The 230686-nt window shown below is 46.0% G+C and carries 175 protein-coding genes, 1 tRNA gene, 1 pseudogene and 2 riboswitches (2 of these 179 running past the window's edge); of the genes and pseudogenes, 114 read left to right on the top strand and 63 right to left on the bottom strand.

Annotated elements, in window-relative coordinates; genetic code table 11:
* Both BC643_RS13130 and metG read right to left on the bottom strand, forming a co-directional pair.
* Positions 1-186, bottom strand: the beginning of a protein-coding gene (locus BC643_RS13130; protein WP_211338051.1) for a GNAT family N-acetyltransferase. The gene continues 270 nt to the left of window position 1, outside the view; the window shows 186 of its 456 coding nt (coding positions 1-186); it begins with the start codon at positions 184-186; the stop codon falls past the left edge of the window.
* Between the two features lie 18 nt (positions 187-204).
* Positions 205-2238 carry a methionine--tRNA ligase gene (metG, locus tag BC643_RS13135; protein WP_120273519.1) on the bottom strand — a complete coding sequence of 678 codons (2034 nt, stop codon included), beginning with the start codon at positions 2236-2238 and terminating at the stop codon, positions 205-207.
* Positions 2239-2429: 191 nt separating this feature from the next.
* On the opposite strand from metG, the gene mscL reads away from it, so the two are divergent.
* The 5 genes from mscL to BC643_RS13160 all read left to right on the top strand — a co-directional run bounded on the left by mscL (position 2430) and on the right by BC643_RS13160 (position 5697).
* A complete protein-coding gene (gene mscL / locus BC643_RS13140; RefSeq protein ID WP_120273520.1) occupies positions 2430-2849 on the top strand; it encodes a large-conductance mechanosensitive channel protein MscL in 420 nt (139 codons plus the stop codon).
* Positions 2850-3093: 244 nt separating this feature from the next.
* A complete protein-coding gene (locus BC643_RS13145) occupies positions 3094-3909 on the top strand; it encodes an aminotransferase class IV (protein ID WP_120273521.1) in 816 nt (271 codons plus the stop codon).
* Positions 3910-3957: 48 nt separating this feature from the next.
* Complete coding sequence (locus BC643_RS13150; protein ID WP_147377223.1) at positions 3958-4305, top strand: DsrE family protein; 348 nt, start codon at positions 3958-3960, stop codon at positions 4303-4305.
* A gap of 67 nt (positions 4306-4372) precedes the next feature.
* Complete coding sequence (locus tag BC643_RS13155) at positions 4373-5098, top strand: DUF3667 domain-containing protein (RefSeq protein ID WP_120273523.1); 726 nt, start codon at positions 4373-4375, stop codon at positions 5096-5098.
* 110 nt (positions 5099-5208) lie between these two features.
* A complete protein-coding gene (locus BC643_RS13160; RefSeq protein ID WP_147377224.1) occupies positions 5209-5697 on the top strand; it encodes a hypothetical protein in 489 nt (162 codons plus the stop codon).
* Positions 5698-5803: 106 nt separating this feature from the next.
* Here BC643_RS13160 and BC643_RS23400 read toward each other — a convergent pair whose 3' ends face one another.
* Complete coding sequence (locus tag BC643_RS23400; protein WP_170154545.1) at positions 5804-5944, bottom strand: hypothetical protein; 141 nt, start codon at positions 5942-5944, stop codon at positions 5804-5806.
* 404 nt (positions 5945-6348) lie between these two features.
* A riboswitch (cobalamin riboswitch) is annotated at positions 6349-6560 on the top strand.
* An 80-nt stretch (positions 6561-6640) separates the two neighbouring features.
* Between BC643_RS23400 and BC643_RS13165 the strand changes: the two genes are divergently transcribed.
* The 13 genes from BC643_RS13165 to cobC all read left to right on the top strand — a co-directional run bounded on the left by BC643_RS13165 (position 6641) and on the right by cobC (position 18688).
* The gene (locus tag BC643_RS13165; protein ID WP_120273525.1) at positions 6641-7288 is read left to right on the top strand and encodes a Dph6-related ATP pyrophosphatase; all 648 of its coding nucleotides are present in this window, start codon (positions 6641-6643) and stop codon (positions 7286-7288) included.
* On the top strand, positions 7288-8106 hold the full coding sequence (locus BC643_RS13170) for an ABC transporter substrate-binding protein (protein ID WP_120273526.1): 819 nt from the start codon (positions 7288-7290) through the stop codon (positions 8104-8106). The genes BC643_RS13165 and BC643_RS13170 overlap by 1 nt, the downstream gene beginning before the upstream one ends.
* A gap of 149 nt (positions 8107-8255) precedes the next feature.
* On the top strand, positions 8256-8783 hold the full coding sequence (locus BC643_RS13175; RefSeq protein WP_170154546.1) for a cob(I)yrinic acid a,c-diamide adenosyltransferase: 528 nt from the start codon (positions 8256-8258) through the stop codon (positions 8781-8783).
* Between the two features lie 120 nt (positions 8784-8903).
* Positions 8904-9923: a FecCD family ABC transporter permease gene (locus BC643_RS13180; RefSeq protein ID WP_120273528.1), complete on the top strand. Its 1020-nt coding sequence runs from the start codon at positions 8904-8906 to the stop codon at positions 9921-9923.
* Positions 9920-10720: an ABC transporter ATP-binding protein gene (locus BC643_RS13185; protein ID WP_120273529.1), complete on the top strand. Its 801-nt coding sequence runs from the start codon at positions 9920-9922 to the stop codon at positions 10718-10720. Before BC643_RS13180 ends, BC643_RS13185 begins: the two co-directional genes overlap by 4 nt.
* A 73-nt stretch (positions 10721-10793) precedes the next feature.
* The gene (locus BC643_RS13190; protein WP_120273530.1) at positions 10794-11561 is read left to right on the top strand and encodes an NUDIX hydrolase; all 768 of its coding nucleotides are present in this window, start codon (positions 10794-10796) and stop codon (positions 11559-11561) included.
* A 66-nt stretch (positions 11562-11627) separates the two neighbouring features.
* Positions 11628-11833: riboswitch (cobalamin riboswitch) on the top strand.
* Between the two features lie 89 nt (positions 11834-11922).
* Positions 11923-13857: a TonB-dependent receptor plug domain-containing protein gene (locus tag BC643_RS13195; RefSeq protein WP_120273531.1), complete on the top strand. Its 1935-nt coding sequence runs from the start codon at positions 11923-11925 to the stop codon at positions 13855-13857.
* A 9-nt stretch (positions 13858-13866) separates the two neighbouring features.
* Positions 13867-14964: a YncE family protein gene (locus tag BC643_RS13200; protein WP_120273532.1), complete on the top strand. Its 1098-nt coding sequence runs from the start codon at positions 13867-13869 to the stop codon at positions 14962-14964.
* Between the two features lie 85 nt (positions 14965-15049).
* On the top strand, positions 15050-15436 hold the full coding sequence (locus BC643_RS13205; protein ID WP_170154547.1) for a DUF4430 domain-containing protein: 387 nt from the start codon (positions 15050-15052) through the stop codon (positions 15434-15436).
* Positions 15437-15731: 295 nt separating this feature from the next.
* Positions 15732-16241 carry a bifunctional adenosylcobinamide kinase/adenosylcobinamide-phosphate guanylyltransferase gene (gene cobU, locus BC643_RS13210; RefSeq protein WP_120273534.1) on the top strand — a complete coding sequence of 170 codons (510 nt, stop codon included), beginning with the start codon at positions 15732-15734 and terminating at the stop codon, positions 16239-16241.
* 63 nt (positions 16242-16304) lie between these two features.
* A complete protein-coding gene (cobT, locus tag BC643_RS13215; RefSeq protein WP_245994955.1) occupies positions 16305-17315 on the top strand; it encodes a nicotinate-nucleotide--dimethylbenzimidazole phosphoribosyltransferase in 1011 nt (336 codons plus the stop codon).
* A gap of 84 nt (positions 17316-17399) precedes the next feature.
* Complete coding sequence (locus BC643_RS13220; RefSeq protein WP_120273536.1) at positions 17400-18152, top strand: adenosylcobinamide-GDP ribazoletransferase; 753 nt, start codon at positions 17400-17402, stop codon at positions 18150-18152.
* Positions 18149-18688: an alpha-ribazole phosphatase gene (gene cobC / locus BC643_RS13225; RefSeq protein WP_120273537.1), complete on the top strand. Its 540-nt coding sequence runs from the start codon at positions 18149-18151 to the stop codon at positions 18686-18688. The genes BC643_RS13220 and cobC overlap by 4 nt, the downstream gene beginning before the upstream one ends.
* A 279-nt stretch (positions 18689-18967) precedes the next feature.
* Here cobC and BC643_RS13230 read toward each other — a convergent pair whose 3' ends face one another.
* A complete protein-coding gene (locus BC643_RS13230; protein ID WP_120273538.1) occupies positions 18968-19237 on the bottom strand; it encodes a hypothetical protein in 270 nt (89 codons plus the stop codon).
* A gap of 296 nt (positions 19238-19533) precedes the next feature.
* On the opposite strand from BC643_RS13230, the gene cobT (BC643_RS13235) reads away from it, so the two are divergent.
* The 3 genes from cobT (BC643_RS13235) (at position 19534) to cbiB (ending at position 23539) form a co-directional block, all read left to right on the top strand.
* Complete coding sequence (cobT, locus tag BC643_RS13235) at positions 19534-20607, top strand: nicotinate-nucleotide--dimethylbenzimidazole phosphoribosyltransferase (protein WP_120273539.1); 1074 nt, start codon at positions 19534-19536, stop codon at positions 20605-20607.
* Between the two features lie 432 nt (positions 20608-21039).
* Positions 21040-22557, top strand: a complete 1518-nt coding sequence (locus tag BC643_RS13240) for a cobyric acid synthase (protein WP_211338052.1) — start codon at positions 21040-21042, stop codon at positions 22555-22557.
* Positions 22558-22612: 55 nt separating this feature from the next.
* Complete coding sequence (cbiB, locus tag BC643_RS13245; protein ID WP_120273540.1) at positions 22613-23539, top strand: adenosylcobinamide-phosphate synthase CbiB; 927 nt, start codon at positions 22613-22615, stop codon at positions 23537-23539.
* A gap of 86 nt (positions 23540-23625) precedes the next feature.
* Here the strand turns inward: cbiB and BC643_RS13250 are convergent, their stop codons facing one another.
* Positions 23626-24510, bottom strand: a complete 885-nt coding sequence (locus BC643_RS13250; protein WP_120273541.1) for an inositol monophosphatase family protein — start codon at positions 24508-24510, stop codon at positions 23626-23628.
* 9 nt (positions 24511-24519) lie between these two features.
* Positions 24520-25500 carry a phosphotransferase gene (locus BC643_RS13255; protein ID WP_120273542.1) on the bottom strand — a complete coding sequence of 327 codons (981 nt, stop codon included), beginning with the start codon at positions 25498-25500 and terminating at the stop codon, positions 24520-24522.
* 423 nt (positions 25501-25923) lie between these two features.
* On the opposite strand from BC643_RS13255, the gene BC643_RS13265 reads away from it, so the two are divergent.
* Complete coding sequence (locus tag BC643_RS13265; protein WP_120273544.1) at positions 25924-26574, top strand: HAD hydrolase-like protein; 651 nt, start codon at positions 25924-25926, stop codon at positions 26572-26574.
* Here BC643_RS13265 and BC643_RS13270 read toward each other — a convergent pair.
* From BC643_RS13270 to BC643_RS13290, 5 genes are all read right to left on the bottom strand, one after another.
* Positions 26571-27065, bottom strand: coding sequence for a hypothetical protein (locus BC643_RS13270; RefSeq protein ID WP_120273545.1), 495 nt, complete (start codon positions 27063-27065; stop codon positions 26571-26573). The two genes, BC643_RS13265 and BC643_RS13270, sit on opposite strands and share 4 nt — an antisense overlap.
* Before the next feature lie 137 nt (positions 27066-27202).
* Positions 27203-28222: a phenylalanine--tRNA ligase subunit alpha gene (pheS, locus tag BC643_RS13275; protein ID WP_120273546.1), complete on the bottom strand. Its 1020-nt coding sequence runs from the start codon at positions 28220-28222 to the stop codon at positions 27203-27205.
* A gap of 68 nt (positions 28223-28290) precedes the next feature.
* On the bottom strand, positions 28291-29619 hold the full coding sequence (locus tag BC643_RS13280) for a peptidylprolyl isomerase (RefSeq protein ID WP_120273547.1): 1329 nt from the start codon (positions 29617-29619) through the stop codon (positions 28291-28293).
* Positions 29616-30428: a peptidylprolyl isomerase gene (locus tag BC643_RS13285; protein ID WP_120273548.1), complete on the bottom strand. Its 813-nt coding sequence runs from the start codon at positions 30426-30428 to the stop codon at positions 29616-29618. The genes BC643_RS13280 and BC643_RS13285 overlap by 4 nt, the downstream gene beginning before the upstream one ends.
* On the bottom strand, positions 30425-31246 hold the full coding sequence (locus BC643_RS13290; RefSeq protein ID WP_120273549.1) for a peptidylprolyl isomerase: 822 nt from the start codon (positions 31244-31246) through the stop codon (positions 30425-30427). Before BC643_RS13290 ends, BC643_RS13285 begins: the two co-directional genes overlap by 4 nt.
* A gap of 154 nt (positions 31247-31400) precedes the next feature.
* Between BC643_RS13290 and BC643_RS13295 the strand changes: the two genes are divergently transcribed.
* The 4 genes from BC643_RS13295 to BC643_RS13310 all read left to right on the top strand — a co-directional run bounded on the left by BC643_RS13295 (position 31401) and on the right by BC643_RS13310 (position 34274).
* Positions 31401-31946 (top strand): GNAT family N-acetyltransferase, encoded by a 546-nt coding sequence (locus tag BC643_RS13295; RefSeq protein WP_120273550.1) that lies wholly within the window; start codon positions 31401-31403, stop codon positions 31944-31946.
* 252 nt (positions 31947-32198) lie between these two features.
* Positions 32199-32435: an acyl carrier protein gene (locus BC643_RS13300; RefSeq protein WP_120273551.1), complete on the top strand. Its 237-nt coding sequence runs from the start codon at positions 32199-32201 to the stop codon at positions 32433-32435.
* Between the two features lie 153 nt (positions 32436-32588).
* The gene (locus BC643_RS13305) at positions 32589-33401 is read left to right on the top strand and encodes a mechanosensitive ion channel family protein (RefSeq protein WP_120273552.1); all 813 of its coding nucleotides are present in this window, start codon (positions 32589-32591) and stop codon (positions 33399-33401) included.
* A 6-nt stretch (positions 33402-33407) separates the two neighbouring features.
* A complete protein-coding gene (locus tag BC643_RS13310; protein ID WP_120273553.1) occupies positions 33408-34274 on the top strand; it encodes a DUF3078 domain-containing protein in 867 nt (288 codons plus the stop codon).
* A gap of 1563 nt (positions 34275-35837) precedes the next feature.
* On the opposite strand, the gene BC643_RS13315 is transcribed toward BC643_RS13310, so the two are convergent.
* From BC643_RS13315 to BC643_RS13325, 3 genes are read right to left on the bottom strand one after another with little or no spacing between them, the layout of a single operon-like run.
* Positions 35838-36044 carry an RNA-binding S4 domain-containing protein gene (locus BC643_RS13315; protein ID WP_120273554.1) on the bottom strand — a complete coding sequence of 69 codons (207 nt, stop codon included), beginning with the start codon at positions 36042-36044 and terminating at the stop codon, positions 35838-35840.
* Between the two features lie 9 nt (positions 36045-36053).
* On the bottom strand, positions 36054-36407 hold the full coding sequence (locus BC643_RS13320; RefSeq protein WP_120273555.1) for an MmcQ/YjbR family DNA-binding protein: 354 nt from the start codon (positions 36405-36407) through the stop codon (positions 36054-36056).
* 21 nt (positions 36408-36428) lie between these two features.
* On the bottom strand, positions 36429-36791 hold the full coding sequence (locus BC643_RS13325; RefSeq protein WP_120273556.1) for a YraN family protein: 363 nt from the start codon (positions 36789-36791) through the stop codon (positions 36429-36431).
* A 120-nt stretch (positions 36792-36911) separates the two neighbouring features.
* On the opposite strand from BC643_RS13325, the gene BC643_RS13330 reads away from it, so the two are divergent.
* The 4 genes from BC643_RS13330 (at position 36912) to BC643_RS13345 (ending at position 43572) form a co-directional block, all read left to right on the top strand.
* Positions 36912-38147 carry a TolC family protein gene (locus tag BC643_RS13330; protein ID WP_120273557.1) on the top strand — a complete coding sequence of 412 codons (1236 nt, stop codon included), beginning with the start codon at positions 36912-36914 and terminating at the stop codon, positions 38145-38147.
* Positions 38148-38158: 11 nt separating this feature from the next.
* The gene (locus tag BC643_RS13335) at positions 38159-39355 is read left to right on the top strand and encodes an efflux RND transporter periplasmic adaptor subunit (protein WP_170154548.1); all 1197 of its coding nucleotides are present in this window, start codon (positions 38159-38161) and stop codon (positions 39353-39355) included.
* Positions 39356-39370: 15 nt separating this feature from the next.
* Complete coding sequence (locus BC643_RS13340; RefSeq protein WP_120273559.1) at positions 39371-42472, top strand: efflux RND transporter permease subunit; 3102 nt, start codon at positions 39371-39373, stop codon at positions 42470-42472.
* A 131-nt stretch (positions 42473-42603) separates the two neighbouring features.
* Positions 42604-43572, top strand: coding sequence for an NAD-dependent epimerase/dehydratase family protein (locus BC643_RS13345; protein WP_120273560.1), 969 nt, complete (start codon positions 42604-42606; stop codon positions 43570-43572).
* Positions 43573-43583: 11 nt separating this feature from the next.
* Here the strand turns inward: BC643_RS13345 and BC643_RS13350 are convergent, their stop codons facing one another.
* Positions 43584-44492, bottom strand: a complete 909-nt coding sequence (locus BC643_RS13350; protein ID WP_170154549.1) for a S66 peptidase family protein — start codon at positions 44490-44492, stop codon at positions 43584-43586.
* A 121-nt stretch (positions 44493-44613) separates the two neighbouring features.
* Here BC643_RS13350 and BC643_RS13355 point away from each other — a divergent pair, with 121 nt between their 5' ends.
* A complete protein-coding gene (locus tag BC643_RS13355) occupies positions 44614-45264 on the top strand; it encodes an NADPH-dependent F420 reductase (protein WP_120273562.1) in 651 nt (216 codons plus the stop codon).
* Positions 45265-45309: 45 nt separating this feature from the next.
* On the opposite strand, the gene BC643_RS13360 is transcribed toward BC643_RS13355, so the two are convergent.
* Positions 45310-46257, bottom strand: a complete 948-nt coding sequence (locus BC643_RS13360; RefSeq protein ID WP_120273563.1) for an HU domain-containing protein — start codon at positions 46255-46257, stop codon at positions 45310-45312.
* Positions 46258-46425: 168 nt separating this feature from the next.
* Between BC643_RS13360 and galE the strand changes: the two genes are divergently transcribed.
* From galE to BC643_RS13380, 4 genes are all read left to right on the top strand, one after another.
* The gene (gene galE, locus BC643_RS13365; protein ID WP_120273564.1) at positions 46426-47454 is read left to right on the top strand and encodes a UDP-glucose 4-epimerase GalE; all 1029 of its coding nucleotides are present in this window, start codon (positions 46426-46428) and stop codon (positions 47452-47454) included.
* A gap of 176 nt (positions 47455-47630) precedes the next feature.
* Positions 47631-48551, top strand: a complete 921-nt coding sequence (locus BC643_RS13370; protein WP_120273565.1) for an RluA family pseudouridine synthase — start codon at positions 47631-47633, stop codon at positions 48549-48551.
* A gap of 140 nt (positions 48552-48691) precedes the next feature.
* Positions 48692-50305, top strand: a complete 1614-nt coding sequence (locus tag BC643_RS13375; protein WP_120273566.1) for an amidase — start codon at positions 48692-48694, stop codon at positions 50303-50305.
* An 87-nt stretch (positions 50306-50392) separates the two neighbouring features.
* Complete coding sequence (locus BC643_RS13380; protein WP_120273567.1) at positions 50393-51001, top strand: riboflavin synthase; 609 nt, start codon at positions 50393-50395, stop codon at positions 50999-51001.
* Positions 51002-51058: 57 nt separating this feature from the next.
* Here the strand turns inward: BC643_RS13380 and BC643_RS13385 are convergent, their stop codons facing one another.
* The gene (locus tag BC643_RS13385; RefSeq protein WP_120273568.1) at positions 51059-52159 is read right to left on the bottom strand and encodes a universal stress protein; all 1101 of its coding nucleotides are present in this window, start codon (positions 52157-52159) and stop codon (positions 51059-51061) included.
* 300 nt (positions 52160-52459) lie between these two features.
* Between BC643_RS13385 and BC643_RS13390 the strand changes: the two genes are divergently transcribed.
* The 5 genes from BC643_RS13390 to BC643_RS13410 all read left to right on the top strand — a co-directional run bounded on the left by BC643_RS13390 (position 52460) and on the right by BC643_RS13410 (position 56952).
* On the top strand, positions 52460-53188 hold the full coding sequence (locus BC643_RS13390; RefSeq protein ID WP_120273569.1) for an SDR family NAD(P)-dependent oxidoreductase: 729 nt from the start codon (positions 52460-52462) through the stop codon (positions 53186-53188).
* 94 nt (positions 53189-53282) lie between these two features.
* On the top strand, positions 53283-53636 hold the full coding sequence (locus tag BC643_RS13395) for a FolB domain-containing protein (RefSeq protein ID WP_120273570.1): 354 nt from the start codon (positions 53283-53285) through the stop codon (positions 53634-53636).
* Positions 53633-54013: a 2-amino-4-hydroxy-6-hydroxymethyldihydropteridine diphosphokinase gene (gene folK / locus BC643_RS13400; RefSeq protein WP_120273571.1), complete on the top strand. Its 381-nt coding sequence runs from the start codon at positions 53633-53635 to the stop codon at positions 54011-54013. The genes BC643_RS13395 and folK overlap by 4 nt, the downstream gene beginning before the upstream one ends.
* 23 nt (positions 54014-54036) lie before the next feature.
* Positions 54037-55290, top strand: a complete 1254-nt coding sequence (locus tag BC643_RS13405; RefSeq protein ID WP_120273572.1) for an alpha/beta hydrolase family protein — start codon at positions 54037-54039, stop codon at positions 55288-55290.
* Between the two features lie 282 nt (positions 55291-55572).
* On the top strand, positions 55573-56952 hold the full coding sequence (locus BC643_RS13410) for a tryptophanase (RefSeq protein WP_120273573.1): 1380 nt from the start codon (positions 55573-55575) through the stop codon (positions 56950-56952).
* Positions 56953-57020: 68 nt separating this feature from the next.
* On the opposite strand, the gene BC643_RS13415 is transcribed toward BC643_RS13410, so the two are convergent.
* Positions 57021-59273, bottom strand: a complete 2253-nt coding sequence (locus BC643_RS13415) for an inorganic phosphate transporter (RefSeq protein WP_120273574.1) — start codon at positions 59271-59273, stop codon at positions 57021-57023.
* Between the two features lie 288 nt (positions 59274-59561).
* Between BC643_RS13415 and BC643_RS13420 the strand changes: the two genes are divergently transcribed.
* From BC643_RS13420 to BC643_RS13430, 3 genes are all read left to right on the top strand, one after another.
* Positions 59562-60596 (top strand): sensor histidine kinase, encoded by a 1035-nt coding sequence (locus tag BC643_RS13420; RefSeq protein ID WP_120273575.1) that lies wholly within the window; start codon positions 59562-59564, stop codon positions 60594-60596.
* A gap of 99 nt (positions 60597-60695) precedes the next feature.
* Positions 60696-61400: a response regulator transcription factor gene (locus tag BC643_RS13425; protein ID WP_120273576.1), complete on the top strand. Its 705-nt coding sequence runs from the start codon at positions 60696-60698 to the stop codon at positions 61398-61400.
* A gap of 81 nt (positions 61401-61481) precedes the next feature.
* Complete coding sequence (locus BC643_RS13430; protein ID WP_120273577.1) at positions 61482-62207, top strand: porin family protein; 726 nt, start codon at positions 61482-61484, stop codon at positions 62205-62207.
* Positions 62208-62223: 16 nt separating this feature from the next.
* Here the strand turns inward: BC643_RS13430 and BC643_RS13435 are convergent, their stop codons facing one another.
* From BC643_RS13435 to asnS, 4 genes are all read right to left on the bottom strand, one after another.
* The gene (locus BC643_RS13435; protein WP_120273578.1) at positions 62224-62829 is read right to left on the bottom strand and encodes a phosphatase PAP2 family protein; all 606 of its coding nucleotides are present in this window, start codon (positions 62827-62829) and stop codon (positions 62224-62226) included.
* A 17-nt stretch (positions 62830-62846) separates the two neighbouring features.
* On the bottom strand, positions 62847-64301 hold the full coding sequence (rpoN, locus tag BC643_RS13440; RefSeq protein WP_120273579.1) for an RNA polymerase factor sigma-54: 1455 nt from the start codon (positions 64299-64301) through the stop codon (positions 62847-62849).
* Positions 64302-64502: 201 nt separating this feature from the next.
* The gene (locus BC643_RS13445) at positions 64503-66005 is read right to left on the bottom strand and encodes a DUF5723 family protein (RefSeq protein WP_120273580.1); all 1503 of its coding nucleotides are present in this window, start codon (positions 66003-66005) and stop codon (positions 64503-64505) included.
* A 153-nt stretch (positions 66006-66158) separates the two neighbouring features.
* Positions 66159-67595 carry an asparagine--tRNA ligase gene (gene asnS / locus BC643_RS13450; RefSeq protein ID WP_120273581.1) on the bottom strand — a complete coding sequence of 479 codons (1437 nt, stop codon included), beginning with the start codon at positions 67593-67595 and terminating at the stop codon, positions 66159-66161.
* Positions 67596-67849: 254 nt separating this feature from the next.
* Here asnS and BC643_RS13455 point away from each other — a divergent pair, with 254 nt between their 5' ends.
* The 20 genes from BC643_RS13455 to BC643_RS13550 all read left to right on the top strand — a co-directional run bounded on the left by BC643_RS13455 (position 67850) and on the right by BC643_RS13550 (position 103268).
* Positions 67850-68404 (top strand): RNA polymerase sigma-70 factor, encoded by a 555-nt coding sequence (locus BC643_RS13455; RefSeq protein ID WP_120273582.1) that lies wholly within the window; start codon positions 67850-67852, stop codon positions 68402-68404.
* Positions 68405-68455: 51 nt separating this feature from the next.
* A complete protein-coding gene (locus BC643_RS13460; protein WP_120273583.1) occupies positions 68456-69622 on the top strand; it encodes a FecR family protein in 1167 nt (388 codons plus the stop codon).
* A gap of 143 nt (positions 69623-69765) precedes the next feature.
* On the top strand, positions 69766-73179 hold the full coding sequence (locus BC643_RS13465; protein WP_170154550.1) for a TonB-dependent receptor: 3414 nt from the start codon (positions 69766-69768) through the stop codon (positions 73177-73179).
* 19 nt (positions 73180-73198) lie between these two features.
* On the top strand, positions 73199-74839 hold the full coding sequence (locus BC643_RS13470) for a RagB/SusD family nutrient uptake outer membrane protein (RefSeq protein ID WP_120274278.1): 1641 nt from the start codon (positions 73199-73201) through the stop codon (positions 74837-74839).
* Positions 74840-74859: 20 nt separating this feature from the next.
* Positions 74860-76242, top strand: a complete 1383-nt coding sequence (locus BC643_RS13475; protein ID WP_120273585.1) for a glycan-binding surface protein — start codon at positions 74860-74862, stop codon at positions 76240-76242.
* A gap of 17 nt (positions 76243-76259) precedes the next feature.
* Positions 76260-78401 (top strand): endo-1,4-beta-xylanase, encoded by a 2142-nt coding sequence (locus BC643_RS13480; RefSeq protein WP_120274279.1) that lies wholly within the window; start codon positions 76260-76262, stop codon positions 78399-78401.
* Between the two features lie 179 nt (positions 78402-78580).
* Entirely contained in the window at positions 78581-79147 is a 567-nt protein-coding gene (locus BC643_RS13485) for an RNA polymerase sigma-70 factor (RefSeq protein WP_120273586.1), read from the top strand.
* 102 nt (positions 79148-79249) lie between these two features.
* On the top strand, positions 79250-80206 hold the full coding sequence (locus tag BC643_RS13490) for a FecR family protein (RefSeq protein ID WP_120273587.1): 957 nt from the start codon (positions 79250-79252) through the stop codon (positions 80204-80206).
* 167 nt (positions 80207-80373) lie between these two features.
* Entirely contained in the window at positions 80374-83694 is a 3321-nt protein-coding gene (locus tag BC643_RS13495; RefSeq protein ID WP_245994957.1) for a TonB-dependent receptor, read from the top strand.
* 12 nt (positions 83695-83706) lie between these two features.
* A complete protein-coding gene (locus BC643_RS13500) occupies positions 83707-85680 on the top strand; it encodes a RagB/SusD family nutrient uptake outer membrane protein (protein ID WP_120273589.1) in 1974 nt (657 codons plus the stop codon).
* Between the two features lie 188 nt (positions 85681-85868).
* A complete protein-coding gene (galB, locus tag BC643_RS13505; protein WP_211338053.1) occupies positions 85869-88613 on the top strand; it encodes a beta-galactosidase GalB in 2745 nt (914 codons plus the stop codon).
* Between the two features lie 27 nt (positions 88614-88640).
* On the top strand, positions 88641-90785 hold the full coding sequence (locus BC643_RS13510; RefSeq protein ID WP_120273590.1) for an alpha-glucuronidase family glycosyl hydrolase: 2145 nt from the start codon (positions 88641-88643) through the stop codon (positions 90783-90785).
* Between the two features lie 33 nt (positions 90786-90818).
* Positions 90819-92366 (top strand): MFS transporter, encoded by a 1548-nt coding sequence (locus tag BC643_RS13515; protein WP_120273591.1) that lies wholly within the window; start codon positions 90819-90821, stop codon positions 92364-92366.
* A 36-nt stretch (positions 92367-92402) separates the two neighbouring features.
* The gene (locus BC643_RS13520) at positions 92403-93434 is read left to right on the top strand and encodes an NAD(P)-dependent alcohol dehydrogenase (protein WP_120273592.1); all 1032 of its coding nucleotides are present in this window, start codon (positions 92403-92405) and stop codon (positions 93432-93434) included.
* Positions 93435-93437: 3 nt separating this feature from the next.
* Positions 93438-95018, top strand: coding sequence for a glycoside hydrolase family 43 protein (locus BC643_RS13525; protein ID WP_120273593.1), 1581 nt, complete (start codon positions 93438-93440; stop codon positions 95016-95018).
* Between the two features lie 50 nt (positions 95019-95068).
* Positions 95069-97570: a glycosyl hydrolase 115 family protein gene (locus tag BC643_RS13530; RefSeq protein ID WP_120273594.1), complete on the top strand. Its 2502-nt coding sequence runs from the start codon at positions 95069-95071 to the stop codon at positions 97568-97570.
* On the top strand, positions 97571-99493 hold the full coding sequence (locus tag BC643_RS13535; protein ID WP_120273595.1) for a sialate O-acetylesterase: 1923 nt from the start codon (positions 97571-97573) through the stop codon (positions 99491-99493).
* Positions 99494-99516: 23 nt separating this feature from the next.
* Positions 99517-100971, top strand: coding sequence for an MFS transporter (locus tag BC643_RS13540; RefSeq protein ID WP_120273596.1), 1455 nt, complete (start codon positions 99517-99519; stop codon positions 100969-100971).
* A gap of 16 nt (positions 100972-100987) precedes the next feature.
* The gene (locus tag BC643_RS13545) at positions 100988-102118 is read left to right on the top strand and encodes an endo-1,4-beta-xylanase (protein ID WP_120274281.1); all 1131 of its coding nucleotides are present in this window, start codon (positions 100988-100990) and stop codon (positions 102116-102118) included.
* Between the two features lie 178 nt (positions 102119-102296).
* Entirely contained in the window at positions 102297-103268 is a 972-nt protein-coding gene (locus tag BC643_RS13550; RefSeq protein ID WP_120274282.1) for a glycoside hydrolase family 43 protein, read from the top strand.
* Between the two features lie 477 nt (positions 103269-103745).
* On the opposite strand, the gene BC643_RS13555 is transcribed toward BC643_RS13550, so the two are convergent.
* Both BC643_RS13555 and BC643_RS13560 read right to left on the bottom strand, forming a co-directional pair.
* Positions 103746-105035 carry a hypothetical protein gene (locus BC643_RS13555; protein WP_120273597.1) on the bottom strand — a complete coding sequence of 430 codons (1290 nt, stop codon included), beginning with the start codon at positions 105033-105035 and terminating at the stop codon, positions 103746-103748.
* 11 nt (positions 105036-105046) lie between these two features.
* The gene (locus BC643_RS13560) at positions 105047-106198 is read right to left on the bottom strand and encodes a radical SAM protein (RefSeq protein ID WP_120273598.1); all 1152 of its coding nucleotides are present in this window, start codon (positions 106196-106198) and stop codon (positions 105047-105049) included.
* Positions 106199-107502: 1304 nt separating this feature from the next.
* On the opposite strand from BC643_RS13560, the gene cyoA reads away from it, so the two are divergent.
* From cyoA to cyoD, 4 genes are read left to right on the top strand one after another with little or no spacing between them, the layout of a single operon-like run.
* Complete coding sequence (gene cyoA / locus BC643_RS13565) at positions 107503-108411, top strand: ubiquinol oxidase subunit II (RefSeq protein ID WP_262697251.1); 909 nt, start codon at positions 107503-107505, stop codon at positions 108409-108411.
* A 29-nt stretch (positions 108412-108440) separates the two neighbouring features.
* Positions 108441-110480: a cytochrome o ubiquinol oxidase subunit I gene (cyoB, locus tag BC643_RS13570; protein WP_120273600.1), complete on the top strand. Its 2040-nt coding sequence runs from the start codon at positions 108441-108443 to the stop codon at positions 110478-110480.
* Positions 110455-111069, top strand: a complete 615-nt coding sequence (gene cyoC, locus BC643_RS13575; protein WP_120273601.1) for a cytochrome o ubiquinol oxidase subunit III — start codon at positions 110455-110457, stop codon at positions 111067-111069. The genes cyoB and cyoC overlap by 26 nt, the downstream gene beginning before the upstream one ends.
* Positions 111070-111105: 36 nt before the next feature.
* Complete coding sequence (gene cyoD, locus BC643_RS13580) at positions 111106-111435, top strand: cytochrome o ubiquinol oxidase subunit IV (protein WP_120273602.1); 330 nt, start codon at positions 111106-111108, stop codon at positions 111433-111435.
* Between the two features lie 317 nt (positions 111436-111752).
* Here cyoD and BC643_RS13585 read toward each other — a convergent pair whose 3' ends face one another.
* Complete coding sequence (locus BC643_RS13585; RefSeq protein ID WP_120273603.1) at positions 111753-112967, bottom strand: multidrug effflux MFS transporter; 1215 nt, start codon at positions 112965-112967, stop codon at positions 111753-111755.
* Between the two features lie 275 nt (positions 112968-113242).
* Between BC643_RS13585 and BC643_RS13590 the strand changes: the two genes are divergently transcribed.
* The gene (locus BC643_RS13590; protein ID WP_211338055.1) at positions 113243-115741 is read left to right on the top strand and encodes a beta-mannosidase; all 2499 of its coding nucleotides are present in this window, start codon (positions 113243-113245) and stop codon (positions 115739-115741) included.
* A gap of 584 nt (positions 115742-116325) precedes the next feature.
* Here the strand turns inward: BC643_RS13590 and BC643_RS13600 are convergent.
* Positions 116326-117576, bottom strand: coding sequence for an Nramp family divalent metal transporter (locus BC643_RS13600; protein WP_170154551.1), 1251 nt, complete (start codon positions 117574-117576; stop codon positions 116326-116328).
* Between the two features lie 309 nt (positions 117577-117885).
* Here BC643_RS13600 and BC643_RS13605 point away from each other — a divergent pair, with 309 nt between their 5' ends.
* The 6 genes from BC643_RS13605 (at position 117886) to BC643_RS13630 (ending at position 124773) form a co-directional block, all read left to right on the top strand.
* Positions 117886-120870: an AsmA family protein gene (locus BC643_RS13605; RefSeq protein ID WP_120273607.1), complete on the top strand. Its 2985-nt coding sequence runs from the start codon at positions 117886-117888 to the stop codon at positions 120868-120870.
* Entirely contained in the window at positions 120857-121510 is a 654-nt protein-coding gene (locus BC643_RS13610; protein ID WP_120273608.1) for a thioredoxin domain-containing protein, read from the top strand. Before BC643_RS13605 ends, BC643_RS13610 begins: the two co-directional genes overlap by 14 nt.
* 4 nt (positions 121511-121514) lie before the next feature.
* Positions 121515-121859: a hypothetical protein gene (locus tag BC643_RS13615; RefSeq protein WP_147377226.1), complete on the top strand. Its 345-nt coding sequence runs from the start codon at positions 121515-121517 to the stop codon at positions 121857-121859.
* A 114-nt stretch (positions 121860-121973) separates the two neighbouring features.
* Positions 121974-122714, top strand: coding sequence for an HAD family hydrolase (locus BC643_RS13620; protein ID WP_245994960.1), 741 nt, complete (start codon positions 121974-121976; stop codon positions 122712-122714).
* Positions 122715-122763: 49 nt separating this feature from the next.
* Positions 122764-123567 carry a DUF2797 domain-containing protein gene (locus tag BC643_RS13625; protein WP_120273610.1) on the top strand — a complete coding sequence of 268 codons (804 nt, stop codon included), beginning with the start codon at positions 122764-122766 and terminating at the stop codon, positions 123565-123567.
* Positions 123568-123759: 192 nt separating this feature from the next.
* Positions 123760-124773 carry a branched-chain amino acid aminotransferase gene (locus BC643_RS13630; protein WP_120273611.1) on the top strand — a complete coding sequence of 338 codons (1014 nt, stop codon included), beginning with the start codon at positions 123760-123762 and terminating at the stop codon, positions 124771-124773.
* A 180-nt stretch (positions 124774-124953) separates the two neighbouring features.
* Here the strand turns inward: BC643_RS13630 and BC643_RS13635 are convergent, their stop codons facing one another.
* On the bottom strand, positions 124954-125592 hold the full coding sequence (locus BC643_RS13635) for a DUF6515 family protein (RefSeq protein ID WP_147377227.1): 639 nt from the start codon (positions 125590-125592) through the stop codon (positions 124954-124956).
* 493 nt (positions 125593-126085) lie between these two features.
* Here BC643_RS13635 and BC643_RS13640 point away from each other — a divergent pair, with 493 nt between their 5' ends.
* The 3 genes from BC643_RS13640 to BC643_RS13650 are packed head-to-tail and all read left to right on the top strand — an operon-like array spanning position 126086 to position 130598.
* Entirely contained in the window at positions 126086-127933 is a 1848-nt protein-coding gene (locus tag BC643_RS13640; RefSeq protein ID WP_120273613.1) for a DUF3857 domain-containing protein, read from the top strand.
* A 10-nt stretch (positions 127934-127943) separates the two neighbouring features.
* Positions 127944-129968, top strand: a complete 2025-nt coding sequence (locus BC643_RS13645) for a DUF3857 domain-containing protein (protein WP_120273614.1) — start codon at positions 127944-127946, stop codon at positions 129966-129968.
* A gap of 24 nt (positions 129969-129992) precedes the next feature.
* Complete coding sequence (locus BC643_RS13650) at positions 129993-130598, top strand: RDD family protein (protein ID WP_211338056.1); 606 nt, start codon at positions 129993-129995, stop codon at positions 130596-130598.
* A gap of 109 nt (positions 130599-130707) precedes the next feature.
* Here the strand turns inward: BC643_RS13650 and BC643_RS13655 are convergent, their stop codons facing one another.
* From BC643_RS13655 to BC643_RS13670, 4 genes are all read right to left on the bottom strand, one after another.
* Positions 130708-132510, bottom strand: a complete 1803-nt coding sequence (locus tag BC643_RS13655; protein WP_211338057.1) for a RagB/SusD family nutrient uptake outer membrane protein — start codon at positions 132508-132510, stop codon at positions 130708-130710.
* A gap of 2 nt (positions 132511-132512) precedes the next feature.
* Positions 132513-135791, bottom strand: a complete 3279-nt coding sequence (locus BC643_RS13660) for a SusC/RagA family TonB-linked outer membrane protein (RefSeq protein ID WP_120273615.1) — start codon at positions 135789-135791, stop codon at positions 132513-132515.
* A 103-nt stretch (positions 135792-135894) separates the two neighbouring features.
* Complete coding sequence (locus tag BC643_RS13665; RefSeq protein ID WP_120273616.1) at positions 135895-136851, bottom strand: FecR family protein; 957 nt, start codon at positions 136849-136851, stop codon at positions 135895-135897.
* Positions 136852-137036: 185 nt separating this feature from the next.
* The gene (locus BC643_RS13670; protein WP_120273617.1) at positions 137037-137564 is read right to left on the bottom strand and encodes an RNA polymerase sigma factor; all 528 of its coding nucleotides are present in this window, start codon (positions 137562-137564) and stop codon (positions 137037-137039) included.
* Between the two features lie 241 nt (positions 137565-137805).
* Between BC643_RS13670 and BC643_RS13675 the strand changes: the two genes are divergently transcribed.
* From BC643_RS13675 to BC643_RS13690, 4 genes are all read left to right on the top strand, one after another.
* On the top strand, positions 137806-138066 hold the full coding sequence (locus BC643_RS13675; RefSeq protein ID WP_170154552.1) for a putative signal transducing protein: 261 nt from the start codon (positions 137806-137808) through the stop codon (positions 138064-138066).
* A 91-nt stretch (positions 138067-138157) separates the two neighbouring features.
* Positions 138158-138841, top strand: a complete 684-nt coding sequence (locus BC643_RS13680) for an SIR2 family NAD-dependent protein deacylase (protein ID WP_120273619.1) — start codon at positions 138158-138160, stop codon at positions 138839-138841.
* Between the two features lie 204 nt (positions 138842-139045).
* The gene (locus tag BC643_RS13685) at positions 139046-141400 is read left to right on the top strand and encodes a TonB-dependent receptor (protein WP_120273620.1); all 2355 of its coding nucleotides are present in this window, start codon (positions 139046-139048) and stop codon (positions 141398-141400) included.
* A 6-nt stretch (positions 141401-141406) separates the two neighbouring features.
* Positions 141407-142261, top strand: coding sequence for a DUF4249 domain-containing protein (locus tag BC643_RS13690; protein WP_120273621.1), 855 nt, complete (start codon positions 141407-141409; stop codon positions 142259-142261).
* On the opposite strand, the gene BC643_RS13695 is transcribed toward BC643_RS13690, so the two are convergent.
* Positions 142262-142960 carry a ComF family protein gene (locus BC643_RS13695; RefSeq protein WP_120273622.1) on the bottom strand — a complete coding sequence of 233 codons (699 nt, stop codon included), beginning with the start codon at positions 142958-142960 and terminating at the stop codon, positions 142262-142264. It lies immediately after the preceding gene.
* Between the two features lie 567 nt (positions 142961-143527).
* On the opposite strand from BC643_RS13695, the gene ileS reads away from it, so the two are divergent.
* The 4 genes from ileS (at position 143528) to BC643_RS13715 (ending at position 148485) form a co-directional block, all read left to right on the top strand.
* Positions 143528-146980 (top strand): isoleucine--tRNA ligase, encoded by a 3453-nt coding sequence (gene ileS, locus BC643_RS13700; RefSeq protein WP_120273623.1) that lies wholly within the window; start codon positions 143528-143530, stop codon positions 146978-146980.
* Between the two features lie 117 nt (positions 146981-147097).
* Entirely contained in the window at positions 147098-147475 is a 378-nt protein-coding gene (locus BC643_RS13705; protein ID WP_120273624.1) for a TraR/DksA family transcriptional regulator, read from the top strand.
* A gap of 66 nt (positions 147476-147541) precedes the next feature.
* Positions 147542-148189, top strand: a complete 648-nt coding sequence (locus BC643_RS13710) for a lipoprotein signal peptidase (protein WP_120273625.1) — start codon at positions 147542-147544, stop codon at positions 148187-148189.
* 222 nt (positions 148190-148411) lie between these two features.
* Positions 148412-148485 (top strand) — tRNA-Ile (locus tag BC643_RS13715).
* 71 nt (positions 148486-148556) lie between these two features.
* Here the strand turns inward: BC643_RS13715 and BC643_RS13720 are convergent.
* The 4 genes from BC643_RS13720 to BC643_RS13735 all read right to left on the bottom strand — a co-directional run bounded on the left by BC643_RS13720 (position 148557) and on the right by BC643_RS13735 (position 156865).
* On the bottom strand, positions 148557-150701 hold the full coding sequence (locus tag BC643_RS13720; protein ID WP_120273626.1) for a tetratricopeptide repeat-containing sensor histidine kinase: 2145 nt from the start codon (positions 150699-150701) through the stop codon (positions 148557-148559).
* A 369-nt stretch (positions 150702-151070) separates the two neighbouring features.
* Positions 151071-152462 carry an efflux transporter outer membrane subunit gene (locus BC643_RS13725; protein ID WP_120273627.1) on the bottom strand — a complete coding sequence of 464 codons (1392 nt, stop codon included), beginning with the start codon at positions 152460-152462 and terminating at the stop codon, positions 151071-151073.
* 72 nt (positions 152463-152534) lie between these two features.
* Positions 152535-155663, bottom strand: coding sequence for an efflux RND transporter permease subunit (locus tag BC643_RS13730; RefSeq protein WP_120273628.1), 3129 nt, complete (start codon positions 155661-155663; stop codon positions 152535-152537).
* 11 nt (positions 155664-155674) lie between these two features.
* Positions 155675-156865, bottom strand: a complete 1191-nt coding sequence (locus tag BC643_RS13735) for an efflux RND transporter periplasmic adaptor subunit (RefSeq protein ID WP_120273629.1) — start codon at positions 156863-156865, stop codon at positions 155675-155677.
* Between the two features lie 269 nt (positions 156866-157134).
* On the opposite strand from BC643_RS13735, the gene BC643_RS13740 reads away from it, so the two are divergent.
* The 3 genes from BC643_RS13740 to BC643_RS13750 all read left to right on the top strand — a co-directional run bounded on the left by BC643_RS13740 (position 157135) and on the right by BC643_RS13750 (position 161111).
* Positions 157135-158127 carry a sensor histidine kinase gene (locus tag BC643_RS13740; RefSeq protein ID WP_245994962.1) on the top strand — a complete coding sequence of 331 codons (993 nt, stop codon included), beginning with the start codon at positions 157135-157137 and terminating at the stop codon, positions 158125-158127.
* Positions 158102-158878, top strand: a complete 777-nt coding sequence (locus BC643_RS13745) for a LytR/AlgR family response regulator transcription factor (RefSeq protein ID WP_120273631.1) — start codon at positions 158102-158104, stop codon at positions 158876-158878. The genes BC643_RS13740 and BC643_RS13745 overlap by 26 nt, the downstream gene beginning before the upstream one ends.
* Before the next feature lie 121 nt (positions 158879-158999).
* Complete coding sequence (locus tag BC643_RS13750; RefSeq protein WP_120273632.1) at positions 159000-161111, top strand: glycoside hydrolase family 97 protein; 2112 nt, start codon at positions 159000-159002, stop codon at positions 161109-161111.
* Positions 161112-161167: 56 nt separating this feature from the next.
* Here BC643_RS13750 and BC643_RS13755 read toward each other — a convergent pair whose 3' ends face one another.
* The 5 genes from BC643_RS13755 to BC643_RS13775 form a co-directional block, all read right to left on the bottom strand.
* Positions 161168-161542, bottom strand: a complete 375-nt coding sequence (locus BC643_RS13755; RefSeq protein ID WP_120273633.1) for a lipocalin-like domain-containing protein — start codon at positions 161540-161542, stop codon at positions 161168-161170.
* 155 nt (positions 161543-161697) lie between these two features.
* On the bottom strand, positions 161698-162513 hold the full coding sequence (locus BC643_RS13760; RefSeq protein ID WP_120273634.1) for a mechanosensitive ion channel family protein: 816 nt from the start codon (positions 162511-162513) through the stop codon (positions 161698-161700).
* Positions 162514-162661: 148 nt separating this feature from the next.
* On the bottom strand, positions 162662-164089 hold the full coding sequence (locus BC643_RS13765; RefSeq protein WP_120273635.1) for a sugar porter family MFS transporter: 1428 nt from the start codon (positions 164087-164089) through the stop codon (positions 162662-162664).
* Between the two features lie 2 nt (positions 164090-164091).
* Complete coding sequence (locus tag BC643_RS13770) at positions 164092-165183, bottom strand: DUF4434 domain-containing protein (RefSeq protein ID WP_120273636.1); 1092 nt, start codon at positions 165181-165183, stop codon at positions 164092-164094.
* Positions 165184-165240: 57 nt separating this feature from the next.
* The gene (locus BC643_RS13775; protein WP_120273637.1) at positions 165241-166407 is read right to left on the bottom strand and encodes an AGE family epimerase/isomerase; all 1167 of its coding nucleotides are present in this window, start codon (positions 166405-166407) and stop codon (positions 165241-165243) included.
* A gap of 228 nt (positions 166408-166635) precedes the next feature.
* Here BC643_RS13775 and BC643_RS13780 point away from each other — a divergent pair, with 228 nt between their 5' ends.
* A complete protein-coding gene (locus tag BC643_RS13780; protein ID WP_120274286.1) occupies positions 166636-167838 on the top strand; it encodes an ROK family transcriptional regulator in 1203 nt (400 codons plus the stop codon).
* A 69-nt stretch (positions 167839-167907) separates the two neighbouring features.
* On the opposite strand, the gene BC643_RS13785 is transcribed toward BC643_RS13780, so the two are convergent.
* Entirely contained in the window at positions 167908-168876 is a 969-nt protein-coding gene (locus BC643_RS13785; RefSeq protein ID WP_120273638.1) for a glycoside hydrolase family 43 protein, read from the bottom strand.
* 458 nt (positions 168877-169334) lie between these two features.
* Here BC643_RS13785 and BC643_RS13790 point away from each other — a divergent pair, with 458 nt between their 5' ends.
* The 8 genes from BC643_RS13790 to BC643_RS13825 all read left to right on the top strand — a co-directional run bounded on the left by BC643_RS13790 (position 169335) and on the right by BC643_RS13825 (position 187566).
* Entirely contained in the window at positions 169335-171884 is a 2550-nt protein-coding gene (locus BC643_RS13790; RefSeq protein WP_120273639.1) for a glycoside hydrolase 5 family protein, read from the top strand.
* 59 nt (positions 171885-171943) lie between these two features.
* Positions 171944-174919, top strand: a complete 2976-nt coding sequence (locus tag BC643_RS13795; protein ID WP_120273640.1) for a SusC/RagA family TonB-linked outer membrane protein — start codon at positions 171944-171946, stop codon at positions 174917-174919.
* Positions 174920-174940: 21 nt separating this feature from the next.
* A complete protein-coding gene (locus BC643_RS13800; protein ID WP_120273641.1) occupies positions 174941-176521 on the top strand; it encodes a RagB/SusD family nutrient uptake outer membrane protein in 1581 nt (526 codons plus the stop codon).
* A gap of 26 nt (positions 176522-176547) precedes the next feature.
* Entirely contained in the window at positions 176548-178239 is a 1692-nt protein-coding gene (locus tag BC643_RS13805; RefSeq protein ID WP_120274287.1) for a DUF5114 domain-containing protein, read from the top strand.
* Between the two features lie 65 nt (positions 178240-178304).
* Positions 178305-179345 carry a glycoside hydrolase family 53 protein gene (locus BC643_RS13810; RefSeq protein ID WP_120273642.1) on the top strand — a complete coding sequence of 347 codons (1041 nt, stop codon included), beginning with the start codon at positions 178305-178307 and terminating at the stop codon, positions 179343-179345.
* Positions 179346-179357: 12 nt separating this feature from the next.
* A complete protein-coding gene (locus tag BC643_RS13815; protein WP_120273643.1) occupies positions 179358-181778 on the top strand; it encodes a glycoside hydrolase family 2 TIM barrel-domain containing protein in 2421 nt (806 codons plus the stop codon).
* A 100-nt stretch (positions 181779-181878) separates the two neighbouring features.
* Positions 181879-185811: a hybrid sensor histidine kinase/response regulator transcription factor gene (locus BC643_RS13820; RefSeq protein WP_170154553.1), complete on the top strand. Its 3933-nt coding sequence runs from the start codon at positions 181879-181881 to the stop codon at positions 185809-185811.
* Positions 185812-185955: 144 nt separating this feature from the next.
* Positions 185956-187566, top strand: coding sequence for an SGNH/GDSL hydrolase family protein (locus tag BC643_RS13825; protein ID WP_120273644.1), 1611 nt, complete (start codon positions 185956-185958; stop codon positions 187564-187566).
* 149 nt (positions 187567-187715) lie between these two features.
* Here the strand turns inward: BC643_RS13825 and BC643_RS13830 are convergent, their stop codons facing one another.
* The 6 genes from BC643_RS13830 to BC643_RS13855 form a co-directional block, all read right to left on the bottom strand.
* A complete protein-coding gene (locus tag BC643_RS13830; protein ID WP_147377228.1) occupies positions 187716-188147 on the bottom strand; it encodes a hypothetical protein in 432 nt (143 codons plus the stop codon).
* Positions 188148-188301: 154 nt separating this feature from the next.
* A complete protein-coding gene (locus BC643_RS13835; protein ID WP_120273646.1) occupies positions 188302-189957 on the bottom strand; it encodes a carbamoyltransferase C-terminal domain-containing protein in 1656 nt (551 codons plus the stop codon).
* 4 nt (positions 189958-189961) lie between these two features.
* Complete coding sequence (locus tag BC643_RS13840; protein ID WP_120273647.1) at positions 189962-190945, bottom strand: DUF6427 family protein; 984 nt, start codon at positions 190943-190945, stop codon at positions 189962-189964.
* Positions 190946-190984: 39 nt separating this feature from the next.
* Positions 190985-192256: a phosphoribosylamine--glycine ligase gene (gene purD, locus BC643_RS13845; RefSeq protein ID WP_245994964.1), complete on the bottom strand. Its 1272-nt coding sequence runs from the start codon at positions 192254-192256 to the stop codon at positions 190985-190987.
* A 30-nt stretch (positions 192257-192286) separates the two neighbouring features.
* Complete coding sequence (locus BC643_RS13850) at positions 192287-192934, bottom strand: polysaccharide deacetylase family protein (RefSeq protein ID WP_120273648.1); 648 nt, start codon at positions 192932-192934, stop codon at positions 192287-192289.
* Positions 192935-195994, bottom strand: coding sequence for a glycosyltransferase family 117 protein (locus tag BC643_RS13855; RefSeq protein ID WP_120273649.1), 3060 nt, complete (start codon positions 195992-195994; stop codon positions 192935-192937).
* 406 nt (positions 195995-196400) lie between these two features.
* On the opposite strand from BC643_RS13855, the gene BC643_RS13860 reads away from it, so the two are divergent.
* From BC643_RS13860 to BC643_RS13875, 4 genes are read left to right on the top strand one after another with little or no spacing between them, the layout of a single operon-like run.
* A complete protein-coding gene (locus tag BC643_RS13860) occupies positions 196401-196601 on the top strand; it encodes an AbrB/MazE/SpoVT family DNA-binding domain-containing protein (protein WP_245994966.1) in 201 nt (66 codons plus the stop codon).
* Positions 196592-196915 (top strand): type II toxin-antitoxin system PemK/MazF family toxin, encoded by a 324-nt coding sequence (locus BC643_RS13865; protein WP_120273651.1) that lies wholly within the window; start codon positions 196592-196594, stop codon positions 196913-196915. The genes BC643_RS13860 and BC643_RS13865 overlap by 10 nt, the downstream gene beginning before the upstream one ends.
* Positions 196916-196918: 3 nt before the next feature.
* Positions 196919-197170 carry a thioredoxin family protein gene (locus BC643_RS13870; RefSeq protein ID WP_120273652.1) on the top strand — a complete coding sequence of 84 codons (252 nt, stop codon included), beginning with the start codon at positions 196919-196921 and terminating at the stop codon, positions 197168-197170.
* Entirely contained in the window at positions 197167-197574 is a 408-nt protein-coding gene (locus BC643_RS13875; protein ID WP_120273653.1) for a nitrophenyl compound nitroreductase subunit ArsF family protein, read from the top strand. The genes BC643_RS13870 and BC643_RS13875 overlap by 4 nt, the downstream gene beginning before the upstream one ends.
* Here BC643_RS13875 and BC643_RS13880 read toward each other — a convergent pair whose 3' ends face one another.
* Positions 197575-197847: a hypothetical protein gene (locus BC643_RS13880; RefSeq protein WP_120273654.1), complete on the bottom strand. Its 273-nt coding sequence runs from the start codon at positions 197845-197847 to the stop codon at positions 197575-197577.
* A 460-nt stretch (positions 197848-198307) separates the two neighbouring features.
* On the opposite strand from BC643_RS13880, the gene BC643_RS13885 reads away from it, so the two are divergent.
* The 6 genes and pseudogenes from BC643_RS13885 (at position 198308) to BC643_RS13895 (ending at position 202986) form a co-directional block, all read left to right on the top strand.
* A complete protein-coding gene (locus tag BC643_RS13885) occupies positions 198308-199012 on the top strand; it encodes an aromatic aminobenezylarsenical efflux permease ArsG family transporter (RefSeq protein ID WP_170154554.1) in 705 nt (234 codons plus the stop codon).
* A gap of 865 nt (positions 199013-199877) precedes the next feature.
* Positions 199878-200039 carry a hypothetical protein gene (locus tag BC643_RS23405; protein ID WP_170154555.1) on the top strand — a complete coding sequence of 54 codons (162 nt, stop codon included), beginning with the start codon at positions 199878-199880 and terminating at the stop codon, positions 200037-200039.
* Positions 200040-200094: 55 nt separating this feature from the next.
* Entirely contained in the window at positions 200095-200511 is a 417-nt protein-coding gene (locus BC643_RS23315) for a hypothetical protein (RefSeq protein ID WP_147377229.1), read from the top strand.
* A 102-nt stretch (positions 200512-200613) separates the two neighbouring features.
* Positions 200614-201444, top strand: a complete 831-nt coding sequence (locus tag BC643_RS13890) for a hypothetical protein (RefSeq protein WP_120273656.1) — start codon at positions 200614-200616, stop codon at positions 201442-201444.
* A 651-nt stretch (positions 201445-202095) separates the two neighbouring features.
* Positions 202096-202257, top strand: a pseudogene (locus BC643_RS23760) (helix-turn-helix domain-containing protein); the annotation flags it as partial.
* A 138-nt stretch (positions 202258-202395) separates the two neighbouring features.
* Positions 202396-202986, top strand: a complete 591-nt coding sequence (locus BC643_RS13895) for a hypothetical protein (protein ID WP_245994968.1) — start codon at positions 202396-202398, stop codon at positions 202984-202986.
* A gap of 119 nt (positions 202987-203105) precedes the next feature.
* Here BC643_RS13895 and hcp read toward each other — a convergent pair whose 3' ends face one another.
* Positions 203106-204764 (bottom strand): hydroxylamine reductase, encoded by a 1659-nt coding sequence (hcp, locus tag BC643_RS13900; RefSeq protein WP_211338058.1) that lies wholly within the window; start codon positions 204762-204764, stop codon positions 203106-203108.
* A gap of 184 nt (positions 204765-204948) precedes the next feature.
* Positions 204949-205839 (bottom strand): ATP-binding protein, encoded by an 891-nt coding sequence (locus tag BC643_RS13905; RefSeq protein WP_120274291.1) that lies wholly within the window; start codon positions 205837-205839, stop codon positions 204949-204951.
* Positions 205840-205977: 138 nt separating this feature from the next.
* Here BC643_RS13905 and BC643_RS13910 point away from each other — a divergent pair, with 138 nt between their 5' ends.
* Entirely contained in the window at positions 205978-206652 is a 675-nt protein-coding gene (locus BC643_RS13910) for a Crp/Fnr family transcriptional regulator (RefSeq protein ID WP_120273658.1), read from the top strand.
* Positions 206653-206695: 43 nt separating this feature from the next.
* Here the strand turns inward: BC643_RS13910 and BC643_RS13915 are convergent, their stop codons facing one another.
* From BC643_RS13915 to BC643_RS13930, 4 genes are all read right to left on the bottom strand, one after another.
* The gene (locus BC643_RS13915) at positions 206696-207238 is read right to left on the bottom strand and encodes an ORF6N domain-containing protein (protein WP_120273659.1); all 543 of its coding nucleotides are present in this window, start codon (positions 207236-207238) and stop codon (positions 206696-206698) included.
* A 75-nt stretch (positions 207239-207313) separates the two neighbouring features.
* Positions 207314-209680 carry a GH92 family glycosyl hydrolase gene (locus tag BC643_RS13920; protein ID WP_120273660.1) on the bottom strand — a complete coding sequence of 789 codons (2367 nt, stop codon included), beginning with the start codon at positions 209678-209680 and terminating at the stop codon, positions 207314-207316.
* Between the two features lie 48 nt (positions 209681-209728).
* On the bottom strand, positions 209729-212422 hold the full coding sequence (locus BC643_RS13925) for an alpha-L-rhamnosidase (protein ID WP_120273661.1): 2694 nt from the start codon (positions 212420-212422) through the stop codon (positions 209729-209731).
* A gap of 41 nt (positions 212423-212463) precedes the next feature.
* Positions 212464-213168: a basic secretory protein-like protein gene (locus BC643_RS13930; RefSeq protein WP_170154556.1), complete on the bottom strand. Its 705-nt coding sequence runs from the start codon at positions 213166-213168 to the stop codon at positions 212464-212466.
* A 112-nt stretch (positions 213169-213280) separates the two neighbouring features.
* Here BC643_RS13930 and pgeF point away from each other — a divergent pair, with 112 nt between their 5' ends.
* The 3 genes from pgeF (at position 213281) to BC643_RS13945 (ending at position 216264) form a co-directional block, all read left to right on the top strand.
* Complete coding sequence (pgeF, locus tag BC643_RS13935; RefSeq protein ID WP_170154557.1) at positions 213281-214051, top strand: peptidoglycan editing factor PgeF; 771 nt, start codon at positions 213281-213283, stop codon at positions 214049-214051.
* Between the two features lie 95 nt (positions 214052-214146).
* Positions 214147-215424, top strand: coding sequence for an OmpP1/FadL family transporter (locus tag BC643_RS13940; protein WP_120273663.1), 1278 nt, complete (start codon positions 214147-214149; stop codon positions 215422-215424).
* Positions 215425-215529: 105 nt separating this feature from the next.
* Positions 215530-216264, top strand: a complete 735-nt coding sequence (locus tag BC643_RS13945) for a queuosine precursor transporter (RefSeq protein WP_120274293.1) — start codon at positions 215530-215532, stop codon at positions 216262-216264.
* Here BC643_RS13945 and BC643_RS13950 read toward each other — a convergent pair.
* Positions 216235-217695 carry a TrkH family potassium uptake protein gene (locus tag BC643_RS13950; RefSeq protein ID WP_245994970.1) on the bottom strand — a complete coding sequence of 487 codons (1461 nt, stop codon included), beginning with the start codon at positions 217693-217695 and terminating at the stop codon, positions 216235-216237. The genes BC643_RS13945 and BC643_RS13950 overlap by 30 nt on opposite strands.
* A 217-nt stretch (positions 217696-217912) precedes the next feature.
* Entirely contained in the window at positions 217913-218734 is an 822-nt protein-coding gene (locus BC643_RS13955; RefSeq protein ID WP_120273664.1) for an aldo/keto reductase, read from the bottom strand.
* A 281-nt stretch (positions 218735-219015) separates the two neighbouring features.
* Between BC643_RS13955 and BC643_RS13960 the strand changes: the two genes are divergently transcribed.
* Positions 219016-220263: an aspartate kinase gene (locus tag BC643_RS13960; RefSeq protein ID WP_120273665.1), complete on the top strand. Its 1248-nt coding sequence runs from the start codon at positions 219016-219018 to the stop codon at positions 220261-220263.
* A 131-nt stretch (positions 220264-220394) separates the two neighbouring features.
* Entirely contained in the window at positions 220395-221684 is a 1290-nt protein-coding gene (locus BC643_RS13965) for an efflux RND transporter periplasmic adaptor subunit (protein WP_120273666.1), read from the top strand.
* 104 nt (positions 221685-221788) lie between these two features.
* On the opposite strand, the gene BC643_RS13970 is transcribed toward BC643_RS13965, so the two are convergent.
* The 4 genes from BC643_RS13970 to BC643_RS13995 form a co-directional block, all read right to left on the bottom strand.
* Positions 221789-222793 (bottom strand): glycoside hydrolase family 43 protein, encoded by a 1005-nt coding sequence (locus tag BC643_RS13970; RefSeq protein WP_120273667.1) that lies wholly within the window; start codon positions 222791-222793, stop codon positions 221789-221791.
* Positions 222794-222994: 201 nt separating this feature from the next.
* Positions 222995-223981: an HAD family hydrolase gene (locus BC643_RS13975; protein ID WP_120273668.1), complete on the bottom strand. Its 987-nt coding sequence runs from the start codon at positions 223979-223981 to the stop codon at positions 222995-222997.
* An 81-nt stretch (positions 223982-224062) separates the two neighbouring features.
* A complete protein-coding gene (locus tag BC643_RS13980) occupies positions 224063-225661 on the bottom strand; it encodes an arylsulfatase (protein ID WP_211338059.1) in 1599 nt (532 codons plus the stop codon).
* Between the two features lie 772 nt (positions 225662-226433).
* Complete coding sequence (locus BC643_RS13995) at positions 226434-227591, bottom strand: carboxypeptidase-like regulatory domain-containing protein (RefSeq protein WP_120273671.1); 1158 nt, start codon at positions 227589-227591, stop codon at positions 226434-226436.
* A gap of 396 nt (positions 227592-227987) precedes the next feature.
* Between BC643_RS13995 and BC643_RS14005 the strand changes: the two genes are divergently transcribed.
* Positions 227988-228647, top strand: a complete 660-nt coding sequence (locus BC643_RS14005; protein WP_147377231.1) for a hypothetical protein — start codon at positions 227988-227990, stop codon at positions 228645-228647.
* Positions 228648-228728: 81 nt separating this feature from the next.
* On the opposite strand, the gene BC643_RS14010 is transcribed toward BC643_RS14005, so the two are convergent.
* Together BC643_RS14010 and BC643_RS14015 are read right to left on the bottom strand one after the other, a co-directional pair.
* A complete protein-coding gene (locus BC643_RS14010; RefSeq protein WP_120273674.1) occupies positions 228729-230063 on the bottom strand; it encodes a deoxyguanosinetriphosphate triphosphohydrolase in 1335 nt (444 codons plus the stop codon).
* Between the two features lie 22 nt (positions 230064-230085).
* Positions 230086-230686, bottom strand: partial view of a M48 family metallopeptidase gene (locus tag BC643_RS14015; RefSeq protein WP_170154558.1) — the 3' portion only. It continues 116 nt past the right edge of the window; only the last 601 of its 717 coding nucleotides appear in the window; its start codon lies off the right edge, out of view — the gene reads right to left on this strand; it ends in the stop codon at positions 230086-230088.

Below are 230686 nucleotides of genomic sequence, written 5' to 3' on the forward strand. Positions count from 1 at the left end.
GGCACCGCAACCGACCGGATTTTCGTCTAAATACGCGACAACCACATGTTTGATCAGATCAATCTTGTTGTATTGAGCGTAAAAAGCATGATCCTCGCCATCCCGGATTGCCAGATCGGCGTCCAGTTTTTTTACCAAACTAACAAAGTCGGCATTGGTGGAATCGGTGCGTGTTATCCGGATCATTGTTTGTTTCCTCTTGAATTAGCGTACTTCAGAACCGTTTTTAACCTTGTTCACCGGCGAAACGAATTTCAGCGTTCCGTCAGCATCTTCAGCCATCAGGATCATGCCTTGAGAGTCAATTCCGCGTAGTTTTCGAGGTTCCAGGTTCACCAGGATTGAAACTTGTTGTCCAATCACTTCTTCGGGCTTGTAGTATTCGGCAATACCCGAAACCACAGTGCGTTTGTCAATACCGGTATCAACCAGCAACTTCATCAGCTTTTTGGTTTTCGCTACCACTTCAGCTTCCAGAATTGTTCCGGTACGGATATCCATTTTCATGAAATCGTCGAAGCTGCAGTTTTCTTTAGCCGGTTTAGCAACAGCAGCTGCCGCTTCATTGGCTTTTTTGGTATCCAGCAATTTCTGAACCTGAGTGTCGATGGTTGCGTCCTCGATCTTCTCGAACAACAAATCGGGTTTGTTGGTCTGATGACCTGCAGCCAGCAAATCGGTACGACCTAGTTCGCTCCAGGGCAGTTGTTCCATGTTCAGGAAACCACGGAGTTTTTCCATACTGAATGGGAGGAACGGATCCAGCATAACGGTCAGGTTGGCGGTAATCTGCAAGCAGATATTCATCACCGTTTTCACACGTTCCGGATCGGTTTTAACCACTTTCCATGGTTCTTCGTCGGCCAGGTACTTGTTGCCCAAACGAGCCAAATCCATCGCCAGTTTCAGGGCTTCGCGAAAGCGGTAAGTTTCCAGGCTCTTTTCTACGTCAGCTTTCAATTTGGCAATCTCGGCCAAAGCAGCTTTGTCCACCTCGTTGGTTTCGCCTAAAGCCGGAACCTCGCCGTTGTAATATTTTTGTGTGAGCACCAAAGCACGGTTCACAAAGTTACCGAGCACGGCAACCAGCTCATTGTTATTGCGGGCCTGAAAGTCTTTCCAGGTGAAGTCGTTATCTTTTGTTTCCGGTGCATTGGCAGTCAAGGTGTATTTCAACACATCTTCTTTTCCGGGGAATTCATCCAGGTATTCGTGGAGCCAAACTGCCCAGTTGCGCGAAGTTGAAATTTTATCGCCTTCGAGGTTCAGGAATTCGTTGGCCGGAACGTTTTCAGGCAGAATGTAACTTCCCTCAGCCTTCAGCATACTTGGGAAAATGATACAGTGGAAAACGATGTTGTCTTTTCCGATGAAGTGTACCATTTTACACTCCGGATCTTTCCAGTATTTTTCCCATTCCGGTGTGCATTCTTTCGTAGCCGAAATGTAGCCGATTGGCGCGTCGAACCAAACGTAGAGCACTTTACCTTCTGCACCTTCAACCGGAACAGGCACACCCCAGTCGAGGTCGCGGGTCACGGCACGAGGCTGCAAACCACTGTCGATCCAGCTTTTGCATTGTCCGTACACGTTCGATTTCCATTCTTTGTGGCCTTCCAGAATCCATTCTTTCAACCAGGGTTCGTACTGATCGAGCGGCAAGTACCAGTGCTTTGTTTCTTTCAATACCGGTGTGTTTCCGCTGATCATCGATTTCGGGTTGATCAGTTCTGTTGGGCTCAGCGAAGTACCGCAGCTTTCGCATTGGTCGCCGTAAGCTTTTTCGAACGAACATTTCGGGCAGGTACCCACAATGTATCGGTCGGCCAGGAATTGTTTGTTTTCCTCGTCGTAATATTGTTCCGAAGTTTGCTCTACAAACTTGCCGTTTTCGTACAGCGTTTTGAAGAATTCGGAAGCTGTTTCGTGATGAATCGGAGCGCTGGTACGCGAATACACATCGAAGGAGATGCCGAAGCGTGAAAACGCGTCTTTGATGATGTTGTGGTATTTATCGACAACATCCTGCGGGGTAATCCCTTCGTTTTTAGCTTTCAAAGTAATTGGCACACCATGCTCGTCGGATCCACCAATGAAAAGCACATCTTCGCCTTTCATGCGCAAATAGCGGGCATAAATATCGGCCGGAACGTAAACTCCGGCTAAGTGACCAATGTGTACCGGCCCGTTGGCATAGGGAAGGGCCGAAGTAATCAGCGTACGTTTATACTGGCTCATTTTATCTTTTTTTCGTCGTTTCTGCGATTAATTTTTTACGGGCTACAAAGATAGTTTTTTTCACGGATGCACACTTCGGCTTGTTTCGCTAATTCGTTGATTTTGTAATTCGTTGATATTGTTTTTAAAACGAATATGTAGTAACTTCTGATTTCAATAATTACCCTCTGTTTTAATTTAAATCGACATTTATGAGTTTCATGAAAGAATTCAAGACTTTTGCCATGAAAGGCAATGTAGTCGACATGGCGGTTGGTATCATCATCGGTGGTGCTTTTGGTAAAATTGTCGCCTCGTTTGTGAATGATGTGCTAATGCCGCCAATTGGTTTATTGCTGGGTGGTTCGAACTTCGGAGCCTTTAAATTGGTGTTGAAGGACGAAGTGGTGGATGCAGCCGGAGAAGTGGTTCAGAAAGCTGTGAGTATCAACTACGGAACGTTTCTGCAAACGACCGTCGACTTCATCATCATTGCTTTCGCGATCTTTATGATGATTAAAGCAATGAACCAGCTGAAGAAGAAAGAAGAAGCGAAACCTGCTCCACCGCCAGCTCCAAGCAAAGAAGAAGTTTTGTTAACTGAAATCCGCGATCTATTGAAGCAAAAGTAGACAGACTACCGCATACGACAAGGCACTCCTGGAAACAGCGAGTGCTTTTTGTTTCTGAAAGTAACTGATTAAAAGTGCTTCCTACTGGTTGCATTTGGTTTTGCCATTCTCTGAAATTATCCTTTGAATAGTATTTATTATTCAGATAAATCGATCTGTATATTAAAAATATTTCGTTTAGAAGGCCGATTCAGTGTGAAACCACAAAAAGCTTTGTATCTTGGTGTTAACAAACAAGAAAACTATGATCGGATTTAATAATGGTGTCTTTCAAGACCTATCCCAAATCAATATACCAATTACCAGTCTGTCGATAAACCGCGGTTACGGAGGCTTCGAGTTCTTCGAGATTATCCACGGGAGGCCTTTTTATGGCGATCGGCATTTAAACCGGTTTCGGCATACCCTGGAGCTGCTGAAACTAAAAATTTCCTACGACGATCAGTTGGACGAAATTGTGGGCGACCTGATTCGACGGAATCATTTGGAACATGCGTACATGAAGCTTTTTGCCTTGCCTCATGCAACTGCAGGCAAAGGTTTCCGCGATGCCAGTTTGTATGTTTTTCCGACGGATATGCCCGCTTTCGACCCGGTGTTGTACGAGGAAGGAGCCAGGCTGGCCTTAAAGAACTTTCGGCGGTTTATGCCCGAAGCCAAGTCGACTAGTTACCTGGCGGGGCAATTTTGGATGGACGAACAGACGGATGATCGGGTGGTGGATGTGCTGTTTCACAACGGGTATTCGGTGCAGGAAACCTCGCGGGGAAATGTTTTTGTGGTGAAGGACAATACGGTGATTACGCCGGCCGATGACGTATTAATGGGAGTTACCCGTGGGCTGGTCATCGAGTTGTTGGCACATCACGGTTTGTTGCATGCCGAGGCGGAAGTGAGCCTGGCATTGCTCAACGGCGCCGACGAGGTGTTTCTTTCGAGCACGACCAAACATATTCTTCCGATCGTTCAGATTGACGGACGAAAGGTGGGTAAAGGCACCCCCGGGCCGGTGACCAGAGAACTAATCCTAGCTTTTCAGGCTTTAAAGGATGCGTTTTGATAGAACACTTTTGTTCGTTTTAGGCTAAATTTGCCGAAAAACAAAATCATGGAAAACTTCAGGAATACCCTCATTCAGATTACCCAAAAAGGAATGGGACAGGGAGATGATGAACTTGGTCTCGTACTGCTCAAAAACTATTTGACATTGTTGGCCGAAGAAAGCGAAATGCCCCGCGTAATTGCTTTTTACAATGGCGGCGTGCAGCTCATTTGCAGTGGATCGCCGGTGATTGAACAGCTGAAAGTTCTGGAGAAAAAAGGTGTCCGTTTGCTGGCCTGTAAAACCTGCCTGAAATACTACGACCTGTTGGAAAAAAGGGAAACCGGTATTGAAGGGACCATGATGGACATTATTGAACTTCAGAAAGTAGCCGAAAAAGTCATCAACCTCTAGCACGTGTAAAACGCAGATTTCGTGTATCTTTGATTGAAACCGCCCATTTTCAAAACAAGTGAAGCGCATGCAGCAAACCTGTAAAAACTGCGACAATCAATTTGAAGGAAACTTCTGCAACCAATGCGGGCAGGAAGCCGGTGTTCAGAAAATAAACCTGCGCTTTATTGGTTACGATTTGCAGCAAGGCCTGTTGAATTTCGATTCGGGTATGCTTTATACGATCAAAGAGCTGTTTACCCGCCCGGGCCATTCCATCCGGGAGTTTATCGAGGGAAAGCGCGTACATCATTTTAAGCCTGTTTCGCTGGTGGTGATCCTGGCTACCATTTATGCTTTTGTTCATCATTATTTCGGCATGCATTTGTTTACCGATTTAAGTGCCAATCAGGATGAAATTGCCCATGGAACGCTGTTGATTTACAATTTTTTCGAGGATCAATATTCGCTTTTTATCTTGTTATCGATCCCCTTTTTGGCGGTCTGCACCTTTGTTTTGATTCGAAGCCGGGGCTACAGTTTTGCCGAGAATTTGGTGATTATCACCTTTGTTTCAGCACAACGACTGGTGGTTAGTCTGGCAATGTTCCCCTTGTTATATATTTTTGAGGGGGATTACCCCGGCAAGACCGCGATTTCAAGTTTAATATCGATCGGTTTGTATTGCTGGGTTTTTGTGCAGTTGTTTTGGCAAATGAAAAAGTGGAAGGTCATTTTTCTGGCCCTGGCATCATATTGTTTGGGAATTCTTCTGTTCACACTCATTTTTGTGCTGGTCGTTTTCGCGATTTGAAGCGAATGTTCAACCCTTTCAGCGATCATTTGTTAAAATGCTAGTATCGTTTCGCTTTAATTGGATAATTTTAGTCGTTCGTTGGATAGAGAAAATAAATGAGAACAGCCATGAGTTTTAGTGCAGATTTATACAACCAGGAGTTTATCGACAAGTATTTCAAAGGATGGATCGGCGTTTCGGTAGATGTACCGGATGATCCCGACATGGAACCTTTGGTGTTTTACCTCGAAATTGAGTCAAAGTGCAATGCTTCCGGTACGCTCGTGTTTTTACATCGCTGGCAAACCTTCAGTGGTGATAAAAAGCTGCGTTTAAACCTTATTGAAGAGCCCGACGGGCACCTATCCTGCTATTTCTTTACGCCCGGCTACCCTTACTTCAAGCTGGGACGTTTCAAAAATCATGTGAATTGGGATAAGATTCGACGGTTTGTGGAACTGCAGAAAAAATATTCGGCTTACCAGGTAGTTACCCGCTACGCCGACCAAAATTACGACGTGCAGGAAGCCGAATCTCAAAACATCATCGTTTTCCTCGACAACCTCGGATTCCGCCAACGTGAAAAAGTAAAAAGCGGCGAGCTGGAATTCGAATAAGCACAAACGGTAAAAAAAAGAAAAGCCGTCCTGAGTGGCAGGAGCGGCTTTCGACTTGTTTAACGCAATTATTCGAGGTAAGGGATATCTTTGTTCTTTTCAGAATTCAAACTTCAATGGGCTTTGCCTGTACCCTGCTGTAAGGGCTCGAAAAAATGGCATAGAGCATAAAATAAACTCCGCCGGCAATTACAGCAAGTAACATGGCTAAAGCGATAAATATGTTGCTGACATGTTTTCTGATCATGGCTTAATCTTTCTAAACTTTATTCAATCTTGTTTCCTTTTCTCTTCTCGTTCGAAGATCTCATGCTATGTTGCAACTGTCCTTTTAAAACCAATTTGTGTGCCGAAAAGTAGCATCATGCGTAAGTCGCACATAATCAGTAGATGTTTGTTTTGGCATCATCGCTTCTGTTTCTCAGTTTGATAAAACGATCTCAAAATCGATAATCATTTTGCGCAACGGAGGAATATCCGGAAAGTTTGAGATGTCATTCTGAATTCATTTCGGAATTTTTTGAAATCTTGGAATAGGGTTCAAAGCCGTCAATTGTTGACCGAAAACTGTCCACGTCAGATTGAACACTGTTTACTGTAACTGATCACTTAATTGAACGGCACTTTCGACATTCTTCCACTAATTTTCCTACTTTTGAGCCAGTTTTCGGTGGCTTTGCTGCTTTCATTTAGCAAGAAGCAGCTGCCTTAATAAGGGAATCCGGTGCGAATCCGGAGCAGTCCCCGCTGCTGTAAACCTCGTAATACTTTCTGTACCATCGCCACTGTTCCGATTGCAATCGGGATGGGAAGGCCGCAGAAAGGAGGTGAGCCAGAAGACCTGCCGCAAACAACAAGTATTAACCGGATCTTCGGGGAACAAGATCGTTGGAATACACATTCCATCTCTATCTATCCCCGGATCATAATCGATTCAAGCGAAATGAATGTATTTGTTTCATGGAGCGGCGGCAAGGACTGTATGTTGGCTTTGCATCGTACGCTCAAATCAGGAAGCCACCGGGTGATGGGCTTGCTGAACATGTGCGACCGCGATTCGCAGTTATCCCGTTCACACGGGCTGAAAAAAGAACTCATCCAGCGGCAGGCCGATGCTTTGGGTTTGCGTCTCATCCAACCCGAAACGCGCAACGGCGAGTACGAAAAAGATTTCAAAGCAGCCATTGCCGAACTGAAAGCTGAGCGTCTGGAAGGTGTTGTTTTTGGGGACATCTACCTGATGGAGCATCGAACCTGGATTGAACGTGTTTGCAGCGAAATGGGTATCGCAGCCATTTTCCCGATTTGGGGTAACACGACCAATGGTTTGGCACGCGAACTGTTATTGGAAGGCTATCAGCCGCTGGTGGTTGCTGTGCGGAATGAACCGCTGCCGCAATCATATCTGGGCCGAATTTTCGACGCGCAGATGATTGCTGAGCTGGAGGCGATGGAGGGCGTGGACATTTGTGCCGAGAATGGCGAGTTTCACAGCTTTGTGATCGACGGTCCAATCTTTCGGCATCGTGTATCCGTAAAACACGGACAGTCTTATTTCGATAAAAACCACTGGTATTTACCCTTGAATTAATGAAGAAATTGAAATTTTATTTATCCCTGTTATTTGCCCTTTTGGTGTTGTCGGGGCAGGCGCAGACGCCTAAGCGCATTATCTCGCTGGCTCCCTCGCTGACCAAAAGTCTGTACATGTTGGGCGCCGAAGATCTGTTGGTAGGCTGTACCAGTTTCTGCACCTTGCAGGATCCGGATGATGCTGAAGTGGTGGCCTCGGCCGTAAAAGTGAACCTGGAGAAAGCCATGATGCTTAAGCCGGACTTGGTATTGACCAGTTCGCTGACCAGCCCCGAAACGACACGGACTTTTGAGAAACTTGGCGTAGAAACCATGTATTTCCCTTATCCGAAATCGTACGAGGAGATGTGTCAATATTTACTTCGTTTGGGTGAAAAGATAGGCCGAAAAGAACTGGCTGAAAAGTTGGTGAAAGAGTCGCGGGCACGCTTGGCAAAGGTGATGGCTACAGTTCCAAAGACTGATCACAAGCCACGGGTGTTTATGCAGATTGGTGCCAATCCGCTGTTTACGGTGGTTCCAAATACCTTTATGCAGGACTTTATCGACTTCTCGGCTTGCGAGAACATTGCCGGTGACCTGGAAATAGGAAGCATCACCCGCGAAGGTGTGTTGGTACGCAATCCTGATGTCATTTTTGTCATTCTGATGGGCTCACTCAGCGCCGATGAGAAGGACAAGTGGGAGAGCTACAAGAGCCTCAATGCGGTGAAAAACAAGAAAATTTTTGTACTCGATTCTGAAAAAACATGCAGCCCCACGCCGCTCGATTTCGTTGATGCGCTGGAGCAAATGATTGGACTGATTTATAATTAAAAAGTCGTGAGACACGAGTATTGAGTCGTGAGTGAGAAAGTCGCAGTTTCAGTGGTCGTTTCACTTCAACGCATTGGATACTCTGTGTTTAAATGAGAAAAGAAGTCTTATTACTCGTGTCTCACGACTCAACACTAAATAAATTAAGAATGAAAAAAGGACTTGTTCACATATACACCGGAACTGGGAAGGGGAAAACGACCTGCTCGGTTGGTTTGGGTGCTCGGGCGTTGGGGCAGGGGTTTAAAGTGACCTATTGCCACTTTATGAAACGCCCTGAATTGTACGGCTATCACGAGATTGACAGCCTGAAAGCCTTGGGTGCAACCATTTTCGGATTTACCGATGGCCACCCGCATTTCAACAAGGAAGTGACGCCCGAAATGTTGCAAAAACAGGTGGCCGAAGCTTTGGTGTTTTTGTCGGGCTACCTGCAAACGGCAAAGCCTGATTTGATGATCATGGACGAAATTCTGATCACTGTTCGCGACGGTTTTCTGGAAGAAGATGTACTTTTGGACTTCGTGAATCAGAAACCGGAAGGAACTGAGCTTGTATTGACTGGTCGCGGTGCCACGGCAAAGCTGATTGAACGGGCCGATTACGTCAGCGAAATCAACATGGTTAAACATCCCTACCAGCAAGGTATTCCGAGCCGGAAAGGGATCGAGTTTTAGCAATTACCTTTTCGCTGAGGTCAATCTGAATGATTGTGAGTGCTGGGAGGGTATGAAAAGGAGAGAAGAAAGCTAGCTGAGGCTCTTAGAATTTGGAATTTAAAACTTGGAATTTGCATATTGAAAAATAACCCGAAATACCTGAAATGGTTGCTAGCCGTGATTGGACTGGCAGCTTTGCTGCTTTTTGCGGTGCTGCTGTCGTTAAGCTCAGGTGAAATGAAAATCGGCCTCGGCGACGCGCTGAAAATGCTTTTTGCCGGAGGTGATCACACGAGCATTGAATACATGCTGGTTCGGCAGGTTCGCTTGCCGCGTATTATTTTGGGTTTGGCAGTTGGCGGTGCTTTGAGTCTGGCAGGTGTTATTCTGCAGGGTATTTACCGCAACCCGCTGGTCGAGCCATTCACACTGGGAATTTCCGGCGGTGCTTCCCTGGGGGTGGCCATAACCATCGTGTTTGGCTTGCAGCTGTCGCTCGGCTCTTTCATGTTGCCGGTCTCGGGTTTTATCGGCGCTTTCCTGATTATTTTCCTTGTTTATACCATCAGTTCCCGTCGCGGAACAATCGATATTCAACGCATGCTGCTAACCGGTGTCATGGTGAGTTTTGTGGCTTCGTCAGCCATGATGTTCCTCATGTCCATCAGCACCAGTGAAAACCTTCACGGTATTATTTTCTGGATCATGGGCTCGCTGGACGAACCGGACACTTTCCTGATCTGGCTCACGCTGATTACAAGTTTGATTGTGCTGGTGCTGTCGTACTTCTTCGTTCAACCTTTAAATGCTTTGCGTTTGGGTGAAGAAAAAGCAATGCATCTGGGAATCAATACCAATGTGGCAGTCAGGGTGCTCTTTATTTTGGCCTCTTTGCTGGCGGGTATTTGTGTAGCAGTTGCCGGTGTGATCGGCTTTGTGGGCCTCATTATTCCGCACCTGTTGCGATTGGTTTTCGGATCTGACTACCGCATTCTGCTGATCAGTTCGTTTCTGTTTGGCGGGTCGTTTTTGGTTCTCTCGGATGTGGTTGCCCGAACCATTATTGCGCCCAACGAACTGCCGATTGGCGTTATTACCGGTATCATCGGCGGGGTGGTGTTTATTTTGATGATGAGCCGTAAAAAGAACCTGGTATGAGCGCAAACTTCTTCGAAATAAAGCAATTCTCCTGTGGCTATCCGTCCTTCCATTTGTCGGATATCAGCTTCAGTTTGGAGCGGGGAACTTTTGCCGGCATCATCGGCCCGAACGGATCGGGCAAAACGACCTTGTTCCGGGGCATCACCGGGACACTTTCAACCTTGGCGGGAGAAGTTCGCCTGCAGGGTAAAAATCTGAAAGAACTCTCGCTGCAAAAACGCGCGCAAAATATTGCCATTGTTACGCAAACGGTTGATGCCGGGCAAATCACTGTCGAGGATTACGTGCTGATGGGGCGCATGCCGTATCATTCACGATTTCAGTTTTTCGAGACGAAACGAGACTACGAGCTGGCTCAAAAATACATGGAGTTGACCGGTGTTTTGAAGCACAAAGACAAGCTGATGACCGAGCTCAGTGGCGGTGAGCAACAACGTGCAGCCATTGCCCGGGCATTAACACAGGAACCGGAGTTGCTTTTGCTTGATGAACCAACATCCCACCTCGATATTACCCACCAGGTACGCATTCTGAATTTGCTTCAACGGTTGAATGACGAAATGGGATTAACAGTTTTGATGGTTGTTCACGATCTCAATTTGGCTTCCGAGTACTGCGATCAGTTAATTATGTTCCGGGAGGGGAAAATATTTCTGCAAGGAAAACCGGAAAATGTACTTACTTTCGAAACGATCGAAGAGGTTTACAAGACCCCGGTAATCACCCGAATCAACCCGTATTCCAATAAACCGGTGATCTTTTTGGTTAGCGAGAAAATGATGAAGAATCGTTAAATGATGTTTCAGTGACACAATCTTTGAGAAGTCTGCTGAAAATGTTTAATTTGAGCTAAATTATTTAACTAGCATGACTATCAAAAGCGAAATCAACCTGAATTCTCCTTCTTCAGAATACCTGTCTCATTTATCGATTGACTGTGTGGTTTTCGGATTTCACGAAAACCAGTTGAAAGTGTTGTTGCTCGAGTCAAACTTCTTCGAAGAGTGGGCATTACCGGGCGGATTTGTTCGCCACAAAGAAACACTTGAGGAGGCAGCTACCCGCATTCTGCAGGAACGAACCGGAGTCGACGAAATCTTCCTGACACAATTCCGTGTATTCAGCGATCCGGAGCGGAAAAACCCCGGCTTCAAACCCGATTCGATGCAGAAAGCAGGCATCAGCATGGAGAACTTCGATTGGTTAAATCAACGCTTTTTGTCGGTTGGTTTTTATGCATTGATCGAGTTTTCGAAAGTCAACCCGCAGCCTGATTTGTATTCGTCGAAATGCGAATGGAAGAACGTTGAGGAAGTTTGCTCACTGATGATGGATCACAACGAAATTTTGGAAGCGGCATTGGAAACGCTTCGTTTGCAGTTGCGCTATCAACCAATTGGTTACAACTTGCTGCCCGAGAAATTTACCATGCCCGAGCTGCAAAAGCTCTACGAAACGATTTTGGGACGTGAACTCGATCGTCGCAACTTCCAACGTAAAATATTAAGCTACAAAATTGTGAAGCGATTGCCCGAACGCCGGACAGGTGTTGCCTACAAGGCACCTTATCTATACAGCTTCGATTTGGATGTTTACAACAGAGCACTGACGGATGGTCTTTCCGGTGATTGGTGATCGTTAGCAGAACTTGAATTTTTAAGGAATTTTAAGGACTTCATGAAGTCCGACAAAAATAATTCCTACTTTTGTCGCGGATTTGGTTCCAGCGATCCGGCAGTTGTCGGATCCGGATGAAAAGGGAATCCGGTGTAAATCCGGAGCTGTACCCGCAGCTGTAAACCTCGGTAATCTTTCTGAAACCCCTGCCACTGTTTCCAAACAAGCGAGACGGGAAGGCATCAGAAAGAGAGGTGAGCCAGAAGACCTGCCATAATCTTTTTAAGTATTAACAATAGCTTCGGGAATAAAGCTGGTGAAATAGTATAATCAGGTATTTTTCACAATTTTATCCTAAGCTCATATTCTGAAAAAAGAAATGAGAAGGTTTGTTCTATCTTTTGGTTTGTTGGCTTTTTTATCGGGTAGTTTGTTTGCCCAGGAAGAGCAATTGGCCGATTCTGTTCTCTTACACGAGGTGGCGACCTATGCCCCTTACAAAAAGTACCAGGCTGGTGCAAAGGTGGAGTCCATCCCCACTGATCAAATTGAAACTGCCCAATCGGGGGCCCTCGATCAATTATTGATGCAATTCACGCCGATTTATCTGAAGTCAAATGCAGGTGGTTTGTCAACAATCCGGATTCGCGGAACTGCTGCGGATCACACCTCAGTGAACTTTGGGGGTATCAACATCAACTCACTGACGCTGGGGCATTCCGATTTTTCGAGTGTGCCGGTCTACTTGTTCGATGGTATTGATTTGCAGTACGGATCATCCTCGGCGGTGAACGGTTCCGGTTCGATTGGTGGTGCTGTTTACCTGGGCCTGAGCAACGATTGGACGGATGGTGCCCGCGTAAAAGCAACTGTTTCGCAAGGATCGTTTGGTGAGCAATTGTATGGGGCCAAGGTGTTTGTTGGAAATGGCAAGTTTGAGTCGGTTACACGGTTGTACTATCACATGCTAAAGAACGACTTTCCGTTTACACGGCCTAGCGATGGGAAAAAGTTTGACCAGCAAAATGCGATGATCGAGAACATGGGAATGATACAGGAACTGAATTACCGGTTTAATGCGAAAGAATGGTGGAAAACGGCGGTTTGGCTGGAACACGACTGGCACCAGGTACAGGCCCTGATGAGTGAACATCCATTAAATGCAGCAGGAGAGACGCTGGATAATAAACACATCCGCATCTGGTCGGAATATGAGAACCGGAAACACGCCCTTCAATATAAAGGAGGCTTGGGTTTTGTGCATGACATGCAGCTGTACAATTCAAATGAATTGCAGAAAATCGGAACAAATCGGCTGATCGCAGAGGTGGAGGCCAAACAGGATGTGCAGGCTAACTTTGGCTACAAGTTTGGTGCAAAATATACCTACATCAAACCGAATGTATATGCTTACTCGTCGGATGATATCGACTATGAACAGCGAGCATCTTTCTACCTATCGTCTTTTTACCTGCCTTTGAATACCTTGAAGCTGACCTTGAACCTGCGTCAGGAGTTGGTGACTGATTTCAAAGCGCCTCTAACACCTTCTTTTGGAGCCGAGTACCGGTTGTTGCTTACGGATGTTTCGGCGTTTAAACTAACCGGTAATCTGGCGAAAAGCTATCGCATACCCACCTTTAACGACCGATTTTGGCCTGAAGTTGGTAACGCTGACTTGAAGCCGGAAAAAGGAATGAATTATGAGCTGGCACTCCAGTATCAATATTGCTCGGCTTCATTCCAGTCAGACATCAAAGTCAGTGGTTTTTATATGGATGTGAAAGATTGGATTGAATGGCGACCAGGAAGTGTGGGTTGGGAACCTGAAAACCGCTCTCGGGTGATTAGTAAAGGGATAGAATTTACTTCGAATAGCGATATTTTCCTGAATAAAACGACAATGAACTTTCGACTAAACTACACCTTCAACCCAACTGAAATAAAAGAAGACGAAGTTTCGAGTTTGGTTGGGACCGAGCTGATTTATACGCCTAAACACATGGGGAATGCGTACCTGATGGCGAAACGGGGACTTTGGTCGGCTTTTGCGGATGCCGTATACACGGGCGAGCGTTTGGCAGATCATACCGGTAACGCTTTATCACCTGATGGAACGGTTTTGGATGCTTATGTTCTGATGAATTGTGGCGTGTCACGCGGGCTGAAAATAAAAGGTCAGGATTTTAAACTGAGTTTTGCGATCAATAACCTGTTGGATAAAGATTATCAAAATCAGCCAGACTATGCTATGTGGGGGCGAAACTATCGTTTCACCCTTTCTACGGATTTAAATTTCAATAAAAACAAATAGAGATACATCATGAAAAAATTACTTAAACTTTTACCTTTCTTTTTGGCCTCAGTAGCTTTGTTTAGCTCATGTTCCGACGACGATGATGACAACGGAGATTCATCATACAGCGATCAGATTGAAGGTGCTTACATTGTGAACTATGGTGGCTACGGAGTTGGATCTTCGTCAATCACAAAGTACAATTATACCGATGACGAAGTAACGCAGTACTATTACCAACTTCAGAATGATTATTCACCAATTACTTCAGCTCCTCAATTTGCGTACAATTACGATGGGACAATTTATTTAATGAATAATGAGCCTGACAATATTATTTTAGTAAATGAGCTTTTCGTTATCCAGGACACCATCACAACATCAATCGTGAAACCACGTGCCTGTGCAGGATACGGTGACTACCTGTACATTTCTTGCTGGGGAGCAAATCCGGATTGGGTTGATTTGCCAGACAGTTACATCGTAAAATACAACGTACTGACGGGCAACGTAGAAGAAACAATCAGTTTGCCGGGAGGTCCAGAAGGACTTCAAATCTCGAACGGGAAACTGTATGCGGCACTGAACTACAGCCAATCGGTTGCAGTTATAGATTTGACGACAGAAGCTATCAGTTACATCGAAACTCCGGCAGTTGCAAGCAGCTTAATAAAAGATGACAGTGGAAACCTTTACGTTGCTTTGATTAGTTCATATACACACGCTGCAACACAAACTGGTTTGGGTTACATCAATACTACAACAGATGTATTAACGGTTTATGATTTGGATAATGTGAGCACTGCTTACGCTTCGGTTATTGCGTTAAGCAAGGATGAGACGAAAGTATACGTTGTAGCTGCGAGCTATGATGCCAGCTGGAATTTGGTTGGAGGAGTGCAAATTTTCGATGTTGCTTCGGGTGCTTTTGAATCAACAGCCTTATTGAGTGATGTTACTGGTATCAACGGTGTATCTGTGAATCCAGAAAACGGAGATATTTATGTGTTTGTAAGCAACGGTAGCACCACAAAGGGTACAATGCAAATTTACAGTGCAGACGGAACTTACGAGGATACGAAGACAGTCGGTGCAGCGCCAGCTATGGCTTTGTTTTTAGACTAGTATAAATTGACTATAAATGCGAATGCTACCCTTGTTTTGCAGGGGTAGTGTTCGTGTTTCAATAAAAAACCAAAACAAACCCAAAATGAGACTAACCGCATTTTTATCAACCGTTGTGCTGATGTTGACCATCAGCCTGGCAGCAGTGGCCGGTAAATCCCGGTTCGTGACAGTTGAAATTAACTACGGCGAGCAAAAGAAAACAGAAACAGTTCAGGTTGAATGTCAGGAGAAAATGACTGCTCTCGAAGCCTTGCAATATGCCGCCGATGTTAAAACGCACCCGGTCAGCCAGTATGTTTTTGTAACCGGTATTAATGGCGTGAATGGTGTCCGTGGTGAAATGGCCTGGTACTACACCGTTAATGGGGAGAAGCCGAAACTGGCCATCAGCCAAATCGTAAAACCCGGCGATACCATCAGCTGGCGCTACGTGGAGGATGTTTGCTCCTGCACGGTTGATAAGAAGTGATCAGTCGCAGTGTTCAGTTTTTACCTTGTGAAAATCATTACCCGCTGTGGTTAAAAGAAGTCATGAGTCATGAGATGCGAGTCGCGAGTTGAAACGGTCATTTGTGGTCATTCAATTGTCATTGAGTAGTCATTAATGGTCATTAGTTGTTGTACCCTGTGCAACTCGTTAGTTAAAAGAAACTAACGAGACTCGAGTAACAAGTATAGAATTTTTTTCTCATATCTCACGACTCATGACTAGCGACTCAAGACTACTTTTGGGAACTTTAAACTCGAAACTTTGAACTAAAGGTATGGCAAAAATCACACTCGTAACCGGAGGTGCCCGATCGGGTAAAAGCAGCTTCGCCCAGGAAATGGCGGAGCAAAAAAGCGAACGGCCCGTTTACCTGGCAACGGCCCGTATTTGGGACGAGGACTTTGCGCAACGGGTGAAACGGCACCAGGACGATCGCGATGAGCGTTGGGAGAACGTGGAGGAAGAAAAACAGCTTTCGAAACATGATTTCTGTGGCAAGGTGGTCCTGATGGATTGTGTGACCTTGTGGCTTACCAATTTTTTTCACGACAGCGGTTACAAACTTGATGAAGCGCTGGATGCAGCGAAAACCGAATGGGAACAATTTATTCAGCTGGATATGGAGCTGATTGTGGTGACCAACGAGTTGGGCATGGGCGTTCATCCGGAGCACGAAGTGGCTCGTAAGTTCGCCGATTTGCAGGGCTGGATGAACCAACATATTGCCAAAGGAGCGGATGCCGTTTACTTACTCGTTTCCGGAATCCCGGTGAAGATAAAGTAGCGAATAATGAGTTGTGAGAAACGAGACGAAAAATGACTAACAATGACAACAAATAACCAGATAATGACAGCTTCTTTAAAAGACCAATTACAACAAAAGATTGATTTGAAAACTAAGCCAACTGGCTCCTTGGGGCAATTGGAACGGATTGCACTTCAAATCGGAGAAATTCAGGATACGTTGACACCTGAATTGAAAAATCCGGCTATGCTGGTATTTGCCGGCGACCATGGCTTGGCTGATGCCGGAGTCAGTCCGTATCCGAAGGAAGTAACCTGGCAAATGGTGATGAATTTTTGCGCCGGTGGAGCGGCCATCAATGTTTTTTGTAAGCAAAACGGGATTGACCTAAAAGTGGTTGATGCTGGTGTTGATTTCCAATTCCCGGTTGATCTGCCGGTGGTGAATCGTAAAGTTGCCAACGGTACCAAAAATATGCTGGAAGAACCTGCGATGACGATTGCTCAGTGTCGTGATGCCCTTGAACGTGGAGCCGAACTGGTTAAAGCTGAAGCTGCCGGCGGATGTAACATCATTGGTTTTGGGGAGATGGGAATCGCGAATACTTCAGCGTCGTCACTGCTGATGCACCGCTTTTTGAACTTGCCGATTGAGCAGTGTACCGGCCGTGGTACGGGCATGGTGGGCGATAAGCTCGATTACAAAATTTCGGTGCTGAAGACCGTTTCTGAGAAATATACACCCGAATCAGTTGAGGAAACTTTGGCTACCTTCGGTGGATTCGAAATTGCCATGATGACGGGTGCCATGTTGGAAGCCAAAAAGCAAAACATGATTATTTTGGTTGATGGCTTCATTACAACAGCGGCTTGCCTGACCGCCATTCAGTTTGATGCATCGGTTCGCGAGAACTGTATCTTCTGCCATTCTTCTGAAGAACAGGGGCACCGACTGGTTTTGGAGCACTTGAAGGCAGAGCCGGTTTTGTCACTGGGCATGCGTTTGGGCGAAGGATCAGGTGCAGCAGTTGCCTATCCGGTTATCAAATCGGCGGTGACATTCCTGAATGAAATGTCGAGCTTCGAAGCTGCCGGCGTTTCGAATAAAGAGTAAAAACTGATTGTCGGATCGTTAGATTATCAGATCTTCTGACTGTCTGACAATCCGACTCTCTGATAATCTAATAATCCAAATATCTTGAAAACACAACTCAACCTCTTTCTGACAGCGCTGATGTTTTACACGCGCATTCCGGTGCCGAAAACACTGGAGTATTCGCCGGAACGTTTGAACCGGTCAACGCGCTATTTGCCGCTGATTGGCTGGATTGTCGGGGGAGTTGGAGCTGCTGTTTTCTATGGATTGGTGCAGATCTTCCCTGTTTCGTTGAGTGTGTTTCTGAGTATGCTCGCAACCATTCTGCTGACCGGTTCGTTTCATGAAGACGGTTTTGCCGACTTTTGCGATGGTTTTGGCGGTGGGTACACCCGCGAAAAGATCTTCACAATTATGAAGGATAGCCGGATCGGCACTTATGGTTCCGTTGGGCTAATCGGCATGTTGGGAACAAAGTTTCTTTCGCTTCAGTCGCTGCCGGTTTATGTCATTCCGTTAACCATGGTTGCTGCACATGGCTTCAGCCGCCTGATGCCGGTCATGATCATCTTTACAAGTCGCTATTCACGCGAGGACGAACTCAGTAAATCCAAGCCCATCGGGAAACGGGGAAAGCAGTCTGATCTCTTCTTGGCTATCCTTTTTGCATTGGTGCCAACGGCTTTTCTGCCCTGGCAAATGATGGCGGTGGTATTGCCTTTGGGATTGCTGTTAACCTTCGGATTCAAAAAATACATCGAACGCAAAATCGACGGATACACCGGTGATTGCCTTGGTGCTTTGCAGCAAATGGTTGAGGTGCTGTTTTATCTGTGTTTACTAGCCATCTCATGAAAATCATAGCTATCCGACATACCCGGGTTGATGTGCCGTCTGGCGTTTGTTACGGCCAATCGGATGTTTGTTTAGCCAAAACATACGACGAAGAAATGGCTGCTGTAAAGGCGCAAGCCGATTGGTATCAGTATGATGCGGTGTATAGTAGCCCGTTGACGCGTTGCCGGAGGCTAGCTGAAGATTTGTTTCCACGTGAAACGATCGTGTTTGATGACCGGTTGATGGAGCTGAATTTCGGCAGTTGGGAAATGCAGAAATGGAATGATATTGACGACAGCCCCGAAGCGCAGGCTTGGTTTGCTGACTTCGTTCGTGTGAGAACACCGAATGGCGAGTCGTTTCAGGATCAGATTAACCGGACAAAGGATTTTTTGGACGAGCTGCGGCAACACCCTTTTCAAAGCGTGACCATCGTAGCTCATGGTGGTATTCTTCGGGCTTTGGATTGCCTGATTAACGGCACTTCTCCGTTGGATGCCTTTCAAAATAAAGTGGATTACGGGCAGGTACTGGAGTTTAGTATTGAGTCTTGAGACAATCTACTCAATACATTTCAAGATTTGGTACACTTCGCCATGTAGTCCTTGTTTGGTTCTCCCTTTAGGGAGTCAGATGGTAAAAACAAGGACGAGCATACCACATTTCTTTTTCTTTTAACCACAGAGTATAATGAGTTTTGCACAGAGTGGCACGGAGTAGTCGTAAGTAATAAGGCAAAAACTCGATACTCGTATCTCGCGACTCATTTCTCTTTTCATCAATGACAACCGAATGACACTAAATGACCTCTTCCAAATGAACACTGAAACTGATCACTTTTTCCCCTCTTCCTCTGCGGGTGCAAGCTCATCCAGATCGGGCGTGGCGAATACCGGTGTAATAAATTTCACGAAGCCCTGGGCGTAGATGGATTTGAAGACAATTACTCCAAACCAGACAGCCCCCAAAAAGAGCAGCGAAGCCACAATAATTCCGGTAATTGATTGGAGTTGGTTGTATATTAGAATACAGAACATTCCGGCACCAGTGATTGGAAGAAGGGCGGTTAATATTCCGGCCACAATGCGGATGACGCGTTTCATAATGGTTTCATTTAGTTAGGACTTTTAAAAGTAGCAATAATTATGCTTGGTTATTCAGGTTCGGCGAATAAGTTTTTTGGACGTTTTTTTCGGATCGGATAAAGTCAGTTTTTAAGAGTTGCTTTTATAAGAAAAATCGGTTTATTGGTCTTGTTAAATCCAGTTAAAACAGCAGGATTCCTATTGGTATTTCAAAATTTTTTCGGGTTGAAAAGCCTATCTTTGGACGCACTTTCAGGATTGTATTTTGAGATTGGAGCAACGAGTATTTTTCTGAAAAAATCAATAAAAAACCAATGCAACAAAACGAATTTGAAGTCCCTGAAATAAACGAGGGATTACGCGAAGCCATTCAGCATAAACTCGACAACAAGGCCAAGCCAGTAGGTTCGCTTGGACGCCTGGAGTCGCTGGCCATGCAAGTGGCGCTCATTCAAAATACACTGACACCGGAATTGCATAAACCGGTGATGTTGACGGTGGCATCGGACCACCTGATTTGTGCCGAGGGCGTGAGTGCCTGCCCGGTGGAAATAACCTGGCAACAGGTGCTCAATTTCCTTCAGGGCGGTGGAGGCATCGGCCTGCTGTCGCGGGTGTACGGCATGGATCTGCACGTGGTGGATGCCGGGGTGAATTTTGATTTCGACCCGCACCCGAAACTGATTGATGCCAAGGTTCGAAAAGGAACGCGCAACTTTTTATTTGAGCCGGCCATGACCATGGAAGAATGCATGGCGGCCTTTAACAACGGGCGTCACATTGTGGCGAAGTTTAACTACGAAGGTACCAACATCATCGGCTTTGGCGAAATGGGAATTGGCAACACAACGCCTGCTTCGGCACTAATGTCGATTATCTGCGGGCTCCCGGTGAAGGACTGTGTTGGTCCGGGCGCGGGCTTGGATAAAGATGGCGTGTCGAACAAAGGACGTGTGATTGAACAAGCCCTTGCAAAGCACGGGGTGTCGGATAATGTGATGGAGAACTTGGCTCGTTTTGGTGGCCTGGAAATTGCCACGATTGCCGGGGGCATGTTCGAAGCAGCTGTCCGTCGCATGGTGATCCTGGTTGACGGTTTTATTACCACCGCCGGGATGCTGGTGGCACAGGAACTGAACAAACGCGTGCTTGATTATGCCGTGTTTGCGCATGTTTCGGACGAGCAGGGACACCATAAGATGTTGGAATATATGAACGCTGATCCGGTACTGGCTTTTGGTCTCCGCTTGGGTGAAGGAACCGGTGGTGCACTGGCTTACCCTATGATGCAAGGTGCGGTAGCCGTGCTTTCGGAGATGACTTCGTTTGAAGAAGGTCAGGTGACAAACACCAGCCATATTCGGTTTGAAGAAGAGGCGGAGAAGTGATCAGTGGTCAGTGATCAGTCGCAGTATTCAGTTGGATGAGGTCATTGATAGTCATTGTTGGTCATTGGGTTGTCATTGAGTAGTCATTAGTGGTCAATAATTGATGTACCCGGTGCAACTTTTAGTTAAAAGAAAGTAACGAGATGCGAGTAACGAGTATTGAGGTTTTGTCTCATGTCTCAATACTCATGACTACTCTGCGAAACTCTGTGCAAAGCACATTATACTCAGTGGTTAAAAAAGAACACCGAGATGCAGTACGCTCGTCCTTGTTTTTACCCTCTGACTCCCTAAAGGGGGAATAAACAAGGACTACATTGGCGACGCGAAATATGATTTGAAAAGCTTGAGCTAAGTCCCCTTTAGGGGGTAAAATGGTAACGAGTTCTTGTCTGAAGACTCATTACTCAAGTCTCACGACTAAAAAAGAAGATGAACGATAAAACACATAACACACAACACGCAACGCATAACTCGAAACTGAAACCCATCATGTTTGTGGGTACGGGTTCCGACGTGGGCAAGTCGGTGATTAACGCTGCTTTTTGCCGCATCTTTAAGCAGGACGGTTACCAGCCGGCACCTTTTAAGGCGCAGAATATGTCGCTGAACTCATTTGCCAGTGCCGAAGGATTGGAGCTGGGACGGGCGCAGGCAGTTCAAGCTGAAGCCTGTGGTATACCTTGCCTCAGCGCCATGAACCCGATTTTGTTGAAACCAACCAGCCATACCAAGTCGCAGGTGGTATTGAACGGTAAGCCGCTGGGCGACCAATCGGCGCAGGAATATTTCCTGAAAACCGACCGTCAGTTTCTGTTCGACGAAGCGATGAAGGCCTGGCGCTCGCTGGATGCGAAATACAACCCGATTGTGATGGAAGGGGCGGGAAGTATCTCGGAAGTGAACCTGTGGGATAAGGATATTACCAATATGCGTATTTCGCTGGCAACCGGTGCGCCAACCATCCTCGTGGCCGACATCGACCGTGGAGGCGTGTTTGGCAGTGTTTACGGCACCATCAAACTGCTGCCAGAGGCCGAACGAAAGCTGATTAAAGGAATTCTCATCAATAAGTTTCGGGGCGATATTGCGCTGTTTCACGATGGCCGCAAAATGCTGGAGGAGCTGACCAGTGTTCCGGTGATTGGCGTGGTTCCGTATTTCAGTGACATTCACATTGAGCAGGAAGACAGCGTGGTGATCGACTACAAACGCGGCAGTGTAAAGGACGATGGCAAGGTGAATGTGGCGGTGGTTTTGCTGAAGCACATGAGCAACTTTACCGACTTCAACATGTTGGAGCGTATGCCCGATGTTAACCTGTATTACTCGGCTAACCCGGCAGAAATTGACAAAGCTGATCTGGTGCTGGTTCCGGGTTCCAAGAACACGATTTCCGACCTGATGTATTTGCGCGAGCGTGGTCTGGCGAAAGCGATTTTGCAGGCTGCCGAAGCGGGCAAAGGCGTGTACGGTATTTGCGGCGGTTACCAGATTTTGGGCGAAGAAATTCGCGATCCTTATCATGTGGAAGGCGATGTGGAAGCTATCCCCGGACTCGGTTTGTTGCCGGTAGTTACAACACTCACCAAAGACAAACGCACGGTGCAGACCGCATTCAAATTTGCCGGTCGCGACGAAGATTGCTCAGGGTACGAGATCCACATGGGAACTACTGATCTGCAAGGTGGGCAACCCTTGTGTACCCTGCACGAGGGTGGCACCGACGGTTGTCTGGTTTCGCCGAAATTGTGGGGAAGCTATCTGCACGGAATCCTCGATAACAAAGCAGTAGTTGAAGAAATGTTGAAGGCCAACCAGCTGAAGGCTGAAGTGACCGAATTCGACTACGCGAAATTTAAAGAAGAACAGTACAACAAACTGGCCGATCACGTTCGTGCCCATGTGGACATGGATTACGTGTACTCGGTGATGAAAATAGAAGAATAAATAGATTGCCAATTGAGGGCTTCACTTTGAGTGAAACCCTCAATAAGAAAAACTCATGGAACTCTTCATACTCCCCTTAATAATTGGTTTTGCACTGGATTGCCTGTTGGGCGACCCGCGTTGGTTGCCGCACCCCATCCGGTTGTTTGGCTGGCTGATCAGTTGGTTTGAAAAGCGATTTAATCAGGGTAACTACCGCAAATTGAAAGGTGCGCTGACATCTGTTCTGTTAGTGGGCGGTACCTGGTTGGTGCTGTTCCTGTCGTTTGGGTGGTTGGAACAATTCCCGATCATTTACATCGTGATCGCTTCGGGTGGCGTGTTCTTTGGTTTGGCCAATCGCAGCCTGATCTACGAATCGTGGCTGGTGATTCGGGCACTGAAGAGCGACGGTCTGGAAGCAGGTCGTAAACAATTGAGCTTCATTGTTGGTCGGGATACAACGAAGCTCAATGAGCAGCAAATCCGCACAGCAGTGCTCGAAACCATGGCCGAAAACCTGAGCGACGGGGTGATCGCTCCCCTGTTTTTTTATGCTTTAGGAGGCGTTCCCGGGCTTTTCGCTTTTAAAATGGTCAGCACCCTCGATTCGATGATTGCGTACAAAAATGAGCGCTTTAAAAGCTATGGCTGGTTTGCCGCCCGTTTGGATGATGTGCTCAACCTGATCCCTGCCCGACTGACTGCTTTGTTGATGGTTTTGGTTAGCCTGAGCTGGAGCGGGCTAACGCATATTTTCCGTTACGGACATCAACACGCCAGCCCCAACGCCGGTTACCCTGAGTCTGCTTTGGCTGGTATTTTGAAATGCCGTTTCGGTGGCCCGAACGTTTATCATGGGAAGTTGGTCGAGAAGCCCTACATCGGCCATCATGAAAAGCAAATCACCACCCGTGATTTTTGGTTTGCGGCTTATGTGAATACTGCTACGACTGTGGTGATGGTGGTGGTGATCGTGTTGGGGTACTTGTTCCTGATCTAGTTCAGTATCTCAATAGCAAAAAAAATCCCGAACTTGCTTCGGGATGATTCTATCTTTTTACTCGTGTCTCCTATTTTCAAGACTCGCTACTCAATCAGCTTCTTTCCAACCGCAATAATCTCCTTAGCCAGTTTCTCGCTAGTTGCATAAACCACACCACGGTGGTTCATAAAGGTTGAATAGGCGCGGTTCAGATCGAGTGGATTGCCGTAGATGTCGCTGATCCAGGCACCGGCTTCCTTGAAAATACAGGCACTGGCGGCAAAATCCCAAATGCTTCCGCCACCTTCAATTTTCTTTGGTAAATAGAAGTAACAGGCTGGGGCTTTTTCTAGAACCCAGCAGGCAATCAGTGCCGCGCCGCCCTGAAACTGGGTGGTCATTCCTGTGTAGCCCAGTTTTTGGCTCACCGTTTCCATCTCACTCAGGATGGTGTCTTTTAACGGATAGTCCAGCATGCTTTTACCGTTGAGGAAGCTCAATGGCGCATCGGTTTGTTCTTCAACCTTCCAGGGTAGGCCGCAGAAAAAAGCACCCTGTCCTTTCACGGCGTAATACAGATTGCCGGTCATGGGATCGAGAATGACCCCGATAACCGGTTCGCCTTCTTTTGAAACCAGGGCGATAGAGGTCGAATAACCGTGTTCACGATTGATAAACGGCAGCGTTCCATCGATGGGATCGATAGCCCAGAAATAGTCCTTCTCGAAGCGTTCGCGGTTGTCCTCACTTTCTTCTCCCAATGTACCCAAATCGTAAATTTTCGTCACTTTTTCGAGCATTCCGAGGATGATCTCTTGTGCCATCACGTCAACTTCGGTTACCACGTCGGAAGCCAGCGAATCGCCGGTTCCTTTCCGTTTTACATCGAGCTCTTTAGTGGCGTAAGAGGAAATCAGGTTTCCGGCTTTCAGGGCCGCAGAAGTGGCTGCTTCGCGCAGCATTTGCAAATCGTGATCGGTTAATTGCATTATTTTCAGTTAGAGGGTGGTCAATTCAGAAATCACTTTCCGGCTGATTCGTTCGCTGTAGCTGTTGATTTTCCAATGGCCGGGACTCCAACCTTTCAGGAAGCGGTGGAAATCGGTCCAGGCAACATAGTACAATGCCCGCCAATCCTTTTCCAGAGCAACGAAATCAACCTGTTTCTCCAACCTGGTCAAAGCCTGTTGCAAGGCGATGAAGTAGGTATTCAAAATTTGACTTTCCAACACTTCGCAGTCTTCTTCGAGCATGCAACTGCCGATAAAGTAGGCAACATCCTTCATGCCGCAGCCACCGCCAACATATTGGAAATCGACTGCTGCAACCGATTTACCATCGGCTGAAAAACAAAAGTTGGCCAGTTTGGCATCACCATGAACGAAAGTCGGGAAGGCCGTTTCACTCAGTTTTTGATCGATTATTTCTGCAGCTTCTTTTAGCTCCAGGTCCTTGAGCACCTCCAGTTCTTCATGACGGGTTTCCAAGTGCCAATAGGTACCGGTTTCCCACAATCCCTCCGGTTTTTCACCCAGAAAAGTAGCATGGAAGTTGGCCAGCCATTCCAGGCAAATCTCCACTTCGTTCCAGGTAACCCGATCCTTGCGTTTCGGAAATCCGGCGTCGTCCAAGTCTTCCAAAACCATCAGTACCTCGTCGCCGTAATGCTCTACGGCCAGACAATTGGCAACGCGACAATGTTCGTCACATTTCTTACTGTAGTTTTGGTACCAGTAACTTTCAACCCGGTACGATTTTAACTTGCGCTCGTGTGAGAGATCGCTGTTCCATTCGCGGGGGTTTTTACTGCCATCCAATAGTCGCACGTGTTTGACGACGACCGACTTCTCCGGAGCATTTTTCAAATTGTACCGGATGATTTTTCCGTAACCACTCCAAAGATTCTGAATGTTCTCAGTTCGTCCCAAATCTTCGGTCCCTGTTACCTGCTTGAGTGTTGAGAGAAAATGATCGTTCATGAATAATTGCTTTTAAAATAGGTTTTCGTATGTCTGTAAAGTTATATTTCCAATTGTATTTTACTGATAAACACCTGTAAAATTTTTGTTTCATAACCTCGAAGTTACATTGCTGTATCGAAGCCTTGAAGAAATCTGCTTTGAGCGTTGGAAAATACGTATTGGGTAGAGGTTAGGTTGAGATTGTCGTTGTTTTTGTCTCTGATTGTTAGACTAAACGAACTTGTGGCTTGCAGTATTGTGCGTCTGGATTCGATTAATGTGAGTTTTGTTAATTGTTTCGTTTGAAATGATTTGATGATTTTCATTTTTGGCCTTTGCAGATGCTGAATCTCCAATACAAAAGCGATTATTTGGGAAAGAGTGTGAGTTTCGTTTTACGGAGAGCAATTTTTCCATTTTCTTTGTCTGAAAGATTTGCACATGGCCAATTTCACACATCTTATTTTCGATCTCGACGGTACATTGATAAACTCAAAACCGGGTTTGCTGAATGCACTTCGCTTTGTTTTAAAGCAGATGGGACTGGATCACGACCCGGATGAAATTATCGATCGGTTAATTGGTCCGCCTATTCAGCAAGGGATGAAGGAGGTTTTGGGCTTCAACGAAAAGCAAATCGAAATTAGTTCACGTTTGTTTCGTGAATACTACGGTGAACGCGGAATGTATGAAGGTGAAGTTTATGCCGGGCTTAAACTTTTGCTGGAAGAGTTGGTGGAGCAGGGGGTAAAATTATATGTTGCCACCTCGAAACACGAGGTTTTCCTGTCGACGATTTTAAGGCATTTTGAATTGGACCGATACTTCGACGATACAGAGGGTGCCGAAGGTAGTGAGCTGCAAACCAAGGCCGAGTTAATCACAAACCTCATGGATCGAAACCGGTTGAAATCGTCGCATGCGATTGCGATGATCGGTGATACCAAATTTGATGTTGTTGGCGGGAAAGCCAACGAGCTGACCACGATTGCCGTTGATTACGGATTTGGCGATTCAGCAGAGCTGAAACAAATGGAGCCCGACTATTTTGCAGACGACGTGGATGATCTAACTGAAATACTGTTGGGTTAAGCGCTTTCTTTCAATCGCAATTGCTGCACAAAGAAGTCTGACGCTTCTTTTTCCTCCATCTGAAGGCGATTTTCGAAATGAACCGATTGTTCCTCCAAATCGCGAATAATCTTCTGTAGATAGGTTGTAGAATTGGCCGGAGGCAGAAACTGGCGGATTGTATTTTTCAGGAACAAAACACCGAGCAGGGTTAAAAACGGAATGTACCATTCGAATAATAGCGCTCCAACCAAAAACAGGGGGAAATTCAAGGAAAAACGGAAGTACCATTTCAATTTTTGGCGCCTGGTGGTGATCGCCTTCTGCAAGCCATTCACATTAATGGTTTGCATGTAATGGTTGATTTTGTCATTAGCCACCAAGTTATCGATGGTCGATTTGGTGTACGTCAACTTTAAACCCCAATACTGAGTTGCTGCAAAATACGCAGAGGTGTACGCAGCAAAAATGCTGTAAAGTACAGCGGTCCCAAAATAGAAAACTACTTCCATACCGTTATTTCATAAGTCACAAAAACATTCCTGCTGCAATTAACAAAAAAGTTTAAATACCGCAAATTTGCAGCGCAGAATTCTCTCTTTCAGAGATTAGTAACGGCCGTTTTTCTCGAATGTTGTGAAGCGCTATTCTAAATTGTAGATTGGAATTGACGCAGGAAACGGACATCGTTTTCGAAGAAGTGGCGAATGTCTTTGATTCCGTATTTCAGCATGGTAATCCGTTCGATACCCATTCCGAATGCAAATCCGGTGTATTTTTTTGAGTCGATACCGCAAAGATCCAAAACATTCGGATCGACCATACCGCAACCCAAAATTTCGAGCCAGCCGGTGTATTTACACACGTTACAGCCTTTTCCGCCACAGATCGAGCAGCTCACATCCATTTCGGCAGATGGCTCGGTGAACGGGAAGTAGGAAGGGCGCAGACGGATTTGTGTTTTTTCGCCAAACAGCTCGCGTGAGAAATAAAGCAAGGTTTGTTTCAGGTCGGCAAACGATACGTTTTCGTCAACATACAAACCTTCAATTTGGTGGAAAATACAGTGCGCACGGGCTGAAATGGCTTCGTTGCGGAAAACGCGTCCCGGGAAAATAGCGCGGATTGGCGGCTGTGTTTTCTCCATCACGCGAACCTGCACACTCGAAGTGTGGGTGCGCAACAAAACATCCGGATCTTTCTGAATGAAGAAAGTATCCTGCATATCGCGGGCCGGGTGTTCCGGCGGGAAGTTCAAAGCAGAAAATACGTGCCAGTCGTCTTCAATTTCAGGTCCTTCAGCAACCGTGAAACCTAGGCGGGCAAAGATCTCGATGATCTCGTTACGAACGATTGAAAGGGGATGACGGGAACCAACACGCAATGGCTCGGCAGGCATGGTCAAATCGGTTTTTCCACCGGTTTGTTCCGCCGCTTCGAAATTCTCTTTCAGTTCGTTTATCTTGTTTAAAGCAAATTCTTTCAGTTCGTTAATCGCTTGTCCAACAGCCTTTTTTTGCTCAGCTTCCACGTTTTTGAAATCAGCAAAAAGTTGACTGATCAACCCTTTTTTACTGATGTATTTGATGCGAAGTTCTTCAACTTCCTGTTTCGCAGAAACGCTGATATTCTCGATTTCTTCCTTTAATTGCTTGATTTTGTCTAACATCTTCGTATGCTGTTGAATGAAGGCGCAAAGATAATTATTGAAGTTAGAATAATTAAACGATTGCTGATTTATTTGATGATTGTGATTCGACGCACGCGAATGTCTTCGAGTGGCCGGAAGTCGCTATCGACGGCGACTGCATTAATTTTGTCGGCTACATCCATTCCTTCGGTCACTTCGCCGAAAATGGTATAACTGCCATCAATGTGTGGCGCACCGCCAATGGTTTTGTACATCCGGCGTTGTTCTGGAGTGAATTTGTAACCCGTTTCTTTGGATATTTCATCCAGTTCGAGGTCGGAATATTTTCGGCCGGTTACGATGTAGAATTGAGAGCCATCGGAGCGGCGCTTGCTGTTCCCGCGATCCGGTTTTCGAGGAGAACCAATCACACCCCGTTTGTGAAACAAGCCGGACACAACATGGGCCGGGAGTGTGTAGCCGGGGCCTTTCCACCCGACGACATCGGTTTTACCGGCATAGCGCGTGTCGGCGGCACCACTTTGGATGCAGAATCCTTTGATCACGCGATGGATGAGCAGGCTGTCGTAATAGTTTTCTTTTACCAGGGCGATGAAATTATCACGGTACTCCGGAGTTTCGTTGTAGAGGCGGATCCTGATGTTGCCCATGTCAGTTTCAATCAGCAAGCCCTTTATTTTTTTATTCGCCTCGCTTGTTGCCCGGTCAGCCGAAGATTTCAGCTGATCCAATGGTTGCGGTGTAGTGTTGGCTTTCGCCATCATTGCGAGGACGAGGTCGGAGGGAATCACGAGGTTCTGGTTTTCGTAATCAATCACGTCGGCGTAACCCAACCCGATGCATTTTTCACCGATAAAAACAGGCGTACCGTAAGTTTTGGAGCGGAATTGGTTTGTAACCAGGTAGCGCATGGAGCCAGCAACATTGCCGTGTTTGGTGACTTTTCCGTTGTGCAGCGGAAGCGCATTTCCCTGCGGCTTGGTGAGGTAGATGCTTTTTTGCAGGCTCGGAGCAGTGTTATTTTCGAGCGGAATTGCGGCCCGATGGATTCCCTTCACTTTCAGCAAAACCAGGTCGTTGATCCGGTCGACGGCAACAAAGCCCTCAATCTTGTATTTCTTTTCTTCATCCCAGGGAACAATAACTGCGTTCGTGGCTTCAATGACGGGAGTAAGCCGACTGGCGATCAGGTTGCTATCCACGAAGAAAGCAGTTTCACTTTCGAGGAACCGTGATTGGTCGAAGCTTTCAATTTGAACAATCGAAGGAACATACTGCAGGTAGTCGACCTGGCTCTTGGTTTTTGTGGCTGGTGTTTCCGGATTCGCCTTTTCATCTGCCTTTTGAGGGCCTGAAGAGCAGGCGGCGAGCGTTGCCAGTGCAATAAGAACATATATTCTTTTCAAAACGATCATTGGATGATTTTAACGGTGATTTTCACGTCGGTCAGTGGGCGATTGTTTTCGTCAACTTTCAGTTCGGCAATTTTATCAATCACATCGAAACCAGAGATGCATTCTCCAAAGATGGTGTATTTGCCATCCAGATCGGGGTAACCACCAACGGTTGTATAGGCCTTTCGTTGTTGCTCGTTGAATTCCAATACATTTGGGTTGAGCGCCATTTTAGCATTGATGTCGCTTTTCACCCGGTCGGCAATTTCACGAAACTCGTCAACCTTGTTTTCCTCCTTCAGTTGTTTAAGCTGCGCCTTGATTTCGGGCGTGTAAACTTCTTTGATAATTTTTTTCCGGATGGGACGATTCACGGCCATTTCCATGGTGTCCAGTTCACCTTCAGTAAAAACCTGGCCTTTCACAACGTAAAACTGCGAAATATCCGACTGTTTAAACGGATTGACTTCATCGGGCTGACGAGGGGCGCAGAGGGCTCCTTTTTTGTGAATATGTCCAGGTACAATTTCATCATCTACCGTGTGATCGGGTGACCCGTAACCAATTCGTTTTCCGGGAGGTGCGTTGCGTGACGATCTGGATCCACCTTGAATCAGGAAATTCTGAATAACCCGGTAGAAAAGTGTTTCGTTGTAGTAGCCTTCGCGTGCCAGCTGCATAAAAGCGTCGCGGTGTTTTGGGGTGTCGTTGTAAAGGCGAAAACGCATCGTCCCAAAGTTCGTTTGTATTTCTACAAGGTGGTCAACCTGGTTTTGCGCAATGGCCGAATGGAAAAAGAAAAAGCTTACAGCTATCAGGAAATACTTCATTTTAAAACTTTCACTTTCATGGTTACGTTTTGCACTGGTCGGTCGAATTGGTCTGTTTCAACCGCAGCAATTTTATCCAACACATCAAACCCTTCTATCAACTCGCCAAAAACAGTGTAGCCGCCGTCGAGCGACGGGTAGCCCCCAATTGTCTTGTATACCTCCCGTTTCTCGGGCGAAATTTTGTAAGGGGCGGCTTCGGCAGCCTTTTGAGCAGCCAATTCTTTGATCTCAGCAATCCGAACATCAAAACTATCGCGCTGACCAGCTTGCATCAGTTTATTCAGTTCTGCCTTGTGTTCGTTAAAAACAGCCTGGTTGATTTGCTGAGCCTGTCGATTATTCATTTCAATCTCAAGTGAGTCCAATCCGGCATCGGTAAATGTTTTTCCCTGGACGATGTAGAATTGAGAGCCGGAAGATCGTTTTTCGGGATTTACATTGTCGCCTTTTCGGGCTGCAGCCAACACTCCTTTTTTGTGGAAGAATGCCAGATTGATTTCAGCTGGGATCGTGTAATCAGGGCCACCGTTTCCCAAACGTTGACCGGACGGTGCATTTTTTGACTGCGGGTCGCCACCTTGGATCATAAAATGATTGATAACCCGGTGGAACAGCAAATCATCGAAATAGCCTTCCTGTGCCAATTTGATGAAATTATCACGGTGCTGAGGTGTTTCATCATACAGCAGAAAAACCATCTTCCCGAAATTAGTATCGATTTCTATTTTTTGTCCTTCTTTTTTGTCGGCACCACCGGCGCACGAAACCTGAAATAACAGGAGAATCAGAAGAATTGAGTTAAAAATTTTTGTCATGTTTGATTTCTATGATCTATGAATTTTTGCAACAGCTAGTTGTGTGAGTCACAAATATAATGATTCCGCTTCGGCGAAAAAATCCCTGTTTCAATCATCGCGGGTAGTAGTTAATTCGGGAAAACTCTATTTTTGTTGAAATTGCAATTTCAATATGCAAACACTCGTAGTGAATGATTCTATTCGGCTTGAAAAACTCAGGTATTCACATGCTTTTCAGATTTTTCAGGCTATTGATACCAATCGCAAATTTCTTTCGCCGTGGTTGCCCTTTGTTCAGCAAACGCACTCACAGGATGACACTGAATCCTTTATCCGCTCCATTTTGGCTGATGGAGATACCCGGGGAGACGATGTTTTTGTGATTTGGTACAAGTCTAATTTTGCGGGTCTCATCGGTTTAAAGGAGACTGACTACATCAACCAAAAAACAGAAATTGGTTACTGGTTGATTGAAAAAATGACAGGATTGGGCATAGCCACAAGATCAGTAAAAGCGTTAATCGAGTTTCTTTTTGAAGCGATGAAATTGAATCGGATTCAAATTAAATGTGGTGTTGGAAATTCCAAAAGTTCTGCGGTTCCAAAGCGCTTGGGCTTTGTTTTTGAAGGAATTGAGCGCCAGGGGGAGAAGCACCAGACTGAATTTATCGACCTGGAAGTTTACAGTCTGTTAAAAAAAGAATACAAAAGATTGTGAAAAAATTACATTCTCATTTGCTTGAAAAGACATCATTATAAAACCAAAAAGATTTTGTTTGGCGCCTTTATATATCAAATGGATTAATATTTGATTTCTTTTGTTTGTTTGTGTATTCCGTTTGTCTCATGCTGTCAAGTTGTTAAAAACAATTTTAAAGTTAGAATCGTTTAATAAATTGTTCGATTTTTTAATTTTGGCCCGGAAATTGGTAACTGATACAGCCAGTTAGTTATCGAAAAAACGAGAAAAATGGAAAATAAGACAGCTAGAAGAACCCTGTACAAAGTTCTGAGAAAGACGGGGGTTTCGAGGAATGACATCGAGCTGGAAGCTTCATTTCAGGAAGACCTGAAATTTGACCAGTTGGATTGGACCTTGTTCTTGTTTTATCTTGAAGAATCAATTAATGCCAGCATCGAGGACGATCAGGCATCGGAACTTTACCAGGTTAAAGATTCATTGAAGTTATTAGAAAAGATTGCCTAGAGAGGTATATTTAGTTTAGTTAGTTTTAGAAAGGGGTGTTTCGTTTGAAATATCCCTTTTTTAATACAATCACCGCCGATTTAAACCAGATTCAATAACTTGTGTTTGTATCTTTGAGTTAAGAAATTTAATCAATCAAATTAATTTATAGTTATGGAAATGTTCGATACTTTTTCCCAATTTATAAAAGGGATAGCGCTGACTTATGGTCTCAAGGCAATTGCCGCAGTGATTACTTTAGTTATAGGTCTTTGGGTTATTAAGGCAATTGTTCGTGCGCTGGCGAAAATAATGGAGAAAAAGTCTGTAGATCCTTCTCTTCGCGGGTTTATCAACAGTTTGGCCGGAATCTTATTGAAGGTAATGTTGGTCATCACCGTAATTGGAATGCTGGGTATTCAGATGACCTCCTTTGTGGCGATTCTTGGTGCTGCCGGTTTGGCCGTTGGTATGGCCTTGTCGGGAACCCTTCAGAATTTTGCCGGTGGGGTGATGATATTGATATTCAAACCCTTTAAGGTTGGAGATTTCATTGAAGCACAGGGCTACGCAGGTGTTGTGTCTGAGATCCAGATTTTCATTACCGTTTTGAAAACACCGGATAACAAAACAATCATAATTCCAAATGGTGGCCTGTCAACGGGATCGCTTATCAACTATTCTACCGAAGAAACCCGTCGTGTTGACTTTTCTTTTGGCATCGCTTACGGAGACAGTTATGACGATGCAAAAGCTTTGTTGTTAAAATTGATTGCTGCGGATGAGCGAATCATGTCTACTCCGGAACCTTTTATTGTATTGGGGGCACTGGCCGACAGTTCGGTAAATATTACCGTTCGTGTTTGGGTGAAAGCATCAGATTATTGGGGTGTTTTCTTCGACATGAACGAAAAGGTATATAAAGAGTTTGATAAAAACGGTCTTCACATCCCATTCCCTCAATTGGATGTTCATTTGGATAAATAACAATCTATGAAAAAATTACTGTTAATCTTGTGTCTGTTACCTCTGATAGGTGTAGCACAAGAAGCCGCAGATTCAACTAAAGTTTGGAAGAGCGGTGGAAATATTTCTCTTAACTTCAGTCAGGTGTCTTTGTCGAACTGGGTTGCCGGAGGTAAGAGTTCTGCGTCTGGAACCTTCTTGGTCAACTTGTTTGGCAATTACGAAAAAGGAAAAGTAAGCTGGGAGAATAGCCTGGATTTAGGTTACGGTCTTTTAAAAGAATCAGACAGCAAGCTGGTTAAATCAGATGATAAGATTGACTTCAGCTCCAAATACGGATACAAAGCCTCGGGTCATCTTTATTATTCAGCGTTATTTAATTTTAAATCTCAATTTACCGACGGGTATAAGTATCCGGATCGCGATAATCCGATTTCTCGTTTTCTGGCGCCTGCTTACCTGACTTTAGCCTTGGGTCTCGATTACAAACCAGATGATCATTTTTCATTGTTCTTTTCTCCCTTAACCGGAAAACTTACAGTTGTTGCAGACGATAGCTTGTCGACTGCAGGAGCTTTTGGTGTTGATCCCGGAAGTAAAACAAGATGGGAGCTCGGTGCCTATGTGAAAACAGCGGTAAAATATGAGGTCTGGAAGAATGTGACTTTCGAGTCAAAATTTGATATTTTCTCGAACTATCTGGATCAGCCCCAGAATATGGATGTCAACTGGGATGTTACCATTAATATGAAGGTAAATGACTACTTGTCTGCAAATCTCATCACAAATTTAATCTACGACAACGACATCAAAATAGAGGATAGTGATGGTTCGATGGGGCCAAGAGTTCAATTTAAAGAATTATTTGGGGTTGGATTGAACGTAAAATTCTAAAATTTGATCATTAAAATAAGTCATTCGGTTCCTGAAATAGCTTATTTGTACAGTAGAGTTTGCTGTTTGCACAATGGCATTGGCTTTGGCTTGACAGGTTTCGTTTCGTTACTTAAATTTGAAATGCTTTTAGAATATACCACGTATAGTTAAACCAGTTTTATTTTTCTCTTTCATTCCACTCTTAAGCGCACAAGCATTCCAAGCCGGTATCCCTTACCGGCTTATTTTTTTTCCAAAATTTAAGGTTTTCAACACAATCTTTTTCATCTCAAGTGATATTTCTAAAGAAAGTTATGGAGGTGATTTTACCTGTTTCCCATTGTTTTCGGGCTATACAACAGGATGCCGAATAGTCAAAAGTGCTATTTTGTGTGCTGAAACCGTTCGTTTGAACAGTAGAATAAATGATTCGTACAATGAGGGGAAATCGTGTTGACTTGAATGGAGGCGATTACTTAACTTTGTTATGCTTTTAGAATATACCACGTATAGTTAAACCAGTTTTATTTTTCTCTTTCATTCCACTCTTAAGCGCACAAGCATTCCAAGCCGGTATCCCTTACCGGCTTATTTTTTTGTCCAAATTTCAGGCTTTTCAAAACAATTATTTTAATGGCAAGTGATATAAAAATTTTCACGAGAGGTTGCCTGACAATTCAATCAATTCCCCTTTGTTTTCGGACGATTCAGCGCTTTTTCCAATAGCTGAAACAATCGTTCTACCTGTTCAGATTTGTGGTTTGAACAGCGGAATGGATGATTCGTACAATAGGGTGAAATCGTGTTGACTTGAATGGTAGTGATTACTTAACTTTGAAATGCTTTTAGAATATACCACGTATAGTTAAACCAGTTTTATTTTTCTCTTTCATTCCACTCTTAAGCGCACAAGCATTCCAAGCCGGTAGTCCTTACCGGCTTTTTTCTTGCCTTTTTCCCAGTTGTTGCTCACGGTTCACTTTCTTTTAGTCTTGCAAAGAGAATTTGAGGAGTTGAACGGATTTGCGTAGACAATGCTTCTTTGGCAAGTTTTTATAGGGATTTAATCACTGATAGTTGCTCTCCGAGTTGCGAGAGGTGTTGTTTGTACAGCGGATATGGTAGTTCGTACAATCAGTGGGAAATCGTGTTGACTTGAATGGTAGTGGTTGCTTAACTTTGTTATGCTTTTAGAATATACCACGTATAGTTAAACCAGTTTTATTTTTCTCTTTCATTCCACTCTTAAGCGCACAAGCATTCAAGCCGACAGATTCCTGTCGGCTTCTTTTTTGTCTAAAAAATTCGTTTCAAGGATCTTAGAAGTTTCGATTTTACTCCATTTTTCGGGAAATAGTGATTTTGAACTTGAACTCATGTCTTGAGATTTATGATTCATGGTTCAAAAGTTAGCCTTCATCCAATTAATTAAAGTTTGCTTGACTTGAATGGTAGTGGTTGCTTAACTTTGTTATGCTTTTAGAATATACCACGTATAGTTAAACCAGTTTTATTTTTTCTCTTTCATTCCACTCTTAAGCGCACAAGCATTCCAAGCCGGCAGATTCCTGCCGGCTTTCTTCATTTTATAAGAATTTGTTGGCCGTCAAAATCAACGATGTCGCCAGCGCGTATTTTGGCTCTTTTCCGAAATTCGACCTCTCCGTTGAGCTTGACAAATCCATCGTCAACAACAAGTTTCGCCTGCCCTCCGGATTCAACCAGGTTTAAGAGCTTAAGTAGTTTTATGAGTTCTATATATTCTGAGGTCAATTCAAATTCAATCATGATTTTCCATTAAAGTTTTTCTAATTCTGTCTTTTGTTTCTTCGTTAGTTTAGAGACAACCAGGTCGTAAGAGTGATCGATCCATTCGTGTATCTGTTCGTCTGAAACGCTTCCGTCAATGCGTATCGTGTTCCAATGCACTTTGCTCATATGATAGCCCGGAAGTACGCAGGCGTATTGTTCACGTAACTCTATTGCTTTGTCCGGATCACATTTTAGATTGACACTCAATTCGCTTTCGAGATCGGTTAGGGCATACATTTTCCCCATTACTTTAAAAACCAAGGTGGTTTCGTCGAAAGGAAAATCTTCGGTTGTTCCTTTTCTCGACAAGCAGTATTCGCGGAGCTCTTCGATGTTCATGGTGCAAAATTAGGGTTTATTTCAGGCCGTCGGATAAAATGCATCTTTGAAGTGTTCCAATTCGTATTTTTCACCCAAGAAAATGATTGTGATTACATCGAATCGGGTATCTGATCGGCTATTGGTTTTGAAGATGTACGCCTCTGTGGCTTCTACAAGAAAACGGATTTTGCGAGGACCAATTGCTTCGCTGGGATGCTCGAAAGCTGTACCCGTTCTTGCTTTGACTTCAACAATGACCAGTTCATCTCCATCCCGGGCAATAATATCAATTTCATAATGGTGAAACCTCCAATTGGTCTCCAATATTTGATAACCCAACTTCTTTAAATATTGCACAGCGATCTCTTCGCCTTTGTCGCCTATCTCTTTCTGTTTCGGCATTTTTCCTTTTTATTTTGAAAGTTATAGCATTTTAATAAACAATCAAATGTTGTAAATTTAATAGTGAACTTTCGGAGTTCTGAATTGTCTGTTAATAAACATTTGCTCTAAAAAACCGCTATGATAAAACGACTAACCTTTATTCTGCTGCTAATACCTGTTTGTTCATTTGCACAAGAAAAACTCTTGACACTTCAGGCCTCAGTCGATTCCGCATTTGCCAATAATGCCGTGTTGAATGAAGCCAATGCCATCATGGAGCAAAAACGCAATGAATGGCGTACGATGACGGGAATAGAGGCGCCCGAAATCAGCTATTTTGAAGAAGGTCGTAACAGTTCGGCAACCAAACCCTTTGAAGAGCGCAGGTGGACCGTTTCTCAAACCATCGATTTCCCTTTAACAACAGTCTATCGGTTAAAGGCGATTGGTGATGAAGCAAAAGCTCTGGAATACCAAATCCAGGCTCAGCGAAACAATATTCGCGCAGAAGTAAAATCGCGTTATATCGATATTCTGTACGCTTCGCGGTTGCAGGATTTGGCTGAAAAGCAAAAGCAACTGGCTGACGAACTCTATAAAGCGGTTTATACCAAGTTTGAAACCGGGATGGGAAACGGAATTGACCTGACAAAAGCTGAGCTGCAGGTTGCCGAGGCGGAGAATTTTCAGAGTGAGGCAGAACGAATGCTGCACATGGGGAGATACAGCCTGTTTCGGTTGATGGGGATGGAGATTGCAGATATCAGCTACAGCATTCAGTTTGTCGATACATTGAGTAGCCGCGAAGTGGTTGTTAGTCAGATTACCGCTTTGTCGGTATTGCATGAACAACCGGAATACCTGGCGGCAATGGCGGCCTACGAAGCCAGTCAAAATAAAATCCGTGAGGCTAGGAGTAACATTCTGCCTGATATTCGATTCAACTTGTACAAACAGAATTACGGAGATGGTTTTAAGTACAATGGCTTTGAGGTCGGTTTGAGTATTCCGATTTGGCTACCGTTTGAGCAAAGCGGAAAGATTAGGATGGCCAAGGCGTACCAGGATGAGATTGAATGGCAGCAGAAAGGCATTGAGCAGGAAATGAAGGAGCGGATCGAACACGCCTGGCACAGCTACAGCTCCAGTAAGCAGATTATCGATCGCTATAACCAAACGATGAGCGCCAAATCAGCCCGTTTGCAGCAGTTGAGTATTGATGCTTACCGTTTGGGTGAGATTGACCTGATGAACCTGATTTTAGCCCAGCAAACTTATTTGGATAACCAGCGACGTTACCTTGATGCCCTTCACGATTTCTATTTGCAGCTTACCCAGCTGGAGAAATATTTAAACCTTGAATTAGTTTATTAATCACAATGCATATGATTTACAGTAAATTAACCAGCCTCAGCGCTTGTTTTTTGTTCGCTATCGCTCTCTCCTGTTCGTCGGGTGAGAAGTCTCCGCAAGCGACTGTTGATGTTCGCGAAACACCCCCGTCTGTCTCCGGAACAGAAACAGGAAAACTTTTAATTCGCTTAAGTGATAAAGAGAAAAAAGAGTTGACCATCGAAACGCAGCGGGTTTCGACCGACATCAAAAACTACAGTTTGATGGCCTCGGGGGTTGTTTTTCCGGCAACCAATCATGTTAGTGTAATCAGTACGCCTGTTGACGGTCGGGTAAGTGCCATCATGGTCCGCGATGGACAACTGGTGAAAAAAGGGCAGGAGTTGTTCAAGCTTGAAAGCCTTGTGTTTGGAAATTTGGTTGCCGAATACCTTCAGGCTGCAGCAGAGGAAAAGTTTCAGACAACCCGTTTGGAGCGGGTGAAGCAATTGGTGGATCAAACCATCAGCTCAAAGTCGGAATTGGATCGCGCACAGTCTGATTATGAACGGGCGAGAACTGCCTCGATCGCTTCTGTTGCAAAGCTGAAAGCCATCGGTTTTCCGGATCACGAGGTTGAGGCACTGAAAAATGCCGATCAAATTGATCCTAGCTTGAAGATCCATGCGCCGATAGCTGGCAGTTTTGACCAGTTGCAGGTGGAGTTGGGGCAGTCGGTGAATGCGCTCGACAAGTTGGGGCGAATTATCGATCTCCAAAAAGTGTTGGTCAGAGGATATTTGAGTCCCGAGGATGCCCGCTTTGTGCAAACCGGTGATACCGTTCGGATTTCGCGTCGTGATGATGACAGCAAAAAGATATTAGCCTACATTTCCTCTGTGAATCCCGGCTTGGACGAGGATAACCGATCGGTTGTCGTCAATGTGGAGGTGGCGCCGGAAAACGAGTGGCCGAAGCCGGGCGAAAATGTTCGATTGGCGATCAGTGCCATTTCGAGCGGAGAAGTGTTCGCTGTCCCGTTAAAAGCGGTGACGTATGACGGTAACCAGGCTGTGGTTTTTGTGAAAAAAGACGATGGTGTTTTTGAAAAACGTTTTGTCGATGTTGCCGAAATCCGCGATCAGTTTGCCATTGTGAAAAGTGGCATGCAGGAAAATGAAGAGGTGGCCGTTTCGCAAATATTCAGTCTGAAAGCTCTTTCCCGTTACGAGTTGATTTCCGAAGAATAACCCAAAATCATCAAGATGCTCAATCAAATTGTCGTTTTTTCGGTTCGCCAAAAGTTTGTTGCCCTTTCGCTGGTTGTGTTAATGGCTGCCGCCGGTGTGTATTCGTTGATGCAGATTCCGATCAACTCGTTACCTGATGTGACTCCGGTTCAGGTTTTGGTGATCACCAAGGCAGGCCGCTACTCGCCGTTCGATGTGGAAAAGCTGGTCAGTTATCCGATTGAGACAGCTATGAATGGTTTACCCGATGTAAAAGAGGTTCGTTCCATTTCGCAGTTCGGTCTTTCTGCTGTTACCGTGGAATTTGAAGAAAATACGGATATCTATTTTGCACGCCAAATGGTTAGTCAGCGGCTTCAGTCCATATCCGACGAATTGCCGCCTGATGTTTCCGCTCCCCAATTGGGGCCGATTTCCACAGCCCTGGGTGAAATCTACCAGTACCAGGTCAAAGGTGAAGGTTATTCGCTCACCGAGCTTCGGGAGATTCAGGACTGGTTGATTGCACCGCAGTTAAAGGTTGTGAAAGGAGTCACTGAGATCAATTCTTTTGGAGGCTTTGTAAAAGAATACAACGTTCTGATTCAGCCGGGCAAAATGCGCATGTACAGTATCAATATTCAGGATATTATTGATGCTATTGCCAGTAACAACTCCGTTTCCGGCGGAAATTACCTGGTGCACAATCGTGAACAGTACATTGTTCGGGGCTTCGGGCAAATCAACAAGAAAGAAGACATTCTGAATATTGTCGTTGCCAAACGCGACAACACCCCTGTTTTTATCAAAGATGTGGCTGATGTTGAAATCGGAACGCAGATTAGGCAGGGCGGCGTTACCCGCGACGGAAAGGGTGAGGTTGTGACAGGTATCGTGATGATGTTGCGCGGAGGAAACGGGCGCGAAGTGATCTCGGATATTGAAGCAAAAATTGAATCCATCAATAAAAATCTGCCGGAGGGTGTGCAGGTCGAAAAATTCTACGATCAGTCGGATCTGATCAACCGGACAACGGGAACCATTAAAACAAACCTGATGGAAGGTGGATTCCTGGTTATTGTTGTTTTACTCTTGCTGCTCGGTGAAATTTCGGGTGCATTGATCGTGGCCATGGTTATTCCGCTTTCCATGCTGTTTGCATTTATTGGCATGCGCGAGTTTGGTTTGGCTGCCAACCTGATGAGTTTAGGAGCGATTGACTTTGGTATGGTGGTCGACGGTTCGGTGGTGATGGTTGAAAACATTGTGCATCGCCTGCAGGGACGAAAGGATGATGAGGTGCCCGATGAGACGATTATTTCGGCTGCGAAACAGGTGGTTCGGCCTATCTTTTTTGGCGTCCTGATCATTCTGATGGTTTATGTGCCGATTATGACTTTCAGCGGCATGGAAGGAATTTTGTACCGGCCGATGGCCATTACCGTTGCAGCTGCCGTGCTGGGTTCACTGTTGCTGGCACTGGTTTTTATTCCCTCCATCTCTTCTATTATATTTCGGAAAGGGGTGAAAGTGCGGCGCAATTACCTAATCGATTGGTTAAAGCCGATGTACCTGAAGACCTTGGAATGGCATATGCAGAAGCGCTTTTTAGTGTTGACTTCAGCCTTACTCCTTTTTGTATTTTCTATAATTGTCATGGTTCGGCTCGGGAGCGAGTTTTTGCCCGAGTTGGAAGAAGGTTCCATTTTGGTGGAACAGGTTCGGATGCCATCGGTGACCTTGGAAGAGTCGATTGAAAATGCCAATTGGCTGGGAGGTCAGTTGATGAAAAATATTCCGGAGATTAAAACAGTCGTCCCCAAAACCGGACGCTCAGATTTGGCAAACGACTGGATGGGCGTTCACCAAACCGATGTTTGGGTGGTGCTGAAAGATCCGAAGGAATGGCGAAAAGGCATCGAAAAGGAAGATATTATTGCTGAGATTGAACCTTATTTGAAGACAGAACCTGGTTTGGCTTACAACTTTACGCAGCCAATTGCCATGCGTGTTGATGAATTAACCAGTGGGGTGAAATCAGATTTGGCTGTTAAAATTTATGGTGAAGATTTGGACGAGTTGAACCGTATTGGTGAAGCGATTTCGAAAATTGCTGTTGGAATGGAGGGGACGGATAACTATTTCGTTGAGCAGCCAATCGGGCAACCTTACTTGACGATTGAGATTGACCGGGAGGCCGTTGCCTCGTTTGGGTTGAATGTGGATGATGTGCAGCAGGTGATTGAAGCCGGTATCGGCGGACAGGTTGCAGGACAAGTCTACGAAGGACAGCGCCGTTTCGATATTTTGGTGCGTTATCCGAAAGATATCCGGGAGCAGTTGCAGCAGATTCAGGAAATCCCGGTCTATTTGGCCAATGGGCAGTTTATTCCGCTGAAACGGGTCAGTAAAATCGTTGCGCAGGAAGGGCCCCGAGAAATTCAGCGCGAAAATGGCTGGCGGCGCTTGATTGTCGGCGTCAACATTAAAAATATCGATATCGGAACTTATGTAACCAATCTTCAGCAAGCTATCGATGAGAAGGCGAATGTGCCGCCTGGCTACTTTCTCGAATACGGTGGTACCTTCGAGAACCAGCGTCGTGCCATGAACCACCTGTTGTTGGTCGTTCCGTTGTCGCTGTTCATCATTATTGGCCTGCTGTATCTCAACTTCGGCAGCATGCGTTTTGCGATGATTATTCTTTTGAATCTTCCTTTTGCGCTCTCCGGTGGGGTGTTCTTGCTTTGGATGCGCGGCATGTATTTGTCGGTTTCGGCCAGTATCGGCTTTGTAGCCTTGTTCGGGGTGGCGGTGCTGAACGGTATCGTGTTGCTCGATCACATCAACGAACTGCGAAAAGAGAGCTCACTGCCCTTGCGGAAATTGGTAATTGAGGGTGCCGGCGACCGGCTTCGCCCGGTGCTGATGACGGCTTTGGTGGCCAGTTTGGGTTTCATTCCCATGGCGTTCAATTCAGGCCCGGGTTCCGAGGTCCAGCGTCCTTTGGCCACAGTTGTAATTGGTGGATTGATCACGTCGACTTTCCTGACTTTGTTGGTTTTGCCAACGATTTACCTTTGGGTTGAAGGACGTAGCCGGAAGAATGGGAAGTCGGGTTCCCCGGAAACGCTTTAAATTAAGAACCTTTAACCTTTATATGCTGTCAAATTAACCGGACTGTAACCCAAACGCGGAGCTTTTTTGGTAACTTGAATTTCACATTTTGACAAGACATACAAGAACTTTTTGGAAGGAAATCCGCGATTATGGGGAGAAGCATATCAAATTCAAATACAGTAAAAAGACATACGATATTAGGAGCCGGAGGGTCAATTGGCAATAGCCTCGCAGAAGAATTACTGCAGCACAATCAGATCGTAAAACTGGTTTCGCGCAGCGGGTTTACCATGTCCGGCGCCAGTTCAGAGAAGGCTGATCTCACCTCCTATCCGGCGACACTGAAAGCCGTTAAAAATTCAGATGTAGTGCACCTGTGTGCCGGCCTGCCTTATCGTTATGAGATTTGGGAAAAACAGTGGCCGCGCATTATGGATTACGTTATCGAAGCCTGCATCAAGGAAAATGTCCAACTGATATTTTTCGATAATGTGTACATGTACGGGCGAGTTGAAGGTAAAATGACCGAATCGACGCCTTATAATCCCTTTAGTAAAAAGGGAGAAGTTCGGGCTAAGATTGCTTTGGAACTGGAAGAGGAAATGCATCGGGGGAATATCAATGCGATCATTGCCCGTTCAGCGGATTTATACGGACCTCATTCAGTCGAGACGAGTATGTTGTATCTGATGATGATGAAAAACCTCAAAAGCGGTAAAAAAGCGCAGTGGATGGGGAGTATGACGCAGCCTCATTCGTTCACCTACACCATTGATTGCGCCAAAGCGATGCGGCTTTTGGCCGACGACAGTAAAGCGCGGAATCAGGTGTGGCATTTACCAACGACGAATCCGGGATTGACGGCAGAACAATGGGTGAAGCTGATCGCGGATGAGTACAAAACGGATCCCAAGCTCATGCTGATTCCAAAGTGGATGGTTAAGTTGATGGGTTATTTTGACAAAACTATTTCGGAGGTGTATGAAATGCTGTATCAGCAGGAAATGGATTATCACTTCGATTCAACGAAATTCAACAGCTATTTCGACTTTACCCCAACGTCGTACGAACAAGGTATCCGGGAAACAATTCAGTATTTAGATAAAACTGGTCGCTAGTATCCTTCTGGTTACATTGACTTTGGGGTAAGAATAACTTGTCCGTTTTGTGCAGTCAGCGAATATTGGCCCCCGAATAGTAGCGGCATATTTTCGTCGATGTGACCGGAGGGACAATCGAAATAAACCGGAAAATCGTAGTCCCTTACAGCTTCAAAAATAATTTCTTCGACGCTTTGCCCGAACGGCGAGTCGTTATCTTTCATCTCGGTGAAACTTCCAACCAGTAATGCACTCAGATCCTTCAGTTTTCCGGCCATTTTCAAGCCGTGCATCATCCGGTCCAAATGATACAGGTATTCAGTGAGGTCTTCAATAAATAAGATTTTGCCAGCTGTGTCTGGTGCCAATGCAGTGCCCAACAAGCTGTAAACAATCGACAGGTTGCCGCCGCAAAGCTCGCCCTCTGCATGGCCGCCCCGGTTCAGTTGGTGAGCGTCGAAAGTGTCAGTTGAAAAGTTTCCCCGAACCATTTGCATCAGTTTCCGGTAGCTTTCAGTTTGCACTCCGTCTTTCAGATAAAAAGCTGTCATCGGGCCATGGATACTGCAAAAACCTTCCTGTTGAAACCTGGCGTGTAAAACAGTAATGTCGCTAAAGCCAACCAGCCATTTGGGAGATCGGCGGAAGCGTTCAAAATTCAATTCATCCACCAGTCTTATGGCTCCGTAGCCTCCTCGTGAGCAGATAATTGCGCGGCAGTCCGGATCATCCAGTGCTTCTTGAAAGTCGTTGAGGCGGTCTGCATCGGTTCCCGCAAACTGAAAATGTCGGTCGAAGGTATGTTGTCCAAGCAGAACTTCAAATCCTTCCTGTTTCAAGAGTTCTACTGCAGGCATTACTTTCTCGGCGTCTATTTTCCCAGCTGGCGATACAATCCGGATTCGGTCTCCGGGCTTTAAAAAGGCAGGTTGATGCATGAATTTTGAATTTGGCATGAAGATACAAATCTTCAGAATACGCCGGCTTTAACTAAAGACCCAAATTATCGTAAAATCGGTTGACAGCGTTCTATGTCAAACAATTAAAAAATAAAAAGCGATGAGAAATCGTGTCGGTGTGCTGGGATCCGGAATTGTTGGCCGGGTTTTGGCGGATGGTTTCCTGAAACATGGTTACCAGGTAATGGTTGGGACACGCCAACCGGGAAATTTGCGGGATTGGTTGAAGGAAGGAGGAGAAAATGCTTCGTTGGGCTCTTTTGAGGAAGCAGCCCGCTTTGGAGATGTGGTTGTGCTGGCTGTAAAGGGCAGTGCCGCCGAGTTTGTGCTCGACTTAGCGGGAGCTGCCAATTTGCACGAAAAAACGGTCATCGATACCTGTAATCCAATCAGCAGCGATGCGCCCGACAATGGCGTGCTTCGTTATTTCACGCCGCAAAACTCATCGTTGATGGAGCAATTGCAAGCAAAGTACACGCGGATTCATTTTGTGAAAGCCTTTAACAGCGTCGGGAATGCCATAATGGTCAATCCGAAATTGAAGGGCGGCACGCCAACTATGTTTATCTGTGGTAACAGTGATAAGGCGAAAGAAGAGGTAGCCGGAATTTTGACTCAGTTTGGTTGGGAGACTGCCGATATGGGAGGCGTTGAAGCGGCGCGACCAATTGAGATGCTGGCGGTGCTTTGGTGTATCCCCGGATTATTAGAGCACCAATGGGGACATGCTTTCAAACTAATTCGGTCGTAGGAAAGTTGTATAATAAAAAAGCCCCTGAGAAGGGGCTTGGCACATTTAGTTTAGCTTTTTATAGATCCAGGATCCCGATCCTGTTTGCTTTTCCCAATTTGTTCTGGCCGAAAGCGCGTCGTCGATGGTGACGTAAGCTCCCAGCGAAATGTAATGTAGTCCTTTAATGACACCCAAGTCGGTTCCCTGGTATCCTTTCTTGTCCAGTTGACCGATAAAGGTTTGTGCGTTTTCCTCAGCGCGGAAACTTCCGACAATCAGGAAATAGCGGGCAGGTGTTTCTTCTATCATTTCTTCAGCCTGCGCTGCTTCAGCAACTTCTTCTGCATCAGCAGTAATCGTTTCTTCAGCTGCCGGTGTTTCTTCCGCGACAGCAGGTGTTGCTGTTGGCATCATCATTTCACGAATGCTGCCCAAATCAGATTTTTGGATGTGCGTGGTGTTGTTTTTCAATGGAATAACAGCCAATGCAAACAACAACGGAACAGCCAGCAAAACTTTTTTCAAGCTGCGTTTCTGGAAAATTACTTCTACGACCTGACGATCTTGTTGCGAGATAGCTTTGCGGGCTACCTGGCGAGAGAACAAACTTTCGTAGCTGAAAGCATCCAATCCGAACGCATCGATATTCAGGTTTCCTTCAATTTTAGGAGTGAATACCAGATGTTGTTGTTCGTCGTAGTGCAGATCACCCAATCCCGGGATGTTGATATCTTCTCCGTCAGTCAGGCGGTAGTTTAGTTCCTGAACCATCAAATCAACCTTTTTACGGGCAGCGATATAATTCAGTCCTTCTTCCGAAGCAACGTGATTAACCAGCAGCCCATCGTTGAAGTTCAGTTTCTTGTTAAAACTGACCGATTTTGCGGGAGGCGTAAACTGCGATGCATGTAATCCGGCTTGTTTGTAGTTGGTTACAAAACCGCCAAAGCCCGGAATAATCACGCAATCATTCAGCAATAATAGTTCTTTGATGTAGGCTAATAATTCCACAGATTCTCGTGTTTGAAATCAAAAATAAAGAAAAATTAATGGCCCGCCAACTGAAAGTTTTCAACATATTAAGTGTTTTTTGAACCTTGGTTGTATTAACCTTCACAAGTTGAAAGGAGTAGGATGCTTCAATTATGCTTATTTTTACGAAAAATTTAAAACCAACTTATGACTGCAAAAATATTGGTGACCGGCGGAACCGGTTACATTGGCTCCCACACGGTAGTTGAATTACAGCAATCAGGCTACGATGTTGTGGTTGTTGACGACTTGTCAAACTCGAGCATTGAAGTTCTGGATAATATCGAGAAAATCACGGGTATCAAGCCAGCTTTCGAGCAATTGAATCTTTCTGATGCTGCCAAAACCGACGAGTTCTTCGGAAAGAACACCGATATTGCTGCGATCATCCACTTCGCGGCGTCCAAAGCTGTGGGTGAATCGGTTCAAATTCCGCTGCACTATTACAGAAACAACCTGGTTTCGTTGATGAACATTCTCGACTGCCAGTTGAAATACAACATCCCGAATATCGTTTTTTCTTCGTCTTGTACTGTTTACGGACAACCGGATAAGCTGCCGGTGACGGAGACCACACCTCGTAAAGATGCCGAGTCGCCTTACGGAAACACGAAGCGTGTGAACGAAGATATTCTGAACGACGCGATTAAGGCTTATCCGCAATTGAAGGGCATCGCTTTGCGCTATTTCAACCCGATTGGCGCACACCCGACAGCTTTAATCGGCGAATTGCCGCTGGGCGTTCCGCAAAACCTGGTGCCTTTCATTACACAGGCGGCTGCTGGTTTACGCGATGAGCTGAAAGTTTTCGGCGACGATTACGATACAACTGATGGTTCTGCTGTTCGCGATTACATCAACGTGGTGGATTTGGCGAAAGCACACGTGGTTGCGATTGAGCGCTTGCTGCAAGCGAAAAACAAGTCTGGTTACGAAATCTTCAACCTGGGAACCGGAAACGGCTACTCCGTTTTGGAAATCGTGAAAGGTTTCGAGAAATCGACAGGTGTGAAGTTGAATTACAAAATTGTAGCCCGTCGTGCCGGTGATATCGAAAAAATCTGGGCCGATACAACCTATGCCAACGAAGAATTGGGTTGGAAAGCGGAAACCGGTTTGGAAGAAACGCTGCTTTCAGCCTGGAACTGGGAGAAACGCGTTCGCGGCATCCAATAATTCCGAAATAAATTGCAATAGATATCAACGGATTCGGCCAATGGTCGGGTCCGTTTTTCTTTTTCCGGGGCTTCGCTTTCAGCTTAAAAATTAATAGGCTGAAAAAATAGAGAATAGCTTTATCTTTGTCCCCGTAAACCGACCTGATTATTTGTCGGTTCGTGCAAAATTACAACATGAAGAACAAAGGCGAGAATAAAGGAAAAGATAAGAATCCAAAGCGTGAAAAACCGCAAACGACTCAGTTTAAAGTGAAGCAGGAAGCTGAACTGATGAAGTTTTTGATTGAGAACATGCCTCACAAAAACCGGAATAACATTAAAACGATGTTGAAAAAGCGGCAGGTGGTTGTGAACGGAACTGCTATCAGCCAGTTTAATCACGTTTTAAAACCTGGTGATTCTATTGAGTTGAGCCGCAGACCTGCGGATAGTGCTTTGAAGATGCCCGGCGTGGTTATCGTACATGAGGATGACCAAGTGATTGTGGTGAATAAAAACGCGGGTTTGTTGACCATTGCGACCGACAAAGAAAAACGCGACACGGTTTACAGCATGCTCAGTAGCTATGTGAAAGTACAGGACCGGGGTAACAAAATTTTTATCGTGCACCGACTTGATCGTGAGACGAGTGGCTTGATGCTTTTTGCGAAGTCGAAGGAAGTAAAGGAATTGCTGCAGGAAACATGGACCGAAACAGTCGGTGAAAGAACCTATTTGGCTGTGATCGATGGTCAATTGGATCCGACGGAAGGAACGCACAGTTCTTATCTGTTCGAGAGCAAAGCATTTATCGTTTATTCTTCGCAGGATCCCGAACGCGGGCAGCATGCGGTTACGAATTACTCGACCTTAAAATCAAACGACGAATTCTCGCTGTTGAAAGTGAACCTGGAAACAGGTCGCAAGAACCAAATTCGCGTTCACATGAAGGATTTAGGTCATCCGATCGTTGGTGACAAGAAATATGGTTCCACCTCGAATCCGATCAGACGTTTAGGTTTGCATGCCTGGGTATTGGCTTTTACACACCCAACAACCGGTAAAAAGTTTCGTTTTGAGACGTCCATTCCCGGAAGCTTCCTGAAATTATTCTAGTAGAAAGCGCAGCTAATAAACGCAATTTAGAATCGTAGATTCATAAAATTAAATATAGAAAAGGGGCTTTTTAGCCTCTTTTTTCGTTTTGTAAATCAAGGGCTAATTGCTAATTTAGGATTTGTAAACATTGAAATCCTATGAAACGCCGCAACTTCGTAAAATCCGCTATCGCGGGCGGTTCTGCTTTGTCAATAGCGGGAATCAGTGCCTGCTCACCTGAAACAAAACAACCGGTAGATGATCAGGAAAGTGTCGATTTGGCTGCTTTCGATTTGAACGAATTCACAGTCGGCCAGTTTCAGCAATTCATGGCTGACGGTGAACTGAGTTCGGTTGAGCTTTGCCGGAAATATCTGGCCCGAATTGAACTGGTCGATCCGTTTTTGAAATCAGTGATTGAATTGAATCCGGACGCTTTGGAAATTGCAAAGCAAATGGACGACGAGCGGGCGAAAGGACAAGTTCGCGGACCTCTTCACGGGATTCCGATTTTGATTAAAGACAATATTGACACCGGCGATAAAATGATGACCACAGCCGGTTCGCTGGCTTTGGCCGGAACCTCGGCGCCGGACGACGCATTCATCGTAAAAAAATTGCGCGCTGCCGGAGCGGTACTTCTGGGAAAGACAAACCTCAGCGAATGGGCCAATATTCGTTCCACCATATCATCGAGTGGCTGGAGCGGGCGAGGCGGGCAAGTGCGCAATCCCTTTTGCCTCGACCGAAGTCCCTGCGGCTCAAGTTCGGGTACGGGTGCTGCCATTTCCGCGAACCTATGCGCGATTGGTATTGGTTCGGAAACGGATGGTTCCATTGTTTGTCCTTCGGGAATCAACGGTATTGTTGGTGTAAAACCAACACTCGGGATGTGGAGCCGTGATGGTATTATCCCGATTTCGCATAGTCAGGACACTGCTGGACCGATGTGCCGTACGGTGAAAGATGCAGCTATTTTGCTGGGTGCTTTGGCTGAATTTGATCCGAATGACGCAGAAACCCATTTGGAGAAAGGTCCAATTTATTCTGATTACACCCAGTTTCTAAAAAGAGATGGTCTCAAAGGTTCCCGAATTGGAGTGGTTCGGAATATGTTTCCGGCGAATCGGGAAGTGGCTGGTTTGGCGGAGCAAGCGATTGCCGACTTGCGAAGAGCCGGCGCTGAAATCGTTGACAAGTTGGAGTTGACGGCGCGTAGCGAATGGGAAGCGGCGGAGTGGACCGTGCTGATTACAGAGCTTAAAGCTGATATGGCCTCATATTTGGAGAGTCGCACGGATCAAAATATGCGGACGCTGGCCGATCTGATTGTTTTCAATAAAACACATGCGGAAGAGGAGATGCCTTGGTTTGGGCAGGAAATTTTTGAGCAAGCCGAGCAAACAAAAGGCCTGAATGATCCGGAATACCTGGAAGCATTGAAAAATTCGAAGGAGAAATCGCGTAATGAAGGAATTGATCGTTTAATGGATGAACACCAGCTTGACGCCTTGATTGCTCCAACCAACGGGCCATCGTGGCCGATCGATTGGGTGAATGGCGATAATTATACCGGGGGAAGCAGCGATGCAGGCGCCGTAGCCGGATATCCCAGTGTGACTGTTCCGGCTGGATTTCTGAAGGGATTGCCAATTGGGATTTCTTTCTTCGGACGGGCTTGGAGTGAGCCGGTTTTATTGAAGTTGGCTTTCGCCTACGAGCAAAGTACGATGCACCGTCAATCACCGGATTTTAAACGAACGATCAGCTAAGCAGTTGAAAGTCGGTTTTAAAGCGAATGAATATTTTCGGGATTGCCTGCTTTTCGGTAAATTCGCCCAAATTAAAAATCAATTAGCATGTTTTCAGGAATAGTTGAAGAGTATGGCGTTGTAAAAGCCATTGAACGGGAACAGGAAAATTACCATTTCTCGCTGACCTGTTCATTTGTGAATGAGTTGAAGATCGATCAGAGTTTGTCGCACAACGGCGTTTGTTTGACGGTTGTAAAGATTGATCTGGAAGCCAAAACTTATACGGTAACAGCCATTAAAGAAACCATTTTGAAAACAAACCTGGGATATCTCGAAGTTGGTTCGAAAGTAAACCTGGAGCGCAGCATGATGATGAACGGACGTTTGGACGGCCACATCGTTCAGGGTCATGTTGACCAAACTGCTGTTTGCAAAAAGGTGGAAGAAGCGGACGGTAGCTGGTATTTCACCTTCGAATACGAATTCGACAAGTCGAAAGCGCAACAAGGTTACATGACTGTTGAAAAAGGGTCGGTGACCGTGAACGGAGTCAGCCTGACCGTTGTCAACTCGAAAGACAATTCTTTCCAGGTTGCCATTATTCCTTACACTTACAAAGAGACCAACTTCCATACCTTTAAGGAAGGTTCGGTTATCAATTTGGAATTCGACATTATTGGAAAGTACCTAGCCAAACTGGCGACGTTTAAATAGCAGATCACCTTTCAAGATAAAACGAAGATCCGGCCAATTGACCGGATCTTGTGCTTTTTAAGAGTGAAATACCAACAGGGGCGTTTTCACATGAAATACCATCTTCCGCGCAATACTGGGATTAAATATTCTTGTAATCATGTTTCGCTTGTGGGTGGTGAGCGAAAGAATATCGATGTCGTTTTCTTCAATAAAACTCTCCAAATCCTGCAAAATGTTAGCACCCGGTTTTACAATACACTCAATGGGGGTGTCCGGATATTTATTGGCAAGTAAGTTGTGCAGGCTTTCCAGCTTGGCTTCGTCCCATTCACGGGCGGCGTCCGGTCCAACGTGCAGACAGCAGAGCTTGGCGTTGAACGGTTTCAGCAAGCCCAAAAGTTTATCCAGGGAAACGATGTCTTTTTCATCGAAGTTGGTCGCGTAAACGATTTTCTTCATCGAGGCCAGGTTCAACAGGGGCGCTTTTTCCGGAATAACAAGTACCGGAACAGCCGATTTGTAGATGACGCCGGCAGTCGTACTTCCCATAATATCCAAATCATCTTCTTTTGGCCCTTTGATGCCCATGACGATGAGCCTTGGCGGGTGTTTTTCGGTAAAATACAGGATATCGTCTTCCGGGTAACCCAATTTGATCATGTGCTCCGATTCAACTTTTTCCCAGGTTTTCACCCCGATGTAATCTGTCAGCTTGTTCAAAAACTTAACAAACTCTTCGTTGGCAAATTCCTCGCGTTCTTTCAAATGGTCGTATAGTCCGGTGTTGAAGGCCATAACATCGGAGTAGGGCATGCTGAAGAAGTCGGGTTGTTGAATCACGTGGTAAAAGATCAGTTTTGATTCCAGCTTTTGAGCAATTTCAAAAGCCATTAAAGCTGCTTTAAATGAGTAGTTTGAAAAATCAACCGGCACCAGGATGGTATCTTCGGTCTTCATTTTATCTTTATCTTCTTTGCCCAGTAATTCGTCAACAATTGGCCAGGCTTTCTTCACATCTTTCTCATAAATCCGAACTTTAACACCGGAAGCAACAGCTCCCTGGATCAGATTTATGTTCTCGAGGCTACATTCAATACCTTCTGATTCCAACATTGAACGCAGTATTTCAGCTTTGGAATAAGGTAGAAGGGCGATCGTGATTAGTTTCTCATCCATAGCTTCAGGTTTTTAATGAACAGTTTTATTTATTATTTCGAATTTAACAGCTCTTTGGTTTCAAACAATTGCCTGTTTCTTTGTTAAAATGTTTTTTAAGTTATTTTGGCGACACTAATTTTGGTGAAAACACAATTCCGGCTCGACGATACCGTTTAATTAAATGAAATTCGTTATCTTTTTTCGATAGAAAACTGATGGAATGAAATATTCTTCAAACAAGAAGAACATGATCTGGTGGAATTGAAAAGGTTCTGCTATTTTCGTTTTCCAAAACTAAAAGCCACAGAAATTCAGTAGATGGGACAAACAGCATTAATTACCGGAGCCGCGAAGCGAGTGGGACGCGAAGTAGCGCTTCACCTGGCAGCCAAAGGATGGAACCTGGCGTTGCACTACAATAGCTCAGAAAAAGCTGCAAACAAACTGATTACAGAACTACAGAAGAGTTATCCCGAGCAAAACTTTGTGTTGTTCCAGTCGAACATGCAAAACCCGTTTGCGGTGGAAAGCCTGGTGCCGGAAGTACTTCGGGTATTTGGTCAGCTCGACTTGCTGGTGAATAATGCCGCTGTTTTCGAAGGGGCATCGATTTTCGAAACACACTTCGACCTTTTGGATCGTTTGATGATGATTAATTACCGGGCGCCGTTTTTGTTAATCCGCGACTTTGCGCGCCAAATAGGCAAGGGATTAATCGTGAATTTCGTGGATACCCGCATTACCAACAGTAAGACAGATTATGCTGCTTACAGCCTGTCGAAAAAGGCACTTTGGGAGTTAACCAAAATGGCTGCACTGGAATTTGCGCCGTATATCCGGGTCAATGCAATTGCGCCAGGAGCAACACTTCCTCCGGAAGACAAAGACGAATCGTACCTGTGGTTGATCGCAAAAAAAACGCCGATGCAAAAGCCCAGCGGCATTGAGCCGATCCTGAAAAGTCTGGATTACATTTTGGAAAACGATCACCTTACAGGCCAGTTGCTTTTCTGCGACGGAGGCGAAAATCTGGGACAAACTATTTAGTCAGAGGGAACATTCTGAAAAGCTCAATGTTATCTAAACAAACCACTTCGCTGGTTTAATTTTTATAAACAGGTCGAAGCTCCAAATAGATGTTATGGCAAAAATTCGTGTAAAAAATCTGTTGTTACGAACTTACATCGGTTTTAACCCGGATGAATTGGTAAACAAACAGGATGTAGTTATCAATGTTGAAATTGAGGCGACCGTGCCCGATTCAGCCTTGCAGGAAGATGAACCCGACGGTATTTACGATTATAAATTGATCACCAAAAAGATAATTGCACATGTTCAGGACGGGCAGTTTAAGTTACTGGAGGTGTTGACCTCGAACCTGTTGAATATGATTATGGAAGACGAGCGTGTTACCTATGCGAAGGTTGAGGTTGATAAGCCCCATGCGCTGCGTTTCGCCGAATCGGTGTCTTTTGAGATGGAGGCTCGCCGTTGAATTCGGCGATCATATCCATTGGTTCCAACATCGATCCGGAACAAAATATTGCAAAAATGCTGGCTCTCATGGAAAAGGATTGTCGTGTTTTGATGGTGTCAGAGCTCGTTCGCACGAAGCCAATCGGGATTGAAGATCAGCCCGATTTCGTAAACGGAGCTGCATTGGTAGAAACGGAATTGACCCAAGTCGATTTTAAGCAGTATCTGAAATCGGTTGAGGATGCGCTGGGACGCGATCGCAGCCTGCCGAAATTCGGCCCGCGAACCATGGATTTGGATATCGTGGTTTGGAATGGAGAGATTGTAGACGAAGATTACTATACGCGTGACTTTTTGCGGGATGCTGCGGAAAGTCTCGGATTTAAGAAAGAATAGTTAACGCTGAAATAAACAAGCTTATGAAAATGCTGAAGCAGATTTCCTGGTCGCTGTTACTTGTACTTTTTGTTGGATTTACGGCCTGCCATAAAGATGGCAATGACGATAAAACAGAAACAACCGATGAGGTCCTTGTATCCAGTACTCTGGCCACGAGTTTGTCGCAGTCATTTATTCAAAGCGCCTTGACTCTTCTGGAAAACCAGTACCCTGATGCTTCAGGATTGACTTCTTTTGTACAGTCGGGAGTCAATGTTTACAAAGTCACTTATAAAACTACTTTTGAAGGGGAAGAATTGATTGCATCAGGCCTGATCGCTGTGCCCGCAGCTTCCGGGGAGTACCCGCTTCTTTCATTTCAAAACGGTACTAACGTCTTATACAGCGACGCACCCAGCAAGAATTACGCTTTTAATCCGGATGATCCGGAAAATACGACTGTTGTTTTGGAGTGCATGGCTTCATTGGGTTTTGTGGTTGTAATTCCCGATTATCCCGGCTTTGGTAGCTCTGAGTCGGTTTTCCATCCCTATCTCGAAAAAGAAAACACCTTGCCGTCTCTTACCGATATGATTACCGGTGCGAGCGAGTTGATGGCGAAAGATGAAATTGAAGCCAAGCTGAGTGGAGATCTGTTTTTAGCGGGATATTCACAGGGCGGATGGAGCACGATGCAACTGTTGAAGGAAATTGACCAGAATCCGATGACCGGTTTCGACCTGAAGGCGGCTTCCTGTGGCGCCGGTCCGTATAATTTGAGCCAAATGAACAGCATTGTTTTAGGCAAAGATACTTACCCTATGCCTTACTATTTTGCGTATTTGTTGCAGGCTTACGAATTGCATGGATTAATCACGAACCCACTGTCGGATATGTTTGCTGACAGCTATGCCAGCGCTATTCCGGGTCTGTTCGATTTCGAGACTTCAGGAGGCGAAATCAATGCTGCTTTAACCACCGATATCAGTGCCCTGTTTAAAGCGGATTATATCAGCGGATACAGCAGCGATAGCCAATACGCCAGTGTTAAGTCGGCGCTTTCAGGGAATAGTATCACAGCCTGGAATTTGAGCACGCCTACAATGCTTTTTCACGGTGATGCCGACAATTATGTGCCAATCGAAATCTCCGAGGATTTTATCACTGATTTTCGCTCGATCGGGGTTAGCGAAAGCATGATCTCGTTGACGAAACTGGAAGGTGAGGATCACTCTGGTGGAGTCCTTCCTTTTGGGTTGAAGACAGTGGCTTGGTTCCTGAGCTTGGAGGACTAAGGCCACGAAAAACTGACATTTGACATTCTCGAAAGCCGACAATTTGTGTAACTTTGTCGGCGATAAGTTTTTATAACGATGTGGATTTTTGATCTAGAAACAGCTCTTTCCGGACAACGATTTGTCAACATTAAAAAACGCGATTCCTTCCATTTCCAGTCGCGTTAATTCCCTACGCATGTACGTACGATTCACTTCGGTGAAGCATTAGACAATGCACGTTGGTGTGTTGTAATTGCTATTTAATTCAAGTTGTTTATCAAAAAATTAAAACGATAGGAAATGGAACTTCCTTTTGCAGAAAATTACCGCATTAAAATGGTAGAGCCAATCTACCGCAGTACCCGTGAAGAACGTGAGAACTGGATCCGCAAAGCGGACTACAACCTGTTTAACCTGCGCAGCGAGCAGGTTTACATCGACTTGTTAACCGACAGCGGCACCGGTGCCATGAGCGACCGCCAGTGGGCAGCTGTGATGACCGGCGACGAGAGTTACGCGGGCTCATCTTCGTTCTTTAATTTGAAGGATCGGGTGGAACAGCTTTTCGGTTTTGAGTACATGTTACCTGTTCACCAGGGGCGTGCTGCCGAAAATGTGTTGTTCTCGGTGTTGGTGAAAGAGGGAAATATTGTTCCCGGAAACTCACACTTCGACACAACCAAAGGGCACATCGAATTCCGCAAAGCGAAAGCTGTAGATTGTACGATTGATGAGGCTTTCGACACGACGATCGATCACCCTTTTAAAGGAAATATCGACCTTGAAAAACTACAGTTAGTACTGGAAACATACCCGAAAGACCAAATTCCGATGATCATTGTTACAGTAACCTGTAACACGTCGGGCGGCCAGCCGGTATCGATGCAGAACATGCGCGATGTAAAACAACTGGCCGATGCTTACGGTATTCCGGTTATTTTTGACTCGGCTCGTTTTGCGGAGAATGCCTGGTTTATCAAACAGCGCGAAGAAGGCTATGCAGATAAAACGATCAAAGAAATTGTGCGCGAAATGTACAGCTATGCCGATGGGATGACTATGAGTAGCAAGAAAGACGGGATTGTTAATATCGGCGGTTTGCTGGCAATGCATCGTAAAGATTGGTTCGACCAGGCAACGGTTTACAACATCATGTACGAAGGCTTCCTGACCTACGGTGGTATGGCTGGTCGTGATATGAATGCCTTGGCTGTGGGGCTTGATGAGGCTACTGAAGCCGAGTATTTGGAAGCTCGCATCAGCCAGGTTCACTATCTCGGAAATAAACTGATTGAAGCAGGTGTGCCCGTTCAGCGTCCGTTAGGCGGACATGCCGTATTTGTGGATGCACGCCGCTTTTTGCCGGCTGTTCCGCAGGAAGAATACATTGCGCAGACTTTGGCTGTTGAATTGTATTTGGAAGCCGGTGTGCGTGGCGTTGAGGTTGGTACCTTGCTGGCCGACCGTGATCCGGAAACGCACGAAAACCGCTATCCGGGTAACGAATTCCTGCGTTTGGCTATTCCGCGCCGTACCTACACCAACAATCACATGGATGTTGTTGCAGCGGGATTAATCAACCTGTTTGAGCGTCGCGATACCATTCGTCGTGGCTTTAAAATTGAGCACGAAGCGCCAATTATGCGCCACTTTACAGTTGGACTGAAGAAAGTTGACTAAACGAAGGTCAATTTAAAGCATAAAAAAATCCCGGCTTAAAACCGGGATTTTTTGTTTGTATCGAGTGCTTATTTGCGTGCGTTCGAGAAGAAGTCTCGCTGTGCTTTTATCAAGTTAACGTAGTGCATCAGCAGGTTCTTTGTTTCCGAAATAATGTTGAAGAATAACACGGAATTTCGGGTGTTGACTTCTTTATTTTTAATCCGCTTAATTTGCGCTTTTTCCAGCTGACCTATTTTGATGATCAGATCGTCGCGCTGTTTGATTACGTTGTTGAGTTCTTCGAACTGTTCTTTTTCAACAACCTGGCGGGTCAGGTTTACAAAGTTCGTTGCATCGGTTAAGAAACTTTTTAGTTCAGCCGCCTGAGCGTCCGTAAACGGTTTGTGATTGTTTTCGAGGTGCTCGTGCATCGGGTCAACAAGGTAGCTTAACGAGTGCGAAACCTCACGCATGTAATCCACCAACTGTACATAGAAGTGTCCCAAGTCTAATGAGTCGCTTTGTTGCAGTTTTTCGATTACACTGGAGACCTTGTTCTTCATCTTCTTCGACTTTTTATCGAAAGCCGTTTTCATTTCAACAGCCTCCCGCAATTGAGTGCGTTCTTCGTCGATGAAGCTTTCTACTGCAGTTGAATATACTTGATTAATGGTGATTACGGCGTTAAGAACTTGCTTTTTGGTCTTGTCTATCACTTTGTCGGTGCCATCTGTTTCAATGATGTGCTCCTCTTCCTCGCTTTGTTTGTTGGCTGCTCTTTTACGCAATACAGTGTGCGTACGAACCACGGTAAAGATGGCCAATCCGATGAATACAAAGATCATGAAGTTGCCACTGAGAGAAATAATCAATGCGATTACCAGCGAAACAGTGAAAGCAACCAAAGCAGTCAGGAACCAGCCACCAACTACGGCAAATACGCCTGAAATCCGATATACGGCACTTTCTCTGCCCCAGGCGCGGTCGGCCAGCGAAGTACCCATTGCTACCATAAATGTCACGTATGTTGTTGACAAAGGCAGTTTCAGGGAAGTACCGATGGAGATTAGGATTCCGGAAACAATCAGGTTAATTGCTGCGCGGATTTTATCGAAAGCGGCTTCGTCTTCCAATGCCACAATTTTTTCACCCTTTGGATGCTCAAAACGAGAATCGATAAAGCGGTTCAGGCTGGCAGGTAATATTTTGTGAACGTTTTTGTTGGCTTGCATGGTTTTGCGCACGATAATCCGCGAAAGCATCGATGAGCCAAATCTTTCGTCGCCTTCATTCTGACGAGATAAATCGACGCTGGTAGCAACAACATTCTGTGCTTTTCTTGAAGTAATCAAGGTGATGATCATTACAAAACCGGCAATAACCAACATGTAAGAAGGTGTGGCTACTTTACCTTTCAGCATTTCCATCGAGAACGAATCGGCAGCAATACCTCCACCGGCAATCCAGGCTTTGAATGACTGGAACCCGGCCAACGGCACACCAATAAAGTTTACCAGGTCGTTTCCGGCAAATGCCATGGCAAGGCCGAATGTACCCACAAGAACAATAATCTTCGGGATGTCAATTTTAAATAGCCAGGTAAAAAGCTGAAGAACAACCGTCCAACCAATGAAGCTGAAAATCAAAATCTGAAGCATGTTTTCGGTCATGTATTTCAACATGTCTTCGGTGATGAATGTAGCTCCTTTTGCACCTTTGATGATCATGAAATAGGTCATTGCGGCGATGGATAAACCACCAAAAACAGCCCCGTAATATTTCAGGGTGCGATGCTGACGGAAGGAGAATACCATCCGTGCAATGTATTGAACCAGAGCTCCCACGATGAACGCGATTATCACCGATACTAAAATCCCGGAAATAATGGCCAGTGCTTTTTCACTGTTGATGTACTCGGATAATTGACCGATTGATTGCCCTGCCATCTTAATCTTGATGAACGAAACGGCAACTGCGGCACCCAGTAATTCAAATACAATTGATACGGTTGTCGAAGTTGGTAATCCGAAGGTGTTGAACATGTCAAGCAGGATAACGTCTGTTATCATTACTGCCAGGAAGATGATCATGATTTCGGAGAACATAAACATGTCAGGATGAAAAATCCCTTTACGAGCAACTTCCATCATCCCGCTTGAGAAGACGGATCCAACCAGTACACCCAGTGAGGCAACACCGAAGATGAGCCATTTGGGGGCGGCTTTTGAACCGATTGCAGAGTTGAGGAAGTTCACGGCGTCGTTACTTACACCGACGATTAGGTCTGAAATGGCCAATGCGAAAAGAACGACCACCAGGATAAGATAGAAATGTTCCATTTTTGATTTTTATTAGAATCGCGGGCAAAAATAACCCCTATCGTCAAGGGGCTGAGAAATAAAAATTTAAGAAACGTTTAAATGATTATTAAAATATCATTAAAGGCGAAGTAACTAATTTTTATCCTATTTTTAATATTAAATTGAATTTTCTGTGAAATTGTGCTGTGGATCAGTTTAAATCAAATCAGAGATCTTATTTTTGAAAGGTTGAAGGGCAGGAAAAGTGCTGTGAATTTGGTATTTTTCAGCGTTCTGCCTGTTTTTGATCCAACTAAAAAGTTTTGAATGAAGACATATCCAATTCGGCGCCTGGCGCTCTACCTAACGATTCTGATAACAGGTTTGTGTGCTATTGAAGCCGTCGTTCTGACCGTAATTCCGATGCCGGTCTTTTTCAAAATAGTATTGATTTTGGGCTTGCTCGTCGCTGTCTATTTCCTGTCCGTTTCTTTTCTAACCCGTTATATCAACGATAAAATTGAGCCGATTTACAAAGTAATTCGGGAGATTCCGTTGCAGGGTAAAGCTGTCAAAAACCCGCAGCAGCCATCCAATGAGATTGCTGATGTGCACAAGGAAGTTGAGCAGTGGGCAAAGAACCAGACCCAGGAAATTACGCGGTTGAAAGATTTGGAGCGTTATCGCAAAGAGTTCGTCGGAAACGTTTCGCACGAATTGAAAACGCCGATTTTCAATATTCAAGGCTACATTTTGACCCTGCTGGAAGGAGGGTTGGATGATCCGAAGATCAACATGCTTTACCTGAAACGCACCGAAAAAAGTATCGACCGGATGATTTCGATTGTGGAAGATCTCGAGTCGATTACCAAGTTGGAGTCAGGGGTTCTGCGGTTACGCGTCGAGAGTTTCGATTTTGTGAAACTGGTTGACGACGTGATTGAAATGGAGCAGATGATGGCCAACGAGCGCAAAATTCAATTACTGTTCGAGCGTCCTGAAAAACCGGTTAAAGTTCGGGCCGACAAGAAACGAATCATGGAGGTGATGACCAACCTCGTCGCCAACGGAATCAAATACGGACGTCAGAAAGGTTTTGTGAAAGTTACCTTCTACGATTTGAAAGATCACCTCATGGTTGAGGTCATGGATAATGGGATAGGAATCGATAAAAGTGACCTTCCACGCATCTTTGAACGCTTTTATCGCGTCGACAAATCGCGGTCCCGTGAACAAGGTGGTACCGGTTTGGGTTTATCCATTGTGAAGCATATTATTGAAGCTCACAAACAAACGATCAATGTTAAATCAGAAGTGGACGAAGGAACAACTTTCACTTTCACGCTTGAAAAGTCCAAATGATTTTGGTAAATTTCCTGCAATTCAACTTTAGTTGAAGTTTGACGTTGAAATCAAAAATAAACCAGAAATAAATTCGCTGCTAGTTAACAAGTACCTGATATGAGTGAAGAAAAATACAAAATCCTCTTGGTAGACGATGAAGTCGATATTTTGGAGTTCATCAGTTACAACCTCGAAAAAGAAGGTTTCAAAGTATATACAGCGCAAAACGGCGCCGAAGCAATCAAAGTTGCAGAGAAGAAAGTTCCTCATCTGATTATTTTGGATGTGATGATGCCGGAAATGGATGGTATCGCTGCCTGCGAAGAACTGCGCAAGATTCCGGCTTTACAGAGCTGCATTATTGCTTTCCTGACTGCCCGCGGTGAAGATTATTCGCAAATCGCAGGCTTCGAAGCCGGAGCCGACGATTATATTACGAAGCCTATTCGTCCGAAAGTTTTGGTTAGCCGCGTGAAAGCCTTACTGAAACGTACCGGTGGAAGCAGTACTGCTGCAGCAGCTCCGGTTGAAAATACCAATACCCTGGCCATTGGCGACCTGGTGATCGACAAAGAGCGTTACCTGATTAAAATGAATGGCGAGGAAATGATTCTGCCGCGGAAGGAGTTTGAATTGCTCTCATTGCTGGTATCGAAACCAGGAAAGGTCTTTACGCGCGAAGAGATTTATTACTCGGTTTGGGGTGACAACGTTGTAGTGGGCGACCGTACCATTGATGTTCACATCCGCAAGTTGCGCGAGAAGATCGGAAACGATCATATCAAGACCTTGAAAGGTATTGGTTACAAGTTTGTTGAGTAGTAAAATTCAAAACGATATTCGGAAGCATGGCTCAAAAGTCATGCTTTTTTTATTATCTTTTCCTTATCAATCCCGCTATCTATGAAAGTATTTCTGGTCCTTTTTTGTGCCTTTTTTATCCCGGTTTTGTCTTTTGGGCAGTTTAGCTGGGGTGTAAAAGCAGGAGCTTCTTTTTCAGGTTATCATTCCGAAAGTGCGTCCGGTCTCAATCCGGAGTACAAGTACCAACCCGGTTTTCAAGCAGGCGTTTTTGCCGAGCAGCAGTTGAGTGAACGTTTCAGTTTGCAACCGGAACTACTTTTCAGCTTTCGACGGGCCAAAGCGTCGGTAAAAGAGACCTATTCGATTCCATCAACAACTGGATACACGACGCTGGAACTGGAGATGACGAGCCGCTTTTCACCGCTTTACCTGGATTTGCCGGTTTATTTCAAAATGAATGTAATGGAGGCAAAAACAGGGAAGTTGGCGCTCGGTTTGGGTCCGGTTTTTAGTTATGGTTTGGGTGGAAAGGTAAAAGTTGATGGTAAGCTTGGCTCCGATGAAACTTCCGGCGAGCAAAAGCTTTTTAAAGAGGATGAGTTTGTTTGGACGGACGATTCGGGAAATCAATCGACCGAAATGCTGATGGACGATGCACCTTTCAAACGCTTTGATTTTGGTTGGGGAGGACTCGCCACCTACGAATTGCCTTTGGGTCTGGCATTCAACCTGAGCGCCCAATACGGACTGCTTAATATTAGCAACGACGAGGAGGAAGACCTATATTCCCGCAGCCTTGTGCTCGGGATTTCGTATCGGTTCTAATTGTTGATGCAGCGGGTTAAATCCAGGCCATGATCAGGTAGTTGACCGCAAAGCCAAGAAAGAACCCGGCGTAAACCTGGAGTGGTGTATGTTTACCAAGCACAATTCGCGCGGTACCAACTATTCCGGCTACGAAAATCAGGCTAGCCAGCAATAGTGAGCTGTTAATATTCATGCGTAGAGAGAGTGCCAAAAATGCCCCGATCAGTCCACCGATTCCTGCCAGATGAGCACTGATTTTCCATTTGATTGAAATGATCAGAAGAATGGCAATCGTCAGAACACTGGCAATTAAAACGATTCGGTAGATCGGATAAATCGGTACCTTCCCCAGAAAGTAATATCCAAGGTAGTAGAATACAGCTGTGCTCAGCAAAGGCAGAACCCGGTCTGAGCTTTTATCCAGGTTAATTTTAAAACGCGGCGAAAAAAGCATGAAACTCATGCTGATCAAAGGAAGCAGAAAAGTGCTCATAATGACGATCAGCAGGATGAATTTCTTTGCTTCGTAGGAGATCAATGCAAAGTAAAATCCGGTGTTCATCAGCAACAGAAAACCAAAGGTTGGCATCAGCAGCGGATGAAACAGGAAGGAGACAGCTTTCGCTAGTTTTTGAATCATTTTAAAGGCTTTCGGCGTTACAACTCTTTCCGCATACGGGCTACCGGAATACCCAACTGTTCGCGGTATTTGGCAACGGTACGGCGCGCAATCGGATACGACTTTTCTTTCAGGATTTGGGCCAGACGGTCGTCGGTTAGCGGACGGCGCTTGTCTTCGCCCGAAATACAATCTTCCAGAATTTTCTTGATTTCCCGGGTCGAAACTTCTTCGCCGGTATCTTTTTGCATTCCTTCCGAGAAGAAATATTTCAACGGGAAGATGCCAAAATTCGTTTGGATGTATTTGCTGTTCGAAACGCGCGAAATGGTTGAAATGTCCAATCCGGTGCGGTCTGCAATATCTTTCAGGATCATCGGTTTCAGCTTGGTTTCGTCACCATCCTGGAAGTAGTCTTTCTGAAAGTCGATAATTTCCGACATCGTTACCAGCAATGTTTGGTGGCGTTGACGAATCGCATCGATGAACCATTTGGCCGAGTCCAGCTTTTGCTTCACAAACATCATCGCATCTTTTTGGTCGCGCGATATGTTTTTGCGGTTTTCACTGTAGCTTTTCAGCATGTCCATGTAATGGCCGTTCATGCGCAAATCGGGTACGTTCCGCTGGTTCAACGAAAGCTGCAGCTCACCATCCTGGTTTTCCAAAATGAAGTCGGGGACAATCACCTGGTTCGATTTGGTAAGCGGGTTGCTGTAAGATCCGCCCGGTTTCGGGTTGAGCTTCAAAATCTCGGCAATCGCGTCTTTCAGTTCATCTTCTGATGCATCGTACTTTCGTAAAATCTTATCGTAGTGCTTTTTAGTAAACTCGTCAAAGTTTTCCGAGATGATCTTCTCGGCCAGCATCGACGCAGGTGTTGCTCTTCTGCGTTGAATCTGCAGGAGTAAACATTCTCTCAAATCGCGGGCTCCAACCCCGGCGGGATCGAATTCCTGTATCACTTCGAGCAGTTCTTCCAGCTCTTTCTCGCTGACATTCAGGTTCAGGTTGAAAGCCAAATCGTCGCTGATGGAAAGTAAATCGCGTCGCAAATAACCGTCATCATCAATATTCCCGATGATGTACTCGGCCAGTTTGCGTTTGTCTTCATCCAAATCGGCCAGACCAAGCTGCTCGTGCATCGATTCGTGAAAACTGGTGCCAGCCGAAAACGGCACGTCAATCTGCTTATCGTCTTTTGAATAGTTGTTCGCTGCTAATTTGTATTCGGGGATGTCGTCTTCGTCCATGTAATCTTCCAGCGAAAACTCGTCGCCGTCGCTGTCACTCGAACTGTCGTCATCCGCCATATTGCTTTCTTCGTCCGGCGTGTCGTTCAGCATTTCCAGTACCGGATTTTCCTCCAATTCCTTCTTGATGCGCTGTTCCAACTGCACGGTAGGAATCTCCAGAAGTTTGATCACCTGTATTTGCTGTGGTGATAACTTCTGCAGTAATTTTTGTTGTAAACTTAGTTTCTGAGATGGCATACCGTACTTGTCTAATGTAATCTGTTTGTTTCATGACTGTGTCTGCCGACTTGGCTAAAATCGATTGCAAACACGCTCTGTTTTTCCAAAATTATAATTTTTATGCTTACATCGAACGGATACTGTTAAAAAGCCGGTTGGAGAGCAAGTACCTTTACAATTTAGAAATGATCCGTATTCCGCGGCTTTGCGCAGTTTTCGCTAGATTCCATCAAAAATCAGGCCGTCGGAACCACGACGCCGATTCTTTTTCAATTTGAAGAAAGGCAGGTATTTCACTTTTTTATACCTCACTTTTGGGCCGAAAAGATTGAAGTCGACGCCAAAATTGAAGCTGGAGTAGTCCGAGAATTTGGGCACGAAAAAGGAAAGCATGTTGTCGGTCCCGATGTAAAACTGTGCCGACCTCCATTGGTAAAGCCAACCGAGCGGAATGTTCTCAAATGATTTGCCGTAAACGCCAATTCCGGAGACTAGTGTGGAGTGACTGGAATAGCGGTAGTTTACGAGTGTTGAGAAACTGTTGTGTCCCAGGTTTTCAATTTGGATGTACCGGTTGACAATTCCGATGTTCAGCTGGTTCGACAGTTTGTAATTCAGGCCGAGCAGGAAGGTTGTCGGGATTTTGGTTTTATAGTTCTGCTCTGTGGGGATAATATCGTAAAGTTCGGCAATGTGGTCGACCAAATCTACTTCGTCGGTTTCCTTCACCAATACGCCAAGCTCGGGGTCGAAATGAATGTTCTCGATTTCGTACAGTCCCTCATCGAAATTTAAGTCGTAAACACTCTCTTTCCAGGTGATTGAGCCGAGGTCGAGGACGCTTGCAGTAAATTCCACTTGTGGGTTGATTTTCCAGTTTATTCCGAGATCCATCCCCAAGCCTGTATTTTTTCGGTTGAAAAGGTAATCGGATATGCTTTTGCCGTTCATCACATTGATCTTTGTGATCACGCCGTTTTCTTCGTTGTCAGTAGCCGGAATCGAGAAGAACACGTCGCCGTGTGATTGCGCATAGTAGAGTCCTTCCTGGTCGATCATTTGGCCCCCCAGGGTCGAGGCCATGAACGATTTTCCATAGTACAATTTCACCCGAATACCAAAATCGAGTTTATGCCGAATGAGCTCGTTGGCATAGCCGAACGAGTACTCTCTGAGGTGAACTGACTCGGACGGGAAATCCTGGTTTTCGTACAGGCCGACTGTTTCATCGCCGGTTGTGTTCATCAGGAAGCGGGAAAACTCGCCGCCAAAACGCATCAAAACATAGGCTTTTTCCTTGATCTGGAAATTGAATGCACCGGATGGGGTGTTGATCCCGATATTCAGCAGATTGGCATCGATGTAGTTGTAGGAAAGATCCTTTTTAACCAGGCTCCGGAAAATGACTTTCGATTCATCATCAACTTCATCGGTGAATAAAATCTTCACCACATTGTCGATTGCTTCGCGGTTGTTGTAGCTGACCCCAATTCCCGACATTGGGAAGATGTTGAAGGTGAATTCCTTTTGGTTCTTTAAAAAAGCGGGGTTGTAGCCGGGGGCGTTGTAAAAATCCTTGGTGTGGTAAAACAGAATGTTCGACTGACCTTTGGATGTATTTACGAACAGTATCAGCAGCAAAAGCAGTAAAATTAGTTTGCCATGTAACGTTTTCAACTTCGGCTTGAGGGCAAGAGGACTCGTGCTTTTGGGGTAATGCATTTGGTATCAGTCGATAAAAAATTTACCTCTTCGGATGCCTTTAATTGAGCATGACGAAGAGGTAAACAAATATAATCGTAATAAGCAGGTGTTCGAAATGGCCTGCTCGTTTTTATCAACTTTTCAATGTTGGTAATTCAAATCCGTTGAGGACTAGAATTCTGCATTCTTTGGTGTACGCGGGAAAGCGATTACGTCGCGAATGTTGCCCATTCCGGTAACAAACAGGATGAAACGCTCAAATCCCAATCCGAAACCTGCGTGAGGCACTGTTCCGTAACGACGGGTATCCATGTACCACCACATTTCTTCGGCTGGAATGCCCATTTCGGTCATGCGGGTCATCAGTTTGTCGTAGTCTGATTCACGTTCCGAACCACCAATGATCTCACCAATCTGCGGGAACAGCACGTCCATGGCAGCAACTGTTTTACCGTCATCATTTTGCTTCATGTAGAAAGCCTTAATGTCTTTCGGGTAGTTGATCAGGATAACCGGTTTTTGGAAATGTTTCTCCACCAGGTAACGTTCGTGTTCACTTTGCAGGTCAATTCCCCATTCAACCGGGAACTGGAACTTATTTTTCTTGTAAGGTTTCGAATTCAACAGAATGTCGATGGCTTCGGTGTAAGTACAGCGTACGAAATCGTTGGCCAAAACAAACTGCAACTTTTCAATCAACTCCATCGAGCGTTGGTCTGCTGGTTTGTTTTTTTCCTCTTCCTGTAAGCGGTTGCTCAGGAATTTCAGATCGTCCATGCAGTTGTCCAACGCATATTTGATCAGGTATTTCAGGAATTCTTCCGCCAGATCCATGTTGTCGGCCAGTTCGTAGAAAGCCATTTCCGGTTCAATCATCCAGAACTCAGCCAAGTGGCGGGTTGTATTCGAGTTTTCGGCACGGAATGTTGGTCCGAAAGTATAAATCTCGCCCAAGGCTGTTGCACCCAATTCACCTTCCAGCTGTCCGGAAACCGTCAGGTTTGTCGGGCGGCCGAAAAAGTCTTCTGCGTAGTTGATCTCGCCTTCTTCTGTCATCGGTGGATTCACTGCAGGCAGCGTTGAAACGCGGAACATTTGTCCGGCACCTTCTGCATCCGAACCTGTGATGATCGGTGTATGTAAATAAACAAATCCTTTGCTGTTAAAATAGTTGTGAATGGCAAAAGCCATGGCGTGGCGAATACGGAAAACGGCGCTGAATGTAGCCGTACGGAAACGCAGGTGAGCATTTTCGCGCAGGAACTCCAGGCTGTGTTTTTTAGGCTGAATCGGGTATTTTTCCGGATCAGCTTTTCCGTAAATTTTAATTTCGGTAGCGTTCAGCTCAACGGCTTGTCCGCTACCCTGTGATTCAACCAGTTCGCCGGTAATAGCCAGCGATGCACTGGTATTAATATCCTTCAGTAAGCTTTCTCCAAACTTCTCAACATCGGCAACAACCTGCAAATTATTAATGGTCGAACCGTCATTCAAGGCGATAAAATTGACATTTTTACTACCGCGTTTGGTTCTTACCCATCCTTTCACCAACACTTGCTGGCCTACTTGTCCGCCAGCTAATACTTCTTTAATTTTCAGTCGTTTCATACTGTATTTTCTTATTTTGCAGATTAACCCATGGTTTTTTAAAAGAGAAGAACAAAAGTACATTTTTCTGTTGAAAAACATTAGCAGCCCTGCTCAAAAGTTTAATCATTAGCAGTCAATTAACCTGACCTCGGCGAGTACCATAATTTTCACATTACCGAAAGCTTTCTCCGCTGATCCCGGATTTTTGTCTTTGTTTTATTGATAAATTCTGATTTATTTTAGTTCACTAAACCCACAACAAAATCCACTGCATGAGGATTGAGGACCGTATACTATTCAATGAAATTAAACAGCGGAACCGCAAGGTTTTCGAGGCTTTGTTTTACGAGTATTACCCGGGTTTGGTGCGGTTTGCCGAGAACTTCGTTTTTAATCCCGCCATTTGCGAAGATATTGTTCAAACGCTCTTCCTGTACTTTTGGGAGAATGCGGCGCAGATGAATATCAATCTTTCCCTGAAGGCCTATTTCTACCAGGCGGTTCGTAATCGCTGCCTCAATCATTTGCGCGATCTACAGGTTGAGGACAAACACAAGCTGCTTTACATCGAAGCGAGTCTGGATTGTGATGATCCCGATTTTTTTGAAGAAGTTGATTTGAGCCACGAAGTAGAGCAGGCGATTGCGTCGCTACCGGATCAAATGAAGGAGCTTTTTCTGCTGAAATACCGTGATGGTCTGCGGACTCGAGAGATTGCCGAATTGAAAGAGGTTTCTGAAAATACGGTCAAAACACAGTTGCTTCGTGCAAAGGAGCGACTCCGCAAAAAACTGCTGGACAACACATCTTTGCTTTTTTTCTTCTAAGCTTGTCACCTGTTTTTGGCTGGGGCGTGTCAAAGGGGTAAAAAGCTTAAGATGGCAACCAAGCCTACAATCGATATTAAAATTATTTGGAAATCGGTTCATGGTCAACTGACCACCGATGAAGAAAAACACCTGCAAGACTGGCTGAAGGAAGATTCGTCTCATCGCAGCTACTACCAACAGGTCAAACGATACTACCAAAGCGGTTCTTCTTTTACCGGCTCGAAGTTGGACTTGGACCGGGCCTGGCATTCTTTCGAAGGACGCGAGCGTTCGGCTAAAAAGCGGAAGTTTATACAGAAAATGGCAATCGCCGCGTCAATCGCTGCTTTGGTTGCCCTCATTTCTTCTGTCTTGATTTGGCAATTCCAATCGTCTCCCGAAGTTATCACGAAAAAGCAGGTGAGCCTGATTAAACCGGGCAGCGGCAAAGCAACCTTGTTTTTCGACGACGGCAGAACATACGATCTTACCAATTCGGGAAACCTGGCTTTGAGCGAAGATGGCATTATCATCCAAAACACCGAGAATGGTTTGGCTTATTCGGGTGGCAAACTTGCCGATGGCGAACTTCGGTACAATATTTTGCGCGTACCACGTGGCGGCGAATATGTGCTGACTCTTCCCGATGGAACGCATGTTTGGATGAATGCCGAAAGCTCCATTCGGTATCCGATTCGTTTTGCTGATGATGAACGCAAGGTTGAGCTGCAGGGGCAGGCTTATTTTGAAGTGACACACGACGAGCAGCGGCCTTTCCGGGTTTGGTCGGGCAACCAGGAAATTCGGGTTTTGGGAACACAGTTCGACCTAAAAGCCTATCAAAATGACGAGACCATTACCACAACATTGGTGCAGGGAAGTGTTCGCATTAGTTTGAAGGACAATCCTGAAGTGCAGGAAACACTGGTCCCGAACGAACAATGCACCTTCAATAAAACCGAGAACACATTGGAAAAACGGAAGATTGAAACCTTACCATACATTTCGTGGCGAAAGGGCAAGCTGATGTTTGAAGATGAAGAGCTTTCGGAAATCATGAAAACGCTGCAGCGCTGGTACGATTGCGATGTGGTATTTGCTTCGCAGAGGGCGCGGCATATGAAATTTACCGGCACGCTCAAACGCTACGACGACATCAATGAGGTGCTGAATAAAATTGCAAAAACTAACGAAATCAAAATATATGTAAACGGAAATTCTATTCGCATTGAGTAGTAAAAAACGGGAAATGTTCGCACCATTCCCCGTCATTTGAACACTCAGTGTTAACACTAAATGTTGGATTCAAACAGCTCAAATTTATGAAAAAAAATCGATGTAATCCTGCTTTTCGGAGCGGGTGGCAAAAACTCTATCTTATGATGAGATTAACACTATTCTTCCTCATTTTGGGGTTGTTACAGGTTTCGGCCACTGCATATTCCCAACAGACGAACCTAAATATAAAAATGGGGAATGCGAAAGTTGAGGAGGTATTGAAAAATATTGAAGATCAGAGCAACTATTACTTCCTGTATCGCTCTGACATGTTGAAAGAGATTCCGACCGTTAATGTCGACCTGTCTAACGCCAAAGTTGAGCAGATTCTCGATCAGATTCTTCTTCCCTACGGTTTCTCGTACGAGATTGATGACCGGATCGTGGTGATTAAAAAAGGCGACGAGCAGCTGAATAATTCCAAGCCAGGACAGCAGCAAAAGAAAGTCACCGGTAAAGTGACTGATAGGGAAGGAATTTCTTTGCCCGGTGTTTCGGTCGTTGTAAAAGGAACGACCATTGGGGTTATCACGGACATCGACGGGCGTTTTGTTTTGGATGTTCCGCAGGATGCAATTTTGCTGTTCAGTTTTATGGGTATGGAGCCTCAGGAAATGGTTGTTGGCGACCAGGCCATATTTGATATTGTGCTGAAAGAATCATTAGTTGACATCGATGAAGTCGTCGTTGTTGGTTATGGACAAATGCGCCGCAGCGACCTAACCGGTTCGGTGGTGTCGGTTTCGAGCGATGCTATTTCCAAGTCGGTTACTACTTCGGTTGACCAGGTTTTGCAGGGACGTGCCGCGGGTGTTCAGGTACAACAAAACAGTGGTGCGCCGGGAGCGAGTTCGTCAATCCGCATTCGTGGTATTGGCTCGCTGAACCTGTCGAACGAACCGATTTATGTGATCGACGGCGTTATCATCGATGGTTCTACTTCTTCGGAAACGTCGAACCCACTATCTTCCATCAACCCATCCGACGTTGTAACGATGGATGTTTTAAAAGACGCTTCGGCAACAGCGATTTACGGTTCACGTGCGGCAAACGGTGTTATCATCATAACCACAAGGCGAGGTCAAAAAGGTGAAGCCCGGATAACCTACGATGGCTATATGGGCTGGCAGGAAATGCCAACTAAGCTTGACCTACTCAATCTGCGGGAATATGCAATGCACAAGAATGATCGCGCTGCCATGGGGATTGTGGAATACGACAATAATTTTGTTCGCCCTGATTTGTTGGGTGAAGGTACCGACTGGCAAGAGGAATTGTTTAACACAGCCATGATGAACAGCAACAACCTGTCGGTTGCAGGGGGTACTGAGAAAAATACTTACGCCATGGGAATCGGTTATCTGGACCAGGATGGTATCGCCATCGGTTCGGGCTTTAAGCGTTTGAACCTTCGCGGAAACTTTGATACGCAGGTGAAGGAATACCTGAAAGTAGGGATCAACTTTGCTTTCAGTAATTCAAAACAGAAGACTACCGTTTCGGATGATTCCTTGATTAAAACAGCCCTCAAGCAAACACCGAACGTTGCTGTTCGCAACGCTGATGGTAGTTTCGACGGACCGGATACTGATCAGTATGTACAATCAAACCCGGTTGGTTTGGCTATGTTGAAGGATAACCGAAATGAAAAATTCAACATTCGGGCAAACACCTTCATGGAGGCCACCTTGGTGAAGGGTTTGACATACAGAACTGAATATGCAATTGACTACGGTGTGGGGAATGGCTACAAATTTACTCCCACGTACACATTTGGGGCCTTGTCAAACGAAATTCGTGAAGGTTCCCGTTCAAAGAGTTTTTCGAAATACTGGAGCTGGCGTAATATTTTGACTTTCAATCGCGAATTCGGAGTTCATAATATCAACTTCATGTTGGGGCAGGAAATGCAGGAGTCGCGCTACGAGTACCTTTACGGCTCGAGAACCGGATACCTGACAAACGGGGCCACCGACCTGGATGCCGGAGACGCCACAACAGCAACCAACTCCAATAACAGTTGGGAAGCGTCTATTGCTTCATTCTTTGGACGTTTGTTTTACTCGTTTAATGACAAATATTTGCTGACAACTACCTTGCGTTATGACGGTTCTTCAAAATTCCACCCCGATAACCAATGGGGTTGGTTTCCGTCGGCCGCTTTGGCCTGGAAGATTTCCAATGAAGATTTCTTAAAAGACAATGCGACCATTAATAACCTGAAACTGCGTTTAGGCTGGGGTACAGTTGGTAACGAAAACATACCGGCCAATGCTTATTCATACACCGCAACCTATGTTTCTATCCCGACAAATTGGGGAACTGGTTTGCTTGCCGGTAACACGCCCAACGAGGAGTTGCAGTGGGAAACAACTTACTCAAGCAACATCGGTTTGGACTTGAACATGTTTCAAAACCGCATCGAGTTTATCGCCGATGTTTATTACAAAAAGACGAAAAACCTGTTGCTGGCTTTGCCCTTGCCCGGCTATGTCGGAACTGAAGGACAAGGCGCAACATCTTCACCCTGGGTGAATATTGGCTCACTTGAAAACAAAGGTTTCGAGTTGACACTAAACACGGTCAATGTTGACAAAGGCGACTTCCAATGGCGTTCAAACCTTGTCTTCTCGATGAACCGAAACAAAGTACGTTCGCTGGACACCGAAACCAGCATCATCAACAAAACCATACAGGAAGGATCGGAAATTACGGTTGTGACCCGTACGGCTGTCGACGAGGCAATCGGTCAGTTCTACGGTTACAAAGTGATTGGACGCTTTGAAAAGGCTACGGATTTCTACTATAAAAACAGCGCCGGAGAGCTTGTACCAACAGCGCTTCCGGAAGACATGGCCATTGGTGAAAATGGTGTGTGGATTGGCGATTACATGTTTAAAGATATGAATGAAGACGGTGTAATCAACGAGGAAGACCGGACATTTATCGGCAATCCGGAACCCGATTTCATCTTCGGTATCGGTAACACGTTTGCCTGGAAAGGTTTCGATTTGAATGTTTACCTGACCGGTTCGTATGGAAACGAGGTTGTGAACTATCAACGTCGCTGGCTCGAGAATCCGCGCGGAAATACCAATTTACTGAAATCTGCATTGGGTTATGCCCATCTGGATTTGATTGATTCGGAAGGCCCGAATGACTACCGCAACATTGAAATTGTAAGCGGTGATCCTTACATGCCTCGTATGGCCGCTTCATCTGCATCGTCAACTTCAAACTTCCGCTTCAGCGATCGCTTTGTGGAAGACGGTTCCTACCTGCGTATTCAAAGTATATCGCTGGGATACAATTTCCCGCGTTCGGTCACCAATAAGCTGGGGGTTGACAACCTGAAAATTTATACTAACCTGCAAAACGTATACACCTTCACCAAATACTCCGGTTATGATCCGGAAATTGGTTCGACAAACCAGGATGCACTGATGACCGGAATCGATAATGCCCGGTACCCGTCTCCCCGAATTTATACGTTTGGCTTAAATGTAACTTTCTAACTGAAAACGAGACATGATTATGAAAACACATAAATTGATATACACTTTGGCGATCGCGTTTTCGTTGCTTGCAACTGCATGTGATTCGTTTTTGGAAGTTTCGCCGAACGATCAGATTACCGGTGATAATTTCTACCAGTCTGAGGAAGACTTCCAGGCAGCAACAGCGCCGCTTTACAACAAGGTTTGGTTTGACTTCAATGATAAGTTCTATTATGGCTTGGGTGACGGCCGCGCTTATAACTTGTATGCTCCCTATTCCGATTACATTTACCCGTTCAGTGATTTAACCGAGACCGGATTGACAGGACCTTTGGTTTCAGCCTGGCAATCTTTCTACAATGTTATCCAGCAATCGAATCGGGTTGTAATCGGGATTAAGGGGAGTAGTGTTGAAGACGAAACCAAAAACAAATACATTGCCGAGGCCCGCTTTATGCGTGGTGTGGCGTACTGGTATTTGGCTTCTCTTTGGGGAGATGTAATTCTTTGTGAGGATCCGAATGAATTGGTGAATAACCCGATTGTGAATACCAACCCGGTAGATCAGGTTTACGAATTTGTGATGCGCGATTTGGAGTTCGCGGCGAAGTATCTGCCCGAACAGGCGGTTAACGACGGCCGGTTGACCAAGTACAGCGCTTATGCCATGTTATCGCGTATTTATCTTTCGTACGCAGGCTTGAGTGGTAATCCGAATAGCGGGGCGAGAGATTCCGAATACCTGGATAAAGCTAAAAAGGCGGCAGAGGTTGCCATAAATGACGGGCCTTACCAATTGATGGAAGACTATGCAGACCTGTTCATGATTGAGAATAACAATAATTCGGAATCAATTTTTGCACTTCAATGGGTGCCATACCTGAATAATTCAACCGGTTACGGCGTCATCAACACACAGCAAGCCTATTTCGCTGCCGGTTCCGAAATTACGGGCGATGATGCTGCCTGGGGCTATTGGACCCGTGCTTCATACGATATTTTGGTTCAATATGAATCGGATGATGTGCGCCGGAAAGCGACCTGGATGGGCTATGGCGATCAATATGACGAAATCAACAAAGCGAACGGTGGCTACACCTACGAAAAAACCGAAACGGCGCTGAATGTGAAAAAAGGCGTTACCGGTTCAACAAAAGACAATGCCAAGATTGCACGCATGAACTCAGCTTTGAATACGTATATGATGCGTTTGGCTGAGGTTTATCTCAATTATGCCGAAGCTGTTTTAGGTAATTCCGCAGCTACAACCGACGCAACTGCTTTAGGCTATGTGAATGAGCTTCGTGATCGTGCCGGCTTGGAAGATCTGACTGAACTAACCGACAAGAATCTTCACAAAGAACGTCGAATTGAGTTGTGTATGGAGGGCCAATACTGGTATGATCTTGTTCGTCGTGCCTATTACGAACAACAGGAAGTAATCAACGACATTATTCTGCAGGATCGGGGAACAATCCAACCATTCACCTACGAAACTTCAACAAACACGCTGACCGATGATGATAGCAGAGACGCGGGATCCCGCTCAATCGGCAACATCGATGCTAGTATTTTCCTGTTGCCCTATCCGGAATCGGAAGTGGTACAGAACCCGCTGTTGAAGGAAGATCCTGTTGAATATCATTTTACAGAAGAGCGAATTACTGATCTGTTCTAACCAACTAAAACTGAATCGAAATGAAATACATTTTTTCAACAAAATACCGTTGGGCTTCAATTGTTTTTCTCGGATTGTTGCTGGTCGGAACTATGTTTCCCTCTTGCAAGGATGACGACAATACCGGTGGCCCGATTACAATCACTAAAGTTTACCTGGAGGATGCTTCTTCCGCAGTGCCCGATCGCGAGGTTGCATTTGCCCGTTTGGGACAGTTGTTGCGCGTGGAAGGTTCTGGTTTTACAGGCTTACGGGAAGTTTACATCAACGGCTATTCGACTTACTTTAATCCTGTGCTGGTTTCAGATAACTCGATGCTGGTGAGCGTGTCGCGCGATACCCCGACCGTTGATGCCGATCCTGAGCTTCGCAACACAATTCAGATGCTAAACGACAGCTACAACGTCACATTTGATTTTGAGATTCGGGCTGAAGCTCCCGAGATTAGCAGTATCTCAAACACTTTGCCTTTGGCCGGTGAGTCGATCACTGTTTATGGCAGCGGTCTGGTCGAAGTAAATAAGGTTGTTTTCCCGGGTGACATCGAGGTGACCGATGGAATTGTATCCGATGACGACGGAGAATTCTTTACGGTAACCGTACCTGATGGAGTTTCGGACGAAGGTGGGTCTTTGTTTATCGAATGTTCGAATGGTGGAGCCTATTCTCCCGCTTACTTCAACTTCAAGAATGGAATTATTCTTGACTTTGACGGCATGGGATCGCAGGGTTACTGGGGGAGTGCTGCGAGCATGATTCGCCCGGAAGATTTGGCATCGGGCAGCATCGGTACCGGAAATGTTTCCCAGGGAACTTATGTGCCGCATCGCCCCACTCGAATCAGTTCGTTCCCTGCTGCTAAAACCCGGAACTCGGAAGTCTGGACAGCCGGTAATGGTGTCGACGATTGGCGTGGACAATTGACACCGTACATTCCGGCAACAACACCGTTGGATGAAGTAGCATTTCAGTTTGATATTTATGTGCCTGAGGAGTGGTCCGGTTCGGGTTACCTGAAAGTTTGTCTCGTGAATGGTTTCAACGGTGGCGAGTGGAGCGGACTTTGCTACAATTACGTCCCTTGGATTGTGGATGAAGAGGTGGAGCCATACAAAACTGAGGGCTGGACAACTGTAACCATTCCGCTTACCGCTTTCTACAGTTTCGAAGATGGCGATTTCACTTTCGAAGACGTGTTGGCTGCCCGCGAGTCGTCCAGTTACAAAAACTTCGGTTTCTATTTCGAAAATTCTGATTTCAACCTGGGAAATATTACCGGCAGCGACAGCGATAGTGAGACTGAATTCCTTTCAGCTGAAACCTCGGTTGACGTTTACACGGATAACTGGCGGGTTGTTTCGCTGGTAACGCCCGTCTACAGTGATTTCCCGGATGAAGAATAACCTCTAAACTTATGAAGATGAACTACAAAAATATATTACCCTTCGCCGCATTGGCGGCCATGATGTTCAGCTCGTGCGAAGACCAGATCATGGACTGGACAAAGGATCCCTCGAAGGGAGAAGTGACAGTGGCCGAGCTTCCGTTGGAGCTGGCCGAAAAGATTGAGCGCTACGACGCGTTGAAAACCTACACCGATTTCACCCTGGGAGTTGGTATTGGATTGGATCTTTATATGAATGACGAAACCTATCGCAACATCGCCAATGCGAATTTCGATGAGGTGACTGTTGGATATGCGATGAAGCATGCCGCAATGGTTGAATCTGATGGTTCGATTGATTTTGACCCGGTGGACGCTTTCATTACCAAAACCAAAGAAGCAGGCTTGAGTACATTTGGACACACTTTGGTGTGGCATCAGAACCAGAACGCGGCCTATCTGAATAACCTCATCGCAGCGACAATTATTCCAGGACAAGCGGGAACGAACATCATCAGTAATGGTGACTTTGAAGCCGGAACATTGGATCCCTGGGGTGGATGGGGTAACGGCTCCACCCGCGAGGTTTCCGCGAGTGGTGGCGGTCTGGGAGGCTCCGGTTATGCCATGGTGCTGACTAACCCAACTGCCGCTAATCTTTGGAGTGCTCAACAGCTTTACACTTTCGACGCGCCGTTGGAGCAGGGCAAAGAATATAATTGTTCCTTCTGGGTGAAAGCAAGTTCCTCGGCTGTGATTCAAGTGGAACTTCAAAGTGCCAACTATTCCGCGAATTATTCCGGAGGAATCGACGTTGGAACAACCTGGACACAAGTGAACCTGACCTTTACGCCAACAGCAGCCGATCGCACTCGTTTTATCTTCGACTTCGGGCAATCGGCAGCGACCTTCTATATCGACGATGTGGTGTTTATGGAGGCGCCAACAAATATGGTTAGTAATGGTGATTTTGAAACTGCGACTCTGGATCCCTGGGGCGGTTGGGGCAACGGTTCGTCGAGAGCTGTCTCTGCAGATGGTGAAGGATTTGACGGAGCAGGTTATGCGATGGTTCTGACAAACCCAACAGCTGCAAACCTTTGGAGCGCTCAGCAGGTTTACTGGTTCGATCAGGCCTTGGAACAGGATAAAGAATACAACCTCTCGTTTATGGTGAAAGCAACCTCTAGTGCTGCTATTCAAATCCAGTTACAAAGCGACGACTACAGTGCGAACTATTACGGCGGTATCAGTGTCGGCACCAGCTGGTCGCAGGTTCAATTAACCGTAACTCCGTCGACAGCTACCCGCACGAAACTGGTGATCGACTTTGGGCAGACTGCTGCTAGCTATTATTTTGATGATATTGTCTTTACGGCAGAGGGTGGAGGTTCCGGCCCGACAATCATAGAAAAGACTGATGAGGAGAAAGCCGAAATCATCGGGGATGCCATGGAAAGCTGGATTGGAGGAATGGTTGATCATTACAAAGCAGATATTCACGCCTGGGATGTGGTAAACGAACCGATGAAAGGTAGCGGGGATGTTCGCGACGGTTCCGATGATTATACAGCGGGTGAAGAGCCCGACGATTACTTCTCCTGGCCGTTGTACCTGGGCAAAGACTACGCTGTCATGGCTTTCAACCTGGCTCGTCAGTATGGTAACATCGACGACAAACTGTTCATCAATGATTACAATCTGGAGTCCAGCCCGGCAAAGCTTCAGGGGCTGATAGATTATGTAACCTACATTGAAGCACAGGGAGCAACCGTTGACGGAATCGGAACCCAAATGCACATTTCAACCAGCACGGATAAGGACCTGATCAAACAAATGTTCCAGAAACTGGCCGATTCGGGTAAGTTGATTAAGATCTCCGAGTTGGATATTGTTGTGGGCACGGCCTCTCCAACAGCAGATCAACTCGCTGCACAGGCTGATATGTATCAATATGTGATCGATCAGTACCGCGAGATCATCCCTTCTGCGCAGCAATACGGAGTTACCATTTGGGGAATTTCGGATAATGAGCAGGAACACGAGTATTGGTTGAGTGGTGATGCACCAAACTTGTGGGATGCAAACTATAACCGGAAACATGCTTACAAAGGGGCAGCCGATGGCTTGGCCGGCAAAGATGTGAGCGAAGATTTCTCGGGCGAATTGCAATATTGACCCTTCAACTCTTCCCATATAGCAGAGGTAGTTCTTCGGAACTGCTTCTGCTGTTTTATTTTTAGCGGGATAGGCCCGAAGCGTTCTTTGAATTCTGAAATGACAAAATCACCGTTTTAGGGTTAGATTTCATTTCTCATCAAAAAATTGATAATATTGCTCTGCCGTGAAAAGGTTATATGGGAGTCCTCGATCGAAATAACTTTGGTTTGACAGACGAATCGTCCTTTGAACGATTTTTCAAAGCGAATTACCAGCTGGCATGTCTAATTGCTCTGCGCTATGTAAAAAGCGAGCAGATTGCCGACGATATTGTGCAGGAAGTCTTTGTGGCACTTTGGCAGAAAAGAGATGAGTTGACGATTCGATCCAGCCTGAAAAGTTACCTTTTCAATATGGTACGTAACCGAAGTTTGAATTACCTGAGGGATGAGAAACAGATGGACGAGATTACGGAATCAGCTGTTTCATCAGAATTGATCGATGATCCCAACAATAATTTCTCAGAAGAAGAATTGGCTGTTCATATTTCCAAAGCAATCGATGAGCTGCCTGCCCAGTGTAAAAAGGTCTTTCTGTTAGCTTATCATGAGCGTCTCACCTACAACGAAATTGCGTCGACTCTGAATTTGTCCAAGAACACCATTAAAACACAAATGGGCATTGCTTACAAAATGATTCGCTTCAAACTTTCCGCTTATTTCCTGAATCTTTTTAGTTTTTCGTTCGGTCGACGAAAAAAATAATAGTCTGTAATTGTCTTGATATTCAGTGTAAAGTGAATTTGCATTGAAAAAAAATCCGTTGGGCTTCACCCTATCGGTGTCTTTTTGTGTCAAAAGAGTGAAATGACAGAACAAGCAAAAAATAAGTGGGAAGAATTGGCTGCGAAGCTGCACGGCGAGAAAACAGATGACTCGCTGCGGTTTGAAGCGAACGATGAGGATTTAAAGATTTCGCAGCAAATTCTGGATGCGCGCGACAAGGTAGCAAAACTGCGGAACCTGAAATCGACTGACAAAGCTTGGAGAGAAGTGAAAGGCAATATGAAAAACAGCCGGAAGCTTTGGCTCAGCTTTGCCAAATATGCAGCCGTTTTTGTGGTGGCCGTGCTGCTGACTGGCGGACTGTTTCTAATCCAGTCGCCTTCAGAAATGCCGGACACTTTTGCCTGCATCTCTGCACCCAACGGTCAAATCTCGAACGTGACACTTTTCGATGGCACAAACGTGTGGTTGAATGCCGGATCAAACCTGAAATACAAACAATCCTTCGGCAGCGAAAACCGCGAAGTTTACCTGGAAGGTGAAGCCTTCTTCTCAGTTACGAAAAACAAAAATATTCCTTTTATCGTGCATGCCGGTAACTCGGCCGTCAAAGTGCATGGTACCCAGTTCAACGTGAAAGCCTACCAAAACGAGCCTGTGATTGAAACAGTATTGGTTGAGGGACAGGTTGAATTCATGTCGGATAACGACGATGTGATGATGAAGCCCGGACAACAATTGCTTTTCAGCCGCGAATCGGGCAATGTGGAAACCAAGCAGGTTAATACGGATGAGTTTACATCGTGGAAAGGCGGGAAAATCTACTTCAACGACGAGACGCTGCAGAACCTAACCAAACAGCTGGAACGTTGGTACGAAGTGAGCTTTACATTTCAAAATGAAAAGATCAAGAATTACCGTTTTTCGGGTGTAATCAACAAAGACCGCTCCTTAGAGTACACGCTCCGAATTATCCAGCAGATTAATAAAGTGAAATTTGAAACCAATAAAGAACAGATTGAAATAATGGACAAATAAAAAAACAGGCCGGTGATGTTACCAGCATCATCCGACCTAAAATTTCAAGCCTGTTTTACCAGAACAGGCCTAATTAAGTAATAAAACTCAAGAACAAACTTATGAAAAAAAATCAGATCTATCCGCCTGATTGGCAGGGGTATTTCGTACCTAAACTATTCTTGTGTATGAAACTAACAATCTTCTTATTCTTTTTGAGTATGTTGGGTGCTACGGCAAGTTCCTTTTCCCAACAAGCCAAATTCAACCTTCAGCTGAAAAACACGACGATCAAGGATGTGTTGGATGAGCTCAAAAGTCAAAGTGATTACCAGTTTTTTTACAGTAACGATGATTTTGATGTCAGCCGCCGTGTTGATGTCGACCTGAATAATGCAAGCATTGAGAATGTGCTCGAACAAATTCTCGGAGACATGGATGTCTCTTACAAAATTGTCGACAAATCAGTAATTATTTCTAAAAGCGACGTTGTGTGGTCGTTCGATCAGCAACAGCAGCAGATCGTTTCCGTTAGCGGAACCGTGTCGGACGCGACAGGTCAGCCGTTGCCCGGTGTTACCGTTGTTGAAAAAGGAACGACAAACGGGACCATTACCGATTTCGATGGTAATTATATCTTGAAGAACATTTCAGGTGCTTCAACACTGATCTTCTCATTTGTTGGTATGGAAAATATTGAAATGCCATTGGACGGAAGATCACAGATTGATGTGGTGATGCAGGAGCAAACCATTGGTTTGGAAGAAGTTGTTGCCATTGGTTATGGTGTTCAACGCAAAGAAGAGGTTACCGGTTCTGTTTCTTCTGTTGATGCGGAACAAATGAAAGAGATTCCGGCAGCAAACGTTTCTCAAGCTTTGCAAGGACGTGTTTCCGGTGTTCAAATGACCCAAACATCATCCAAGCCAGGGGCTTCGATGCAGATTCGTATTCGTGGTACCCGCTCTCTGAATGCAAGTAACGATCCCTTGATTGTACTGGACGGAATACCGTTTGCGGGTTCTATTAACGATATTAGCCCAAGTGATATTAAGACCCTCGAGATCCTGAAAGATGCCTCGGCTACCGCAATTTATGGTTCCCGCGGTGCCAACGGTGTTATCATTATCACGACGAACAAAGGTAAAATGGGGCAGAAAGCAACTGTCACCTATGATAGCTACGTTGGTCTGAAAACACTTTTCTCCAAATACCCGATGATGGGCTCCTCTGATTTCATAAAACTTCGCGAGTATGCTGGTCTTTACTCAAATGGTTCTGATGAAAGTGATGATGTGAGCACGGATTGGCAGGATTTGTTGTTCAAAAACAGTATGGTCACTTCTCACGATGTTGGTGTATCCGGCGGTACAGAAACCGGAAACTACAGCTTTGGCATAGGCTATTACAAAGACGAGGCTTTGGTGCCAGAGCAAAATTATACACGTTTTTCAATTCGCTCATCTTTAGACCAGCGAATCGGAGACCACGTCAAAGTTGGTTTCTCGACAAATAGCAACTATTCGATTACCAACGGTAGCGACTTTAGTCTTTACAATACCTTGGCGACAACTCCGATCACCGATCCATATAACGAAGACGGATCATTAAAAACCCGCGTGAATGTTGCCGGGATCGACGACATGTATTCTTATACAAGAGAAGGGATAAAATCACTTGGTGATGCCTGGGTAAATAAGTCGTTAGCATTTGGTTCGTATAACACAATTTACGGCGAACTTGCAATACCCGGAGTTGAGGGGCTGAAATATCGGTTGAATATTGGCTTAAACTTCCGCACAACAAACGACGGTGACTACACCGGAGAAGGTGTTTTCAATTCAAGTGAATCAGCAGCTTCTGTTGCGACGATCGGAAACTCGCTAACCACGAACTGGGCTGTCGAAAACTTGGTAACCTATGATCGCGTCTTTAATAACAAGCACAACTTCAATTTTGTAGGTCTTTATTCGGCAGAGCAAACGCACTATCACAGTTCTGTTGTGTCGGCTACCGGTATTCCTTCAGACCAATTCCAGTTCTACAACTTGGGGCAGGCTACCGATGAAATTACGATTGACCCGGATCAACAGGGTTATTACGAAGCAGGCTTGAAATCGTTGATGGCACGTGCCATGTATTCATACAACGGTAAATACATGTTAAGTCTTGCTGTTCGTTCCGACTGGTCATCCCGTTTGTCTCCAAGTAATAACAATCATACTTATCCCGCTGTGTCGGCCGGTTGGAACATTGGCGAAGAAAATTTTATGGGTAACCTGAAAGCAGTCGACAGATTGAAACTGCGTGTTGGTTACGGACAAACGTCAAACCAGTCAGTTGATCCTTACTCGACGCTTGGATTGTTGAGCTCTTCACCATACAACTACGGAAGCCAATACGTAACCGGTTATTATGTTTCAGAACTGGCTAATGATAATCTTGGATGGGAGTATTCAGAAACTTACAACGTTGGTTTGGATTTCGGTTTGGCGAATAGCCGCATAACCGGTACAATGGAATACTACATTCAGAAAACAAAAGATATTTTGTTTGATGTGAGCCTTCCAAGTACATCTGGGGTTGAAAGCTACACGGCAAACATTGGTCGTTCTCAGAACAAAGGTTTTGAACTATCTCTTAACGGAGTAATCATGGAAGACCACAACGGCTGGACATGGGATGCCGGAATTAACATCTATGCAAACCGCAATAAGCTAACAGGTCTGGCTTCGGGAGTAGAGCGCGACGAGTCAAACTGGTGGTTCGTAGGACATCCGATTGATGTTGTATATGACTACAAAAAGATTGGCATCTGGAACGAAGGCGACGCAAATATGTCTGTTTTAGAACCGAATGGCCAGGCAGGTGATATCAAGGTCGAATATACCGGCGATTATAATGAGGACGGTACGCCAACACGACAAATTAATACCGACGATCGTCAGATCATTGATTTGGAGCCAACATTCCAGGGAGGTTTCAGTACTCGTGTTGCGTACAAAAATGTTGATCTTTCCGTTGTTGGAGACTTCAAGTCGGGAGGAAAACTGATTAGTACACTCTATTCTTCGAATGGTTATTTGAACATGCTGACTGGACGCCGGAATAACGTTGACGTTGATTACTGGACAGAATCGAATACCGATGCGAAGTACCCAAAACCAGGCGGTACGTTGGCAGGTGACAATCCAAAATACGGAAGCACATTAGGTTATTTCGACGCTTCTTATCTGAAAGTGAGAACCATCACATTGGGCTATAATTTCAGTCGGGACGGTTGGTTGAAAGATGCAGGTATCAATAAGCTGAGACTGTACTTTACCGTACAAAACCCATTTGTACTATTCTCGCCATATAACAAAGAATCAGGTGGCGATCCGGAAACGAACTCTTATGGCGACGAAAACCAGGCAGTTTCTACTTCATATGCAAAACGTCTCTTGGTAATTGGTACAAACTCACCATCTACGCGTAATTTCTTATTTGGTATTAATCTGACTTTCTAGAACCTGATAACTATGAAATATCTTCAATTTAAAAATATAATAGGAACGGCTTTGCTGGCTTTGTTCTTTGTAGGGTGCTCCGACATTCTGGACGAAACCCCCCGTGCAACATTCACTCCCGAATATTTTAAAACTCAGGAAGGAGCCGAAGGGGGATTGACTTATTTATATTCGAATTTGCGTTACATGTTCGGGAATGGTTATTTTCTGAATGCCTATGAAACGGGGACTGACGAGTATACTTACGGTTTCAGTGCCGACGAACAGTTTAAAGCAATGGACTTTTCCGGAGCAGGAGTACTCACCTCGGCAAATAGCAATACCAGCATTACATGGGAATATGCATTTAAGAGTATTAACACAGCTAATGGTATCATTCAGTACGGAACAGATGCCGGCGTATCAGATGCGTTGATTGCCGAAGCTAAATTTTTCCGTGCCTTCAATTATTTCCTGTTAGTTCAAACCTTCGGCGGTGTTCCCTTGGATTTGGGTTCCGGTGAATTGGCTTTTAACACAAGTCCGTCACGTACATCGGTTCGGAATACGGTGGCCGAAGTGTACACAACTGCAATTTTCCCGGATTTGCTGGATGCGATTGATAATTTGCCCGATGAAGGTCGTGCAACAGGAACAGCAACCACCACTTTAGCTCGGTTATTTTTGGCGAAAGCTTACTTGACTTATGCTTGGTGGCTGGAAAATCCAAACAACATTGCTACTTATCCTGTGGTTGACAGCAGAACTGATCCGGATGGTCAAAGTGCATCATGGTACTTCCAGGAAGCCTATAATGTTGCAGTAACAGCTATCGACAATCCTGGTCCGTTTTCTTTGCAGACATCATTCTATCAGGTGCATGTTGGGTCAAATGATCGACACAGCGAGATGCTTTTATATGCCGATCATACGGAAGACAGTGAATATTACGACGGCTCCAGTCACTCTTATAACAGTGGTTCGGCTCCTGGTAACTTCGCTGCCTGGTTTCCAAACTGGAACTATTCCGGAAACCTGACAAGTTATACATCCAGCGGCTCGGCGTTGATCTCGACACAGCGTGAAGAAGCTCAGCCCTACGGACGCCCATGGAGTCGTATGTCAACACCAATTGGAGTATTTGAAGAGACGTTTGCAGACAAAACATATGACTCCCGTTATGACGGGACTTTCAACACTGTTTTCAGAGGAAACTGGCAGAAGAACTCTTCTTACTCTGGAAGCGATTACGATGTTTTGTACAATGCAAACGACCTACCTGTAGTGATGGGAGACCCGGTTTTAACGTTCCTTGGTGAAGATTCTTCAGATATCACTTATCCGAGTTCTTCTTCTGACGATAAAAGTGGAATGGGCGCAGGAACCTTGCCCGGAAGAGCAGACTGGGTAGTAGGCCCTTCGGCAATTAGTCGTTTTGCCTGGCCAACGCTTTGGAAGTTGGGACCTTATGTCTCGACTCATGAGCAGGATGGAGGATTGGGTTCGCCAAACAGCGGTATAACACGTCCGTTCCCGATTGCGAAATTGTCTGAACTTTACCTGGTGGCAGCTGAAGCTGCAGTGAAAGGCGCATCGGGCACATATTCTGCCGTTGATTTAGTCAACGTTCTGCGCGCTCGCGCTGGTGTTTGGACATACAGTAATAGTGATGCTTCAGATGTAAGTGTTGATTACAGCTCGGAAATGATTGCGAATACGCCCTCTTCCATCACAATTGATTACATATTGGCGGAACGTTCTCGCGAATTCTTCGGAGAAGGTTACCGTTGGTTAGACCTGGTTCGTACGCAGAAGTGGGGAGAGCTAGCGGGCGAATTTGATATTTGTAGCGACGCTTCGAAAGAGAATGCACATGTTCACGACCGGGAAACCTACAGCAGAACTATAAGTGAGCAAGACTATTTGCGTCCTATTCCTTCAAGCCAGATTGATGGTTTAGAGATGTCTGACACGGAAAAGGAAGCATATCAAAACCCAGGTTATTAGTTTGATCGGATCTGATAATGTTTAATTGAGTAAATTGAGATGGAACCGGACTTTGTTCCGGTTCCGTTTTTCCAAAATAGAGGCAGGCACGAGTGGTATTTGTGAATGTGTCAGCCAGTGATGATTTTCCGACCGGCACGAAAAGCTCACCAAACCGGTGATTTTTTCAGCCAGTAAAAAATGAATCAATGATGAATCGAACCTGCAAGAAAACCAGAAACGTACTTCTCCTTTGTTTGCTCTCTATTACTTTTGGCTGCCAGCCGGATGCGACAACAAAAGTGGCTGTCCGAGAACGTATCAGTTTGAATGAGGGCTGGACTTTCTACAAATACGACAGCGCTGAACAGAGTGATTCGCTGATTTTCGATGTTCGCCCGGAGGTAACGGAGAATAACGACAGCAAGGATGCAGATTCGAAGCCAACTGAGGCTGTCGATATTGAAAGTAAACAACTGGTTTTGAAACCTTGGGTATTGCCAACAGCAAACGAGTTCATTGCTGATTCAGAAACACAACATATCCGTCCGGAAGGAAACCCGGGTGGAAACTTTCCTTTTGTTCAGGCCGATTTTGACGACAGTTCGTGGGAGCAGGTAACATTGCCACACGACTGGGGCATTCAAGGGCCATTCTTTGTGGGCGATAATCCTGAAGTTGGTGGAGGTATGGGCCGCCTGCCGAGCAACGGCGTGGGCTGGTACCGTAAAAAGTTGAGCATTCCTGCTGAGGATGCCGGAAAGAATTTTTTCCTCGATATTGATGGAGCCATGTCCTATGCCATCGTTTGGTTGAATGGAAACCTGGTTGGTGGCTGGCCCTATGGCTACAATTCCTGGCGCGTAGACCTTACGCCCTATTTAATCCCCGGCGGCACAAACCAGTTGGCTATCCGGGTTGACAACCCCAATTATTCAGCGCGCTGGTATCCCGGCGGCGGCATTTACCGCAACGTGTGGCTGGTCAAAACAAACCCGGTACACATTGCCCATTGGGGAACCTTCGTCAAAACGAGCGATGTTTCCGGCGAGTCAGCCAAGCTCGACCTGGAAGTAAAAATTGAAAACAATTCAGAAAAAAATAGTGAATCAAAACTGATTACACGGATTTTTGAGTTAGACGAAAACGGCAAGCGCAAAGAAGCTGTTGCAGGTGTTTTCGATCCGCAAACCGTAACAGTCGTGGCCGGAGAGCAAGCTAAAATTGAAGCGAGTACTGTTTTGAAAAATCCGAAACTTTGGGGGCCGCGCCCCACGCAACAACCGAATTTGTATGTTGCAGTGACCGAGCTCTATGAGAATGACCAATTAATTGATCAATACGAAACACGTTTTGGTGTTCGCGATGTGCAATTCGATCCAAATCAAGGCGTTTTGGTGAATGGTGAACTCATCAAAATTCATGGAGTTAACCAGCACCATGATTTGGGAGCTCTGGGCGCCGCTTTCAATATGCGTGCGGTCGAACGCCAACTCGAGATATTGTGGGACATGGGCTGCAACGCCATCCGCATGTCGCACAACCCGCCGGCACCCGAATTGTTGGAGCTGACCGACCGCATGGGATTCCTGGTGATCGATGAGATTTTCGATTGCTGGGAAATGAAGAAAACACCGCACGATTTTCACCTGATTTTCCCCGATTGGTCGGAGGCTGATACCCGCGCGTTTATTCGTCGCGACCGCAATTGCCCATCGGTGATCATTTGGAGTTTTGGCAACGAAGTGGGTGAACAGTACACAGCCAAAGAAGGCGCTGCTGTTGGCAAACGGCTGTACGATTTTGTGAAGGATGAAGATCCGACACGTCCGACAATCACTGCAATGAACTACGCTAAGCCCTATATGGAGCTTCCGAAGGTGGCTGACTTGGTTGGATTGAATTACCAGGGAGAAGGTATTCGTCAGGATCCAATGTTTGAGGGGACCGACCGCATTCGCACGGCGCCTCAGTATCCTGCCTTCCACGAGCAGTTTCCGGAGAAAACAATTATAAGCACCGAATCGGCATCAGCCTTGAGCACACGCGGAACCTATCTGTTTCCGGTTTCGGAAAAGTTGAGTGCCCCGGTTCGTGAAGGAAAAGGTGGCAATGAAGCCAACGGCTATGTAAGTGCGTACGAGCTTTACGCTGTAGACTTTGGCTCGAGTGCCGATAAAGTATTTGCTGCCCAGGATGCGCACCCGTTTGTTGCCGGCGAGTTTGTGTGGACCGGCTGGGATTACATCGGCGAACCCACCCCGTATTACTCAGCCCGAAGTTCGTATTCCGGCATCATCGATTTGGCGGGATTCCCGAAAGATCGCTATTACCTGTACCAAGCGCGCTGGCGGCCTGATTTGCCGATGGTGCATATCTTGCCGCACTGGAACTGGCCCGATCGAATTGGCAAAGTCACTCCCGTGCATGTGTTCACTTCGGGTGATGAAGTAGAGTTGTTCCTGAACGGCCGTTCGCTGGGAAAAAAAGCCAAAGGCGAACTGGAATACCGCCTGCGCTGGGATGATGTGCAATACGAGCCGGGCGAGTTGAAAGCGGTGGCCTACAAGGATGGCAAAGCGTGGGCCGAACAAACAATTCGTACAACCGGCGAAGCTGCAGGAATAGCAGCAGACGCAGATCGAAACGAGATAAAAGCTGACGGTAAAGATCTGGCATTCGTCACCGTGAAAGTGACTGATGAAAATGGGCTTTGGGTTCGGGATGCTGCGGATGAAATTCAATTCAGCATTGAAGGGCCCGGCGAGATTGTGGCAACCGATAATGGCGATCCCACAGATATGAACGCCTTCCCGTCGCACAACCGAAAAGCTTTTGGCGGACTCTGCCTGGTAATCGTGAAGGCCAAGCCCGGAGCACAAGGAACAATTCAGTTAAAAGCCGAGTCCGGTCAGCTTCAATCAACCGAAACAGTAATACAACTGAAACCGTAGCAAAAACCAACGAAACACCACAAACCAATGAAAATAAAATCAATCATTTCAAGCCTGTTTATTCTCTTGATGGTCAATCCGGCCTCATTTGCTCAAGCCATTGACGGCTCTCAATTGTGGTTCACCAACCAGCAGCTTTCGCCGGAAGTAAAAACTACGATTCCGGCGACTATTTGCATTCAGGAAGAATCGGCCACCTTCAAAATTATAAAAGATGAGTTGGCCAAGAGTTTCCCTGCGTTGGGAGTCGGCGAGGTGAGTTTCACTAAAAAAGTGGCTCAAGATATTGTGCTGATTGGAACAGCCGAATCGAAGGCAATTGCCAGCTTGGTGAGTGAAGATGAGTTGGCAACGCTTGGAGATGATGGTTTCATCATTCGCAGAAAGCAAGGTGATGGTACAATTGTGATTGCTGCGAATACGGAGTTTGGAGCGCTTTACGGGGTTTACGAGTTTCTGCGGTTGCTCAAAACCAGTTCTTCCGATTTAGCTGAGATTGACCGGGTGGAAATTCCATCGTACCAGCGCCGTATTCTAAATCACTGGGACAACCTGGACGGAACAGTGGAGCGTGGTTACGCTGGTCATTCCATCTGGAAATGGGACGAACTGCCCGGAACAAACAGTCCGCGCTACGAAGCTTATGCCCGCGCAAACGCCTCCATCGGGATCAATGGCACCGTGTTGAATAATGTGAACGCCAACCCGGATATTCTGACGAAAGACTACCTCGAAAAAGTAAACGTGCTGGCGGGCATTTTCCGCCCTTACGGCATCAAAGTTTATTTGTCAGTTAACTTCTCGTCGCCTAAAGAGCTGGGTGGTTTGGAGAATTCGGATCCGTTAAATGATCAGGTGAAAAGCTGGTGGAGCGACAAAGCAGATGAAATCTACGCTATGATACCGGACTTCGGAGGATTTTTGGTGAAAGCCAACTCCGAAGGCCTCCCGGGGCCTCAGGATTACGGACGTACGCACGCCGATGGTGCCAACATGTTAGCCGACGCGTTAGCTCCGCACGGTGGAATTGTGATGTGGCGTGCCTTTGTGTACAACCCGGATGGAGACGATCGTGCTAAGCAGGCTTACAAGGAGTTTGTTCCGTTGGATGGGCAGTTTCGGAAGAATGTGATCATCCAGTTGAAAAATGGTCCGATTGACTTTCAGCCGCGAGAGCCTTTCAGCCCGATGTTCGGTGCCATGAAGCACACGACGCTGATGCCGGAATTTCAAATTACGCAGGAATATTTAGGGTTTTCAGATCACCTGGTGTTCTTGTCAACCCTGTTTGAAGAATGCCTGGATACTGACACTTACGCCGAAGGGCCAAACACAACCATTGCCCGGATTACCGATGGCGAAGTGTTCAACGATTCGATTACAGCCATTGCTGGAGTGGCCAATATTGGTGAAGATACCAATTGGTGTGGGCATCATTTTGCGCAGTCAAACTGGTACGCTTTCGGTCGACTGGCCTGGAATAAAAAATTGTCATCAGCAGAAATCGCGAATGAGTGGCTCGAGCAAACGTTTACGCAGGATGCCGATTTCGTGAGCGAGATGAAACGGGTGATGCTGCAATCGCGCGAAGCGGTTGTGAATTACATGACTCCGATTGGATTGCATCATTTGATGGGCTGGGGACATCATCATGGTCCGGAACCCTGGTGTGAAGTGCCGGGAGCACGCCCGGACTGGTTACCGACTTATTACCACAAGGCAGATTCAATGGGCATTGGTTTCGACCGTTCAACAACCGGTAGTGAGGCCGTTTTGCAATATGCAGACCCGCTGCGTTCAATCTACGATAATGTATCCACTTGCCCGGAAATGTACTTGTTGTGGTTCCATCACCTGTCGTGGGATTACGTATTGCACAGCGGCAATACTTTGTGGGACGAGCTGTGCTATAAATATTCTTCGGGAGTTGATCGGGTGAAAGTGTTTCAAAAGATTTGGGATCGAATGGAAGGCAAAGTTGATGCGCAACGCTTTAGTGAAGTTCAGGCGAAACTGGCGATCCAGGCAACAGAAGCGATGTGGTGGCGCGATGCCTGTCTGCTTTACTTTCAAACCTTCTCCGGCAAACCGATCCCTGAAGAATTGGACCGACCCGTTCATGTGCTCGAACAGTTGAAAAAAATCAAGTTCGATATGACGCACCACAACTAGCAGACCAGAACCACAAACCTGATAAAATCAAACATGAAAGCTGTAACAGAAAAGATATCGGTTGTTGAGAAAATTGGCTACAGCCTGGGCGACCTGGCTGCCAACCTCATCTTCCAGACCCTCATGGCGTTTATCGCCTTTTTCTATACCGACATTTATAAAATACCACCGGTAACGGCTTCCGCCATTATTTTCGGTGGCGGCATGTTCGGCGCTTTTTTCAACCCGGTAATGGGCATTATCGCCGACCGGACCAATACCCGCTGGGGAAAGTTTCGTCCCTGGGTGTTGTGGACGGCTATTCCGTTCGGGCTATCCGCGATACTGGCTTTTGCCACCCCGAACTTCAGCCCGACCGGAAAGATCATTTATGCACTGGCGACTTACGTTTTTTTAGTGCTGGTGTATTCAGCCAACAACCTGCCGTACTCATCGCTCAGCGGGGTGATGACCGGAAGCATGCAGCAGCGCAATAGTATTTCGGCCTACCGGTTTACGGCGGCCATGATCTCGCAGTTTATCATCCAGGTATTGCTGCTTCCCTTGGCGCTCATCTTTGGCGACGGCGATAAAACGGTTGGTTTCGGAAAGGTGATGACCATGTTTGCCATTATCGGGATCGTCTTTTTTATTATCACCTTTTTAACGACGAAAGAACGGATTGTTCCCGAGAAAGATCAGGAAGCGACCGTGAAGCAAGACTTGTCGGATTTGAGTAAAAACCGCCCTTGGCTAATGATGTTAGGAGTGATCGTGTTTTTGTTCATCACCGTTTCGCTGAAAGGCGGTATGTATGTATACTATTTCCAGGATTTTGTCAACCGCGAGAAGCTCGGGCTTTTCCTCGAAAATATTGGCTTCAATGGTTTTATCGATGGCCTGAACGCGGCTTTTGTGAAAATCGGCCTACACGGATTCCAGTGGCCGGAAGATATTGCAACCTCCGGTTTTAGCCTGTTCAACGCATTGGCAACCATTTGCATGATCATCGGGATCATGTTCTCCAAACGTTTGGCCGACCGGATTGGTAAACGCGAGGTGTTCAAATGGGGAATCATCATCTCGGCAACTTTCCAATTGTCCTTCTTCTTCTGTGCCCCGGGTGCAGTAGGAGCCATCTTCCTGGTTCAAATCCTTCACGGCTTATTCTATGGCCTCACCATTCCCATGCTATGGGCGATGATTGCCGATGTAGCCGACTATTCGGAATGGAAAAACAACCGTCGTGCAACCGCCATCATCTTTTCAGCAATGATATTCGGTTTAAAAGTCGGCTTGAGTGTTGGCGGGGCTTTGGTTGCCGGAATTTTGGGGTGGTTTGGCTATGCCGAGCAGGTTGTCGTTCAGTCCGACACGACTGTCCTCGGAATCAAATTGGCCATGAGCGTTTTCCCAACAATCACTTTTGCCATTTCCGTTGCCTTCCTGATGTTCTATTCCATCGATAAGAACATGGAAGTTCAGATTGAAAAAGCGCTGGAGGAGCGAAGATGGAAAAAGAAAGAAAATAAAATTCAACCCGCACCTGCAACTACCAACTTGCCGGGCGCGAATTCAATACTTACCGAAGTAGAAATTTAAGTAATAAAAACTTTTACCAATTTAAAATTTACAGGAATGAAAACAGCAATAATGACTGAACTCGAGAAGGTCGAGATTATCGAAACAGCAATTCCGGTTCCTACAGCCGACGAGGTATTAGTGAAGATAGAATATGTAGGTGTTTGTGGCTCGGATTTGCATTATTACGAGCATGGACGCATCAGTAATTTTATTGTTGAAACACCTTTTGTGCTGGGGCATGAATGCTCGGGTACTGTAACGAAAGTGGGTGAAAAAGTAACGCATTTGAAAGTAGGCGACCGTGTCGCGTTGGAACCAGGAAAAACCTGTGGCGTTTGTGAACACTGTAAATCGGGAAAATATAACCTGTGCCCGGATGTGATTTTCTTCGCCACACCGCCGGTGCCGGGGACTTTCCAGGAATTTGTGACACACGAAGCTCGCTTGTGCTTCAAATTACCGGATAATGTAAGTACCATGGAAGGCGCGCTGATTGAACCTTTGGCGGTTGGTTTCCACGCCGCCATACAGGGAGGTGCATCGGTTGGTCAAACAGCAGTGGTGACCGGTGCCGGTGCAATTGGCCTGGTGAGCTTGCTGGCGCTGAAAGCGATGGGCGTATCGAAAGTGTACGTGGTAGATGTGTTGCCGAAACGCCTCGAAAAAGCGCTCGAACTGGGTGCAAACGGTGTCATCAATGGTATGGAAGAAGACGCTGTGGCAAAGATCATGGAACTGACCGAAGGTAAAGGAGTGGATCTATCGATTGAGACTGCGGGTACAGAAATTACCATGACGCAGCTGTTGAAAATGGCGAAGAAAGGATCAACGGTTGTGTTTGTTGGCTACAGCGCCAAAGAAACCGTGAGCTTGCCGGTCAACCTGATCATGGATAAAGAATTGTCGATCCAGTCGGTGTTCCGCTACCGGAACATCTTCCCGCTGGCAATTGAGAGTGTGGCAGCTGGTATTGTGCCAATCAAAGATATTGTGTCGGACTATTTTGAGTTTGACAACATTCAGGCTGGCTTGCAAAACTGTGTGAAAAACAAAGCTGACATTGTGAAAGCTGTCATAAAACTTTGATCTATGGATCATCAATATTTTGAAAATCCAATCCTGAGGGGCTTTTATCCCGACCCGTCCATTTGTCGGGTGGGCGACGATTATTACCTGGTAACGTCCTCCTTCGTGTACTATCCCGGCCTGCCTATTTTTCACAGTAAAGACCTGGTAAACTGGAAACAAATCGGGCATGGTATTCATCGCACCACGCAGCTGGATTATAAAAATTGTGAGACATCTTTGGGTTTGTGGGCACCTACCATCAGATATCACAAAGGGCGTTTTTATATTATAAACACCTTTGTGTCTGAGGGTAGGGAAGCTCGCAGAGATAATTATATTATTACCGCAGAAAAACCGGAGGGCCCTTGGAGCGATCCGGTTTTTGTGGCGGGTGCCGACGGAATTGACTCATCGTTGTTTTTTGATGACGATGGCCGTGTTTGGTACGCCGGCAATTGCATCATTCCGTACGATCAACAGGAATACGAGGGGCATCACGCAATTTATTTGTGTGAGCTCGACCCAGAAACTTTTCAGATTATCGGTGAAAAGAAGATCATTTGGAATGGGAATCGTACCGCCAGCAAGTGGATCGAAGCGCCGCATATTTACAAGAAGGATGGCTTTTATTACCTGATCGTGGCCGAGGGCGGCACATTTACCAATCACAGTGTAATGATGGCGCGGGCCAAAGAGATTGATGGGCATTACGAAATCTGTCCGCGTAATCCGATTGTATCGCACCGGCATTTGTCGCTGATGCACCCGATTTCGGTGGTGGGTCATGCCGACATTGTGGAAACACAAAACGGCGAATGGTGGATGGTTTTGCTGGGCGTGCGCCCCTACGAAGGAATCAACTACAACTTGGGGCGCGAAACATTTCTGGCGCCGATCATCTGGGACGAAGATGGCTGGATTCGGCTGGACACGCCTCATGGTTTGATTCAGGAAAAAGAACGGCGCCCGAATTTGCCGGCACATCCTTTTCCTGCGAAAAAAGAACGGGACGATTTCGATGGTGATCTGGACTTGGTTTGGAACACGGTTCATCCCTGGTCAACTGAGTTTTTTAGTTGGACTGAACGCCGGGGGCACTTACGCATTTATTTGCAACCCGAGGTCATTCACGAAATCTGTACACCCGCATTTGTTGGACGCAGGCAGCAGCACAAAAAGTTTGAAGCCAGTTGTTTGATGGAGTTTGAACCGAAGGCGGACAATGAGGAAGCCGGGTTGGTTTTGCTCAGCGACGATCGCTTCAATTACATCTTCGTGGCCGGCCAGAAAGGTGAAGAATATGTTGTACGACTATACAAGACTGAAAGCGGTAAAAATGTTTTGATAAGCGAAGTGAAAGGGGTATTTTCAAAAACTGTCATATTAACAATAAGTGCGACAGATTTGGAATATAACTTCTTTTACCAAAAGCCGGGAGACGAGAAAACGCTCCTCGCAGCGAATCAAAAAGCATCTCTTTTAAGTTCAACGGTAAACGAAGGTTTCACAGGCACTTACATTGGAATGTATGGCAGTTCAAACCACAAAGAATCTGATAATTACGCCGATTTTAACTGGTTTGATTATAAAGCATTGACCTAAACCCAACGAACAAGATGATCAACAGACTTCTAAACCCTCTGCTATTTTCTATGCTGATGCTCCTCGTGCTTTCAACCCAAAAGTTGATTGCCGGAGGACTCGACGATCTGGTATTGTTTGAAAAGAATGAGGCCGGATTTGTGCTATCTGATGAAGGTCAGACGGCAAGCATCGTTTTAGGCGAAAATGATTACGAAGGGGTGAAGTATGTTGCCAATCTTTTCGGGGAAGATCTGAAACGAATTGGACTGGCTGAGCCAAAGCTGATCATTGGCGATATTCCAACTGAAAAGAACATTGTATTAGTCGGAACGGTTGGGCAAAATACTTTACTTGACGAACTGGAGGAATCCGGTAAACTGGATTTGTCGGACCTTCGCGGGCAGTGGGAAAAAAGCCTGGTACAGGTTGTTGAAAATCCCTTCCCCGGAGTTGACAAAGCACTGGTTTTGGCCGGCAGCGATAAGCGCGGAACCATTTATGCCATGCTCAATTTGTCACGAGCTATGGGAGTTTCGCCCTGGTATTGGTGGGCCGATGTTCCGGTTGACCAACACTCCGTGATTTCCATCAAAGCCGGTCGTTTTGTGACTGATAGCCCGAAAGTACAATACCGTGGAATTTTCCTGAATGACGAGGAGCCCGCATTGGGAGGCTGGGTGCGCGAGAACTTTGGTGATTTCAATGCCAAATTTTACAGCCATGTGTTTGAGTTGATCCTTCGCCTGCGCGGAAACTACCTTTGGCCAGCCATGTGGGGAAAAGCTTTTTTTGATGACGATCCGGAAAATGGTCGCCTGGCTGACGAACTGGGCATTGTCATTGGAACCTCGCACCACGAGCCGCTTGGTCGGGCACACGACGAATGGCGCCGCTATGGTTCGGGCCCCTGGGACTACAGCAAAAATGCCAAAGTGCTCACCGACTTTTGGACCAAAGGCATGGAGCGTATGAAGGATTACGAAACCATTGTAACAGTTGGTATGCGCGGCGATGGTGATGAAGCCATGAGCGAGGGAACCAACATCGCGTTGTTGGAACAAATTGTTCGCGACCAGCGGAAGATCATCAATAAAGTAACCGGAAAGAAAGCCGAAGAAACGCCCCAGATGTGGGCTTTGTACAAAGAAGTGCAGGACTATTACGATAAAGGGATGCGCGTTCCCGACGACGTGACTTTGCTTTTATGCGATGACAACTGGGGCGATATGCGGAAGCTTCCGAACATTGATGCGCCGAAACATCCCGGAGGATACGGCATGTATTATCATTTCGACTACGTTGGTGGGCCCCGGAACTATAAGTGGATGAATGTGAGCCAAATCCAACGGGTTTGGGAACAACTGAACCTCACCTACAGCCACGGTGTCGATCGGGTGTGGATTGTGAATGTTGGCGATTTGAAGCCAATGGAATACCCGATTAGTTTCTTTCTGGACATGGCTTGGAATCCTGAGCAATTCAATGCGCAAAATCTGTTTCAACATACAGTAGATTGGTGCGCCGAACAGTTTGGTGAAGCCTATGCCGAAGACGCTGCCCGAATTATTGACCTGTACACGAAATACAACCATCGGGTGACGCCCGAACTGCTGGATGAGAACACCTTCAGCCTGGAAAATTACAACGAGTTTGAACGGGTTCGCAACGATTATCGCGATCTGGCGGTGGACGCTTTACGTTTGTACAACCTGATCCCGAATGCATACAAAGATGCCTTTGACCAGTTGGTGTTGTTTCCGACAAACGCCTGTTCCAACCTCTACGAAATGTATTACGCCGTGGCGAAAAACCACCAGTTGGCCGCAGCAAATAATCCAGAAGCAAACGACTGGGCTGATGAAGTGCAACAATGTTTTGATCGCGATTCATTGTTGACAGTCCACTACAACCAGCAGATTGCAGGAGGAAAGTGGAACCATCAAATGGATCAGATTCGGATTGGCTACACTTATTGGCAGCAACCCGAAGTTCGAAAAATGCCGGAAGTTTTCCGCGTTGAGGTTCCCGAAATATCAAATTCTGAAAAAGTTTTTGTTGAGGCAGATGGCTACATATCTATCGAAGCGTCGAACTTTCAACAGTCCAGAGGCAGCGACAAAATTCATTGGGAAGTGATTCCGGGATTGGGAAAAACCGGCTCGGGCATCACCACTTTTCCGCAAAATGAATATCCGGCCGAAACCGATTCGATCTACCTCGAATATGCAATCCAATTTAGCACAACCGGAGCCTTTGAGGTGCACGCTCTGTTGTCACCTACGCTGAACTTCAATGCGAATAAGGGATTGCGATATGCTATCTCGATTGATGGAGGGACAGAGCAAGTCGTCAATATGAACGAGCATTACCGAGGTGAATTGGGCCAATGGCAAGCCGAACGAATTATCGATAGTATCAGCTATTTGGTTATTGAAAAAACAGGAATTCATCACCTCCGCCTCCGGGTGCTGGAGCCGGGAATCGTGCTTCAGAAAATACTAATCGATTGCGGCGGACTGAAGCCAAGCTTCTTGGGAGCGCCGCAAAGTGAACTGAAAAAGCTTGACTAAATGAAACTGAAAGGAAATAAAATCTGGGTTCTGCTGATTGTATTGGTTAGCTTTAGTTTGTCGATCCAGGCAGCTGTTAAACTACCTCGTTTGGTGAGTAAGGGCATGGTGCTTCAACGCGATGAGCCGATCAAAATTTGGGGTTGGGCCGATGCGGGAGAACGGGTGAATGTTGAATTCAGAGGTGAAAGCTACAAAACGAAAGCGGATAAACAGGGTGATTGGTCTGTCGTCCTACCCGCTAGTGCTGCCGGTGGGCCGTACACGCTGAAAGTGAATGAAATTGAATTGGAAGATATTTTGATTGGTGATGTGTGGTTGTGTTCGGGGCAATCGAATATGGAATTGCCGATTCGCCGGGTGATGGACTTGTATAAAGACGAAATCAGCAAGGTGAATAACCCGCAAATTCGACTATTTAAAGTGCCGATGCGCTACATTTTTACTGATGCAACAACAGATTATGAAGGGGGAGATTGGAAAACAGCGACCGCCGAAAACATACTCGATTTCTCTGCGGTTGCTTATTTCTTTGCAGCCGATTTGTACCAAAAATACCGGGTTCCGATCGGACTGATTAGCTCCGCTGTTGGTGGTTCGCCGGCCGAAGCCTGGCTAAGCGAAACAAGCCTGCAAAAATACCCGAACTACTGGGCGAGCGCTCAGCAATGCCGGTCCGCAGCTTTTGTTGATAGTGTAAAGTCGGCAGATCAAAATCGAATTCAGAATTGGCACTCCGAGTTGAATCAAAAAGACGCCGGAGTTAATCATTGGTCAACTGGAGATGTTGATGTTTCTGATTGGCTCGAGAATTCCTTACCCGGATATTGGAGCGAACAGAATATCGACTTTAAAAATGGCTCGGTTTGGTTTTGCAAAGAGTTTGAGTTGACGGATAACCTGGCGGCAAAAGATGCTGTTCTCCGACTCGGACGAATTATCGATGCAGATTCAGCCTTTGTTAACGGGACTTTTGTGGGAACTATTTCCTACCAATATCCACCGAGGATTTATCAGGTTCCTGCTTCTGTTTTGAAGTCGGGCAAAAACCAGTTGATGGTTCGGGTGATCAGCCAAAGCGGAAGAGGAGGCTTTATGCCTGATAAACCTTATGCATTGCGGTTTCTGAATGACACGATCGATTTGACTGGAGAATGGCATTACCATATTGGCGCTGAAATGCCGCAGCTCGAATCGCAAACCTTCTTTCAGTATACACCAGGTGGACTGTACAAAGGTATGATCAATCCGGCACTGAATTACACGCTGAAGGGTGTAATCTGGTACCAGGGGGAATCGAACACGGATCGGCCGGGAGAGTACCGGCAGTTGTTTGGGGACTTAATTCAGGATTGGCGGACTCAGTTCCAACGCCCCGAATTGCCCTTCCTGTTTGTGCAGTTAGCGAACTTGGGCGAACCTCAAAAATTGCCATCCGAAAGCAATTGGGCAGAACTACGCGATGCCCAGCGCCGCACCCTTGAACTACCAAAAACAGGAATGGCGGTTATTTACGACATAGGCGAATGGAATGATATTCACCCCTTGAATAAAAAAGATGTCGGCCATCGCTTGTCGCTGCAGGCGCAGTCCGTCGCTTATGGTGACAGTGATGTCGTTTCCAGCGGACCGCTTTACCAGTCGATGAAAATTGAAAACGGCAGCATCGTTTTGACGTTCATTTCTGTAGGATCCGACCTATTCACCAACAGTCTCCTGCAGGGATTCCAAATTGCCGGAGAAGATGGTCGTTTCGAATGGGCACATGCTGTCGTTCTGGATAAAAACACCGTGAAAGTTTGGAGCGAAAATATACAGAATCCAAGAACTGTTCGGTATGGTTGGGCGAACAACCCCGCAGATGCGAACTTGAAAAATAAGGAGGGGCTTCCGGCTTCTCCGTTTACCACAAACAACGAATAATAAACCCAATAAACACAAACCTGATGTCAACGAATTCACAAAAAATCTCTGTTTTGGAAAAGATTGGTTACAGCCTTGGCGACCTGGCTGCGAACCTGGTTTTCCAAACGTTAATTACCTATTTAGCTTTTTTCTATACCGATATTTACGGATTGAAAAACAACGACGCCTCCATCATCATGCTATCAGTGGGATTGGTCGCTGCTTTTCTATTCAACCCGATTATCGGTGCCATTGCTGACCGTACCCATTCGCGTTGGGGGAAATTCCGTCCTTGGATTTTATTTACAGCAGTTCCGCTTGGGGTGATGGCTTTGCTAGCCTTTTCAACGCCTCATTTTGCCTACAAAGGGAAACTGATTTACGCAGCTGCAACTTACAGTTTGTTGTTACTGCTTTACGCCGGTAACAACTTGCCTTATTCAGCCTTGAGTGGCGTGATTACCGGCGATATGGGTGAGCGCAACAGCATTTCTTCGTATCGTTTTGTGGCGGTCATGTTTGCCCAGTTTTTTGTGCAGGTATTCATGCTGCCGATCATCGAGTTTGCCGGTGGTGGCGATAAAGCGGCCGGTATGGAAACGGTGATGACCTGGCTGGCGATTGTTGGAACCGTGATGTTGCTGATTACCTTTTTTACGACCAAGGAGCGGATCGTTCCGACTGCAGAACAAACATCCAGCTTGAAAGACGACCTTTCTGACCTGATCAGAAACCGCCCGTGGATCATCATGCTGACAGTCACCATTTTGATTTTCGTTACGCTGGCCATCAAAGGCGGGGCGTACGTTTACTATTTCAACAACTTCGTCGATCCGGTTGCTCTCGAGAATTTCATCAGCCCGATTATTGCCGGCTTGTCAGCTATCGGATTTAACTTCTTTGGCAACGACCCTGTTTCGGCAGGTTTCGGTCTGTTCAACGCCGGCGGGATCATTTTCATGATTGTCGGTATTTCGCTGTCGAAAAGGCTGGCCGACAAATACGGTAAGCGCGATGTGTACATGAGCGGCTTATTTGTATCGACCATTTTCATCCTGGCCTTCTATTTCTTCTCGGCCAAAAGTGTTGTGCTCATGTTCACCTCCCAGATGTTGCATGGTTTCTTCTACGGAATTACGATTCCTGTTTTATGGGCCATGATTGCCGATGTGGCCGACTATTCCGAGTGGAAAAACAACCGCCGTGCTACAGCGATTATCTTCTCGGCGATGATGGTTGGGCTGAAAGCCGGTCTTTCGATTGGTGGCTCGCTGGTAACCTGGATTTTGGGTCTTTACGGATATTTGCACCAGGATCCGACTGCAGTTGGTCAGGTACTCGTTCAGCCCGAATCGGTTGCGACGGGAGCAAAAATGTTGGTCAGTATTTACCCATCTGTGCCATTTTTAGCGGCTTTCGTCCTGCTTTTCTTCTATGTCATTAACAAGAAGATGGAAGTGCAGATTGAAAAAGAGTTGATTGAAAGACGTAAGTAATTTCGAATTAAAAACGATGAAAAAACACATTCAAAATATAGCTGTAATGGCTTTGGCATTTTACGCTGTGGCCTGCGCTCCACCTCCGAAATCCGAAAAGGATTTGAGCCTGAAGGACGCTTTTGCCGGTAAATTTTACATCGGCGCCGCATTGGATTCGGCTCAGATTGTAGGAGAAGATACGGCAGCGATCCGCGTGGTGAAAGAACAGTTCAATGCGATTGTTGCGGAGAACTGCATGAAGAGTGAAAAGATCCAGCCACAGGAAGGCGTGTTCGATTTTCACCTGCCTGACCAGTTTGTCGATTTTGGCGAGCAAAACGGCCTGTTTGTTACGGGCCATACCCTGATCTGGCATTCGCAGGCTCCGGCCTGGTTTTTTGTCGATAGTTTGGGTAATGATGTGTCGCGCGAGGTGATGATCGAGCGCATGAAAACGCACATTCAAACGGTTGTTGGGCGTTACAAAGGACGGATCAAAGGCTGGGATGTGGTGAATGAAGCCATTCTGGATGACGGTTCCTACCGCCAAAGTAAATTTTTCGAAATCATCGGCGAAGATTACATCCGGTTGGCGTTCGAGTTTGCGCACCAGGCTGATCCCGACGCGGAATTGTACTACAACGATTACTCGATGGCCAATGCCGGAAAACGCGAAGGTGTGGTTGCCATGGTGAAGAAACTGCAGGAACAAGGTGTTCGCATTGATGGAATCGGTATGCAGGCACATATTGGGCTGGGGCATCCGGATATTGCCGAGTTTGAAAAAAGCATTGAAGCATTTGGTGCCTTGGGAGTGCATGTGATGATTACTGAATTGGATCTGACTCTCTTGCCTTTTCCGGATCAGAATGTGGGGGCCGAAGTTTCGGCCAGTTTCGAGTATCAGCAGCAGATGGATCCCTACAAAGAAGGTTTGCCTGATGAGATGAACACCAAGTTTGAAAATCGTTACCTTGATTTTTTCAAGCTGTTCCTCAAACATCAGGATGTGATTTCGCGCGTCACACAATGGGGGGTGAATGATACTCAAAGCTGGCGCAATTACTGGCCGATCGACGGACGAACAGATTATCCGCTACTGTTTGATCGGGAGAATAATCCGAAGCCGGTGGTGGCAAAAATTATTGAGTTGACAAAAGAGTAAGTCGGAAGTTTACAAAGTTGAGTAAATAGATTTCAGCGATAAAAACAGGAAACATCTTTAATGATATCCTTCCAAGGTCCCCTAAAGGGGAGGCTAAAAGTGCCCTTCAGGGGATTTAGGGGTAAGTAAATTGGGGAATATCCTGAAGCGAAAGAATAAAATCAAAAATTACAATAAAATGAAAAAAGCAAGATACCTCGTTCCGCATTTGTACACAGCCGATCCGGCAGTGCATGTGTTCAACGGAAAACTGTACATCTACCCGTCGCACGATGTGGAGTCGGGCATTCCGGAAAACGACAATGGTGATCATTTCGACATGCGCGATTACCACATTTTTTCGATGGAGGACATCGAAGGTGAAGTGACCGATCATGGCGTTGGTCTGGCGGTGAAGGATATTCCCTGGGCAGGCCGTCAGCTTTGGGATTGCGATGCCGCATACAAAAATGGCAAGTACTACATTTATTTTCCGCTGAAGGACCAAACCGATATCTTCCGTATTGGTGTGGCTACGAGCGACAAGCCCGAAGGCCCGTTCATTCCCGAAGAGGCACCGATGAAAGGGAGCTACTCCATCGACCCCTGCGTATTTTGCGACGATGATGGTACGCACTACATGTACTTTGGTGGATTGTGGGGTGGCCAGCTGCAGCGATACCGCGACAATAAAGCGCTGGAATGTGCCGCTTTTCCGGCCGATGATGAGCCGGCTTTGCCATCGCGCGTGGTGAAGCTGCGTGACGACTTGATGGAGTTTGGTGAAGAGCCACGTGCCTTGGTTATTTTAGATGAAAATGGCGAAGTGATTAAAGCAGGCGACAACGACCGTCGTTTCTTTGAAGCGTCCTGGATGCATAAATATCAGGGCAAATATTACTTCTCGTACTCAACCGGCGATACGCACAAATTGTGTTATGCTGTAGGTGATAACCCTTACGGGCCTTTCACCTATCAGGGAGTGATTTTAACGCCGGTAGTGGGGTGGACAACGCATCATTGCATTGTCGAATTCAAAGGCAAGTGGTATTTGTTCCACCACGATTGTGTGCCATCAAGCGGGAAAACCTGGCTGCGTAGCTTGAAAGTCGTTGAGTTGGAGTATAACGCAGATGGAAGCATAAGAACGATTGACGGCGGAGGCGAATAACCGCAGTAAAAACTTTAACGAAGGAAGTGGGGAGACTGATGGTTTCTCCACTTTTTTAGTGCCCAAAAACTCGGAAAAGCCGTACTGTAATCTACCGATAACTGCCTGTAGTGTCTGTTTTAGTAAAATTAAATGATTGCGTCAGTTTTAAATTTTCAAGGTTCTTTTCGAATTCGTAAACCGAGCATTCAATATTATATTTTTTAATTGGGGGATATGTAGAACTAATTGAACTAGCAAAATAAATTACGCCTCCAAGTATCATAAGTATTAGATTGCATACGTAATCAAGATATGTTTCAGTATGCGACTTTTCATTTAATTAATGCTAACGGTGGCGGTATGGTTAGTAAGGGATTGCGGGCTTTTTACCTATCAAGTTACAGCAAAATTTGGAGCGGATTATTACGCCTCGAAAACCACTGAAACCCTTATTAACTATACCGCGTGTTAGATGGCGTTATTCAAAATCATGATTTAAAATATAATTACTAATCCAATTAGTTTTATAACTAATATTAAAACCATAATAAAAAGAACAGATTTATGAAAATTCATTTTAAAATGCGACATTGAATACAATTCAACTCTTGGAAAATTAACAGGATCTATTTTAATTGCTTCATATAACTCACCATTAGAAAGATACCTATGAAATTTGTTTTGTTCTAGTATTGACTTTTCTTGTTCCAATTTATCTCCAAAAGATAAAAATCTCGACTGATGATATTGCAACCATGAATTATAAGAATGTATAATCAAAACATTCCTTACAATCATAATTAACAAGCAAATGATTGATACAGTCATTATTATTGAAATGTTAATTAAATTGGTTGATTGATAAAAAATTGTTATCAATTCTAATAATGAAATCAATAACATAAAAAGAACAAACAAAACTGAAATAGTAATATTGGTTACTGAATATTCTAATATACGAGGAGGTAATCGATTAATTTCATGTTTAAAATAACTATTCAAAAGACTTATTTCACCTTTAAAAATATTTTTTTTATATCTCTTTTGGTCTGTTTCTGCCAATGATTTAATCCAAGTACGAACCTTAACCAATCTTGATATTAAGTAAATGAAGTAATAGAAAGAATACCCTGTTAATAGAAAAAATTGAATATAGATTAGAATCTTAGAAACTTGAGTACCTCTTAAAAAAGTTGATTTACCAATTCGAATTTTATTCGATATAATATTACTTGTTATTACATTGTTTTTTTGAAAACCTATATTAATATGTGCTTTGCTAAATTTTGAAATATTAAGATTTTGGATAATGACTCTACACAATGTATCATTTGTTTGAATAATTTTTTTTATGGAATAATCTAAATTTATTGCCTCTATTGTATCAGGATATGCATCAAATTCAATATGTATAGCACTAGAATTATCTAACTTCAATTCACTAAGGGTATTGTTAATAATTTCAATATTGAAGTAGCTATTAAATTCTAGATTTTTATTGTTTTGAATATCTAAGTATTGTTTGTCAGGAAATAAAAATATAGTTGAAAATGATAATATTAAAGGGGAAAATAATGGTAAAAAACTTTGTAATGAGTTCCTTTCTACCGGACACCCAACAACGTCAGGTGGTTTCTTTTTAAAAATAGGAGAAATAAGGTTTACACTAAAATCAATAGCTTCAAATATAGAACAGCCTATTACAACAATAAATGCAACAGGTAATAATATTGGTGATAGTATTATCAAACCAATTGCATATAATATTTTTTTTAAAGCTTCCATTTAGCAAAAAATTAATAATTAATACACATTTTAGTTCTATTTATACATTTTGATGAAATTTCTGAGTATTTATTCCAACGAATATAAAAATCGTTATCATCACAAATGTTCCAACTGGATAACCGGGTTTCATGCAAAAAACAAGGATGAATATTTCCATATGAATCGATATGCATTGTTAAGTTTGCTGCACCGCATTTATTCACTGGAATTTTAATCCCTAGGATAAACTCACTGATTGATTGTCTTTTACTATGTCTCCTAACCAAATCGGTACCTTCATATAAAATTTGTAAACTATATTTCAAAGAATATGCATGAAGAATATTGACATTTCTTAGTGTTTCTTTCTTGATTTTATCTGGAGTCATTTTTTGATAATGGAATAAATGCGTTTTTAATCTTGATATCAATATTAACTCTGGTTTCCAAGCAGATAAGTATTCCTTAATTGCATAAAAAGAATTCAAATCTGTTGATCTTACAACACAATTAATACTGTAACGCATTTTCAATGAGTCAAATAGTTTGATTAATTCAATAGTCTTCTCAAAATTTTTTTCACCTCTCAATTTATCATGATCTCTTGGGTAATCATAAATTGCAAAACAATAATTAATCTTTCTTCCATATCTTTTAATTAGTGGAAGCAATTTTTCCTTGTATGAGTTTGTGGTTAAATAAATACTTTTATTTGATTTAATTAGAATATCAATAATCTCAATAATTTTAGGATGATTTATTGGTTCTCCACCTGTTAAGATTAAATATGGAGTCGGTATTTGACATATTTTTCTAATGATATTTATATCAATGAAGTTTTTTTCATTACTATGATTAGAATGAGAATAGCAAAATTGACATGAAGATTCGCAATCAGTACCAAGACTAACAGTAGTTATTAAAGGTGCTACCATTCTCAGACTATTGTTAAATTTAGTATTAATTATTGAGTGAAATAGTAAATAAATTTTGGTTGACAACCAATTTCTTTCCTCGAAATAACTTCGTAGACCTTTTTTGAAAATAGAAAAAAAATTAATCACGATGTCTATAATCGCCATATTCAATTCACCATAATGTTGGTGTTTTTCAATGATTATGCATTTATATAGAATTTTATCTATAATTTGTTTTGAAAAAGCCGAAATTATTTTTTTCATAGTATGTCAAAAATGCCATCTAACTAGTTTGTAACAACACCTGGAGGTGTTGTTATTTCGTTTATCTCGTAACTGAAGGTGTTGTTATAACCCTAAAAACAGAGGGATAACAACACCTATTATGTTGAGTCGTCCAAAATATCATCCAAACGATATTTGATTCTTTCGAAATACTGCCTGGAATTAGAATTGGCTTTATGCCTGTTTGTTTTCTTATTTAAGTTACAACTTAAGACGAACATATTTTTAATAGATGTTAAAATTGATTTTTTATTAACATTTGTAAAAGATTGGTGTAGAGTGATATAAGTGAACTATTGTTTGTTTGTTGTGCTTGGCTATTGTTATTTCTAGTTAGATTTTATCAGGATAAGCAGTTTCTATTTAACACGACGAGCGGTACCCCGGAGATACTCCCCGGTACCTTAAAGTGAATCATCGGAGTTCAACGCTAACCCGGGCAAGTTTGCAGTAGACACAACTCGGTTAAATGGAATCAGATCTGAGGTCGGAACTGACTTGAGTTCGTAAAAAGCAAACTAAGCTGTGGTTTAAGCTACCTGGAGTCATTTAAAAGCTGCTCGCTTTTGGTAAACGAATACGCGGTAACACTTTTTTCGTCACTCCGATCAATTGCTTTCCGACTCATTGACTTTACAGAAACAGAAAGCCCTTTAACGCATTTTCTTAACAGCTTTCTGCTGATGGTATGAATCGGTATTTTCTTGGTTGTAAATGCGAGCAAAATTTGGAGAAGCGGGACGGCATTGGTAATTGCTGTCCCGCTTTTATTTTGAGCCGCAAAAGAACCTGGTATCTCGATCGGTTTTGACTATTGACGACTAAGGTTACCTAATTGGGAAGAAATCGATAATTTTTCCAGATTTTAAGACATTTAGGTATTATTTAAAGTGATTCTATATTAGGTTTGTAGCTGTTTTTGCGAGTTGAGGAACATCAAAAGATTCTTAATTCTGGTTAATAGGCTCTAACTTTTCAAGTTAAACTTTGTTGATTGTACCTGTTGTTGCGGTGGTCAGTCAATTTGGAATGTAACGGAAACTGGGCTTAATCACAGGAACATACTAAACTAAACAAACTAATTAAACGAAGCAGTTGCTTGAATTAGTAAACTGGTTGGTAGCGGCACTTTTGTGTTTCTTCCATTGGAGTTGTTTTTTTGTCGACTAAAATAAAATGATCGGCTCGCTGTTCACGCAGCGGTCAGTTCGATCTGCTAAGAAAAATTGTATTAATGTATGAATTCATCAACTAGAAAGAAAGGGATTAGAATTTTGAAAGGAATGCTATTCCTGCTCACAGCGGCTATTCTCGGAGGGTGCAAAAAAATGGTTGTACTTGAGCCGAGCGGACCGGTGGGAGAGCATCAGGCATTTCTGATTAAAGTAGCATTTTTATTAATGCTGATTGTAGTTCTTCCGGTATTCGTCATGGTTATTTGGTTTTCCATTCGTTACCGGTCTTCAAACAAAAAGGCTACCTACAAACCCAAGTGGACGCACTCCAATGCAATTGAAGCAGTGGTATGGGGGGTACCGGTAGCCATTATTATTGCGTTGGGTTACCTGACCTGGGACAGCACACACAAGCTGAATCCTTACAAACCGTTGGAGTCGGAAAACAAGCCATTGGAAATCGACGTGATCTCCACTGACAGCGACTGGCTGTTTGTTTACCCGGAATATGGTGTTGCTTCGGCAAACCAATTGGTGTTCCCGGTGAACACGCCGTTGAACTTCCGCCTGACTTCGGGTTCGGTCATGACCTCGTTCTTCATTCCAGCTCTGGGAAGCCAGATGTATGTGATGGCTGGTATGCAAACAAAACTGCACTTAATGGCTGATGAAGTTGGTGTATTCCGTGGTCAGAACATGGAGTACAGCGGTAACGGTTATGCCGGCATGCACTTCAAAGCCATTTCAACCACCAGCGAAGGTTTCGAAAACTGGCTGAAAGGCGTGAAAGAATCTCCGGATACCTTGACGGTCGATCGCTTCAAAGAGATCAACCTGATGGTCAACATCAATCACCCGGTGACCAGCTTTTCATCAGTTGATCCGAACCTCTTCAACACCATCATGATGGAGTACATGCAATGGATGCATATGCCGGAGCATGGCGAAATGGAGATGAAATACGGAACAGAGCCGGAAGGTCACATGCACATGCACGGACATGGAACAATGCATTAATAACGCTGTAAAATTGGAGGAATAAATATATGTTAGGAAAGTTAAGTTGGTCAGATCTTCCGTTGCACGATCCGATTATTATGGGCGCCCTGGGTAGCTCAACGATCGGTGCAATTGCGCTTCTTGGCCTTGTAACCTATAAAAAATGGTGGGGATACCTTTGGAGTGAATGGTTCACCACAGTCGATCATAAGAAAATTGGTATCATGTACATCATCCTGGCCGGGGTGATGATGTTGCGCGGTTTTGCCGATGCAGTCATGATGCGTGCTCAACAGGCTATTGCAGCCGGTGGAAACGAAGGTTACCTGACGTCACATCACTTTGATCAGGTATTCGGTGCTCACGGAACTATCATGATTATTTTCGTGGCCATGCCGTTCATTATTGGTTTGATGAATATTATCATCCCGTTGCAGATTGGTGCGCGTGATGTGGCCTTCCCGGTGATGAACTCGGTGAGTTTCTACCTCACTGTTGCCGGTGCCGGGCTGATGATGATTTCGTTGGGCGTGGGCGAGTTTGCCAACACGGGATGGACCGGTTTGGCGCCTTTGTTTGAAAAGGAATTTAACCCGGGTGTCGGGGTTGATTACTGGGCCTGGGCCTTCCAGCTTTCCGGTATGGGAACCTTGCTCGGGGGTATCAACTTTGTGGTGACCATCCTGAAAATGCGTGCACCGGGCATGACCCTGATGAAGATGCCGCTTTTCACATGGACATCACTGACCTCAAGTGTTCTGATTATTTTCTCGTTCCCGGTAATTACCGGTGCGTTGACTTTGTTGACGCTTGACCGTTACCTGGGAATGCACTTCTTCACCAACGAATTGGGTGGTAACATGATGATGTGGAACAACCTGTTCTGGATGTGGGGTCACCCGGAAGTGTACATCGTAATTTTGCCGGCTTTCGGTATTTTCTCCGAAATTGTGGCCACCTTTTCAAGTAAACGTCTGTTTGCCTACAAGTCATTGGTTTGGGCAACTGCTGTAATCATGATTCTCTCTTTCACGGTTTGGTTGCACCACTTCTTTACAATGGGTAACACCGTGAACGTAAATATTTTCTTTGGTATTACCACGATGTTGATCGCCATCCCAACCGGGGTGAAGGTTTACGACTGGCTCTTTACCATGTACCGCGGACGGATTCGTTTTACAAGCCCGATGTACTGGACGCTCGGCTTCCTGACTGCTTTCGTTATCGGAGGTATGACCGGGGTGTTGATGGCGATTCCGGGAGCTGACTATGTGGTGCACAACTCGGTGTTCCTGGTTGCTCACTACCACAACATGTTGATCCCGGGTGCGCTGTTCGGCTATTTTGCCGGTTTCAGCTACTGGTTCCCGAAAATGTTTGGTTTCAAACTGGATGAGAAATGGGGTAAACGTGCTTTCTGGGGCTGGATGATCGGCTTCCTGGTTGCCTTTATGCCGCTTTACGCTGTTGGTTTCATGGGGATGCCGCGTCGTGCAGCACACTACGATAACCTGGAATGGCAGCCCTACATGATTACAGCTGCAATCGGTACAGCAATCGTCGGATTGGGTATTGCTTGCCAGGTAATTCAGATTGTGGTGAGTATCCGCAAACGCGAATCGCTGGTCGATGCGACCGGTGATGCCTGGGACGGACGTACATTGGAATGGGCCACTGCTTCACCGCCGGCTGAGTACAATTTCGCTGTTGTTCCGGTTGTTGGCGACCTGGATCCATTCTGGGAAATGAAAGAAAACGGAACCGCTTACAAACACTACCCGGTTTATGCGGATATCCACATGCCGAAAAATCAACCTTACGGTGTGATCATTGGTGGTCTGGCACTGGCATTTGGCTTTGCCATGATCTGGTACATCTGGTGGTTGGCTATTGCCAGTTTGATCGGTATTATTGCTACCATCATTATTTCCGGATCCAATGACAACGACGGTTACCTGATTCCGGCGTCGGAAGTGAAACGTGTTGAGGACTTGCGTTTCGATAAGATGATGCAAGCTGCCAAAGAAGAAGAGAAAGAAAAATCAAGCAAAGAAGAAGTTTATGAGTACAGTGACAAAAACAACTAATATCGCACACGATCACGATCATGGTCACCACGACCAGACTGAAATAAAGACCTTCGGTTTTTGGGTCTACCTGATGACCGACTTGATTCTGTTTTCGACCTTTTTCGCCACGTTTGCCGTAATCGGTAAAAACTACGCAGGTGGTCCCGGAGCAAAAGAGCTCTTCGAGCTGCCGTTCCTGTTTATCGAAACCATGCTGCTGCTGGTAAGTAGCGTGACTTTCGGTTTCGCGATGATCGCTATGAAACAAGGGAAAAAGCAACAAATGCTGAGCTTGCTGGTTGTAACCGGTTTGCTGGGCGCTGGCTTCCTTGGTATGGAGCTTTACGAATTTGCACACATGATTGGCGAGGGCGCAGGTCCCGACCGTAGTGGCTTCCTGTCGGCTTTCTTTACCCTGGTCGGTTTCCACGGTTTGCACGTTACTTTCGGTATCGTGTGGTTGACAGTGATGTTCATTCAAATCGTAAAAATGGGATTCACCACCGGTGTGAAATCACGCCTGGAACGCCTGAGCTTGTTCTGGCACTTCCTCGACATCGTGTGGGTGGGTGTATTCACCTTCGTTTACCTGTTCGGATTACTTTAATCCGGTTTTGTTAGTCATTTAAAACTGAAAAGAGATATGTCAAATCATACACATACAGAAGTTGCCGAGGCTTCTCATTCAGGCGCCAAGTCGTACATTGTTGGTTTTGTGCTGGCAGTGGTGTTCACCCTTATTTCATTTGCCTTTGCAATGATGGAAGAGGTGCCTAAGAAAGTTGCTTTTATCGGTCTTTCAATTGCAGCCTTGATGCAGATGTTCGTGCACATGCGTTATTTCCTGCACCTGGACACCTCGAAAGCACAGCGATGGAATGTCGTTTTCATTGCCTTTACCGCCGTATTGGTATTCATCTTCGTTGGTGGTACTATTTGGGTGATGGTAACGCTGAACTCGCGCATGATGTAACTAAAAGTCAGAATTTAGTATAAATTGCTCAAAAGCAATGTCGGTAGTTTCCGGGAATAGCTATTCCGCTCTGCCAACATTGCTTTTTTTATTTTGTGAAGAATGTTTTAGTTGGAAAGTTTGAACCACATAGACACAATAGGTCACAAGAGAGTATGTTTGTGCGTATCCATCTCCTGGTGTTTATTTGAGTCCCTTGTGAAACTCTGTGTCTAACTCTGTGCGCTCTGTGGTTAGAAAGGAAGACTGGCGACATCAAAATAGAACTATGTGTTCTATGTGCCTATGTGGTTCACCACAACGAGGACTGCGCTTGACTAATGTCTGGCGAATCGCGAACCGGTAAACAGCAAATAGGCCAGCACTGTACAAATCCCCATGATAGTTCCCATTGGAATCAAATCGCCGGAGTGAAATACGGCTAACAGCGAACCAACTGCGCCACTGAACGCAAAGCGAATAACGCCGATCACCGCGTTGGCCGAACCCGAAATCTCGTGAAACTGATTAATAACCAATGCAACGGTGTTGGAGAAAATCAGCCCAAGGCTTCCAATAAACGACACCATCAGCAAAAACACTAGCCACAAACTTGGCTCAGCCGCGCGAACGGCAAAGAAAAGCACGAGGCCGGAAACCAGCTGAAGAAGCAACCCGACATGCAGAATCTTTGCCGGCTCAATGGTCTTCACCAGGCGGAAGTTCAGGAAAGTCAGTGCCACATTCATAATAATGTTAGCCCCAAAGTAAACCGGGAAGAGGCTCACATCAACCTTAAAATATTCAATGTATAAAAAGGAGGATCCGGTCAGGAACACGAACATGCCGGACACTGCAAAACTGTTGGCCAAAACCAGGAAAACAGCTTTTGGCGAACTGAAAATTCTGCTGTACGATCCGATCAGTTGTGTTGCCGTAAGACGGTGTGTAATATGCTGTGGGTGCCGCGACTCAGGCATGAAAAAGATGAACAGCAAAAACGTGAGCATGGCCACTGCCGACATGAAAATGAAAATCGACTTCCAACCCAGGCTGAGCAACAGGAACGAGCCGATAACCGGAGCGACCAAAGGCGCCAGCATCATAATCATGCTGATCAGTGACGAAATACGAGCCACATCCTTGCCTTCAAACCAGTCGCGAACAAAAGCCATGTTGACCACTGAAGCACCGCCACCGCCAATCGCCTGAATAAAACGTAGGGCCCATAAAATGCGTACATCGGTAATGAAGATCGCGAGCAAGCTACTGACGGAGAACAGCAGAACACCGGTTAGGGCTACTGTTTTTCGGCCGAACGAATCGGATAACGGGCCACCAAAGAATTGGCCGACAGCCACGCCGATAAAATAAACGGTCAGTGAGATTTCGACCATGTTGATGGGCTCACCAAAAAACTTGGCCATCGTGGGTAGTGCCGGGATGTAAGTGTCGGTTGCAAATGGTGAAAGCGAAGTCAGCAGGGCAAGTAGAAAGGTGATCTGGGCAATAAAAAAGCGGTTGTCCCGCGAGATTAGAAATTTCTTCGTCATAAAAAATACTAGTTTGAAAAACAAAGATAAGCCTGATGTAAGTTAGACACTTAAGACCTGATAAAGTTTAACGAAAAGGTGATACGGTCGCTTTTTGTCAATAATACAATTAAATGCTTCGGGATTAGCGTAGTTTTTCAGAAATTAGCAGGATCTAATTTCAATAGTGAACCTTAAGACAACCTAAATTTTATTCCATGAGCAAACGCCTGTATTTATTTCTTTACTGTGCGGTCGGGCTTCTGTTCGGCTGTAGCTCTCCAAAAACAAATTTAATGATGAGTCGTGAGTTGAACACCGATTGGCAATTTGCCGAAAGCGGCAGCAACGAATGGCTGCCGGCAACTGTTCCCGGTTGTGTCCACACCGATCTGTTAACCAATGGCAAGATCGAAGATCCGTTCTATCGTTTGAATGAACGTAAATTGCAGTGGATCGACAAAAAAGACTGGCTGTACAAAATCTCCTTCGATGCCGATGCGGCCCTGTTGAAGCACGATCGTGTGGCCCTCGATTTTAAAGGGCTGGACACTTATGCCGACATCCGCATCAACGGCGAGTTGGTCGATTCAACCGATAATATGTTCCGCGAATACCAGCTGGATGTGAAACCGTTCCTGAAAGAAGGTGCGAATGAGTTGGAGATCACCTTCCGATCGCCCATCAACGAAGGGGTTAAAAAATACGATGCTTATCCCTACTGGGTGCCGGTGTCGGGCAACGACCTGGCTGAAATCGGCGAGGTTGAAGGTGGCAAGATGGTGAGTGTTTACACCCGCAAAGCTGGTTATCATTTTGGCTGGGACTGGGGCCCTCGCTTGGTGACCAGCGGAATTTGGCGCCCTGTCTACCTGAAGGCCTGGGATGAAGCTAAAATTAACGATCTGCAAATCGAACAACACGAGGTGACGAAGGACAAAGCGACATTCTCTGCTGTTGTTGAAGTTGATGCAACCGAGGCAAAACCTGCTACCATCACGATCTCAAATGAAGGACAGGAATTGGCAAAAGCCGATTTCCAGCTGGAACCGGGTATCTCTCTTTATAAACTGGAATTCGAAATTTCGAATCCCAAACTGTGGTGGACCAATGGTTTAGGCGAGCAGCCTTTATACACGATCAATGCGCAACTGAATGTTGGCGACCAGTTTGCCGAGGCCAGTCATCGCATCGGCATTCGCACGCTGGAACTGGTCCGCGATAAAGATGAAAAAGGAACCTCTTTCTATTTCAAGCTGAATGGTGTGCCGGTGTTTATGAAAGGTGCCAACTACATTCCCAACGATGTTTTCCTGCCTCGCGTGACGCACGAGATGTACGAAACTGTGGTAAACACGGCCAAGGAATCCAATATGAACATGCTTCGTGTGTGGGGTGGCGGTATTTACGAGAACGACGAGTTTTATGACTTGTGTGATGAAGCCGGTATTTTGATCTGGCAGGATTTCATGTTTGCCTGCGCTATGTTCCCCGGCAACCAGGAGTTCCTGGATAATGTAAAAGCGGAAGCCGAAGACAATGTGAAGCGCCTGCGCAATCACCCGAGTTTGGGTATGTGGTGCGGTAACAACGAGATTCTGGCGGCCTGGTTTGGCTGGGGCTGGAAGAAAGAAGAAGAAGCCAAGAGCCAGGCAAATGCCGACAGCATCTTCGCGACTTATAAAAAGATCTTCCACGAGATTCTGCCTGACGCGGTAGCAAAATACGATTCACACCGTTTCTACTGGTCATCCAGCCCATCATCGGGAACCGGCATTCCCGCCGACCTGGTCAATGGCGACGAACATTACTGGGGTGTTTGGTGGGGCAAAGAGCCTTTTTCGAACTATGCAACGCACATTGCCCGTTTCATGAGCGAGTACGGGTTCCAGTCGTTCCCCGAGCTGAAAACGGTGAAACAATACGCCACGCCTGAGGATTACGATATTTTGTCGGATGTGATGAAGTCGCACCAACGCTCTTCCATCGGTAATGAGACGATTGAATATTACATGCTGCAGGACTACAAAAAGCCGAAAGACTTTGAGTCGTTCCTGTATGTGAACCACGTGTTGCAAGCCGAAGGTATCAAGTTTGCGCTGGAAGGCCACCGTCGCGCCATGCCGTATTGCATGGGTAGTTTGTACTGGCAAATTAACGACTGCTGGCCGGTGGCTTCATGGAGTTCAACCGACTATTACCAGCGCTGGAAAGCCCTGCAATACTACGTGAAAAAAGGTTTTGCCCCGGTTTTGGTATCTCCCTACCGCACCGGCGACCAATTTAAAGTGGGCGTGGTGAATGACAAGCTGGAAGACATCCAGGCACAGTTGAAAATGAAGGTGATGGATTTTGATGGCAAAGTGATTTGGGAAGAAAACGAGCCTGTTACGGTACCGGCTAATTCGTCGGCTGACTATTTCGAAGTGAATGAAAAAGACTTCCTGAAGGACAAGGACAGCAAAAACGAAGTGTTTGTGGTTGAGCTGTACAATGGCGATCAGCAGTTGTCATCCAACGAGTTTTTCTTCAGCCCGGTCAAAGATCTGAACCTGCCAAAACCAACGGTTGAATCATCAATTGCAGCGGTTGACGGTGGTTTTGATATCACCCTGAAATCGGATAAACTGGCGAAGAACCTGTTCCTGACCATTGGTGACGAGGACGGTTTCTTCTCGGATAACTATTTCGATTTGTTCCCCGGGCAGGAAGTAACGGTTCACCTGAAGACAGCGATGTTGAAAGAAACGCTGGACAAAGTGCTCGCCCTGCAAACACTCGATAGCACGTATTAATTCAAGTATCAGATAAAATGAAAAGATCCGATCTCAGTTAGAGGTCGGATCTTTTTATTAAGACACATTGTCTTATGTTTTTTTTGAGAGTGAGGGTGCTTGTCACTAGAGAGATTTTGTTGTATTGTTCAATAGAGTGAACAGTGCTATGGTTGATGAAAGGTTGATTGCATTCATTTCTGTGTCGTTGAAGTACTTCGATTCTCCATATGATTCGGTGTCTGTAATTCTCATTAGTATACTCTCTTCTTGTTCCAATTTTTTTAATCGTTGCTTTGCAACGTCCTTAAGCTGCTTTACAAAAGACTTTGTGTCTTTAAATCTTAATTGCTTTGTTCTAGAGTCGATCTCATATCTCAAGATGTAGAAGCTTGTATTATCGACAAGATTTTTGGCAGAGATAATTTCTTTGAATACGATTCCTGTGTTTTTTATTTCCTTATAAAATTGGAACTTTACGATTCTAACGACTTTGTTGTATACATCTTTATTAAAATCATAGAATAGCATATTTCATAAAGTTTTGCTAAGTTATTAAGAGTGTAATAGTCCAACGATGCTATGAAAATATTCAAAAAGCCACTTTACCCAACCATCTTCAGCCATAAAAAGTAAAGAGCGAACAGCGAAAGCACAACGATTCCGAACCACGAGAAGAGTCTCATAAATCGGCTGGGCTGGTATTCGCTCGGGACATGTGCGGCGGTGACGGCTTTCAGGTTTAGCACGGCTAAAACGGGCGCGGTGATAAACGAGAGCGTGGTGGCAATGTCGACCAGCAATTTCATTTGGTCGGCAAACACGGAGATGAGCAGCACAGCACCGGTAATCAGGATAGCCATCCAAAGAAATTTTAGCTTGTTTTCCGACGACTTCGACTCGACTTTGTTGGTGTAGACCTCCAGAATTGGCGTCAGCACGCGCGGGTAGGCATCCAGCACCGTCAGCGTGGTACTGAACATGGTGGCAATAGCCGCAACTGCCAAAATCGGGTACGACCACTCGCCGATGGAACGGGTGTACAAAGCCAGCAGCTGGTTTGAAAACTGCACTCCACCGTTGGCAAAACTTTCGCCCGAATGAAACATCACCATCGCTCCCAGGCCCAAAAAAGCCAGCGAAAGGAAAGTGGTTCCGATGTAGCCAATGTTAAAGTCGAGCAGGGATTCTTTCAAACTTGGGCGATAACCGGTGGCTTTCATTTTGGCGAGCGTCCACAGCGAACTCCACACCGAAATGTCGATGGCGCTGGGCATCCAGCCAACCAGGGCAATCAAAAAGGCCACATTGCCGACTGAGAACTCGAACGGAACCTGGTTGTCGATAACGGTTCGCACGTCGCTTTTCATGAATGCCGCAACCAAAGCTGTAAGTGTTGACAGCGACAGGATAATGACCACAAATTTGATCAGGCGGTCGAGTGTCTTGAAATGACCGATGAGCACGATGATCGCACAAACCAGTAGAAGCAAGATGGTGATTTGCACGTAACTCAGCGGCGAATGAAACACCGAGCTAATTAGCCCCACAGTTACGGAAGTCACAGCTGCCTGGATCGTAAACATGGTTCCGATGGTGAGAACCAGGAACAAGGCAACAACCCATTTGCCCATGCGCCGGTAACCGTCAATCAGGCTTTCACCGGTGGCAATGGCATAGCGCGAACCGTACTGAAAAAACGGATACTTCAGGATGTTGGCCAGGATGACGACGCCTACAAGCTGAAATCCGTAATCGGCTCCCGCGCGGGTGCTTTGTACCAGGTGCGACACGCCAATGGCGGCAGCGGCCCATATGATTCCGGGGCCAAGGGCTTTCCAAAAGTTTGTTTTCATCGGTGAATTCATCAGGGGTCAATTCCTGCAAAATTGCTTAAAATTTTAACGGCGCCAAATTCCACACAGCCCATTTGAAATAAATAGGATCGTAGCGGGCTTCGGCAAACCATTTTGCTTACTTTTGTTAAACGGTTGCAATTGCGTGTGCTTATTCATTATCCTTAAATTTTCCCGGTATCAGGTGTACTAAATCAGGCAAATGCCTGTTTTTAATGAGGGCATTGATGGAAAAGAAAAGGCCATGAACAGAGAATCAGCAATGCCCGACGGTTTAGAAACAGAAATTCAGAAACATCCGGAAATACCATGAAAAAAGCTGGTAAAGTCATACTTTATTTGTTGCTCTCGTTGTTCGCATTAGTCCTTGTTTTAATGGTGATTGCGGCATCGATGCAGGACAGAATCGCGAAGCTGGCCATTGACGAGGTCAGCAAGTCGACTAATATCCCGATAACGATTGAAGACATCAATTTTAGCCTGATTCGGAATTTCCCGATGGCAACCCTGGAATGCAGTAAGCTGGCCGTTCGGGCACCGGAAAACAATAGCGCGCCTGGTGATACGCTGGCCAACGTTGGTAAAATGTTTATCTCGGTTGAATTGAAGCCGTTGCTGAACAGCGTCTTCAAAATCCGCGAAATTGAAGTAGAGAATGCAAAAATCTACTACGCTGTCGATACTGCGGGTGTCAGCAATTACGATTTTTTGATGGACACCACCACGACAGCCATCGATACGGCAGACAACGCCATCTATTTAAATATAAAAGCGCTCAACCTGCAAAACGTTCAATGCGTTTACAGTGACCAAAAACTGAAGGCAACAGCCGACCTGTTGATCGAAAGGCTGGAGCTCTCGGGTCTGATTGATAATAACCGTTATTTGGGTGAAGTGAAGGCTGAAGCAAAACTCAGTAACTGCTCGCTCGACAGTACCAATCTGCATCTGTTGCACGAAGCCGCCATCAAACTGGATCTGGATTACCGCGACAGCCTGCTGACCGTAAACGCTGCTGATTTGACTTTGGATGAAGATGCCCGATTGGCCTTGAGCGGATCGGTTACAATGAACAAGCAGTTGCCCGCCAACCTGAAACTAAAGGCGGAGCAGTGTCAACTAGGCGGATTGTCAAAATATATTCCCGAGCATTATTTTGCAGATTACGGCATTCAAAACCTGGCCGGTGAGCTCGGCTTGGAGGCCACTGTGCAAGGGAATTTGGGAGACTCGATTTTACCTCGTGCCGACATTCTGGTGGCCCTGTCGGGCGGTGCATTGCAATACCAAAACTACCCCGTTTTGCGAAACATCAGCTTTGTGGGCAGCGCCAGCAACGGCGATGAACGAACCATCACGGGAAGTTCCCTGAAGATCGATTCATTTTCGTTCGAGACAGACAGCAGTAAAGCCAGTTTGAGCGGGACGATCGTCGGGTTGGACAAACCCCAATACGATCTGCTTTCAATATTGAACTTGGATTTGAATGAGCTGGCCCCTTTTGTGCCCGACTCTCTGGTGACTGGGCTCGGCGGCAAACTGGGTGCAGTGGTTTCAACGCATGGAACCTTTCCCGGTTCTTTGACTGATTCGTTCCTGCAATCCCTGCAAAAAAACAGCACCTTCAGATTGAACGCCGAAGACCTGTCGTTTTCAATGGACAGTACCCTGAGCGTACAAAACCTGAACGGTCAATTTGAATATAAACCGGGGCAACTTAAGCTGAGCGATCTTAACTGTTCGCTTCCGACCTACAATATGAATTTGCGCAACGCGGAGCTGGATGCCGCAGTGACCGGCGATTTTATGAAGCCCGAATCACTGGCTTTTCAAATTAGCCAGTTCGCGCTAGCTACGGATAGCTGCCAGCTGCAGCTATCCGGGCAACTGATTAACCCGATGGCACCTGATTATTTGGTTAACGGTCAATTGAGTCTCGATTTGAATGAAATTGAAAAGTACCTGCCTGCTGGTACAGTTGAATCGATGAGCGGGAAGGTGTTGGCGAATTTCAGCTCGAAAGCAAAAATCGACCTCGAAACAGTTGGCGACGATGCGTTGGGGATTGCTTTCGAGAAAACCCGAATTAATTTATCGATGGGGCGGGTGAATGTGCAAATGGCTGATTCGCTGACGAGCGTGAAAGACCTGACAGGAAAGGTCAATTATGCCGCCGACAGTTTGTGGTTAGGCGGACTTACATTGAATTATATGGGCGTACAGTTTGGAGCCGATTCGACCAGCATCACTCGTTTGTATTCGGCCGTGCTTCAGAATAAAGCGGAGGAAATGAAGGTGCACGGAAAATTCAGTGTGGACAAGCTTGATTACAGCTGGGTGGAAAAATTAATGGCCCGTCTGGAGGAAGAGCCAACGCCATCGGGGCCCGCAGCCGATCCGGAACCGGCTCGCTACACCTACAAAGTAAATGGTCGCCTGAAAGCGAATCAGCTAAACTATGAGGGAAACCTCTTTGAAAATATCGATTCGAAATTTTTGGTGAAGGAGAACCATTATGTGTTCGATAGTCTGAAGATGGATGCCTTTGACGGAACGTCGCTTTCATCGATTAAAATTGACTTTACCGCCAACGAACAGATGGAGATCTATTTTAAAACCAATGTGAAGCAGATGGATGTGACCAAGCTGATCACCGGTTTTCACGATTACATGGACATGGACGACATCAAGGCTGAAAATGTTCAGGGGAAAGTGAGTACCACCATGGATGGTAAAATTGTTGTCGATAAAGATTATAATCCGGTGTATAATTCGCTGATGTTGAAGGGTGATTTGAAGCTCGAAAACGGGGCGCTCATCAATGTGAAACCGGTGATGGAAATCGAGAAGATTCCGGGTGTTGGCCTGAAGAATATGGATAATCTGCGTTTCAGTGCGCTAAGCAGCAGTATCTTTCTGTTAAATATTAAACTGTATATTCCCAAGACGGAGATCCGTTCCAGTTCGTTTGATGCCATGTTTTTAGGAATGTGGAGTTTCGGGGATGACTATGCTTATCACATTCGCATGTTTTTGGGCGAGGTTCTCAGCAGTAAGTCGAAAGCCAACCTGAAAAAGCAGATGAAGGAGAATGGTTTTGAAGATGAAGACGAGAGCGATTTGACAAAAGGGCGATCGTCGATTTACCTGGTTTCGAAACTGGAGAATGGAAAAGAAAAAGCCTGGTTGGACAATAAGAAAGACCGCGTAAATATGGAGGCTAAGGTGAAAATGCAGGAAGGTGCCTTGAAGTTTACGTTTCATCCCTCGTTTGTAACTTATGACACGGAGTAGAGCATTTTTGAACAAGCTTAGGATTCTGCCTGTGGCTGCTTTGTTGCTGCTGTTTGTGGTTGCGGCCTGCACAAATAGCAACCAGGCGGGCAAACCGAGCGGAAAGGTGGTAAAAGTTACCGATCGGGAGGAAGATGTTGTGTTTGGAGATCCCAACGCGCCACACGAAATTGTGATGTACGCGAGCTACGATTGTAAGTATTGTCGCAAGTTTTTTGCCGGCAGTTATCCGGATTTGAAAGAGAAATACTTAGATACGGGCAAGCTAAAGTTGGTTGTGAAGTGGTTGGATTTCGGGGAGCGACCGGAAATGCTGAATGCGCTTCAGGCAGCGAGCTGCATCAGCCGCTTTGGTGATTACGACAAGTTTCACGAACTCCTGAATTTCAACCCGGCTGTAGTGTATACGACCGAGTTTGGAGAATTGCTGGCGGATATCATGGATCGGAATCAGTACATCGCGGAATGCGTGGTGAATAACAACAACTATGAATATCTGAAGTCGAACCTTCGGGAGTTCAACGAAAACAAAATCTCCGGGACTCCGGCTTTTGTCATAAACAGTGACATCTACACCGGGTATCGGTCGTTTGATCGTTTTGAGTCCGTCATGCTTAATGAGTTTAATTTCAATCAATAACTATATGAAAAGATTACAAATGTCTTTGGCTGCATGTGCGCTATTATTGCTGGCTGCCTGTGGTGAACCGGAAGCGGAAGAGCAATGCACGGATGCGTCGCAAACCTGCTCAAACAATTCAGCAATTGTCATCGACGCAACTACTTGTAGCGACGGTGAGGATGTGTATTACCTGATTGATGGAACGAAATACACCTATGAGCAATTATCGAGCATTATCGAACAATCCTGTAATGCCAACAGTTCGGCGATGATCAACGAGGCAGGTATTGCAAAAATGCAAAGCCGGATGTCGGCGATTTCGTCGCGATTGATGATTCAGGCCCGCGCTGCTGCCGGTTGCGAATAGCGATCGTCACGAATCGCATTTTAAATCCCGGTGAACCGTTTTGAGGTTCACCGGGATTTTTTGTGCGAAACTTTCGGGTTTGAAAACTGTTCATTCAAACTGAACTTTCTACTTTTGGTAGTTGAAGAAAAGAAAGGAAAACGAATGAGTTTGAATGAAGTGAAAGTGATCGCTTTCGACGCGGACGATACGCTTTGGGAAAATGAAAATTTTTTCCGTGATGCTGAGCACCAGTTTTGTAAGGTGATGGCTGAATATGAAGCGGAGGAGGAGGTCATGAAGAAGTTGTTCCGAACCGAAATTCAGAACCTGGAGTTGTACGGTTACGGGGTCAAGGCATTCATTTTATCGCTGATGGAAACGGCTTTGGAGATCTCGAACCGGAAGGTTCGTCCCGAGCAGATTGAAGGGATCATCGAGATCGGGAAGTCCATGCTGATGAAAGATGTGATTCTGCTGGATGGCATCGTTGACCTGCTGGACAAACTTTACGGGAAATACCGTTTGGTGGTGGCTACCAAGGGCGATTTGCTCGACCAGGAAAGGAAGCTGAAGAAATCAGGTTTGCGTAAATACTTTCACCATATTGAGATTATGACGCATAAACGGGAGGAGAACTACCAGGAATTGCTGAACCATCTGGATATTCCGGCTGAGCAGTTTTTTATGGTCGGAAACTCGCTGAAATCGGATGTTCTACCGGTTATTGATTTGGGTGGATATGCTGCTCACATTCCTTATTACACCACATGGTTGTATGAGCAAATGGACCCGGAGGATATTAAAAGCGACCGCTTTTTTGAACTGAAGCAAATTCACGACGTTTTGGACTTGTTTGAAAAAACGAAGGAGTAAAGTAGCGTCTTCCTTTTACCTTTTTACTTGTAATTTTTGCCTTTAAACTATGGAATACCAAGGAAATATATTGAAAATGAGATCGGAGTTTGCCGATCCGGTCAGATACTTTTTCAGAATCGGCGATCAGGAGATCGACATGAATGCGTTGCTGGGCAAGCAAATTCGCATGCAGTTCGACGGACAGATCAACTGCATTGCCTGTGGCAAGCGCACCAAAACATCCTTTAGCCAGGGGTTTTGCTACTCGTGTTTGCAAACAGCGCCCGAGGCCAGCGAAACAGTCATGCGTCCGGAGCTGTCGAAATCGCAGTTTGGCATTGCACGCGACATGAAATGGGCTGAGGAGCACGACTTGATTGATCACATTGTGTATTTGGCTGTGTCGAGCGAGCTAAAGGTTGGGGTGACCCGTCATCACCAGGTGCCAACGCGCTGGATTGACCAGGGGGCTTCTTATGCCATTCGCGTGGCACAGACGCCGAACAGGCACATTGCCGGCGTGATCGAAGTTTTCCTGAAAAAATACTTCACCGACAAAACGAACTGGCGCGACATGCTGAAGAATAATGTGGCCGAAAACTTCAACCTTCCGGAGGAAAAAGAGAATGTTTTGCGACTGTTGCCCGCCGAACTCCGGCAGTACCGTTGCGATAACGACGAGGTGATGCACTTCAACTACCCGGCACTGGAATTCCCGGATAAAATCAAGAGCTTGTCCTTCGATAAGGAGCCGGTAATTGAGGGTGAAATGAAGGGAATTAAAGGACAGTATTTACTGCTCGACGGAGGTCAGGTATTGAACGTTCGCAAGCACAACGGCTACTATTTGAGCTTTTCTTTTAATTCATAAATACAATTTAGCCCCAAGTTTCGATTCGGAAGTGAACTGAATAGGGCTGTTTTTAAATCGTAAAGTGTTGTTTTTGAATCGTTTTATATAACATTAAATTTTCGTTTGAATAAAGACATAGGGCTTTTATTCTCCGCTTTTTTTTTCGTTTATTTGATTTCTGAATAAGGGCCGTCTAATATTATCTTAACTATGGAAAATCTTGATTGGAAAAATATTGGTTTTGGTTATCGGAAAACCAATTTCAATATTCGCTGCTGGTATAAAAATGGAGAATGGGGACCACTTGAAGTAAGTGATTCGGAATACTTGAATTTACACATGGCTGCCACTTGTCTGCACTACGGACAGGAAGCATTTGAAGGCTTGAAAGCGTTCATGGGTAAAGACGGCAAGGTTCGTGTGTTCCGCATGGAAGATAATGCCCGTCGCATGCAATCGTCGAGCGAAGGAATATTGATGGCTGAAGTACCGACTGAGCTTTTTTGCGAAGCAGTAGGTTTGGCGGTGAAGAAAAATATGGAGTTTGTTCCCCCGCACGGTTCAGGAGCATCGTTATACATTCGCCCGCTGTTGATTGGTACAGGCCCTGAAATTGGCGTGAAACCATCAGGCGAATACCTGTTCATGGTTTTTGTAATGCCGGTAGGACCGTATTTCCCGGAAGGATTTAAACCGACCGAGCTGGTTATTTTGCGTAAATACGACCGCGCAGCACCGCAGGGAACCGGAAAATATAAAGTTGGCGGAAACTACGCTGCCAGTTTGGTGGCTGGTAAAAAAGCGAAAGCCGGTCATTATTCGGCTGTTCTTTACCTGGATTCACGCGAGAAAAAATACATCGATGAATGTGGTCCGGCAAACTTCTTTGCCATCAAGGACGATACCTACATTACACCACTTTCTGATTCTGTTTTGCCATCGATCACTAACATGAGTTTGATGCAGCTGGCTGAGGATATGGGCTTGAAAGTTGAGCGTCGCAAAGTGCCGGTAGAAGAGCTGGAAAGCTTCCAGGAGGTTGGTGCCTGCGGAACGGCAGCGGTAATTTCACCAATCAAGCGAATTTACGACGAAGATTTGGATAAAGAATATTTGTACGGATTTGATCCGGGACCATGGAGTACCAAGTTGTACCAAAAGTTACAAGGTATTCAGTACGGTGACGAGCCTGATACGCATGGTTGGACAACTGTTATTGAATAGTCAATTCAAAGAAATAGCGACAAGCCTCATCCGAACGATGGGGCTTTTTTATTGGTTCCGGTTTTCAAGAACCATTAAAAATGAACGAGGCCATCAGAATTTAGTTCTGACAGCCTCGTGTGAATTTCCGGGAACTGTATTCCCGGTCGTTTCTATATCTGTTTTGTTTTTTGCCCGTTCTTAATTCAGATACCCTACAACTTCGTATGCCCGTTCGCCCTGGTAGCTCACGCGGCTGTATAAAACGCCGTTGTATTCGTAGTAAGTTTGACCATCCAGTTCAACCCGTTCGTAGTCGGCCGGAAGGGCATAAACAATGGCCCCAACCGGAGGTGTTTCAACAATATAACCGTTACCTGACGACTGGTAGTACACGCCTTCGAAGTAGAAGTAGTTGCGGTTACCGATTACAATTTTCAGCGATCCTTGTGGTAAAACCTGAACGTTCAGTCCAACCGGTGGAGCAACTTTGATGTAGTTGTCGTTGTATTTCCGGTAGTACACACCTGATTGTGCGTAATATTCTTTGTTATCTTTTTTAATAACCTGCGCGTTCATTTGGTTTTGCGAGCGAACAGCAACCACAGTCGGTGTCGATTTGCGGTAGCTCACCTGCGAGCGGCTCACGTTCTTGGCTGATGACGGTTGCGACTGCACAGTTACTGTGCGTTGACTGCTCGAGTTGTTCTTTGAGCTTTGTTTTTGCTGTGTTGTTTGTTTTGCACTTTTTTGATTTTGGCCGTTGTTGCGGCTTTGGGCATTTACTGCTACCGTAGCAATCATCAGAGCTACGATTAGCAAAAATTTTCTTGCTTTCATACCTGTGAATTTTTTAATTGTTTGTACTCTGAGCAGTACAATTTTCGTACTTAAAATTCAGTGTTCCCGTGCCAAATCGATGGTTCGGGCTTTTTTCCCGACAGTTTGCCCGATTTCACCGTCGGGTTGTTTTTTCAATGCATGGCAGAGATGCACTGACTTGGTTCCGGTAAGCAAAAATGAGAAATCCGATCGGTCAGACTGAGGATTTCAGTGGGAAGATGGCTTTTTGAAAGGGAGGGTTTTCGAAACGAAGCCGGGTTTTAGGACTGATAAATTTTTTATTGTTTTTAACCGGGCGATTCTCAGGTGCGGGCGAAGCTGCAGTTTAAAAGGATTATAAATTGACGAAGGTATTCTCTGAATTCGCATAATATTTATATTTTAGAACCAATGGGAATGATGGGATAGTAACTGATTGAGGGGCCTCGTGAGGGGAACCTTTGATCAACTGAATTCTTATTCAGTAAAAGTTAGACACTAAAACCAGAGAATGATCCATTTAAAACTCTTTTTCTCCGCGTGGCTGTTGGCTTTAGGCCTGTCGCTTTGTGCAAATGCCAATGACGCTGAATTGCTTTACCGGCTCGACGAGATCACCGTCGATGGCGGAAAACTGGTTACCAAATCAACTATTCGGATTCAAATCAACAACAAAGCGGGCGAGGAATATGCCACGGTTCAGATTCCCTATTCCAAAATCAGTAAAGTCAGTGATGTTGAGGTTCGGTTGTTGGCCGCAAACGGCGCTCTGGTTCGAAAGCTGAATTCCTCCGAGATCAAAAAGAAAAGCGCGGTATCGGATGCCGCTTTTTTCGACGACAATATGGAGGTCGAGTTCAGTCTGAAGCACAGTCGATACCCTTATATCGTCGAGTATTCCTATGAACGGCGCGAGTCTGAGTTCTTGTTCATCGATTTTTGGATGCCGATACTGTCGCTTGATATTCCAACACGGGATGCAGAACTTTCGCTCACTGTTCCCGTCGGTTTCCAGTTGCGGTATGGTTCGCAACTCGTTGATGACCCTGTTGTGTCGGATAATGGAAAAACCATCAACTACCGCTGGAAAACGCATTTTGATGCGTACCGGGAAAAAGAAGTCTTTTCGCCGCCGGTTTTCGCATTGGTGCCCTGGGTGAAAATCATCCCCAATAACTTTCAGTATGAAATTCCGGGTTCTTCCGAGTCGTGGGAAACATTCGGGAATTGGGAATTTAGCTTGTTGGACGGTTTGGATGATTTGCCGGATGCGGAAAAACTTCGAATTAGCAAATTAGTTGAAGGAGTTGATGACAAGCTGGAAAAGGCGAAAATCCTTTATCATGATCTTCAGGACAGAACCCATTATGTGTTGGTTTCCATTGAAACTGGTGGCTGGAAACCCTATCCGGCTAGTTACGTGGCAGCAAACCGATACGGTGATTGCAAGGCGCTGACCAATTATATGAAGGCGGTTTTCGAGTATGCCGGAATTGAATGCAACTATGTCGACATCTTTGCCGGCGACCGCATCCGAAAACTCGACCGTGAAATTCCCTCGCCGGAGTTTAATCACGTTATCCTGATGGTTCCAATGGAGAAGGACAGCCTTTGGCTCGACTGCACCAGTAAAGGGCCGTTTGGCTATGTCGGGACTTTCATTCAGAACCGTGATGTTTTCGTTGTTGGCGACGGTAAAAGTTACTTTGCACGGACTCCGGCCTTGCAGGCTGAAGATGTGGCCGAGTTGCGTACGGTGCATATTGGCTATCCGAGCCCGTCAACATCTACCGTTCAATTTGATTGCACTTTCAAGGGTACACAATTCGAACGACTCCGTTCACTTGACGAATCTTTCAATACAGATGACCGCACACGTATCTTTCGCAATTACTTTGTTGCGGATGGTTTCGAATTACAAGACTATTCCATTGAACGGGAAGACCGGGACTCGGCTTTCGTGGCTGTAAAATATCAGGCAACGACCAATCGGTTTTATCAGAATTACGGGGCGGAAACCGTAGTGAAAAACCTGCCTTTTTTGTTCCCAAAGTTGCAAAAACCGGGACAGCGACAATTGCCTTTACAGGTTGATTACCCCGATTTTGAACGAGACACCCTGGTGTACGAATTACCCACTCATCTTAGTGTTGAAGGACGGACGGAAGACGTTGCGCTGGATACAAAGTACGGGCGGTACAGTTTTCGGATGGAAGTCGGCGATCGGGAAGTTCGGGTGATCAAAGAACTGGAAATTTACCCGGGAACATACAGTCTGGCCGAATACCCGGGCTTTTACGACTTTATTGACGATGTGAAAACATATGAGTCGAAACCACTCTTGATACTAAATAACTAAACTCAATAACATGACTAAACTTACTTGTTTACTCTTTTGCCTGCTGTTCACTGGTGTTCTGTCGGCGCAAACCTATTCGTCCGAATTCGGGAAGGTCGGGAAAGATGATCTTGAATTGAAATCAGTGCCGGACGATCCGGATGCAGAGGCGGTGGTAATGTTCGATTACGGCGATTCGCAATTCTTGCGATCGGATAATGGTTTTGACGTGCTTTTTGATCGTTCGACACGATTGAAAGTGCTGACTGATGCCGGAACAAAATTTACGGAATTCGAGATACCTCTCTATCATGAAGGTGACATCTATGAAGTGGTGCGTGACTTGGAGGCCTATACCTATAATTTAGAGGAAGGGCGTCTTGTAAAAACACCCTTGGATATGTCGACGGTCTATGTGGAGAAGATCAACGAATACTGGAGTGTGAAGAAGTTTGCGATGCCAAACGTAAAGCCGGGCTCGATTGTGGAATGCCGCTACAAATTGACGTCTCAATATGTGTTTAACCTGCGCGACTGGGAATTTCAGTGGCGGATCCCCGTTATCTACAGCCAATACACCGTTCACATCAACCCGTTTTATTACTATGTTTTCAGATTGCAGGGAGCGGCAAAGACGGATGTTTTCGAAAAATATGAAGATTATAACAATAGTCATCCTCTCCCTTATGCTGTAACCGGTAAAAACGATACTTATGTGGATGTGGTTTACAAGTTTGGGATGAGGAATGTGCCCGCCTTCCGTGACGAGGAATTCATTACCTCTGTGAACGATTATATTATGAAGATTGACTTCCAGCTTGCCCAGGTGAACATGTTTAACGGGGTCAAGAGGGAGATAATGACGACCTGGGAAGAATTGGCGAAGCAGCTGAGTAAGCATGAGGACTTTGGGCGTATAGTGAACAAGTCGGAGAAAGCAGCATCGAAGATCTTCGATTTGGAAGAATTGCAGGGGCTTGAGGTAATGGATCGTTTTAATCGCGTAATCGATTACGTGAAAACAAATTATAGTTGGAACGGGCAAAATGGTAAATATGCATCGAAAAATACGGATCGGTTGATGAAGGAGAAAATCGGGAATGATGCCGATTTGAACTTGTTTGCGACTGGTTTGCTGAATGCAGCCGGAATTGAAGCAACGCCCTTGATTTCGAGCACACGCGAGCATGGCTCAATTCAGGTTGATCACCCGTTTGCGAACGCTTTTAACTACACGCTGATTTTGGCAAAAATCGGCGATAAGGCAATACTGACGGACGCGACCGAGCCTATGTTACTGAATAATCGGATCCCGGCACGGTGTATCAACAACAAAGGATTGACTATTGATCCGGATAACCTGCAATGGATTGGTTTGGATAGTCGGGTTCCCTCCTACTACAATACCGATTTTAAAATGAATGTGGAGCCAACCGGCCAGGTGAAAGTTACCGCCCGCTATAGTTTTACAGAGTATGAAGGTTTTTATTACCGGAATTTGCTTCGGGATGACAAGGATAAAATTGAGAAGAATCTGGCCATCGGTCGGTTCGATTTCGACCCGGCATCGGTATCGGTTGAAAACATGGATGATAAAAAGAAACCCTATACGGTAAGTTTTGAACAGGAGGGGCAGGTAGAAACAATCAATGGCAAAATCTATATTAATCCATTCTTGTCGCAGAGTTTAAATGACAATCCGCTGAAACAGAAAACCCGTACCTACCCGATCGACATGACCTATCCGAAAATGAAATCGTACAAGGCGGAAATCACAATTCCGGAGGGCTACGAAGTAAGTTATACTCCCCAAAACAAAAGTGTTGATAACGAGTATTACAGCCTCTTCTATCAAAGTTTTAAAGAGGAAAACAAGTTAGTTGTTAATATGAGCTACTTGTTTAAGAATGCGGTTTATCAGCCCAATATGTACACTCGAATGCGGTTGCTCTTCAACGATATCATAAAACTGGGAACAGATAAAGTCGTTTTGGCTCCCAAGAGTGAAGAAACAAGCTCAACAACGGAGATGGAAGAACCAAAGTCGAGTCTTTGATTGTAAAACCAAATTTCAAAATATATGCTTACGAGAGAACAACAACTGGTTTATTGCCGTAACTGCACCAGGCAGTTATTTGACCGGAATCAGGGCATTCTTTGCACATTGACCGGCGCTCAGGCTACTTTTCAGGAAACCTGTGCGGATTTTGAAACTAATGGTCCCGATGAAGCAGAACTGCACATGATGCAAGACGCAGGCCTGCAAATGACGGAAGAGGCGTCGAAGAACAGACGTTTTGTAAATTATCTGATCGATAGTGTGTGTACGGTCGTTTTTATGTTTGTATTTGCGATTGCTCTGGGAATCTTTTTAGGGGTCGTGTATCCAGATGCCCTTGCCTTGTTTGATTACGAATCCAGGCTTTTTGACTATCTCCTTATATTCGTAGCGGCCGTGATTTACTTTACCATCTTTGAAGCCAATACGGGGCGAACAATTGGAAAGTACATAACGGGAACAAAAGTGGTGATGGAAGATGGGAGCGAGCCGCGATTCAAAGATATCTTCATTCGTTCACTGTGCCGTCATATTCCTTTCGATGCTTTGTCATACCTAGGGAGTGAGTCCAATGGCTGGCACGATCGGTATTCGAACACGAAGGTTGTGATGGTGAAGCGTAAATAGGCTACATCGAAAATATTGAAAACACAAAAGGCTGTCGCGTATGCAACAGCCTCTCTTTTTTTGATCAGTATCAATCGTTCAGTTAAACAAACTCTTCTTCAGAATTATTTTAGTAACCGGTGTTTTGTTCAAAAATGTCACCGCTAACGTCAATAACGTCTTGTGGGATTGGGTATACACGGCGGAACGGTTCGGTTTCTTCTTTACCGGTGTAGGCGCTGTCGAAGGTTCCGAAGCGAATCATTTGCGGGCGACGCTTCATCTCCCAGTAGTTTTCGTACGAAATTTCATTGTACAGACGTGTTTCTGTCAGGTCACTTTGCTGAATAGCCTGCCCGCTAAGTTCACCACCTTCTTCTTCCGGTTGAGTTCTGGTACGGCTGGTGCGCAGGACGTTGATGTCATTCAAAGCAAGGGCGGTTTCCCCGTTTCTGAAATAAGCTTCAGCACGCAGGGTATACATGTAACCCAGGCGGAAAATCGGAATATCAACACGTGATGAACCGTTGCTGCCGTCGATTGGGTCGAATTCAAACTTGAAGATACGAACACCCTGGTGCACCATGTCTTGCGGTAAAATTGTTCCCGACGAGAAATCCAGTTCAGGGGTAAATTCAAGTGTGTGGCTGTTTTTGTCGGTTTTCAGAGCCGTTACAGCGATGTAAGTAACGCCATCAATGGTCTCGCGAACGAAAGCGTTGCTGCTGTCGTAAGTTGGACCGTATTGCTGACCAACCTGGAAACCGCGGTTGAAATGGAACCAGGGCAAGCCCGTACCCGGCACTTCGTCGAGAGTGCTTTCGGCCATGTTTTGTTCCTGGTTGTTGTAAAACCAAGTGCCATCGTCGTATTGGTATTTTTGCTCGTAACGAGGGTCATCCTGGTTGTCGTCCCAGGTTGCATAGTACTCGGGGGTTGTACAGGTGGCGTTGGTTCCGCGTACTCCCGATTCCGAAGCGTGTTGCGAACGTTCCATCGGCATGTACACAAAATCATTCTGTCCGGTTACTGATCCGTCATCCACATTTTGCGGTGCAACGAAGATGAGCTCAGAACCCTCGGTGTTGTCAATGCCGAAGTTGTCGAAATAGTATTCCTCCAATGAAAACTTCGAAGAGCTGATCAACATTGAAGTGTATTCAATCACCATGTCCAGGTCTGATTTACCGGCGTCGTTTACCGATGCTTCCTGAAAGTCGAAATCAGAGGTTGAATTGTAGCGATCTTTGAAGACGGCGCGGTTCATGTACATTTCTGCCAGGAACCCGTAAGCGGCTTCTTTGGTGAAACGACCGTCGTAGGTTGAATTTTCACCCAAAGCAGCCAGGTCAGGAATAACTTCTTCCATGCCGGTAATCAGCGTATCAATATAAGTGCTGTACACAGCTTTAACTTCGTCGGCGTTTCCGTTCGGTTCGCGATAGGGAGCCTGACCGTACAAATCGAGCGTGTAATAGGTGTACAAATACCAAAGCGCTTTGGCTTCGGCAAGGTACATGGCCTGGTTGCTGTTTTCGGTGTTGTTCGAAATGGTTTCAATAGCCGTAATCGAGCGGGTGATACCGTTTGTCAGCGAGCTCCAGTTTCCGCTAACCAGTGGGTTATCGGCACCCCAGCTAAATTCCTGAATTGCGCGGTACCGGCCACCGTCGCCCCAGTCGCTACCGCGGGTAGGTAGCAAAGCTTCGTCGGTACTGTATTCCTGCATACCCCAAAGGTGGGCGTGATCAACAAAAACATCCACAACCATACGGTTGTATGCGGCTGCCAAACTGGCTTCCGGAGTGGCGCTGTCCGAGCCCAACTCTTCGTCCAGAAATACTTCTTCCAGATCGGTACAACTGGCAAGGATAAACAGAATGGGCAAGTATTTGAATATTGTTTTCAGTTTCATCTTTCGGTAAAATTTCATGATTAAAGTTTTAGTGTTAAACCGAGCATGTAAGTCCGGGCGTTCGGGTAGCTGGTATAATCGATACCAACCGACTGGTTGCCGTCCGATTCTTTATTGGAATTAGCCAATGGGTCGAAGCCGTTATACTTGGTGATGGTCAACAAGTTTTGGCCGGTTACATAAACGGTCAGGCCGGACAACCATTTAATCTTGCTCGTATTCAGGTTGTAGCCCAATCGAGCTGAGTTCAGGCGGACAAAGTCTGATTTTTCGAGGTAATAAGTTGAAATTTGAGGTGAATTACCGGAGTCTGCTCCCGAATTGTAATACTCTTTCAGAACGTTGCGGTCCGACTGCAGGTTGTTGATGTTTGTAGCCGTAAAGTTGGTATTGTTGAACAGGTATGCTCCGCTTTGTCCAATGATGGAGAAAGAGAAATCGAAACTTTTCCAATTCAACTGACTGTTCAAGCCATACATGAAATTCGGAAGGGCTCCCTCTACAATTACGCGGTCGTCGCTGTCGATACTTCCGTCGTTATTGGAGTCCTGGTAAATTTCGGCTCCGTCTTCATCAAAACCGAGTTGTTTCAATAAATAGAAGGAACCGATTTCGTAGTTGCTTTTATAGATGTTAGCCATTACGCCGGATTGTCCCGGACCGGAAATCGAACCTGAATACATTTCGCTAACAGGCAGATCCTTAATTTTATTGGCAAGTGTTGTTCCGTTGATGTCAACACTCCAGCTCAGGTCTTTGTGCTTGATGATGTGGTATCCCAGGGTAAATTCGACACCTTTATTGATAATCTTCGCGTCAACGTTTTTCCAGACATCATCCGTCGGGCTCAATACAGGAGCAGTAATGTTCAGGATCGCGTCTGTTGTTGTTTTGTTGTAATAGTCGAGCGAGCCGTACAGTTTTCCGTTCAACAATTCGAAATCGAAACCAAAGTCGTATTGGGTTACAACCTCCCAGTGCAGATCGGGGTTTGCTGTCCGGTTCACGGTAATACCATTGGTTACGGTACCGTCAACCAGGTTGTAGCCGTTGCCGCTTGATAACGAGTAGCTGGCTTTTGTAATCTTATTGGGGACCTCCTGGTTACCGGTTTGCCCCCAACTTAAGCGCATCTTCAGGTTGTCGAAAACCGATTGGTTCTTCATGAAATTTTCTTCCGACAGATTCCATCCCAAGGCAAATGAAGGGAAGTAACCGTACTTTTTATCCTCGCCGAAGCGGGTTGAACCATCAGCGCGAAGCGACGCAGTCAGCATATATTTCGATGCAAAGGTGTAGTTAGCACGGGCAAAATACGACTGTAGTTCGTTTTCCTGAGCACTACCGGAAATGTCCGATGACGTGTAGCTGGTATAGTCCGGATTGTATTTGGGCTTGATGCCGACACCTTTTTCTTCCAATCCTTCTACGGAGAAACCGGTTTCCTCAGCTTTAAATTTCTGGTACGAGAAACCGCCCAGCACATCAAGTTTATGTTGTCCCGAGGTAAAGGCCCAGGTCAGGTAGTGCTCAATCAGTTCGCTGCTGTTATCCAGGTTCGATTGGGCAAAAACACCATTCGGGTTGATGATTGTCTCGTTTTTATAGTAAGTGGTGTTACGTTCTGATGTTGAGCGGTCAACGGCGTAATTAATTTTGTAGGTCAAGCCTTTAAAAATCCGGAATGATGCTTCGATATTTCCGATTGTACGCAGGGTATTTGTCTCATCTTCATAAAGGTAGAGCAAATACATCGGGTTGAAGTTTTGGGTCAGGTTGAAGTTGGTGTAATTGCCCTCCGAGTCGAAAACCGACTGGGTTGGGTTTGCCATCAACATGTGGGTAATCAGCTGGCCGTTGGATCCGGCGTCATCGCTCGATGGAACACCAGTTTCGTTCATTTGGCTGACTGCCAGGTTCAGTTTCACTTTCAAACGGTTATCCGGAAGAAAGGATTCCTCGGCATTTAACCGGGCAGAGATTCGTTTGAATGAGCTGTTTTCTATAATCCCTTCCTGGTCGATGTGACCAACCGAAGCATAATAGCTGCCAGATTTGGTTTGTTTTGAAAACGACAGTTCGGTGTTCGTGGTTATCGCCTGGCGGAATACTTCGTCTTGCCAGTCGGTACCCGAGCCGTGGTTGTATGAACTTTCATCGCCAACAGCTTCGCGATACTCGTCGGCACTCAGCAAATCAATTTTCTTTGGTAATTCTGATACCGCTGCGTATGAGTTCACAGAGATGGTTCCCTCTCCCTTTTTTCCTTTTTTTGTCGTGATCAGAACCACACCGTTCGAACCGCGAGCTCCGTAAATGGCTGCTGCAGAGGCATCTTTTAATACGTTGATCGATTCAATGTCGCTTGTGTTGAGGAAGTTCAATGGGTTTTTGGCCGACGACGATCCAAAGCCGATACTACCTCCGGTTGGAGTCACATCGTTGTTTGACAAAGGAACTCCGTCAACGACGAACAAAGGGGTACTTCCGCTTCGGATGGAACCTAAACCGCGGATTTGAACATCGACACCACCACCTGGCTCACCCGAGCTGTTGATGATGCGAACACCAGCAACTTTACCTTGCAGAAGGTTGTCCGCGGACGTGGTAATCCCTTGTTTAAAGTCCTTCGGTTCAATGGTTGCAATTGCTCCGGTAACATCTTTCTTTTCCTGGCTTCCGTATCCAACAACTACCACTTCGTCCAAGCCTTTGCTTTCGGCTTTCATGGTCACATTCAAGGTTTCTGAAGCAATAATTTCCTGGCTTTCCAAACCGATGAATGAGAATACCAATATTTGGCTTTTCCCGCTCAGGTTGATGGTGTAGTTACCGTCCAAGTCGGTTACCGTTCCGTTGGTGGTACCTTTTTCGACGATGTTTACACCGGGGAGCGACTCGCCATTTTCGTCAACGACGCGACCGCGAGCCGTTTTCACCGATTTTTGTTCTTCGTCGGGATTGGCGAGTTTTTTCACCATCACCAGCTGGCCGGCAATGTTGTAGCTGAGTTTCGCTTTGGCTGCCAGGTCGTCCATTACGACTTCCAATTCCTGGTTGCGATGATCGATAGAGTAAGTTTGCTTGTCGGCGATAACTCCTTGTCCGTAGCTGAATTTGTAGGAAGTTTCGCTTTCCAGTCGCTCGAAAATGTCGGTTAACCGGCCATTTTCAATTTTCAGGTTAATGCTCCTGTTTGTTTTAGTTGCGGTGCCCGACCATCCGTATGGGATGGACACCAGCGAAAAAAGCAGGAACAAAGTTGCTTTAAAAGCAAAATGATTTAATTTTGAACACATGTCTTTTACGAATTGATTTAAAAAGTATTTGACTATTGACCGTGGTTGTGGGCGCAATCACGGTTTCTGTTTTTATCACTGAAGAGATTGGATTATTGGTGCGTTAGATTTCCGTTGCATGGGCGCATCTTATTTCTTTTCCATGGATTTCGAATTTTAAATTGGTGATGTAATTCAATTGTTCTACTATCGAGTTTAAGGAGGCGTCGCGGGCAATGTAAACTGTGGCTCTTGCTTCGAGCTGTTTGGTTTCCACCCGAATGGTATCAAGGTTGAATTTCTGTTCGATCAGATTCAGGATCGTTTCCAGCGACTGATCTGCAAGTGTAATGTCGCTGTTGTACCAGGGGCTGATTGCTGCCGGGCTGACTTTGCCAACAGACAACTTTCCGCTGGCCGAGGAATAGTTGACTTCCTCCAGGGGAGTGAGGTCGACGCTTTCCGAATCGGATGAAACATTGACTTTACCCGTGTGTACAGTCACGCGGTAGCCGTTAATTGCCGTGTGTATATTGAAGGAGGTTCCGAGTACCTTGGTTTTTATTGCTCCGGAGCTGATAATGAATGGTTTTTCAGGGTTGCGGGCAACTTTGAAAAAAGCATTTCCGCGAACCAAAGTCACCTTGCGCCTCTCGGTGTTGAAACGGTTGTCGTAACTTAGTTCCGTTTCAGGACTTAGAAATATGACAGATCCATCGGGCAGCAACAGTGAGTCGGATTGAGCTTCGGTGCTGAAACTATACTGTTGGAGTGGCTCGGGCGTGAATTTTATCCAGGAGTACACACCGATAAGCAATAGTAAGGAAGCGGCAACGGAAATCGTCCATCGAATTTGCTGTTTGCTGATGGCGTGGAAACTTTTCGTTCGGGTTTGGTTCAGGATCGCGTTATTGATCGACGAGAAAACTTCCTGTTGATTGCCCATTTCTTTTTGTTCCCATTGTAAATTGAATTGGTCGTCGCTGACAAAATCATCCAGCAAGCGCTTTTCTTCCGGGCTTGATTTTTCGTTCAGGTAGTTATCAATCAGTTTGTCGAGTTTGTGTGCTCTGTTTGCCATGAGATCCTTCTTTCGTATTTGTTTCCGTGAAGAAGTACCGCAAACTGCTCCAGCGTACCATCCGGAACGATTACATTTGAGTGAACGATCGATTAAATTGAAAAGGGAGTTTTCAAAAAGTTGAATTGTTCCGATGTTGAACCGTTCAAACGTGTTGTAAGATCCACTCCGGGAGAAAGGCTGGGCTAGTTGTTGCGCAGTTCGGTGCGCACTTGTTGAAATGCTCTGGTCAGTTGATTTTTCACGGTTTGCCGGGAAAGGTTGAGCTGTTCGGCTATTTGGTCGATACTTAATTCATGAAAGCGGTTGAGGTGAAAAATTTCACGGCAACGATCTGGTAATCGGTCAATAGCTTGGTGAAGGCGCAGAATCAATTCGGGTTCATAGTCATTTTCGTGCTCGGTCAGATAGTCTTCGAATTTCTCTTGCAGCACTTCGAGTTTCATTTTCCGGTCGCGGTAGGCTTTGAAAACCTGGAATTTGACCGCCTGGAACAAATAGCTTTCGGGTTGCTGGATTTCCAATAAGTGACGTTTTTCCCACAAATCGATGAAAATGGTTTGAACAATAGATTGTGCGAGTTCCCTGTCTTTTGTGAGTCTGAAAGCGTAAATGAAAAGTTTTTCCCAATGTTCAGAAACCAGCCTGGTAAAAGCTTTGGTGTCATCGCGGCGAATCAAGGATAGCAGTTCGTGCTTGTGTTCAGTTTTCATAGAGCTTGCGAACTTTTGGTTTCGGGTTCAAAAATAGAATGCTGACATTCCATCCTTTTCAAGAATCGGTTACGATTTAAACAAGTTTTTATTACTTTAATTTAATTGGAAGGCCTTTAGCACGGACGAAAACACTGAAATGAATGCTCAAAAACAGGTGTTCTCTACAGCATAAGTAATGTTACAAATGTTTGAATTGTTTTATCTTAAAAAACGATTTACTGACTTAAAACAGACAATTATGAAGCCAAGACATCCTGATACGGAAATTTTTCCCGTCGAAGTATTTGCCGGCACAAGTATTCAGGCCGCAATGTTGAAAAGTATGCTTGATGATGCCGAAATTTATTCGTTCCTGAAAGATAATATTGTAGGAACACTAACTCCATGGTGGACCGATCCGGGCGGTGCCGGGGCAGTAAAAGTTATCGTTGCTAACAGGGATTTGGATGAGGCGAAGGTTGTTGTAAAAAAGTTTGTGGATAACATGACGCATAACTAGGTTTATTCAACGATAAGTTTTTAAAAAATGCATTTGACAGGGCCGGATTTCCGGCCTTGTCTGTTTAACTTTGGGCGAAAAATAGAACGTCATGAAAAAATTGGTTGTTTTGTCGGGTGCCGGGATGAGTCAGGAAAGTGGTTTGCGCACCTTTCGCGATATGGGCGGTTTATGGGAAGAATACGATGTGATGGATGTCGCTACTCCCGAAGCCTGGGAGCGCAATCCGGAGCTGGTGAACCGCTTTTATAACGACCGCCGCAAACAATTAATCGATGCCAAACCCAACCAGGGGCATTTTCTGCTGGCTGAGCTGGAGAAGGATTTCGATGTTCATGTGATTACCCAAAATGTGGACAACCTGCACGAGCGTGCCGGAAGTTCCAAGGTGCTACACCTGCATGGCGAGCTAACCAAAGTTCGCAGTTCGGTTGATCCCGATTTGATTTTCGAATTGGATGGTTGGGAGTTGAAGCTTGGGGATAAGTGTCCCAAGGGGAGTCAGCTTCGTCCGCATATTGTATGGTTTGGCGAAGCTGTTCCGGCAATGGACGAGGCAGCTGAAATTGCCGCCCAAGCCGATATCTTTCTGGTTATTGGGACTTCGCTCAATGTGTATCCGGCGGCAGGTTTGGTTCATTACACAGCATCAAGCTGTCCAATCTATGTGATTGACCCGGAGCGTCCCCCGATTTCGATGAAAGGCGTCACCTTTATTGAAGAGAAAGCCGGAGCGGGTATGCTGAAACTGAAGAGTTTGCTCGGACAATCTTAACGCTTTTGAATTGTTTTTTTAGTTGATTCTTAGTCTCATTCGCTTTTATTTGTTTTGCCTGAGACAGGAGGCGTTTAACCGCTGATTTTCGTCTTTTCACGGATTTTTGTGAAAGAATCTTGTCGAAACACGAAATTTTTGCGGGCGATTTGCAACGGAGCCAGAATTTTCTTGTCAACTAAGAGAAACAATTAGAACTAAACAATGATTCAGAAAACGATTTGCCTGCTGGTGATTCTGTCAGCAGGGATTACTACGCTTTGGGCGCAACAGTCGCCCGTCGAAAAGCCCACGCGCTTCAGTATTAGTGGGCACATCAAAGATGCCCGAAACGGCGAGAGCCTGATTGGCGCTACGGTTTTCGTTCAGGAAACCGGCAACGGAACTGCCAGTAACACCTACGGCTTTTATTCCCTCTCCCTTCCAACCGGAAATTATACCCTTGTTTATTCTTTCGTTGGCTACGAGTCTATCCAAAAAGAAATTTACCTGGACTCCAATCGTCAGGAAGAAGTAGAGTTGGAGCCGTCGGCTGAGTCTTTGGACGAGGTGGTCGTTCAGGCTGAAAAGAAAGACCAAAACCTGAGCCGGGTAGAAATGGGTGTCGAAAAACTTCAGCCCAAGCGAATCAAATCAATACCGGCATTGATGGGTGAGGTGGATGTGATTAAGGCGATCCAGATGTTGCCCGGCGTGCAGTCGACCAGTGAAGGTGGTTCCGGATTTAGCGTCCGTGGTGGAACGCCCGACCAAAACCTGATCCTGTTGGATGAAGCAACGGTTTACAATGCCTCGCACCTGATGGGTTTTTTCTCGGTTTTCAACAACGATGCCATCAACGATCTACGTTTGTACAAAGGTGATGTGCCTGCTCAATATGGGGGGCGATTGTCTTCCCTGCTCGATGTTCGCATGAAAGACGGGAACTCGAAGCAGTTTGCCGGGACTGGTGGTATTGGAACCATCTCGAGCCGTTTGACTCTGGAAGGGCCGATCAAAAAAGATCAAACGACTTTTTTGGTTGCCGGCCGGAGGACCTACATGGACTTGTTTCTTCCCTTGGCCAGCGATGAAAATGCCCGCGATAGTAAATTGTATTTTTACGATTTGAACCTCAAGTTCAGTCACCGGATTAATGAAAATAACCGGCTATTTTTGAGTGGTTATCTGGGGCGTGATATCATGAAAAGCCCCGATTTTCGAATGGGTTTCGGTAACAAAACCTTCACAGTTCGCTGGAATCACATCTTTAACCAAAAGCTTTTCATGAACCTGACTGGCATTTGGAGCCGCTACGATTATGAACTCGGAACCTCGGAAGATGAACCGGAAAGCTGGTTGTGGGACTCTGACCTGCAGGATTGGGGGATGAAAGCCGATTTCAGCTATTTCATCAAGCCCGATAACATGCTGTATTTTGGAGTGCAGTCCTATTATCACACCTTTAACCCCGGATCCGCCAGGGGAGTTGGCAGCCAGTCGGTGTTTTCCGAGTACACGATCCAGCGGAATTACGCGTTGGAGCATGCAGCATACTTGTCACATCAGTTCAATGTTGGTGAAAAAGTGGTTGTGAAGTACGGCGTTCGGGCATCGCTTTTTCAAAATATGGGAAAGGCAACGGTGTACAGTTATGACGATCAATATGAAGTGAGCGACTCAACCTTTTATAAAAGTGGCGAGATCTATAAAAACTTCTTCGGGCTGGAGCCGCGCCTTGGCATTAACTACCGGATCGATGGCGACTGGTCGTTGAAATTCAATTACAACCGTTCGCGCCAATACATACAGCAAGCCTCGAACTCAACAGCTGGCAGTCCGCTGGATGTTTGGTTCCCGGCAAGTCCGAATATCGCGCCGCAGATTGCCGATCAGTTTGCATTCGGTGTTTTCAGGAACTTCCGGAACGATGTTTTTCAGGCTTCCATCGAGGCTTACTACAAGGACATGCAAAACACCATTGACTTCGCTGACCATGCGGATTTGTTGCTGAACAAGTATATGGAAGGTGAGATTCGGACAGGTTCGGCGAAAGCCTATGGTTTGGAGTTTTTGGTGAAAAAGACGGAGGGGCGTTTGACAGGTTGGGTAGGATACACCCTTTCCCGAGCCGAGCGCACCATCGCTGAAATTAACGACGGCGAAACCTATGTGGCACCTTATGACAAGCCGCATGAGATTAATACAGTTCTTTCGTATGAAATTAGCCCCCGGGTTTCGATGTCGGCCAACTGGCTTTACGCCTCCGGGCAGCCAGTTACCTTGCCGGTTCAGCGTTACGAAATCAACGGAACGATTATTCCACTTTACACCGAGCGCAATGGAAGTCGCTATGATGCCTACCACCGCCTCGATGTGTCGTTGACGCTGCAGGGTAAAAAGAATCTGCAACGAAAATGGAAAGGCGAGTGGGTATTCTCTATTTACAACCTTTACAACCGGAAGAACACCTGGGCGCTGAATTTCAAACAGGATTCAGAAAATCCGAATGAAACTTACGCCGAGAAAACCTATTTGTTCCCAATTATTCCGTCAGTTACTTACAACTTCAAATTTTAGCCGACCATGAAAACACGATATCTACTTTTCACTTTAGTAGCCTTTCAATTTCTGTATACCGCCTGTACCGAACGCGTTGATATTGATTTGGAAGAAGCCGGCGATCCTTTACTGGTTGTTTTTGCCGAGATTACCGACGAGCCGAAAGCACAAGCCGTATACTTGAGTCGGACAGCGCCGTATTTTGATAATCAGGAACTGCCGGTTGTGAGCGGAGCGGAAGTTTATTTGAGTGACGGAGAAAAAGAAGTTCAGTTGACTGAAAGTCTGGAAGAGCCCGGAATGTATTTGACGGAGGATGGGTACGCGGGTATTCCCGGAAAAACATATACGTTGCGCATCGAGAACGTTGATGCCAATGAGGATGGTGTTGTTGAAAGTTACATTGCAGAATCGGTCATGAACCCGGTTCCTGCAGTTGATAGCGTGAGTGTGACTTACAACGATCGGTGGGAAGGCTGGGAGGTTGAACTTTATGCCCAAGAGCCAGGCGAAACAGAAGATTTTTACCTTTTCAAAGTTTATAAAAACGGAGAATTGTACACCGACTCGCTACAAAATTATTGGGTGACGGATGATAAGTTTTTCAACGGGAACGATATTGAAGGGCCAATTGTACAATATTTTGACGAAGAGAATGATGAAATGGTAGCCGACGGCGATACTGTGATGCTGGAGATGGCTGCCATTACCAAAGAATACTACGATTTCATTAATGGTGTTTTGGCTGAAGTGAGCACGAAAGTTCCGATTTTCAGTGGTCCGTCGGCTAACCCGGAAGGAAACATCAGTAATGGGGCATTGGGCTTCTTTTCGGCACAAGCCATTTCGCGTGGATCGACCATCTACAAGGAAGAATAGTCAGGCAATGGCGAGGGTGAGGACACTGATCCGTGCATCGCAAGCTGATTTGATGGCCGAGGCGCAGGCTTCGATTGTGGCACCTGTTGTGGCGACATCGTCGACCAGGATGAGGTGTTTGCCGTTGAATTTTGCCGGATCCCGAGTCTCAAAAATTCCTTCAACATTCTGCCAGCGTTCCCAGCGAGATTTGCGGGTTTGGGTTGAGGTGTGTGAACTTCGAATCAGATTGGTGTGATCAATCGGGATGTTGAGTGATTGGGACAGGCCGAGAGCAACGTGGTAGCTCTGATTGTAGCCACGTTTTCGCTCTTTCTTCGGGTGCAGCGGAACCGGACAAATGAGGTCGGCAGTTCTGATTTGGGGATCCTGTTGCAAACTCGCACCGAAGAGCTTCCCTGTATATTCGCCCAATTCTTTTTGTCCGCGGTATTTCAACTCGTGTAAGATTTGCTGATAGGGACTGCCTTTTTTGAACTCGAAAAAAGCGCAGGCCCGTTCAACCGAAACCCGTCCGTAGAATAGTTGTTCCATCGGGTTGTCGGTGGTTTTCGCGTGATTTGTCCGGGGCATGTGCAACAGGCATTTCAGGCACAGATACTGTTCGCTTTGAATAAGCTTTTGCTGACAAACCACGCAACTACGAGGGAAAATGAGTTCGAGGAATTGGTTCAGACTTTCTTTGATCAGATAGGCCATTTTAATTTTATTCTAACAAAAAGTTACGAAAAAATAGTTTTGTAACCGCTGCTATTCGTACGTTTCAGGGAATCAGGCTAAAAGTGCTGTTTTTGAGCATATTAGTTTTGTAATAATAGCTTTACGTTTTGTTAAAACTGAGGTAATATTCGACTATTGTGATTTAACAAATGGTTGATAGTCTGATAATTTAATCGTAAACGGATGGTTGGTCAATGTTCGTAGTTTTAAATCGTCAACAAGATGGTAAATCAGTTTTTACATGTTTTACGAGTTTCTTGTTTTATCACACTTGTTGAACACCGATGAACAGCCTGCATTTTTTTAAGCAGCAGTTCGTCAAAAATTACCTCCCTTTCCCTTTATTTTAAACTTATTCCCGGAAGGTTGCTTTTCCCGGCAACCTTTTTGTTTTTCCCAACTCAACCTTGTTTCGAAAGGATGGCCTGATCGTAGCTTGAATATCCGCATGTTAAATGCTGGTTACACATGGGGATTCCGGCTTCGGTACTCAAATTTTTCCTATATTTGTGGAATTTTTAAAAAATAGGTCAAAATAGGATTCTAATGAGCGATAAATTCCGCGAATACAAGCAATTAGATCTCTCTCAAATCAATAAGGACGTACTGAAGAGATGGGAAGAAGATGATACCTTTCATAAAAGTATTTCAACCCGGGAAGGAAACCCGACTTTTGTTTTTTATGAAGGTCCGCCATCTGCAAACGGAATGCCGGGGATTCACCACGTGATGGCCCGCGCCATTAAGGATACATTTTGCCGCTACAAAACCATGAAAGGTTTTCGTGTTCACCGCAAAGCCGGTTGGGACACGCATGGTTTGCCTGTTGAGCTGAGCGTTGAAAAGTCGCTTGGCATCACCAAAGAAGATATTGGTACAAAAATTACCGTTGAAGAATATAACGCAGCCTGCCGCCGCGAGGTGATGAAATACACCCGCGAGTGGGAACAGCTGACTCGCCAGATGGGCTATTGGGTGAATATGGACGATCCGTATATCACCTACGATAACCGTTACATTGAGTCGGTTTGGTGGTTGCTGAAACAGTTGTTTGACAAAGGTTTGTTGTACAAAGGTTACACTATTCAACCATACTCACCTGCTGCCGGAACCGGCTTGAGCTCGCACGAGTTGAACCAGCCGGGTTGTTACCGCGATGTGAAAGACACTACTGCAGTGGCGCAGTTCTCAGTGATTCGCGACGAAAAATCAGAGTTTTTGTATGAAGGTGTTGAGTCGCCATTGTACTTTATAGCCTGGACGACTACGCCATGGACTTTGCCATCGAACACAGCACTTTGCGTTGGACCGAAAATCACCTACGTAAAAGTGAAGTCATTCAATCCGTATACCGGAGAACCAATGACGGTGATCCTGGCTCGTGACTTGTTGTACAGTCATTTCGATCCCAAAAATACTGAACTCAATTTTGATGATTATAAACCGGGAGACAAGAAGATTCCTTACGAAGTTTTGGAAGAGTACTCGGGTGAGCAATTAGCAGGTGTAGCTTACGAACAGCTGATCGATTGGGTGAAGCCAAACGGTAACGCCTTCCGCGTGATTACCGGCGACTTTGTAACTACTGAAGATGGTACAGGTATCGTGCACATTGCGCCTACTTTTGGTGCCGACGATGATCGCGTAGCCAAGCAAAGTGGCATTGTCCCTCTTTTGGTCGTTGACAAGGACGGAAAAAACCAACCGCTGGTTGATAAGACAGGACGTTTCTTCCTCATTGAAAAAATGGATGAGGCTTTTGTAGCGAGTAACGTCAACACTGCCAGTTATGCTGAGTTTAGTGGCCGTTTTGTAAAAAATGCCTACGATGATAGCCTCACTGACGATGACAACACCGTTGATGTGGACATCGCTGTGATGCTGAAGAAGGATAGCAAAGTGTTCAAAGTTGAGAAGCATGTACACAGCTACCCTCACTGTTGGCGTACCGATAAGCCGGTATTGTACTATCCGTTGGATAGCTGGTTTATTCGCACTACAGCTGTTAAAGATAAGTTGATTGCGTTGAACAACACCATCAACTGGAAACCGCAATCGACTGGTACCGGCCGTTTTGGTAACTGGTTGGAAAACCTGGTCGACTGGAACCTGAGCCGCTCGCGTTTCTGGGGAACACCGCTTCCAATCTGGCGTACAGAAGACGGTTCGCAAACCAAGTGTTTTGGTTCTGTTGAGGATCTGTTTGCCGAAATTGAAAAAGCAGTGGCTGCCGGTGTGATGGAGAAAAATCCGTATGCAGGTTTTGAGCCCGGCAAATACGAACCGACCAATTACGATAAAATTGACCTGCACCGTCCGTATGTGGACGACATTGTGCTGGTTGCCGAGAATGGCGAAAAGATGTTCCGCGAGCCCGACCTGATTGACGTTTGGTTCGACTCGGGTGCGATGCCTTACGCGCAAAACCACTACCCCTTCGAGAACAAAGAAAAATACCAGCCGGCAGAAGGACGTGGGGTGTTCCCTGCCGACTTTATTGCCGAAGGTGTGGATCAAACTCGTGGTTGGTTCTTCACGCTGCATGCCATTGCAACGATGATCGACGAGTCGGTTGCGTTCCGCAACATCATCTCAAACGGTCTGGTGCTCGACAAAAACGGTAACAAAATGTCGAAGCGTTTAGGTAACGCAGTCGATCCGTTCGAAACCATCGAACAATACGGTTCCGATCCGCTACGCTGGTACATGCTGACGAATTCGGCACCTTGGGACAACCTGAAATTTGATGTGGGCGGAGTTGACGAAGTTCGTCGTAAATTCTTCGGTACATTATATAATACATACAACTTCTTCGCGCTTTACGCCAATATTGATGGCTTCAGCTTTAAAGAAGAAGAGATTGCATTGGCAGAACGCCCGGAATTGGATCGTTGGATTATTTCCCTGCTGAACTCGCTGATTAAAGAAGTGGGCGAAAGTTTGGAAACTTACGAGCCAACACGTGCCGGTCGTGCGATTTCTGAATTTGTAAACGAGAACCTGAGTAACTGGTTTGTGCGCTTGAGCCGCAAACGTTACTGGGGTGGCGAGTACGATAAAGACAAGATTTCGGCTTATCAAACGTTATACACCTGTTTGGTAACTGTGGCTAAATTATCTGCACCATTGGCACCATTCTATTCCGATCAGTTGTACACTGATTTGAATAAACTGACTGGTTTGGAAACGGATCAAAGTGTGCATTTAGCTGAATTCCCAATGGCTGACGAAGCCAGGATTGATAAGGACCTGGAGCAAAAAATGGATATTGCGCAACGTGCTTCGTCCATGATTTTGGGTCTGCGTCGCAAGGAAAAGCTGAAAGTGCGTCAGCCACTGGCAAAGATTATGGTTCCGGTGTTGAACGCTCACTTTAAAGAGCAGTTTGAAGCGGTTGAGAATATCGTTCTTTCCGAAGTAAACGTGAAAGAAGTGGAATACCTGACCGATACTGCCGGTATTATTAAAAAGAAAATCAAGCCAAACTTCAAGACCCTCGGGCCGAAGTATGGTAAGATTATGAAGCAAATTGCCGGATCGGTAGCGCAGTTCACGCAGTCTGATATTTCGGAACTGGAGAAAAGCGGCAGCTTCAAATTGACAGTTGCGGATCAGGAAGTGGAATTGACACCGGCAGATGTTGAAATCACAACGGAAGATATTCCGGGATGGCTGGTTTCAACAGAGGGTGAATTAACAATTGCGCTCGATATTAATATTAGCGAAGAATTGAAACAAGAGGGTATTGCCCGCGAGTTTATCAATAAGATTCAAAATATCCGCAAGGAGAGCAATTTTGAAGTAACTGACCGGATCTCGCTGAAAATTGTTAAACATGATTTTTACAATGCGGCGGTTGAAAGCTTCAAGGATTATATCAGCAGTCAAACCTTGTCGGCTGATTTAACATTGGTTGATTCGTTGGAAAACGGACAGGGTCAAACTGTTGAGATTGATCAGGACGTTGAGGCCTGCATTTTTGTTGAAAAAAAGAGATAATTCGGCGGTTTAGCGCGCGCGCGATTCAGCCGGATATCAAATATATTTTATAATTTAGAAACCGAATGAGAGCGAAAGATCATTCGGTATGGAACTAACGAACTAAAATTTATTGGTATGGCTGAAAAGACCAGATATTCGGACGCTGAGTTGCAGGAGTTTAAGGAGCTCATTCTAGGTAAACTTGCCAAAGCGCAAAAGGACTATGAGCTTTATAAGAACTCCATCACACACAGCGATGGGAATGATACCCAGGATACTTCTCCTACATTTAAAGTGTTGGAAGAAGGGGCCGCAACTTTGTCAAAAGAAGAGGCCGGAAAGCTGGCTGCACGCCAACTGAAATTTATCCAGCATTTACAGGCAGCGCTAATCCGTATTGAAAACAAAACGTACGGTATTTGCCGGGAAACCGGAAAACTGATCGCCAAAGAGCGATTACGCGCGGTACCTCATGCAACATTGAGTATCGACGCCAAGAATAAACAAAAGTAAAAAGCGAATTGCATGATATGATTGGAAGATACTCTCTTCCAATCTTTTTTTTGAATACGAGTAATTATGTCGAAACTACAAAAGTCTGTTCTTATCATTGTTGCAGTGCTTGTGATTGATCAAGCGCTGAAGTTTTGGATTAAGACCAACATGTTTCTGGGAGAGGAATTTTCGGTTATCGGGAATTGGTTTTTGATCCATTTTGTTGAGAACAACGGAATGGCCTTCGGTTTTGAGTTTGCAGGAGACTACGGAAAAATATTTCTGAGTTTGTTCCGGATTGTTGCCGTGGTAGGAATTGCCTGGTATATGTTGAAACTGGTGAAACGGGACGACATTCCCATGGGCTTTATTGCCTGCGTGGCATTGATATTTGCCGGGGCTGTTGGTAATATTATCGACAGTGCTTTCTACGGAATTATTTTCAATGATAGTTACGGGCGTGTGGCAGAGCTTTTCCCTGAAGGCGGAGGCTATGCTTCGTTTTTGCACGGCAGAGTAGTGGATATGTTCTACTTCCCGCTGTTGTCGGGACACTACCCATCCTGGATTCCGATACTTGGAGGTCAGGAATTTTTGTTCTTCCGCCCGGTCTTCAACGTAGCCGATTCAGCAATTACAGTTGGGATCTTCAGTGTGATTATTTTCTATTGGAGATTATTCAGCCGTTTAGACCAGGATAAAAAAGGAAAAGAGGAGCAGGAAGCTGCCTGAATAAACAGAAAAGCTTGATTTTCGACAGGTTCGAATTTTCAGTTTTTGTTTGTGTATTTAGTCTGAATATCGTAAACTTGCAATCCGAAAAAAAGGGGTGATTCCGAATGCAAATTGAACTAATTTGCGGCTATCCCCGATGCTTCGGTGCAATTGGTTAGAACACCTGACTCATAATCAGGGAAGAAAAGTTCGAAAGACAAAGAGAAATAAAAATATTCAGGGCCTATAGCTCAGTTGGTTAGAGCACCTGACTCATAATCAGGGAGTCACTGGTTCAAGCCCAGTTGGGCCCACAGTAATAAAGGAGAGATCGAGAGGTTTCTCCTTTTTTGTTTTACCGCAGTAATTGTTGTGTTTTTAGTGGCTAGCAGTCTTGCTCCAGCGGAAGCGAAATGATAAAAGTAGTTCCTTTTCCGATGGTGCTTTCAACCCGGATTTTGCCATTGTGTTTTCCAACGAAGTCATTGACCAGTATTAATCCGAGGCCGGTGCCTTGCTCGCCAAAGGTTCCCGGGGAGCTTGTGTGATTCTCAAGTGAGAAAAGGTTAGCAATCTTTTCTTGCGCCATGCCCAGTCCTTTATCGGCTACTGACAGTGTTATGAACCCTTTGTCTCTCTCTGCGGCGATTTCTATTTCTCCTTTCTCCTTCGAGTATTTGATGGCATTCGATATCAAATTCCGGAGAATGGTTTTCAACATCGCTTCGTCGGCCATAATTTGCAGATCGTCTTCAATGTTTATCGAAAGGAGGATGTGTTTCTTCTCCAAAGGAGAGGCGAATAGTCCGGTGGCTTCGTCAACAATTTTAGACAAAGCCAAGAATTGGGGATGAAACTCCATACGTTGAAGTTGAGAGCGGGACCAGTCCAACAGGTTGTTTAAAAGCGTAAAACTATCGCCCAAAGCCTGGTGAAATACCGAAGCATACATCTCCACCGTTTCGTAGTTTTTCTTCTCAATTTCTTCAATCAGAAACTCGCTCAGGGTGAGGGCTGAGCCAATCGGACCGCGCAGATCGTGTGCAACAATCGAGAAAAACTTGTCTTTCGTTGCTACAGCCTCATTCAGCTGCGCGTTTTTGTGCTGCAGTTTTCGATAGAAAAAGTAGATGATAACAGCAATCAGCAGTGCCAAAAAGATTGTCGAGATCATGATGGTCTGAGAAGTTCGGTGCTGCCGTAACCGTAAAAAGTTAATCTCGTTCTGTTTTTCAAGTTCTGCGATTTCACTGTTCTTCTCATCAATTTCATAAATTGACTGTAACTGCTCCATCTTGATTTTGACCGCGCCGAAAAGAAGCGAATCCTGGATTTCGATTTGTTTATTTTGGGTGTCGACAGCTTTGCGCAGGTTGTTCAAATTCAAATAGACTTCGGTGAGCTTTGCGTAGATATCTGTTTGAAGTCGCTTTTGTTTGTTCGCGATCGCCAGCTCCAGTGCCTGATTCAATAAATCGAGTCCTGTTGTGGTTTGCCCTTGGGCCGCGTGGCACAAACCCAGGTATTCGTATACAGGGGGTTGTCCCATCAGGTCACCTGAGTTTTGTTTTATGCGTAACGATTTGTTCAGATAATCCTTGGCAGCCGAATAATTACCTCGTTCATACTCAATCTTGCCCAGGTTTTTATAGGCGTTTGAAATACCGTATTGGGAGCCGTTTTCAGTAAATGTTTTTAGGGAGTAATCGATGTTCTCAAATGCTCTCGAGTAGTCGCCAGACTTCATATTTAGCAACCCGATTTGTTCGTAGCATATCGCGATACCGCCTTTGTACCCGTCAATTTCAGCAATCCGTTTATAAACTGTTAAGGCATTTTGAAAGTGTTCCATGGCTTTGTCCGGTAACCCCAAATCCACATAGATCAATCCCAACAAGTATGATGCCCAGGCTGCACCTTCATTAAAATCGGTTTTTTCGTAATTCAGTTTCGCTTTAATAATGTACTCAATCGCCCGGTCGTAAAGGCCGTTGGTTCGGTAGATATTACCCATGATCGAGTAAGCGGTAGCCAACGTCTTGTGGTTTTCAGAGAGTCGTCCGAAGCGCAGGACGTCGCGAAAAGATTCCAAAGCTGTGGCCTCTTCTCCTTTGCTTTGGTGGATGATGCCTTCCCGAAGCCTGACATCTGCTTTTACCCAGTTATCGTCGATGGCGTTGGCGACCGTTAACGCAGAGTCGTAGTACGATAGCGCATTGCTGGTTTTTTCCTCTGTTTCGAGTATTCGCCCGAGGCTGAAATAACCATGTTCAATCAGGGTGTTATTTCCGGTTTTCTTAGCGTCGATGAGCGCCTGGCTGGCAATTTCTTCGGCCTCGTCGGGACTGCTATCTGCCAATTGAACAGAGAGTTCCAGCTGTTTGGTGATTTTTTCCTTACCGGTGGTGTTCAAGACGACATTACGTAAACTATCGATTGTTGGTGTGCTGAAAACGACCGGGTTAGTGGTCACAATCAGAACCAGCAAGCTAATCGAAAATGGGAATATACGTAGTTGTTTGCCGGGCATTTGTTCAAGCGCAATTTTACAAGGAGACAACAGAAAATCTGATGTTCGGGCACGTCACGAGATTATCTTTTGGAACTTCATGTGATCGTGCTGATACAGAGTTTCTTTGTTGGCGGAAAGATACATTTTTTTTCATGACTAGCTCCAGATGAACGTTACCTTTTAGAAACTGTTTAAAAAATCAATTTGACTGGTATGGCTTTGGTGGATAAAAAAGCCTCGTGAAGAGGGGACTTCACGAGGCATGTACGACAAAATGAAAACGTATTGAATTGTTCCGTCAGTCAACGAGGATTTGTGTTGGGGAAGTATTTATTGGTTTTCGCTTCGGTATGAAAAAAAGAATTGACGCTGTTTAATTGCGTTTGATTAGTTCACGCCTCCTCCCAGACTTCGGTACAGTTCAATCATTGATGTCAATTGATCCAATTTGTCAGTAACAAGGTTACGCTCGGCATTTAGTAACGACTGCTCCGATGTCAGTACGTCGGTGTAGTTGGTGCTCGAGGTGTATTGTAATAATTTCTTGGTGTAGTCAACGGCCTTTTCCAGGGAGCCGATTTGCAGGCTGCGGTTCTCCTTTTTTTCACTTGCAATCTGGAAGGCATACAGCGCATTCGACACTTCCACTCCCGCACTCAGCACGGTTTGTTTATAGGTCTGAAAGTATTCTTCCTGTTGCGCTTTGGCTGTTTCCAGGCGTTGTTTGTTGGTGCGGTTGTTAAAAATTGGTGCGGCCAATCCGGCTACCAGGTTGCTGAAGAACGAACTTGGGTTGAAGAAATCAGCCAGTTCAGTTTTGCTGTAGCCGGCTTCAGCCGTAATGGTCAGCGACGGGTAGAAGTACGCGCGGGCCACATTGGTCATTTCGCTGTAGTAGCGAAGCGCGAATTCAGCTTCCTGCACATCGGGCCGGTTGGCCAGCAACTGCGCCGGAACACCAATTTTCAGCTCTTGATTGATTTGCTGCGTGTCCATGCTGCCATATTCAATTTCTCCCGGTTCGCGCGCCAGTAACAGGCAGAGAGCGTTTTCGGTTTCACGGATACTTTGTTTGAGTTCTGAAATAGAAACTTTTGCCGAGTAATGGTTGGCTTCACTTTGAACGACATCGGCGCCGGTCACCACGTCACTTTCCTTTAGTTTTTTCATGGTGGTCACATCTTCGCCGTACGATTTTTCAGTGGCAATCAGAATGTCCAATTCCTGGTGATAGGCCAGAAGTGTGTAATAATAGGTTGAAACGTCGGCAACCAACTGGGTTTGCACGCTCCGTTTGTAGGCTTCACTTTCCAGCAGTGCATTCAGTTCTGCCCGTTTGGTGCTTCTTAGTTTACCCCAAATATCAGCCTCCCAGCTGGCATTCAGCGAGAGCGAGTAGGTATCGTCGAATGACGATTTGCCCTGCTTGCTCCAGGTTCCGTCGGCATCTGCTTCGAGCGAGGGGAACAAAGCCGCCTTGCTTTGGCGGAAGCTGCTGCGAGCAGCATCAATGCGGGCCGCAGCGATTTTCAGGTCAAAGTTGTTGTCAACGGCTTCCTGAATATACGATTGCAATAGTGTGTCAGTGAAAAATTCCTTCCACGACAGGCTGGCGATGGTGGTGGTGTCGGTACCGTTTTGATCGCGGTACAGGCCCTGGCTAAAATCTTGTTTGCTCTGTTTGAGCTGGCTGCTTGTCTTGCACGACATCAGCAGGCTGCAGCTAACAACCACCGCAAGTGCAGTTCCGGTTTTTATATTGAATTTGTGTAAACGCATATCTAAACTTTAATGGTTTGCCGCCAAAGTTGAAGCAACACTTCAGCTTTGGCGGATCTATGTTGATGGCTTTTATTCTTCAAGTTCCTCGACTCGTTTAATTCGAATTTTCTCCTGAAGACTTTGGAAAATGATGTAGAGTGCCGGAATAAACAGGATACTGATGAGCGTACCGGCAAGCATACCGCCGATAGCAGAAGCACCAATCGCCTTATTTCCGTTGGCACCGGCACCCGATGAAAACAGCAGCGGAGCGATACCGAAAATAAAGGTCAGCGAGGTCATCAGAATCGGGCGCAAACGTGTTTTTGCCGCATCAATGGCCGACTCTTTAATGCCCATGCCGTGTTTGCGACGTTGGATGGCAAACTCAACAATCAGAATAGCGTTTTTCGCCAGCAAGCCGATGAGCATAATCAGCGAAATCTGCATGTAAATGTTGTTGTTGATGCCAAACAATGAAGCGAAAACAAAGGAGCCGCACAAACCAATCGGCAACGACAGGATAACCGCGAGCGGCAACAGGTAGCTTTCGTACTGGGCGCTCAGGAAGAAATACACGAAGACCAGACAGAGCAGAAAGACGTAAACGGCTTGCGAACCGCTGCTGGTTTCCTCGCGGGTGATCCCCGAAAATTCGTAACCGTAACCATTGGGCAAGGTTTGGTCGGCCACTTCCTGAATGGCGTTAATCGCGTCGGTTGAGGTGTAGCCGGCAGCTGGCGAACCGTTCACCGAGATAGATGTAAACAGGTTGAAGCGCGAAATATTCTCCGGTCCGTAAACCCGTTTCATGGTGATAAAACTGCTAATCGGTGCCATATCGCCGTTGTCGTTTTTCACATATATTTTTTTCAACCCCTCGATGTTTGCCCGGTAAAGCGTATCGGCTTGCACCAACACACGATATTGCTTACCGTAAAGGTTGAAGTTTGACGCATATGATCCACCGTAATACGACTGCATGGCCGACAAAATATCGTCGACACCGATGCCGGCATCTTTGGTTTTGGCGACATCAACCGTCATTTGATATTGCGGGAACTTCGGACTAAATGATGTGGCCGCGAACTGAATTTCGGGACGTTTATTCAACTCGGCCAGAAATTTCTGAGCCTGCTCATAAAATTCGCCGATGGTGTGTCCGGCCTTATCCTGAAGCTGGAATTCGAAACCACCGTTTATCCCGAAACCTGAAATTGTCGGCAATGGCATACACATAATCTGTGCGCCTTTAATCGATGCGGTTTTCTTTTGCAGTTCGGCAATCACGTCGGTATTCGAAACACCTTTTCGTTCGTCCCAGTCTTTTAGCTCTAGGATGACCATACTGTAGGCACTACCCGAACCCGCAACAAAGTTTTGTCCCGTGTTGGCCATGGTGTTGTGCACAGCCGGAATGGTACGCGCAATACTATCAACCTGTTGGGTAATGGCATAGGTGCGTTCCAACGATGACGCCGGAGGCAGGCTGATGCTGACAAAGATGGTTCCCATGTCTTCGTCGGGAACGAAACCGCGCGGGGTGGTTTTCATCAGCAGGAAAAAACCCGCGATAAACAGCACTACAATTCCGGCAACCAATTTAAGCTTTCCGGAGAAGAACTGAACGACCCGTCCGTATTTACCGGCAAGTGATTCGTAGCTGGTGTTGAATGCTATCGTGAATCGCTGTCCCAGGTTTTTCTTTTCGCTGGTGTTGTGTTTGCCCGGACGCAGGAAGAGCGCTGCCAATGCGGGACTCAGGGTCAAGGCGTTGACGGCGGAAATGAGGATAGCAATGGCAATGGTAATCCCGAATTGCTCGTAGAACACACCCGACGAACCCCCGATAAAGGTAACCGGCAGGAACACGGCGACCATAACCAGGGTAATGGAAATGATGGCAGTGGCAATCTCGTTCATCGCGTCAATCGAAGCTTTTCGCGGCGATTTATAGCCTTCGTCCAGCTTGGCGTGCACCGCTTCAACCACCACAATAGCATCGTCGACCACCATCCCGATGGCCAGCACCAGGGCAAACAGCGTGATCATGTTGATGGAGTAGCCGAAGAGGTTCAGGAAGAAGAAGGTACCGATAATAGCTACCGGAACCGAAATCGCAGGAATCAATGTTGACCGGAAGCTCTGAAGGAAGAGGAAGATAATCAGAAACACCAGCACAAAGGCTTCCAGCAGTGTTTCGAGCACGTTGCTAATGGAGGCTGAAAGGAACTTGTTGATGTCGACCAGGTAACTGTAGTGGACGCCTTCCGGCAAGTCTTTGGCTACCTCTTCAATCATGGCTTTCGAATCCCGGATTACGTCGCGGGCATTGGAGCCTGCGGTTTGCGTAATCGCAATACCCACTGCAGGATTTCCGGCACTTTTGGTAATGTTGGAGTACGATTGGGCGCCCAGTTCAACGCGGGCAACGTCTTTCATGCGCAGGAACTCGCCGTTCCCCTTGCTTTTGATGATGATATTTTCGAACTCGGTTTTTGACTTCAGCTTACCGGTGTATTTGATAACGTATTGAAACGACTGGTCGCTGTTTTCGCCGAACTTACCGACGGCAGCTTCTACGTTTTGTTCGTCCAATGCAGCTTGTATCTCGTCGGTTGTAACACCGTACGAAGCCATCAGGTCCGGCTTCAACCAAATACGCATTGAAAATTGTTTCGAGCCAAACGCATTGACCGTCCCAACCCCTTTGACACGCTGCAGACGGGGAATAATGTTGATGGCCGCATAGTTTTGCAGAAATGTTCCGTCGTAAGCGGGGTTGTCGCTGTAAAGTGTAAAAATAAGTACGTTACTGTTTTGGCGTTTGCGAACCGTAACACCCGATTGGGTTACGGTTGCCGGGAGCTGTCCCGATGCCAGGGATACGCGGTTCTGCACGTTCACCGCAGCCATATCGGGGTCGGTACCAACCTTAAAGTAAACGTTGATGCTTGCACTTCCGTCATTGGTAGCCGTCGAGGTCATATAAGTCATATCCTCAACCCCGTTGATTTCTTCTTCCAGGGGAACGATGACACTATTCAGGGTTACATCGGCATCGGCGCCGGTGTAGGTTGCCGACACCTGCACCGTTGGCGGCGCAATGTCGGGGTATTGTGTAATCGGCAAACTGGTAATCCCCAGTACTCCGAGAACGACAATAATTATGGAGATGACCGTACTGAATACAGGACGATCAATGAAAAACTTTAACATGTTAAATGGCTTTAAATTCCGTTGTTTGAGTTGGGGGTGCTTGTTTCTTCGGCCAGTTTGGCGGCTTTCGCTTTAATTTCGGTACCGTCACTGAGCCCGGTAAATCCTTCGAGGATGATCTGTTCGTTTTCGCTTAGCCCGCTTTCAACAATATAGCTTTTGCCGTCGTCGGTAGCTGAGACCTCGACATTTTTGGCTTTCACTTTGTTGTCCTGGTCAACGGTGTACACAACAACTTTATTCAGAAGTTCGGCAGTGGCGCTTTGCGGAATAACCAGCGAGCCACTGTATGTTTTCTCGAGGCTAACGGTAGCACTCGCACCACTCCATAAAAGTCCGTCTTCATTTGGGAATGCAGCTTTCATTCGAACCGAGCCGGTCTCCGAATCTACGATGCTGCTGGCCATTTCCAGTTTACCCGGGAATTGATAAGTTGAACCATCACTCAGGATCAGGTGGGCACTTTCAATTTTGGCCAGCTTTTCCTGCATGCTTTTGCCCTCGAGGGTGCGGGCCAGTTCCATCAGGTCTTTCTCGTTCATCGAAAAGTAAGCATACATCTCTTTGTTTTCGGCCAGGGTGGTCAGTGCATCAGTACTGCTGCTGCTAACCAGCGATCCGACGCGGTAAGGGATGGAGCCGATCACACCGTCGTAGGGGCTTCGGACATCGGTGTACGAGAGGTTGGTGCGGGCTGTGGCCAAGGCAGCTTTGGCTTGGGTAACGGCTGCTTCCTGTGCGTCAACGGTTAGTTTCACACTTTCCGATTCGTATTTACTAACAATGTCGCTTTCAACCAGGGGTTGCACTTTGGCTAAATCCAGTTTGGCTGTCGCCAGGTCGGCCTCGGCACTTTTCAGACTGGCTTCTGCTGTTTCCACTGCATCCTGGTAACTGGGGTTGAAGATGTGAAATAGCAGTTGTCCTTTTTTCACACTGGCGCCTTCTGCGACGTTAATTTTTTCAATGTAACCTTCGATCTTTGGCCGGATTTCAATTTCCTGAATCCCCTGGATCGTTGCCGGGAAATTAATATGTGTGGTCAGATTTTCAGCTTTAAGTTTCATTACCGGGTACTCCGAGACGGTATTCTGAGTGTTCGTTGCCTGCTTTGAGCCGCAGGACGAAAGAACCAGTAAGGCTAGCGCCAAAATCCCGCTTCCACTGGTTTTCACTACTCTTTTCGCAACATTGTTCATCATATGGCTCTGTTTGAAATTTCGGTCAAAGCTGCTGATTTTGCTGGCGCAGGCGAAATAATATCAATGAATGGCACTCAAAATGGAATAATCGGGCGGAAACATTCAAGAATAGCCCAAAATTGAAATGTTAAGGCTGTTCATTGAAGAATCTGTTGCTTTATTTGAAAAAGATTTAGTTCTGTTTTCGAATCATTTACATTTGTAAGATGAATCTGTTTCATAAAAGTAGAAGACTTAAATTTCAGCCTTATGTGGTATGGGGGCTTTTAATGCTGGTATACTTTGCGGTTGGGGTGCAATTGTCCTACGTCAAAGGATTCTATTTTGCTTTCCTTTTTTCTACCATGCAGCTCACGGTTTACCAGGTGAACCGGCGCAAATTGATCCCGCTTCTATTTGAACAAAACCGACAACGCTTTTATTTTGTCAACATTATTTTGGTGCTTGGTATTTGTTTGGCTTCGTTGTTGATTGATAGACAGATTACGGCATTGGAGGAAAATAGCGCACCGAGAACGAATCCTTCTATAATTTTTCCGTTGTTTCTGCATTCTATATTGTGTTTAGTTGCCCTGTGGGTGAGTATTACGGAGTACCTGACCGACAAGGAGGAGCAGTCGAAAACGAAAATAGAGGAGTTGATCCGTGATAAGGCCGTCAGCGATCTGAAGTTTCTGAAAATGCAGATTAACCCGCATTTCCTGTTCAACGCACTTAATAATATTTACACCATGAGCTACATTGGCGACAAGTCGGCGCACGAGAAAATTGCCCGCCTGTCCGATATGCTTCGCTATGTATTGTACGAGTGCGAATCGGAGCTGATTCCGCTGATCAAGGAGATTGAATATATTGAGAGTTACATCGATTTTCAGCAGTTGAAAACCGAGGAGCCGCAGAATATTTCGTTTCATTACCAGGTTGAAAAAGAAAACTGCCTGGTGGCGCCCATGTTGCTGATTCCTTTTGTGGAAAATGCGTTTAAGCACAGTAAAATTGAAAAGTTCAAGGGAGGGTTTGTCAATATATCGCTGATTCAGTCGAAGGACAAGCTGATTTTTGAATTGAAAAACAGTTACCCAATTGAGGAGCATGTTCCCCGCAGCACGATCAAAAGTAGCGGGATCGGGATTAAGAATGTGGAAAACCGCCTGAAGTTGCTTTACCCGGGAAAACACCACATGAACATTGAAAGCTCCGGAAACATTTATAGAGTAAATATGGAACTGGACATAAATGGAACAAGCCGAAAGAAAATATAATTGCCTGGTTGTTGACGATGAGTTTTTGGCCCGTAAACTGATCGCGGAATATATTTCGAAGGTATCGCACCTGAACCTTGTCGCTTCGCTCGACAGCCCGGTTGATGCCATCGACCTGATTGCCAAAGGCAACATCGACATCTTGTTTATCGATATTGAAATGTCGGAGATTTCGGGAATCGACTTCATCAAATACTTGACCGGCCCCAACCGGCCGCTGGTTATTTTTGTAACGGCTTACCCGCAATACGCGGTGCAGGGCTTCGAGGTGGATGCGATCGAATACCTCATTAAACCGGCTACTTTTCCGCGCTTCATCAAAGCCGTAAACAAGGCAACGGATATTCTGAACATGAAAAGCCGGATTTCGAAGCTGGAGCAGTTTCAGGCGGCTCCGGCCGCGGATGAAAAGCCGGCTGATGCAGGCAACGACCACATTATTGTCCGCACCGATCGCAAAATCGTCAAACTTCGCTACAACGATATCCTGTTTATTGAAGGGGCGATGGAATACGTCAACTTTCAAACAAAAGAACAGCGAATTATGGGACTGTTTTCGTTGCGCAAGCTCGAGGAGGAATTGCCTGCTGACCAGTTTATGCGCATCCATAAATCGTTCATTGTCGCCATCGACAAAATCACAGAAATTGATGGGAACCAGGTAAAAGTGGGGCAGTGGACCATCTATGTGAGTAAGAATAATCGGCCTAAACTGGTGCAGCTGTTTTCCGGAAACACAGAGGGAATTTGAGCTTTTTCTGCGTAAGAAAAATCTGAATATTGACTTCAAGCACATTCTGAAAGGGGATGAAGCCGAATGATTTCGTTATCTTCATCGTCCTAAATCAACCTTTATCCAATTAAATAATACCATGGTAAAACGTTCTATGTTTTTCCTGTGCCTGCTTTTGACCTTTTCGGTCGGCCGGGCCGGGACAATCTCGTCTCCCAACGGAGACTTTCAACTTTCCTTTTCACTCAACGGGAAAGGTACACCTGTTTACGAACTTCGCTACAAGGGCAAGACCCTGATTGGCGAAAGTGAAATGGGTTTCGATATTCACGCCGGATATAATTTGAAGAAAAATTTTGAGTTGGTTGACGAACAAGCCGACTCGAAAGATGAGGTTTGGCATCCGGTGATGGGTGAGCAGAAAGACATCCGTAATCGCTACAACGAGTATTTTGTGGCCTTGAAACAGGACAGCACCGGCTTTCAGATGAATCTCCGTTTCCGCGTGTTCGACGATGGTTTGGGTTTTCGTTACGAATTCCCGGTTCAGCCGATTCTGCGTCATTTCATCGTGAAAAAAGAATACACCCAATTCAACCTGGGTGAGGATTACAAAGCCTTCTGGATGCCGGGCGACTTCGACTCGAACGAGTACCCGACCAATACCTCGAAGCTGTCGGAGATTCGCGGGATGATGGATCAGGCTAAAAAAGAAGGTCTGGCTTGCCAGTCGTTTGCTGAAGGTTTGGCAGTGCAAACGCCGCTGATGCTGAAATCGCCCGAGGGTGTTTATGTGAACATTCACGAAGCGGCGCTGATTAACTACCCGGCGATGGTGCTGAATGTGGACGATCAGGATTTTATGCTGTCGGCCCAATTGGCTCCCGACTACGAAGGCAACAAAGCCTATTTGCAAACCGGCTCGGTTTCGCCCTGGCGCACCATTGTGGCCAGCGACGATGCCCGCGACATTTTGGCTTCGAACTTAATTTTGAACCTGAACGACCCGACCGACTACAGCGACACGTCGTGGATTAAACCTTGCAAGTACATCGGCGTTTGGTGGGAATATTTCACGGGCGGCGGCTCAACCTGGGCATATTCCGATGAACTGAATATTCGTATTGGTGAAACCGATTACACCAAATTGAAGCCGAATGGCCACCACGGCGCCAACACCGAACATGTGAAAGAATACATCGACTTTGCTGCGGCAAATGGTTTCGATGCCGTTTTGGTGGAAGGCTGGAACGAAGGCTGGGAAGACAACTGGGCTTACATGAAGGAGCACATTTACAGCTTCACGAAAGCCTACCCGGATTTTGATGTGGAAGAACTGCACCGCTACGCCGCTTCGAAAGGTGTGAAAATTATTATGCACCACGAAACGACTTCGTCGGTGATTGATTACGAGCACCAGATGAAAGATGCCTTCCAGTTTATGGTCGACAATGGCTACTCGGCGGTGAAAACCGGCTACGTGGGTAAAATTATTCCGCGCGGCGAGCACCACGACGGGCAGTGGATGGTAAACCATTACCTGAACGTGGTGAAAACAGCGGCTGATTACAAAGTGATGGTGAATTCGCACGAGGCTGTTCGCCCAACCGGACTGAACCGCACTTACCCGAACTGGATTGCCCAAGAATCGGCACGCGGAACGGAGTTCGAATCTTTTAACGGTAACCGCCCCGACCACACCACTATTCTGCCTTTTACCCGCCTGATGGGTGGGCCAATGGACTACACACCGGGTATTTTCGAAGGGGATTTGTCGGTGTACGGCAATAATAAAGCTAAGCTAAGTTCAACATTGACTGGTCAGCTGGCGCTTTACGTAACCATGTACAGCCCGTTGCAAATGGCTGCCGACCTGATTGAAAATTACAAAAAGTACCCTGACGCTTTCCAGTTCATCAAGGATGTGGCAGTTGATTGGGACGAGACCCATATTCTGGAAGCTGAGCCGGGCGACTACGTTACCATTGCCCGTAAAGCAAAAGGAAAAGACGCCTGGTTTGTAGGTGGTGTAAACGACGAAAATGCGCGAGTAGCAACCGTTGACTTCAGCTTTTTGCCGAAAGGTGAAAAGTACCTGGCAACCATTTACGAAGACGGTAAAGATGCCGACTGGCAAACCAATCCGAAATCTTATAACATTCGCACAGTAAAAGTGACCAGCAAAACCGTATTGAAAGAAAGGCTGGCGCGAAGTGGTGGCTTTGCCATCAGTGTGTTCCCGGCTAAGTAAGACGATTGTATACAAGATGATATTGAAGGAGAGTTCGCGCGGTGGGCTCTCCTTTTTTATTCACGGACGTTGATGATTTCGAAAGCATCGGCCCAGTCGGAGCCGTAACCTTGCCAGTGCATGGTATCTTTAGTGAGCGTTACTTTCCAATGGCTATTGTCTTCAGGACCAGTGTCGCTGTCCAGAAACAACGTGCCTTCCGTTGCGTTGTAACTGTATTTTCCGGTGTTTTTTCCAAACGGTTGCCCGCCACTTTCGAATGTACTGTCTGCTTTAAAAATAATGTAGCGGTCGCCATGCGGATTGTGGTCTGCTGTCACATCCTGCCCGCTTTGCAATACCTGGTGCATCATCCAATTCCCGGTAATGTCGTTCTTGGAATGACAGGACACGAAGAGAAATAGAACGAGTACGAAAGGAAGTATTTTCATAAATTTTTCAATTGGTTGAGAAATTGTATGTCTGCTTGTACGGAGTGATACGGAAGAGGTTTAGATCAGATGTAAACCGACTTTCTGAAGAAACAGAAAGGAGAAAACCGTCGGTTTTCTCCTTTAAATTAAATGCTGATAAATACTTATTAAAATTACGATTGCTTCATGTGCACATCCACTTGTGGGAATGGAATGGTGACTCCGCCTTCGTCGAGGGCAATTTTGCCTTGCTCGTACACATCGAAGTAAACGGCCCAGTAATTTCCCGGTTCTGTGTACGGGCGAACAGCCAGGTTAACCGAGCTGTCGGCTAATTCTTTTACACCCACAAAAGGTGTGGGTTCTTTCATCACCAGCGGGTGGCTGGTCATCACTTTCATTAAAATTTCCTTGGCTTGTTTGATGTTCGACTCGTAGGAAATACCGAAGGTCATATCAACCCGGATTTTTCCTTCGGTCACAAAATTGGTGATGTCGCCGTTCGAGATGGCTCCGTTAGGAATGATGATGGTTTTGTTTTCGGGCGAAAGCAGAGTAGTCACAAAAATATGGATCTCTTTAACCACGCCGAGGTGGCCCTGTGCCTGTATGAGGTCTCCAACCTGGTAGGGTTTAAAAATGAGGATCATGACCCCGCCGGCAAAATTGGCCAGTGTGCCCTGCAGGGCAAGGCCAATGGCCAGACCGGCAGCACCCAGCACGGCAATAAACGAGGTGGTTTGAATACCGATCATCCCGGCAACACTGATCAGGAGCAAGGCTTTTAGTCCGAGGTTGGCCAGGCTGGCAACGAATCCAATCAGCGAGATATTCACATTTCGAGCGGTCATGACTTTGCGGATCACTTTGGTAAAGCGGTTGATAATCCACAAACCGATAATGAGAACAAGGATGGCAAGCACTATTTTGGGGCCATACACTAAAACGATCTCCAAAGCCTTGTCGATGAGGTTTTGATAGTTTTCCATGGTTAAAATTTTGATTGGTTTGAATTAGATACATTAAGTTACGGCAATAATCTCGGTATCGCAAGCAAGAGTTTGAGGAATACGGCGAGCGGTTTTGTCGCGTATGGAAAACCGATAAGTTTGTTGTTAAGCGGGTAGGTCTTCTACTCTAAAGTTCAGCGTCTTTTTTCCCGCTTTCAATCCAAAACTGTTCAATTTCTTCGAGCGATTTGCCGGTGGTTTCCGGCAGCAGTTTCCACACGATAAACAAATAGGGGAAACACATGGCGGCAAAAAGCAGGAATGTTCCCGTGGCTGAGAGATTGCTGAGCATCCACGGAGTGAGTTGGCCAATGAGGTAGGTGCCAATCCACAGCGAAAGGCCGGCCAGCGACATGGCTGCGCCGCGCAGCTGGATGGGATACATTTCGGAAAGCAGCACAAAAATGACGGTGCAAATGGAGATGGCGCAGGCAAAAATGTACAAAAGGAAGAAAGCCAGCAGCCACACCGACGAGACTTGCCATTGGGCACCGAAGCTGAAATAACCGGCAATCAAAATCAAGGTGATAATCATACCCGACACGCCCCAGTAAACCAGTTGCTTGCGGCCCACTTTGTCGATAATGGCCAGGCCGAGCACGGTGGTGAGCATGTTCACCAAGCCTACCATTACCTGGTAAAACAGCGAGTCGCCGCTCGACAAGCCGCTTTGCTTGAATATCGACGGGCCGTAATACAACACCGCGTTGACGCCCATAAACTGCCCGAGGATGGCCAGGGCAATACCGATAAACAAGGCCAGTCGGAAGCCGGGTTTGAGCAAAAGCTTCCAGTTGCCGTTCGCTTCTTCTGCAATAACTGTTTTTACCTGTTCAATTTGAAGGTTGACTTCATCGCTTGGTAAAATCCGGTTCAAGATGGAAGCGGCCTGTCCCTCTTTCCGTTTCAGAATCAGCCAGCGCGGGCTTTCGGGAATAAAGAAGAGCGAAGCAAAGAAGAGCAGCGCCGGAGCAGATTCCAGTCCGAGCATGGCACGCCAGTTTTCGGTACCGAAGATTTGGGCGTACCAGCCTTGTGCCGCTTCGTTTTGTGTCAGTTTTTCTGCGTATCCGAGTAAACCGTAGTTGGCAAGGTAAGCCGCCAAAAAGCCAATGGTGATGGCCAGTTGGTACAGGGCCACCAGGCGACCGCGGTACTTGGGCAACGAGATTTCGGCAATGTACAGTGGCGAGACGATGGACGCCACCCCGATGCCGACGCCGCCAATGATACGGTAAATGACGAGCTGACTCACCGAAACCGACAACATGCAGCCCAAAGCCGACGACAGGAAAAGCAGCGAAGCGGTATATAGAACCGGTTTTCGGCCGAAGCGGTCGCTGAGCGGACCGGCAAAAACAACCCCGATGATGGAGCCAACCAGCGCGCAGCCCACGTACCAGCCGGTACCGATTTCGTCGAGGCTGAATTGAAGCGCCACCTGCTCAATGGTTCCTGAAATCACGGCCGTGTCGTAGCCAAACAGGAAGCCGCCGAGGGCAGCAATAAAGGCGAGCCAGGCCACGTAAGCCAAATGTCCGGGTTGTTTTTTCATGCTTACAGATTGAAGTATTCTTTGTAACGGTCGTACAGGTGTCCGGCTTGCAGGTAGGCCGATTGCGGACTCATGAAATGCGAGAATTCAAAGGTGATGGCCTTGTCGTAAGCCGCGCGTTTGGCTGCTTCGAGTTTTAGTCGCAGCTTGTCAAACTTGATCGGGAAAAACTTGATGGGCATGTCGCGGTCGAAGGTTTCTGCGTTGGTCCAGCATTGCATGCCGTATCTGTCGGCCAGTTTTTTGTTCACCGAAAAGAAGGCGTCCAGCTCATCGTAGTCGATGTGCCCGTCCTGGAAGGCACAGGCGTCTACCACATCGTGAATGCCATCGAAGATTTCGTTCCATTCGCGCTCGTGCTCTTCCACCGAGACCGCGTCGGCTTTCGATGTGCTTCCCGAGGCTGCTTCAACCGCTTTTTTGCCGTCAATCCAGGGCGAAATAAAGGTCGGCAGTCCACCCGAAACATCCTTGCATTGCTTGCCCATGGCGTGGAAAGCACCGATGGCTCCCTTGGTTTTCCGGCTGATTTCCCCGCTGATGTACCAACCGCCAAAGCTCTTGTATCGACTGCCGTAGTTCTGCCAAACTTCGTCAATCACGTACTTGTTGTCTTCAATTTCCCAGCTCAAATCGCCGGTATCCCAGTATTTACCCGAGTCGTACAGGCCGAAGTAAAACTTCATGCCGTGCTTTTCGGCCAGGCGCAGGAAGAGGTCGAGCAAATCCATGGAAGGCATGTAGCAACCTTTATTCAGTAGGTATTTCGAGGGGTAGGTGATGAACTTGCGGTAACCCGAGCGAATCATGATGACCGTGTCGATGCCGATGGCTTTCATGTGCTGAAAATCGCGGTCCCACTCCTTTTCGCCCCAGTTCTGGTGGGGAATATCGTGTGAAATTTCATCCAGAAAGGTGCCCGAAATTTTCAAGCCCTGGTTTTTGGGGACGATCAGGTTTGAAGGGCCTGCAGTGAACTCGTAGTTTGTAGCGGCGTCAGCGCCGAGAACCTGACTGCTGCCAACGGCGGCCAAAGCGCCGGTTACGGATAGCTTTTTCAAAAAGTTGCGCCGGTTTTCCTGTTCGTTTTTCATGCTTGAAATTTTAAATGGGTTTTGCTTTCGGATTCAATTCAAGTTTAACTCTTTGTGCTAAGCTTCCAGAATGCGCCAAAGTTGAAACATGGCACGCGGAACATGGAAGCAGCCTTTCCACTTGCCGCCTTTCAGGGTCAGCAGTGGCTCGCCTTGTCGGTTCAGGTAGCCAAACCATTCGCCATAGTCGGGGTCTTTGAAATGCTTCCAGCTGTAATCCTGCACGGTTTCGAACCAGTCGCGGCAGGCCGTGTTGCCGGTTAGTTTATAGGCTTTGGCCAGGGCAATCAGCGTTTCGAGGTGTACCCACCAAAGCTTTTGGTCCCATTCCAGTTGCTGGGTGGGGTGGCCTTTGATGTCGAGGAAATAGAAGAGGCCGCCGTGTTGCTTGTCCCAGCCGTATTCGGTGGTGCGCAGCAGGATGTCGGTGGCTTGCTGAATCAGTTCCGGACGCTTGAAACGTGTGCCAATGTCCATCAAAAACCACATCGACTCGTTGCTGTGTCCCGGGTTCAGCAGGCGCCCCTCGAACGAATCGACGAAGTGACCCTCGGGCGAAACATTCTCCAGAATCAAACCCGATTCTTTTTGGTAGAAGGTCGACAAAATAGTGTTGGCCAATTCCGTCACCTGTTGCTCAATGGATTGGTTGCCGACTACATCCTCCAAAATCAGCGACAGGTTGCACAAAATCATCGGCAGGGCAAAGTTCATCATCGGGCGTGTTCCGGGAACCTGCTTTTCGTAGATGCCTTTGGTAGCTGTTCTTCGTTTCAGAATATTATGAAAGGTGTCGACCGCAATTTGGCGGTACTCGTTGCTTTTACAGGCTTTGTACAATTCGCCGAACGCCATGGCGGCGAAGCAGTCGGAGAAAATGTTGTAGGGTTGAACCAAAGGTTTTCCTTCGCGGGTCAGGGAGAAATACCAGTTACCGGAAGTATCGCGTCCGTGTTTTTTCAAGAACTCAGCTCCGTCAATGGCAAGATGGAGCCATTCTGTCTTGGGGCTCACTTCGTTGTACAACATGGCAAACAGCCAAACCTGGCGCGCTTGCAGCCAGATAAACTTGTCAGTGTCGAACACATCGCCTTCACGCGAAAGGCATGTGAAATAGCCGCCATGTTCCATGTCGGGCGAGTGTTTTGTCCAAAACGGAATAATATTATCCAATAGTTCCGCTTTGTAACGGGCTGCATAGTGATTCAGTTCCCCTGTCTCCATTTTGTGGTTGTTGTTTTAAGCTGATAACAAATAAAATAAAAATATTAATTTGAAAAGCTATAAATAATAAAAAAATTTAAAAACTAAATTTATTTGTGTCTGGATCGCTTTTTCCAACGAGGGACACTGATTTCGGAAACAGTTGTAACTAATGATTTTAAATCCTTCGGGGATTGTGCCTGTCGTTTGTAAAAAAATTTATTAATTAGTTGTTCGAATATGAAAAGCATGGACGTCAAATTTCTGTTTGCAAATCAGGAGAACAAGACCGACTCGGTGAAGAAGAGTATCATCCGCCTTTATATTGAAGGGGGGCCGGCAACGATTGCTGAAATGGCTGGTCGCGTGGGGCTGAGTATACCGACCACGACCAAGGTTTTGGCAGAACTGGCCGATGATGGCTTTGTTTCCGACTTCGGAAAACAGGAAACTGAAGGTGGTCGCCGCCCGAATCTGTATGGCTTGAAACCGGATTCGGGATTGTTTGTCGGCGTCAATGTCAGTTTATTTCACCTCGATATCGCTCTTTTAAATCTGGAAGGTAGTACGCTGGTTTTACAGGAAAACATTCCCTATAAATTGGAGGATAGTCGCGAAGCATTGCTGGAGCTTTGTACCCAAATCAAACAATTTATTTCCGCACAAGGAAGCCTTGCCGATCAGGTTTTAGGAGTTGGGCTGAATATTACGGGACGGGTGAATGCATCGTCTGGCTATAGCTACAGCTATTTCTATATGGATGAGCAGCCCTTGGTCGATTTTCTTCGGGAGCAAACCGGATACCGCTGTTTTATCGACAACGACACGCGGGCAATGGCTTACGGCGAGTTTAAATCGTCGGAGGCAAGAGCAGCCCAAAACCTCATCTTTGTTAACATTGATTGGGGTATTGGTATCGGCATTATTGTGAACGGTCTGCCTTACTATGGAAAGTCGGGATTTGCCGGTGAGTTCGGCCATTTCAGCCTTTACGAAAATGAATTGATTTGCCGTTGTGGCAAGAAAGGTTGCCTGGAAACCGAAGCGTCAGGCTTTGCTTTGCAGCGTGTGCTGACAGAACGCATCAAGGCGGGAAGTGGCTCAGTGCTTCAACCCAAGTTAGCCGAGGGCGGAGCTTTGCAACTGGAAGACATTATTCAGGCAACCCTTGACGAAGATGTTTTAGCTATTGAAGCCGTGGAAGAAATTGGCTACAAGTTGGGAAAGGCTTTGGCGGGACTCATCAATATTTTCAATCCCGAACAGTTGGTACTCGGTGGCTTGGTAGCTCTTTGCGGCGACTACATCCTGCTTCCGGTGAAGACTTCCATCAATAAATTCTCCATCAACCTGATTAACAAGGATACCGAAATTCGCTTGTCAAAACTGGGACACAAGGCAGGAGTTGTTGGCGTTGCTTTGCTGGCTCGCGACCGAATCCTGGCGAGCTAAGAAATTAAGAGTATTGAAAAGCAAAACAGGGAACCGTTTCACGCGACTCCCTGCTTCTATGTATTTTTATTACTTTACTTCAGCAACACCGGTTTTGGTGCGTACCACTTTCAGTATTTTGCCATTGGCGTCGTAATTCAGACTGTCCAAACAAACACTTCGGCGGAAAGGGCCGCCGGTTGGTGTGTCGGCATTGTGGTAGAAAATATAATCTTGTCCTTTAAAGCTGATGATGGCTTGGTGGTTGGTTGGCGAGTTCGAAATCGTATCATTAATTACGCCTTGATATTCCCAGGGGCCGGTCACGCTTTTGGAGGTCGAATATTCGGTAGTTGAAGGATAGTGGGCGGCATACGAGAAATAATAGGTGTCGCCTTTTTTGTGAATCCACGGTGCCTCGAAGAAATTTTTGGCTTCAACGGTCTGAACCGGACCGTCAGTCTCAATCATGTTATCCTTTAGCTTCACATAGCGGGCTTCGTTCCACGACCCCCAGTACATGTAAACCTGTCCGTCGTCGTCCACATAAACGGCCGGGTCAATGTTCAGTACCACCGAATTGGCAGTTGTGTCACAAATAATCGGGCCACCCAAAGCGTCTTTATAGGGTCCCAGCGGATGGTCGGCTACCGCGACTCCAATGCCAAAACCTTCGTGTGTAATGGCTGTGCTGTCTTTTAACACCATCGGAACATACCACCAAAACTTGCCGTGGTTTTCCACCACATGACCGGCAAACGCGTTGTGCGAGGCCCAGTCGAAATCTTCTACGGTGAGTTTTACGCCTTGGTTGGTCCAATGCGCCATGTCGGTACTGGAGAAAGCATACCATTTGGTCATCCGGAAACCGTCTTCGCCCGGAGGAATTTCGTCGGAGCCGGTAAACAGGTACACGGTGTCGTTGTATACCAACGCACAGGGGTCGGCCGTTAAGGGATCCTGGAAAAGGGGATTTCCGCTAGTCTCGACTTTTGCGGGCTGGCAGGCAGCCAACGCTAAAATAGTCGCCGCGGCAATGAATTGACTTATCTTTTTCATGAGATATCGGTTTGAATTTGTTTTTCGATTTTTTGGACAGCTACGAAATTACATATTTCATTTTTGTTACGGGGGTACAGAATGGCACGAGAGGTGGATGATTACGGAAAAGGGAAAAAATGCGTTTGGGGTGATTCGTATCCGGCGTTAGCTTTCTGTTTTTAAGAGGCATATTCGTATTAGGTAGTGTATCAATATGGTAGGTTTGTGTTGTCTGAATTTTGTTGCATGTTTAATTCTTGTTTTTTCCTCCCAATGTCCGTTTTTTATCCTTTTATGTCCGATCTCTGCTTTTCCCGCCAATGTGGTCACCGTAATTTTACATACACAGAATAAGAGTCGATTTCTCGACGAGCGTCGATCCATATTCTGTTAGATCAAAACCTAGCCCTTTGTTGAAACCAGGGAGAAATTGAATTCCCGTTTTTCAATAATGTTGTCAAACCAAGCTGAAACGAATGAAAAAGATTCTGGCTGTACTTTGCTGTTTTGTATTTGTTATTTCTGCCGTCGCCCAGGAAACCGCATCGGTTTATGTTGATGCCAAAGGGGTGATGCGGTGGAGTGACACGCACAGGGAAGCTTCTTTTTTCGGTGTCAATTATACCTTACCTTTTGCTCACGCTTATCGTGCTGCCGGCTATCTTGGGATAGACCGAAAGAAAGCCATCGACGAAGATGTGTATCATTTCGCCCGCCTTGGTTTCAATGCCTACCGTATTCATATCTGGGATGTTGAGGTTTCGGATGGCGAAGGAAATTTGCTCGAAAACGATCACCTCGATTTACTCGATTATTTAATAGCTAAGCTGAAAGAACGTAATATTCATGTCGTTCTAACTGCACAAACCGATTTTGGTAACGGTTATCCGGAGCGAAATCAAGCCACCGGAGGTTTTTCATACAAATACGATAAATGCGATATCCATTCCAACCCGGAAGCGATTGCTGCGCAAGAGCGTTACATCTCGGATTTGGTTAAACATGTTAATCCCTATACAGGCAAAGCTTACAAAGATGATCCGATCGTTGTTGGATTTGAAATTAATAATGAGCCTTGCCATTCGGGAACAAAGGAACAGGTTCGCGACTATATAAATGGTATGGTGGGCGCAATGAAAGACGCCGGCAATAGCAAACCCGTATTTTATAATGTAAGTCACAACGGTTATGTGGTAGAAGCCTATTACGACGCGGGTATCCAGGGGACAACTTACCAGTGGTATCCAACCGGTTTGGTTTCGGGGCACACACAAAAAGGCAATTTTTTACCGAATGTAGATGAATACCCCATTCCGTTTTCAAACGTGAATGGCTTCGAAAATAAGACGAAGCTGGTGTACGAATTTGACCCGGCCGATTTGCTGTATTCTTATATGTACCCGGCAGCGGTGCGTTCATTCCGTACGACAGGTTTTCAGTGGATCACGCAATTTGCTTACGACCCGATGGAACTGGCGGCTTACAATACCGAGTACCAAACGCATTATCTGAATTTGGCCTATACACCCAACAAGGCAATCAGTATGAAGATCGCTGCCGAGGCGGCACGGGAACTACCGCTGAATAAATCCTACGGAAGTTATCCCGCCGATACGGTTTTTGGTGATTTTCGGGTGAGCTATAAAGAAGACTTAAGTGAGCTGAATTCGCCAACGAAATTTTACTATTCCAACAGTACCAAAACCCGGCCGCAAAGTGCGAATAGCCTAACAAGCACAGCAGGGGTAGGATATTCGCAAGTTGTGAAATATTCAGGAACCGGCGCCTATTTTCTTGATAAACTGGAGGATGGTGTGTGGCGATTGGAGGTGATGCCCGATGCGGTGCAGGTGAGTGACCCTTTTGCGAAACCGTCGCTCGAAAAAGAGGTGGTGCGCATTTATTGGGGAGCTTGGGATATGACTTTGAACCTGCCTGATTTGGGAAAATCGTTCAGCGTAAAAGAAATTGATCAGAACAAAACAAGAAATACAAAAACAGAAAGCGGAACAATCGAACAATTGCAGCCAGGTGTGTATCTGTTGCAGCGAAAAGGTGTGAAGGCAGTTAAAGAATGGGATGCTACAACAAAGTGGAACGGGATTCGTGTGGGTGAGTTTGTAGCTCCTAAGCCTTCAACTATCAACTTTACGGTTCGTCATCTGGCTGCAAAAGTAGCCGAAGCCGGCAAACCTTTAACGATCGAGGCTGTTGTTGCCGGAAATCAATTTCCCGATTCTGTTTTGATTTATACCGACAAAGTCTCGTTCTGGAACTCCAATAATCCTTACTATAAAATGGCCAGGGTTGGCGGTTACAACTATCGGGTTGAAGTTCCGGGAGAGGATGTTCGTGGCACAGCGTTCAATTATAATATTGTTGTGTTTCGCGACGGCCAAAAGCAAACTTACCCGGCAAATGTAGATCGCAGTCCGCTGGATTGGGATTACACAGCCGCACAGTTTTACAACACACCAATAGTGGAAGTGCAAAAGCCCATCGAACTATTTGCAGTGAAGGATGATAGCGATGGGCTTCAAACTTACATGTTGCCGGAATGGGGCTCGCTGAAAAGCCGCGTTGTGGCTCACTCGCCGACAGAAACGAATACCGTGCATTTTTCATTTAAATTGGACAATGAACAGCCTGAGCTTTACCTGCGCAAATACATTGCTGATGAGATCGTGAACAGAAAAGATCGATTGAAATCAGCTTCCACCCTATGCATACAGGTGAAGGATGCGCCTGCCGGTTTGAAAGCTGGATTTGTAACGTCCGACGGTTTTACCTATCGGGCAGATTGCCTCGCGGCTGAAAATGGAATTGTCCGCATTCCGCTGGATGAGTTGAAACAGGGCCAAACTGCCTTGCTACCTGTCGCCTACCCGGTGTTTATGAATCACTATTTCACACCGGAAATCAATCTTCCTTTTAAACCCGAATCGATAGAATTTCTGGAGTTAATGTTCCCTGGAGAGAAAGGGGAAGAGACTGAATTGGAGATCGGAAGCATATGGATCGAATAGAGAATAAAAAACCAAACCAGATAAGAGTAACAATAAAAAAGGATTAAAAACCTATAGTTATGAAATGTAAGTATGTAAAATCTAGCTTTTGGGCTATCGTATTAATGCTCGGCGTATTGCTTGGGGTAACGGCTCCCGCAGGGGCGCAGCAACCTGGCAAAAGAACGATCACAGGTACGGTTGTCGATGAAACGAATCAACCTCTTCCGGGTGTCACCGTTGTTTTGGAAGGCACCACAACCGGTACGATTACCGACTTTGACGGTAAATACTCCCTGACATTGGGTGATGAAACCGGTAATCTGATGTTTTCTTACATTGGATATCAACCACAGACTTTTCCGATTCCGGAAACCAATGTGTTGAATGTTCAAATGAAGGAAGATACGCAGGAGATTAGCGACGTAGTTGTTGTTGGTTACGGTGTGCAGCGTAAAAGTGACCTCACCGGATCGATCACCAGCGTTGGTACTGACGACTTTAATGCCGGTTTGATCAGTTCTCCGGAGCAGTTGATCAACGGTAAAGTGTCGGGTGTGCAAATTATGCAGAACAGTGGTTCTCCTACTTCGGGAAGTACCATTCGTATTCGAGGTGGTGCCTCGCTAAATGCGAGCAACGATCCGCTGATCGTGTTGGACGGCGTGCCATTGGAAAGTGGTGGTATCAGTGGTAACTCAAGCAACTTCCTGAGCTTGATCAACCCGAATGACATTGAAAATATGACCATCCTGAAAGATGCGGCTTCAACGGCCATCTATGGTTCGCGTGCATCGAACGGGGTTATCCTGATTACAACGAAGAAAGGTTCTACGACAAAGGGTATCCAGGTTAATTTCTCAACAACCAACTCGGTACAGACCCGCACCCAGCTGCCGGACATGTTGTCGCGCAGTCAGTTTATGAATGTGATTAACAACCTGGGGTCGGATGATCAAAAAGCATTGCTTGGCGACTACAGTACCGATTGGAACGATGAAATTTACCATGCAGCTTTTGGAACGGACAACAACCTGAGCCTTTCAACCCGCGTGGCCAAAAATACGCCGATGCGGGTATCCGTAGGTTACTACAACCAGGGCGGTATTCTGAAAACTGACAATGCAGAGAGGTTGACCGGAAGTGTTTCACTTTCACCCTCGTTTTTAGATGATAATTTGAAATTCAACCTGAGCGCGAAAGGGGCACACAACAACAACACTTTCGCACAAACCGGTGCCATTTGGGCGGCTTCAACCTTCAACCCAACACTTCCTGTTTATTCGGGAACCGACGATTTTGGCGGTTACGATGAAGCTATCGACAATACCGGCAATCCGGTAAACGGCGGTGTTCGAAACCCGCTCGGACTGATTGAGCAATACAATTCAACCAGTAAAGTCGACCGCGTCATCGGGAATATCGACATGGACTACAAATTCAGCTTTCTGCCGGAGTTGAAATTCCACGCAACGGGCGGTTATGATTATGCCAAAGGGAAAGGACACATTTATGTGCCAGCCGAGGCTGCGCAATATTACACCACAAGTGGGCGCGATTATACGTATGGTCCGCAGAAAAGCAGCAACCGCTTGTTGACTACCTATTTCAATTACAACAAATATTACGACGAGTTGAAAAGTTCTGTTGAGGCGACCTTGGGTTACGATTACCAGTACTGGAAAACAACGACTCCGCTTTACCAGGAGTTGAACACCCTGGGTGAAGCGCAATCGACAACTGCTGCGACGGACCAACGTCACGCGATGGTTTCGTACTACGGGCGTTTGAATTATGGTTACGATGGTCGTTTTATGCTGACTGCCAGTTTGCGTCGCGACGGTACCTCGCGCTTCAGTTCCGACAACCGTTGGGGTACATTCCCCTCGGTAGCTTTGGCCTGGCGGATGGATCAGGAGTCCTTCCTGAAGGATAACCCGGTGCTGAGCACCATGAAGTTACGATTGAGCTACGGTATCACCGGTCAGCAGGAAGGAATCGGTAACTACAACTACCTGCCGGTTTACACTTACAGCCAGGATGGCGCACAAGTTCAGTTTGGCGACCAATGGTACTACAGCTATCGCCCGGAAGCTTACGTTTCGGATTTGAAATGGGAAACTACCAAATCGTGGAACGCCGGTTTCGACTTTGGGTTTCTTGAAAACAGAATCAGCGGTACTTTCGATTATTACACCCGCCAAACGGAAGACTTGCTGGCAACAGTTCCGGCTGCAGCAGGTACCAACTTCGACAAGACAATCCTGACCAACGTCGGTAATGTGGACAGTCATGGTATTGAAGTGACGATTAATGCTTCGCCGATTCAAAGCAAAGATCTGAACTGGGATGTGAGCTTCAACATGAGCTGGCAAAAAATGAAAGTGAAAAACCTGTCGTTGATTGAAGGCGGATCAACCACCAACACACTGGTTGGACCGACCATCGACAGCTACCAGTTCCAGGTGTTGAGCGAAGGTTACGCACCCTACATGTTCTACCTGTACCACCAACTATACGATGCTGAAACAGGCAAACCAATTGAAGGTGCTTATGCCGATCTGAACGGCGACGGCGAGATCAACTCGAGCGATTTGTATCGTTACCACTCTCCGGCACCCGATTTCATTTTCGGATTCAGTTCTTCCCTGAACTACAAAAAATGGACAATGAACATGAGTTTCCGCGCAAACGTAGGCAACTATGTGTACAACGGAATGGCCATGAACACCGGCGCGTGGAGTACGGTAAGTTATAACTCTTACCAGTTGAATAATTTGTCGACAAGCTTCCTCGAAACCGGTTTCAACAGCCGCCAATATTTGTCGGACTACTATGTTGAAAATGCTTCGTTCCTGAAAATGGATAACCTGACGCTGACTTACAACTTCGGCAAGATTTGGGACACCTGCAACCTGAACATCAACGGAATGGTGCAAAATGTATTTACCATCACCAAATACTCGGGTGTTGACCCGGAAGTTCCGAACGGAATGGACATTTCATTTTACCCGCGTCCACGCACATTCTCATTGGGTTTAGGCCTTAATTTCTAATCGTTAAAATTGAATAGAAACATGAAAAAGATATATTTCTGCATAATGGTTGTAAGTACGTTGCTATTTGCATCCTGCGAAAACGACCTGGATCAGTACCCGCATGAGGAGACGACCTCGGAAAGCGTGTACACGACGGCCGACAACTACAAGGCAGTGCTGGCCAAACTTTACGCTTCGTTTACTACTACAGGACAGGAGCGGGGCGGTGGCAACAGCGACCTTTCGAGCAACAACGGACAAGACTACATGCGTTGTTATTTCAACCTTCAGGAGGCGGGAACCGACGAGGTGGCTTCAACCTGGCTGGAAGGTGACAAAGTCATTGATCTGACTTACCTGTCGTGGGACGCGAACGACCCTTGGGTATCGGATATGTATTACCGCATCTACTATACCATTGCTTTATCAAACGAATTTTTGCGCAATGCAACGGATGATAAAATCGCCGGTTTCACAGAAGATGAGCAAGCCGATATTGTCCACTATCGTGCAGAAGCCCGCTTCATCAGGGCTTTGGCTTATTACCACGCCTTGGATTTGTTCCGCAATATTCCGTTTGTTACCGAAGAAGATCCGGTAGGTGCTTACGCTCCTCCGCGCTACACTTCGAGCGAAATTTTCACCTATATCGAATCAGAACTGAAAGACATCGAAGGTGATTTGTTGAGCCGCTCTGAGGTTGAATATGGCCGTGCGCCACAGGCTGCTGCCTGGACGTTGTTGGCCAAACTGTACCTGAACGCTGAAGTTTATACAGGTGAGGATCATTATACCGATTGCATCACCTACTGTAACAAAGTGATTGCGGACGGTTATTCGCTTGAGGCTGATTTCCAAAAACTATTCAATGCAGACAATGATTTGCGTACCAACGAAATTATTTTCCCGCTTCCTGTTGATGCAGAGAACACGGTTTCGTGGGGAACAACAACCTACCTGATTTGTGGAGAGGTGAGTAACACTTCGGATTACCAGGATCCTGCGGCATACGGTGTAACCAGTGGCTGGGGAATGTTCAGGGTACGCGGCGAACTGCCGGCTTTGTTTGACGAAACTGATGGTCGCAACCTGTTTTTCACCGAAGGACAAACGCAGTACCTGGAGGAAATTGACAACCAGAGCTACGGTTATTTCATGAGCAAATGGACCAACCTGACGGATGCCGGAGAAACTGCCTCGAACACGGTTGATGGTGGTGTAAATACGGATTTCCCGCTGTTCCGTTTGGGCGATGTTTACCTGATGTTGGCAGAAAGTGTGATTCGTGGCGGAAGCGGAAGTTCAACGGCAGAAGCGCTGAATCTGGTGAATGAGCTGAGAGCCCGTGCCTATGGTGACAACTACGACACCGATGGAAAACTAACTGCATCGGATCTGACACTGAACTTCATTTTGGATGAACGTGCCCGCGAGCTGGCCTGGGAAGGTACCCGTCGTACCGACCTGATCCGTTTCGGGAAATTCACAACCGATTCGTACATCTGGCAATGGAAAGGTGGCGTGAAAGATGGAAAAGCAGTGGATAGTAAATACAACTATTACCCGATTCCAACGTCGGATCTGACTGCCAACCCGAATTTATATAACGAAGAGTATTGATTCGCCTAACTAAAGAAGATATGAAAATGAAAACCATAAAACATTTCTTAATAGCGCTAATGTCGATCACAGCTTTTACAGCCTGCGAGAAGGACGGCGACCTGATTACCTTATCAGGGCTTGAGCAAAGCGAACTGATGGCGACTGAGTCTGCGGTTGTGCTTAGCCAGGAAACAAGTGCCGAGCATGCTTTGTCTTTGGCATGGACGACCAGCACGTTAACGGTGAGCGACCCTGGCATGTCGGCTCCAAATATTCTTTCGACAACCCTTCAGGTTTCAGCTACAGCGGATTTCTCTGGAACGGTTCAGGAATCTGTAGAGGCAAACCTTTCGCACACATACACCGGTGCCCAACTGAACACTGTTGCCAAGAATCTTGGAGCAACGCCGGATGTGGCTACGCCGATCTATTTCCGATTGGAGGCTTCGGTGGGCGACAATATGGAACCGGTATACAGCAATGTGGTTACCGTAAATATCACGACCTACGAAATTGATATGAGCATTGGCTTTATCCTGAATTCGGACCAGGAAGCAACTGGTGCAACACTTTATTCGGCCGATTCAGATGGTCAATACGTTGGTTTCATGGGTGCAACGGCCTGGTATAACTTCTTCCTGAAAGAAGGAGACGGAACAATTTGGGGTAACGACGCGGTTACCGGAACGGCTTTCGTGGCGTCATCGGACGATGCAAGCTGGAACTGTTGGTTCCCTGGTCAGGGCGGATGTTACTATGTTGATTTTAACACCAACGCACAAAACTGGTCTGCACTTTGGATTCCAACGCTGACTGTTAGCGGCGATATTTCGGGTGAATTGACTTTCGATCGTCCGAACGTGAAATGGACCTTGCCATTTACTGCGACGTCAACATCGGTGACGATCCAAATTAGCGGGACCGGAAAACAGTACAATAATGCAACCGGTACGGATGATGCCGCAGCAGTTGACACACCAGTGGCTTTTGCTCAAAACGGCAGCAATATGGAACTGGTTTCCTCAGCCGCTGATATTACCGTAACTGTGCCCGAGGCCGGTGATTATACCCTAACCATCGATTTAAGTGATCCAACAGCCTGGACGGTTGAGGCGACGACAGGTTCCGAAGAACCAGTTGTTGTGAATCCATACATTTACCTTCCGGGTGTTGATGATGGCACCTCCGGAAACTGGACCTTCGACAATGCGTTGGCATTGTACGATGAGGACAACCTGGCTTATGCGGGAGTTGTGAATGTGAATTCGCTTTGGGGGTACACCATCAATATTGAAAAAGATAACTGGGGCGATAAGTACACTTTGGCTTCAGGCGATGGAACTTCGGGAACGCTGGTTTACCAGGGATCGGATAATATTCCTGCACCAACTGCTGGCTTGTACCTGATTGATGTTTCCTTGAGTGGTTTGACCTACAATCTGACCGCAGTCGGCAACGAAATTTGGGTTGTTGGTTTGGACGACCAATGGACGTTTGACATGCCATTGACCGCTACCGGAACAGCCGGCGAATATTCAGGTCAAATTACTTTTGCCGGAGCATCGCCTTGGGGCTTCCAAATTCATTTGGACAGCAGTTGGGCGCATTATTTCGGCGGATCAGCAGGGAGTTTGTATTACAAAGGAAGCAATATTACTGATGACGCGAGCCTGACTGCCGGAACGTATACGATGACGGTCAACCTGATTACAGGAACTTACAGTATTACACAGTAGAAAATAAAGGTCGCTGTCTGATATCGGGCAGTGACCGATTCTTCAATATACAGAAAGATATAGCTATGAGACGAAATAAGATAGTTTTACTGGCAGCATTGGTGTTGGCGCTTTTTGTTGGCTGCGATGATGAGCCGCAATTGCAAACACCGCAACCGGAGCCGGAATATGATATGACCGGTTTTGCAAAAGGGGCCGATGTGAGCTGGCTGACGGAGATGGAAAGCGACGGCGTTTTGTTTTACGATGCCAACGGCAAACAAACAGAATGTATGCACCTTCTACGCGATTTAGGGATGAACTCAATTCGTTTACGCGTGTGGGTGAATCCTACGGATGGTTGGTGCAACATGCAGGATGTTTTGGTGAAAGCATGGCGTGCCAATCAACTGGGCATGCGGATTATGATTGACTTTCACTACAGCGACAGTTGGGCCGATCCGGGCAAGCAAAACAAACCGTCTGCCTGGGCAGATCTCAGTTTTGATGATTTGAAAACAGCAGTCGCCGATCACACCACCGAAGTGCTGACCTTGTTGAAGCAAAACGGCATTACTCCGGAATGGGTACAGGTGGGCAACGAAACCGGAAACGGAATGCTTTGGGATGATGGCAAAGCATCGGAAAATATGGCTCAGTATGCCGCTTTGAACAATGCCGGTTACGACGCCGTGAAAACAGTTTTCCCCGATGCGTTGGTAGTGATTCACCTGCAGGAAGGGAACAAAAATTCGATGTACGAATGGTTGTTTGACGGGTTGGAAAGCAACGGCGGTAAATGGGATGTGATTGGCATGTCGCTGTACCCGTCGGCTGACGATTGGGAGAGTTTAACATCCGATATGATTTCGAATATGAACGATATGATCAGCCGCTACGGAACGCCGGTGATGGTTTGCGAAACCGGCATGCCGTGGGACGATGCGGAGACTTCTTATGCATTTTTAAGTAACTTGCTGGTTCAATGTAAAGCAATTGCAGACGATCAATGTTTGGGTGTGTTATACTGGGAACCGCAGGCTTATAATGGTTGGAACGACTACACTCTGGGAGCTTTCGACGAAAGTGGAAAACCGACAGTTGCATTGGATGCATTTGCTGAATAAAAAACCACTACTATGAAGTCTTTATTACTGAGTATTTTTTTGCTGGCAGCCATTTTAGCGAAAGGGCAACGATCGGAATTTGTCCTGGAGAATGGCTGGAAGTTCAGCAAAGGCAATTTTGAAAATGCCGCGAAAGTCGGCTTTGACGATTCGAAGTGGCAGACCGTATCCGTTCCGCACGACTGGGCTATTTACGGTCCGTTTGATAAGGAAGTCGACAAGCAGGTGGTCGCCATCACCCAAAACAACGAGAACGAAGCCACCGAGAAAACCGGGCGTACAGGCTCGTTACCACACATCGGTGACGGCTGGTACCGCACCAACTTCCACTTACCTGCTTTAGAAGATGGAAGCCGCGTGCTAGTTATTTTTGAAGGAACGATGAGCGATCCTGAAGTGTTTGTGAACGGCGGAAAAGCCGGAGAGTGGGGTTATGGTTACGCCTATTTCAACCTCGACATTACCGACATGGTAAAGGCCGACAGCGACAACTTGCTGGCCGTTCATTTATCACCGAAACCATTGTCCTCTCGCTGGTACCCGGGCGCCGGTTTGTTCCGAAAAGTGCGTATTGTGATAGAACCCAAAAGCCATTTTGAGCTTTGGGGAACTTTTGTTACCACACCCTTTGTGAGCGACAGCCTGGCACAAATCAATATCAAATCGAAAGTTTCGGGTCACAACCTGCGTATCGAAACAGCGATTAAAGATGCTTCGGGAAACGTGTTAGCGTCAGGAGCTGCGCAAACCTTGTTTGGCAATGAGTTTGAACAAAATATAGCCTTGAAAGATCCGCAATTGTGGAGTCCGGAGTCACCAACACTGTACTATGCCGAGTCGAAGTTGTACGATGAAAACGGTCAGCTGCAGGATGAGCAGACCACTCGCTTCGGTGTCCGTACGATCAGTTATAAGGCAGGCGAAGGATTCAAATTGAATGGTGAAGTCCGCAAGTTTAAAGGCGTCTGCCTGCACCACGATTTAGGACCATTAGGTGCCGCCGTTAACAAAGCCGCCTTGCGCCGACAAATCCAAATCATGAAAGATATGGGCGCCAATGCGATTCGCAGTGCACACAATATGCCGTCGATGGAGCAACTGGAGCTATGTGATGAGATGGGCATGTTGTTCCTGGCGGAAAGTTTCGATGAATGGAAAAAGCCGAAAGTGAAAAACGGCTACAACCGTTTCTTCGATGAATATCACGAAAAGGACATTGTCAACCTGGTTCACGCAACCCGCAATCATCCTTGCATTGTGATGTGGAGCAGCGGAAACGAAGTTCCCGATCAATGGGGAAGTGAAGGGGTGAAACGTGCCAAAATGTTACAGGATATTTTCCACCGCGAAGATCCGACTCGTCCGGTTACCGTTGGTATGGACCAGGTGAAAGCAGTGATGGAATCCGGCTTTGGAGCCATTATGGATGTGCCGGGCCTGAACTATCGCACACACCTTTACGAAGAAGCTTTCGAGCGTTTTCCGCAAGGCTTATTGTTGGGCTCCGAAACAGCGTCAACGGTAAGTTCGCGCGGCATTTATAAATTTCCGGTAGAGAAAGCCGTTGGAAAAATGTACGACGATGGACAGTGTTCATCATACGATCTGGAATACTGTAACTGGAGTAATCTTCCGGAGGACGATGCCGTGTTGCAGGACGATAAAGATTGGGTGATCGGTGAGTTTGTCTGGACCGGTTTCGACTACCTGGGTGAGCCGACTCCTTACGACGAATATTGGCCGTCGCGCAGTTCCTATTTCGGAATTTGCGATCTGGCCGGTTTGCCGAAAGATCGTTATTACTGGTACAAAAGCCGCTGGAATACTGACGAGTCAACACTACACATTTTACCGCATTGGAACTGGAAAGGCATGGAAGGCGATACCGTCCCGGTGTTTGTATACACCAGCTACAAGAGCGCCGAACTTTTTGTGAATGGCAAGAGCATGGGCGTGCAGACCAAAAACAACGACTCGAAACTGGAGCGCTACCGACTGATGTGGCACGATGTGGTTTACGAACCGGGTGAACTGAAAGTGGTGGCCTTCGACGATAACGGAAAGCCTGCCGAGGAAAAAGTGATTCGCACGGCGGGAGAGCCCTACCGGATCGTGCTGGAGCCGGATCACTCAACGATTGATGCAGATGGAAAAGACATCAGTTTTGTAACAGTGTCGGTGGTCGATAAGAATGGCATTCCTTGCCCAACGGCAACCAATCAGCTCAACTTTAAGGTAGATGGTTCCGGAACATATCGGGCCGCTTGCAATGGCGATGCAACTTCGCTGGAGCTTTTCCATTTACCAACAATGAAGTTGTTTAGCGGAAAACTGGTCGTGTTGGTGCAAAGCACTGAGGAAGCTGGCGATATCACGCTTCAGGTAAAAGGAAAAGGCTTGAAAACCGGGAAAATTATCCTGGAATCAAAATAGGAGTTAGTTAGATTAGAGAATAGGTATCAGGTTCTGGAAGGTGTTTGGATATTGGCAATAATAGATAACTTTGCCATTCAACCCTTTCAGAGCCTTTTTTATGTCAAGAAAAATCCGTCTTTTATTTCTGCTTTTAGCGCTGTGTTTGAACAGCGTTTACGGGCAAAAATCAAAATACCGGATGTTTGAGAATATCAACCTGGGACCGGGTGTTTCGGTCGTCAGTTGCTTCTTGCAGGACAGCCAGGGCCTGGTTTGGATTGGTGCCAGTAAAGGGCTTTTCAGCTACGATGGCTACTCCGTTCAGTCTCATTTTATATTCAATGAAAAGAGCAATACACAGATTTATTGCGGTGCATTTGTCAGCCCAAACCTGCTTTACCTGGGCGCCGACAATGGTGTCTTGATTTACAATATCCAAACCGACAAGTACGAACCTGTTCCGGTTGAGTTTCCAACCGATGTGCGCAGTATGGCCCTACAGGGTGACACACTCTGGCTGGGCTCGTTGCAAGGTTTGTTTTGCTATTGTCTGCGCGATCGGAAACTTACTGCGTTCTACACCGATCGCTTCCCCGCAATTCCGCACAAAACAGTTTATTCTGTCATTTTAGGGACAGACAAGCGGGCGTACGTTGGCACCTACGACGGACTTTGTTACTACGATCAGAATCAAAAAGATTTTCAGCAAATTCAACTTCCGCAGAACCCGAAACGGAACAACCAGTTTATCAATGCTTTGTTGGAAGATTCGGGCCGTGGATGTATCTGGGTAGGTATGGAAGGTGGTTTACTGCGTTACAACCTCACGGATGGAACGGTAACGTCTATGGCCGAATTTCAGGATAATTCGGTGAAATCGCTGGCCCTGGATGCGAACGGTTATTTGCTTGCGGGCACCGACAATGGCTTGTTTGTTTATTCTGAAAACGAAGTCGTACAGCACCTGATGCATGATTCCCGGAATCCAAACTCGCTCTACAATAATATTGTCTGGAACATCTGCACCGACGGTAATCAGAATGTTTGGCTGGGGACTGACTCCGGGATATCATTAGCCCGAACTAACAGGGCTTTACAGGAGGTGCCGATTGCCGAAATCACAGGCGTGGGCGATGGTAACCAGTTTTATTCGTTGTTCAAAGATTCCCGCAACTATTACTGGTTTGGCGGGTCGAACGGCATTATCCGAGTTAACCAAACCAATGGCGAATGGACTAATCCGATCTGGTACAATACCGAAGATTCAAAGCATCCCTTGGCGCACGGTCGTATTCGTCACATCTACGAAGATCGCGATTCGGATTTGTGGATTGCCACCGATGGTAGCATCAACCGGTATGATTACGAGACAGAACAATTCATTCAATACAACATTGTTGACAGCACCGGCACACTGAATAGCAACTGGGCATACAACATGTTCGAAGATGAGCGGGGCAAGTTGTGGGTTGCCACCTGTTTAGGTGGAATCTTTGTTGTCGATAAGAAAGAACTGTCGTTGCGGAACGCAAAAAGCTATATTGCCGAATATAACTTCAATACCGGCAACGGTCTGTCCGGTATGTTTATCAACCAGATTGTTCCCGACGAAGAAGGAAATGTGTGGGTATTGCTGTACAAAAACGGCATCGACAAAATCGACAAAGAATCGCGGAAAGTCACAAAATTCCCCCTTGAGAAATATACGGGCGATGCGAATCCTTCTTTTATTTTGCGAGATCGTTCGGGCCGAATTTGGGTTGGCTTGCGGGAAGGCGTTTTGGTTGTCAACCCTGAAAATAATCAGGTCGATCAGGTTTTTTTCGACACCTCCAGTACAAACGAGGTACTGTCGATGATGGAAGCCGATGGAAATGTTTGGGTGTCGACAACCGATGGGTTCTGGCTGGTGGATACTGAAAGCCTTCAGGCTCGGTACCTGAATCTTTCGGACAAGCGTTTCCTGAGTCTTTTTTACGATGTCGCCGATTTGCGTATTTTGATGGGTGAAGCAGACGGTATCGCGATTACAACGCCCGCCATTAATACAATTCCGGAGAAGGAACGACCAATTATAGCAACCGGGTTTTACGTGAACAGTGAGCCGTTTGCACCTTCTGATTCTAGCATTCGCTACGACAACCATATCCGCTTGAACTACCAGCAAAACAATATCGCGGTCGATATTTCGGATTTGCCGTATTCGCTGGAAGAAAAGAGCAAACTTGTGTATCGCCTGGGTGATCTGGAAGAGGAATGGAATCTGCTAAGCTCTGATAACAACCGGATTTCGTACAGCAATCTCGACCATGGTGACTACCGGTTGCTGGTGACCCGTTTGGATGCCAATGGAAAGCCCTCGGAAAAGCCATATGCCATGGAAATTACGATCAACCCGCCCTGGTATTTCACCTGGTGGGCGAAAAGCATCTATGCTTTTGTTGTGCTGGCGCTCATTGGTTGGGTCATCAACTTCTTTCGGGTGCGAAACCGGTTACGGATCGAACGAATTGAGAAAGAGAAAATCACGGAGCAGTCGCGCATGAAGATGGAGTTCCTCTCCAATATGTCGCACGAGCTGAAAACACCGCTGAGCATGATTATCGCGCCGATCAGCCGGTTGTTGTCGGAGATTAAGAACAGCGATGAAAAACAACAGTTGAAGCAGGTGCAGCAGAATGCGATTAAGCTGAACTCGCTCATTCACCAAATGCTGGATTTTAACCGAATCGATACCAACACGAACTCGCTGCTGATTCTGTCGCGAATTGAATTGGTCGGCTTTGCCCGCAAGCTGTTCAATGTTTTTAAAGAAGCGCAGGCTCCTGCGGAATTTAGTTTCCAATTCGCGACCAACAAGGATCGGATTTATTTGGAACTGGATGTCATTAAATGGGAATCCATTTTAACCAATCTGTTCTCGAATGCGGTAAAATACAGTGCCGGAGGTGGTATCATTGGTTTGGTGATCAACTATAACGACCGGGAAGAAATCCTGGAGCTAAGTGTTTCGGATACCGGCACAGGGATACCGAATAAAGATCTGCCCTATATTTTTCAGCGTTTCTTTCAATCGTCGAAAACGGCCGGGAAGAAAGAAGGAACCGGGATTGGCCTTTACCTGGTGAAAACATATGTGGAATTGCACGGTGGAAAGGTGACTGTGGTATCGGAGGAAAATGTGGGTACTACCTTTACCATACGTTTGCCGATTCATGCTTTGCAGACGGAAAATCCGGCAGTTGAAAACGAGGCAGGAAAGGCGGCGGAAGCCAGTCATCGGAAAGGCAACCCCGTAGTTTTAGTGGTTGACGATAATCGGGAAATTGCAGGCTTTGTTCTTCAGGTGCTTCAAAATCAGTATAGTTGTTTATTGGCAGAAGACGGAGAAACCGGTTTGGCACTTTGCATGGAACATCAGCCTGATCTGGTCATTTCAGATGTGATGATGCCTGGAATCGGAGGTTTGGAAATGTGCCGACGCATTCGCAAACATGTGCCAACATCAACTACGCCCATCATTTTGCTGACTGCCAAAGATGATAAGGAAACCGAGCTGGAAAGTATTCAATTGAATATCGACGCTTTTATTCCAAAGCCTTTTGAAACCGATATTCTGCTGTCGCGGGTTGAGCAGTTGATCCAAAAAAGACAAAAGCTGGAAAGCAAAATCAGGCTCGAAACCATTGCTGAACCGAAGGAGATTGAAGCAGAGTCGCAGGATGAGAAATTCCTGTCGCGCATTACCCACATTATTGAAGAGCATTTGGCGGATTCGGATTTGAATGTCAATGCGCTTTGTGAGATCTCGGGTGTTAACAACAAGCAGATATATCGCAAAATGAAGCAGTTGACCGGCATGACTCCGGTGGAATATATTCGCTCGGTACGCATGAAAAAAGCAGCTATGTTGTTGCGTCAGCAGAAGTTTTCGGTGGCTGAAGTGATGTACATGGTGGGTTTCTCCAACCACTCGTATTTCTCGAAATGCTTTAAAGCTGAATTCAACACAACACCCCTGCAATACAAGGAAGAGGTTAACGTCTCTTAAGCTTCCTTGATTTCAATGGTGAAAGTTTGATAGCCCACCGCATAATTTCTACTTTTAACTTTTACGAATTTTTGGATGGAAGCGTGATTGATTGCTTTCGTTCCTGTTAAAACTTTGCTACTTCAAACGATTCAAAAATAACTAATGAACACACGAATTACCCTGATGACAATCCTAACGCTGTTATCATTATTTGCCGGAGCGCAGGACGAAAAGACTGCCTGGGACAACACCATCAACAAAGATTGGCCGGAAGGTTTTCAGGAGGCTGAGATCCAATCGTCTGTTGATGGAACGCAACAAAAAGCTGTGTTTCACAGTTCAAACGAAAACGAAGCCCAACCCCTGATTGTCTCGCTGCACACCTGGAGCGGTGACTATTTACAGAAAGATCCGCTGGCCGACGAAATTTTGTTGCGTGGCTGGAATTACATCCACCCCGATTTTCGAGGGTCAAACACCAAGCCGGAAGCATGTGGTAGCGAAAAAGTAATTCCCGATATCGAAGATGCAATTCATTACGCCATTGAACATGGAAATGTGGACACGACTGAAGTGCATATTATTGGCGTTTCGGGTGGTGGTTACGCAACGCTGTTGGCCTTTATGAAGTTGGATTATCCGGTGAAAAGCTTCAATGCCTGGGCTTCAATTTCGAATCTGGAGAACTGGTATTGGGAATGTAAAGGACGCGGGTTGAAATATGCTGGTCATTTGGAGCAGGTGACCACCAATGGAAATGGCTTTGATGCTGCTGAAGCCCGCAAGCGGTCGCCGTTGTTTGCCTCTTATCAATCGGAAAAGCGGAAGGGCGCAAGCTTGAACATTTACGCCGGTATCCATGATGGCTACACAGGCTCGGTGCCAATCTCTCATTCTATCGACATGTACAACAAATTGATTGATGACATGTATCCGGAGAAAGCTGGTGAAAAAATCAGCGAGTCGCAGGCCTATTCCTTGTTGACGAAACAAATCAACCCGGAGGCTGAGCCGAATGCGATGATTGGCGGGCGGCAGATTGAACTGCGCAAGGAGCTTCCCGGGCTGACTTTTACTTTATTTGACGGAACCCATGAGATGCTCGTTCCGCAAGCTTTGCCATTGATCGATCAGTCCACAAATTCGACAAGCAAGGCGTACAATGTCATAACAATCGGCGATTCGAACGGTACGTTTCCTTACAGCTGGACACAGCAACTGAAAAAACTGTTGCCCTTCTCAACCCTTGTAAATCGCTCAATCGCCGGAAATACCATTGGTTTCGATAACCTGGATCGCGAAGAGCTGAATACCCTTCGAAATATCAACCGCTACCTGGATGAAGCCTATGCCGAGTTGGGTGAAGAAGAGGAGTTTGACTACCTATTTATCAACCTCGGAACCAATGATACGAAGACGATTTTTGCCAAGCGTCAAAAGGAAGTTTATGACAACTTCGAAACGCTGATCGGAATGATTCGCAACTACATGAAAGAACACGGGAAGACGGTGCCAACGATTTGTTGGGTGTCGCCTTCGCCAATGGATGCAGCAAAGGCTAATCGCGAAAAATATGATGGGGGTGATCAGCGCATTCAAATCAACAACAAGAAATTTGAGAAGCTTGCTGTCCGAGATGGTATCAACTTTTTGAACACTTACGGGGTGCTGAAGCCCGGCTTTGAAAATAAAACCGAGGATGGTGTCCACCTGAAAGCACCTGCCCAGTTCCGGTTGGCTTCGGAAATTGCAAAGTGGATTGATCAACAGTAACACTTGAGGGCAGAAATTGCTTTATCTCTTTCTGTAAAAGAGGAAGCCCGGCTCTAATGGGGGCAGAGTCGGGCCTTTTTTTGGAAATATGTAGAATTAGGAGATGGGGGACAAAACAATCAGTCGTTCGACCAAATCCTGTCGGATTGCTAATTCAATTGTTTCCGGGCTATTTCGTTGGTTGCTTTTAAAATGAATGAACCCCATTCTTTGCGGAGTTCTTTCGCTTTGTCTTCTGATCCCAGATTGTCAACCAGCGCTTTCCACCATTTAATATCGTCGGGTGACCAGTCCCATTCAAGGTCGGCTGTTCCGCCTTCCATGGTCCAAACAAACATCACGTCGTAATCGCCGGTCATCAGCCAATATACTTCAGGACCTTTAACACCGGCAGACTCGCCGGCCGCCATGTAAATTTTCATGATTTCCTGAACGCGGCTGTAGGTGCCGGGTTTAAAATCAATTTTCACGATGTTGTGGTAACTCACATTTTCAAACTTGGAAGCTTTGTGGTCTTCTTGCGCCTGGGAGGTCAGGCAAAAGGCAAGGACAAGTGTAAAAGCAAACAGAAATTTTCTCATGTTTAAGTTCATCAATAATGGTTTCAAAGGCAGATTATGCCACAAATGAGGAGTTGATTTTGGGAGGGTGAGGCAGTCCTGTTTTTCAGAGGACAAGGTCGGATCGTTTAGAAGAATTAAATTACGACAAAAATGTCTGAAATCAAAATAAATTTCAATACGGTAATTCCCTGAACTTTCCGTTTAGAACCAATCCTGATATTCCCATTTTATTGGCGGCTTTCAGCGCGTCTTTTTCGGTGTGAACGATGGGGTCGTCTTTCGTGTTGAACGAGGCATGAACGAGGGCCTTGACGTTGTATTTCTCGTCGAGCACGGTAAGGAGTTCCCAGAGGAAGGGATTTTGTTGCCGATTGAAAATGGTCTGGATTCTTGCTTTACCATTTTTATGAACTGCTCCGGCTATCTCTGCTTGCTTTTCCGGAAGGATATCGAAGTCGAGTAGCGTGTACTGACTTAAAGGGTGAATGGTTGTGTGGCCGGTAAAGTATTGGGCATTTTTCTCCAGCATTACGCACGAAAGCGGACGATACCATTCGCGGCCTTTGCACTTCATACTTAGTTTTTGGGCCAGTAGTTTATTGTTTGCGGCTGCCAGCAGGCTTCGGTTTCCAAGTGCTCGGGAACCGGCCTCGGCGTGTCCGTTGCTAATGCCGACTATTTTATCTTGGGATAGTGTTTGAGCGGTTTTCCGGATGACTTTTGATTCGATGGTCACCTCTTCACCATCAAGCCCCCAGTTGTTCAAAAAGGGGCTGTGCATTTTGATTTCGCCGTACTTCTGCCATTCCACAAAAGCTGCCGCACCCAGGGCTAATCCGGAGTCATCCGGACACGGGGGAATGAAGACTTCCTCGAAAATCCGTTCTTTGATAAGCTGGCTGTTCACAGCTGTATTTAGGGCACATCCGCCGCTGTAATACAAATTGCGGGCGAGGGTTTCCCGTTGCAGCCGATTGAAAATCTGGATGGTCTCGCGAACGAATAGTTCATGCAGCGTTGCCAGGCAATCCTGGATGAACGGATTGCGTTGGTCGAAGGATTTCAGGTCAATGTTCCAGTGTTTCTTTACATCCCGGACAAAGGCGGATTTCTTTCCCCAGATATTTTCAAAAAACTCGTGTTCGCGCAGCCAGGTTTCCAGTTCGTAACGGTAGTTACCATGACCGGCCAAATCGATGAACCGGGCAGGAACGCTGTTTTGTTCGTTCATTTTTGCCCCGATAACAGAAAAGACCAGCGCGTTGGCATTGAAAATTGATGTGAGGTATTTGTAGTCCCAGTGAGCCGAGAGTTTCACCAGCTTGTTATTGCGAAACAGCCAGGCCGAGAAGTTACTTTGGCTGGCTCCACCGTCGAAATGAACCAGCAGGCTATTCGGTTTGAAGTTACCGTAAAACGGCAGGCAGGTGAAAATATGGGCTAACTCGTGATTCAGAACCCAGGCGTTTGCCTCGCGGCCGTACCACCAGCATTTGCCCTGTTCTTTGTCGTTCGCCAAAATCCGCGAAAGCGGAGCTTCGAAACGAACATTTCCTTGTTTGTTAATAAATGACCGACCCACGACATTGTCGACAAAAACCAGGTCGAAGTCTTCGGTCAGGAGCTTTTTTTCTCGCAACAGGTCGGTCAGTTTCTGGTGCAATTTGTTGTCGTGTTTGTGTCGGCTAACCCGTTCCAGCTGCAGAAAATCGCGCACCCGGCCATTCTGCATAATGCATAAATTGTGGTCGTGCACGTAGAGCGGATGATCACTTTCATCCCTGTCTTGTATTCCGTAAATGGCTAATGTAGGGGTTGTTTCCTCCATTCAACTAAACAAATTGCATATAAATAACCATCGCAATTAGTAGGTAAACGAATAAATTGCCCCAGAATTGCATGCGCATAAAAATGAGGTAATTTGAAAACAGGAACGTTAATGGAATAGCCATGATCACCAAAAGCTCTTGTGAAGCCGACGGGATGAAAATGAGTATGGCAACGGAGAACAGGAAAATGAGAAAGAAAATTTGAAAATACTTCCGCGAACTGACCTTTTTCTCATCCAATTGAGAGATGAGGAAAAAGCTTCCAAGCAGCGTTAAAAATACCAACAACCCCAGGTAAATCTGAAAGTTGATGTTGGCGCTGAAGAAGTTATTGGAGGTCGCAAAGCTCTGGCTTATTGCATGCCCAAGTTCCGGAATTGAATCGGTGAAGAAGTAATAGGCAAAAGCGTACAACCAAGGAATGGCGATGCCGATCAAGGGCAGTGCAAAGTTGCGCCATTCGGGGTTTTTACGAATCAAAATAAATCCGATCCATACAATCGGAAAATAGAAGATCAGGTTGAAATAAAACAGGGAACCCAAACCCAGGTAGAAGCCGGCGTCAAAGGCGTTGGAGTTGGCTTTCTGGCTTTCGTAAGCACCGAAAATCCGGTTGATGGAAAGCAACAGGAAGACAGCGCCAAAGTATACCGGGTGCAAACTGTGCAGTGTTGTTAAGCCGCTTACAATAAGCACAAAAATATTTGACGGCAGAAAAGTCCGAATCCGAATAAACGAGTACGAGGTATTCAGCCGCAGAATGATGAAAGCCAGGGCGAGTACCAGTAATAGGTTTACCGCATTGCTTGCCAGTACCGACCATTCCGTCAGTTGAACGAACGGACGGAAAAACAGCATCTGGTTTTCACCGGCATAAAACGGAAATGCAGCCGGATGGATATAAGCACGAAACCAAAGAATCAGAACGATAACGGGGATCGTTATGAAATGGTAGGCCTGGTTCGTTTTTAGTATCCTTAAAATCATGCAGGGTTGAGAGTTTTCCGGGTGGAGGAAGCCGGGATTCTACAAATCGAATCCCAGGTCTTTCCGGTAATATTTTCCTTCGAAGTTAATCTTTTCAGCGTTTGCGTACGATTGGGCAAGTGCTTCTTTCATGTTAGCGCCGTATGAGCTGATGGCCAGCACGCGACCGCCGTCGGTTACCACCTGGTCGCCTTTTTGCTTGGTTCCGGCGTGGAACAGGATGCTGTTTTCGGTTGCGTCGAATCCGCTCATGGCAATACCTTTGGTGTAGTCGCCTGGGTAGCCACCGCTTACCAACATCACGGTAACGGCTGCGCGCTCGTCAATTTCAATTTGCTGTTCGCTCATGGTTCCTTCGGCAGCTGCCATCAGCAAATCCACAAAGTCCGATTTGATGCGTAACATCACGGCTTCGGTTTCCGGGTCACCCATGCGCACGTTGTATTCAATCACCATCGGATCGCCGCCCACGTTGATCAAACCAAAGAAGACGAAACCGTTGTACGGAATATTATCTTTCTTCAATCCTTCAACGGTTGGCTTTACGATGCGCTCTTCAATTTTTTTCATGAAAACTTCGTCGGCAAAAGGTACCGGGCTAATGGCGCCCATACCACCGGTGTTGAGGCCGGTGTCGCCTTCGCCGATGCGTTTGTAATCTTTCGCTTCGGGCAGAATCTGGTAATCTTTTCCGTCGGTAATGGCGAAAACTGAAAGTTCCACACCCGACAGGAATTCTTCGATCACCACCTTGGCGCTGGCTGCACCAAACTGGCCGTCCAGCATCTCTTTCAACGAGGCTTGTGCTTCAGCCAGGTTGTCGATAATCAATACCCCTTTTCCGGCAGCCAAACCGTCGGCTTTCAAAACGTAAGGAGCTTTCATGGTTTCCAGGAATGCAACACCTTCTGCCAGGTTCTCAGCTGTTACGGTCAGGTATTTGGCAGTCGGGATGTTGTGGCGCTGCATAAAGGCTTTGGCGTAATCTTTACTGCCTTCCAGCTGTGCGCCTTCTTGTTGCGGTCCAACTACTTTGATGTCCTTCAGCTCGGTATCGGCTAGGATGAAATCGTGCAATCCTTCAACCAACGGAACTTCAGGGCCAATTACGACCAGGTCGATTTTCTTTTCGAGAATCACCTTTTTCAGTCCCTCAAAATCGCTCACACCCACCGGGATGTTTTCACCCAGCTCGGCTGTTCCGGCATTTCCGGGAGCGATGAAAAGTTGGTTTACTTTTTCAGATTGTTTGATTTTCCAGCTCATGGCGTGTTCTCTTCCGCCCGAACCAACAACAAGAATATTCAACATGATATCAATTGTATTTTTCGATTTTCAAATTTAAGCTTTTGTAATTCCCAGCAGGGCATGCGGATCACCAAATTTAAATCCCTTCTCCTGCAACCCTTTAATGACAAGCGGTAAAGCCTGCTTCATATTTTTTTCAGCCTTGATGGAATCGTGAAAAATAATCACTGATCCCGGCCTTGCATTTCTCAAGACGTTTTTCCCAACCTGCTGGGGGCTGAGACGTTTGTCGAAATCGCAGCTGATGATGTCCCACATAATGAAACGGTAGTCAGCCTTCAGCTTATTAAACTGGCGAATGCGCAACAAGCCGTGGGGTGGACGGAACAGCTTGCCAGGTATGTAGCCCGCTGCTTTTTCAACGTTGGCATAGTACACCGGATCGTCGTTTTTCAACCCCTGCATGTGGTTGAAGGTGTGATTTCCCACCAGGTGCCCTTCATCCTGAACGCGCTGAAACAGCTCCGGGTTACGTTGGACATTTTCGCCCACGCAAAAGAAACAGGCTTTCAGCTTTTCCCGCTTCAGCAATTCGAGCACCCAGGGTGTCACCTCCGGAACCGGCCCGTCGTCAAAAGTGAGGAAAACCTCCTTTTGGCTGGTCTTCACCCTGAAAACTGCTCCCGGAAATAAACGGGTCAACAGCCAGGGAAGGCGGATCCGTGGGTGTACCAAATGCATTTATCGTTGACTGCTGTATTGTCCTAAATAGTCGTTAAACTGACCGGTAATTTCAGCGGCCAAATCATCCTGTTCGTACTTCGTAGCTGTCATTCCCATTTCGCGCAGGAAGTAGAGAATACGCTGCATTTCCTCGTCAACCGACGTTTGAAGGTCGCTGTTCAGGCTCAGGTAATAATCCATTTCCTGTTTGTACGAATTGAAAATATCTGTCATCAGAGCCGTTCCTTTGTCGTTCGCGCCGGCAGCAAAATAGTTGGCAGCCGTTTGTTGCGAGAAGTAGTTGTAAGGAACGATCCTGTTTGGAATCAGCTCCACGCAGCGATCCAGCACTTGAACAGCCGAGTCGTTTTTGTTTTCGTTGATCAGGCTTTCGGCCAAACGGTTGAAGTTGTTCCGAATGTTGATCATCATCCGCTGGTTGTTCTCGTCAATGTAAACGTCCGGGTGGTTCATGTTACCCCACTTGAAGTCATTCATCATGTTTTTGTACATCTTGTCGGTGTTCACCGTTCCGAAGTACAAACCGTCCGACTTGGTTTTCACCGGAGTGAAACGATAAGCAAATCCTTCCAGCTGGAAGTAATCCTGCAAGCCCATGTACTTGTCGCGTCCAACCGTGATGGCAAAGTACAATGGACGTTCCCAGTTTGAATTGGCAATCATGTCGAGCACCATCAATTCGTCTTTCACCAGGTAATTTTTGTTACCAAAGTCGATGAAGATGGTATCAACAATCTGGTCGTACAATTCAGGAGGAACGACTTTGTTGCGGATCACCGCTTCCTTGTCCACTTTTACGAACAGTTTTTTCGTTGGAATGTAAGCCGCATTGTCAGCCTGGGCCAATTTTGTAGCCGGGTTACTATCGCGCACAAAGTCCAATGCTTTCGACAATTCAACCGGTCCTTTCAGACGCGGGTCGTTCATCAGGTAAACCACATCGCGGGTACCCTGTACATATTGATCGTGTGCAAATTTAATAGGCAGCGGTTCCGACTCGTAAGCTTTACGTGTCATTTGGTCAATGTACCAGTCGGTTTGCAGGTAGCTGAGGTTACAAACGCGCATGTCGGTGCGCACGCCTTCCACTTCCTGGTTGTACCAAAGCGGGAAGGTGTCGTTGTCGCCATTGGTAAAGATCACCGCATTCGGGTCGCAGCTGTTCAGGTAGTTGGCGCCAAAGTCGCGACAGGTGTAGCGGTCTGAGCGGTCGTGGTCGTCCCAGTTTTGAGCGCCCATCAACACAGGCACGCAAAGCAGTGTTACCAATGAAACTCCGCCGGCAACAACCGTGTCCGGAAGTTTCTTGCTCAGCCACTCGTAAAGGGCCAGCACACCCAGGCCAATCCAAACGGCAAAGGCGTAGAAAGAACCAGCGTAGGCGTAGTCGCGTTCGCGCGGCTGGTGCGGATACTGGTTTAGGTAGAGTACAATCGCCATCCCGGTCATCAGGAACAGCAGCATCACCACCCAGAAATCTTTTTGATGACGTTTATAGTGGAAGAAAGCACCGATCAATCCCAGCAACAATGGCAGGAAGTAATAGACGTTTCGACCTTTGTTATTTTTGAATTTGTCCGGAAGATCGTTCTGATCGCCCAAACGAGCTGAATCGATGAAGCCGATGCCACTGATCCAGTTTCCGTTCAGAATATCGCCGTGTCCCTGGATGTCGTTCTGGCGGCCCACAAAGTTCCACATGAAGTAGCGGAAGTACATGTGCACCACCTGGTAGCGCAGGAAGAAGGTCAGGTTTTCGCCGAATGTTGGCTGCTGAATTGTTTCCGGCTGGCCATCGTCGCCCGCAATTGTTACGGGTTTGCCTTTAATTCCGCCCCAGGCTTTGTAGTCTTCAATGTGATCGGGTTGGCGGCTCCACATGCGGGGGAAGAAAGTCGTCAGGCTCGAATCGTATTTTGGTTTCTGGCGGATGTCCGCCACCTCGTACTTGCCATCTTTCTTGATGTAATATTCTTTGTCGGTTACGTACGGTGTTTTGCTGTCGAGCGGCGTGTTGTAATACTGACCGAACAACAGCGGTCTGTCGCCGTACTGTTCACGGTTTAGGTAGCTCAACAAACTGAAAACGTTGTCGGGGCTGTTTTGATCCATCGGCGTATCGGCCGACGAGCGGATCACAATCATCGCAAAAGATGAATAACCAATCAGGATCACCGTCAACGACATCAGGATGGTGTTGGCCAGGTGTTTTTTATGCGTATAGGTGAAGTAGATTCCCCATACCAACAAGCCGATCAGCAGGAAGGCGTAGATGATTGCACCGGTGTTGAATGGCAGCCCAAAACCGTTGGTAAAGAGCAATTCGAACCAAGATGCCACGGTGATTACCCCGGGGATAACAAGGTACATTACTGCTCCCAGCAACACGATCGACGAGATAAAGCTGATGATAACCCCGTTGCGGGTTGGTTTATATTTGCGGAAATAGTAAACAAAAACAATGGCCGGGATAGCCAGCAAGTTCAACAGGTGGACCCCAATTGACAGGCCGACCATATACGAAATGAAGATGATCCAGCGATTGGCGTAAGGTTCGTCGGCTTCGTTTTCCCACTTCAAAATAGCCCAGAAAACAATGGCTGTAAACAAGGATGAGGTGGCGTAAACTTCGGCTTCAACGGCCGAGAACCAGAAGGTGTCGGAATAGGTGTAAGCCAGGGCGCCAACAACACCGCTACCCAAAATGGCAATGGTTTGTCCCAGGCTTGGTTGGCCTTCAAATTTCAACATCTTTTTTGCCAGGTGGGTGATCGACCAAAACAGGAAGAGGATGGTCAGTGCACTGGCGATGGCCGACCAGCTGTTCATCAGCTTACCGGCTTGCTCGGGCGAACCGAACAGGGTGAAGAAACGTCCCAGGATCATGAAAAACGGAGCGCCGGGAGGGTGGCCAACTTCCAATTTGAATGAGGTAGTGATAAACTCGCCGCAATCCCAGAAACTCGCTGTTGGTTCAATCGTTAGCAAATAGGTAATTGCAGCCACAACAAATACCACCCATCCGGTGATATTATTCAGCATTTTGTAGTTCTTCATCTGCTCAATAATTTCATTTTAGGTCGCCGGACCTGTTTCAATCTATTTTTTTATCGCTTGATTAAGCACGTTTTTATTTCAAATTGAAGCCGGTCGCCGCTGTCCCGAATCTCCTGTTTTTGGTGTTGAAAACAGAAGTTTAACGTTCTGATTCACAGTTTTTACTGCGAAGGGATACACGCACAGTTTGGCTAATTTCAATTTTTATGTTTGCGAAGATAGTACATTCTTTCAACTGTCGCCAATCCCAACTTCAAATTAAAGCATTTTAACAGCTCTTTAAATGGGTTTAAATCTTATCGTTCCATCTTGTTTATTTCTAAGTGAGTATTAACTTTGTAATTACTTAAGAATAGTAACCATGGAAGTGTCAATTGTAAAAATAGGAAATTCAAAAGGAATCAGATTGAGTAAGACCATTCTTGAAAAATACAATCTTCGGGATAAAGTGGATTTGATACTTGAAGAAGGGCAAATCGTGATTAAAGCTGCTGACACGCCACGAAAAGGATGGGGAGAGGCTTTTAAAAAGATGTCGGAGAATGGGGATGACCGGTTGTTGTTTAACGATGTTTTTGAGGACGAAAATCTCGAAGAATGGAAATAAGCCAGTACCAAATTATTCTTGTAAATCTTGATCCTACAATTGGAAGCGAGATTAAAAAGACTAGGCCCTGTGTCGTGCTATCTCCGAATGAGATGAACATGTATCTTCGGACTGTGGTCATTGCACCGATGACGACCAGTTCGAAAAGTTATCCAACCCGGGTCGAAATCAAACACGATAATAAAATAGGCTGGGTTGTTTTGGATCAAGTCCGTACGATCGATAAACAACGTATTATTCGATCTCTGGGGAAGTTATCTAAGCCGGAGATCAAGGAGGTAAAAAGCATTCTGAAGGAAACCTATGTGGATTAACCAATGGAGATTGAAGTTTTAGGACCAGGTTGTGTGCGTTGTCGCGGATTGGACTCGCGGGTGCGCAAAGCGGTTGCTGAGTTGCAACTGGATGCCCGCGTGACCAAAGTGGAAGATTTGACCGAAATTATGCGCCTTGGTATTTTGCAAACACCCGGTTTGGTGATTGACGGCAAAGTGGTGATGAGCGGAAAACTGCCGACATATACCGAGCTGAAAGAATTTTTGAAACAATACCAGCTTGAAAATCTATGAAATTTCTATCCGTCGTTGCGCTCATAATTGGTTTGCTTGCCTGCCAGCAGAAGCCGGCATTCGAAGCCAGCGAACCCGTGATGCCCGAGGCCGGACAAACTGCCGTGTATTATTTCCGTACCAATTTTATCTGCGAAACCTGCGAAGCCATTGAGGATATTGTTCAGGAAGAATTAACGACTAAATATGCCGATGAATTGAAATCGGGCAAATTGATGTTTAAACAGCTGAATTTGGATGACCCGGCAACAGCCGATTTTGCCTTGCGGTTTGAAGTAGTTTTCAAATCGCTGCTGATCCTGAAGCCCGACACGGTGATCAACCTCACCAACGAAGCATTTTTGTACGCGCTTCCCAATCCCGATAAGTTGCGGGAGTTGTTGGATCAGAGTTTGGAGGATTAGTTATCCCGAATTCATGTCAGGATCTGCAAATGCGTTGTTGTGAATTAATTGTCGAGGCGTTGCCCAAATCCTACATCCTTTTTTGCTTCTCAGCCGGTTGGTCAGACGAGGATGCCAAGAAAGTCCAGCCTGATTTACTTCAATTTTATCTTTTAAAAATACGCCATCAATCCGCTGGTTTAAGCGGTGTTTGGTTTGAGCGCTGACTGCACGTAGTCCCGATGAATCGGGACGAACGAAAACACGGAAGTGCGACGCGTAAGCGTCAGGCATGGAGTGTTGAGAGTGAGCGGTGCGCAGCAATTGCCTCGGGCAGTCTTGAGTTTTTGGTTCCCCGCCTGCCGTCGGGCAGGGTTTTGTGTCCCGGTCTGCAGCCAGGCAGGAAGACAAAATGAACAGCCTGTCCGGCTTGAGGACAAAAAGAATGACGTTTTGAAAGACATTTGATATTTGCGGCGCATGTTGTCCAATTAGATGAAACTGAATTTACGGTGCGCCTGTGGTTATCTCGATGAATCGAGACTATAAATATCTCACCCCTCTGGGGCGATGGAATAATCCTAAAACGAATTTTTTACGGGACAAGATTGTGACACAACTGTTTTAACACGTTTTAGGCTTTTGAGTGTTTTTTTCAATTTTTTTTTGAGAACTTCGGGTTCAGGTGTGCCACTTTATGCCCGAAGAAAACGAATCGAACGAGTGGTATATATCTGAAGCGATAGCAAAACCTATGCAGCAATACTTTACCAATTTACTGGACCAATCGGGCTTCCCATTATGGTCCGCTTTCTTGCTCGGAGTGATTACATCCCTTGGACCCTGCACGTTGACAACCAATATCTCAGCGGTAGCCTTTATTGGGAGGGAAGCACAAAGCCGGAGCCGGGTGTTCCTGGGCGGATTGGTTTACACGCTCGGGCGGGCAGTTACTTATTTTGTGGTGGCACTGCCCTTTTATTTTGGCGCCGAGGCCCTGAAGCTAACAGCCTTTTTAACCCGTTACGGCGAAATCCTGATTGGCCCGCTGCTGATCCTTGTTGGGTTGGTGATGCTCGACTGGCTGCCGATTCCGTTTCCCGCATTCTCCCGCTGGAAAGACCGACTTGAAAAACGAAACCCGAAAAGTTTCTGGTCTCACTTTCTGTTGGGGTTGGTGTTTGCCATGGCCTTTTGCTCCTACAGCGGGGTAATGTACTTTGGCCTTTTGCTGCCGCTAACCATCCATTCATCTGCTGGCTTGCTGTTGCCCGTTGCATTTGCGCTTGGAACCGGCATCAGCGTGATCCTGTTTGCCGCGTTGATTGCTTTTACGTTTCAAGCCGTGAACCGTTGGTTTCTGCGAATCAAACAAAGCGAAATCTGGTTACGGCGGTTGGTGGCTGTTGTGTTCGTTTTTGTTGGGGGTTACCAATTGGCGCGGCTGTTTTTCTTCTGAATTTAGGTTCTCCGTTTAAGCCGTTATTAACCGAATAGAATAACGTATTGAATTAAATTTTGCATTTTATTTAATTTTTATGGATTCAACTATTGACTTTTAGGATCTTTTTATCGTAAATTAGCTACATAATTGAACACCTCGTTCAGTTTAACGCAATTCGACCCTAATAACGTTAACTCTCTGTTTCCCCTGTCCCTCCCTCCCCGGAAGGATTGATTCGTTTGTTCGAAAAAAGTAGACTTAGTTTTGCTAATCTGAAGTTCTTTCGATATGAAACTTAGCTGATATTACTAGTGGAAGACCGGTAGTATGTTGATTATTTTAGTTGGAAGTTTGTTGAACTGATTTCAGTGATCTTCTATTACTGAAATTTGCATGTCCAAAATGATTATTCCATAGATAAAAGAGGATACTGAACTATTTACAGGAAGTTTAAGGTTATTCTTATCTCTGTATTTCGACGTGATTCTACTATGTCCAGAATTTTTGATGCTGTTCGTATTTTTTGATTTTGATGCCCGAGATGAAATAGGGTTATTAACGAAATTGATCGTTGTATTAGTTCGGAATATGAGGAACATAGAATTTAGTGCCAGGATTTTCTACCAAATGAAAACGGTTCAATTGTTTTACTTTCATCAATAATGCTAAGTCAGATGTTCGGTACAAAATGATTTAAATACAGCAGTAAATAATAATATTCTTATGAAAATAGCATCCATATTGATATTGATTTATTTCTTAATTACTGACATAAATAGCTTCGCGCAGACTGCATGGAGGACAGGTCGTTATTATGAGAAAAGAGGTAGTAGCACTGTGATTTGTGATCAACCATATTTAGTTCAAAGAACCGATGGCTATGTGTTTTGGACTGAAACTTGGCAAAACTGTCGAAGGATGGTTTGGCATCAAGAATACCATGAAGGTTTCATATATCTTTGGGGGCCAAATGGTTGGTATCGAGAATTTCAGTCTGGCTACTTTTGGTATTATGAGTGGTTTGATTTTAGAAGAAGGGTAAATTAGAGGTATGAAACGAACACAAAAATACAATGTAGAATATAATGTTTTTGCTTATGAAACTATTTGGAGTTTATTTATCTGTTTTGCTTTTTATTTCTTCATGTGAAGAAAAGAAAGGATGTACTGACCCTAATTCTCTTAATTATGATTTTGAAGCCGAGGCAAGTGATGGAAGTTGCAATTACTCTACTACAACATTTTATGCGAAATATGGTTATTTTGATGGAATTCCAATAGTAAAGGTTGATGTTTCTGTAAATGGGTCTAATATTGGTTCAATAAATGCTGTTTATCCGAGCGGACCGGGAAATTGCAGTGCTGTTGGGACTATCGCATATGAATTCCAAAGTGGAGAGTCGGTCGATTGGAATTCAGAAATAGTATTAGCGAATGGAGCTGTTCTTTACAGTTCGGGAATTGTTTCACCTAGTAGTTCCTCTGCATGTATAAAAGTTAATGTTACAAGGTGACATCTTCGCTCACTGAAAACGATTATAGATATGTTGTGTTAATGCGATTCTTGCTCATTTCCAGTATCTTTTATTGAAAATCACCTTTAAAAGATTCGAATTATGAAAACAGGGTTTATTTTGTCGTTTGTTGTTTGTTGTTTGCTGGCTGGTTCGGCCCATGCGCAGGAGGAAAGTGGAAACATCGAAATGGAAGATTTGCTTCCAACACTTCGGAATTTGTCAACCATTCAGAGTTTTTTCGAAATGCACAATGTGACCTATTATCCGGAGATTTTGAATGAGCCGATGAAGGCTAAAGACTACGAAGGAGATCACAAGATTGCAGCCAACATGGGCGTGTACATGACCGATCTGGCCTACACCGTGGGTACCAAAGGCTACGCGGTTGGCAATCCCAGTTATGGCGCGTTAATGGAGTTGGCGGCTAAAGAAGGATTGGCCGACGATTTCCCCGATTTAATTATTGCCCGGTATGCGGATCGTGATGCAACGGTAGATTCGCTGATGCTGATGTTCAACGATATTCTGGAGCATGGTGACAAGTACATGTCGGAAAAAGATAAAAAGGAGTTTCACGATTTCATTATCATGGGAAACTACATCGAGAAATTGTATGTGGTGGCTGCCTTGGTAGAGAAAAACAGTGAGGGCGGTTCGGATTTGGAAGCTGCCAAAAACTTAAATCGCGAGCTACTTTTGTTCATGGCTAAGCAGGGCGACGAGTTGGACGAACTGTCGAAACTGATGATTGGCTATTCCTCCAATGTGGTGGATCACAAAGATCTTCAGAAACTGGTTGCCGACTACGAAAAACTGAAAGCCAACAAGGATCAGATGATCGAGCTGAGCGCTGAGGAAATCTACAAGCATCCGCTGGTGAAAGACATCGTTGAAAATATTGGCAAAGTTCGAGCTCGCGTGGTTGAGTAAGTTGATCGGTCATAGCGAACTCTCTCGGTTTTACCCCTCCCGTAGCTGCCGGAGGGCTAGAAGTCCCCTTTAAGGGATTTAGGGGTTAGTAACCTGGGAGAGGCTGTGAATTTGGCAAAACGTATTCCGAATTGACCGGGTGACTTTAAGTCACCTGGTCAATGGTCTAAAATACAAAAGGGCACCCCAATCGGAGTGCCCTTTTTCACTAAAAATCCCCATCTTCCTTTAAGTCTGTAACTAGGCTACAGCTTCTTCTAAAAACAATTGGATATCTTCGTCCGGATTGGTGATGCCGTCAATGCTGAAGTTTTCGACCAGTACCTTGGCTACATTGGGTGAAAGGAATGCGGCAGTTAAGGACTAAATTCCTCAACCAATCTGACTGGATTTTTCAGATAGTTTAGATTCGATTGAAATTAGTAAGAATAGAAATAACAATTATGAAAAGGTGTAAATTAGGATCAGCAAAATTGCAAGATGTCCATCCGCTCGAGTGATGCTGGATATTAGACCTCGTGGTGGTTGTTGAAGATATGAGACAGATAGTCAGATTGTTAAATAAATGGCATAGAAGTGACGCATGAAAGACGTCCTAATTTTTTGCACAAAATTTAAGTTAAACATATTCTTGTACAGAATTATTTAGTTATGGATCAGCCGGAACTAGGGAAAAAGATTTTGGAGTTAAGACTAAGCCAAGGGCTTACACAGGGAGAACTCGCCGAAAAATGTAAGGTTAGTTTACGAACGGTGCAACGCCTTGAGTCGGCAGAGGTTACTCCCCGTAGTCAGACGATTAAGCTTGTTTTTTCAAGCCTGGGTTACAACCAAGATGAGCAGGAAATTGTCTCCTCCTCAAGCTCAAAAACTAATGATTCTGCATCGGAAACATGGCTCGAGCAATTTTTTAGATATGTACTGGAATTGTTTAACTTAAAAACAAACACGATGAAGAAGATTTCTATTTTATCGGTGGCGGCGGGTTTAATTACTGCAGCCCTCGTATTGACGAATACTGACCTGAAAGCTCAGGAAATTAAAGGCTGGTTCTTAGCAGGCAGTCACCCGAAAAGTTATGTGATCGGACTTGACAAAACAGTTTTCAAATCGGATGGGAGCAGTGCCTTTCTTGAATCGAAAGAGGATAACATCGAAGGATTTGGCACGCTTATGCAACGGGCGAGTGCTGAGGATTACCGGGGAAAGAGAGTCAAAATGACTGCCTATGTAAAATCAAAAGATGTTGTAAAATGGTCTGGCATGTGGTTGCGGATCGATTCAGCCGAACGAGGCAAGTCGCTTGGTTTCGATAATATGCAGGATCGGCCGATTAAAGGAACAACCGATTGGACCAAATATGAAATTATTCTCGATGTCCCCGAGGAAAGCGTGAGTTTGAATTACGGCATATTGGTAGCCGGTACCGGTAAAGTTTGGTTTGACGATGTTCAGTTTGAAGTGGTGGATAAACTAACAACCGAAGAAACCCAAAAAGAGCTTCCGCTTCAAAGTCCTACCAATCTCAATTTCGCGGAATAATCGCATGTTGACATAGAATCGTAAACGGCTATTTTCAAAATCACCTAACAATACAAAAGGGCACCCCAATCGGAGTGCCCTTTTTCACTAAAAATCCCCATCTTCCTTTAAGTCTGTAACTAGGCTACAGCTTCTTCTAAAAACAACTTGATATCTTTGTCCGGGTTGGTAATGCCGGCAATGCCGAAGTTTTCAACCAGTACCTTGGCTACATTTGGTGACAGGAATGCCGGCAGCGTTGGCCCCAGGTGAATGTTTTTCACGCCCAGGTGAAGCAGTGCCAGCAACACAATCACCGCTTTTTGTTCGTACCAGGCTATGTTGTAAGCAATCGGCAGCTCGTTCACATCATCCAATCCAAAAATTTCTTTCAGTTTCAGCGCTACCACAGCCAGTGAGTACGAGTCATTACACTGTCCGGCGTCGATCACGCGTGGAATGCCGCCGATATCGCCCAAAGGCAGTTTGTTGTAACGGTACTTGGCACATCCTGCAGTCAGGATCACGGTGTCTTTCGGCAGTTTGGCAGCGAATTCTTCGTAGTAGTCGCGGCTCATCATGCGGCCATCGCAACCAGCCATCACAAAGAACTTGCGGATTGCACCGGTTTTCACCGCTTCCACGATCGGTTCAGCCAGTTCGAAAACCTGGTTGTGTGCAAATCCACCAACGATTTCACCTTCTTCAATTTGCGTTGGTGCAGCGCATTTCTTCGCATGTTCAATAATTGCTGAGAAGTCTTTCATCTCACCCTCTTTGCGATCCGGAATGTGAATGGCACCGGTCAAACCACTTGCTCCGGTGGTGTAGATGCGGTCTTTGTAAGTTGCCTTTTCCATTGGCGGAACAATGCAGTTGGTGGTGAAGAGAATTGGTCCGTTGAAGGATTCGAATTCTTCTTTTTGTTTCCACCAGGCATTTCCATAGTTACCGGCCAGGCAGCTGTATTTCTTGAACTCCGGGTAGTAGTTGGCCGGCAGCATTTCGCTGTGGGTGTACACATCCACGCCGGTTCCTTCGGCCTGTTTCAGCAGGTCTTCCATGTCGCGCAGGTCGTGTCCCGAGATCAGGATGGCCGGGTTGTTGCGCACGCCGATGTTCACTTTGCTTACTTCCGGATTTCCGTAGGCTGAAGTGTTGGCCGCATCCAGCAACGCCATCACATCGACCCCGAATTTGCCCGTTTCCAAAGTGAGACCAATCAGCTCATTAACCGGAAGGTCCTGTGTTGTTTTGGCCAGCGCCTCCATCATGAAATCGAAAATCTCTTGTTTTTCATGCTTCAGGTTATATGCATGTTCCGCATAAGCAGCCAAGCCTTTCAAGCCGTAAATAATCAGCTCTTTCAGTGAGCGAACATCTTCGTTGACTTCACTCAAAATGCCTACTTCTTTCGATTTGGCTTCAAATTCTTCACCGGAGGCAGCGGTCCAGTGTAACGAGTCGTGGTCGCCAATCAGCAGACCGGCAGCGGCTACTTTGCCTTTCAGTTCGTCGCGGAATTTCAACGCTTTTTTAATGCGAATTACAAAAGCCGTGTGGTCGAAATTCGCATTGGTGATGGTGGCAAACAAGCCATCGAACACCACTTTGTTAGCGGCTTTATCGCCCTGGCCAACTTCTTTCAGTTGGGTATTTAAAATTGAAATTCCTTTCAATACGAACAAGAGGGTATCCTGCAGGTTGGCAACGTCGCTTGTTTTTCCGCAAGCCCCTTTGATGGTGCAGCCGATGCCTTTGGCTGCTTCCTGACACTGATAACAAAACATATTTTCCATAATTCGTCGATTTTATATTTTATGATTTTTTTGACAATAGAATCCCAGGCTTCCCTTCGGAAAGCTTTTAACCCAATGACCACGAAGACTACTTAATGACCATGGAATGACAATAGAATGACTATTGGATGACCTTTGGAAGCTTAATCTCCGCTTCCCATTATCGCGACGCTCAGCCTCTTGCTTACACCCACTCTTCCGAGATGATGTCTCCGCGAATGCCGATCACGACTTCTTTCACCGGAACTTTGCGCTGGGCGCGTTCGGTTGCCATTTGAACCAGGTGGCTCAAGCCGCCGCAGCACGGTACTTCCATAATGGCCACAGTGATGGTATTTACGCGTGACTCGTCGATCAGTCGGATGATTTTTTCCAGGTAAATTGATTTTCCCTCGTCAAGCTTCGGACAAGCAATCACCAGCTTTTTGCCTTTGATGAATGATCCGTGGAAGTCGCCGTGTGCAAAAGCCGTGCAGTCGGCGGCAATCAAAAGGTCGCTTCCCTGGAAATAACTGGCAGCCGGGTTAATCAGGTGCATCTGCACCGGCCATTGTTGCAATTCGCTTTGTCCGCATGATTTTGATGTCGTTTGCGGAGCCATCATGAAAGCTGGTTTTTCGAAGCTCACAGGAGCCGATCCCGGGCACCCGCCGCCGCAACCACCACTGGCTGCCGGAGCTTCGGGCTTGCTGTTGTGTACCGCGCTGATAATTGCAGGAACGTCCAGCTCAATGATGTCCTCGTTTGCTTTCAGGTAACCAACCGCTTCTTTTAGGAAGGCTATTTCGTTGTGATCTTTCAGGTGTTTCAGGTGAGCAATTACCGTGTTGGCTCCTTTCGAAATCATTTGCTGAATCACGATTGTTTCGTCGTATTCATCCGCCTCGCGTTTTTCAATTTCCAACGCACCCTGAGGACAGTGGCCAAGGCAGGCTCCCAACCCGTCACACATCAGTTCGCTAATGAGCCTTGCTTTGCCATCTATAATTTGAAGTGCTCCTTCGTGGCAGTTTGGCACACATACACCACATCCGTTGCACAGTTCTTCGTCTATTTTAATAATCTCGCGTATCATCGTTTTCGTTTTTTCGGGGTTAATTTCAGATTGGTTCAAGTTCGATATTTTTGACTTGTTTCCGATCTTTTGACACAACAAATGTAAGGTGGCGCTGTTAGTGAAATTGTACCAATTGTTACAAACTCCTACATTTCTATGCTAAATTTTGAATTATTGGTGAAATCGCCGGTTTTTATGGGGCTCGATGCCGCGAAACTGGAAGACATCCTGGACGGGATTCATTATCAAATCCGGAAATTCGACAAAAATGAGCAGGTCGTTCACTCGGGCGATCCCTGCGTGGATTTGATGCTGGTATTGTCGGGTAGTGTAAAAGGCGAAATGGCCGACTACAACGGGAAGACCATTAAAATTGAAGATATTCCGGCACCTCGCCCTCTGGCTGCTGCCTTTCTGTTTGGGCAGAACAATCGTTTCCCGGTGAATGTGATTGCCAATGAAGAGGTGAGCCTGCTGTGTATTTCGCGTCCCGAGTTCCTGAAGATTTTGCAAAAGGACCAGCGGATTCTGACGAACTATCTGAACTCGATCTCCTCGCGCGCTCAGTTCCTGTCCTCCCGTATCAAGTTTTTGTCGTTTAAAACGATCCGGCAAAAGATTGCGCACTATCTGCTCGATTTAGCTGGCGACCGTTTGGCGGTAGTTGAATTGCCATTATCGCAAGCCCAACTAGCCGAATTTTTCGGTGTGACACGTCCGGCTTTGGCCCGTGCTATGGGCGAAATGGCCGCCGAAGGACTGATGGAAGTTCAGCGTCGCACCATCCGCATTTTGGATAAGGGGAAGATGAACGATTTGCTGAATGGTTGAGGGCAGAGGGCGTGGGGCAGAGAATTGTGGAGTCGGTTAGGCATCATTTTTTAGTCCCGGATTGCTGGTAACCGATTAGTCTTCTCTCTGTTTGGTTTTCCTTTTGACTGATTAATTCATCCAAGTAGCTAAACACCAATTCAATGTTTTTATCCTGATTGCTAAGCTTCTTTTTAATCTCTTCGATTTCCAGTCGCAGGCTCATTGTGTCAGCCAGCATTTCCCGCACTTTGGTGAAAATCCGCATAATTTGTATGTTGACCGGTATGGCTTGGTCGCTGTTCAAAACACTTGAAAGCATTGCTATACCTTGCTCCGTAAAAGCCAATGGCGCTTTGCGCAAACCCATCTTTTCGGAATTGGATATCACAATTTGTGACTTCCAATTTTCAAATTCGGCTTTGGTTAGTTGGAACATGAAATCATCGGGAAAGCGGGATATATTTCTTTTTACTGCTTGATTCAGGACTCTGGTTTCTACGCCGTACAATTCCGCCAAATCGCGGTCAATCATCACTTTTTTATTTCGTATGAGATAGATTTTGCTGACAATCTTTTCTTCGACTGCGACTACGGGCTGGTTCATGGTTGGGTTTATTTGATTAGTATCGAGTAATTTACGAACTATATTCAAATCAACCCAACTATTCTGTGCTTGTTTTTACCGGTTGGTTGAGATCGTGTCTTCGGTCGAAATTGAATAGGGTTTGCTGTCGGCAGCGACTCCCCATTTTTTATTGGGTTTCGGTCCCATGTTGAAGACCAGCTCGCCGCCATTCATCAAATCTTCGTGATTGATGTAGGTTTTATCCCAGGCTTTTCCGTTCAGCGTTACCGACTGAATGTAGATGTTCTTTTCGCTGAGCTTGTTGGCTTTCATCGTAAAGGTTTTGCCGTCGCCGACTTCAATCGAAGCCTGGTTTACACAGGGACTTCCAATCACGTATTGGTTGGTTCCGGGGCAAACGGGATAAAATCCTATGCTGCTGAAGATGTACCAGGCCGACATTTGGCCGCAATCATCGTTGCCGCACAAACCGTCGGGTTCGGGATTGTATTTGGTGTCGATGATGTGGTGAATTTTTTCGGCTGTTTTCCAGGGCGAGCTGGTCCAGGCGTACAGGTAAGGCACGTGGTGGCTGGGCTCGTTGCCTTGCACGTAGCCGCCAACAATTCCTACGCGGTCAATGTCCTCCGACTCTTCAAAAAACTCATCGGGCAGGTGCATCTCAAACAGCGAATCCAGTCGGGCTGTGAATTTCTTTTCACCACCCATCAAGCGAATGTAGCCGGCCACATCCTGCGGTTCGTAAAACGAATAGTTCCACGCGTTACCTTCAATATAACCCTCGCCGGTTGTTTTCAGCGCGTTGAAGTCTTTCTTCCAGCTGCCGTCAGCATTCTTGGCGCGGATAAAACCAACCGATGGGTCGAAAAGGTTTTGGTAGCTGAGCGCCCGTTTTAGGTAAGTTGAAGCTTCGTCGGTTTTGCCGAGCGATTGGGCAAATTTGGCAATTGTCCAGTCGTCGTAGGCGTATTCGAGAGTGAGTGAAGCCGAGTTGCTCACCTTGTCAAACGGAACGTAGCCGTATTGCATGTACTCGCCAATGCCGTCGTAACTTTTGTGGGTCGACGAGTTAACGACCGCTTCGAAGGCTTTCTCGATATCGTAATTGCGGATTCCTTTTTCGTAAGCATCAACAATAACCGGCACGGCGTGGTAGCCAATCATGCACCAGTTTTCGTTGGCGAAGTGCGACCAAACCGGCAACAGGTGATGAACGCTTTGCTCGTAGTGTTTCAACATGGAAACCACCATGTCGTTGGCGCGTTTGGGTTGAAGCACGGTGAACAGCGGATGCAGGGCGCGGTAGGTATCCCAAAGCGAGAAAACGGTGTAGTCGGTGAAGCCGTCGGCCTGGTAAATGTTGCCGTCGAGACCGCGGTATTTGCCGTCAACATCGCTGTAGGTAATCGGGTTGATGAAGGCGTGATAGAGCGAGGTGTAAAAAGCTTTTAGCTTGTCAGGCGCAGCTTCAACCTGAACTTTTTCCAGTTCTTTTTCCCAGTCGCTGCTGGCTTTTGATTTTACCTGCTCAAAATCCCAGCCCGGTATTTCAGCCTGTAAGTTTTTGAGTGCGCCTTCGGTACTGACAGCTGAAAGGGCAAATTTGATTTCAACCGGCTGGCCGTCGCTCACATCAAAATCGAAGAAATTGACCATGTTTCGGGATTCCATTTGCGGGAAGTTTTTGCTTTCGTCAAACTTGCGCCAGAAACCTTTGTACACCAACTTCTCGTCGCTCTTCATCCCGTAGTTTTTGATGGGCTTCGAGAAGGTCATCGCAAAATACAGGTAGCGGTTGCGCGCCCAGCCGCGCGTGATGCGGTAGCCGGTCACCAGCGTGTCGTTTTCAACCCGAACCGAAGCCCAAATCACTTTGCCGTCGTAGTTGTAAATGTTGTAGTTCATGTCGAGGATGATGTGCCCGATGTCGGTTTTCGGATAACTGTAGCGGTGCATGCCGACATGTGTGCTGGTGGTCAGCTCGGCATTGATATCGTAATCCTGCAACAGCACCTGGTAATAGCCGGGGCTGGCCGATTCGTGCTCGTGGCTGAAACGCGAACGGTAGCCGCTCTCCGGATTTTCGGCTGTTCCGGGATTGAGTTGCAGCTCTCCGGTTGTCGGCATAATCAGGAAATCGCCCAAATCGGAGTGTCCCGTTCCGCTGAAATGCGTGTGAGCAAAGCCAACAATCGTTGGGTCGGTGTATTGGTACCCTGCACAGTAGCGGTAAACTTCGCCGTTGTAGCGGCCGTTCACGCTGTAAGGAATCGTGTCGGTTTCGGGGCTAAGCTGAACCATGCCAAAAGGCACCGTTGCGCCCGGGAGGGTGTGCCCCATTTCCTGTGTGCCGATAAACGGGTCGACATAACTGCATACATCGGCGGTTTTGGTTTGCGCTTGTGCCGTAAGCGCCAGGCAGAAGCCAATCAGCAATAAAAATCCATTTCTCCTGTTCATATCGAAATTGTGTTTGGTTTGGAGACCCCGCTCGCGGGCGGGATTATTTTATCTCGTTTGCGTTAATTCAATCTGATAACTGCCGGCTTCCAGTTGGTAAAATCCTGCCGGGTTGGCCATCAACTCAAGTTTGTTACCGGTAGCGGCCTCTGTTGCTTTTCGGACTGCATAGCCCGCCGGAACGTAAAAGTCGGCTGTTGAATTGGCAGGGATGCAAACCTGGTATAGAACGGTTTTCCCTTTGTGCTCCCATGCTGAAGTAATTTTGCCGTAGGGTGACCGGTGCGAAACATCAACCCCATTGAGCGATGAAACGAAGGACGGTTTCAGAATCACATTCTTGAATCCCGGCTGATTCGGGTCGGGGAAAATACCGCCGAGTCCTTTGTAAAGCCACGCACCGATTTCGCCAAACATGATGTGGTTCATCGAAATGTCGTTCTGTGCATGGATGTCCCAATTCTCCAAAAGGGTTGTGGCACCGTTGACAATCCACCAGCCCCACGAAGGGAAGTTTTCTTGTGAGGCCATTTTGTAGGCCACGTCCGCATAACCGTTTTCACTCAGCGCATTTAAAATCGACTTTTGCCCGAGCAATCCCACGTCCAGGTGAAACTGGTCTTGTGCGACGCGTTTGGCCAAATTCGCAGCAACTTCGCTTTTCACGGTTTCGGGAACAAGCCCCCAATAAAGCGGAGCACTCATTTCGGTTTGGGTGCCATCGGCATACAAATTCGTTTCGGGGTGGAAGTATTTGTCGTTGAAAGCTTCTTTGATTTTTTGCGCCAAAGCGGCATAACGTTTCTCATCTTCCGGCTTGTTCAACAGTTTGGCTGCTTTTGCCAAAATACGGACATCCGCATAGTAGTAGCAGCTTGAAGTTAGCTGAACCGGCGATTTGGATTTTACCGGAACCCAGTCGCCCAGGCCCCAGGTGGTTAAACCCGACGGGCTGATTTCGGTAATATGGTCAACGTAGCGCTTGATGTTGTCGTAGGATGCGTCGAGCAGTGATGCGTCGCCGTAAAACAGGTAAATGTTCCAGGGAATGAGTGCAATGGTACTGGTCCAGTCGGGGCCGTTACCCCACTCATAGCCCCAGCCGTCGGTTGGGATGATGGAGGGTAGAACGCCGTTGGGCTGCTGCTCGTCTCGGTGGTCTGCCAGCCATTTTTCGTAAATGGTAATTCCGTCGAAGCTGTACAAACCGGTTTCGACGGCAATGTGTGCATCTCCTGTCCAGCCGTTCTTTTCGCGTTGCGGACAGTCGGTTGGATAACCAAACAGGTTGGATAAATACGAATTGTTGGTGGCAGTCCATATCTTATCAATCGTTGGATTGGTTGAAGTTAACGAACCAACCGGAGGCACATCGCTGTGCATAAAATAGCCAACCAAACTTTCTTTGGTCAGTTGAACTGGCTTGCTAGATGAGACTTCAACATACTGAAATCCTTTGTAATTGAAGTGCGGCGCAAAAGTCTCTTCACCCTTCCCGTTCAGAATGTAAATGTCTGTTTGAAAAGGGTCCGAGTCGTCGGTTGGGCGGTAATGTACGTCGATGTTGGACAGGTCGACATGGCCGTTTCCGTACAGGCGTTCGCCGTGTTTCAATCGTAAAACTGTTCCCTGGGGACCGTCAACGGTAATCTGGCTCACGCCGGCAATGTTTCGTCCCAAGTCGAAAACAACTGTGCTATCGTTCAGTCGCGTCATGCTTTTGGCTTCAATTTTCTGAACGTGACGAATCGGGTGTATCAGTTGAGAGACAATGTTTTTGGAGGGAGCCGAACGGTAAATGACGCCGTTCCACTTCGAGTCGTTGAATCCGGGCTGGCACCAACCGGCTTGTTCAAGTCTGGCATCGTAGTGCTCGGCGGTGTAAATGCTGTTGAAAATGACTGGGCTCAGGGAGCTTTTCCAATCTTTGCCGGAAGTAATTGTTTCGGTTGTGCCGTCATCATAGGTGATGCGCAAATCAAGGCAGAAGGTCGGGCGGTTTCGCCAGGGCGCTTTGTGGAAATCCCATACCGCCGTCGATTGGTGGTTGTACCAGCCATTGCCGAGTAAAATGCCGATGGCATTCTTCCCGTTTTGCAGTTGTTTGGTTACATCGAAGGTGACATACAGATTTCGGCGGTCGAAGCGGGTATATGCCGGGTCGAGGACATGGTCGCCAACTTTTTCACCATTCAGGTATAACTCGAATAAACCTGCAGCGGCAACATAGACCCTGGCCGATTTTATTTTTTTTCCGGCTTCAAACTCTTTGCGGAAATAGGGTGCCGCTTTTTCGTTCATGTCTTTGCCGTCGCTAATCCAGGCACCTTGCCAGTTGCTCATGCCCATCATTCCGGTTTCGAACGAGGCAACCGGTGAGCGAAGCTTTTCATCCTTTTCATTCCAAACCGAAACAGACCAGAAATATTTGGTGAACGGTTTTAGTGGTTCACCTTCGTAGCGCACCAACATGGCGTCGGATTGAACTTGGCCAGAGTCCCAGCTTGTTCCTTTGTCTTTGGTAATTTCAAGCGAGTCGGTTGAAACCAGTAGTTGATAGGCCAGCTGTTTAGCACCAAGGCTCGCATCGTTCATCATCCATGAAAGGCGTGGATTCGGAGAATCAACTCCCAGCGGATTGACTAAATATTCGCAGCGAAGATTGTCGACTTCGGCCGGTGTTTGCGCCCACAAGTTTTCGGAAAGGCAGATGAGTAAAAGAAGAATCAGGGGAACTCTCATGAATGTGTGGATTTAATTTTTTGAACACGTTAAAATACAGCTTAAATCTGAGGATTTGCGATGTATTCTTTCCAAAGTTCAGCGGGACTGTTTCCGGTGAGTTTTACCCAAACAGCATCGCTATATCGATGTTCGCGCATGATTTTATCCATCTTCTCCACAAACTTCTTGTTTTTGTTTTGCACAATCCAGGTGAAAAAGCGTGCCGTAACACGATACGAGTTGTCGTAGTTTTGCGTCTCGGTCACATCGGGTAGTTTCCAACCTGCACCTTCGTTGTCAACTCCAAATTTAAAGCGAGCATAGTCGGCAATTCCTTCGGTGATCCACCAGGGGCCGTTGGTTTCTCCATAATCCTGTACAATGTGCATCACCTCGTGTGTCACCACATCGATATCGTTGGGATGCTGATCGAACCAGCGGGGATTGAAAACCACGCGAGCATCAGAGGTTGCGGCTACGCCATCGTAAGCAGGATCAATAACGAACGTAACTTTGCGTGCAGACTTTCGGTTGTAAGCCTTGCAGAGTTTGGGATAAACGGCGAAGAACGTTTCCTGAAGTTTGGCGGACAGATCGACGCTTAAACCTTCCTGTTTATTGATGTAGATTAGTGTAATTCCGTTTTGCTGAATCGTGTCGGACTCAGTGAAACTGTTATCATCCTGTACAGGCGATGGTGTGGTAGCGATGGCGATCGTGGAGCTGATGAGCCAGAGCAGAAGCGACAATATTGGTAACTTCATCGTTTGTTGTTTATTGCATTTGTATGATATCATTACTGTCAAGCGGGTGGTTTTACTCATTCATCGTTGTAATTTTGGTGCTTATTCGGTCAATTTCAAAAAGGATATTCAGATGAAAAAGATAAGTTCAAATCAAAAATACTTCTATCAGTTCGATCGTCTTTCAGGGGATGGAATTTTGCATTTCTCGTCCACCAAAGCCGGATGGGGTGGAGACGGGCGCTGTCGTTTTACCGGCGATTCAGCCGAAGTTTATGCGGATTATCGCCGGGAGTTGGCGGAAAGTTTGGGATTGAAACAAGTTCAGTTTGTTTTTCCCCGGCAAACACACAGTAGTCATGTGGTTGTTGTCCAAAAGTCAAGGGAAGTACAGGACGTTGAGGACACCGATGCTTTGGTGACCAACCAGCCTGGTTTGTGCATTTGTGTGCAAACGGCCGACTGTGTGCCGGTGCTGATTTATGACCCGGTTAGAAAGGTGGTTGCGGCAATTCATGCGGGCTGGCGTGGCACGGTGGGCAAGATTGTGGAAAAGACCGTTGCGACGATGAAAAGCGTTTTTCAATCAGATCCCTCAGATTTGCTGGCCGGAATTGGCCCGTCTATTTCAACCCTGAATTACGAAATCGGGGAGGATGTCATTTTTGCGGTACGCGAAAATTTTGCCAATCACCAGCAGTTATTAGTCTCTTCCGAAAAGGAAGGGAAGGCCTATTTTGATTTGTGGAAGGCCAATCAATCGGTGTTGCTTGGAGCTGGACTTTCCGCTCTAAACATTGAAGTCATGAATCTGTGTTCGTATGATGAAGAACACGATTTCTTCTCTGCCCGGCGTGACGGCTTGCTAACCGGACGGATGATCACTGGAATTATGATCGTCTAGATACAAACATATGTTGATATCTATCAATCTTTTTAGATTGATAGTACCATGTAACTTCGCTAACTTTCCGCCACAAAATCTTAACTAATCGACCGATGAAAAGAACGTGGAAAAAAATCGTTTTAGCGGGAAGTTTCTGTTTGGCTGTTGTTGCAGCTCAGGCAACTGACGGCTATTTTGGGGTGGGCTACGGAACCATTAATAAAGGACTGGCAGGTGCCGGTGTTGCTTATTACCAAGGATCATTAATCAACGGAAACCCGGCAGGCGCTGTTTGGTTGGGCAAAAAATACCAACTGGGCATCGAACTCTTCAATCCGAACCGGCAATTTACAGTTACCGGAACTCCGACAGGTGATCCTTATTTTGGACTGATGCCGGGGACTGTAAAAAGTGAAAGCAAAGTATTTTTTATGCCAACATTGGGTGCTAACTGGATGCTAGGCGAAAAGTCGGCTCTTTCTGTATCCATATTTGGCAACGGCGGCATGAACACGGATTACCCGACTGCCGTATTTTATGATTCAGAATCTGAATCCACAGGTGTAAACTTGGCTCAGCTTTTTGCCGATGTTACTTATTCGTTGAAAATAGCAGAAAATCATTCAGTGGGTGTAACGGGTGTTTTAGCTTATCAGTATTTTGAAGCAAAAGGCTTGAAAACTTTCGGGGACTATGGATTTTCTTCAGATCCTGCGAACCTGACCAACAACGGAAATTCAGGAAGCACTGGTGTCGGAGTTAAAGTTGGCTACATGGGCCAGTTGTTCGATGGCTTTACTGTGGGTGCCATGTATCAAAGTAAAGTTTACATGAGCGAGTTTGACGAATATGCCGGTTTGTTTGCCGAACAAGGCGATTTCGATATTCCGGCAAGCTGGACGGCCGGTTTTGCCTGGGATGTGACGGACGCCTTCACGGTGATGGCCGATGTGAAACAAATCTTCTACAGTGGCGTAAAGTCAATCGCTAATCCAATGATGCCAAATATTGGTATGGCCATGATGGGTGATGCCGGTTATCTGCTTGGGGCAGACAATGGACCCGGATTTGGCTGGAAAGACGTAACTGTCGTGAAGTTGGGTGTTTCCTGTTCTGCTGTTGAGAAATGGACTTTCCGCGCTGGATATTCTATCGGTGAAAACCCGGTGCCTGAGTCGGAAGTGATGTTCAATATTTTAGCTCCGGGTGTAATCACCAATCAGCTCGGTTTTGGACTGACCCGCGATATGGGTGAAAAAGGAAGTCAGCTGCATTTTGCATTGAACTATGCGCTGAACAATGATGTGACAGGATCGAATCCAATGGATCCGGGCCAGACAATTAAATTAGAAATGAATCAACTTGAAATAGAATTTGGTATCTCATTCTAAAAGCCGTTGAGATAAGTGAAGAAGCGAAGGGTCTTGCAAGAAGCAGGGCCCTTTTTTATGTTCGAATGCCTACCTTTGTCGTACTGTTCAATTAAAAACAAATACATGCAGAATGAGTTGCTTTGGCTGGTTATGTTGCTGGCTAATTTCCTGATGATAATAGCTGCCTTTAAATTTTTTGGCAAGTGGGGACTGATCATGTGGATCCCGATTTCGGTGATCGTGGCGAATATCCAGGTCATTCAAACCGTAAAACTGTTTGGTTTGGCGGCTACTTTGGGAAACATTGTCTACGCGACTTCCTTTTTGGTCACCGATATTCTTTCCGAAAACTATGGAAAGGAAGAAGCGAAGAAGGCGGTTTGGATTGGCTTCTTCAGCCTGATTGCGATGACCTTGCTCATGAATCTGGCCTTGTATTTTCAACCACTGGCTGGCGATGATTTTGCCGGCGTGGCACACGAATCACTCAGCACAATTTTCGAGCTGATGCCACGTATTGCAGTGGCCAGTTTAATTGCCTATTTGCTCTCGCAGCGCCACGATGTTTGGGCTTTTCATTTTTGGAAGAACCGTTTCCCAAAGTCGCACCATTTGTGGTTACGCAATAATTTAAGCACGATGGTGTCGCAACTAATCGACAGTGTGGCGTTTACCTTTATTGCTTTTTACGGTGTATTTGAATGGCCGGTATTGTGGGAAATCCTGGTAACGACCTACTTCCTGAAATGGATCGTAGCAGCTGCCGACACGCCCTTTGTTTACTGGTCGCGGCTCATTCACCGTAACGGCAATTTTGTGATGAAGGAATCAGGTGCGCCAGAACCAATTGGTGAATAGCGACAACACTGGGAAAATCTCCAAACGTCCCAACAGCATGGAGAACGAAAGCAGGTATTTTGAGCTGTCGGTGAGCATCGAGAAATTCGACGCCGGGCCCACCAAGCCGAATCCCGGGCCAACTCCGCCCATTGTCGTCAAAATTGAACCGAAGGAAGTTGCCCAGCTGTTCCCAAGTAGCAGCATGACAAAAGTTCCTGCAATAACAACCCCGTAGTAAATAATGATGAAGTTCATCACACTGGAAACCTGAGCGTTGTTCAGAATTTTGTTGTTGTAGCGAACGTTGAAAACGGCATTGGGGTGAAGCACACGCCTGATGCTGTTTCGCAGGTATTGAAAGTTAATCACGTGGCGAATGACTTTTACGCCACCTCCTGTCGATCCGGCGCAGGCACCAATCAACATCAGGAAAGCAATCAGGATGATTCCCTGTATCGGCCAAACCAAATAGTCGGCGGTTGCAAAACCGGTTGCTGTAATCACTGAAACAACCTGGAAGAAGGAGTCGCGGAATGCTTTCTCAAAGGTAATTTGCTGACTGGTGTACAGGATAACCGTCAGAATTAAACCGACTGCCCCAATCACTTTTAAATAGAGGTGCAATTCCTGGTTGCTCAAGGCCTGTTTGAAACGGCCTTTGAAACCAAGCACGTGCAGCGTAAAGTTGATTCCCGAAAGGGCCATAAAAATCGTAATCACATACTGGATGTATGGAGAGTAATCGGTAACACTGGTGTTTTTGGTCGAAAATCCACCTGTCGCTACTGTTGCAAACGAGTGACAAATACTGTCGAACAGCGGCATTCCACCAAACATGAGCAGGATGGTTTCAACGACGGTGAACCCGACGTAAATCATCCAGATATTTCGGGCAACGTATCTGATCTTGGTCGAAACTTTCTCTTCAACAACCACCGATGCTTCGGAGCTGAAAAGCTGCATTCCAGAAATTTTCAGGAAGGGCATGATGGCGATTACCAATACGATAATTCCCATCCCTCCAATCCAGTGGGTCAGGCTTCGCCAAAACAGAATGCTTTTCGGTAGTGCTTCAATATCGGTTAGTATGGATGACCCGGTTGTTGTGAAACCGGACATCGACTCGAAATAAGCATCGACGAAACGCGGAATCGACCCCGTTACGAGATAGGGAAAACTGCCGACAAGGGCCAGGATGATCCAGCCGAACGACGCAATGACCAGACTCTCGCGTACTCCGGGCTCGGCATTTCTGAAATTACGGGTGGAGATGTTTAAAACAGCGCCAATGCACAGGGTTAAAAGAATTGCCCGGATTAAATCGCCGCTTATATTTTCTTTGTAAATGAGGGAAACCAGGAATGCCGGCAACATGAAAAGACCTTCGAACAGGATGATGATCGAAATGATGTGTGTGATAATGAAGATATTTATTTTCCTATGCTTCAATTTGTTCCCCCACAGTTTGTTTCAAAATTAAAACAAGTTGAAGAAGCGGCGCCATAATCCGGGTAATTTTAATGTCAGCTTAATCTGAAGTTTACCTCGCCGCCGCTCTTGTTTGCGGGCACGAAATTAAAAAATAAGGCTTTCCTCAAATTGAAACCAACGTCATTTATTCAATAATTGAACGAAATTAAGGGCAAGGTAACATCCGTGCGAAATTTTAAAAGTTGAAATTATTCGGATCGGGGCCAAGACGTTTGTTTTCGTCAAGTGCATCGATTTTCAACATGTCCTCGTGGGATAGCTCAAAATCAAACAATTCTGCGTTAGCTTTGATGCGTTCCGGTGTTACCGATTTGGGAATGGTGACCACGCCCTTCTGCAGATCCCAGCGCAGCACAATCTGAACAGGTGTTTTTCCGTACTTTTCTGCCAATCCTTTCAATAGCGGTATTTCGTTCACTTGTCCCTTCATGATCGGGCTCCACGCTTCGGCTTGAATTTGGTTCCGTTTGCAGAAGTCGAGTAATTCAGGCTGCACCAGGCCGGGGTGAAACTCGTACTGGTTAACCATTGGCTTGATGGTACAGGATGGGAGGAAATCCTCCAATTGGTTCTGCATAAAATTGCTAACACCGATGGCCTTTATTTTTCCTTTTTCGTAGAGTTCTTCCAATGCTTTCCAGGTCTCTTTTGAAAGCTCTCCTTTGGGCCAGTGAATGAGGTACAGGTCGAGGTAGTCGGTCTGCAGCCGGTTCAGGCTGTCGTCGAAGGCTTTCAACGTTTGTTGGTATCCCTGGTCGCTGTTCCAAACTTTGGAAGTCAGGAAAATCTCCTCGCGCGGAAGGCCACTCTCGGAAATGGCTATTCCAACGCCGTTTTCATTTTTGTACACGGCCGCGGTGTCGATACTTCGGTAGCCTACTTCCAGTGCGTATTTTACGGCGTTGATCACTTCATCACCTTCTTTCGATAAAAACACGCCCAAGCCCAGGGCCGGCATTTCCAATCCATTGCTCAATGTTACTGTTGGATGTTTCATTGTTGTTGTTTTTAGAGTACTGTTCGGTTAAGAACAACGGTGCAGCTCTGAAATTGTTTCTTCTTTTTAGTTGGCAAAGTTTTTGAATCTCCGATGTAGAAATGTATTTTAGGCTAACTTCGATTTCGCCAAAAATCAGTGGGGAGAAAAATATGGGCGAATTGGTGAAATAATTACATTTGCCGCCGTTTTTTAGGGCAAATATTCATGGCAAATGTCTATCGAAATCAGCTTGAAGAGAGCTCTTTAAAATTTAACAAGAACACGCAAAAACACGATAAATGAAAGTCTTTAAGTTTGGCGGCGCTTCGGTAAGTTCCGCACCGGCGATTAAAAATGTTGCATCTATTCTGGAAATGTACCCGGGTAAAAAAGTCATGGTTATTTCGGCCATGGGTAATACAACCAACGAACTGGAATTTTTGGTTCGGAGCTACTACAAGAAGGATCAGAAGACCGCCGGAATACTTCAACGAATTAAAGACTATCACAGCCAAATTATTAGTGAGCTGGGAGTTGAGCAACAAAATCTGGGGCAGGTGCATCAGCTTTTCGCAGTTCTGGAAGAGCGTTTGAAACGCATGCCTTCGCTAAAATTCGATTACGAATACGACCAGGTGGTTTGCTTTGGCGAGTTGATTTCGACCGCGATCGTTTCGGCTTATCTGAATCAAAATGGTATTCCGAACCAATGGCTCGACGTGCGCGATAGTTTGCGCACCGACGAAACCTATCGCGAAGCAGTCGTCGACTGGAAATGGTCGGAGATGCTCGTGAATAACAGCTTTACCTTTAAGGGGGTTGATTTGTACGTTACCCAAGGGTTTATTGGGTCAACAACCACCAACCAAACCACAACACTTGGTCGCGAAGGCTCTGACTTTACCGCTGCAATTTTGGCCAACCTACTGAATGCCGAGAGTGTGACCATTTGGAAAAATGTGCCCGGTGTGTTGAATGCAGACCCCACCGATTTTTCGGACACCGAAAAACTGGAAGAGCTGTCGTACAAAGAAGCGATTGAATTGGCCTATTCCGGAGCAAAGGTTATTCACCCCAAAACCATAAAACCGCTCCGGAACAAGAACATTCCATTGTTCGTGCGTCCGTTCGATTTTCCAGAACAAGCCGGAACGGTGATCAAAGAAATTGGTTACCAGCTCGAACTGGTGCCGGTGTACATTCTGAAAAAGAAGCAAGCGTTGGTAACACTTTCCCCTGATGACTTCTCGTTTGTTGGGATTGATGTGCTTTCGGAAGTTTTCAGTTTCTTCAAATCGAACCGGATTAAAGTGAACCTGATTCAGCAGTCGGCTATCGATTTGTCGCTTTGTGTGGACGAGCCTGAAGTTGGCCTGGAGTCGTTGTTGATGGAGTTGCGCAAGAAGTTTGATGTGCGTTACAACACAGGCTTGGTTTTGGCTACAATCCGCTTCTACAACGATGAATCGCTGGTGAAAATGGCGAATGGCCGCGAAGTATTGATGGAGCAGAAGAGCCGCCGCACGGTGCGTATGGTTCTGAAGTAGTCAGTCATCCATAAGCTGTTTTTGACCAACTGCGGTCTTCCGGGTTGTCTGGATTCTGATTATTGGATTTGTTGAATTAATTGTAAATTTAGGTTCTGAAAACCATTATTCGACTTTCCAAAAACGTGACCATGCAACAACGAAAAAAGAAACGCAATAAAGTACTTCCTCTCATTTTAATCCTGGCAGTCGTTCTGATTATTGTACTGATTGTTGGTAAGAAAAAAGGTTGGTTTGGTGCCGATTTCCAGGTAAATGTGCTGACTCAGAAAGTTGAGAGCCGCACCATTACCGAACTGATTACTGCCAACGGAAAGATTCAGCCCAAAACCGAAGTAAAGATTAGCCCGGATGTATCGGGCGAGATTATCGACTTGAAAGTTCAGGAAGGCGAAGATGTAAAGACCGGGCAATTGCTGGTGATCATCAAGCCTGATATTTACATCCAGGCATTGAATCGGGCCGAGGCAGGTCTGAACTCGGCAAAAGCCATGCTGGCTCAGGCCCAGGCACGCATGCTGGAAAGCGAGCTTGCCTTTAAACGTTCCAAACAATTGTACGATCAGCAAACCATTGCGCAGTCTGAGTTCGAGTCGGCAGATGCCGCCTACAAAATTGCGCAAGCTGAAGTGACGTCGGCTGAGTTTTCGGTGAAGTCGAATGAAGCGTCGGTAGCCGAAGCGCAGGAGCAACTGGTGAAAACCAAGATTTATGCGCCGATGGATGGCACCGTTTCGCAGCTGAATGTGGAAAAAGGCGAGCGCGTTGTGGGCACCAACATGTACGAGGGAACTGTGATGATGATCATCTCGGATCTGGAGCAGATGGAGGTGAAAGTTGAAGTGAATGAGAATGACATTGTGAAGGTGTCGAAAAATGATACAGCGCTGGTGGAGGTGGACGCCTACCTGAAGCGCAAGTTCAAGGGTATTGTTACCGAGATCGCCAATTCGGCTAATACGGTTGGTGCGTCCGGCGACCAGGTGACCAATTTTGACGTGAAGGTGCTTCTTTTAAAATCATCCTATGCGGATCTGATTGATAGTGTAGGCATGAAACGGTACCCGTTCCGGCCGGGTATGTCGGCTACGGTTGATGTGCAGACTGATACGCGGCCGGATGTAATCGCAGTTCCCATCCAGGCGGTTACGACTCGTATTCCGGCAGAAAAGCAAGAAGAGACTGCTGAGAAAAAAGTGGCAGATAAGCACGAAGTCGTTTTCGTGTTACGCGATGGTCGGGCTTTCAGTCAACCTGTGGTAACCGGTATTCAGGATAATGCAAACATTGAAATTGAAAGCGGCATTCAAGCGGGTGACGAGATTATTACCGGGCCGTTCAACGTGGTTAGCCGAACACTGAAGGACAGTATGGATGTGAAACGCGTTGATGAGAAAGAGCTGTTTAGTGCGAAGAAATAACATACGGATCTGATCAAAATAAAAGTCGCTCATCCAACGCGGATGAGCGACTTTTATTTTATTCGGAATCGACACGAGTGCCGAAATAGAATTCATTTTAGATTTTAATCTCCCAGACTTTGCAGAAAATCAGGGAATCCGGTTTCGGACCATTCGACTACTCGGGCTCTGGTGGCACGATTGGGATCGGATAATTCGTGTCCCTGGATATCCTTGTAATCCCGGGCATGGTAAATCATCACGGTTGTTTTGCCATCCTCGGCAGTGGTGAATGAGTTGTGTCCCGGGCCGTAGCGTTTGAAATCTTCGTTGGTGTAGAAAACAGGGCCGGGCGATTTGTTCCAGTTGGCGGCGTCCAGCAAATCTGCATTTTCGTCGATCCACAATAAACCAACGCAGTAATTGTGATTGGTTGCACTGGCCGAATAGGTTACGAAGATTTTCCCGTTTTTCTGAAGGACAGCAGGGCCTTCGTTTACGCTGTATTTCATGCGCTCCCAGCTAAAGTCGGGCTCGGTGATCACGACTTCCGGACCTGTCAGGGTCAGCGGATCTTTCATTTCCGAAAGAACCAGAGCTGTTCCGTGGTTGGCTCCTCTCACATTTTGGGCCCAAATCAGGTATCTTTTGCCGTTGTGCTCGAAGGTGGTGGCGTCCAGCGAGAACGATTCTTTTTCGGTTATAATCTGGCCTTCTTCTTTCCATTCTCCGGTCATCGGATCGTCCGAAGAATTTGAGAGTACCCACATCCGGATGTTCCAGATTTTTTCGGCTTCGCCGGCCGCGAAGTAGATGTACCATTTCCCGTCAATTCGGTGAAGCTCGGGAGCCCAAATGTGGTGACCCATGACACCGGTTTCGTGTTTGTGCCAGATCTCTTTTTCGGGAGCCGTTTTCAGTCCGTTGATGCTGTGTGATTTCCGGATGACTATCCGGTCGTATTCGGGAACCGTAGCAATCAAATAATAAGTACCTTCCGGCGTTTTCCAAACCCAGGGATCCGCTCGTTTTTCAGCAATCGGGTTGTCAAAATACAGGGATTGGGCGAAACAGGCGCTGTGAAAACCAACAGCGATCAGGAGTATCGTCAACGTTTTAATCAGTTTCATGTCTTTTGTCGTGTGTACGTAAATTGAGTATAGTTGCCCAAATATAGTGACATCTGACAATTAGACCGTTCTGATTGAGGCATTTTTAACGATGTTTTGACCGCAAGAGCATTTCGTTTTTCAACAGCCTGACGGCTTTCCGTTTTGATTCGTCTTTCCGATACAGACGACAATCCGTTTTCGTAGCTGTTTGTATTCAGGCTATTTCGCGAAAATCTCGTTAAAGTCTTTTTCCATGCTCACAACATACCATCCCTTTGCTGCGGCATCTTCTATTGCTTTTTCGGTTCCGTGCATGTAGTTGTATTCCCGAATTGAATCGTCGTGATGGACGAGGATCGCCATGGATGGTTTGCTGTTGGAAAGCGTGTATTCCATCATTTGGTAATCACCGTCACTGTTACCAGCCGCGAAAATCGGTTTTCGGCCAATGTGCAATTCAATGTTGGTTGGTTTTACCTGTTTGTCGTTTGCCGAGTTGATTTTGCCGGTTCTGACCAGGTAGGTGCCGCTGTAGTTCGATACGTATTCCCAAACAACACTGCTTCCCACAACATTCTCTTTTGGGATATTGTAGATTTCTTCGGAGACCGTGCGTACCGACGATATTTCGCCACCTGTGACAATATACACTTTAAAACCATTTTCCTGAAGATAATGAACAAGCTGTACCATTGGCGAAAAGGTTGTTTCCTTGAAGGGACGGTCAAAACGGCTGTGTTTGGCAGTGGAAAGCATTTGGTAGACGAAATCCTGGTAGTCCTTTTCCATCATTCCGTCCTGTGTGCTAAATAATTTCGAGATCAACTCACCAGTGCTGTATTCACCCAAGACGGCAAGGTCGTTGTTCGCAATAGCCTTGAATAATTTGTCTTTGCTCCATTCGGGGTGCTCACTGTATTTACTTTTTATGTAGGCCAATTCAATTTCGACAGGGATGTAAAGTGGTTTTTCGCACCAAAGTGTGCCGTCATTATCGAATACGGCAATTCGGTCGCTTGCGGAGACAAACTCGGCGGCGCTTGAGTCGGTAACCGCAGCGACAAAGCCCGTGATTGCCGTTTTTACTTCGCCGTTGTTCCAAAGTGAAAGCGGATCGGCTACTTCTTCGGTTACAGTGGCTTGGTTGGACGGTGAGCTACAACTTACAAAGAAGAACAATACCCAAAAGAATGAACGTATTTTCATGATTTCAGCTTTTTTTAATGAGAAAAGTGCCTCACAGCGGTTGGCTGTGAGGCAACTTCTAAATTTTTATCGAATAGGATTTTAGTGTCCTCCGCCCGGATTATTCAACATTTCCTCAATCTTGCTCAGGTTAAATGCACCCGGCGTTTGTGAAGGAGGATAGTCTTTCATGGTAAGCAGGAATTGAGCAGCCAACTGCTGAACTGGAACCAAAACAAAAGCATGATCCAGTAACCAATCGTAATAGGTGTTTGAATTGTGGAGTGCTTTTTCAAACGGATCACGTCTGAGGTTGAAAACGTAGGGTACACGCAGCTCGACAAATGGCTCAATCCAAACGCCGAACTTCTCACCCCGGTTTTCCAGGAAGACAGCCTTCCAGTCGTCGTATCGTGCGGCCACAACCTGACCATCATCATTTACATACCAGAACTCGTGGCGCGGACATTCGTCTACTTTTCCACTCAGGTAATCCAGCATGTTGTAACCGTCGATATAATTTTTGTAAGAGCGGCCATTGATGCTGGTTCCGGATCTCAGTCGATCTTTCACGTCGGTATCACCGGCAGCTGCAGCAAAAGTAGGCAGCCAATCTTCGTGTGATACGATTCCGTTCAGGGTTTTATTTTCAGGGAAATGCCCCGGCCAGCGAATAAAAGCAGGAACTCGATAAGCACCCTCCCAGTTTGAATTCTTTTCGCTGTGGAAAGGAGTTGTTCCGGCATCGGGCCAGGTATTGTAGTGCGGGCCATTGTCTGTTGAATAAAAAACGATGGTATTGTCAGCGATGCCCAGTTCGTCCAAAACGGCCAGTAATTCGCCAACCTGCATGTCGTGTTCAACCATACCATCGCTGTATTCGTCCTGGCCGGAAATGCCACGATGATCGTCTTTCACGTGGGTGCGGAAGTGCATACGAGTTCCGTTCCACCAACAGAAAAATGGTTTACCGGCTTCATTCTGACGTTTGATGAAATCGATCGCAGCAGCAACAGTTTCTTCGTCGATGGTTTCCATCCGCTTTTTAGTCAAAGGGCCTGTGTTTTCGATGGACTGGCCACCTTTACCGTCTGCTTTGCATTTCAAAACACCACGTGGTGCATAAATTTCTTTAAATGTTTTGCCGCTTTTCAGGACCATGTCGCCCGGATAGTCTTCATTTTCAGGTTCTTCTTCGGCGTTGAGGTGATAAAGGTTTCCGAAGAATTCGTCGAAGCCGTGCATGGTTGGAAGATGCTCGTCACGGTCGCCCTGGTGGTTTTTACCAAACTGGCCGGTTGCGTAGCCCTCGCCTTTCATTACGGTGGCGATGGTAACATCCGTTTTTTGCCAACCTTCTTTGGCTCCAGGCAAGCCTACTTTGGTCATCCCCGTGCGAACCGGAACATTACCGCCCAAAAATGCCGCACGTCCTGCAGTACAGCTCTGTTGTCCGTAGTAGTCGGTGAACGAGATGCCCTCGTCTGCAATCCGGTCGATGTTGGGCGTCATATAGCCCATCATGCCTCGGTTGTTGTGACTGATGTTCCAGGTACCAATGTCATCGCCCCAGATGACAAGAATATTGGGCTTGTCCGTTTTTTGAGCTTGACTTGTTTGTGGCAGATAAACGCCCAAGCAAGTAAGAACGATTAGCATACCAGCGAATTGGCCCGCCAGTGATTTATTGTTCAATTTCATAATTGAGAATTAATTTTAGTCTGGAATAGAATTGTTTGTGATTGTTTTTATGATCCCGGATGAAACTCCTGGGAGACGAGGTCTTCGTGAGGGGTCAAGATGGGGTGATATAAGAAACCTTTGGGCAGGGGTGAGGCTTCAATTACTGAGTCCTTTCAGTGAGCACAGAGATAACGGTTTACGCAGGAATTTTCCTGTTTGGATTAAGTTTGTAGTGGAACTTAAATAGGGGAATAAGGTGAGTTTTATGTCTTCATCAGATATTTTTTTGGGTTTTACATACGTCTCGTTTGAAATCTTGTCACACCCAGTAGTTGCTGAATGCTCTGTTTTTTTTTGAACTTTCTGCCACCCGGATGAGCACGTTTTTAGATAACCCAGTTTAAATATCTTTCAGACCAACAGATCTGTTTTTTGTAAACTTCGCTTCGTTATTATGAGCGGTAACGTTCAAAAAGTTACAACATTTCTATTTTATATTCAGGATTTAAATGAAAAATTTTCCGTTAAAAGAGATTTTATCGTTCTTAAGTTTATGTGTAGTTTTCTATTCCTTTTATACTTGGGGGCATTCTTGATTGTTGCGTTTTCGGGAAGGTACATCAGTATGTTTTTGTTTAGTGAAAATTTTATTCTTTCATGCGTGATCGTGGTCGATTGACATCGTTCTTACTTCATGCTGGATTTAATTGCGAGAGAATTATAACGATGACTAATAAAAAAGCCCATTCCGGGATAAGCGAAATGGGCCTGAATAAAACGTTTTATTTCTTTATAATTTTTTACCGGTGTGGAAGCTGTTCCAGAACTTCTCATCGTAATTGGCATCTTCAAAATAGCTGCGTCCTGAAATCAGTTGTGGCGATTTGCTGAAGTCGAGAAGAGCTGCTTTGCGCGACAATTTTATTTTTTCGCCCGCTGGATTGGTGAATGTTTTATCCTGATCCATGTAACTCAGCAAATACTTGCCACCCTGTTTCTGGTAGATGGTTGTCAGGTGGTAACTCACTTGTTGCTGATCGTTGCCTGTTGTATACAAACTGCGGTTTTGCGGGTTGTTCTTGGTCGCTTCAATCAAACACTCGTTGCGGACCAACGCATAATTGCTTTTCAGAATATACAGTTTGCCTTCCAGTTTAGTGGCATAATAGTCGCCGCTGTGCACCAGATCCGGTTTGTTGGTTTTGTACGAGATCACCCAAACGGAATCCCCTTCGTAGGAGCTGATTCCTTCCAGATGAAGATCGTAATCGTTGATCAGTTTTTCGTTGAAAACGGTGTTTGCCTGCCGAACGACATCCTGGTCAATCAGCTCATCAAAGCCGCTTTGTCCTTCGGGGAACGAATAAGAATCGAAATTTTTGTTGACTTCGGTGAACCGGTAGTTTCTGCTTTCATAGGCATTGGTCACTCCTGGTTTGCTGTAGCCTGCTTGGTCGCTCATTTCCACGATTGCTTCGCGGATTTGGGCAGCCGAGTCGTTGACAAAAGTTTTTCCTAAATAATGGTATTTCATCCCAATTGAGCCCGAATGGTAATTGGTTGGAGTTTGTTCGATAGCCGTGCGGATAACCCGGAAAAGTACCCGGGATTGTGCAGCCACGTCAATGCCTTCGATACTGTAGGTCTGCTCGGTTAACGCCAGGCGCGCAAAATCTTTTTGCAGCAACTCACTCACGGAGTAGCTTTCGTTTTCGTATCCAACGGCCGAGACAAAAAGGTTTTTGTCCGCAAATTCGTCCGGGATTTTCAATTCGAAAAAGCCGTCGGCGTCGCTGGCCGTACCGTAAAATGTTCCTTCAATACCAATATTTGTGTAGGCAATGCCTGATTGATCTCCTGCATCAACAATCCGACCTTTAAGCAGCTTTGTCTGCGCCTGAACCGACAGGCTAAGCAGGATGGAGGCAAGAATAAGAATGTGTTTCATTTGACTAATTTTTCAATGGTGTTTTCTGCAATTTTCTGACAATACGAGTTTTCTAACAAATACTGAACCGAGATCGGACTCGTGCGAAATTTAGTTCCGGAAATCTTTGTTGTTCGTGGCTTCTGAAATCGCTTTCCGGCATTTGTCCAGAGCGGCCGCAACTTGCTTTGGCCTCATATTTGATAGATTTTTTATAATTTAGATAACTCTTGATCAGCCTCTAAGTTCGTTAAAATTTATTAATCAGTAAACATCTTGATTCGACCGGGGCTTATTATTAGGAGTTTGGTGTGAGGGACGTTAGTCGTTCCGGAGCCAATTAAACACCGATCAGAAAAAGAGAATAGCGTTAGCAAATTGATAAACCGATTGAGCATCGAAAACAAATTTATACCCATGAGAACAAACAGAATTTTAGTCGTTTCTACCATATTGGCCGTGAGCCTTTCGGCCTGTGTTTCTAAAAAGAAATATGTTGAGATGGAGTCGTCGAAAATGCGTGCCGAACAACGTGTTCGCGAGTTGACCGATGAGAATGAGGCGAAAGACAGCCGCATTGCCAAAATGATCGCTGACTACGAAAGCATGAAAAAGGATTTGATGACCAGCAATGCGGAAAAAGATCAGCAAATTGGCGACCTGCAGGGACAGATTAATTCTTTGAAATCGAATGTGCAGGAAAAAGACGCAACGATTGAAGAAAAACTGTACGCCTTTGAGTTTGAAAAACGCCAGATGAAAGAAGCTTTGGATAAAAGCCAGGGCGCATCTACTGACCTGCAAACCCGCAATACAAATCTTTCCAATGAGTTGACCTCAACCAAGAATGAATTGTCGGATTTAAAATTCAGCTACGAAAAGGAACAGGCTAACGCGGAAAGTTTGAACCGCCAACTGGAGCAAAAAAGCGGTTTGTACGAAGCGCAGATGCAACAAATTGCTTCGTTGAAAGCCGATATCCAGAAGTTGAAAGTTGAGGGACAGGAAAAAGACGAAACTATTGAGCGTCTGAAAAACAATGTGACCCTGCTGAAAAACGAAATCGGAAAACAGTAGAGAGAAGAAGATCTTCGACATTAGATTTTTAGACTAGCGCCGATCTGGCAGTCTGAAAATCTAATGTCCAATAATCTAATCTTACCCGATTCCCGGGAGATTAATTCCTTTGATTTTGCGGTACAGGTCGAGGGCGAACAGATCCGTCATCCCAGATACGAAGTCGATTACCGACTGAATTTTTTCATAGTCGGTTTGGTGATCGCCGGTGTACTGTTCGGGCATCAGCGAAAGCAGTCGTCTCGAAAGCCCTGCTTTTGGAGCCAACACTGCATTGATAAACTCGTCGAGCAAAGTGCCGAGGATTTTGTAACCGGCAACTTCAATCTCAATCACCGAGCGGTCGCGGTAAATTTTCTCAACCGACAGCGGAACAATCGCATCCATCGCAACTTTCGACGAGCCGGTCACTTTTTTGATCAGTGCTGTATTGAATGTTCCGGCCATGATCGCGTCCATGTTCGAATCAAACACTTCCACGCATTCCTTCACCAACTTGTTGATCACCGATGCACGCAGGTAGGCAACCTGCTCATTGCGGTCGGTTACAATTTTAAAGTTCTGATCTATTTTCGAGAGGATCGACTTGTCCTGTTCTTTGTCGAAGAAATTGCGGAACAGCTCAATCACCGTATCATACGGAACGATTTTTAGCTTGTGCGCATCCTCCATGTCCATGATTTGGTAGCAGATGTCGTCGGCTGCTTCAACCATGTAAACCAAGGGGTGTCGCACAAAACGCAAGGGGTTGTCGCCGGTTTGATCCAGGCCCAGTTCCTCGGCAATGCCTTTGTACAAATCTTTTTCAGACTGGAAGAAACCAAACTTGGGCTTGCTCACGCCAATCGATTCGTATGGGTATTTCACAATCGAAGCCAGCGTGGTGTAAGTTAGCGCGAAACCGCCATCGCGGCGTCCTTTGAACTGGTGGCTCAAAAGGCGCAGTGCATTGGCATTTCCATCAAAATAAGTGAAGTCGGTCCACTCCGCTTCAGTCAGCATCGACTTCAGCTGGCGACCATGCCCGGCGGTAAAATAGTTGGAGATGGCTTCTTCGCCGGCGTGTCCGAAGGGCGGGTTTCCCATGTCGTGTGCCAGGCAACCGGCCGACACTACAGCTCCCAATTCGGCCAATAGCGGATGATCTTCGCCTTTTTTCCGCAGACGCTCGCCGAGCATGCTTCCCAGCGTACGGCCAACGCTCGCTACTTCCAGCGAGTGGGTAAGCCGGTTGTGCACAAAAATACTTCCCGGTAGCGGGAAAACCTGTGTTTTGTTTTGCATCCGCCTAAAGGGCGACGAGAAAATCATCCGGTCGTAGTCGCGCTGAAACTGCGTACGGTTGTACAAATCACTTGCGTCAGTTGGTGGCAGCGATCCCAGTCGCCGGGTCGATATCAGTTTGTTCCAATTCATCTTTCTATATTCATCAGCCGACCTAATAAATGTCGACGTGGTAATTGTTGAGTTCTTTGTCCAGTTTTTTGGATCCGGGGCAAATCTTTTCCAGCAGTTTCCAAAATCCCGGGCCGTGATTCTTTTCAATAGTGTGCGCGAGCTCGTGTAAAATTACATAATCAATCAACCGGTCGGGCAGTCGCATCAGGTGCAAGTTCAGGTTAATGTTGTTGACGGATGAACAACTTCCCCATCGGCTTTTGACATGTTTTACATACACATTCTCAACTTGCAGCCCATGTTTGTCCGCCAACTCCATCAAGCGCGCCGGTAGATAAACTTTGGCTTCCTGCCGCATTACACTGACAATAACTTTTCTTATAAATTGCTGTATTTCGGGGCGTTGAAAACTTTGATTCGCAGGAACATTGATCTGGATAAATCCTTTTCCAACCATTCCGGATACTTTATTTTGCGCCACGGTTACAATTTTCAGCTCGTGAAATTTTGTTTTAAAACACTTGTCCGGACTGAAGATAGTTAAACTAGCTTTAATATCTTGTTGTTGTCTAAGTATCCAATCCACCTTGCTCTTTACAAAATCAATCGCTTTTTGTTCAGAAACAAGCAGGGGCATCGAT

It is taken from the genome of Mangrovibacterium diazotrophicum, from assembly GCF_003610535.1.
In the GTDB taxonomy this organism is placed as follows: domain Bacteria; phylum Bacteroidota; class Bacteroidia; order Bacteroidales; family Prolixibacteraceae; genus Mangrovibacterium; species Mangrovibacterium diazotrophicum.

What these genes read in the sequence shown, in the direction of transcription:
- metG (WP_120273519.1), bottom strand. Translation starts at nt 2,238, where the DNA reads ATGAGCCAGTATAAACGTACGCTGATTACTTCGGCCCTTCCCTATGCC.
- mscL (WP_120273520.1), top strand. Translation starts at nt 2,430, where the DNA reads ATGAGTTTCATGAAAGAATTCAAGACTTTTGCCATGAAAGGCAATGTA.
- BC643_RS13145 (WP_120273521.1), top strand. Translation starts at nt 3,094, where the DNA reads ATGATCGGATTTAATAATGGTGTCTTTCAAGACCTATCCCAAATCAAT.
- BC643_RS13150 (WP_147377223.1), top strand. Translation starts at nt 3,958, where the DNA reads ATGGAAAACTTCAGGAATACCCTCATTCAGATTACCCAAAAAGGAATG.
- BC643_RS13155 (WP_120273523.1), top strand. Translation starts at nt 4,373, where the DNA reads ATGCAGCAAACCTGTAAAAACTGCGACAATCAATTTGAAGGAAACTTC.
- BC643_RS13160 (WP_147377224.1), top strand. Translation starts at nt 5,209, where the DNA reads ATGAGTTTTAGTGCAGATTTATACAACCAGGAGTTTATCGACAAGTAT.
- BC643_RS23400 (WP_170154545.1), bottom strand. Translation starts at nt 5,944, where the DNA reads ATGATCAGAAAACATGTCAGCAACATATTTATCGCTTTAGCCATGTTA.
- BC643_RS13165 (WP_120273525.1), top strand. Translation starts at nt 6,641, where the DNA reads ATGAATGTATTTGTTTCATGGAGCGGCGGCAAGGACTGTATGTTGGCT.
- BC643_RS13170 (WP_120273526.1), top strand. Translation starts at nt 7,288, where the DNA reads ATGAAGAAATTGAAATTTTATTTATCCCTGTTATTTGCCCTTTTGGTG.
- BC643_RS13175 (WP_170154546.1), top strand. Translation starts at nt 8,256, where the DNA reads ATGAAAAAAGGACTTGTTCACATATACACCGGAACTGGGAAGGGGAAA.
- BC643_RS13185 (WP_120273529.1), top strand. Translation starts at nt 9,920, where the DNA reads ATGAGCGCAAACTTCTTCGAAATAAAGCAATTCTCCTGTGGCTATCCG.
- BC643_RS13190 (WP_120273530.1), top strand. Translation starts at nt 10,794, where the DNA reads ATGACTATCAAAAGCGAAATCAACCTGAATTCTCCTTCTTCAGAATAC.
- BC643_RS13195 (WP_120273531.1), top strand. Translation starts at nt 11,923, where the DNA reads ATGAGAAGGTTTGTTCTATCTTTTGGTTTGTTGGCTTTTTTATCGGGT.
- BC643_RS13200 (WP_120273532.1), top strand. Translation starts at nt 13,867, where the DNA reads ATGAAAAAATTACTTAAACTTTTACCTTTCTTTTTGGCCTCAGTAGCT.
- BC643_RS13205 (WP_170154547.1), top strand. Translation starts at nt 15,050, where the DNA reads ATGAGACTAACCGCATTTTTATCAACCGTTGTGCTGATGTTGACCATC.
- cobU (WP_120273534.1), top strand. Translation starts at nt 15,732, where the DNA reads ATGGCAAAAATCACACTCGTAACCGGAGGTGCCCGATCGGGTAAAAGC.
- cobT (WP_245994955.1), top strand. Translation starts at nt 16,305, where the DNA reads ATGACAGCTTCTTTAAAAGACCAATTACAACAAAAGATTGATTTGAAA.
- cobC (WP_120273537.1), top strand. Translation starts at nt 18,149, where the DNA reads ATGAAAATCATAGCTATCCGACATACCCGGGTTGATGTGCCGTCTGGC.
- BC643_RS13230 (WP_120273538.1), bottom strand. Translation starts at nt 19,237, where the DNA reads ATGAAACGCGTCATCCGCATTGTGGCCGGAATATTAACCGCCCTTCTT.
- cobT (WP_120273539.1), top strand. Translation starts at nt 19,534, where the DNA reads ATGCAACAAAACGAATTTGAAGTCCCTGAAATAAACGAGGGATTACGC.
- BC643_RS13240 (WP_211338052.1), top strand. Translation starts at nt 21,040, where the DNA reads ATGAACGATAAAACACATAACACACAACACGCAACGCATAACTCGAAA.
- cbiB (WP_120273540.1), top strand. Translation starts at nt 22,613, where the DNA reads ATGGAACTCTTCATACTCCCCTTAATAATTGGTTTTGCACTGGATTGC.
- BC643_RS13250 (WP_120273541.1), bottom strand. Translation starts at nt 24,510, where the DNA reads ATGCAATTAACCGATCACGATTTGCAAATGCTGCGCGAAGCAGCCACT.
- BC643_RS13255 (WP_120273542.1), bottom strand. Translation starts at nt 25,500, where the DNA reads ATGAACGATCATTTTCTCTCAACACTCAAGCAGGTAACAGGGACCGAA.
- BC643_RS13265 (WP_120273544.1), top strand. Translation starts at nt 25,924, where the DNA reads ATGGCCAATTTCACACATCTTATTTTCGATCTCGACGGTACATTGATA.
- BC643_RS13270 (WP_120273545.1), bottom strand. Translation starts at nt 27,065, where the DNA reads ATGGAAGTAGTTTTCTATTTTGGGACCGCTGTACTTTACAGCATTTTT.
- pheS (WP_120273546.1), bottom strand. Translation starts at nt 28,222, where the DNA reads ATGTTAGACAAAATCAAGCAATTAAAGGAAGAAATCGAGAATATCAGC.
- BC643_RS13280 (WP_120273547.1), bottom strand. Translation starts at nt 29,619, where the DNA reads ATGATCGTTTTGAAAAGAATATATGTTCTTATTGCACTGGCAACGCTC.
- BC643_RS13285 (WP_120273548.1), bottom strand. Translation starts at nt 30,428, where the DNA reads ATGAAGTATTTCCTGATAGCTGTAAGCTTTTTCTTTTTCCATTCGGCC.
- BC643_RS13290 (WP_120273549.1), bottom strand. Translation starts at nt 31,246, where the DNA reads ATGACAAAAATTTTTAACTCAATTCTTCTGATTCTCCTGTTATTTCAG.
- BC643_RS13295 (WP_120273550.1), top strand. Translation starts at nt 31,401, where the DNA reads ATGCAAACACTCGTAGTGAATGATTCTATTCGGCTTGAAAAACTCAGG.
- BC643_RS13300 (WP_120273551.1), top strand. Translation starts at nt 32,199, where the DNA reads ATGGAAAATAAGACAGCTAGAAGAACCCTGTACAAAGTTCTGAGAAAG.
- BC643_RS13305 (WP_120273552.1), top strand. Translation starts at nt 32,589, where the DNA reads ATGGAAATGTTCGATACTTTTTCCCAATTTATAAAAGGGATAGCGCTG.
- BC643_RS13310 (WP_120273553.1), top strand. Translation starts at nt 33,408, where the DNA reads ATGAAAAAATTACTGTTAATCTTGTGTCTGTTACCTCTGATAGGTGTA.
- BC643_RS13315 (WP_120273554.1), bottom strand. Translation starts at nt 36,044, where the DNA reads ATGATTGAATTTGAATTGACCTCAGAATATATAGAACTCATAAAACTA.
- BC643_RS13320 (WP_120273555.1), bottom strand. Translation starts at nt 36,407, where the DNA reads ATGAACATCGAAGAGCTCCGCGAATACTGCTTGTCGAGAAAAGGAACA.
- BC643_RS13325 (WP_120273556.1), bottom strand. Translation starts at nt 36,791, where the DNA reads ATGCCGAAACAGAAAGAGATAGGCGACAAAGGCGAAGAGATCGCTGTG.
- BC643_RS13330 (WP_120273557.1), top strand. Translation starts at nt 36,912, where the DNA reads ATGATAAAACGACTAACCTTTATTCTGCTGCTAATACCTGTTTGTTCA.
- BC643_RS13335 (WP_170154548.1), top strand. Translation starts at nt 38,159, where the DNA reads ATGATTTACAGTAAATTAACCAGCCTCAGCGCTTGTTTTTTGTTCGCT.
- BC643_RS13340 (WP_120273559.1), top strand. Translation starts at nt 39,371, where the DNA reads ATGCTCAATCAAATTGTCGTTTTTTCGGTTCGCCAAAAGTTTGTTGCC.
- BC643_RS13345 (WP_120273560.1), top strand. Translation starts at nt 42,604, where the DNA reads ATGGGGAGAAGCATATCAAATTCAAATACAGTAAAAAGACATACGATA.
- BC643_RS13350 (WP_170154549.1), bottom strand. Translation starts at nt 44,492, where the DNA reads ATGCATCAACCTGCCTTTTTAAAGCCCGGAGACCGAATCCGGATTGTA.
- BC643_RS13355 (WP_120273562.1), top strand. Translation starts at nt 44,614, where the DNA reads ATGAGAAATCGTGTCGGTGTGCTGGGATCCGGAATTGTTGGCCGGGTT.
- galE (WP_120273564.1), top strand. Translation starts at nt 46,426, where the DNA reads ATGACTGCAAAAATATTGGTGACCGGCGGAACCGGTTACATTGGCTCC.
- BC643_RS13370 (WP_120273565.1), top strand. Translation starts at nt 47,631, where the DNA reads ATGAAGAACAAAGGCGAGAATAAAGGAAAAGATAAGAATCCAAAGCGT.
- BC643_RS13375 (WP_120273566.1), top strand. Translation starts at nt 48,692, where the DNA reads ATGAAACGCCGCAACTTCGTAAAATCCGCTATCGCGGGCGGTTCTGCT.
- BC643_RS13380 (WP_120273567.1), top strand. Translation starts at nt 50,393, where the DNA reads ATGTTTTCAGGAATAGTTGAAGAGTATGGCGTTGTAAAAGCCATTGAA.
- BC643_RS13385 (WP_120273568.1), bottom strand. Translation starts at nt 52,159, where the DNA reads ATGGATGAGAAACTAATCACGATCGCCCTTCTACCTTATTCCAAAGCT.
- BC643_RS13390 (WP_120273569.1), top strand. Translation starts at nt 52,460, where the DNA reads ATGGGACAAACAGCATTAATTACCGGAGCCGCGAAGCGAGTGGGACGC.
- BC643_RS13395 (WP_120273570.1), top strand. Translation starts at nt 53,283, where the DNA reads ATGGCAAAAATTCGTGTAAAAAATCTGTTGTTACGAACTTACATCGGT.
- BC643_RS13405 (WP_120273572.1), top strand. Translation starts at nt 54,037, where the DNA reads ATGAAAATGCTGAAGCAGATTTCCTGGTCGCTGTTACTTGTACTTTTT.
- BC643_RS13410 (WP_120273573.1), top strand. Translation starts at nt 55,573, where the DNA reads ATGGAACTTCCTTTTGCAGAAAATTACCGCATTAAAATGGTAGAGCCA.
- BC643_RS13415 (WP_120273574.1), bottom strand. Translation starts at nt 59,273, where the DNA reads ATGGAACATTTCTATCTTATCCTGGTGGTCGTTCTTTTCGCATTGGCC.
- BC643_RS13420 (WP_120273575.1), top strand. Translation starts at nt 59,562, where the DNA reads ATGAAGACATATCCAATTCGGCGCCTGGCGCTCTACCTAACGATTCTG.
- BC643_RS13425 (WP_120273576.1), top strand. Translation starts at nt 60,696, where the DNA reads ATGAGTGAAGAAAAATACAAAATCCTCTTGGTAGACGATGAAGTCGAT.
- BC643_RS13430 (WP_120273577.1), top strand. Translation starts at nt 61,482, where the DNA reads ATGAAAGTATTTCTGGTCCTTTTTTGTGCCTTTTTTATCCCGGTTTTG.
- BC643_RS13435 (WP_120273578.1), bottom strand. Translation starts at nt 62,829, where the DNA reads ATGATTCAAAAACTAGCGAAAGCTGTCTCCTTCCTGTTTCATCCGCTG.
- rpoN (WP_120273579.1), bottom strand. Translation starts at nt 64,301, where the DNA reads ATGCCATCTCAGAAACTAAGTTTACAACAAAAATTACTGCAGAAGTTA.
- BC643_RS13445 (WP_120273580.1), bottom strand. Translation starts at nt 66,005, where the DNA reads ATGCATTACCCCAAAAGCACGAGTCCTCTTGCCCTCAAGCCGAAGTTG.
- asnS (WP_120273581.1), bottom strand. Translation starts at nt 67,595, where the DNA reads ATGAAACGACTGAAAATTAAAGAAGTATTAGCTGGCGGACAAGTAGGC.
- BC643_RS13455 (WP_120273582.1), top strand. Translation starts at nt 67,850, where the DNA reads ATGAGGATTGAGGACCGTATACTATTCAATGAAATTAAACAGCGGAAC.
- BC643_RS13460 (WP_120273583.1), top strand. Translation starts at nt 68,456, where the DNA reads ATGGCAACCAAGCCTACAATCGATATTAAAATTATTTGGAAATCGGTT.
- BC643_RS13465 (WP_170154550.1), top strand. Translation starts at nt 69,766, where the DNA reads ATGATGAGATTAACACTATTCTTCCTCATTTTGGGGTTGTTACAGGTT.
- BC643_RS13470 (WP_120274278.1), top strand. Translation starts at nt 73,199, where the DNA reads ATGAAAACACATAAATTGATATACACTTTGGCGATCGCGTTTTCGTTG.
- BC643_RS13475 (WP_120273585.1), top strand. Translation starts at nt 74,860, where the DNA reads ATGAAATACATTTTTTCAACAAAATACCGTTGGGCTTCAATTGTTTTT.
- BC643_RS13480 (WP_120274279.1), top strand. Translation starts at nt 76,260, where the DNA reads ATGAACTACAAAAATATATTACCCTTCGCCGCATTGGCGGCCATGATG.
- BC643_RS13485 (WP_120273586.1), top strand. Translation starts at nt 78,581, where the DNA reads ATGGGAGTCCTCGATCGAAATAACTTTGGTTTGACAGACGAATCGTCC.
- BC643_RS13490 (WP_120273587.1), top strand. Translation starts at nt 79,250, where the DNA reads ATGACAGAACAAGCAAAAAATAAGTGGGAAGAATTGGCTGCGAAGCTG.
- BC643_RS13495 (WP_245994957.1), top strand. Translation starts at nt 80,374, where the DNA reads ATGAAACTAACAATCTTCTTATTCTTTTTGAGTATGTTGGGTGCTACG.
- BC643_RS13500 (WP_120273589.1), top strand. Translation starts at nt 83,707, where the DNA reads ATGAAATATCTTCAATTTAAAAATATAATAGGAACGGCTTTGCTGGCT.
- galB (WP_211338053.1), top strand. Translation starts at nt 85,869, where the DNA reads ATGATGAATCGAACCTGCAAGAAAACCAGAAACGTACTTCTCCTTTGT.
- BC643_RS13510 (WP_120273590.1), top strand. Translation starts at nt 88,641, where the DNA reads ATGAAAATAAAATCAATCATTTCAAGCCTGTTTATTCTCTTGATGGTC.
- BC643_RS13515 (WP_120273591.1), top strand. Translation starts at nt 90,819, where the DNA reads ATGAAAGCTGTAACAGAAAAGATATCGGTTGTTGAGAAAATTGGCTAC.
- BC643_RS13520 (WP_120273592.1), top strand. Translation starts at nt 92,403, where the DNA reads ATGAAAACAGCAATAATGACTGAACTCGAGAAGGTCGAGATTATCGAA.
- BC643_RS13525 (WP_120273593.1), top strand. Translation starts at nt 93,438, where the DNA reads ATGGATCATCAATATTTTGAAAATCCAATCCTGAGGGGCTTTTATCCC.
- BC643_RS13530 (WP_120273594.1), top strand. Translation starts at nt 95,069, where the DNA reads ATGCTGATGCTCCTCGTGCTTTCAACCCAAAAGTTGATTGCCGGAGGA.
- BC643_RS13535 (WP_120273595.1), top strand. Translation starts at nt 97,571, where the DNA reads ATGAAACTGAAAGGAAATAAAATCTGGGTTCTGCTGATTGTATTGGTT.
- BC643_RS13540 (WP_120273596.1), top strand. Translation starts at nt 99,517, where the DNA reads ATGTCAACGAATTCACAAAAAATCTCTGTTTTGGAAAAGATTGGTTAC.
- BC643_RS13545 (WP_120274281.1), top strand. Translation starts at nt 100,988, where the DNA reads ATGAAAAAACACATTCAAAATATAGCTGTAATGGCTTTGGCATTTTAC.
- BC643_RS13550 (WP_120274282.1), top strand. Translation starts at nt 102,297, where the DNA reads ATGAAAAAAGCAAGATACCTCGTTCCGCATTTGTACACAGCCGATCCG.
- BC643_RS13555 (WP_120273597.1), bottom strand. Translation starts at nt 105,035, where the DNA reads ATGGAAGCTTTAAAAAAAATATTATATGCAATTGGTTTGATAATACTA.
- BC643_RS13560 (WP_120273598.1), bottom strand. Translation starts at nt 106,198, where the DNA reads ATGAAAAAAATAATTTCGGCTTTTTCAAAACAAATTATAGATAAAATT.
- cyoA (WP_262697251.1), top strand. Translation starts at nt 107,503, where the DNA reads ATGCTATTCCTGCTCACAGCGGCTATTCTCGGAGGGTGCAAAAAAATG.
- cyoB (WP_120273600.1), top strand. Translation starts at nt 108,441, where the DNA reads ATGTTAGGAAAGTTAAGTTGGTCAGATCTTCCGTTGCACGATCCGATT.
- cyoC (WP_120273601.1), top strand. Translation starts at nt 110,455, where the DNA reads ATGAGTACAGTGACAAAAACAACTAATATCGCACACGATCACGATCAT.
- cyoD (WP_120273602.1), top strand. Translation starts at nt 111,106, where the DNA reads ATGTCAAATCATACACATACAGAAGTTGCCGAGGCTTCTCATTCAGGC.
- BC643_RS13585 (WP_120273603.1), bottom strand. Translation starts at nt 112,967, where the DNA reads ATGACGAAGAAATTTCTAATCTCGCGGGACAACCGCTTTTTTATTGCC.
- BC643_RS13590 (WP_211338055.1), top strand. Translation starts at nt 113,243, where the DNA reads ATGATGAGTCGTGAGTTGAACACCGATTGGCAATTTGCCGAAAGCGGC.
- BC643_RS13600 (WP_170154551.1), bottom strand. Translation starts at nt 117,576, where the DNA reads ATGAAAACAAACTTTTGGAAAGCCCTTGGCCCCGGAATCATATGGGCC.
- BC643_RS13605 (WP_120273607.1), top strand. Translation starts at nt 117,886, where the DNA reads ATGAAAAAAGCTGGTAAAGTCATACTTTATTTGTTGCTCTCGTTGTTC.
- BC643_RS13610 (WP_120273608.1), top strand. Translation starts at nt 120,857, where the DNA reads ATGACACGGAGTAGAGCATTTTTGAACAAGCTTAGGATTCTGCCTGTG.
- BC643_RS13615 (WP_147377226.1), top strand. Translation starts at nt 121,515, where the DNA reads ATGAAAAGATTACAAATGTCTTTGGCTGCATGTGCGCTATTATTGCTG.
- BC643_RS13625 (WP_120273610.1), top strand. Translation starts at nt 122,764, where the DNA reads ATGGAATACCAAGGAAATATATTGAAAATGAGATCGGAGTTTGCCGAT.
- BC643_RS13630 (WP_120273611.1), top strand. Translation starts at nt 123,760, where the DNA reads ATGGAAAATCTTGATTGGAAAAATATTGGTTTTGGTTATCGGAAAACC.
- BC643_RS13635 (WP_147377227.1), bottom strand. Translation starts at nt 125,592, where the DNA reads ATGAAAGCAAGAAAATTTTTGCTAATCGTAGCTCTGATGATTGCTACG.
- BC643_RS13640 (WP_120273613.1), top strand. Translation starts at nt 126,086, where the DNA reads ATGATCCATTTAAAACTCTTTTTCTCCGCGTGGCTGTTGGCTTTAGGC.
- BC643_RS13645 (WP_120273614.1), top strand. Translation starts at nt 127,944, where the DNA reads ATGACTAAACTTACTTGTTTACTCTTTTGCCTGCTGTTCACTGGTGTT.
- BC643_RS13650 (WP_211338056.1), top strand. Translation starts at nt 129,993, where the DNA reads ATGCTTACGAGAGAACAACAACTGGTTTATTGCCGTAACTGCACCAGG.
- BC643_RS13655 (WP_211338057.1), bottom strand. Translation starts at nt 132,510, where the DNA reads ATGAAATTTTACCGAAAGATGAAACTGAAAACAATATTCAAATACTTG.
- BC643_RS13660 (WP_120273615.1), bottom strand. Translation starts at nt 135,791, where the DNA reads ATGTGTTCAAAATTAAATCATTTTGCTTTTAAAGCAACTTTGTTCCTG.
- BC643_RS13665 (WP_120273616.1), bottom strand. Translation starts at nt 136,851, where the DNA reads ATGGCAAACAGAGCACACAAACTCGACAAACTGATTGATAACTACCTG.
- BC643_RS13670 (WP_120273617.1), bottom strand. Translation starts at nt 137,564, where the DNA reads ATGAAAACTGAACACAAGCACGAACTGCTATCCTTGATTCGCCGCGAT.
- BC643_RS13675 (WP_170154552.1), top strand. Translation starts at nt 137,806, where the DNA reads ATGAAGCCAAGACATCCTGATACGGAAATTTTTCCCGTCGAAGTATTT.
- BC643_RS13680 (WP_120273619.1), top strand. Translation starts at nt 138,158, where the DNA reads ATGAAAAAATTGGTTGTTTTGTCGGGTGCCGGGATGAGTCAGGAAAGT.
- BC643_RS13685 (WP_120273620.1), top strand. Translation starts at nt 139,046, where the DNA reads ATGATTCAGAAAACGATTTGCCTGCTGGTGATTCTGTCAGCAGGGATT.
- BC643_RS13690 (WP_120273621.1), top strand. Translation starts at nt 141,407, where the DNA reads ATGAAAACACGATATCTACTTTTCACTTTAGTAGCCTTTCAATTTCTG.
- BC643_RS13695 (WP_120273622.1), bottom strand. Translation starts at nt 142,960, where the DNA reads ATGGCCTATCTGATCAAAGAAAGTCTGAACCAATTCCTCGAACTCATT.
- ileS (WP_120273623.1), top strand. Translation starts at nt 143,528, where the DNA reads ATGAGCGATAAATTCCGCGAATACAAGCAATTAGATCTCTCTCAAATC.
- BC643_RS13705 (WP_120273624.1), top strand. Translation starts at nt 147,098, where the DNA reads ATGGCTGAAAAGACCAGATATTCGGACGCTGAGTTGCAGGAGTTTAAG.
- BC643_RS13710 (WP_120273625.1), top strand. Translation starts at nt 147,542, where the DNA reads ATGTCGAAACTACAAAAGTCTGTTCTTATCATTGTTGCAGTGCTTGTG.
- BC643_RS13720 (WP_120273626.1), bottom strand. Translation starts at nt 150,701, where the DNA reads ATGCCCGGCAAACAACTACGTATATTCCCATTTTCGATTAGCTTGCTG.
- BC643_RS13725 (WP_120273627.1), bottom strand. Translation starts at nt 152,462, where the DNA reads ATGCGTTTACACAAATTCAATATAAAAACCGGAACTGCACTTGCGGTG.
- BC643_RS13730 (WP_120273628.1), bottom strand. Translation starts at nt 155,663, where the DNA reads ATGTTAAAGTTTTTCATTGATCGTCCTGTATTCAGTACGGTCATCTCC.
- BC643_RS13735 (WP_120273629.1), bottom strand. Translation starts at nt 156,865, where the DNA reads ATGATGAACAATGTTGCGAAAAGAGTAGTGAAAACCAGTGGAAGCGGG.
- BC643_RS13740 (WP_245994962.1), top strand. Translation starts at nt 157,135, where the DNA reads ATGCTGGTATACTTTGCGGTTGGGGTGCAATTGTCCTACGTCAAAGGA.
- BC643_RS13745 (WP_120273631.1), top strand. Translation starts at nt 158,102, where the DNA reads ATGGAACAAGCCGAAAGAAAATATAATTGCCTGGTTGTTGACGATGAG.
- BC643_RS13750 (WP_120273632.1), top strand. Translation starts at nt 159,000, where the DNA reads ATGGTAAAACGTTCTATGTTTTTCCTGTGCCTGCTTTTGACCTTTTCG.
- BC643_RS13755 (WP_120273633.1), bottom strand. Translation starts at nt 161,542, where the DNA reads ATGAAAATACTTCCTTTCGTACTCGTTCTATTTCTCTTCGTGTCCTGT.
- BC643_RS13760 (WP_120273634.1), bottom strand. Translation starts at nt 162,513, where the DNA reads ATGGAAAACTATCAAAACCTCATCGACAAGGCTTTGGAGATCGTTTTA.
- BC643_RS13765 (WP_120273635.1), bottom strand. Translation starts at nt 164,089, where the DNA reads ATGAAAAAACAACCCGGACATTTGGCTTACGTGGCCTGGCTCGCCTTT.
- BC643_RS13770 (WP_120273636.1), bottom strand. Translation starts at nt 165,183, where the DNA reads ATGAAAAACGAACAGGAAAACCGGCGCAACTTTTTGAAAAAGCTATCC.
- BC643_RS13775 (WP_120273637.1), bottom strand. Translation starts at nt 166,407, where the DNA reads ATGGAGACAGGGGAACTGAATCACTATGCAGCCCGTTACAAAGCGGAA.
- BC643_RS13780 (WP_120274286.1), top strand. Translation starts at nt 166,636, where the DNA reads ATGGACGTCAAATTTCTGTTTGCAAATCAGGAGAACAAGACCGACTCG.
- BC643_RS13785 (WP_120273638.1), bottom strand. Translation starts at nt 168,876, where the DNA reads ATGAAAAAGATAAGTCAATTCATTGCCGCGGCGACTATTTTAGCGTTG.
- BC643_RS13790 (WP_120273639.1), top strand. Translation starts at nt 169,335, where the DNA reads ATGAAAAAGATTCTGGCTGTACTTTGCTGTTTTGTATTTGTTATTTCT.
- BC643_RS13795 (WP_120273640.1), top strand. Translation starts at nt 171,944, where the DNA reads ATGAAATGTAAGTATGTAAAATCTAGCTTTTGGGCTATCGTATTAATG.
- BC643_RS13800 (WP_120273641.1), top strand. Translation starts at nt 174,941, where the DNA reads ATGAAAAAGATATATTTCTGCATAATGGTTGTAAGTACGTTGCTATTT.
- BC643_RS13805 (WP_120274287.1), top strand. Translation starts at nt 176,548, where the DNA reads ATGAAAACCATAAAACATTTCTTAATAGCGCTAATGTCGATCACAGCT.
- BC643_RS13810 (WP_120273642.1), top strand. Translation starts at nt 178,305, where the DNA reads ATGAGACGAAATAAGATAGTTTTACTGGCAGCATTGGTGTTGGCGCTT.
- BC643_RS13815 (WP_120273643.1), top strand. Translation starts at nt 179,358, where the DNA reads ATGAAGTCTTTATTACTGAGTATTTTTTTGCTGGCAGCCATTTTAGCG.
- BC643_RS13820 (WP_170154553.1), top strand. Translation starts at nt 181,879, where the DNA reads ATGTCAAGAAAAATCCGTCTTTTATTTCTGCTTTTAGCGCTGTGTTTG.
- BC643_RS13825 (WP_120273644.1), top strand. Translation starts at nt 185,956, where the DNA reads ATGAACACACGAATTACCCTGATGACAATCCTAACGCTGTTATCATTA.
- BC643_RS13830 (WP_147377228.1), bottom strand. Translation starts at nt 188,147, where the DNA reads ATGAGAAAATTTCTGTTTGCTTTTACACTTGTCCTTGCCTTTTGCCTG.
- BC643_RS13835 (WP_120273646.1), bottom strand. Translation starts at nt 189,957, where the DNA reads ATGGAGGAAACAACCCCTACATTAGCCATTTACGGAATACAAGACAGG.
- BC643_RS13840 (WP_120273647.1), bottom strand. Translation starts at nt 190,945, where the DNA reads ATGATTTTAAGGATACTAAAAACGAACCAGGCCTACCATTTCATAACG.
- purD (WP_245994964.1), bottom strand. Translation starts at nt 192,256, where the DNA reads ATGTTGAATATTCTTGTTGTTGGTTCGGGCGGAAGAGAACACGCCATG.
- BC643_RS13850 (WP_120273648.1), bottom strand. Translation starts at nt 192,934, where the DNA reads ATGCATTTGGTACACCCACGGATCCGCCTTCCCTGGCTGTTGACCCGT.
- BC643_RS13855 (WP_120273649.1), bottom strand. Translation starts at nt 195,994, where the DNA reads ATGAAGAACTACAAAATGCTGAATAATATCACCGGATGGGTGGTATTT.
- BC643_RS13865 (WP_120273651.1), top strand. Translation starts at nt 196,592, where the DNA reads ATGGAAATAAGCCAGTACCAAATTATTCTTGTAAATCTTGATCCTACA.
- BC643_RS13870 (WP_120273652.1), top strand. Translation starts at nt 196,919, where the DNA reads ATGGAGATTGAAGTTTTAGGACCAGGTTGTGTGCGTTGTCGCGGATTG.
- BC643_RS13875 (WP_120273653.1), top strand. Translation starts at nt 197,167, where the DNA reads ATGAAATTTCTATCCGTCGTTGCGCTCATAATTGGTTTGCTTGCCTGC.
- BC643_RS13880 (WP_120273654.1), bottom strand. Translation starts at nt 197,847, where the DNA reads ATGCCTGACGCTTACGCGTCGCACTTCCGTGTTTTCGTTCGTCCCGAT.
- BC643_RS13885 (WP_170154554.1), top strand. Translation starts at nt 198,308, where the DNA reads ATGCAGCAATACTTTACCAATTTACTGGACCAATCGGGCTTCCCATTA.
- BC643_RS23405 (WP_170154555.1), top strand. Translation starts at nt 199,878, where the DNA reads ATGTGTTTTGGACTGAAACTTGGCAAAACTGTCGAAGGATGGTTTGGC.
- BC643_RS23315 (WP_147377229.1), top strand. Translation starts at nt 200,095, where the DNA reads ATGAAACTATTTGGAGTTTATTTATCTGTTTTGCTTTTTATTTCTTCA.
- BC643_RS13890 (WP_120273656.1), top strand. Translation starts at nt 200,614, where the DNA reads ATGAAAACAGGGTTTATTTTGTCGTTTGTTGTTTGTTGTTTGCTGGCT.
- BC643_RS13895 (WP_245994968.1), top strand. Translation starts at nt 202,396, where the DNA reads ATGAAGAAGATTTCTATTTTATCGGTGGCGGCGGGTTTAATTACTGCA.
- hcp (WP_211338058.1), bottom strand. Translation starts at nt 204,764, where the DNA reads ATGGAAAATATGTTTTGTTATCAGTGTCAGGAAGCAGCCAAAGGCATC.
- BC643_RS13905 (WP_120274291.1), bottom strand. Translation starts at nt 205,839, where the DNA reads ATGATACGCGAGATTATTAAAATAGACGAAGAACTGTGCAACGGATGT.
- BC643_RS13910 (WP_120273658.1), top strand. Translation starts at nt 205,978, where the DNA reads ATGCTAAATTTTGAATTATTGGTGAAATCGCCGGTTTTTATGGGGCTC.
- BC643_RS13915 (WP_120273659.1), bottom strand. Translation starts at nt 207,238, where the DNA reads ATGAACCAGCCCGTAGTCGCAGTCGAAGAAAAGATTGTCAGCAAAATC.
- BC643_RS13920 (WP_120273660.1), bottom strand. Translation starts at nt 209,680, where the DNA reads ATGAACAGGAGAAATGGATTTTTATTGCTGATTGGCTTCTGCCTGGCG.
- BC643_RS13925 (WP_120273661.1), bottom strand. Translation starts at nt 212,422, where the DNA reads ATGAGAGTTCCCCTGATTCTTCTTTTACTCATCTGCCTTTCCGAAAAC.
- BC643_RS13930 (WP_170154556.1), bottom strand. Translation starts at nt 213,168, where the DNA reads ATGAAGTTACCAATATTGTCGCTTCTGCTCTGGCTCATCAGCTCCACG.
- pgeF (WP_170154557.1), top strand. Translation starts at nt 213,281, where the DNA reads ATGAAAAAGATAAGTTCAAATCAAAAATACTTCTATCAGTTCGATCGT.
- BC643_RS13940 (WP_120273663.1), top strand. Translation starts at nt 214,147, where the DNA reads ATGAAAAGAACGTGGAAAAAAATCGTTTTAGCGGGAAGTTTCTGTTTG.
- BC643_RS13945 (WP_120274293.1), top strand. Translation starts at nt 215,530, where the DNA reads ATGCAGAATGAGTTGCTTTGGCTGGTTATGTTGCTGGCTAATTTCCTG.
- BC643_RS13955 (WP_120273664.1), bottom strand. Translation starts at nt 218,734, where the DNA reads ATGAAACATCCAACAGTAACATTGAGCAATGGATTGGAAATGCCGGCC.
- BC643_RS13960 (WP_120273665.1), top strand. Translation starts at nt 219,016, where the DNA reads ATGAAAGTCTTTAAGTTTGGCGGCGCTTCGGTAAGTTCCGCACCGGCG.
- BC643_RS13965 (WP_120273666.1), top strand. Translation starts at nt 220,395, where the DNA reads ATGCAACAACGAAAAAAGAAACGCAATAAAGTACTTCCTCTCATTTTA.
- BC643_RS13970 (WP_120273667.1), bottom strand. Translation starts at nt 222,793, where the DNA reads ATGAAACTGATTAAAACGTTGACGATACTCCTGATCGCTGTTGGTTTT.
- BC643_RS13975 (WP_120273668.1), bottom strand. Translation starts at nt 223,981, where the DNA reads ATGAAAATACGTTCATTCTTTTGGGTATTGTTCTTCTTTGTAAGTTGT.
- BC643_RS13980 (WP_211338059.1), bottom strand. Translation starts at nt 225,661, where the DNA reads ATGAAATTGAACAATAAATCACTGGCGGGCCAATTCGCTGGTATGCTA.
- BC643_RS13995 (WP_120273671.1), bottom strand. Translation starts at nt 227,591, where the DNA reads ATGAAACACATTCTTATTCTTGCCTCCATCCTGCTTAGCCTGTCGGTT.
- BC643_RS14005 (WP_147377231.1), top strand. Translation starts at nt 227,988, where the DNA reads ATGAGAACAAACAGAATTTTAGTCGTTTCTACCATATTGGCCGTGAGC.
- BC643_RS14010 (WP_120273674.1), bottom strand. Translation starts at nt 230,063, where the DNA reads ATGAATTGGAACAAACTGATATCGACCCGGCGACTGGGATCGCTGCCA.